This window comes from Mesorhizobium sp. Pch-S (genome assembly GCF_004136315.1).
Classification (GTDB): Bacteria; Pseudomonadota; Alphaproteobacteria; order Rhizobiales; family Rhizobiaceae; genus Mesorhizobium.
Genome location: NZ_CP029562.1, coordinates 4496579 through 4726762 on the forward strand (window position 1 = coordinate 4496579; position 230184 = coordinate 4726762).

Consider the following 230184-nt stretch of genomic DNA (forward strand, 5'->3'; position numbering starts at 1 on the left):
CACCGGCTCGGAGGACCTGCTCAAGCTGATCGACCATCTCGGCCTCAAGAAGATCCACCTCGTCGGCACCGCGGCCGGCGGCATGGTCGCCACCGACTTCACCGTCTCGCATGAGGATAGGGTCCAGTCGCTGGTGCTCGTCAACACCATCGTCGGCGTCACCAATGACGATTATCGCGCCATCTACAAGCTGATCTATCCGGAGGGGTTCGACGATCTGGCTGGCGACTTCAAGGAACTCAGCCCATCCTATCGCCATCTCGACCCGCAGGGGCATGCGGCATGGCTCGAATTGGAGCACAAGGCCAAGATCGGTGAGATGAAAGGGCAGGGCTATGCCAACAAGGTGGTCTGGGACCATCTGGCCGCCTGGAAACTGCCGGTCCTGGTGATGACTGGCGATGCCGATCTCTACACGCCGCCGTCGATGATGCGCATCCAGCACAGCCGTATCCCTGGCGCCGAAAAGTTCGTCGTTCCGGAATGCGGGCACTCGGCCTATTGGGAACGCCCGGAAATCTTCAACCGGGTCGTGCTCGACTTCGTCAAGCGCAACGGTGCGACGCGCTAAAGCGTTTCCGCAGTCGGGTGCGGAAGTATATCTCCGTACCCGACCCTGCCATTGTCTCTGATGGCTCTGTGCCACAGCCTGGGCATCTATCGCATCGGGAGAGGCCGCCAGGCCCCATGGCGCGTCGCGCGGTCAGGTTCGGCGTGACACGCCCGGGGAAACTGCGCGGCAAAATGTGAATTCGCTAACAGACCGCTGCGCCACAAGCTGCGTTCCTGCTGCTGATCGAATGACAGAGCAGCCAAGGATTTGCCATGCCGCGAAACTGCAAGCGTGTCGGAGCCCCGCTTCCCGCAAAGCTTTGCGAAGCACGAAGCCTGCGCTGGTCGCGCGGTTGCCCCTGCCGTCGGAGGTCGCCGATTGCTGGATTTTCTCGCCAAACAAACACAATTGCTTTATGCTGCAGCCTACGAGAACTGGTTGTCCTGGCAGGGGCGCTCCATGTTTGAAGTTGCTACAGACTGGCGGCGGGCAAAGCCCGCGCCGCAAGCTATCGGCCTGATCGGCATCGCCCTCCTTGGCTTGCTGTTCTGCGGATTGGAGACGGCGGCGGGCGCCGCGCCGAACTGGACGCTCGATCCGTCCGCTTCCGTGCTCACCTACCAGTCGGTCAAGAAGAACACCATCGTCGAGACCAACAAGATCAGGAACATCACCGGCACGCTGAGTTCGGCCGGTGACGCCAAGATCAGCTTTGACCTCAATTCAGTCGACACCGGCGTCGATCTCCGCAACGTCCGCATGCGCTTCCTGTTCTTCGAGACATTCAATTACCCGACGGCGGAAGTGACAGCAAAGGTGAACCCCGCGGCTTTCGCCGATCTTGCAAGCAAGCGCCGGGTCAAGACTACCTTGCCGTTCCGCCTCAACCTGCATGGTGTCGACAAGGAGCTGGAGGCGAGTGTCGTCGTCACCATGATCAGCGACACCCAGGTCTCTGTCGCTTCGGAGGCACCGGTGGCGGTTCGCGTTGAGGATTTTGGCCTGCTGCCGAACGTCGAAAAGCTGCAACAGGCGGCGAATGTGACCAACATCGTGCCGACAGCGTCGGTTTCCTTCGATTTCGTCTTCGCCGTGGACGGCAGCAAGCCGGCCGCGATCCAGACTGTCGCTGCAGGCGCGGTTGGTCCCGTCACCACCGATGCCGCGAAAGCCAATTTCAGCGATGAGGAATGCCTCAACAGATTTGCCGTACTCTCGCGCACCGGCGCCATCTATTTTCGCCCCGCGAGCGCCAGGCTCGATGCCAGGAGCCGTCCGCTGCTGACAGAAGTTGAAGGGGTCGTCGGCAAATGCCCGACACTCAAGGTCGAGGTGTCCGGCTATACCGATTCCGACGGATCGCCGGAAGCAAACAAGCTGCTGTCGGAGCGGCGGGCCCAAGCCGTGGCTGATGCTTTGATTGTCGACGGCGTGCCGCGCAACCAGATCAGCGCTGCCGGCTACGGCGAGGAACGGCCTGTTGCCGCCAACGATACGCCCAAGAACAAGGCGCTCAACCGGCGGATCGAATTCTCCACCAGCAAGCTCGCCAATTGAGGCCGTCGTGGGTTCCCGTGCGATCGCCTTCTCCGGTGGCATGCTCCGTGCCACCGTACTGGCCGTGTTCGTTCTGCTCCTGGGTCTGACGGTCGCCAGCGCTGAACGCCGCGTCGCGCTGGTGCTGGGCAATTCGCAGTACGAACATGCGGCGGCGCTTCCCAATCCGGTACGCGATGCCCAGGCCATGGCCGAGCGGCTGCAGGCCCTAGGCTTCGAAGTGGTCTCCGGCTTTGACCTCACAAAACAGCAGACGCAGACCACGGTCGCCCAGTTTGCAAAGCAGGTGCGAGGTGCCGACGTCGCGCTTTTCTTCTATGCCGGCCACGGGCTGCAGGTGTCGGGCAAGAATTACCTGCTTCCGATCGACGCCGCTCTCGAGGACGAGACCTCGCTCGATTTCGAGGCGGTCTCGGTCGATTTCGTCCTGCGGCAGATGTCGCGCGAAACCAGCATAAGGCTGGTGTTCCTGGACGCCTGCCGCGACAATCCGCTTGCGCAGGTCCTGGCAAAGACTGCCGGCGTCAAGGGTGCAAGCAGTGGTCTTGCCGAGATTCCGATCGAGAATGGCGGCGCCGGCACGCTGGTCGCCTTCGCCGCCAGTCCAAACCAGCTGACCTATGACGGATCGGGTGATCACTCACCTTTCACCAAAGCGCTGTTGCAACATATCGGCGAAACCAACATTTCCATCACCGAAGCCGTGAACCGAGTGACCAGCGACGTCTTCAAGGCGACAAACGGCAAGCAGCGGCCTTGGATCAATGTCTCGCTGACCACCGAGGTCGTGCTGCACAAGGTCGATCTCAATGCGCCGCTGATTGTGGGAGAAGCGCGTCCACCGCAAGAGGAGGCGAACTCCGGGACGCGCAATACCGGCGTGACGGCAAGCCAAGAAAACGGCGACCAACTAGCGCTCGATGTCCTGCGTCAGAAGATACCGAAGCTGGAAACCGACGAGCCGATCTTCTTCGATCGCCCGATCAAATTCGGCGACCCGGCAATCGATGGCAAGAGCATTGCCCAGCTCATCATGGGCGAGCCGCTCTTCAGCCCGGTCGAAGGCCTCGACAAGTCGATGTGGCAGGGCAAGCACTGCGACGGCTGCCATCAGTGGAATGAGGCGCGGCTTTGCGAGCAGGCGAAGAATTTTGCTACCAATGACGTGTCCGTCATGCGCCTGCAGCATCCCCTGGGCACGCGCTTCAAGGTAGCGTTGGCCAAATGGGCGCAAAGCGGCTGCCAGTGATGCCGGATCTAGGCTGAAGGGGCTCGCCTCGACCAATCGGAAAGCCTGGAGCCGTCGGTCGATTGCCGTTGCGCTTCCATCTCCACGATCTGGATGCCCATTTCCACGAAGGCTGAAAGCACTGTGAAGCGATCCACCAGCGAGACGCTCGCCAGCCCCGTCAGAATGCCGGCATTGACGGCATGTGCGGCCGGATATCCGGTCGAGGTCATGTTGAAGGCCGGGTCCTGCCATGCCGCTGCAAGGACAATCCAGGCAGCCGGGGTGATGGGTGACACATCGATGACGCTGCTCAAGGCGGCTCGGTGACGCGGGTTTTCCGGCTCGGCAACCCAGTCGTGAACAATCGCCAGCAATTGCAGATCCACGCCGGCGAGGAGTTCCGCCAGATTGCGCAGACATTCATGACCCCACCAGACCGCCGCCCGCTCGGGCAGGAGATAGGCACAGAAGGTGATTGCTTCTTCCGGCACGCGCCCTGCGAGCAAGGCGCGGCAAAACTCGAGCGGAGGCCGATCGGTGGCAGGCGCTTTCATGTCCCTGGCGATGGCGGGACACGCGAGGAAAAGATCCCTTGCCGATCTATATCCAAGTTCATTGGCCATGGCTGTAACACCCGAACAAGAGCAGCATCGCACTCAAGCCCGGGGTCGAGCGCGGGTCAAGTCTCAGCTTTAGCAGGTGACGGATTCCGGCAACGTGAGTTTGTTCACAGACAATTGCCGTTCGATTTGATATGGTCTGCACCAGCAAAATCCGCTCGAAAGGAGAGACGGTTATGCGTTGGGGCAGCTTAGCCTCGGTATTGGCGGTCTTTCTTTTCTCCACGCATGTTTCCGCCGATCCGCTTCAGAAATCAGAAGACATCGTGAAATTTTTCACCAGCCAGGGCAGCCTTGGTACGTCGCGCGGAATCTGTGTTGGAACCGAGGAAGAGTGCAAGGGCAAGGCTGACAAAAGCGGGAAACCGCCGCAAAGGGCGGGCCTCGATATGATGATCAATTTCGCCCTGGATTCGGCTCAACTCGACCAGACTGCCCGCAGCGAGCTCGACGAATTTGCCAGGGCGCTGGAGGACAAGCGGCTGAGTACCTTCAGCTTTGTGGTCGAAGGTCATACCGATGCGACCGGCTCTGACAGCTACAATCAGAACCTCTCGCAGCGAAGGGCTCAGTCGGTGGCTGCCTTCCTGACGGCGAACGGCATCGAGCCGGCCCGGCTTCGAGCTGTCGGCCTGGGCAAGTCGCATCCTCGCGTTGCGGATCCCTACGACCCGGTCAATCGCCGCGTGGAAATGCGGATCAGGACCGAGTAAGGCGGCCGGCGTCGGCCCCTCAGCCGTGACAGTGACGAGAAATCGGGGAGCCTTGCCTTGGCAAGGCTCCCCGATTGTTCGAGATCAGTTCTTGAGCGCACCGCCCACCGCAATGCCGGTGCCGAAGATCAGGGCTTTTGTCAGGAAGTCACCGTCGTCTCTTGGGGGCGGCCCGTCACGCATTTCTATATCGCTGTTGCGCTTGCGCTGGACGACTTGCTGTTTCTTCCGCGGTTTCTGCTGCGTCACCGGTTTGAGCGTACGGGTCTTCTGCACGGTTTGTTTCTTGGAGGGGGCCATGTCGATCCGACTGGCGGCTTTCTTGGCACGTATCGTATCCAATATCGGGTCGGTCTGGATTGCCAGGAACGCCAATTGCTCGCGCGTCAGATAGGTGGTTTGCGGCAGTCCGTTCTTACCCTGCCAGACACCGATGGCCTGCCGTGTCTTCGGCCCAAGATTGCCGTCGACATAGCCAAGCTCGTTGCCCAAGGCCTCGATGCGCAATTGTAGGTCGATGCGGCCGTTGCGATCGAGACCGATCGCATTTTCAGTCAGCTCGGTGCCGGGCGTCTGCTTCATCTCATCGGTGATGCCGACCGTGGTGCGCACGGCGGAACCCGGATTGGTGGTTGATCCGTTTGTGCTGAGCGAGGCAACCTGCTTGTCGGCCTTCGGGTCCTTCAACTGATCGATGTTGAGCTTTGCCACCGTGGCGAAGCGGCCGTTCGGGAACTGCTCAAGATACGCCTCGTAGAAGGGGACGGCATTCCTCTTCGATGCTTCATCCCACAGGCGCTGCTCGATCTCCCAGGATGACGGGCCGCTGACTGCGGTGGGCGGGTCCGCTGTCGTCTTGGCTGCATCAGCAAGCGGCGCGATGCCCGGTGTGGCCGTCTGCGCCGCGGGCTTGCCCAGGAAAACCTCGCGCCCCAGGGAAGCATTGTGCCATGGCCGCTGCCGACCCTGCGTGGCTTCCGTAACCTCGCCGCGGACGCGTGTCAGCGCACTCTGGATTTCCACGCCGGGCTGGGTGAGGTGCTTGGCGAGCGCCAGCGAATAGGGGCTGTCGACACCGTTGCCATCGTAGGCGATGGCGCCGGGATCCGTCGCATAAGCGATCAGCACGCCGCCAGTGCCGACGCCGTCGACCTTTGCATCAACCGGAGCAAGGCCGGCTCCCAGCGAGCGGCTCTTTGGCAGTGCAGCGGCCAGCGTGCGTGCAAGCGGGTTGTCGCGGCAGGCATCGAGTATGATGATGCCGACGGCCGGATCGGCCGGCAACGCTGCCATGAATTCGTCGATCTGAACGGTGCGGGTCTTGAGATAGGCCGGGGACGTCAGCTCGGCATCGACCGGGATGAGATAATTCTTGCCGTCGACCTGCATGCCATGGCCGGCATAGAAGATGATCGCAAGATCCGCGTTGTAGGATTCCTCGGTGAATTTGCCGATCAGACCATGCATGCCGGCATTGTCCTGGTCGACACCCTCGATGACCTCAAAGCCGGCGTTGCGCAGCGTGGATGCGATGAGGCGGGCGTCATTGGCCGGATTGGGCAAGGCGACGGCATTGACGTATTTGCTGTTGCCGATGACAAGCGCGACACGCTTGGTATCGGATTTGGCAGCCTGGACACCGAAGGCGGTCAAGGCGACAAGAATTAATCCAGTCAACAGGACGGCGAACGCTTTCATGGATCAGCCCTCCACCCCTTAGGGGGCGTATCATTGATGTCTGTGCATGCTCAAACAGGTGAGCGACAAAGTCGCTTCTGCCAAAAATGGCTATCGGCGTATGTGATCCCGGTCACATATGCGGTTCACAGGGCGCCTGACAAAGCCTCTGCAAAGAGGTCCAATATACCATCCACCGGCTTGAAAACCAAATCGGCTTTGCGGCCGCTCTGATCTTGTGAAATGGGCTTCGGCTAGCCCGGCTCAAGCGGATTTTCGAGCGAGCCGAGCAACGCCGTTATCGCCTGCTTGTACTTTTCAAATTCCGGCGATGTCTGCCGAATTTGCATCGTCGTCGGCTGGCTCTGATCGGCCGCCACCCGCGTCACCCTTTGTCCCATCTTGCGCTCGGCCCAATCGATGACATAGCCGGCAGTTTTTCCGGTGAGAAACGGGTTGGCCTGGATCACCGCCGATCCCAGGACGGCACTCAACTGCGACGAGCCCGACGCCGCCAAGACCTGATGCGCACCCTCCATACCGAGGAAATGGCAGAGATAGAGGCGTCCGGCGGTGATCTGGTGGCCGCGCCCGCGCAGATACGCTTCGCCCTCGCGTGCGAGGTTGCGCACCATCTCGCGCGAGAGCGTGGCGTCGTAACGGAGCGCGAGCAGATCCGCCGTCGACAGCGTTCTGGCCAGATCGGGGCGATACGTGTTCATCATCCGGATCCATGTCTTGGTGATGAACTGGCCAGCGCCGGTTGCGGACGAGTTCGGATTCTTGGCGCGTGCGCTACCGCCGCTTTCGACATGAACGATCCGTTCGGTGAGGGTCTCGACAGCCACATCGGATGAACCGCCGAAACTGCTGGTTGCGACCGTCGTCACGGTTCCCAGGGAATCGATCGCCTCACCGTTCTGGTAGAGCTCGAAATGAAGATGCGGGCCGGTCGAAAGCCCGGTGGTTCCGACGTAGCCGATGATATCGCCGGCCTTCACTCTGGTGCCGATGCCACTTGCGATGGCGAATTTTTGCATGTGAGCGTAGCGCGTCTCACGCCCGTTAGCATGGGCGATCTTCACCAGATTGCCGTAACCGCCACCATCACCCTGGAACGTGATCTCGCCATCGAAAGCTGCCACGATGGGAGTGCCGACCGGAGCAGCCCAGTCGGTGCCTTTATGTATCCGAACCGTACCGAGGATCGGATGCTTGCGCGGGCCGAAAGTCGAGGTCATGACACCGCTCACCGGAGTGACCATGCCGTTGACCATGGTCAGGGAACGAACTTCGTCGTTGCCCGTGACGCATGCATATTGGCCGTCATTCTGCTGGAAGACGAAACAGTCGAGGCTCTTGGCTGTGCCTGAGACGCCGACATAGAGGACCTTCCCTGAGGCTTGGTCCTGGCCGCGAGGCGTCTGCGAATAGATAAGAACCAGACGCTGGTCTTCGCTGGCAAAGGCATCCAGGTCCTGTCCGCGGGACAGATACATGATTGCCTCGCCGATAATGCTCGTGGGAACCTTGTTGCGTGCCGCCGTCGAATAGATCGCATCAAGCAGGCGATATTGCCGCTTGGGTCCCCCCTGATCGGACGTGCCGGAATAGTTGAAGAGGTCCTGGCTGACCCATGGATCGACGCCCGACACGAAGGTGCCTGATGCATTGCGGGTCAAAGTGCCGACATAGACATTCCTGGCGTAGATCGAAACCTGCATGAGCGACATGGTGGTCGTCTCGCGGTTAGGCCGGAACCCGCGCAGGGCGACGACAAAGCCGGACTCCAGTCCGTCGCGGTTGAAAAGCGTCTTCAGCGCCTCGCCTGCCAATTTCGCGTCATCGGGGGAGAAATGCGCGTCGAGCGCTACGCTATCCAGGCTACGGTCGTTGAAGATCCTTACGAAAGTATCCTCGGTCGCTTCGAAGCGCTGATGTTCACTGGTCACTGTCGCAACGGTGGTGGTGTCGTCGATCGCGGTTTTCTTGAATGCGGGAAGGGCCGCTTCGCCCTGATCGATGGTCTCGCCCCAGCCGGCCTCCGGGTCGTCCACGTCTGCCTGGGGGGCCGAGGCTGCGCTTCCGTCCCGTGCAGGCTGGAGATCGTTTTCCAGATCGCCTTGCTGATCGCCGGCGACCTCGCCCTGCGTGGGCGAGGCCGGCTGCAGATCGCCGCCCGTGGTCGTCGGAGATTTTGGTGCCGCCTGTCGCTGCGCCTGGAAGAATGCGAAATCCTCCTGTGTTGACGGGATCGTCGTCATGAATTTTTCGCTGGCACTCAGCATCACGTCGGAGAGGATCTCGATCTGCGGCGACACGCCTGAACTGTCGAGCCCGGCCGGCCGCGCGATTGCGCGGCTTTTCGTTGCGGTGTCGGCATCAGGGGCAAGTGTGATCCACATCGGATCGCCAGCGAGATCGATGATGGCCGGTACATAGACGCGGGCATCGGGCGGTACGTCCTCCATGTCTTCGATGGGATGCAGTTCCTCGTCCTCGTCTCCGAAAGACCAGTAGTCCCTGGTGAGATAGAAGCCGGTGACGATTGCAATGATCGCGAGCGTGGCGAGGCCGGCAAGGGTCCTGCGCCAGAATTTGCGCCGGCGTTCGTTCCGGCGCGCCTGCTTCTTTTGTTTGAAGCTCGTGTCGATGCTGTGCGTCACGGGCTGTTTCCGGTCAGGAAATAGGTCCAGCGTACCTGTTCGAGCGTGTCGACTTCGACGAAGCGCGCCGCGATATGGCCACGCTGCCAGCACTCGTCGATACCCCGTATCGAGAAGCGGCGTCGGTCGACGCACATTTCGACCGATCCGTTGAGGATCGCGTGACCGAAGACATCCGTCGCATAGAGATAGATGTAGCGGTTCGCCAATTCCTCGCGGATGACGTTCACGCACTGGTTGGCGCCGATGGTCCACCACCCGTCGGTCTGGTCGGCGTCGTCGATCTTCTGCCCGACAGCCAGATTGACGACATCGAGCGTCTGGTTGCACACCGTGAATTCTGCACGGGCCGTGTCGATCGACAGGATCGACAGCAGCGTTGCCGCAAGCAGCGTGGCGGCGATCATGCGGCCGGAGAATTCAGGCCATGTTTGAAACAAGCCACGCCGCTCGCGTGACAGTGGCCAAAACAGGCGCGGGCAGCGGAGGTCCATCGGCATCCATATCTATCCGCCAAGTCGGAAATATTTGGCGGTTGCGGAAAACTGTGCACTGTCCGCCTCGATCTCCTTGAGGATCCTGGGCAGGAGCTCCGAAGCTGGCGTCGGTCTCGAGAACATTGCAGCCTGGACGTCGCGTGGCCCGGTGATCACCAGCATGATCTGCGGTACGGCCTTGCCGGCAGCCTTGTCGCTGGCACCAAGACCGATGGGGATGCTGAACGCGGCCTTGTCGGTCTGCGCGACCATGCGGTCGTCGAGGTTGAAGGCAATGCCCTTGTGATCGATCAGCATGACGTTCGAGACAAGCCCGCCACGCGTGACCAGTGAGCCGCTGATCGGAGAGCCGTCGGACACCGATGTTCTGTCGAGGACAAGCTGCGGCCGCTCGGCACTGTTGCGGTCGAAAAATCGCAGGAAGCTGGTTACCTCGCATTGCGGCTCAGCGATAAGCCGAACGCTGATCTCCGGTTCGAGATGGAACCTTGACTGGAAATCACCGAGCATCCGCTCGAAAGGCTGCACGGCCATTCCGAAGCCTTCTATCGCTGCCGCACCATCTGTTGCCGATGTCAGCGACGCGTAGAAACAATTGCCGCCGCCAAAGTCGCGCACCCATGAGGCGCGCTGGGTCATCTCATCGACCTTGTTCGTCGACGGAATTTCCGGCTTGGGGAGATTGACCGCAACGTCGTTGTTCTCCTGTGGCCTGGCCGCCGGTGGTTGCGGTTGTGTTGGCCCGCTCGGCGCTTCCGGTTGTGCGGGCTTCTGGTTTTCGCCAACAGGAGAGGACGGCGTGTTCGTCTTCGGCAGTTTGGGGAGGTTGTCGTCGGCGCCGGGTATGCCAGGTTTGGTTGCTGTCGGTTTCGTATCTGGCAGCGGCCTGGTGTCGGTTTCCGTCTTGCTCGTTTCGGGTGCCTTGGTGGCAGGTGGCTCGTTGGCCGGTTGTCCCGGTTTCTGGGCTTCGGCGGTTTTCGAGTCCTCTGCTGGACGTTGTGGTGGCTGGACCGGCTGCGTGTCTTTTGTCTGGTTGTTGTCGGCAACCTTCCCAGAGGTCGGCGAGGGTGCAAGGGTGCCGCTGAAAAAGAGACCCACAGCGGCCAAAAGCGCCAATGCTACCCCACCGCCGACGATCAGCGGCAGTCGAGCGGACTTTGTCGGCGCGGTTGACGTAGAGGGGCTGGCGGCAACAGGCGCCGGTGCTGCTCCCGGCTCCGAAAGGTGCGCCGGTCGCACATGCTGGACGAAGCGCTGTTCGGCAGAAGAGGGCAGGGCCTGTTGCGCATCGGGAGGGCTTGTCCGGCCGGTGTGAGACAAACCTGAACGCTCGCGCGTACCGAACAATGCCGGCGGCGATGTCGCATCGAGATCCTCGTCGCGCGTCGCCCTGGCGATTTCCGCCATGCTGGCCGGACGGTCACGTGGATCCGGCTGCAGCATCGCTTCGAGGAGATCGCGGAAATCGGGGTCGATGTCCGACAGGTCTGGCACCGTCCTGCGTTTTTCAATGACCTCATATTGCGAGCCACTCATATCCAGCGGCTTGCCGCGCAATGTTGCAGCCAGCACCAGCCCAAGGCTGTAGATATCGGATTGTTCGCTGACTTCGCCGCCAAAGAGCCCAAGCTGTTCCGGCGAAACATAGTTGTATTTTCCGGCAAACTTTCCGCCGATCAGGGTCTCGCCTCCGACGGTGGCCGATCGCGCTATGCCAAAATCGATGATCTTGGCGCGATCGACGCGGCCGCCCGGCAGGATGATGTTGTCAGGCGACAGGTCGCGATGGACTGCGCCGGCCTGATGCACTGCGCTGAGCCCCGAGGCGAGGCGATGGCAGAGCCTGCGCACATCCGGTGACGACATGGCGCCGAGGCGGATGATGTCGAACAGGGACTGGCCGTCCACGAACTCCATGGCGAGGTAGGGCCGGCCGATTCCAGGATCGATGGTGAAGACGTGGTAACGCACGACGGCGTCATGCGACAGGTGATTGAGGATCGACGCTTCCTTGCGGAACAGCGAAAGGATGGTCTGGTCGCGGGCGAATTCGGGCAGCACGATCTTGATCGCGACATGATCGCCGGTCTGGATGTTGTGGCCACGATAGACTTCGCCCATGCCGCCGGATGCGATCCTCTCGTCGAGTTCGTAGATGGCGCTGAGTTGTGTACCCACACCCGCATAGGCGACGTTCGTCGATAGTCGTGTCTTGTCGTCGTCGCTCATCTTGCGAGGCCTTCCGCTCCGGACCGATCCGAATTGAAGCTCCCGTTGCGCTCGCCGCCGATCTTCACGAGTACAATGGTTACATTGTCGCTTCCGCCGCGCGCCAGCACCGTCTCCAGCAAACTACGGCATGCTGCCTGCGGTGCGGCCGACCTGACAGCCGCTTCGATCTCGGCATCGCGGACATGCGCGGTCAGTCCGTCGGTGCTCAGAACAAAAACATCGCCTGCCATCAACACGCCTTGCTGGAAATCGATCCTGAGCTGGTCACTGACACCGACTGCATGCGTAATCACATTGCGGCGAGGCCAGGTAAGCGCTTCCTCCGCGCTGATAACGCCACGGTCGAGCAGTTCCTGAACTTCCGAGTGATCTTTCGAAACCTGGCTGATCCGGCCATTGCGAACCAGATAGATGCGGCTGTCGCCGGCCCACAGACAGGCGAAGCGACCGTCCATGGCGAGCAGGGCCGCAAAGGTGGAGCCGATGGTGATGCCACGCGAGCGCGATATGTTGCGGATTTCGGCGTTGGCCCGGTTCAGCCGGTCTTCGAAACGGGCGCGAAGGTCCGGCGCCGAGCTTGGGATGCCGATCGTCGCCAGATGATCGACGATGCTGGCGGACGCGAGTTCACCAGCCTCATGGCCGCCCATTCCGTCGGCCACCACCCACAGGCCGGTCTGTGGTTCGACAAGGTAGTTGTCCTCGTTGTGATCGCGAACACAGCCCTTGTGGCTCACACCGAAGCTCTCGACGGGAAGGGCGACAGTGTTCAAATTGCCACCAAGCGCTTCGTGAGCGTCCTCTGTGACGAACGATGGGTCGCGTACGCAGGCCATTTTGCCACAAGCGCGTACGTTAGAGTATCGAAATGACGGCCGAAGCTGCCGTGCTGGAGCGGGGCCATCTCAAAAAGCCTTTGGACAGCTGAAACCGGACAAGGCCTGCAGGAGGAAGGGGTTGGCCCCGGAACCCGCCTGGATCGTGTAGGCCACGTCGCGTCCCCCGATGACGAAGCGCGCTTCAATGGTGCCGCCGCTGTTCGTGATGGTTGCTTTGTCGAACAACCGCTTCAACGCCCACGGTCCATCGAATTTGAGCGCGGACTCGCGCCCAGGCATTTCCGGCTGGAGGCTGAGGCTCGCGGACGCGGAAGCCGTGCCGTCTGGCCATGTCACCGTGCTCGGCACGTTCCCGGCCTGGCTGCTCTGGACGGTCTGACCATCGATATTCAGGATCGCGCTGTCGGCATCGCCGTTGAGCGAGAAAGGCGTGAAGGTGATGTTCACCGACGGCGTCGAACCTCCGGAGGGAAAGAAGGCGCTGCGGATCTCTGCTGCGGACTGGAAGGCCTTCAAGGTCGATTTCGCCAGGCCGCGGCTGGAACGGATATCCTGCTTCCACGTCCATTCCTGGCCGGTCATGTCGATCAGCGGGGCAAGGTTCTGCGCGAAGAAGCGGTCCATCACGCCGCCGGGTGCAAACAGTCTGGCGAAATCCGCCATCGAGATCTCATCCGCGCCGTCGCGTGCGAAGGGATAGTGACCATTGACTGCTGCCTCGCAGGCGCGCGTGACGGATTGGTCGAGGTTCTGGTTGAGGTTGGTCATAGAGGTCTCGGCGACATTGCCTTCGAACTCGTCAGCCGCCGCGGTCACCATGCGCGCGAGCGGCTTGGGCAGGCGCGAGACGTTGGCACGCAGCGTCGAGATCTGTAGCTGCAGGTTTGCGTTGACGCGTTCAGTCTGTGATGGAGCATCGGCCGAGAGCTTCAGGCTCTGGAAAATATCGCGAAAGTTCTGGGTCAGTGCGTCGAGAGGCCGGCGGCCGGCAGCACCGCTGATCAGTGTCTGGAAAGAGCGGAACTGTGCCTCCACGGTTGCGCCGGCATTTTGTGCCAGTGCCGAGTTTACGCCGGCGCGACTTTGCGATTTGCCTCCGGTGACCTGCAAGCCGATGCGGGAAAGGCCCTTGGCCACGCTCGCGAGATCCTCCTGACCACTGCTGGTCTCGTCCCCGGAGGTAGTGCTGCCTCTGGTCAGAGCGGTCTCGTCGGCGATTGCCGTAAACAACTGGTCCAGTGGCGAGCCTGGCGAAGCGACGGCGGAAAGCGCGATGTAGTGCGGCTTGTCTTTCAGCATCGCCTTGAATTTCAGCTGGTCGAGCGCGCCTTTCCAGGCGGCGGCGAATTCCTTGCCATAGCGGTCGACAAGCTCGGGGCCGAGCTTTGGCAGGTCCTGGTCGATGCCACCCTGTTCGCCACCCCCGCCGAGTACCCATTGCTCGTCGACGAGCATCTGCGCGATGCGCGCAAGCTGTGGCAGGAAGAAGCGGTTGAACCCGGCGTGGGTATAAAGACCGGGAACATGAAGATCGGCGAGGTCGCTTCCATCCATGCGCTCGAACAGCAGCCTGGCCTCCGGGCCGGCGTTGGCTGCGATGGAGAAATCCCTCAGCCTTGCTGCGTAGACCGCCGAGCCGATCAGCGCCGACGCGCGTTCGGCCAGACTCATGCGCCCGAGCGAACGCTGTGCGGCTTCGATCAAGGGCTGGTTGAGTTCGAAGACCGGATCGTACGCGTCATCCAACTCAAGCATGGCGCGCAGATGTTTCTCGATCTGCGCCCGGCCCTCGCGGTTGTTCTCGCCGGGATAGCGGTTTTCCTCCCAATCCTGCTTCATCCACGAAACGATCAGATCGTCATCGACTTTCGGTGCCTGGCCCCCCAGCATCAGGTAGATCTTCAACGGCTGGTACAGTGCCACCGGATCGGCCATCCTTGACTGGATGGTTCGCTCCGCCTGAACCAGAAGACGGGATCTGAAGGTTCGTTCAAGCGCCTGCCGATAAGCTGTCGTAGAGGCTGACGACAGCCGCTCCCGCTGGCTGAGCCCAAAGCTTTCCTCAATCGGCTTGCCCTGGCTGCCACTTTCGAAACCGGCTGGCAGGTTACGCAACTGGTCGAGCGGCCCGATGACGTTTTCCAGGTCGACATCGGTCACGGTCGTGCTCTTGAGCAGTGAGCCCGCGCTGTCCTGATACTGCGCGATCGCCTGTCTCGTGGAAGCGATCAATGAGCTGTTGGCAAAGAAGCTGAGGCCCAGAACGCCAAGGGCTGCAAAGGCCACCAGCGCGATCGCTGCCAGCCCGCCAAACCGGATCAGCCTGCTGCGCCGTTCGGCGACCCTGTCGAAGGAGACCCAGCCCGATTCCGGGAAGACCACATTGGTCAGCAGATCATGCAGGAACAAGCTCTTTCCAGTGCCCGAAAGATAGGCTTGTGATCTGCTGCCGAAGCTGCGCCCGATCGCGCCCAAAACCTGGTCGAAGGGAGTTCCTTCCTGAGTGCCGGACGAGAAATAGAACCCGCGCAGGCAGACATCTGCCTGCGGTCGGGAGGCATCGAACAGACTGCCAATGAAATGGGTTATCCGGTTTCTGAGCGCACCGAATTGAGCCGGGAAGCCGAAAATGGCGATCCGCGCAACCGGATCGGTCTCTTCCTGAAGCCGGTCGACGACCTCTTCCGCCAGACGCTCGGCCAGCGCGTCGAATTCAGCAGGTGCCTCAACGGCCATGTTTCTTGTGCGATCGGCAGTCTGGAACGTCGCGCCCCACACCTTGCGCCTGCGCTGTTCGTCGAAGTCGGCGAAATAGTCCATGAAACCAGAGACCAGGTCGGCCTTGGTGAAAAGAAGATAGACCGGAAACTGGATTTTCAGTGTTTCGTGCAGCTCGCGCAGGCGGCCCTTTATTTCGGTGACATGCGTGTCGAGTTGCCGGTCGTCGAGGCTGATGAGGTCGGCGAGGCTGATGGCGAGGATCACGCCGTTGATCGGTTGCCTGGTACGGTATGTCTTCAGCAATCCGAGGAATCCGAGCCAGCTCGCCTTGTCGCGCGCGGCGTCGGATTCGAATGTCGTGTAGCGACCGGCCGTGTCTATCAGGACCGCTTCGTCGGTGAACCACCAGTCACAGGATCGCGTACCACCCACACCGGTGACGGGCTGCGCATTTCCTGAGCCCGCCAGCGGAAATTTCAGTCCCGAATTGACCAGCGCCGTCGTCTTGCCCGCGCCGGGCGGACCGATGACGATGTACCATGGGATATCATAGAGGAAATTGCGCTTGCCGGTCGTCCGTTTCAACGTTGCGATGGCTTCACGCATGCCCGCTTCGAGCACCAGTGCATCGTTGTTCTGTTCGTCGTCGCGCGTGATGGCTTTTTCGAGTGCTTTTTGCGCCCTGCGCCTTGCCCAGAAATGGATGCCGTAAAACAGCGCCAAGAGAGCAATGGTCACTCCGATGATCATTGCCCTCAGCCACACGGAGCCGAGCGGGCGGCTGTCGGCGAAGCGGACCAGCGGCCCGGCATACCAGATGGCCGCCGAGAAGCCGGCGAGCGCGAGAACACTGAATATCCGCAGCATCCAGCGCATCAGCTCCGTTCTCCGGTGCATCCGCTCATTGGATCCCTCTCTTGTGGATCATCACATCGATGCGGCGGTTCCTGGCGCGGCCGTCTGCCGTCGCGTTGTCGGCGATCGGTTCGTCCTCGCCCTTGCCATCGGCGCTCAGTCGCGAGGCATCCTTCAACAGCTTGCCCAGCATCGACTGGACCGCTTTTGCCCGGGCGATGGAAAGGTCGAAATTCGATTTGAACTGGCTCGATTTCCTCGGCTTCACATTGTCGGTGTGGCCAACAACCTTGATCAACCCCGGTTCAGCATCGAGCGTCGTGGCTATGTCAACGGCGATCGGTTGGAACTGCGTCTTCAGCTCCGCCTGGCCGGATCCGAACAGAAGCTGGTTGCTGACCTCGATGACGATGAAGTCGCCCTTCACGACGACGTTCAGCCCGCCATTGGCAATCTCCCTGGCAAGTGCCACGCGGATACGATCGATCTGCGTGGTGTCGGGGATGGCGGGCTGCGACGGGCTGGCGTGTTTGGTTTCGACAGCCGTCGTTACACTGGCACGCTCGATCGTGATTGGGGCCGACGGATTGAGCGCCAGCAATTCTCTGGCGGTCGCGTCACCATCATCGGTGATCGCGACGCGCAAGCCGAAGAATACCGCTGTCACCAGCGCAACCGCTGCGGCCGCAATCGCCCAGAGCGGGAGGCTGGCTGGTGGCTTCGGCTGCGTCGCCGCAATACTCTGCCAGTTGGGAGAAATGTCGTCGGTTGCACGCGCTTTGAGATAGCGAAGCGTGTCGTGGACATCACTCCGAACGCGCTGGAGCGTTTCCCGCTCACTCGCCAGTCCCCGGTACTGGCCTTCGAATCCCAGCGAAAGGCAAATATGCATCAGCTCGAGCAGATCGAAGCGGGCTTCGGGTTTGGCGAGGATTTCGTTCAGAGCCTCGTAGAAGCCGACGCCAGTGGCGGGCGTATGGAAGAACTGCACCACCAGGCTATGGTCAACCCAGGGGGATTCTTTTGGCCAGGGCAGGTTGCCAACGAGATCATCGATGGTTTCGCAAAGAGCAAATTTTGCGATCCGCGCATCCTCCTCGCCGACGCCGGCTTTCGCCACGGCACGATCGAATGTCTCGACCGCATCCGCGATATACCTTGCCAGGGATGAAGCTTTCCGATCCACCGGCGTCAGCCGCAACTGGCCAAGGAGCATCAACAGGGGAGCTGCAGCAGCAACGATCGGGTTGGCGCATGCGTATTTCACGCCGCCTGCCGCAGCAAGGAGAGTGTCCTGTTGCAATGCCGGCGATGGCTCGGCGACCGCGCCTGGATCAGAGCCGTGAAAAACGACAGTCCCGGAAGACCATCCAGGCGGAACCTGTCTATTGATGCCAGGGTCGAAAACCGTCGATTCCCTCGCAGGCATGGGTACTGGTCCCCCGCCTTGCGAGCCGGAATTTTCGGTAGCTGCCGATGGCTGTGGCCTCAGCTGCGGCGTGCGGACGATGGTCCGGTCTGGAGGCTCCGAGGGATCATCCGTCGCGCTCATCGGAGATCCGTGGTCGAAGTTTGGCTGGTGTTGAAGGGCCCTGCTTTACACGTTCCGGACCGGGGCCTGGGTCGGATCGAAAAGCTCTTTTTGCTGAAACATGACATTGCTGCACGCCCCAAGCCACGCCGCGTTTCCCGCAAGGCAAGCTCCCATGCACCATTTTAATCGCACAGGAGGCCGATTGAAATCAGAAAGCAGGATGATCAAAGAAGCAGCTTGTTCTATGAGACCCGTCACAGACGGCGCAATTGCGTTGCCTGCTGCGCGCCTGCCTATCTCTGCTTGCCGGCCTTGGCATAAGCTTCGGCGAAATAGGCAAGAAAGACATCCAGCATGCCGTTTTCGTTTTTCTCCTCCATCGCACGCCAGGTGGCGACCAAGGCGTCCCAGGCCTGGCTCTTCTTTGACGAGAAGGATGCCGGTGGCAGTTTCCTGGCGATTGCCTCGGGCGAGAGATCATCGAGCAGCCTGGAAAGTGCTGCCTGCATGGCAGCGTAGGTTGCAATTTCGTGGCTCTTCAGATCGTGGAACGCGTCTTCGACACTGTGCTTGGCATCGAGGTAGCCGGCCCTGCGCCTGCCAAACATGATCTCCAGTATGTCATCGGTTCCAGGCACGAACTTCAACGGGTTGTTGTCCTCGGCACTGATCATCGTGCGGTGCGGGCTTTTGGCGAGCACCTTGGCGGCGGCGCGCGCCTTGAGCAGCAGCGACAATTGCTCGACCGAAATCCTCAGCACCGCACCGATCTCGGAAGCAACCTCATGTGGATCACGCGATTGCAGCACATCCGGCGCCATGCCTGCCGCGATGGCGATGTCGCGCAGGACGTTCACCGTTTCCACCGGCCTGCTGGCCGGTGCGGCTGCGTCGGACCGCAGCAATGAAGACGTCGATATCGGCGCTGTCGAATCCGGGTGTCGCTCTGTCGGTTTGGGGGGCGGTGCGTCGAGTTCTACCGGGCGACCCGCCGGCGGCGGCTCGCGTTGCGTCGTTCCGTTTTCAGGCGTGGTGCCGGCACGTTCCTCATCGATCGAAACCGTTATGACATAGCGGCCGATAAGCAGCCTGTCGCCATCGATCAGCCGATGCGGTGCGCTCATGCGCTGCCTGGAGCCGTTGATGAAGGTTCCGTTGCGGGACACATCATAGAGCCAGAACGTGCCTGCCTGGAAACTGACTTCGCAATGACGACCGGAGATGAACTTGTCGGGATCGGACAATGTCCAGTCACAACTCTCCCGGCCGATCTCGAAGCTGCGATCACGGGCGGCATAACGCGTGACGGTGCCCCCTGGCAGCCCATCGAGATTGTTGATCTGTAGTGAGATGAACATCCGGAACCGCCGGCGAACCTGATATCTCGGCCATTCTAGCAGCTTGTGGAGCCAACGGGAGAGGAGCGTTTCACACGGCTGGTACCGGATGTGGTTTTGTCACGCCGGCATTTAGCCTCCACCAAACATGTGCTACGTTTACGAGGGTTCCGTGCGGTGGTTCTGAAATTCCCGAACGTGATGCAGTTAACAGAACGGGGGCTTCAATCCATCACACTGGCGGTCGCGTCCAGGAGGGGCACGTCCCATGCCAAACGAACGCGCCACGGTCGTGCAGACGCCGGTCGGCGCCGACCTGCTCACCTTCACCCATCTCATCGGTCGCGATGAGATCAGCCGCTGTTTCGCGTATACCGTCGGGTTCGTCTCCAAGAGCCGCGACGTCGATCCACTGAAGATGCTCGGTGGTATTGTTTCGGTTGAAGGGGAATCCGATCCGAAGCGCTGGTTCAGCGGTCTCGTGTCGGAGTTCAGGCTTACCCGCATCGAAGACAGGCTCGCTTTCTACGAAGCCGTGGTCAGGCCATGGCTCTGGTTCCTCGGCAACACCACCGATTGCCGTATCTTCCAGAACATGACGGCGGTGGAGATCATCGAGAAGATCTTCTCGAAATACGGCATCGCGAAATTCGAGAAACGGCTGCAGGGTTCCTATCCCTCACGCGAATACTGCGTGCAATACGACGAAAGCGACCTGGACTTCGTACAGCGACTACTTGAGCACGAAGGCATCTTCTATTTCTTCGAGCATGACGAGGGCAAGCACACGCTCGTGCTCTGCGATGCGATGAGCAAGCTGAAGCCTGCGCCAGGTTACGACAAGGTGCTCTACAATTTCGAGGGGCGGGCTTCGCGGCGCGATGTCGAATACATCACCGAATGGATTCCAGGCAGCATGGTGCGGCCCGGCGCCTATGCCCATACTGACTATGATTTCGAGAAGCCCGGCGCTGACTTGATGGCGAAGTCCGCGCAGCCGTTCAGTCACAAGGAGGCAGCCGGCGAAAATTATCGCCAGCCCGGCGCGCACCTCGATGTCGGGCGCGGCGACACCATTGCGGGAATTCGCCGTGAGGAACTCCAGGCGGTGCACCAGCGCACAACAGCAGCGGGTACCGTGCGCGGCCTTTTCTCTGGCTGCAAGTTCAATCTGGAGAGCTTTCCACGTAGCGACCAGAACCAGGAATATCTGGTTGTCAGCGCCGAATACCGGCTGTTCGATCCGGGCTACCGGACGCAGAACGAGGCCCACAGCGAGAATTTCACGGTCATGCTGGGGGTGGCCCCAACCAAGGTACCCTACCGGCCGCAGCGCATCACCCCGCGACCGATCATGCGCGGGCCGCAGACGGCGACGGTGGTCGGCCCCTCGGGCGAAGAGATATTCACCGACAAGTATGCCCGGGTGAAGGTGCAGTTCCATTGGGATCGGCTCGGCAAGAAGGACCAGAATTCGTCCTGTTTCGTGCGCGTGTCGCAGACTTGGGCCGGCAGTGGCTGGGGCTTCATCCAGATCCCGCGCATCGGCCAGGAGGTCATCGTCGATTTCATCGAGGGCGACCCCGATCTGCCGATCATCACCGGCAGGGTCTACAACGCCGCCGAGATGCCACCTTACGGCTTGCCCGGCAACGCCACCCAGTCGGGGTGGAAATCGAACTCGTCGAAAGGCGGCGGCGGCTACAACGAGCTGATGTTCGAGGACAAGGCAGGCTCCGAGCTGGTCAATTTCCAGGCCCAGAAGGACCACCATCTGCTGATCAAGCACGATCGCAACAAGACCGTGCAGCACGATCAGTCGGATCGTATCGACCATGACGCCAAGCATTCCGTCGGCCACAACCTGGACGAGGACGTCGGCAACAACAAGACGGTCAAGATCGGCGTCGACCAGACCACCAACATCGGCAGCAATGACACCGAAACGGTGGGCGCAAACCGCTCGCTGACGGTCCAGGCCAACGAGACGATCCATGTCGTGGCCAATTCGACGGAAAACATCGACGCCAACCATTCGCAGACCGTGGGTCTGGTTCAGACCGTGACGGTGGGCGCCGCACGCGTCGATACGGTTGGGGCCGCTGAAGCGAGGACCGTGGGTGCAGCGCAGGTAAACACGATCGGGGCGACACGATCGGTGACGGTGGGAGCTGCGCAGAGCCACGACATCGGCGCAGGGGACAGCTGGACCATCGGCGCCGGGCAGACCGTCAATGTCGGCGCGGACCAGAGTGTCACCATCGGCAGCGCCCAGACATTCAACGTCGGGGCGGCTCGCAGCGCCAGCATCGGAGCTGATGATTCCACGACAGTTGGCGGCGCTCATTCGCTGGGTATTGCCAAGGGCAGCTCGATCAGCGTCGGAGAGGACAATTCGATCAAGGTCGGGAAGAAACTGGTGATCGATGCCGGCGACGAGATTCTGATCAAATGTGGGTCGGCCAAAATCATGATGAAGAAGGATGGCTCGATCGGGATTGAGGGCAAGGACATTTCAATCAAGGGGTCTGGCACAATCAGCCTCAAGGCCTCCGGCGACATCACGATGAAGGGCTCGAAGATCAGCGAGAATTGAGGGTATGGCCATGGGCGAAACACGCGAACGTATAGACGGGGTGGTCATAGGTATTTTCCTAGGTTTCGACAGTGGCGCCCCGCTTGTTGTCTTCCCTGGTAATCCAAAGGAGACGGCGATTGCCGCTCGCAGCTTGACCGAGCTTGCTTCCGACGAGATCGGCGCCGAGGTTGCTTTGCTGTTCCAGGATGGCGATCCGGGTCGCCCTTTGGTTGTCGGGCGTATTGTCGAACCTGTGCGCAGGGTGTCCTCACCGCAGATAACTCGCGACGGTGAACGGGTGTGCATCGTCGGCGAGGAGCGCATCGAATTGCGCTGCGGAGAGGCGACGATCCTCATGGAGAAAGATGGGCGCATCATCATCCGCGGCACTTACGTGACAACCCAGGCGAGTGCCACCAACAGGATCCGCGGCGGCTCGATCGACCTGAACTGATGTCAAAACCGATGGGGCGTGCCAACCTTAACGTTACGCTGCGGCCACCGATTGTGGGCGACGTTGTCAGGCAGCACGTGGAACAGGCGGCCTTCCTGTGGGCCCAGCGTGATACGCTGATGGTGACGGACCTTCCCGACCTGAAGGCTGTCGCTGGCATTGATAAGCGGCTTGAGGCGAATCTCGACGCTCTGCGCATTGCTGGATCGGCCAGTTGGCCGTTTGTCCTCGCCGCCTATGAGGATTTTCCGCAGAAGGGCGAACTCTTCCTGTTCACCTGGTTGGCGATCGAACAGGCAGACGAAAGGCGTATCGCCGAAGCGGTGGAACTGGGTCGGCGGTTCGAAGATGCCCATGGTGTTGTCGGCGCGCTCACATGGCACAAACCGCAGACGATCGGTCCGCTCGTGCGCGATTGGATAGGGGGGCATGATGCTTTCCAACGTTTCCTCGGTGTGTCCGCATGTATGGGACACAAGGTCGATCCGAAACAGATGCTGGCGCGGTTGATTCGTGATCCGGAGATGCGCGTGCGCTCAGTCGCCTTGCGTCTTGCAGGGACGCTGAAACGTACCGACCTTGTCACCGAGATCGCAATTTGCCTGGATGATGTCGACGAACCTCCACGACTATGGGCTTCCTGGGCCTTGACGGAGCTCGGTTCGGGTGACCTGGCCATTGCCGGATTGCGCAAGGTGGCTGTCGCTGGCGGCCCCGATGCAATGACCGCGCTGCGCGCAGCGATCAAGGCGGCTCCAGACCAGGATGTCCGCGCATGGCTGGGTGAACTGCTCAAATCACCGGAAACCGCGCCGCTGGCCGTGAGAGCCTCGGGCATGCTTGGCGATCGCACGCTTCTACATTGGTTGATCCGCCAGATGCGTGTACCGGCGCTGGCCGTTGCAGCAGGAACCGCATTCCTCGAACTTTTTCCCGAAGCTCGCGAAGACGGCCGGCTTTTTTCGGTTGAGACGTTGTTGCTGGGGCAGGCTTTCGCCGATCATTTCGACGACGATCCGCCATTTCTGCCGGTCGCCGACAATGTGAAGGACTGGGCAAAGCAAAGAAATCTGCTCGACTAGAGCGTTTCCGTTTTCCACAGGAACGCAGTACCCAAGGGGTTCTGCGTCAACGCCACCCGGCTGGATCGAGAAAACGGCGAATCCAACCCATCGTGTTTCCGGCCGTCGCAAAGCGTTCACCAGGGAAGGTGGGGTGCTCGGTCAGAAACAGCGGCGCAAGTGCATTGGCCAGGGTAGTATAAGGAACGTCACTGGCGTCCGGCCGGTTTCGATCGCAAGCTGAAGGTCTCTCACCCGCAATGAGGACGATTGCTTGCTTGCGTTGGATCGCAGTCACGCTCGGCACGTTGGCGAGGTCCGCGAGTGCGGCACGAACGCCTGGTTTCGAGGCAAAGGCATTGCCGACCACTGTAATCCAGTTGACGCCCTTTATGCTATTTCTCGTCAACGGCAGCGTGGCATTCATGTACTCGATGTCCACGCCCCAGAAACGTCGCGCCCGGCTGTAAATCGTGTCGAAGGCGTCGTCCAGGAGCAAGGGTTCGTAGACGAAAGCCAGGCCGCCATGGCCTGAATGCAAGGGTAGGTTCTCGGCTACCGCTAGCGCTGTCGAGATCAGAACATCAAGATCCGTATCCAGTGGCACCAGCAATCGAGCGAAGGTGAACAGCCCTTCGCTTCTGAGATGAATGCGCCGGCAATTAAGGCTCCAGCTTCCAGGTGGCTCCTCGATCTCCAGCCCGTCCCAAAACTGCGCTTCAAAGGCCCTGCCTTGACGTATACGCTCGCGAACCGGTTCGAAATAAGGATGCCTGATGCCTGCGGCAGCAGCTGCTCGTCCATGCATAGTCAATATCGGCTGGGCGATCGACGACCATAGTGGCAATTCGGCAATCTTGAATTCCCGCAGTCTGGCAGGCGGACAAATCCTTTCGTAGAGGTCAAGCAGAAATTCGAAATCGCGCTCGGTCGGTCCCTCGAGATAGATCGTCAGATCCAGCATAATTTTCAGCGCAACTTCATCACCAACCCTGAGAGGTTGTGTAAGCGCGGTGGACAGAGGGGGGACTTGCATCCTCTATTCCGCTTCGTCCCGAGGGATGCCTTTTTTCTGATTGTCGATCATGTCGCGAAGCAGGTTTAGCTTATGGACCAGGAATGCTGTGAAATCAGGAAAGCGCCTTTCCTCGGTGGTGATGTCGAGTGCGACGAAGTCCATTTCGCCATTGCTGCGGAGCGTATGCGGGTCAATGTAAAGGCATTGGTTGGAATCTTCGCCGAGGAAAACGGGGAGGGCGCCGTTTTCAAAGGGGTTCTCCTGATCGAATTCCGCGAAAATCTCCTGTAGATCGGCGAGATGTTCCTCGACCCATTCGGCCCTTTGGTCTTCAACCGAAAGGAGTTTTGCGTCGCCTGACAACTCGCCCCAGCCGTTATGAAGCTCTAGAAATCCTCGATAGCTGGGCGGAAGTGGCTTGCCGAGTTTCCTCTCCAGGATAGCAAGCTCGCTCGGCGAACATGGCTTGCCCAACGGATGCTCGTATTCCTCGTCGAAAGCCAATTGATCATAGATGCGCAGGGCATCGGCAAGTTGCTCGATCAGTTCCGGAAGCGACAATGGTTCGGTCATGGATCCAGTCCCTCGGTGGTACATGGTTGCGGCGGCATTTGCTCGCCCGAAACAAGGGCGATATTCAACCGATCAGCAGCAATCGCCTTTGACACCCGTATGTTTGCCGCCGCCGCTCGTCTTCAACTGATTGAGCTGGCCGCCGATCCATCTGTTGGGGCGGCGCGACATCCATCTTAGATTGCCGAGCCTTGTCGGGTGGCCGCAGAACTGGATTTCCTTGACGTGATCGACGCTGAAGCTCCTGTAGGGTGGTGTGCTCGAGTCTGCCTTCTGCTGCAGGGCGTCTCGGCAATAGTCGGGGGCCTTGTTCGAGATATGTTTGAACCCCTTCTTGTTGAGCGCCTGAAGTTCCGGATTTTGACTCCGGCGCATCGCCATGCCCCGTAACTGGCTGGCACGCTTGTCGCCGGCCTCTCGCAGCTGGTCGTATCCGCGAGGCCCACTTCCGCCGCCGGCGCTCTTTACGCCGCCCGGGCTCTTCATCATTTTGTTTATCTGAGAAAGTTTGGCGCAGATCTCTTCCTGCTCGCATTTGTTGAATTTGTGCCGCCCGGGGGACGGTTTTCCCGGTGCGTCCTTGCACGGTATGGTCAATATGTTCGGCTTTGCGGGAGGAGCCGGATTCGCATTGCCCATGAGATCGACGGTGTTCTTGTTGTTGTGGAATTTCTTGTCGGTGTCACGGCAGGCGTTGCTTCCGTCCATCTTGACGTCGAAGGAATACGTGATCCAATCCGTCGCCTGCTTGAACGTGTTGGATTTGACCCCGCCGACGGTGCCGGGCTCGTCACCGGTAGACATCTTGTACTGCGAGCCCTTGATGGCGATCATCTGACCGCCCTTCGCAAAGACCGTCGTAGTTCCGTCGCCCAACGTGCTGCTCATCGCGAAATTCGGGTAAGGCATAGGCACGGGGCCGCCCGGCGTGGGTGTCTTGCAGACGTCCGGTATCGTCGCCTTTGAGAAGCCGGTGGAGCTCTTGTGGGTGAGTCCAAGGCCGTTCACGGTGATGTGGGTTGGCATCAGCGTTCCCCTGGACCACCAAGCAGCGCAGCTGCCCGGGTGCCGTTTTCGGAGCTGGCCCAGATCAGCGAAAGCGGGCCCTTGCTGTAGTTTCGGGCTTCAGCCTCGGCGACCATGCCGACGAACAGAGGCCCTGATGCAGCACCGAGGTCGCCCCAACAGTCAGCGGGCGTTTCGAAACCGGCGGCATCCTTGAAGCGGCCCGGATTGCGAAGCACCGCGAAGCCATATTCATTGCCGCGATAACGCTCTCCGTTCATGTCGCAGATGATCCGGTCGACCGGATCGGTCGGCGCTTGTTCGAACAGCAGCTGGAAGGCTGTGCTCAGGCCTTCCCCGAGACAGATTGTCCTGGTCTTGATTTTGTTTTCCTCGAAGGCGACGGAGGTGCAAAGCACTTCCAGGAGGGGTTGGATTCCCAGCTGCCGTGCGGTTTTCAGCCTGGTCATCAGACAGAAGCCGGCTCCTTCGCCCGGACAAAACCCGTAGGTGTTCTCATCGGAATGGAGCTGTTCGCGCTCGTCCAGCCATTCCAGGGTTTCCGGCTCGAGATAGCTATCGACGCCGCCCGCTAGACAAAACCTCGCCTTGCCTTCCAGCAGCATCCGATAGCCGTGATGAATGGCCAGCATCCCGCCTGCATGCCCACCGGCGTTGGAGCCGCCTCCAGCCAACGCGATATGCTGCGACAGCCTGACGCGAAGTTGTCTGTCAGCTTCGGCAGCGAAATCTCCGTCCTGCCCCGGCCGCGGTTCGCCGGTCGACAAGATGAGCGCAACAGGCGTCGACGGATCTGCCTTGCGCAAGGGAGCCAAGGCATCAAGTGCCGGAGAGGTCGCGATTTCAACCAGTCGATCCGGACCGTTCAACGCCGGGTCGATGCCGGTGTCACGGGTGACCTTCATCCGCTCGCCAACACGATCGATCATGAAGGGGTGGTCCTGTATCGCCGATATCCCAGCCCGAACTGCCGCGGCGCTCGTCTCGGTGGAAAGTCCGAGTGGCGTGCGGCCGCCGGTGCCGACGATCACTATGGGGTTCCCACCGATCATCATTCAGGTCCCTGCCAGACGCCAGTGCGGCTGATCAACGGAGAAACGCCTGTGCGCCTACGAATGCGGATCGTGGTCGTGGACAACTTCTCTTCGTCATATGGCACGGGCAGAGCTGAAAGCCAGCTGATGACGAACTGTCGGTCATCTGGCCGGAGGCGCAGCGTGTGGATCGACGCGCCTTCGTGCCTGATGTCGGGCTGGTTCTTGAAATGCGACGTGATGTCGAAGGTAACGCGGGGCAACAGAAACTGCATGAATCCGCCGGCGGTGAGCCCGCCAAGCCTGACATCTTCATAACCCACCAGCGGGGATCTGGTTTGCTGGTCCTGGGGCGCACACTGGTAGTGCAAGCGATTGAAATCATGGGGCAGCAGCGGATTGCGCGTCGTCTCCCACTCTTTCCCGTAGGTTCCGGCGTACTTGGCGCGTGGATGCCAATGCGCCGCAATGGGTCCAAAGCCCGCCGGGCGGCCACTTCGGTGGTCGCGATAAGGCGCGTCCTGATATTCGAAGTTGGGTGCCGCCTTGCCGATCAGCCGTTGCGGGTTGACCGAGAACCCGGTGCCAACGGGATTGCGTTGATCCCAATCCGGACTGGATGCCTCCATATCCGTGCCGCCATAGGTCCGGCGCCAACTGATCGGCAGTCGAATGAACGGCTCGGGATTGGTCATGCGTACCGAAACCGGACCGGGTACAAAAATTCTGTCTCCGGTCACCCTGACGGTCTTGTCCAGTTCTCCGATCTTGATCCGCGCCGTGGTCTCGACGCTTGGCCGACCGCCAGTGGTGTAGGCATGTCCTTCGACAAGCACATCCGTATGCTTCTTTTCGATTTGAAAATCGTCGTCATCCACCAGTTCATTGCCGTCGGCGGAAAACACCGGCGCCATATTGACCGGTATCTGCTTTTTCAGCGGAGCCTGCTCGCCCGCGGGATCGATCTCGAAGGACGCCTTGATCGCGACCAGCCAGACTTCCTGTCCGCTCTCGTCGCGTGTCCACAGCCCCTCGGCCGCGAACGGCGTCAGGTTCGTCAATGGAAACATCTTGACCGAACTCCTCCAGCGCTGGAGCATCCCTTCAGTGGCCGGGTTCGGTGTCGTGCCGTATCTCCCGATCGCGCCTCTGCGAAGCCAAATGAAACCTCTTGGTCGAAACTTGCGGTGCGCTGAAGCGCGTCGACGTCAACTCGCATCAGCCGGTCTCCCGAGCTGCGGCGAAGATCTGTTCCAGCGTCGGTTGCGGCGCTTGTGAATCGACGTCGAAAATATCTGTTCGTGCTGTCCAAATGACGAGATCGTCGATCGTCTCGCCATCCCGTTCGACCTGCGGCACGGGCAGGGTCGCCAGCGCGGCATCAAGTTCGTCGGGTGTCAGCTCCCCCCTCTGTGCGGCGAAGGCGGCACTCTCGATGCTATCGAACCAGTCGTCGGAGTGGGCCATTTTCAGCGGTGCTTCGGCAAGTTGCGCGACAATGCTGAGCGGAAATCGCCTGCCGATCCTGTCGGTGCTCTGCAGCAAGATGCCGGCCGAGGCGCCGAAGGCGCCGGGTCCGGCCAGGAGCCGGAGCGCCATGCTTTCTGGCCATTCTTCACGGCCAAACAGCGGAACGATATGCTGCGCCAGCCATCGATCCCAGGCGCGCACGAAGTCTCCAGTCAGCCGCCGTGTGACGAAATCGCCGGTGGCTGGCATCTTGCCGTAGAAGCCGGGCATGTTCAAATCTGCGGCGGACATGTGAATTTCTTGAACATTTCAAGGGTGTATGGGTTCTCGACGCTGGAGGCCTTGAGCTCGAAATCGGCAAACATGCCCTTCGTGCCCAGCCGCAGGCTGTAGACGTCGGTTAGCTTGGTTCCGGTGAACTTGCCGCCGCGCAGCATCCTCAGCCATGCCCAGCTGCCGGTCTCGTTGAGCAAGACCTCCGGTGAGCCGTCGACCGGCTGGAAGGCAAGCGAGATCACGCCCGTGCCGTCCTTGCCGGGCCACGTCATCGGCTGTGGCCTGGTCGCGTTGTTGTAGTAGACGAGGTTCTGGCCATCGAGGTTGAGTGTCACCCGCGCCAGGTTGGGCGACAGGTCCTTTGGCTCCAGTGTGAAATTCATCACCGGGCCGGTGCCGCCGGGAAACAAGTCGTCGCGGATGTGCCGGGCCTGTTCGAACGCCGCCAGCGCAGCAGGATCGAGACCGAAGTCGGCGCGCCATTTCCACGGTTTGCTCGCGGTATCGACATAGTTGATCAGATGGTCGTTGATGAAGGCGTCGATCATGCCGGTCGGGCCGAAGAGGCGCTGGAAATCGCGCACGTTGACATCCACCGCGCTCTCGGGGCTGAACGGATAGCGATTGTTGAGGGCTGCCTGGCAGAAGGGCAGGATGTCGGCGCGCCAGATGGCGTTGAGTTCGTTGGTGACAGCTCTCTGCGACAGATTGCTGGTGTCGCCGGCAATTCCGCCGAGCCAGTCGTTGATTGGAGAAGGCAGGATCTGAGCCTGCCGGGCCACTGCTCCTGTCAGTTCGGCGAGGCCGCCCTGTTTCTTGATGGCTTCCTGCGGGTCGGGATTGGCCGTCACCGTCTGCAGCACATTGGACAGTGCCGTCAGTGCCACGACCGCGGCGTCCAGGGCCGGCGGCTGGCCGTCAACTTCGGCGATCGTGCCTTTCAGCGGCTTGAAATGATCGGCCACCAGGCTGCCGGTCATATCGACCTGGTTGGCGGAGCCCGCGCGCGGCAGGAGCTTCGCCCCCGTCTTCACCACCTTGCCGAGTTTGCCAAGTTTGCTCAACAGCTTCGAACCGGTCTTCGCGGCGCCGTCGTTCTTGCCGTCGGCGGGCGCCTCGTCAGAGCGGGTGAGGTCGGTCTCCTGCACCACTGCCGTAAGCAGTCGCTTCAGTGCAGAGTCCGCGCTTGACAGGTCCTTGAGGTTTTCGCTGGCGATATTGAGGTCGCTCAGCTGCGCCAGGCGCATATCGCGCAGGAAGCTGTCCCACTGCGCGATGTAGTCGTCGTAGTAGAGTTTCAGTATGTCCTCCGACAAAGCCGAGACCGAGGTTTCCGAGTTTTCAGAGCAGCCGCCGGCGAAGACCGCGCGATCGAGTGCTGCCTGGGCCGCCACATCCTCGACCCGGTCGAGAACAGCATCGTGGAAGCCGGCATAGGTGTAGGGTCCGGGAACGCCGACTCGCAGCGTCTTGTCGGAGCGGCGCGAAAACACTTTTGCGCCGTTGGGACCGGCGAAGTTGGCCGGTACCCATTCCTTGACGGCGGCCACTGCAGGGTCGGCCAGCAATTGCCTGTAAGCGCGCTCCGGCAGTGAAATCGTGCACACTGTTTTCAGCGCCTCTGCGACCAGTTCCTTGTCTGGGGCAATGTAGCTGTCATCAACCGTCATGCGACGGATCGCGGCAAGCTGATGTTCTTCTGCATCGGCGGTAGGGAAGGGTGGCGCGGGCGCAAATTCCGGCAGATTGTTGACCCACCAGTTCTGCACGAAGTCCGGGTCCATCTGCGACAGGCCGGTCATCATGCGATACGTCTTGAGTGCGCCGAGCATGAAATCCGGGTCACGGATCTGCCGCCACATCGTCGCTTCCAGCAGCGCCACCATGCGCGGCTCGAGCACATTGCGCAGCGTGTGGTCGTAAGTATCGGTCTGCGCGCGCAGGAGTTCGGCCGAAGCGGTCGGTCCGGCGAGATTGTGGATCGCGTCGGGCGGCATGGTGCGGGCGGTGGTCACCGCGTCCATCGCGGCCAGCGCTCCATCCATCGTCGGCTGCTCCACCGATGCGGGCGTCGCCGCAACTTCCGTCAGCGGCGCCTGCAGCGCTTCGAATTGTCCGGCCTGGGCGGTGATGGCTTGTCGGTTGTCGATATAGGACCAGGTGAACAAACCGCCAGCGAGCAAGGCGGCAAGCGCGCAGGCGCTGGCAGCCCCGCGCCAGATCCAGGTGCGGCGACGTTGCGCAAGCGGATCGAACGTGCCCAGGCCGGCTTCCTTGAAGACGACTTCGGTCAGGAGATTCCGCAGGAAGAAGCTGCGCTTGTCGGTGCGCGGCGCGAGCATTGCGCGGTGCGGCGGAAGCCCGAAGGAAGAGGACAGCGCTGCGGTCAGCCGGTCGATGGGCGCGCCTTCCTGCGTCGCTGACGTCAGATAGAGGCCACGCAGCCATGCTGCTTCTTCATAGCGGCTCTCGCCGAACATTGCTTCGATCAGAACCTTAATCGGTTCGGAAAGGCTCGCGAGTTGGGCCGGGAACCGGAAGATCTCCGCGCGTGTGCCGAGTTTGTCCTCGTCCTCCAGGCGTGGCACCAGCCGTCGCTCCAGCTCCGCGGCAAGCGTGGCGAGTTCTTTCTCGATGGTCCCGGCGTCGATGCGCGTATCGAGCGGAAAAGTCGTGCCCCATACCTGTTCGCGTGCCGTCGTCGACAAGCCGCCGAAGAATGCCTCGAACCCCTTGATCAGATCGGCTTTGGTCAACATCAGGTAGACGGGCAGTCGCATTTCCAGCCGATCGTTCAATTCGGCCAGCCGGCGCCGGATCTTGCGACCGTGTGCCTTGATGGCTTCGTCGCCTTCCGAGAGCGTATCGATCGACAGCGCGACGATCACGCCGTTCAGTGCGCGTCGACCCCGGTGCTTCTTGAGCAGATCGAGGAAGCCCAGCCATTCAGTGGCATCGACGTCCGGCTGGCTTTCCTGCTGGACGTAGCGGCCGGCGGTGTCGATCAGGACAGCGTTTTCCGAGAAGAACCAGTCGCAGTTGCGCGTGCCACCGACGCCTTGCAGGTCATCGGTGAGGTCGATCGGAAAATTGAGGCCGGACTGGCGCAATGCGGTCGTCTTGCCGGTGGCCGGCGGGCCGACGATGACATACCACGGCATCTCGCGCAGGAACTTGCGGCCACCAAGCTTGCGACGCTTCAACTCCGCCATCACCTCGCCGAATTTGGCGCCGACGGCAGCGACATTCTCCTCGCCGGGGGTGAGCTGTTTCGTCTCCACCGGCGCCGCAATCTCGGCGACGAAGAGGCGGTTGGCGCGGATCGCGCGACGCTGGGCGATGATCAGCCAGATCAGCCACAGGATGATCAGCCCGGCAATGATTGCGATGCGCACATTATCGGAATCGAAGGGCGCGTAGGGGCCAACCTGGATGATCGGGCCGAACACCCAGATGAGCAGAGAAAGCAGGCCGATGCCGATCAGTGTCCAAAGGATACGCGAGGTCACGACGGCCCAGAGGAAGCGCAGGATGAACATCAGAGCCTCTTCTCGACCATGACTTCAACACGCCGGTTGAGTGCGCGGCCCTCGCGCGTCGAATTGTCGGCCACCGGATCAGTCTCCGCGCGGCCTTCGGAACGGACGCGCTCCTGCGGTACGCCCGCCTGTACCAGCAGGTCGGCTATGGTTCTTGCGCGGGCTTCCGACAGCCGCTGGTTGGACGAGAGCGGGTTGGATCTCTGCAGCCGCACATTGTCGGTGTGACCGATGACGGTGATGTTTCCGATCAGCTCCTGGTTGGCGAGGATCACCTTGGCGATTGACGCCACCAGCGGTTCGTAACCTTGTGCGAGTGTTGGTCGCGAAGACTGGAACAGCTCAGGATCGGAAGACTGGATGACCAGCTTGGCCAGCGACACGCTCTCCGTGCCGCTCAGCGCCCCCTTGAGGTTATCTGGAGCTTCAGCCTTGAATTCCGGCAGCAGGGCGAAATCGATCGGTTCCGGCGGTTCGGGCACCGTTGTTTTCGGCGCGGCGCGCGTGATCTCGCCACGCGAGGGTGGCGGCAACGCGCGAACCAGTGCGGAGAGTTCCACCGCCTGGCTGCTCAGCACCATGGAAAGGCCGATATATGTAGCGGCGGCAATGACCGCCGCCGCGGCCACCATCACCCAGATCGGAACGATGAAGCGTTGCGGCTCGTCGGAAGCGAGCACACCCTTCCAGTTGGGCGACAGCGCCGTGTCTTCGGCGTCGGGGTTGCGCAGGAAACGCGCCGCCGCTACGCGAACTGCATTGAGCGAACGATCGCCGGCGCGACCGGGCACGCGATATTTGCCGCGAAAGCCGAGCGCCAGGCAATAATACTGCAGCTCGAGCATTTCGCGGTCACGGTTAGGGTGTCGTTCGAGTTCGTCGAGGCGCGAGAAGAACTGCGTGCCGGCATCGACGTCGCCGCGCAACATGACTACCAGCGGCTGGCGCGGCCATGCGCTGGCCCCTCCCCAGGGTGTATTGAGCGCGAGGTCGTCGAGCAGGGCCGCCACTGCCCAGGCAGCCTGGTCGGCGCGCTCCAGCGAGGAGCCTGTCGCCACCGCGGCGTCTCGTGCACGTACCAGCTCGTCAAGCAGGCGCGTGCGCATGATTTCGGGATTCTCCGGCGCCAACGCGCTTTCGAGCTCCGGCGCGAATTCAAGCAGAGGCGCGAAAGTGTTGATCAGTGCATTGGGGTGCGCGCGCGCCCGCTTCACGGGCGCTCCGGGCGCCAGCGGCGCCATAGGTCTCGGCGCCGCACCCGTCAGCCTGATGCGGGTGCGTTCGCGATCCTCCGACAGTCCGAAAGGATCATCCCGGCTCATGGCCTCACCTGTTCACCGAATAGCAGTCGACTTGCGGCTCGCTCGGCAGCACACCGGAAACCCCGATGACGAAGCCGGGAGCATTGAGCAGCGAAGCCCAATGCTCGCTCTTCTGATCCAGCTCCAGGCAGAGCCGATCGCCATCATAGGGAATTTCGCGCGGCTGCGAATGAAGCGGTTTCAACGGGATGCCGGGCAGGCGCGACTTCCACAGCCCCTCGAACTGGTCGGCGGCGCCGACAGTTACCTGGTTCACGAAGATCTTGCGGAGCGCGTCTTCAGAGAGCTCCGAGCCGACGCGGATGACGATGCGACTGGCGACCAGAAGCTTCGGATTGTCGATGCGCACCTTCCAGACATTGGTCGCGTGGCGCATGACCGACAGCGCGCGCGATTTCGGTTCGACGAAGCGCAGGCTGAGGATCAGCGAGCGCAAGGCATCGGCCAGTGCCATGTAGGCGGGGCCGGGCGCCATATGATCATAGATCGGCAATTCGCTGAGCCGGCGCGAGCTCGAACCGTAGGTCGCCATTTCGCCGGCAAGACCGGCAAGCTCGAGATAAAGCTCCGCGGGATGGAAGACATCCTGCGCCAGCATATGCGCGAGCCGGGGGCGAGCAGCGTTGGCAAGGTGGAGCATCAGGAGATCCTCGACGCTGCGGCCAGGGCCGCCCATCACCATCTTGCCATGTGCCTCCGCGATCTGGTCGAGACCGGTGACCACTTCCTGCAGCAGTTGCCGGTACCAGGCGACAGCGCCGGTGATCAGTGTCGGTGGCAGGAAGGTCTCGTCGAGCGAGATGCCGCCATCGGCGCGGAGTCCCTTGACGTCGGCGATCGGCAACGCCGTATAGCCGCCCACCGATTTGCCCGGCGCGAGCAGCAGTGCCTGCGGCCGGGCAATTTCGATCTCTTCCGGATCGGCACCGCCTTGCACGGCGTCGCGTACCGAAACGATCCGGCCATGATAACGCGCGCCTGTCGACGCCGCGTGCGCGGGATCGAAACCGATCCCGCCAGGTGGTTCGAGTGGCAGCGCAACCAGCACAGGCCCCGCGCCTGTGTCTGCCGTCACAGCCAGGGGTTTTGGCGCATCCATCGTCTCCGGGATGGCGAAGGGCGTGCCGTCGGGAAAGATGCCGCGTGCCGATACGATGGAGACCTGGCCGGCATCGAGCAGCGACTGGTCGAGCGTCAGCTGCTGGAAACCGAACGTATGGAGCTGGCCGGCCTGCAACGCGCCGCGCACCATTCCCTCAAAGAACCGGTCCTGCTGCTGGAAGTGCTGGGTCCTGAGAAACAGGCCCTCGGACCAAAGCACCCTGTTTGCATCGCTCATGCCGCTACTCTCCGCACGGTACCATCGTTTGCCTGGCGGCCTAGGCAGAAATGCCGCCGCTGCCGAGCTTGGCGTTCACGGTGAATGTCGACCCCGGCGATACGGATTTGGTCGTGCGCCAGTTGCGTCCGCCGGGTTCACGGATCAGAGCGACGAAGCCCAGCGCGGTGGCCTCGGGTTCGACCGTGATGGTCTTTGCCGCAACCTTGCCTGGACCGACCGAGATCGCATCGGAACCGATGAGGTCGGCGCCGAGTGCCGAGCCGGCATCGCCCTGCAGCGCGAAATAGTCGGCGGAGTTGAACTTGCCGGTACTGCGCAGCCGCATCACGAGCACGGTCACCGGGCGGTCCCCACCACCTGGTCCCGGGTTCATGCCGGCGCCACCACTGACATTGACCGAAACAGTCGATGGCTTGGGAGGGCCACTCTGGCATGCCGCAAGCAACCCCGTTGCGCCGAGGGCAAGCATGAATTCGCGTCGGTCGATCATGTTCTATTCCTCCTCATATGCATCCCTGAAGTCTGCGCCGATCTCGCCCAGGAAGGTCGATTCCGCGCTTTGGGCGATGTCGCGATGGCGTTTCTGGTAGAGCTCCCACAGCTTGGCGTTACGTCCGCCGGACAGCAGGTTGGAGATTGCGGAATTGGCTTTCAGCTCTGCCTCGATCACCGATGGATCGAAACGATCGATCATGCGCCGCAGGGCGGCCTGCACGCCGCGCCAGGCGCGCACGTGATGCTGCGCCAGATCCTTCACCGCGTCGCTGATCGCAGCTTCGCCCGGGAGAAAACCGGGACTGCGCTCCGAGATGATGGTGACGATGACGTCCTCGACTGTCGGCAGGAATTTGAGCGGGTTGACCTCGGATGCGCCAACCATCGTCTGGGCGACGCGTGCGCTTCCCTTTTCCTCGCTGCGCTTGCGCAGAAGCTGCATCAGACCATCCAGCATCAGTCGGTATTCGCGCCCGAATTTTTCCATTTCGGCACTCGGATCGCGTTCGGGGAAATCGGCTTCCTCGACGCCCATGCCACGCAGGAATGCAGCGCGAAGGGTCATGTTCTCGGGGGCTGGCTGAGCGACGCGAGGGGCGCGGCGTGATGCGGCAGGAGGCTCCGCCGGCTGCGCGGGCAGATCCCATGGATGGGGCGCTTTCTGCTGCTCGGGCAGGCTGCGACCGGACTGTTCGATGGACGCGGGTGTCCGGGCCGGCCCGAAGCCGAAGTCGCCGTCGAAGTTGACCGGTTTCGGCGCAGGGCTGATTGCATCGTCATGCGATGGCATGTCAGCAGGCTCAAACGGGTCTGACTGGTCTGGCCTCGCGGCATCGTTCGACGCAGGCGTTGCCACCGGGTCGAGACTGAAGGGGTCGTCGAAGGCAGGTGAACGGCCTGCGGTCGAAGCGCGTTCATAGGTACCCGGTACCGGCTGCTCGAATGGATCCGGCAGGTCCGCCGGTCGCGGCCGATGCGGCTCTTCCTCGACCTTGACCGAGAAGAAGTCGTCCCCGCCGATATCCGCCGGTGCTCGTGATTGCGGTGGTGACCATGCCGGTGCGGCCTGGCTCGCCTGCGGCAGCCCCACCGATGTCTGGTTCGGGTTTGGCTGGACCTCGACATGCAGAACATAGTCACCCATTCTCAGCCGCATGCCGCTTTCCAGGCGGGTGGACCTGCCTGTGCCCAATGGGCTGTCGGAACCGTCGATAAACAGGCCGCTGCTCGATGTGTCGGTGATGAAGTAGCCATCGCGGCCGCCACTGATCTTGCAATGAGCGCGCGACACGAACATGTCCGGATCGTCTATCTGCCAGCCGGCATCGGCGCTGCGGCCAATCACCAGTTCGCCTTCATCCAGCCGGGCCTGCCTCATGCCCTGGGGGCGGGGACCCTGCTCAAGTGTCAGCAGCAGGCTCATACCGCCACCTCCGCCATTTCCGGCCGCCAGCCAACGATCGCGCGCAGCCGGAGATCGTCGGCATCTCCGTTTTCAGCCGGACGGGTGAGCCAGACGGTTCGGCCGAGCTGGATCGTGCCGACGCGCGGCGGCGGCACTGCGTCGCGCGCGAGCACGATACGCAGGTCGACGTCGAGCGTCTCGCCGATCATCTCGCGCACTGCCTTCTTGAACAGGGCAAGCCGCTGCTGGCCGGGAAGGAACGCCTTGAAGTCCTCGAGGCCGAGCGGGCCGACGCGCAGTTCGATCCGGCTCTGACGGCTGAAGACACGAGGACCGATCGTCGCCTCGCGCCCGAGTGCGGCGTAGGCGTCACCAAGGCGGGTCTGCAGCGTCTTCGGCATGCTGATCCATGCAGCGACGAACTCCTTGATCTGGACCGGCGCGTTGAAAGCCGCGGCGAGGAACAGTGTCAGGCGTTCCGAGCCGTCGACCTGATTGGCGAGGGAGCCGGCCTGGCGCAGACGTGCCGCGTCGAGCTCAGGGTCCTGCGTTCCGGGAAGGCCTATTCCGGCCATCGCCTCAAGCATGGCGCGAACACGTCCACCAACCGCACGTTCGACCTGCACCGCCGGGTTCGCGTCAGCCCATGCGCGGTAATAAAGCGCCATCATGCGGTGCTGCAGGATGTTGACGAAATCGACAAAGGTCGTGTCGCTGGTCTGCTCCGCATTGACGCCGCTGAACCAGCGCTGTGACAACCGGTCCAGCACCCAGCGCGTCAAGTGCAGCGGCATCGGTCCTTCCGGCCCGAGCAGACCGAGACTGGCGACGGTTATTCGCGCTGGCGCCTTGCCGTCGGCTTCCTGGAACTTGACCACATCTCTCGCCGAGAAGCTGAGGCGTATATGCTGGCCGAGTCTCGCCGGCTCGCGATCCGCCTGGCCCGAATAGCCGAACAGTCCACGACGCCGTTCCAGGCGTCGCAACAGTTCAAAAAAGTCGAAATCCTCCGACAACGGCTCAGTTTCGGGCTGCGTGGACTTCGCTAGATCAGGTAGCGATTGCCGGGCGTCATCGGCCATGGCACGTCCTCCTGTTTCTGCAGCAACCGAGTGCGTGTCCGCACAAAGCCATTTATGCCGGCATGGCGGGCGAAGAGCCGCGAAAGCAAGGCCGAAAGCAGCAGTGTGCTTTGGCCCGCGAGCACCGATTGGTCGATATGCAGCGTCACCTCGGTGCCGCGTCCGAAACACATGGGGCCATCGATCCGAAGCCGCTCGACCACAGGGCGCGAGTCGATGCGCACGATCGAGTGCACGTTGCGGGCGAGGCTCGGATCCCCACGATCGGCGTAGAGGTCGAGCAGCGCATGCAGCGGATCGACGCCACGTCCTTCCTTGGCAAGGCTCAGGAAGTTGAGCGACAGCTGAGCCACCAGTCGCCAGGCAAGATTATCGGCACGGGATTCGCCGTCGGCGCTTTCCGGGAGTGACGCCGGGATGGCCGGCTGAGGCGGGCGTAGCGCGCCAAGCAACCGCACAGCTTCAACCGGATCGGCTGTCTCCAAGGTCAGTTTTGGTGTGTCGTCCAGTATCGGCAGGTCGCGGTTGGTGCATAGCGCCGTGACATCGAGGCGTTTGAGCGGCCGGTTGGCGGGGCTGCCGAGCGGACGCGAGATGGCGAGGAAGACGTCGTCGCCTGTGTAGGAGGTACGGGTGAGGCCATCTCGCCGCTCGTCCTCCGTCGCCCGGCGCGGGCGACGTTCCGTAGAATAAACCCAGCCGCTGCCGCGATTCTGCCCGAGGCTGAACAGCTCCGGAATCCCGGCCTCACTGCCTTCGGCCTCGGCATCCTCCACGCGGGTGATCCGGAAAATCTCGAAATCCCGTGCCCGGGTGCGATCGGCGTGCAATACTTGACGCGTCCTGCGGGGATCGATCTCGACGACGTTGCACTCGCGTTCGAACAGATTGATGACCGGGGTCACGAAGAGCTCAAGGTCAGCCGCAGTCACATCGGCGAGCTCCGGCACCTGGCGTCGGAATTGGAAGATGATCTCCAATCCCGCCTCGCACTTACGGACCATTGGCTGCAGGCCGGCAACCCGCACATAGTGGAAACGCTCGGGGATCATGAAATATTCGCGCAGCAGCCGATATCCTTCGAAAGTCGGGCGGGTGCGCGGCATCAGCGCCTCGTCGTCGTGGATGCCGATCATCTCGGGTTCGGGCAAAGCCGATATCGGAGTGGTCTTGCCTTCCGCCCGCGCGCCCACCGCCGAGCATGCGCCGAAGATAGCATCGAAGAGCAGCGGCGCCTTGGTGCGACCGGCAAAGTAGATGTCGAGGTGATCGAGGGACAGATCGCTGAGTTTTCCCTTTCCCGTACGGGCGAGGGTGATGCGGAACGCGGCTTCGCCGCGCGCGCCGCCGGTTGGTGTGATGCCGGCGGCCGCAAGCGCACTGCGGTCCTGAAAGTAGCTGACCGCAGTGATCGCGATGGGCCATAAGTTGACCTCCTGTGCCGTGGTGAAGGTGCAGCGGGTCGAAAGCCCTGGATGCAGGCCGGAGACCAGCCGCGTGCCGCGTGGGACGGCGTAGCCGGCGATCATCGATTGCACCTGTTGGCCTGGCTTGAGCACGGCCATCGCAGTTGCCGGCGCCGGCGTCACCAGATCTGGATAAAGCACATCGAGAACGGCACGTGAGAAACGCGAGCGCTCGGCATCCACCTTCAGCCTTGTGCGTGCTGCGAGGAAAGCCACGCCGTCGAGAAGCCGCTCGACATAGGGATCGGGGCAAGGAACGGTGTCGAGGGAAAGATTGCGGGCCACCGCCGGATGCATGTCGGCGAATTCCGCAGCCAGTGCCCGGATATGGGTCAGTTCCTCCTCGTAATATTCCACGAAGACCCGATCCATCTCAGGTCTCCCGGAATTCGGTTCGAGCCAGGCCGTTGTCGAGATTGATGGTGGTGCGCAGCCGCATGCGTTCCGGCGTCGGCGTCATGATCAGCACGGCATCGATCTCGATCTTCAGCCCGAGGCTTTTGTCGCCGAGGGTGACGTCGACGGTCGTCTCGCTTTCCTTGAGGCGTGGTTCGAAGCTAGCCAGCACCTGGCGGATTTCGCGCGCCAGCACATCGCGGTCGAAATCCCGCGACGAACGGCCGGAGAAGGACGGCACGCCATAGTTCACGACACTGCGACGGACCTCGGGAAAGTCGGCAAGCGACGGCAGTTCGTCCAGGGATTGTTCCCGTTCCAGGTCGGAGAGCATCGGTTGGGATTCAAACCGTTCTGTGTTGAACAAGGCCTCGATGTCGCGCCGAACGGCTTCTCTGAGCACACGCGCCGAAACCACGACGCCGCGGCTTTCGATTTCCGCGCGGTGTTCAGCCTGGAAGGCCAACCGGTGCAGGCGCTGCTTCTGTTCGGACGAAAGTTCCGCATCGGCATCGATGGTGCGCGTGCTGCCGGCAAGAAGACCCTCGACGCGATCTGCGCCCAGTTCTTCTTCCAGCAAGCGACGCAGTCCGTCGATTTCCGACGTCAGGCCGGGCAAGTCGTTGATGAGGCGGTCCCAGAGGGAGGGTTGCACCGCCTCGCGCTTTGCCCGGGAGCTGCCGGCAGGTCGCGCCTTCGCGTCGGGCTGCCTGGCATCACTTGCCGACATAGACGTCCATTTCAATCTCGTCGTCCTTGTCGTAGACGAACTTGATCTTCTTGTAGGCGAAGCTGACTTCTTCCTCGATCAGATCCGCTTCGTCGTCGGCCTGCCGCATGTCGTATTCCATGATCGAGGCGTCGGTGAGCGTCACGACCAGATAGTCGCTGGTCTCGCCGTCGATGGTGCGGCGTGCCGAAAACACCACCTCGTCAAGCGCCTTGTTCTCGAACAGCGCCTTCTTCAGGTAGGGCGATGCCTTGTCGTAGTGCTTGGTGAACTTGATCATGCCGAGTGCGACACGGCCGCGACGCGACAAGGAATTGGGGTCGTAGGGCGCGATCATCTTATAGTCGACGCCATGCACTTCGATCTCGTCTTCGTGGCCGTCGCGCTGGCTCGGACCCTTGATGTCCGGGACTTTCAAGAAGCCGTCGATTTTCATCGAAGGCGCATCGGTTCTTGCTGTAGTCGGCATTGTCTTTCTCCACCGCTTTGAAACGAAACAGGATGATTTCGCTGCTAGTTCAGCCCTTTACGGAGGGCAGTTCCGACACGAGCCGGAGCGAGGCATTGATGCCTTCCAGCTGATAGTGCGGACGTAGGTAGAAACGCGCATTGTAGTAACCGGGCCGGCCTTCGACGCTGTCGACCTGGACCTCGGCCGCAGCAAGCGGGCGCTTGGCGCGGGCCTTGTCATCGGCAAAGGCGGGATTGGCCAGCACGTACCGGTTGATCCACTCGGTCAACCAGATCTGCATGTCGGAGCGCTCCTTGAACGAGCCGATCTTGTCGCGCGCGATTGCCTTGAGGTAATGCGCGAAACGCGACACCGGGAACAGATACGGCAGGTTGGCGGAGAGCCGCTCGTTAGCCTGTGCATCCGGATCCACGAGGCGACCAGCGCGGGTCTCGTCGTCCTGCAGAGAATGAGCACCGATGAAGGCAGCAAGGTCGGTATTCTTGCGGTGCAGGATCGGCATCAGGCCGAGCTTGGCCAGTTCAGCCTCGCGCCGGTCGTCGATCGCGACTTCCGTCGGGCATTTCATCGCGATCGATCCGTCGTCGGTCGGGAAGGCGTGCACCGGCAGGTTCAGCACCGTGCCGCCATTCTCGACGCCGCGGATCTGGGTACCCCAACCGTAGAGTTTGTGACTGCGGTTGATGTTCACGCCCATCGGGAAGGCAGCATTCATCCAGACGTATTTGTTGTGGTCGCCCTCCACCTCTTCCTCGAAGGTGAAGCCTTTCACCGGAACGGTCTCGGTGCCGTAGGGAAGCCGTGCCAGCACCCGCGGCATGGTGAGGCCGATATAGCGGGCGTCTTCGCTCTCGCGCAGCGATTGCCACGATGCATAGGCCGGGTTCGACACGATCATCTGCAGGTCCTGCGGGTTCGGCAGTTCCTGCCAGCTGTCCATCCGGAACAAGCGCGGCGAGGCGGCGGCGATGAAAGGCGTGTGTGCGGAAGCGCAGATGCCGGAAAGGTTGCGGAGCAGGCCGACATCGCGCGGATGGTTCGAGAACTCGTAGGCGCCGATGATGCAGCCGACCGGTTCGCCGCCCAGCATGGAATACTCGTCCGTGTAGACTTTCTTGAAGATGGGACTCTGGTCCCACATCTGGCCTTCATAATCTTCGAGCGTGTCGGCCAGCTGCTCCTTGGAGATGTTCATCACCCGGATCTTCAACTTGGTATCCGTCTCGGTGTTGTTGACGAGATACCAGAGGCCGCGCCATGTGCCCTCCATCTCGCGCACTTCCGGCGCATGCAGGATCTCGTTGACCTGCGTCGTCAACATCTTGTCTATGCCTGCTATCAAGGACTTGATCGACTTGATGGCGTTGGACGAGATCGTGGTGGTCTCGGAACGGGACTGCGCGGCGAGCGCCAGGTTGCGCACAAGCTGCTGCAGCTTTTCGCTGTCGTCCTTCTTGACCTTGAAATCCTTTTCCAGGAGCCCGCTGAATTCACCGAGATCGATCGCTTCTGCCTCGGCAGTGGCGGCTGCTGTCTTTTGCTGTTCGGCCATGGCTCATTCCTCCGCCTTGTCGTCATCGGACATCGCCTGGCTGGCGATCCTGCTCAGCAGCGGCTCGTTGTTCAGAAGTTGCGCGATGCGCTTTTCGGCATCGACCCGACCGTCCATGAAGCCGAGCAGTTCTTCGAGCTGGCGGCGCATCTTGAGGATCTCGGCCAATTGCGGCACCTGCTCGGCCACCTTGTCCGGCGCGAAATCCCCCATCTTGGAAAAGGTGAGATCGACGGCCAGCTCTTCGTCGCGCTCGGCACCCTCGGCTTGCGGCAACGTGTTCTTCACGCGCGCCTTCACGCGAGGCCCCATGGCTTCCATGAACTTGGGGAAGCGATTGGCGTCGGTCTCGACGAAGTTGCGGTCCAGAACCGACTTCGACGCTTCCTTGGTCTGTGAGGCACCGGAAAGGTCCGCCATCACAGCCATGACGAACGGCAATTCGATCGTCGTCGGGCTGCCGTAGGTCTCAACATCGTAGGCGATCTGCACGCGCGGGGCGCGGTTTCTTTCGATGACCTTAGCTTTGCTCTCTGCTGGCATGCCTTTTACCTTTCATCCTTCTGGGCCGGCTTCTTGGGATCGGGAACGCCGGCGAGCAGCCGGAATTCCTTCAGCCCGGACGGGGCGAGATCTTCCATCAGTTCAACGAAATCCATGTGCACCATCCGGCGCACACGGCGGGCAAGATGCGGTATCGGGCTCGATGGCTCCGTGCGGTCGTAGAAGGCCACGACAAGGTCGAGGCATTTGACGACATCGTCGCGCGAGCTGATCCGGTCGGGCAGCCCGACACCTGGTTCCACTAGGCTTGCCACGCTTGCCATCGTTTCGGCTCCATGACCGTTTCGGGCGGGCGACACCGGTTCTTCCGGCGGCGGGGTTGGTTTTACGGCTCCATTGGCCACGGGGCCGGCCGGCGAATTCCGTTCCAGGGTCGTCAGCAAACGCTGCAGGAATCGCTTCAATTCCGGGATGACCGGGCCATTGCCTTCGATGCGCTTGTTTAAGGCTGCGTCGACCTCATCGAGCGCCGTGATGGCGGAGCGGGCATCGGCGAGCAGCGAGGACATCACATCATCAGCCTGATCCGTCTGTGCCGCACAGCCGCTCCGCACGCGGTTCAAAAGCTGGTTGTGGGCACCGACCAACGCAGCCTTCTCGGCTGCGTTCAACCCGGAAGCCGCCTCCTGCAGCATGACGCGCTCATCGAGCGCGCTTTTCTCCAGGTCGCGTCCGCTGATCGGTCCGACCTGACGCGGCGAGAAAAAGATCGTCTCTCTCAGGTTGGCCAACAGGCCTTCCTGTCCGTTCTGGAGATCCAGCAGCGCATTGATGCGGCGCAAGGCGGCATCGCGCGGCGCTGCATTGGCGCGCAATGTCGGATGCATCGTGTCCCAATGCTGGTCGAAGGTCCTGGAGATGAGGGTCAGGCCCTGCGCCAGTCCTGCCAGCCCTTCTTCGTTGGCGAGGGCCCGCGCGACAATGACCAGAAGGCGCAGATCCCGGCCACGAGAGCGAAGCTCGTCCGCCTTTTCGAGGACTGCGGCCCAGTCCACCGGCGTGGACTGCGATGAGGGCTTGCCGGTGCCGTCGTGGACAAGTTTGAGCTGCGGTTCGGTAAGACGCTCGAGCTCGTGAAAGGCCTGCTCGTTGCGCAAATCCTCCCCTGACGGATTCTCACCGTTCAGAGGATTCAGCCAGAGTGCGATATCAATCACACCTACCCCCAGCCAGCGGCCCTGAGACCCCTGTGTGACGTAACGTTATCACACGGCCTCACTCTACCACAATTGAGCGACATCTCAAAAAGCCAACGGAAGCCGAACGCGACCGTTTCCTGGACAAACCCATCGCGCAATTGCCTGCCTCGGTATGTGAAATGGCTCGCATAGGCCGGACCGAAATTCGGTGTTTGTTGTGAGGCCTTTTTTGTTGCCGGGAAGTGTCGTCTCGGGGCGCATTCCAACGCCAAAAACCGTCACATGCTTTGTCAAGCCGCTGCGGATATGGCAGGGTATGTTCGGCAGACTTCGGGAGCAGGTTCAGATGGAACAGCGCCGGTCTTCACAGAGCTTCAAACGCAAGGAGCTCGTCGCCAAGCTAAACTCTCTCTGTCAGCGGGCGTTCAAGGCGGCCGCAGATGCCACCAAGCTGCGTGGCAATCCTTATGTCGAGCTTGTCCACTTCATCGAGCAGCTGGTGCTTTCCGAGCGCTCGGATGTTCAGATGATTGTCGCCGACGCCGGGGTGGACCCGAGCCGCCTGACCGCCGACATGACCCGTGCCGTCGACAAGCTGCCCTATGGTGCGACCTCCATCGAGGAATTCTCCGACCATATCTTTCACGCGATCCAGGAAGGCTGGAACCTGGCGACGCTGGAGTTCGGCGTGGAAGAAGTGCGCAGCGCCCATATCCTGCTTGCCTGCCTGAAGACGCCGGTGCTCGAAGGCCTGTTGGCGAAGATCAGCACGGAGTTCGACAAGATCGACGCCGACGGAGTCATTTCCCGCTTTGCGGAGGTCACAGAAGGCTCTCTTGAAGCTGGTTCACCTGCCGTTGCCGCAATTGCCGAAACACCGGTGAGACGCGGTTTGGGTGCGGATTCCGCGCTGGCAAAATACGCGACCGATCTCACCCAGCGCGCCCGCGACAGCAAGATCGATCCGGTCGTGGGTCGCGATCCGGAAATCCGGCAGATCGTCGACATCCTGATGCGGCGCCGGCAAAACAATCCGATCCTGACCGGCGAGGCGGGCGTCGGCAAAACGGCTGTGGTCGAGGGTTTTGCCCTGCGCATTGCCCAGGGCGACGTGCCGCCGTCGCTGCAGAACGTCAGCGTCCGCATGCTCGATGTCGGGCTCATGCAGGCCGGTGCCAGTGTGAAGGGGGAGTTCGAAAAGCGGTTGAAGGCGGTTATCGACGAGGTACAGGCCTCCGAAACGCCAATCATCCTGTTCATCGACGAGGCTCATACGCTGATCGGTGCCGGTGGCGCGGCGGGCACCGGCGATGCGGCCAATCTCCTGAAGCCCGCGCTGGCAAGAGGTGAGCTTCGTACCATCGCCGCCACCACCTGGGCCGAATACAAGCAGCACATCGAAAAGGACCCGGCGCTGACACGCCGCTTCCAGGTCGTCAAGATCGACGAGCCGGCGGAAGCCGTGGCCGTGCTGATGCTGCGCGGCGTTGCCGGGGTGTTGGAGTTTCACCACAAGGTGCAGATACTGGATGAGGCGATCGAGGCTGCGGTCTCGCTCTCACATCGTTATATCCCGGCCAGGCAACTGCCGGACAAGGCGGTCAGCCTTCTCGACACTGCTTGCGCCCGCGTGGCCGTCTCGCAGCATGCGACGCCTGCCGAAGTCGAGGACATTCTGCGCCGGCGCCAGGCGTTGGAGGTCGAGCGAGGCATCATCGGTCGCGAAGCCGCAATCGGCATCGACGTCACGGACCGACTGGCCAAGGTCGAGGCCGGGTTGGTGGAGACCGAGACCACCCTTGCTGCTGCCCAGGCGCGCTGGGATCGCGAAAAGCTGCTGGTGAGCGAGATTCTCGACCTGCGCGCCAGGCTGCGCGGCGAGGGTTTGCCCCTGGATGCGGCCACGGGCGAGGAAACGGCGGCAGAACCGGAGAGCGCCGAAGCGATGGCGGCTGAGGAAAAAGCCACCAAAAGCAAGGACACCAAGGCCGAGAGAACCAGGAAATCCAAGGTGGGAAACGCCGGTGCCGAAACAAAAGGCGTCGAGACGGAAAATGGAGGTTCACGGCCGGAAGCGGCAGCTGACCTCGCACGATTGCGCGCCTTGATGGCGGAGCTCGTCACAGCGCAGGGCGAAACGCCCCTGATCTTGCCGTCGGTCGACCGCAATGCCGTCGCGGCGGTGGTTCAGGACTGGACCGGCATTCCGACGGGCCGGATGCTGTCCAGCCAGACCGAGAAAGCCCTGAAGCTCGCTCCCACCTTGTCGGCGCGCGTGGTCGGTCAGGATCACGCGATGGAAATGATCGCCAGGCGCGTGCAGACCAGCCGCGCCGGCCTCGGCGCGCCGGAAAAGCCGGTAGGGGTTTTCCTGCTTTGTGGTCCCTCCGGTGTTGGCAAGACCGAAACCGCGCTGGCATTGGCGGAGACCCTTTATGGCGGCGAGCAGAACCTGATCTCGATCAACATGTCGGAATTCCAGGAAGCGCATACAGTCTCGACGTTGAAAGGGGCGCCGCCCGGCTATGTCGGTTACGGCAAGGGCGGCCTTCTGACCGAGGCGGTGCGCAGAAAGCCCTACTCGGTGATCCTCCTCGACGAGGTCGAGAAGGCGCATCCGGATGTGCACGAGATCTTCTTCCAGGTCTTCGACAAAGGCATGATGGACGACAGCGAGGGGCGTCGCATCGACTTCAAGAACACGCTGATCCTGCTTACGTCGAATGTCGGCTCCGAGGTCATCATGGATCGCACGAAGAACGGGACCGTGCGCACCGGCATCGAAGATCTCGATACGGCGCTGCGTGCGCCGCTGCTGAAGGTGTTTCCGGCGGCGTTCCTCGGTCGCGTGGTGACGATTCCTTACTATCCGCTTTCGGATTCGATGATCGAGGCGATCGCACGGCATCAGTTCAACAAGATCGCAAAGCGCCTGAGAGCCACCAACGACGCCGAGCTGGTGATAGGCGATGGCGTCATGGATCTGGTCAAGGCGCGCTGCACCGAGATCGAATCCGGTGGCCGCATGATCGATGCCATACTGACCAACACGCTGCTGCCGGAGTTGAGCCGCGGCGTACTCAGCCGCTCGCTCGACGGAGAAAAGATGACGAAGGTCATCGTGGGCGCCTCGGCCGAGGGGTTCACCTACGCGTTCGAATAACCTTGTCGATGGCCGGGCGTTCTTTCGAGGTCTGTCGAAGAGACCTTCGAGCGGCTCAAGTCGAACTGGCTCGCTCGCCGTACCAAAGCCCCGTGACCGCGGACAAATCAACGTGAAAGCCGGTGCCAGCCTCCGCTCGATCTTGTAGCAAGGCGTGTCCTCTGATTCCCTAGGAGCGGGGGAATCGTCTGATTCGTATGCTCGTTGCTCGGTTCTGCGCGGCGTAGCGGGTGCTTTTCACAGAGGGACCACAATGACCGCCAAGCCTGAAATACTGGAGATGAAGCCCAAGATTACGGTCTTCGGGGTCGGCGGCGCCGGTGGAAATGCCATCAACAATATGATCGCCGAAGGCTTGCAAGGCGTGGAGTTCGTCGCCGCCAACACCGACGCCCAGGCGCTGACCATGTCGAAGTCCTCGCGGCTGATTCAACTGGGCGCGCATGTTACCGAGGGCTTGGGCGCTGGCTCCATTCCGCAGGTCGGCGGAGCAGCTGCGGAGGAATCCATCGACGAAGTCATGGATCACCTGGCAGGAACGCATATGTGTTTCATCACGGCCGGGATGGGCGGCGGCACAGGGACGGGTGCGGCGCCCGTCATTGCGCGCGCGGCACGCGATGCCGGCATCCTGACGGTGGCTGTCGTCACCAAGCCTTTCGCCTTCGAAGGCAGGCGCAGGATGCAGGCTGCGGAGGAAGGAATAGAACGTCTGCGCGAGAGCGCCGACACAGTGATCGTCATCCCGAACCAGAACCTTTTCAGGATCGCTGACGCCAAGACCACGTTTGCCGATGCATTCGTGATGGCGGATGGCGTGCTCAACGCGGGTGTCCGGTGCATCACCGATCTCATCGTCAAGGAAGGCCTGATCAATCTCGACTTTGCCGATGTGCGGTCGGTGATGAAGGACATGGGGCGCGCGATGATGGGGACAGGTGAAGCGACCGGAGAAGGGCGTTCAAAGGCGGCAGCGGAAGCTGCAATCGCCAATCCGCTGCTCGACGAGGCGTCGATGACAGGCGCCAGGGGCCTGCTCGTCTCCATCTGCGGCGGCACCGACATGACGCTGTTCGAAGTCGACGAGGCCGCGACAAGGATACGGGAAGAGGTCGATGCCAATGCCGACATCATCGTCGGTGCCATCTTCGATCCGGCCTTGTCGGGAAAATTCCGGGTGTCGGTCGTGGCGACCGGTTTGCGCAACAGTGTCGATGCGGCACAGCTTCAGCAACGGATCGCCTGAAGCAGCCGATGCTTCGTTTTGCACCCGAGATCGGCTCCAAGGCAGGCGATCACGGCGTGCGAGCGGAGTGAACGTCAGGTTCCGACCGCGCAACGGCTGACCGCTTTGCCGTTGCTCATATGTGCAACTTGTCCCGATGCCCGGTCTTGGCAGTCGCACCGTTCGTGCAGCCATGCTAGGCTCTGGCAATGAACGTCGTCGCGCCGTCCCTGCTTCTTGGCCTCGATACGCTCCTTGAACGATTGGCTTCCTTTGGTCCGCAGGCGCGGGCTGCCGGCCTCACGCTCGGGTCGGTGCTGTTGTGGGCAACATGGCCGACGCTGGCGACCGTGGCGAACCCGGCGCCTCCGTTTCTCATATTCGGGCTGGCCGCCGCAGTCGGCTTCGTCGTTTCGTTCGGCGTCTCGACGGCGCAAGGCAAGGCAGCCGGTTTCTTTGCCACATCACTTCGAACACTGGCCATCGTGACGATCGGCCTGTTAGCCAACAACATTCTCTATCTGCTGGCCATAAACAGGATCGGACCGGCGGAAGCCAACGTGATCTCCTATCTCTGGCCTGTGCTGCTGGTCGCGATCATGGCACGGCTTCGGAGGCAGCGGCTCGGGCGGGTGCAGGGGCTGGGGATCGCAGTTGCCTTCATCGGAGCGGCTGTTGCGATCGGGCCTGCCTTCGAGAACAGCTTTGATGCGGCCGGCATCTTGCTCGCCTTCTTCAGCGGTCTCATCTTTGCCATCTATGCCGCCGTCCGCTCGTACGGACGCGAGACACATGATGTAGTGGGGCCCTCCATGGGGTTGCTTGCCGTCCTGTCACTCGGTCTTCATTGGGCTTTCGAGCCATCTGCGAGCCTCTCGCTCCCTCAGTGGCTGGCCATCGCGGGTATCGGCATCGCACCGTTGACGCTTTCCAACGCCTTGTGGGATCGCGCGGTCCGGACGGGCTATACGGCGATGATCTCAGGCCTCGCCTATCTGACGCCGCTGGCTTCCCTTGTCTTGCTCGCCGTTTTCGGCGTCGGCACCGTGACGGTCTATGTTGCGGCGGGCGGGCTTTTGGTCGTCACGGGTGCATTGGCTGCCTCCGGTTTCCTGCCGCGTGGCAGGAACCCCCGCGCTTAAGGAGCAACCAGCAAGATCATCATCAAACCGAGCCGGGGTGGGGGCCGAACTCGAACAGGGAGAGGTGCGGATGAAAATCCTCATCGCGGGTGGAGGTATAGGCGGGCTCGCAACCGCGCTTTGCCTGCATGCAGGCGGCATCGAAGCAGAGGTGTTCGAACAGGCTCCGTCAGTGCGTGAGCTCGGCGTAGGCATCAATGTGCTACCACATGCGATCAAGGTGTTGGCGACACTTGGTCTTCTACCTGCTCTGGATGAAGCAGGCATCAGAACGCGCGAACTGATCTACACCAACCGCTTCGGGCAGACCGTCTGGCGGGAATTGCGGGGCATGGATGCGGGCTATGATACCCCGCAATTGAGCATCCATCGCGGCAAGTTGCTGCAGGTACTTTTCCAGGCGGCGGTGGAGCGACTGGGTCCGGCGCGTATCCATGTCGATCACAGGCTCGTTGACTTCCAAGAGCGTGGCGATCGTGTGGTGGCGCGATTCGAGCGAACGGAGGGGGCCGGATCGATCGAGGCGGACGGCGACGCGCTCATCGGCGCAGATGGCATCCATTCCAAGGTGCGCTCCACTCTCTATCCCAATCAACGCCAGCCGATCTGGAGCGGCATCATGATCTGGAGAGGAGCGGTCGAGTGGCCAACCTATCAGGACGGCCGGACGATGGTCATCGCCGGCAGCAACACGTCCAAATTCGTCTTCTACCCGATCCATGCGGATCCTCAGAAACCGGACAGGCGCTTGACCAACTGGGCTGTCATGGCACGCGCCGACGCGGCTAAAGTTCCATTAGGACGGGGCGACTGGAACCGCCCCGGACGTCTCGAGGAAACGCTGACCTTCGTGCGCGACAAATTCCGGCTCGGCTTCATCGACCCGGTCAGCCTGATCGAAGCGACGGGGCCTTTCTATGAGTACCCCAACTGCGACCGGGATCCCGTGGCGCGCTGGTCGTTCGGAAGGGTAAGTCTGCTCGGTGACGCTGCCCATCCGATGTATCCGGTCGGTTCAAACGGCGCCAGCCAGGCGATCCTCGACGCGATCTGCCTGGCCAGGCATCTGGGCGGTGTCGGATCGATCCAAGATGCGCTGAGTGCCTACGATACGGAACGCCGTACAGCGACAAGCGAAATCGTGCTGGCCAATCGCAAGGGAGGACCCGAGGGCGTCATCGATATGATCGAAAAGCGCGCGCCTCACGGCTTCGACGACATCGAGCAAGTCGCGACTTACCAGGAACGCGAGGCCATCGTGCGCGGTTATGCATCGATGGCCGGCTTCTCCAGGGACCAGGTCAATCGGAGCAAGGGCTAGTCAGACCGCCATGGCCATGTCGCTCGGCTTATCCGTGCCGAAGACACTGCTCAGGTGGTCGGCCGTTCTCCGGTAGTGTGCCTCCAGAAGCGCCGTCGCCTTGTCGGCATCGCGCGCCAGGGTCGCTTCAGCCAATGCACTGTGTTCCGCCTGGACATCGCGCCCGGCAGGGTGGGTTGCTGCCAGCAGCGTCGGAATTCGGTAACGCTCGGTTGCGGCGTAGAGGCGCTCGAAGAACTCCAGCGTCCAGGGTGAATTGCAGGCTGCCAGCAGGGCTCGGTGGAAAGCGTAGTGCCGAGCTTCGAGCGTCCAGATATCGGCGTCCGGGCCGGTCCGGCCGACCTGCAGGTTGAGCGCGTAGAGTGCTGATACGATGCCTGCCGCCCAGTTGTCGTCGCCGAGCTCGATCGAAGCGCGAAGCGCGTCGCATTCGACCTTGATGCGCACGTTCACGGCGTCGTGCAGCTCATCGAGCGACAACGGTGCAACGCGGAAGCCGCGCAGGGATTCCGCCGTCACCAGGCGCTCGGCATGCAGCCGATTGAGGGCCTCCCGCAGGGGCGAGAATCCCATGTCATAACGCTCGCTGAGATCGGAAAGGCGCAGCGGGCGCCCAGGCGCCAGCTCGCCGCGAATGATATCGTGACGCAGGGCGTCGTAGGCCTTCTCGGCAAGAGTCATGACTGGATCCTTTGTCGCGACTCTAACCTATGGGTCGGTTTGTCGGCAATTCCAAAGATTTTCGAAAATAATTATTGCTTTCGAAAAAATGATCGCCCATGCTGACGGTCGATCAAGCTACGAGCGGGAGGGTTCGATGACAAATTCGCACGAGAACCATCGGGAGGATGTCGTCGGGCGGGCCAATGTCGAGGATACGCCTGAATTGCTGGCGTATTACGGGGACCTCGAGCGTTTCAGCGCCGGTGCGCTCTGGACGGTGGCGAACAAGATCGAGCCGTGGGAGCCGAAATCGCAATCGGTTCCGGTCGTCTGGCGCTATCGCGATCTGCGCGAACACGTTCTCCGTTCGGTACAGCTGGTGACGCCGGAAAAAGCGGGGCGTCGGGTGATCTATCTGAACAATCCCGGCCGAACCGAATTTGCTGCGGCGGTCGGTTGGCTCTATGCCGGGCTCCAGGTGATGAACCCGGGCGAGGTCGCCAGCGCGCATCGACACTCGGCGTCCGCGATCCGTTTCATCATGGAAGGCTCCGGCGCCTATACGGTCGTCGACGGTCACAAGATGACGCTGGGCGCGAATGATTTCGTGCTGACACCCAATGGCACCTGGCACGAACATGGCGTCGAGGCCACCGGCTCGCCCTGCATCTGGCAGGACGGGCTGGACATTCCGTTCGTCAATGCGATGGAGGCGAACTTCTACGAGGTGCATCCGGACCTGCGCCAGGCGGTCGGATTTGCGGTCGACGACATGACCAAGACCTGGGGCAATCCCGGGCTCAAGCCGACGGGGCAGGGCTGGGACAAGGGCTACAGCCCGATGTTCAAATACGAATGGGCTCCGACCTATGAAGCCCTGACGAAGTATTCAGCCTGCACGGAAGGCTCGCCCTTCGACGGCGTGCTGATGGAATATGTGAATCCGGTGACACAGGGACCCGTCATGCAGACTATGGGCGCTAGCATGCAGATGCTGCGTCCGGGCGAGCACACCAAGGCGCACCGCCATACCGGCAGCGGGCTCTATCATGTCGCCAAAGGCAGGGGCCACTCCATCATCAACGGCAGGCGCTACGACTGGCAGGAGCATGACATCTTCTGCGTACCATCCTGGGCGTGGCACGAGCATGTCAACAGCTCGCAAAGTGACGATGCCTGCCTGTTCTGCCTGTCCGATCTTCCGGTGATGCGGGCGCTCGGCCTCTACCGCGAGCAGGCTTTCGCTGACAATGGCGGTTTCCAGCCGCTGCTCTAGGGGAACTACGATGAAACTTGTGACCTATCGCGCCTCGGTCGAGGCTGCGGCGCGGCTTGGTGTGATCGCCGATGATCTGGTGGTCGACGTCGCGGCACTGGCTGCGTCGCAGGGCAAAAATCTGCCCGTGAGCATGCTGGAGCTGATCGATGCCGGTCGGCCCGGCCTCGAAACATTGCGCGATTGCCTGGCTGCGGCCAATGGCCGGTTTCCGACCGGAACGGCGGTGGCACTGGCCAATGTGAAGCTGCTGGCGCCGATCCCGAGGCCACGCAAGAACATCTTCGGCATCGGGCTGAACTATGTCGAGCATGTCGCCGAAAGCGCGAAGTCGCTCGACACGTCGAAGGACCTGCCCAAGCAGCCGGTGATCTTCTCCAAACCGCCGACCACGGTCATCGGTCCCGGGGACGGAATTGAGCACAACGGCAAGATCACCCAGCAGCTCGACTGGGAGGTGGAGCTGGCCGTTATCATCGGCACCACGGCCAGACGGGTCGCGAGGCAGGATGCGCTGCGCCACGTCTTCGGTTATTCCGTGATGATCGATGTGTCGGCCCGCGACAACAGGCGTGCGGGACAGTGGATCTTCTCCAAGGGCCAGGACAGCTATGCTCCTTTCGGTCCCTGCATCGTTACCGCGGACGAGATCACGGATCCCCAGACGCTTGATCTCTGGCTTACAGTGAATGGCGTGGAGAAGCAGCGCTCGAACACGCGCCACATGCTGTTCAAGGTTGACGACCTGATCGCGGACATATCCTCGGGCATCACCCTGGAGCCGGGCGACATCATCGCCTCCGGCACACCTGAAGGTGTCGGGGCGGGGCGCAGTCCGCAGGAATGGATGTGGCCTGGCGACACCATCGTCGCCTGCGTGGAAGGCATTGGTTCGCTGCGGCATCCCGTCGTCGACGCAACACCGGAGTAAAGGCCATGACCCAGACATTCAAAGCGGCTGTCGTTCAGATGGCCTCCGTGCCGGACAATGCACGCGCCACCGCTGAAGCCGCTGCCGGGCGGCTGCGTGAAGCGGCGGCGAACGGTGCGCGGCTCGTCGTTTTTCCGGAGGCTCTGGTCGGGGGCTATCCCAAGGGAGCAAGTTTCGGCGCGCCCATCGGCATGAGGAGACCGGAAGGGCGCGCAGCTTTTGCCCATTACCACGCCGGCGCGATCGACCTCGATGGAGAGGAGGTGGCGATACTGGCCGAAGCCGCTGCGGAAACCGGAGCGTTCGTGGTTATCGGTGTCATCGAGCGAGACGGTGCAACGCTCTATTGCACGGTGCTCTATTTCGATGGCGAGCGGGGGCTTGTCGGCAAGCACCGCAAGCTGATGCCGACGGCGGGAGAGCGATTGATCTGGGGGTTCGGCGATGGTTCCACCATGCCGGTGTTTCGCACCGACATAGGCACCATCGGCGCCGTGATCTGCTGGGAAAACTACATGCCTGCCTTGCGCATGCACATGTACCATCAGGGTGTGACACTCTACTGCGCGCCCACCGCGGACGATCGCGACACCTGGCTGCCGAGCATGCAGCATATCGCGCTCGAGGGGCGTACCTTCGTGCTAACAGCCTGCCAATACATCACGCGGGCGGCGTTCGGCCCCGATCATGAGAGCGCGTTGGGTGACGATCCGGATCTGGTGATGATGCGTGGTGGTTCTGCCATCGTCAGCCCGCTCGGCAAGGTTCTCGCGGGGCCGGATTTCAGCGGCGAGACGATCCTGTACGCGGAGATCGATCCGGGCGAAGTCATGCGGGCGAAGTTCGATTTCGATGTCACCGGTCACTATGCAAGGCCGGATGTCTTCAGCCTCGTCGTGGATACGCGCGCGAAGCCGGCGGTCCGCGAGGTCTGATGCGTTTCGACCTCGAGGATGTCGGTACGCAGAACGCCTACAAGCTGCTTGCCGCCACCGTCATGCCGCGGCCGATCGCCTGGGTGGTGACACAGGACGCCCAGGGTCGGGTCAATGCCGCGCCGTACAGCTTCTTCAACGTCATGGGGTCGGCGCCGCCCACCATCGCGCTCGGCATTCTTGCCAGCCCGGATCGAGGTTTCAAGGACACCGCCCGCAACATCCTCGACACCGGCGAATTCGTGGTCAACCTGGTGCCTGAGCGGCTTGTTCGGGCCATGAACATCACATCGATCGATGCGCCACCGGGGATCGAGGAATTGAAGCTGGCGGAACTGGAAACCCTGCCGTCGGACACGGTAGGCCCGCCGCGTATCGCTGAAAGCCCCGTCGCCTTCGAGTGCATTTCGCTGTCGACGGTGGAAACGGGACCGACACAGCTTGTCGTCATCGGCCAGGTCCAAACGGTACACATAGCCGACGAATTCGTACTCGATCCCGAACGGGCCCATATCGACACCCCGAAACTCGACCTCGTCGCCCGGTCCTACGGCAGCGACTATGTGCGCAGTCGCGACACCTTCAGCCTGGTGCGCCCGACCTGGCGGGAGCATCAGACCGCGTTGGCGGGAATTCTGTCGGACAAGTCATAATTTTCGAAAATCCTATTGACAAATTGCGCGCGGCGATAAAACTTAACTCACAAGTAAAGAAAATCGCAAAAACAGCGATACATCAATGGGAAGGAAGCGATGCTGCAAGAGCGCATCGAAGGGAAGTGGCTTGCCTGCTTCCGGCGGGTTTTCGCACTCAACGGTATCGGCACCGGCACCAAGGTGGCTGTGCTGTCGGAAACGCAATCGCGGCCGGTCCTGATCCATCTTTCGGATCTGGCGCTGCACGATCTCGGTGCCGAATACTGCATGATCCAGATGCCGACGCCGCGTCAGGTGGCGCCCGTTCCGGTGAAGTCGACCGGCACGTCCTGGGCCATCCAGCAGAACCGCGCCGTCATCGAGGCACTGAAGCGCGTCGAGGTCATCGTCGACTGCACGGTGGAGGGGCTGATCCACGCTCCGGAATGGCCCGAGATCGAGGAAGCCGGCTATACGCGCCTGCTGGTGGTCTGCAACGAACATCCAGAAATCCTCGAGCGCACGGAGCCGATGGCCGAGCTCGGCCCGAAAGTGGCATTGGGCGTGCAGATGCTGCGCGAGGCCAGCGAGATGCGCGTCACTTCCGCCGCCGGTACGGATCTCGTCATCGATCTGCGCGGTGCGCCTTGCGGCGGCACGCCGGGCTTCGGCACCAAGCCGGGTGATGTCGCGCACTGGCCGGGCGGCCTTTGCCTGGCTTTCCCGGGCCAGAACAGCGTCAACGGCCGCATCGTCATGGATGTCGGCGACATGAACCTGACGTTCAAGTCCACGCTGACCAGCCGCATAGACTTCACGGTCGAGAACGACTTCGTCACCGCCATCAAGGGCGAGGGCATCGATGCCATTCATTTCCGTGAGTACATGGAAGCCTGGGAAGACCGCAATGCCTACGGCATGAGCCATGTCGGCTGGGGCATGCATCCGCGCGCACGCTGGGTGTCAGCCGCGATGTACGACAAGCGCGACATGCAGGCCGTCGAGTTCCGGGCGCTGGCGGGATCGTTCCTCTGGTCGACAGGGGCCAACCAATATGCGGGGCGCTACACGCTCGGCCATTTCGATCTGCCGATGCGCAATTGCACGATCACGCTCGATGGAACGATCGTCGTCAAGGACGGCGTGTTGCAGGGCGAACTGGCGCTCTGACGCCTCTGGAGAAAGACCAAGAATGAGCGAAATTTCCGACTACTACGACCTGTCGCGCATCCGGCCGGAGGTCCAGAAGGTCCTCAACCGCGTCAACGAGCTCGGCCGCGAACGCTTCGCCGGCCGTGCCAGAGGTGTTGACGATGATGCATCCTTCCCGGTCGAGAACTACAGGGATCTTGCCGAAGAGGGTTTTCTCGGACTCTGCATCCCGCAGGAATTCGGTGGCTGGGGCTTTTCGATGTTCGAATATGCCATGGTCGGTGCCGAGATCGGCAAATATTGCGGCGCCACCGCGCTGACCTTCAACATGCACAATTCCTCCATGGCGTGGTCGCGTTTCATGTTCGAGATGCCGAACCTGACGGTCGAGGAGAAAGCGACTTTCGCGCCGCTGCGCGAGCGTCAATTTCGCCGCGCCATCGCCGAGAAGGCGTCTTCTCCCAGCCGATCTCCGAAGGTGGTCAGAACTGGACCTCGAAGCCGAACCAGACCCAGTGCCGCAAGGTGGATGGCGGCTGGATGATCAACGGTTTCAAGAAGTTCGCTTCGCTGGCCGGCTATTGCGATTATTACACCATCGTCTGCACCGAGGTGTTCGAAGGCCTGGAGCCGCGGCACGAGGACACCATGCTGTTCGTTGTCCACAAGGACACGCCGGGCCTGTCGGTCAAAGGCGACTGGGACCCGCTAGGCATGCGCGGCACCAACAGCCGCGACCTGATCCTGAAGGATGTCTTCGTTCGCGCCGACGACCTTCTGATGCCGCGCGGCATCTTCAACAAGACGCTGCCGAACTGGCCGCACATGATGATCACGCTCTCGCCGACCTATATGGGCGTGGCGCAAGGCGCCTATGATTTCATGGTCGACTACCTCAAGGGCAAGATCCCGGGGCAGCCGCCGGTCGACCGCCGCATGTACGCCACGAAGCGCATCGCCGTCGGCAAGATGTATGCGCGGCTGGCAAACATGCGTGCGCTGTGGTGGCAGGCTTTCGGCGAATCCAAAGGCTTCCCCAACAAGGCGGAAGTGCAGCGCATGTATGCCGCCCAGTACAATGTGATGGAAGGTGCCGCCGAGATGACCTCGATGGCGATCCGTACCTGTGGAGGGCAGTCGATGCTCAAGTCGTTGCCGCTGGAGCGCATGTACCGTGACAGCCGCTGCGGTGCCCTGATGCTGCCGTTCACCTCCGAAATCATGGAGGACTATCTCGGTGTGCTGTCGCTCTACGAGATGGACGAGCTCGACCATGCCCCGGGCGACGAGGGCGGTGCCCGTACTTCGCTGTGGCGGGGCGACAGCGGCAGTGGCGCCCGCGCGGTCCGATAAGCACCATGGCACGCGATCGGGTCCATGTCGCCGGACACAGTTCAGCTTCGCCAGAGGCTGTGTGGGCTGTTGCCCGCGACTTTGGCGGGCATTGGCATCCCGGCATCGCAACCATCCAAGCCGAGCAGGATGCACGGGGGTCGCTGGTGCGTGCGTTCACGGCACATGGCGAGGCCACGCTTTATCGCGAGCGACTGACCTTTCTCAGCGATAGTGACCGCTCGCTGACCTATACCCATCTGGAGGGCATAGCTGGCGTCGCCAGCTACGACGCCCGCTTGACCGTCTCATCGGCCGCGGATGGAGGCAGCATCATTGAATGGGTCGCTGATGTAGAGGCGCCGGATGCTGCGCGCGCCGCCTCGGTCTGTCTGGGAACCAGACCGATTTTCGAAACGGGCATCGAGGCGCTTTCCAGACAGGCTGAGCGTGCGGCTGAAACTCGGGTTGGAGTACCATTTCTACCGGTCGAAGCCGAGGATTTGAGCTTTGGCGATGCGCCACGACTGGCGCTGACGGTCACGTCCCGAAAAGCGGGGCCGCTTTGCCTGTTTCTGCATGGCATTGGCGGCGGACGCGCCAACTGGCTGCCGCAAGTGACCGCTGCCGGAAATGTCATGCGCGCTGCCGCGCTTGATCTGCGTGGCTATGGCGACAGCACGCTCGGGCCGAACCAATCCACCGTCGACGACTATTGTGCCGACATCCTGCGTGTTCGAGAGACGCTGGGCGCGGACAGACTGGTGCTGGTCGGACTTTCCTATGGTTCATGGATCGCGACGTCCTTTGCCATGCGTCATCCGGAGTTGTTGGCGGGCCTGGTGCTTTCGGGGGGCTGCACAGGCATGTCGGAGGCTGGGGTGGAGGAGCGGGAAGCATTTCGCGTCAGCAGGATGGTGCCGATCGACGCCGGCCGGACCCCTGCGGATTTCGCGCCCGCGGTGGTGAAGGTGCTGGCCGGGCCGAACGCGTCGGATACGATCAAGGCGCAGTTGCTGCACTCCATGGCCGCGATACCGGCTGCTACCTATCGCGATGCGCTGCTCTGCTTCACCGACCCGCGGGAACGGTTCGATTTTGCACGCTTGAACATGCCTGTACTTATGATGACCGGCGAACACGACAGGCTGGCGCCGCCCACCGAAATCCGGGGTGTCGCGCACCGTATCCTGGCCCAAGCCCGAACGCCTGACGTGCGCTACGAAACCATCATGGATGCTGGGCACGTCTGCAATGTGGAGCAGCCGGCGGCATGCAATCGCATCCTGCTGGAATTCCTGGGAAAGCTGCCGAAATGACAATTCTTCCGCGCCGTCAGCAGAACCGGATCATTCGCGAACGGCGCATCCTCGATGCCGCTCTCAAAGTGTTTTCCGAAACCGGCTATTCGGGGGCGACCATGGATGCCGTTGCCATTCAGGCCGGCCTGTCGAAGCCGACGCTCTACCAATATTTCGAATCCAAGGAAGCGCTGTTTTCGGCCATGCTGCTCGGCGAGCGCGACCTGATGCTGGAATTCTTCCAGCATCCCTCGGGTGACGGCATGGTGGCCGATCTGCTCGGGTTCGCATGGGACTATGCCGATACGGTGCTGCGTCCCGACCTGCTATCGCTGGCCCGCCTCATCATCGGCGAGGTGCATCGTTTCCCCGAGATCGGTCATGCCTACCAGGAGTCCGGACCCGACCGGCTGCTGCGCGGCATCATGGAACATCTCGAAGGCCGCCGAGCCGACGGCCAACTGGTGTTCGAGGATGCCGAACTGGCGGCGCAGGATCTATGGGGCCTGATCCTGTCGGCACCCCGAAACCAGGCCCTCTACATGCCGGATCACCTACCGGATCGGGCTCAGATCGAACGCTACATAAACAACGGCTTGCGCGTCTTCCTGAAGGCCTATTCGACCCGGCCGGCAGAGGACGTTGCCACACTAGAAGCGCTCATAAGCGCCCATTCCCTGCAGCAGGTGGAACATGACAGTTGATGATTATCTGGCCGATCCGTCCAGCCGGTTCGCAACAGTTGCGATGGTCGACACGAACGGCCTTCTGCGCGGGCAGATGGTGTCAGCCGGCAGCCTGAAAGGCATCGCCAGAAGTGGCATGGGCATGTCGCCCGTCACGCTGGCGCTGGATCCGACCGACGTGATCCAGCTCGTGCCCGGCGTCACCGACGGCACATCCGATTTCCATGACGACCCGCTCGTTCTCGACACGACGACGACGCGCCGCTTGCCGTGGTCAAAGCCCGGACACGATCTGCTGGTGCTGTCCAACTATTCGGGCGAAACGGCACAGCTTTGCCCGCGTTCGATCCTGAAGCGGGTTCTCGATCGCGTCGGCGAAGCCGGATATGTGCCTCGCTACGGCATGGAGCTCGAATACACGCTGTTCGACGAGACGACGGAAAGTGCGCGCGCCAAGGGCTATCGCAATCTCAAGACGGCGACGCATCACAACAGCCACGATCTCGTGCTTTATCAGGTCGAACAGACGGAATGGTACGAAGCGGTCGCTGCGATGTGCGAGCCGCTGCGCATCGATCTCGCCAAGATGCATGAGGAAATCGGCGGCGGCTTCCTCGAAGCCTGCATCGCGGCGGGAGAGGGGCTGGAGCCGGCGGATCAGCTGGTGCTGCTGAAGAATTTTCTGCGCGCGCTGGCGCAGCGGCAGGGCAAATGCGTCACCTACATGCCGCGCTGGACGGAGGCGGCCGACAGCCAGTCGATCCATGTTCATGTCTCGCTGAAGGATCGCGGCGGCAAGTCGGTTTTCCACGATCCTTCCCGGAAGAATGCCGTGTCTCAGACCTTCCGTCATTTCCTGGGCGGACTGCAGACCTACATCGGCGACCTGACTTTGCTGTTCCAGCCGACGGTCAATTCCTATCGTCGTTTTGCGCCTGGAACATTCGCGCCACCCGGTCTGAGCTGGGGCTACGAGAACCGCACCACATGCTTCCGCATCGTGGGGCACGACGCTGGTTCGCTGCGGGTCGAAAACCGTCTGCCGGGCGCCGACACCAACCCGTATCTCACGGTCGCCGCGACCATTGCCGCAGGTGTGACGGGTATACTGGAAAAGATCGAGCCGGAGCCCGAGACAGTCGGCAACGGCTACGGCCAGGAACCGGCGCGGGATTTTGCACGCTCGATGCCCGAGGCGATCGAACGATTACGCGCCTCGGCCTTTGCCAAGGACTGGTTCGGGGCACGTTTCGTCGAGGCCTTTTCCTCGACGCGCGAAAGCCAGCACAACGAGTTCCGGCGCAAGATTCCCGACGTGGAGCTGGAACGTTTCTTCGACCTGGGGTGAAGACCATGGATACCGACCTGCGTGCCCATTTCCTGGAAGGCATGAGCCGGGTTGCCTCGGCGGTCACCGTTGTTACGACGGACGGGGATGCAGGGCGGTTCGGGGTCACCGTTTCATCGATGACCTCGGTCTCGGCAGACACCACACGACCATCTCTTTTGGTCAGCATCCATCATCTGAGCCCCGCCGGCGAGGCGATCAGAAAGAACCGCCGGTTTTGCGCCAATGTGCTGAGCGGCAACCAGAGTTTTGTCTCGGACCTGTTTTCCGGCCGTCTCAAGCATCTGAATGACGACAGGTTCAGCGCGATCCCCTGGCATGGCGGTGCGACGGGGGCACCGATTGTCGATGATGCCATCGTCTCACTGGACTGCGAGCTGAAGACCGCCTTGCTCTGGGGCACGCATTTCATTCTCATCGGTGAGGTCGCGCAGATCGAGCTTTCAAGGCAACGCTCGCCGCTCGTCTACGCCAATCGCGGCTATCGCCGCGCCATTCCGATCGCACCGGACGATCACCAGACACACAGCCCGGAGAACCAGCTGCGTGTCGGCTTCTTCATCACGCTTGGGCCGGAATTCGTGCCTTCCCTGGTCGTGGAATTTGCCAATCAGTTGCCGGCCGTCGATCTCAGCCTGCTCGAGGCCGATCACGACGACCTGCTGGAACAGATGCGCGCCGGCAAGATCGAAGCTGCCATCACGTTCGGGACAGTGGACGAGCCGGAACTTGAGACAGAAGTGCTATGTCCCGCGGCGCCACACGTGCTGCTGAGCGCCAATCATCCGCTTGCAGCCAGGTCGAGCCTTCGGCTGGCCGATGTCGCCGATTTGCCGATGATCCTGCTGGACTACCCTTCCGTGCGAGGCGCGATTGCCGCCTTTTTCGAACGCAACCAGTTGAAGCCGCAAATCCGTCTGCAGTCGCCTTCCCTGGCGATGGTACGCGGCTTGGTGGCGCAGGGCCTCGGCTACTCGATCGTCCCGCAGAAGCCTCAAAACAGGACCGCTCCCGACGGCACGGAAATCCGCGCGATACCGCTCGAAAACGATTTCCCCGAAGGCGCTGTCGTGGCGCTTGCAAAGCACGCGGACCGCCGGAGCGGATTGGCGGAGGATTTCATTTCGAAGTGCAGGAAGTCGTTTCGACAAACATCACAATAAGCATCGCAGAGCGATGACAAATGGGAGAGGGGACTATGGCTCGGGAAGAAGCTATCGATAGCACAGGGAGCAATCAGCTCCGCAAGAATTCGCTTGGGTTGATTGCAGTCACCTTCATGGTGATTTCCGCGGCGGCTCCGTTGACCGGTGTCGCCGGGGCGATGCCGCTGGCGTTCATGCTGGGCAACGGTACCGGCGTGCCGGCGACGTTCGTCTTCGTGACCCTGGTGATGCTCGCTTTTGCTGCCGGCTATGTCGCCATGTCGCGCCACGTCACCAATGCCGGGGCCTTCTATGCCTATGCGGCGCGCGGTCTCGGCGGGCGGGCAGCCGGCGCCGTCGCGGTCACCGCACTTGTTGCCTACAACGCCATGCAGTTTGGCCTGATCGGCCTGTTCGGCGGCATCGCCAGCGGCATCTTCGGGCAATTCGGCCTGATGCTGCCGTGGTGGGGCTGGAGTCTTCTTGCCCTCGTGCTGGTCGGCTTTCTGGGGTATCGGCAGGTTGACCTGTCGGCCAAGGTCCTCGTCTTCGTGGTGGCGCTGGAATATCTGGTGGTGCTGATCGTCGACTTCGCCATCCTCGGAAAAGGCGGCGCCAACGGACTTTCGATGAACTTCTTCGACCAGAATGCGATCTTCTCGGGCTCGCTGACGGCTGCGATCCTGTTCTGCATGGGTTGTTTCATCGGCTTCGAGGCAACGACGATCTATGCCGAAGAGGCGCGCGATCCGGAAAAGACGATACCGCGGGCGACCTATCTGTCGGTGTTGATGATCGGCATCTTTTTCATCTTCACGACCTGGTTGCTGATTGTCGGTATCGGCGCAGACAAGTTGGTTCCGACCATCCAGGCGCTGCCTGATCCTTCGATCTTCTTCTTCGATCTGGCTGGCCAGTACGCCGGCGGTCCGGTGGCGACCATTGCCGGTATCCTGCTGGTGTCCAGCCTGTTTGCGGCCCTTTCGGCCTTTCACAATTACATCGCGCGCTACAGCTATGTGGCCGGCCGCGAAGGCCTGCTGCCGGCGGCGTTCGGTCAGACGCACGATACTCATCAGAGCCCGCATGTCGGTTCGGTGGTGCAGACCGCCGGAGCGTTGATCGTGCTGGCGCTGTTTGCCGGGCTGGGGCTGGATCCGGTGCTCAACATGTTCACCTGGATCAGCCAGGTCGGCACGCTAGGCGTGCTTGCCATGATGACCGTCACCTCGGCTGCGGTGATCGCCTTCTTCCGTCGGTCAGGTCATACCGGTTCGGCTTTGACGACGCTCATTCTCCCGCTGGCCTCCGGCGTGGTTATGGCGGGGCTGTTCGTCTACATCTTCCTGCATTTCGGCGACCTGACCGGAACGACGGGCGGTGCACTCGGCATCATCCTGCCATCATTGATCCCGGCTGCAGCCATCGTGGGCTACATCCTTGCCCTGCGCCTGCAGCGTGCCGATCCGGCTCGTTTCGCTCGAATGGGCTTCAATCGGGACTAGTTCAGTTGCACTTCGGGAGGCCGGCCGGGATGAAGGATTAACCGGTCGGCCTTTCTAGACTGCGATCAGGTTGGATCGGAATTCTGCTCTATCTCGTTGTTTCGTCGCATGATCTCTGTCCAGAAAGTCTGCGACTTTTCGGGATCATGCTCTAGCGATTGATCGACTGGAACAGCTTGTCGAGGAGTTTGACCAACGTCTGCTGTTCCCGCTTGGAAAGGTCGACAAACATGTCGCGGTTCAATCTCCAGGCGAAATCCATGACCTCCGCATAGAGTTTCTCCGCCGGGGTCGTGAGCGCCAGAAGGATCGATCGGCGGTCTTCGGTGCTTGTCGTCTTTGTCAACAAATCCCGCTTGATCAGGCCGGCCACGTAACGGCTCACCTGCGCTTCATCCTGCTGCGTCGCGCGTGCTACCGCGCGAACGGACGGCTTGTCGAGATAGCGAACCGCAGCCATCGTTCGCCACTCGCCCAATGTCAGTTTGTAGTCGCTCATCAGCATTGCATGGGCCTGCCGATCGTTGACCTTCGTCAACAACGCCAGCCGATATGAGAACAGGTCGCGGATGTCGCGCGGGTAGACCCAAGGCGCCGGCGTGGCGTCCATTTCGTCGTCATATCGCTCTACATTATTGGTTGACATTGTCAGGTAATTATCCTTGATATTATCAAATAAAAATGTGCCACGAAAACTGGCTCCCCGCAAGAAGGGACCGATGAGGAGAACAGCATGCCGACATTTTTCGGAAGACACCTCGGCAGCAAGATCGCTGCCGTTCTAGTTGCCGGGGCCGCTTTGGCTGCCGGTATCGCCATGGCGAACGCTGAAAACGTCAAGCTCAGGTTTGCCTATCTGCTCGCCGATTCCGATCTGCCCATTCTTGTCGCGCAGAAGAGCGGAGACTTCGCCAAGGCTGGGCTGGACGTTGAACTGACGGAAGTCCAGGGCGGACCTGCCGTGGTTGCCGCAATCGCATCCGGTTCCGCCGATGTCGGCTATGCCTCACCCGTGCCGCCGATCAACGCCCGCATCAACGGCATCAACGTCAAGATGGTCATGGCCCTGGGGCATGAGGTCGATCCGGACAAGAAGTTCTCCTGGCTGGTTGCTTCGAAAGCTTCGGGCATCACCGACCTTCCCGGGCTGAAGGGCAGGAAGGTTGCCGTCAACGCGAATGGCTCGCTGTGCGTGCTGACGCTGAGCGATCATATGGCCAAGGCTGGCCTCAAGATGGAAGATGTCGAGCTGGTCGTATTGCCGTTCCCGCAGCAGGAAGCGGCTCTCGAGCAGGGCGCCATCGACGCGACATGCACCGTCAATCCCTTCTTTTCCTCAATTGCCAAGAACCAGGCCATAGGCGTCAAGATCCTCGCCGAGGGGGTGCTCGCCGACGAGCGCGAACCGGTGCTGAATGACGTCATCTTCGCCACCGACGACTTCATTGCCAAGAACCCGGATACGCTGAAGACCTTCGGCAAGGTCATCTTCGACACCCGTCAGAAGCTGCTGGCGGACAGGGCGGCGATGGAGGCAGCGGCAACCGAGTTCCTCGGTCTGACACCGGAGGCCGCGAAGGATTTCAAACTGCCCGTGGTCAAGCCTGAATTGACCATCTCCGAGGCCGAGGTCCAGGTTCTGCTGGATGCCATGAAGCGCGCCGGCATGCTCACCCAGGAGGTCCCGGTCAAGGACATGGTTTCCAACATGGCTCCCTGAGGAGGGGAGAGCGGTTGCGGAGGGAGGAAGCTATGGACGCGGTGTTGGAGGCCCGGCAACTGGCCAAGGCGTATGGCGTCGGCAAGGACGCTCTTCAGGTTCTTGGTGGCATTTCATTCACTGTCGGTCGAGGCGAGTTCGTCTCGATCGTTGGCCCCTCGGGATGCGGCAAGACAACCCTGCTGTTTGCTCTTGCCGGGTTGCAGCCGGCGAGTTCGGGCACGGTGACCTTCAATGGGCAGCCCGTGACAGCTCCGCCACGCGGGGTAGCCGTCGTCTTTCAGGACTATTCGCGTTCGCTTTTTCCCTGGAAAAGCAATCGCGACAACGTGGCCTTCGGCATGGTGCGGGTGGAAGGCCTGTCTGCGGCTCAAAAGCGCGACAAGGCCCAGGAAATGCTGGAGGCTGTCGGCCTGCAGGGCTTCGAGGACAAATATCCGTGGCAATTGTCGGGAGGCATGCAGCAGCGGGTTGCCATCGCGCGCGGATTGGCATCGCAAAGCGAACTTCTGCTGCTCGACGAACCCCTGGCGGCGGTCGATGCGCAGACGCGTGCCGACATGCAGGACCTTCTGCTCGATCTGGCGAGACGATTCCGGCAAACCTGCATTCTTGTGACGCATGATGTCGAGGAAGCCGTCTACATGGCTGATCGCGTCGTGGTGCTGACGCGGCGCCCGACCGTCGTCGACCACGAGGTAACCATCGATCTCGGCAAGCAGCGCGATCAGATCGCCACGCGTGAGGATCATCGATTCCTTGCAGCGCGCCACGACGTCATGACGAGCATCCGGTCGTCACGCGCCGCTGCACCGGCCACGGCAGCCTGAACATGGGGTCATTCCGGTTGATGGAGATCCTGGCGGGCTTCCGCGCCATGATCTCGTTCCTCGTCATCATCATCGTCTGGCAGTCCGTCGCCTCGCTCGGCCTGGTTCCGGAAAAGTACTTTCCCAGCATCCTCGCCATCGCTTCCGGCTTTCGTGACATGATGATGTCCGGCGAACTTGTTTCCGCTGAATGGCGCACACTCTCGCGCGCGCTGGTTGGGGTCGCTGCCGCGTCGATGCTGGGCATCGGGCTTGCCGTGCTGGGCGATCTGTTTCCACCTTTTCGCCGCGGCTTCGCGCCCATTGCAGCACTGGTGCAGCCCATTCCGCCCGCCGCCCTCGTGCCGATGGCCGTGTTCATGCTTGGGCTGGGTCCCAGGCTCTATGCCTTCATCGTCATTCTGGTCACGGTCTGGCCACCATATTTCAACGGCGTGGCAGCGCTCGCAAGCGTGTCGGACGTCCAGATACGCACCGGCCAGATGCTCGGGCTGAGCCGGTGGCAGATCGTGTGGCAAATCAAACTTCCCGCCGCGATGCCGGAGATATTTGCCGGCATCCGCTATGCGTCGAGCATCAGCTTGATCGCTGTTGTCGTTGCCGAGATGCTTGCCGGCCACGATGGCCTGGGCTTCCTGCTCATCCGCAAGGCCTTCGCCATCCGCATCCCTGAAGTCTACGCACTGATGTTTGTCTGTGCCGCGAATGGCCTGGTCATGAACACGGTCATCAACGGATTGCGCTGGAAACTTGCAGGCTGGCAACTGCGCATGACGGGGCAGGCGGCATGACCATGCTGCGCAGCCGCCAGAGCTATAGTGCGCTCATCCTCCCGGTCGTTGTTCTGCTTGCCTGGCAGGTGCTGGCCTGGCGTGCATCCACGCCATTGTTCCCGGGGCCATGGCAGGTGGCCGTGTCGATTTGGCGGCTTTACCCGCAGATTCTGGGGCAGATCGGCTACACCCTGATGCGCGCTGCCGCAGGCTTTTTCCTTGCCGCGATCGTGATGATCCCTCTGGGTATCCTGCTCGGTCGGCTCAAGGCAGTTGGATCGGTCCTGGAACCGATCCTGGACATGCTGGCGACCTTGCCTCCGCCGGCGGTCGTTCCCATCGTGATGCTCTTTGCCGGAACCGGCGACGCCGCAAAAATCGCGGTTATCGCCTATGCCGCCGGCATTCCGCTGATCATGAACACATACGAGGCGTCCAAGACCTTGCATCCGATGACGACATTGGTGGCGCGTTCCCTGCACCTGCACCGTCTCGAAACCATGGTCTTCATCGACTTGCCCGCATCCCTGCCGATGATCGCAACCGGTGTGCGATTGGCCGTCGCCTCGGCCTTGCTGGTCAGTGTCACGGCCGAGATGCTGCTCGCCACCAACGGCATCGGGGTCTTCCTGCAACGCCAGCAGGAGAATTTTCAGATCGCCAATGGACTGGCGGCGATCGCCTTCATTTCCATCGTCGGTCTGATCGTCAACGACCTCGTCCAGCGACTGGAGCGACGTCTGCTCTTCTGGCACTACCGCCTAGACCTGCACAATGAGAGGTAACCGATGCGTCGCAATGTCCTGTTCATCATGTGCGACCAGCTGCGCTTCGACTATCTGAGCTGCGCCGGGCACAAGACGCTCGCCACGCCGAACATCGATCGTCTTGCCAGCCGTGGCGTGCGTTTCACCAATGCCTATGTGCAGTCGACAGTTTGCGGCCCGTCGCGCATGAGCGCCTATACCGGCCGCTACATGCGTTCGCACGGTTCTACCCAGAACGGCGTGCCGCTGCGTGTGGGAGAACCTACGCTCGGCGATCATTTGCGCGCGATCGGCGTCCGCTGCGCGCTGATCGGTAAGACGCATATGACGGCAGATCATGAAGGGATGGAACGTCTCGGCATCAGCAGCGATTCCATCATCGGCGTCCACCTTTCCGAATGCGGGTTCGAGCCTTTTGAACGCGATGACGGGCTTCATCCGTCGAGCAGCTACGATCCCGATCCAGCCTATGACGCCTATCTGCGCGAACAGGGCTTCGACGCCGAAAATCCATGGGAACACTGGGCCAATTCCGGTTCCGGCGAGGATGGCGAGAACTTCAACGGCTGGCTGCTGGTCCATGCAGACAAAGCCGCCCGCGTCCCCGAGGAACACTCCGAGACGCCTTACATGACGCGTCGCGCGATGCGTTTCATCGAAGAGGCGGAAGCCGTGGGCCAATCATGGTGCGCGCATCTCTCCTACATCAAGCCGCATTGGCCTTACATCGTGCCTGCGCCCTACCATGCCATGTACGACAAGGACGACGTGCAACCCGCAATTCGCAGTGAAGCCGAGCGCATCGCGGCGAACCCGGTCTACGAGGCGTTTCAACAGGAGCGCTATTCGCGGAATTTCTCCCGCGACGAGGTCAGGGAGAAGGTGATCCCCTGCTACATGGGGCTGATCAAGCAGATCGACGATCAGCTTGGCCACCTCTTTGCCTTCATGGAGGAACGTGGCCTGTTCGAGAACACGATGATCGTCTTCACGTCGGATCATGGCGACTATCTCGGCGACCATTGGCTCGGCGAGAAGTACATGTTCCACGATGTTTCGGTCAAAGTACCGATGATCGTCTACGACCCGTCCAGGGAGGCCGATGCTACGCGTGGTACAACCTCCGAGGCGCTGGTCGAGATGATCGATCTGGCGCCGACCTTCCTTGATCATTTCGGCGGCAAGCCTAAATCGCATGTCCTGGAAGGCAGGTCCCTGGCGCCATTGCTGCATGGACCAAAGCCGGAAAACTGGCGGCGCTACGCGGTCAGCGAATATGACTATGGCGCTGATCTGGCGAGGTTGAAGCTCGACCTTCCGCTCAGCGACTGCCGCCTCTTCATGATCACGGATGGGCGCTACAAGCTGATCCATGGCGAGGGTGTGCCACCGATGCTGTTCGATCGCGAGAATGATCCGCATGAGCTCAGCGACCTCGGCCAGAAACCAGAATTCGCGGATGTCGTCGCGACCTTGCGGGAAGCCTTGTTCCACTGGCTGGTCACGCCGAAGAACCGCATCACTGTCGAAGACCGATGGCTCACCGGCGACGACGACAAGCTGCGCCATTTCGATCCCGCCATCGTGCCGGGTATCCTGATCGGCTACTGGGACGAAGCCGAGCTGGCAAGCGAGCATGAGGCGCGAAACAAATGGTTGAAAAGCCAGGATGTTTGACGGCGCGCCTGCGAAGTGGAATGCACGTTCGACCCCAGCCGCGTTTGTCGAAGCCCACCGAGAACCGGCTCTCGGCGGGCTTCGACGCTTCCTGCGGAAGCAATCGGCTATCTTTCAGCCTGGAATACTTTCTTGCCGCCGAACATGGTCCATAGCACCTTGGTGTCCGCTATTTCGGCGGGTGCAACGGTGAGCAGATCGCGATCCACCAGCACGAGATCAGCGGCTTTGCCGGGTTCGATCGAGCCGATACGGTCCGAGCGCCGCACGGCCTCGGCGGCGTTACGTGTGTAGGCATAAAGCATCTGTTCAGCCGTCATCGCTTCTTCGGGGTTGAGTACTCCCTTGGTGCCTTGCCGGGTTATCGCGACGGTCATCGCCAGGAACGGGTTTGGCGAGGTGACGGGCCAGTCGCTGGCACCGGCGACGATAGCGCCGGCGTCTGCCAGCGAACGAGCCGGGTAGAGCGTCTTCGAGAGGCTTTCGTCGAGATAGGGCTTGACCAGGTCGGTGGTGTATTCGTCCGCGCCAGACCATAGAAGTTGCATGGAGGCGATGACGCCGAGCGCCTTGAAACGTTGTCGGTCCTCGGGTTTGACGACCTCCAGATGCGTGATCGTGTGAGGGATGCCGCTGTCGCCATTGGCCTTGCGAGCCGCCTCGATCGCGTCGAGCGCATCCGTTGCGGCCCGGTCACCGATGGCGTGGATATGGACCAGTGCATCCCGCTTGTCGGCGGCGGTCACCAATGCCTTGAACTTGTCGGTTCCGATGACTTCCGGTCCCGGTGTGCCGAGATTCTTGTAGGGCCGGGAGAGCGATGCCGTCTGCGCCGGATATTCGATAACGCCATCGGCGAGGATCTTGATCCCTCCCACCATCAGGTCAGGTGTCTTGGGGAACTTTGCTGCCAGGGCGTCGTAGACCACCAGTGCCTCGGGGCCGCTCCTGGAGTTCAAAAGCACCATGCCGGTGACATGGGCGCTCAGTTCGCCAGCGTCGGAAAGTGTCTTATAGGCGGGTAGTACGCCGAGGTCGTCCTTGGTCGGAACCATGTCGAAAAGTGGAGCAGCGGGGCGACCATTCGATATCGGGTCGAGCCAGGCGGTGACGCCGTTGCTGTTCATCACCTTCACTGCGCTGCGCGCTGCCTCGACCATCGTCTGCTGTGAAACGGGCGGCACCGCCCCCATCACCTTGTCCCAGCCGGTGTCGGCACTGAAGCCATTCGGCGTGAAATCCTGCGCGTGGCCGAAATACTTGCGTTCGGCTTCACCCAAGCCGGCGATGAAGTCCGTGGTTACTCCTGCTCGCTGCAGCAGGACCTTGTTGGCCCAGCCGGTATGGGCATCGGAGCCGGCGAGGATGACGGGCGTCTCGGCAAAGGGCGGCGCGTTGAACACCTTGTCCAATGCCGCGACATCGTCCCAGTAGGCGGAAGTCAGATTGCCGATGCGCAGCGTATCGCCAATCATGCCGCGTCCGCTCTTCATCGACGTCGCAGCGAACTCGGCCAGTCGTCCTACAGAGGTGTCGCCGGGCGGTAATTCCGCGGCCACCAGGGTGAAGCCTGCAAAGACCGCGTGCACATGGCTGTCGATCAATCCCGGCAGCAGCATCTTGCCGCCGAGGTCCTCGGTCGCATAACCGGGCTCCAGCGTCTTTTCCACGTCGGCACGGCTGCCGACGGCGAGGATCGTGCCATCGCGCAGTGCGACGGCCTCCGCCCCCGGTGCAGCCGGATTCGCGGTGAATATCCTGCCATTGACCAACAGGGTGTCTGCGGCAAGCGCGGGAGCGCCGAGCAGAAGGCCCAGTGCAGCGCCGAAAGCGACGCTTCGCCGTTTGAGTGATGAAATCATGCTTCCTCCCTTTCGACTTCGATGGCGAAGCCGAAAGGATTTTGGTCAGAATTTTACGGATAAGGCAATAAGTTTATCATTTCGTAATTTGTGAAAGCCTCACTGTTCGATGCAATAGGCGGCGAGACACGCCAGCCGCACACGCAGGTGCCGGCCGCAAATATCTGTGAGCTGGGTGCAATCCCGGGGCGGCAGCAATGCCTGGAAAATCAGGTGCTGCTTGAGTTGCAGCGCTCTCCAGCGCTGGCGGCAGTCAGCCCTTGATGCTGTTGGCGGCCGCCAACAGTTCGTGCGCGATCGCGCTGTCGGCACCGTCCTTGCCAAACGCGCCGTCAAGCGCGGTTGCGGTCAAGGCACAGGCCAGTGACCCGTCGAAGTCGAAGACCGGGACAGACAGCGCCGCCAGCCCCGGGATGACGGTGCCGTCGACGAAACCCACGCCTCGGTTGCGGGTGTCTTCGACCTTCCTGCCGAGAAGGGCCTTGTCCGTCGCAGCATTTGCTTCGCGGCGCGCAATCGGCGCCGTTGCGACCTCAGGCAGGAAAGCCATGAAGACGAGGCCGGTGGCTGAGCGCGTGATGGGCAGGACGCGGCCAAGGCCAAGGCTTGTCACCAGGGGGACGCCGCCGTGATGGGTGCGCACGATAACCGGCCCTTGCTCCCCCCAGACACTGAGATGGCCGGTCAGGCCATGTCGGTCGAGCAGATCGTTGAGCACTTTCTCGGCCTCGTCGATGACGCTGCGGCGCGCCATCGCTGCAAGGCCGAGGCGGATCGCCAGCGGGCCGAGATCGTATTTCCCATCCTTCTCGTGCTGCGAGGCCAGGCCGATGCGGATGAGGCTGGTGAGATAGCGATGCAGCTTTGCCGCCGGCACGCCAGTGTCGATGCTCAATGTCTTGAGGTTGAGCGGCCCTGGAGCGGCCGCCAGCGCGCGCAGCACCTTGCCGACGAAATCGATCGACTGAATGCCGCGCCGATCGTCCCCGTTTTCCTGCTCGTCCATTCGGTACCTCGCTGAAGGCTTCATATCGTCAGCTTGCAGAAATCACAAATTCACTATTGCGTAATTGATTACGAAATGTAAAAAGCCAAAAATCGCAACGGAGGAGAACGATGGCGGCTTTGCAACCTGACGATTTTCGTGGGCGGCTTGGGCAGGAGGGCGTGTCGCCTTTGTGGGATGTGCTGGATGCGCTGGTGACCCCGAGGCCGGCTCCACGCACAACACCCGCGGCATGGCGCTACGATACCCTGCGACCGCTGCTGGTCGAGGCAGGGGATCTGATAACCGCACGTGAGGCAGAACGGCGTGTCCTTATCCTCCAGAACCCTGCCATCCCCGGCCAGCATCGGACGACGGACACGCTCTACACCGGTCTCCAGCTTGTCTTGCCCGGGGAACTCGCACCGGCGCACCGCCATACGCAATCAGCGCTCCGACTTGTCCTGGAAAGCGAAGGCGCGTGGACCGCGGTCGACGGCGAGCGGGTGGAGATGTCCAATTTCGATCTGGTGCTGACGCCCAACTGGCGCTGGCACGAGCATGGCAATGACGGGACGACACCAGCCATCTGGCTCGACGGCCTGGATATTCCCATCGTTTCGGCCTTTGCCGGAGGTTTCGCGGAGCATCTCGGCAACAATCCACCGCCATCCGTGGTGCAGGCGGGCGACAGCAGGGCACGCTACGGTTCCGCCTTGAAGCCAGTTGTCGGCACCACGGCGGATCGTGCGGCAAGCGGCTATCCGCTGTTTCATTATCCTTATGTCCAGTGGCGGCAAGCGCTGGAGGATACGGCTGCTGCCAGCGATGCGGATCCGCATTTCGGCTGTGTCATGGAGTTCGCAAACCCGCTTGATGGCGCATCGGTGATGGGAACGATCTCGGCTTTCGTGCAGCTCCTGCGTGCGGGCACCGTGACGCGCCCATGCCGCCAGAGCGCCAGTGCCGTCTATGTCGGTATCGAGGGGCACGCGGTGCTGAGAGTGGACGGAAAGCGTTTCGAGATCGGCCCGCGTGATGTGGTGGCTGTGCCGTCCTGGGGAGAGGTCGCGATCGAGGCGGGCGCGTCGGATGCAGTCCTCTTCAACTATTCCGACCGCGTCTGCATGGAGAAGCTAGGACTTTGGCGCGAGCAGCGGGGTTGACCATGCCGGTTGCGTTCGAGCCCTGCCGTCCCACGCTGCTGGAGACCACGACCACCGTCAGCTATCCGGTGCGCCGCGTCTTCTGTGTTGGCCGCAACTATGAAGCCCATGCGCGCGAGATGGGACGTGACCCCGATCGGGAGCCACCGTTCTTCTTCACCAAATGGGCCGAGACGGTCGTCAACGCCGACCCGCAGGATGCCTGCCATGTGGCCTATCCGCCCGAAACGCATAACTTCCATTTCGAGATCGAACTGGTCGTGGCCATGGGTGGGCACGCATTCCGGATAGATGCTGCGGAAGCGGAGCAAGTTATCTGGGGCTACGCGGTCGGGCTCGACATGACCCGGCGTGACCTGCAGCTCGAAGCCAGGGATCTCGGTCGGCCCTGGGACACCGGCAAGAATGTCGAGCAGTCCTCGCCGATGGGACGCCTGGTCGCCAAGGATGCAGCCAGGGTAAACGGTTTCAATCCCGGAGCGGGGCGGATCACGCTTTCGGTCGACGGTATCGCCAAGCAGGACGCCGATCTCTCTGAGCTGATCTGGCCGGTCGAAGACATCGTCGCCCACATTTCGCTCTTCTATCGGCTTGCACCCGGCGACCTGATTTTCACGGGCACGCCGGCAGGCGTCGGTGCCGTCGTCCCGGGCAATCGATTGGCTGGCGCGATTGCCGGGCTGCCGCCGCTTGAGATCACCATCGCACCGCCTGCCGGCAGTTGACCTTTCACAGCATCGGCCAAGCCATGTCTCTCGACACAGCCAGCAACCAGGAGTGCGAAGCGGGGCAGATGCCCAGCTTCACCTTCTACAACTACTTCCGCTCGTCGGCGGCCTACAGAGTGCGCATCGCCCTCAATCTCAAGGGAATAAAACCGGCCCACACCGTCGACCTTGATATCAGGCAGGGCGAGCAGAAGGCGGCCGCATTCGGTGAGGTGATCCCGCACGGTCTCGTTCCGGCCTTCTCCTGGGATGGCGGGTTCCTGACCCAGTCCATCGCCATGATCGAATGGCTCGATGCATTGACGCCGCATCTGCCACGGCTGGTTCCGGCTGATCCGTTCCAGGCATCGCAGGCGCGCGAGATCGCGCTTGCCGTGGCCTGCGATACCCATCCGCTGAACAACCTGCGGGTGCTCAATTACCTCGGGCATCGGCTGGAGCTTTCGGAGGATGCGCGCCTGCAATGGTACCGGCATTGGGTCGAAGAAGGATTTGCCGCCGTTGAACGTATCCTTCGATTGAGGTGCTCGGGAGGACCGTTCGCCCTGGGCCTGCAGCCGACGCTGGCCGATGTGTGCCTGATACCGCAGGTGTTCAACGCACGTCGCTTCGATGTGCCGCTTTCGACGTTCCCGATGATCAACGAAGTGGCGGAGCGGTGCGAGACACTGGAGGCATTCAGAAAAGCGAGCCCGGAGGCGGCCGTTTGACGAAACGCCGGTAGAACCGGCGATCAAGGGAGGAGACATTCGATGTTCGGGAAAATGACCCGCCTTGCCGTGTTCGCGGCAGGCCTGTTGTGGTGTGGCTCGCTGCAAGCGGCTGAAATAACGCTGAAAATCAGCCACTATCTGCCGCCGGCGCATGGCTTCCAGGCCGATTTCCTTGGACCATGGGCAAAGGAACTGGAAGAACGCACCGGCGGCAAGGTCAAGGCAGAGATCTTCGGGGCCGGTTCGGCCTACGGCGAGGCGGCGCGACAATCGGACCAGGTCAAGGCGGGGGTCGTGGACATCGCGCTGGGACTTGCCGGCATTCCGCGTGGCCGTTTTCCGGCAACCTCAATCATCGAGTTGCCCTTCATGGTCGACAGGGCTGGTCCCGGCTCGCAGGCGCTGTGGCAACTCTACAAGGAAGGCGCACTCGGCAAGGAGTACGATGACTTCAAGGTGCTGGCGCTTTTCGTCCATCACGGAGGTCTTTTTCATACGGTCAATCGTCCGGTTCGTTCGCTCGATGATCTGAAGGGGCTGCGTTTGCGCACGCCGAGCCCTGCGGTCTCCGCCATGCTGGAGGCGCTGGGGGCTTCGCCCGTCGGCATGCCGCCCGCGCAGATCTACGAAAGCCTCGAACGTGGTGTGCTCGACGGGGTGGTGACGACGTGGGACCTCGTCAGCGCCATCAAGCTCAACGAGACGCTGAAATATCATACCGATGCGCGCTCCTATGCAGCGGCTTTCTACGTCGTCATGAACAAGCAGACATACGATGCGCTGCCCGAAGATGTTCGCAAGGTCATCGATGAGATGTCCGGTGACGCACTGGTGGCGAAGTTCGGCCCCTGGTGGGACAAATGGGAGGCGCGCGGCAAGGAGGATGCGATCCGGCGCAAGCAGGAGATCATCGAGGTCGACGATGCGACGCGTGCGGCCTGGGCAAAGCAGCTCCAGCCAATGACGGATGCCTATCTGGAAACGCTGGCCGGGGAGGGCGTCGCCGATCCCAAGGCGCTCTACCAGAGAGCAAAGGACCTCGTCGCGAAATATTCGGCCGAATAGTCGGGAGCTGCCAGTGTCCGATCTCTCCAAAGAACCCGGCGGCCGCGAAGCCGGCGTGCTCGCTCTCGTCAACGGCGTAGAACGCCTTATGGCCGCCATGGCGATCGTCGGCATCGTCATGCTTGCCGGTGCGATAGTGCTGGTCGTGGTCGACATCGTCCGGCGGCGAATGCTCGGTGGCTCCGTGATCGGGGTCATCGACATCACCCAGCTTTGCGTGATGGCTGCGGCCTTCTGGTCGATCCCTTACGCGTTCAGCAGAAAGGCTCATGTCGCGGTCGACTTCCTGGCGACGGACGATGCGCCTCGATTGCGGATTTTTGTCGCAATCGTATCGACCTTGCTCGGCCTTGGTCTGTTGGGGCTGATCCTATGGCTCGCCTCGGGGCGGGCGATGGACACCTGGCGCAGCGGCGACATTTCCCAGGATCTCGGCATTCCGATGATCTGGTACTGGGGCTTCCTGCTCTCCGGCCTGGCGGCGGGCCTTCTTGCAATCGCCGCTGCTTTTCTGAGGGAGATCATAGAGGCCATCGCATCGATGGGGGGCGAGTGATGACAAGTTATTGGGGTGTTGCCGGTTTTGTCGCGGTGCTGCTGCTGTGCGGCCTGCGCGTGCCGATCGCAATTGCCATGGGGGTAGTCGGCGCAGTTGGCTCCATCGCCTTGATGGGGTGGACACCTTCCGCCTTCCTGATGTCGAACCTGGCGTTTGAAGCTGTGTTCCCCTACGGGCTATCGGTCATTCCGCTGTTCGTCTTCATGGGCGTCTTCGCTTCCTATTCCGGCCTTTCCCAGAACCTCTATTCCGGCATCAATGCCTTCGTCGGTCACCGGCGCGGCGGTCTGGCTGCGGCAACCGTTGGCGCCTGTGCAGTGTTCGGTGCAATCTGTGGGTCATCGCTGGCGACCTGCGCCACGCTCGGGCGTGTCGCATTGCCGGAGATGGACAAACGTGGATATTCGCCGGCCTTTGCCGGTGCGACCGTTGCCGCCGGTGGAACCCTCGGCGTGCTCATCCCCCCTTCCATCATCCTCGTGATCTATGGATTGCTGACCCAGCAGTCGATTGGTGCGTTGTTCGCGGCGGCCATGATTCCGGGTCTGATCGCGACACTGCTCTATATGGCGGCGATCTGGTATCAGGTGAGGCGCAACCCGACCCTGGCGCCAGCCGGCCCACGCACGTCGCGGCGCGACTGGCTGAAGGCGATCGTGGGCATGTGGGATGCCCTGGTCCTTATCCTGCTGGTCATCGGCGGCATCTACAGCAAGGTCTTTTCACCGACGGAAGCCGCGGCCGTCGGCGCTGGCGCAGCCGTCGTCATCACCGCGCTGAAACGAAGGCTGACGCTCGGCGTGTTCAAGGTCGGCATTTCCGAGACCGCGCAGATGACAGGCATGATCTTCCTGATCCTGATCGGTGCGGCGCTTTTCAACCTGTTCATCGAGGCCAGCCGCCTGCCGGAGATGCTGGTGACCGTGATCGGCGCGTCAGGCTTGCCGGCGCCGGCAATCGTAGCGATCATCATCGTGTTCTATGTCGTGCTCGGCTGTTTCATGGACAGCCTGTCGATGGTGCTGCTCACCGTCACTCCGGTCTATGCGATCATCACCCAACTCGGTCTCGATCCGATCTGGTTCGGTGTCGTGCTGGTGACGGTTGCGGAGATCGGCCTGATCACACCGCCAATCGGAATGAACCTGTTCGTCATCAAGTCGATTTCGCCGAAGCTGGCGCTTGCCGATCTATGGCGAGGCATCCTGCCGTTCATCGGAGCCGACCTTGTCCGCGTCGTCGTCATCGCGTCCTTGCCGATGCTGTCGCTGTGGCTTCCCCGCCTGCTCGGATTTTGAACCAAGGCCGGAGCCAAAACACGGATCAAAACCGTGAATCTCGCTTGTTGAACAAAATACGACACGGTCGGGAATAATCTGCCCTGTCGTGTGGTCTTCTGCATGAATAGTCCGCGCGACAGGAAGGTTCTCATGCGCCGCAACAGTCTTGATCCGGTTTGCGCCAGCGTTTTCGGCGTCGCGAATGGCAAGGGCTTTTCTGCCCAAACAGGGTTATCGTCGATCCGCTTCATGGTTTCTGCGCGAACGCTGGAAGGTCGCGAGGAATGCGTGTGATATCGCCATGTTGAACGGTGAGGCGCAGGCGCGATTCAGCCAGGTGGTGCTACCCCATCTCGGCGACGCCCTTGCCTTGGCGCGCTGGCTCACCGGTAGCGCGACCGACGCCGAAGATGTCGTGCAGGACGCCTGCATGAAGGCCTATGCCGGGATCGACGGCTACGCCGGAGGGAATGCGCGCGCGTGGCTTTTGACCATCGTGCGCAACGCTGCGTACACGTGGCTTGCCCGCAACCGCCCTCGGGCCGTCGTTGCGGTTGGCGACCTGGGCGATCTCGACGACATGAGCGCGGGACATCGAGACCAGTCTTTGGATAGTGACGGTCCGGAAGCCAGCCTGATCGCCAAAGCCGATCAGGCTGCACTGGCAACCGCAATAGCCGCGCTACCGCAGCCGTTTCGCGAAACGCTCGTGCTGCGCGACATCACTGGCCTGAGCTATCGCGACATTGCAGTCATGCTCGATGTGCCGATCGGCACGGTGATGTCGCGGCTGGCGCGGGCACGCGGCCAACTGATGTCTGACCTTGGGAGAGCGCGATGACGGCGCACAAAGATGGATTGCCTGAGGACAAGGCGGAAATGACGATGATGGTTCATGCTTTGGTGGACGGCGAGCTCGACGCGGCCACGGCGCTGGCGGTGGAGCGGCGCATCGCTGCCGATCCCGGTCTTGCCGCCGAGCATGCGCGCATCACAGCGTTGCGCATGGCGGTGGGCCGTCTGCCAAAAACGCAGCCGACACAGACCTTTCTGGCGCGCATTGAAGCTATCGGAAGTGTCGATATCGATCAGGCGCCGCACGCATCCGTTCTGCCTTTCCGCACGCAGCCGTCGCAATCCGACCGCCCCCGTCGGGGCTGGTCGGCACGGTCCGTAACGTTCGATTGGCGTGCCCTGGCCGCGTCGATCGCCATCACCGCGGTGGTGGCGAGTGGAGCGACGCAATGGGTGATGACGGGTGGCTCTGATGACTTTGCCGTAGCCGTGGCAAGCGGCCATCGCCGCAGCCTGCTGGCTGCCAATCCGGTCGATGTCGTGTCGTCAGACCGGCATACGGTGAAACCTTGGCTCGACGGCCGGCTCGGCATGTCGCCACCGGCACCAGACCTTGCCAAGGAAGGGTTTGCACTGGTTGGTGGACGGGTTGAGGTTATCGACGGGCAGGCCGTTCCGGCATTGGTCTACCGACACAACGAACATCTGATCACGCTTGTTGCCCAGCCTCGGAGCAGCGGCAGGACAAGCAATCCCGTCGACCGTTCCTCGGACGGCTTTTCGATGGTGAGCTGGAGCGATCGTGCTTTCGCCTATTGGGCGATCACCGACATGGAGCGCTCGGGGCTCGACGAGTTCGTCACTCGCTTCCGGGCCGCCGCCGCCATCTGATCCGGCGCGCCGGCTGGTTCCGGCGCATGACTCCGGAACCGAACATCAGTCCGCAGAAAGAAATCGGGACGCGGGAATAAAATCAGAGCAATCAAGGTCTTGTCTGTAGCGACGCCAGAAGGGCCCGCGTCAAACCAGACAAGGAATAGTGATATGTTGAAGGTTGCTCTCACCACACTCAGTATCGTCGCTGCAACCGGTACCGCCTTTGCAGGCAGCGACCATTTCGATCCCGGCAGCATGCCGACCGTTACGGTCGATCACGCGACGACGGCTTCGGTTCCTGAGCCTCACAAGGATGTCGACGCCAGCATCAAGACCGGCACCTCCGGCAAAGCCAAGATCGAACCAACGGATTTCGGCCACGATCTCTGGGGCAACTGATTGGCTGCTGCCTGTTCGGAGGAGTGGCTCCCGCTCCTCGAACAGGCCTTGCTTCCGAGTTAGCGCGCATCTTCGCATCCGATCGAAAGAAAGACCCCATGGGCGGGAATAAATCCGGAAGGCGGCAGGTCTCGTCATCAGGGTGAACGGATCACCCGACCGCTTTCAAATCGTTGCATCAGACAAGAGAGATCACGATGTTCAACATGACACGTCGCATGGTGCTCGGATCCGCGGCGGCTGCCGCGGCATTCGGAGTTGCCGGAAAGCTTGAATTGATTGTCCCCGCATCGGCTGCCGCTCCGGTAGAGCCGACGGTTGGCTTCTACCGCTACAAGGTCGGATCGGTGGAAGCCACGGCCATCTATGACGGCATCTGGCGCAAGCCGCACGATCCGACCTTCATCGCCAATGCCTCGGTCGACGACACCAAGGCGGCACTGGCAAAAGCCGGTCTTCCGACCGACTTCATGCCGATACCGCTCACCGTCGTTGTGCTCAAGATCGGCGACAGGCTGATCATGATGGATGCGGGATCGGGTGTCGGCCAGTGGCAGGCCAATGCCACCCATCTGCCGGCCAACATGGCTGCCGCGGGCATCGACTACAAAGCGATCGACACCATCATGATCTCGCATTTCCACCCCGATCACGTCTGGGGGCTGATGGAAAAGGGAAGCAACGATCCGGTGTTTCCCAACGCCGAGCTGATCGTCAACGCCACGGAATACAAATGGTGGACGGATCCGGGTCGCGTCGACCAACTGCCCGCGGGCCGCAAGCCAGCTGGAAAGCGCATCGCGGAGAATTTTCCGAAGTGGAAGAACTGGAAACTGGTCGAGGATGGGGCGGAAGTCGCTCCGGGTGTTCAGCTGATTGCAGCGCCGGGGCATACACCCGGCCATTCCGTTTTCCTCGTGGCTTCGGGCAACGAGCAATACCTGATTTCAGCCGACACCATGTATGTGCCAGCGCTGCTTGCCCCGCATCCGGAGTGGCAAGGCAGCTATGACCAGGATGGCCCAACTGCAATCGCCACCCGTCACAAGCTGATCGACCGCGTCATAGCGGACAGGATCAGGATCAGCGGCTCGCACTTCCCGTTCCCGGGAACCGGATCCTTCGTGAAGGACGGCAACGCCTACGGCTTCACGCCGACCATCCAGAGCTGACGATAGGTGGGAGAAAGACGATGACCAGGTTTCTTGGAATGCTGAGTGGCATCTGCCTGATGGCACTCGCGACCGGACTGATGCTGCCACCGGCCTATGCCGTTGACGATATCGAAACGACGGATGCCCCCGACCTGACCGCTGTCAGGGCAAAGATCGAGGCGAAGGACTATCAGGGTGCTTTGGCGGAATTGCGCGATCTCGCCCAGGATACGCAGCAGCCCGATGTCTACAATCTGCTCGGCTTCACGCTGCGCAAGACGGGCGACTACAGCACCGCGCTTACCTATTACAACAAGGCGCTCGAGTTGAAGCCCGATCACAAGGCGGCGCGGGAATATCTCGGCGAACTTTATGTTGAAACGGGCGACCTTGCAAAAGCCAGGGAGCAGCTGGCCTCGCTGCAAAAACTCTGCCCCAGCGGCTGCGAGGAGCTGGAGGACCTGCAGCAGGCAATTCAGACCAAGGTTACCAAATGAAGTCGGGCAGGCGCACAGCGCCTGCCTTTTCATCCTGGATGGGGCTCGCCGTGCCGATGATACCAACCAACTGGACGGTTCGCCCGTCGGATTTCGTGCTGCTGGCGAGCCGCCTGCTGCTCGCCTTGATCTTTGTGCATGAGGGATTCGCGCTTGCCCTGCATTTCGACAGCACGGTGAAGGCGATGGCGCCACTCGGGATCGGTGTTCCGCTGGTACTGGCAACCATCGCGCTTCAGATTACGGCGGGCTTGTCCGTGGGATCGGGTTTTCTCACGCGCATCGGGGCTGGCGCTCTTGGCCTGTTCTGCCTCGCCACGGCAGCGCTGTTTCACACGAATTTCGCCAACCACAACGAATTGCTGCATTTCGAAAAGGACCTCGCCATCGCGGGTGGGATGTTCGTTCTGGCGGTTGCCGGCGCCGGCGGATTTTCTTTGGATGTGCTGGTTCAGCGTACTTTGAAAGGGAGCGTACGGATATCGACTGAGTCATAGCCTGACCAAATGCCGTCGCAGTCGGTTGATAGAGGATAGGTGTCGTCTGTTGGCGATGCAGGCTGTGGACCGAGCACCGGCAAAAGGTCTGCGCTTGTTGGGCGTTTCAATATCTGTTACTTAACACGCTAAGTTATCTGTCGACATAGGCGTGAGGCAGCGTTGGAACTGTTGAGCTCTGTGGGTTTGCTGCACAAGGACCGGATACGGACACCTTTCAGCCGCTGGGTCGACGATCTCCATCACACCTGCGGCAGTTTCCGCCCCCGGGCCATGGACACCAGCCTCGACATTCGTGGCGAAGCCCGGCGCATCAACGCCTGCGGCATGGAATTTTCGCACATTTCCAACGACCTCGACCGTGTCGATCATGATTGGGATGATGTCCGGCGCGATGCCATCGAGCAGCTTTTCCTGCTCGTGCAGCTCGAAGGTTCCTGCGGCGTGGAACACAGTGGCCGGCAGAGTGCCCTGGGCGTAGGCGATTGTATCCTGGTTGATTCCACCAAGCCGACCACATTCCATTTCGGAGGCAAGTTCAGTAACCACCTGTCGCTCAACCTGCCCAGGCAGCTCATCTATTTCCATGGTGGCGACAAGCTGAACGTGGCGCAGACGCTGGAGGCAGCCGATCCGATGGCCATCACGCTACGGGCACTGCTGGCCAAGGTGCTGTCGACAGCCGACAGCGATGTCCATGCGGCGAACCTGCGCCAGTTGATGCTTGACGCGACAAGGCAGGCCTTCGTATCGGATGTTCACAATTCGCTGTCGTTCGATTCGCTCAGCGACCTGGCTGCGAGGCGATTGCAGATGATCGATATGCTGATCGATCAGCATCTGACCAGCCCTTACCTTTCGGCACAGTGGCTGGCGAAACGCGCAGGGGTGTCGATGCGGGTGCTGCAACTGCATTTCCGCGATCTCGGCATGACCTGCACCACCTTCATTCGCGACAAACGCCTGCGTTTCGCGCATGAGAGGATCAAGCAGTTGCACTATCAGAACGGCACGCAGACCATTGCGGATGTGGCCTATTCCGCCGGTTTCAACGATCTTTCCTATTTCAATCGTTGCTTCAAGGAGTTGTTCGCCTGTGCACCGAGCGAACTTCTGAGATCGGCCCCACATAAAAAAAGAGTGCATTAGCCTCGGCTCGGTGGCGCGGCCTGACGTTCGTCAGACCCTTAGCGGCTTGTCGAGCTGCCGTCGGACGCCTGTTCGCACCTGATTTTTCAGCAAAATTTTCAAGATGACCGCGACGGCATGGGAGCGTTCACTGCCCAAATCACTGACGTCGATTTTACGCTCGAGCCCGTATCGGGTTTCGTTTCGCTCCAAGACACAACCGGCTGGCCGGTGTTGGTTGTGAGGGTACGGCCGCCAAAGAAGAACCCGCACAAAGGTCGGGGCAGGGGCGCGAGCCGCTACATGTGGAGGAGAAATCACGGTCATGATTCCGGTGAAATTCAGTCGCGCTATCGCGGTCGCTCTGCTGACCGCCACGACAGCCCTGGCGTCCCATACAATTGCGCAGGCGCAGGAGCTCGTGCTCGGCGTCATCGGCAACAGCAAGGATCAGGTGCAGCCCTATACGCCGACGAGCTCTGCGTCCGCAGGCTCCTTGTACAACCAGCTTTATGACGGCCTGACGGCCTACGATTCCAAGGGCGCGGTGGTCATGGAACTCGCCGAGTCCATGACACCGAACGCAACCCTCGATGTCTGGACCGTCAAGCTTCGCCCCAACGTCAAGCGTCATGACGGCAAGCCGTTCACCGCAGACGACGTCATCGCCAGCATCAAGCACATGATGGACCCGGCGAACAATTTCGTCGTCTCCAGCCAGATCGACTTTGTCGACCCGGCAAAAATCCGCAAGGTCGACGACCTGACGATGGAATTCACCCTCAAGCGTCCGTTCGGCCTGTTCGCCAATGCTTTCGCCGACGAGGATTTTAGAATCCGTGCCATTTCGGATGACGGCTCCGTGACCGGAACCGGGCCCTTCAAGCTCGATTCCTTCACACCTGGCCAGGAAGCACGGCTGAGCCGCTTCGACGATTATTGGGGCGAGAAGCCTGGCTTCGACAAGCTGCGCATCATCGGTTTCCGGGATCAGCAGGCGGTGACCAACGCATTGCGCGGCGGCCAGATCGACGTCGCCTATTCGGTGCCTTACACCGACGTTCCGGCACTGACCAAGGACCCGAAGCTGAAGACCGTGGTCAGCGGCACGACCACCTATCCGATCATCTCCGTGCGCGTCGACACGGCACCTTTCAATGACCCGAAGGTCCTGGAAGCGCTCAAGCTGCTGGTCGACCGCCAACAGATCGTCGACAATGCCTTCGGCGGCTTTGGCAAGATCGCCAACGACTATCTTGGCAACAACACGGCTTGCCCGGTGCCGTCCGAGCCGCAGCGCGTGCAGGACATTGCCAAGGCAAAGCAGCTTCTGGCCGAGGCCGGCAAAAGCAACCTCAAGCTCGAACTCGTGACCGACGGGGCCTTCGCCGGCATGATGGAGATGGCGCAGCTTTATGCGCAGCAGGCTGCGCAGGCGGGGATCGCCATCAAGGTGCGCCGACTCGATCCGGCTACTTTCCTCAATCGCTGGCGTGAATGGCCATTCCTGATCAGCCTGACCAGCGGACCGTACGAGACAGCAGCACTGGCAGCGCTTCTGCCGGGGCAGGGCGAGAATGCCACGCATTTCGATGACGCCGAATACAATGATCTCGCCAAGAAGCTGCAGAGCACTGGCGATCTGGTCGAACAATGCAAGCTGGTCACGCAGCTGCAGGCGATCGAATACAAGCGCAGCGGTGACATCGTTGCTGCCTATCCCGAAAACATCACCGTCTATCGGGACACGGTCAGCGGGCTGAAGCCTGATCTCTACGGCCGTACCGCCATCCTGTTTGGTGGTGTCACCGTCAAGAAGTGACAGCTCTCGATCGAAGATGATCAGTCCAAGGCGCGGGGAAGAGCGTTCGATGACAGTCGATAGCCAGACCGACAATGCAACGATCGGGGTTTTCACCCGGCTGCAGCCTTTGCTTGCACGGTTGCTGCAAGGGGTGCTGACGCTGCTTGCGGTGTCGTTGCTGATCTTCCTCGCGGCACGCGCCTTGCCGGGGGATGTCGCCAACATGATCCTCGGCCAGAGCGCGACGCAGGAACAGCTGGACCAGCTGCGTGTCCAGCTCGGGCTAGACCAGCCGCTGTGGTGGCAATACCTCATCTGGCTGGGCGGCATCCTGCGGGGCGACTGGGGAATGTCCCTCTCCAACGGACAGCCGGTGGCGGACCTGCTCGCGCTCGGGGTTCGCAATTCCGCGACCCTGAGCGGGGTGGCGCTCGCCGTCATGCTGCCCTTGTCGCTGCTGGTCGGGGTGATCGCCGCGCAGTTCCGCGACGGCGTCGTCGACAAGGTCTTTCTCGGCATGTCGATGGTGGCCAATGCCGTTCCCGACTTTGTCACAGGGACGGTGCTGGTCGCGCTTTTTGCGACAACGGTGCTGCACGTGCTGCCGGCGGTTTCATTCATCCCACCGGGAGACTCGCCGTTCTCCTACCCCGACGCGCTGGTGCTGCCGGCGACAACGGTGATCATTCCCGGCGTCATGTATCTCGCCCGTTTGGTGAGGGTCGCAGTCATCGATGTGATGGCGACCGAGTATATCCAGACCGCCGAGCTCAAGGGCCTGTCGCCGAGCCGGATCCTGTTCCGGCATGCGTTGCCGAACGCGGTAGCGCCGATCATTCCGGCGGCCAGCCTCGTCGCGGCCTTCACGGTCGGCGGTGTTGTCGTGGTGGAGTATCTGTTCGCCTATCCCGGCGTCGGCAGCGCCCTGGTCGACGCCGTCACCAACCGCGACCTGCCGGTGATCCAGGCTAATGTGCTGGTGATCGCCTCGGCGTACTTCATCTTCAATCTCATCGCCGACTCGCTCGCCCAGCGGGATGAGGCGGCTGGCCAGAAGCAGTCCAAGGCGTGAGTATCGACGTGGAAATAACAATGACTGCGCACCAGGCCGTGCGCCGGCGCCCAGCCAGTGGCTGGTGGCGGCTTTGGGCATCCGCCCAGGTTCGTTGGGGGGTGATCCTGCTGGCCGCGATGACCACGCTGGTCGTGATCGGCCCTTTCGTCGCGCCCTACGATCCCGCCGCGCCCGTGGGTAAACCCTATGACGTGCCTTCGGCAGTTGCCTGGCTCGGCACCGACAATCTCGGGCGCGATGTCCTGTCCCGTGTGCTTTCAGGTGGTGTCTATCTCGCCTGGATGGCTCCGGTTTCGGCCCTGCTCAGCGTGGTGATCGGTGCCGCTGTGGCCCTGGTGACCGCCTATTATCGCGGCTGGACCGACCTTGTGCTGATGCGGTCGCTGGATGTGCTGCTGGCCTTCCCGGGCATTCTTCTGACGCTGCTGTGCGTCTCGGTGTTCGGGCCGCAGCCGATCCTGCTGGTCGGGCTGGTGGTTCTGACCCTGATGCCGGGCGTCGCCCGCGTCATCCGCGGCGCTGCCATTCCGCTTCTCGACCGGGAATATGTGCTGTGGGCCAAGGCCGTCGGCACGCCGGGCCCCGTGATCATCCTGCGCGAATTGCTGCCAAACGTTTCTTCGCCGCTGCTGGTCGAGCTGGGGCTCAGGCTGAGCTGGTCGGTTGGGATCCTGTCCTCGATGAGTTTCATCGGCTACGGTATCCAGCCGCCGGCGGCCGACTGGGGCCTGATGGTCAGTGAAAACGGTACCGGCCTCGGCACCCAGCCCTTTGCCGTGCTCGCGCCGATCCTGATGATCATCCTCTACACCATCGGGGGCGGCCTGATCGCCGAAGGAGCTGCGCGGGTGATGGCCCGTACGGAAGGCGCGTCATGATGGCGGTATTGAAAGCCGCAGGGCTGACCGTCGAACGCACGGACGGCGCACCGATCATCGAGGATGTCTCGCTGAGCCTCGATCGGGGCGAAGTGATGGGCATCGTCGGTGAATCCGGTTCCGGAAAGTCGACTCTGGCGCTGGCACTGCTTGCCTATGCGCGGCGCGGCGTGCGCATCGCCGGCGGTTCGGTTCGCGTCGCCGACACCGACATGCTGGGCCTCGACACGGCAAGCCTGCGCAAGGCACGGCGCGAAATTGTGGCCTATGTCGCCCAGGACCCTGGTGCGGCCCTGAATCCGATGCTGACACTCGGGACGCTGCTGACCGAGGGACTGGCCGGCGACGCGGCTGAAAAGACGGCTCGTGCGCGGGAGATATTGCGCAAGGTCGGCCTGCCCGATGACGCGGCCTTCCTGCTGCGCCGTCCACGCCAGCTTTCCGGCGGTCAGCAGCAGCGTATCGCGATCGCCATGGCGGTGATCGCGAAACCCAAGCTGATCATTCTCGACGAGCCGACGACGGGGCTCGACGTCTCGACGCGCGCCAAGGTGCTGGACCTGATCCGGCAGCTCTGCGTTTCGGACGATCTGACCGCGATCTATGTCAGCCACGACCTCGCGGTGATCGCCAACGTCGCCGACCATGTCACGGTGATGTATGGCGGCCAGGTTGTCGAACAGGGGCGCATGCAGGAGGTGCTGGCGACGCCACGCCATCCTTATACACGCGCGTTGCTGGATGCCGTTCCCTCACTGCAGGCACGCCAGGTGCTGCGGCCGATCCGCGGACGCGTGCCGGCGGTCGGCGAGGCGCCGAGCGGCTGCATCTTCTCGGATCGTTGCGATCACGTTGTCGATGCCTGCAGCACCCGGCCAGTGCTTAGGCTGGTCGGCGGCACCCAGGTGCGGTGCGTCCGCCCGGAACTGGCACAAACATTCGAGGCGCGACCGCAGGTTGTCGGGCATGCCGACAGGCAGGTTGTCAACAGCGCGGCAGTGCTGCAGGCCGACGGGGTCAATGCTTTCTACGGGCATCGCCAGATCCTGTTCGATGTCAGTCTCAAGGTAGAACCGGGCCAGTGCCTGGCCGTCGTCGGCGAATCCGGCAGCGGCAAGTCGACGCTGTCGCGCTGTCTGATCGGATTGCATGGCAATCTCACCGGCGAATTCCGCCTCGATGGCAAGCCATTGCCGCTCACCGTCGGCGAGCGCGATCAGAATGCCCGTCAGCGGCTGCAATATATCTTCCAGAATCCCAACGCTTCGCTCAATCCGCGCCGCACGATCGGCCAGAGCCTGGCGGCCGCATTGGCCAACAGGCCAGAAGCGCGCACCCGCTCCGGTGGCATCATTGCGGAAGCACTCGAACGGGTGGGCATCTCGCCCGATCTTGCCATACGCTACCCGGTCGAGCTTTCGGGCGGCCAACGCCAGCGTGTTGCCATCGCCCGTGCGCTGGTCGCCAATCCAGCGGTGCTGCTGTGCGACGAGGTGACGTCGTCGCTCGACGTGTCGGTGCAGGCCTCGGTGATCGAACTGCTGCGCAGCCTGCTTGCCGACGGCCTCGGCATGCTTTTTGTCACGCATGACCTCGCCGTGGTGCGCAACATCGCCGATAGCGTGGCCGTTCTCAGCGCCGGCCGCGTCGTCGAGCAGGGGGAAGCTCACAAGGTCCTGAGCGCGCCCAGCCATCCCTACACACAATCGCTGTTGGCCAACACGCTGCAATTGCCGACCGAAGCCGTGGACATTCCGGCGCTGGCACCAAGGCAATCTGCGGGCGGTTCACGCTGAATCTGAGGATTTTCCGTTCATCAAGAGGAGAAGATGATGAGCCATTTTGACGGTCTGCTCAACGACACGCTGCCGTTGCTGCAGGTAGACTTCACCGCCGAGGGCGCACTGGCCGACCTTGAGAATCCGCCGAACACGGGTGGTTTCGAGCTGGTCGGCACGCTGGTGCAGCCCAACGCGAAGATCCACATGACCCACATCTGGATCACGCCGTTCAACCGCCACCTGCATTGGGTGTCGGAGCACGTCCACGATTATGACGAAGTCCTGATCTGGACCGGCAATGACCCGGAAAACCCGCAGGATCTCGGCGCAGAGCTCTATATCGACATCGAGGGCGAGCGCCGCATCATCAACAAGTCGGGCTCGATCTACATCCCGGCTGGCGTCAGGCACTGCCCGCTCGGCTTCCACTATGTGAACCGGCCGTTCCTGTTCCACGCGCTGTCGCTGGATCCGGAATACAAGGCAAAGGTCCAGAAGTCTTAGCGCATGACCCCGAAAATCGGAATCGATTTTCGGAAAGGAAGGGTGGCATACGCCCACCCGTCATGCGCCAAATCAAACTGTTAGAGCGACCTTTGCGCGTCCGAAAGGACGCGCGGCGCTCTAGTCGAACGCCCACCGCCGGCGGGTTGTCCCCCCGGTGGTGGTTTTTATCTACCCGGTCGTCCCGTGTTATTCGGCAGCGCCGATTGCCTTCAGGCCGGCAGCCGCGCACTTGGCGTCGATGTCGCCCGAAGGCGCGCCACCCACGCCGATGCCGCCGACCAGTGCCTTGCCGAACTTCACAGGCAGGCCGCCGGCCTGGATCACCATGCGGCTGTCCATATCGCGCATGCCTTCATTGGCCGGCTTGCCGGCGATGAACTGGCGAGCCCTGCCGTGTCGCGGCCGAGTGCTGCCGAAGTAAACGCCTTGCCCTGTGCGCTTGCCCCGGTGTGCGGGCCGGAATTGTCGCCCTTGAGCACAACCTTGGTTGCGCCGTCGCGAGCGACGATGGCGACGCTGACGTTATGGCCCTCGGCAACACAGGCCTTGAGCGCGGCATCGGCGGCCTTGGTGGCCAGCTCGAGCGGAAGGTAAGGCGTCGTCGGCAATTCCTGCGCGGTGGCGGCAAGCGGGGCAACGAGGGCGGCTGCGAGTACGAGAGTGCGGATCATTTCGGTCTCCTGTCCAGTTGATGGAGGAGGGTTACCGCGCGATCGGCGCTGTCGGTATTCGTAGGGCTTGCGACCGGGTCCGTAGTTCTACGGAGTTTGTTGGCCCTCGAGCCAGAGCCGGGTCATTTCGGCCTGCGATGTAGTGCCGAGTTTGGCGCCGATCGCGGCGCGATGGCTCTCCACGGTGCGTGGCGACAGGCCAAGCCCCTCGGCGATCTGCCGGGTTGTGAAACCCGAGGCGATGCGATCCAGAACCTCGCTCTCGCGCGCCGTCAGTGCGGCTAGCAAGGTGATCGTCTCCGCCGTTTCTGCACGCTTGCGCAGGGTGCGCTCGAGCAATTGCTGGCTTTTCTGGATGGCGTCGATCAGATCCTGCTCGTCGATGGGCTTGGACAGGAAATCGACGGCGCCATTGCGGAAGGCACGCCGGCAGGCCTCGATGTCGCCGTGGCCGGAAATGACGATGGTGGGCCAATCGATACCCTGTTCCGCCAGTCTTTCCTGCAGCTTCAGCCCGGAGATGACCGGCATGCGAATGTCGAGGACGAGGCAACCGGGTTCGAGCCGGCCGACCTGTGCCAGGAACGTCTGCGGATCGGCGAAGCCGGTAACCGTTATCCCCACTGTGGAAAGCAGCAAGCCGAGAGCCCGGCGGACGGCCTCATCATCGTCGACGAGATAGACAGGACTGTTCACTGGGCCGCCTCCGCATTGTCCTGTCCGCGCGGCAGCACAACCCTGAAGGTCGCGCCGGGGCTGTCTTCGATCAGCACGATCTCACCACCTGCGCGCTCGACCAGGCGTTGGCTGAGTGCCAGGCCGAGCCCGGTGCCGTCGACGCGGGTGGTCGCGAAAGGGGTGAACAGTCTGGACCGGATTGCTTCCGGCACTCCGGGGCCATTGTCGCCGACCTCAAAAATGGCCTGAGAACCCTTTTCGCGTAGGCTCATCGTCACGCTTCCCGTGCCGTTTCGTCCATCGTCCAACGCTTCCATCGCGTTGCGCACGAGATTGAAAGCGACCTGTTCCATTTCGACAGGGTCCGCAACCACCAGGATCGGCTTGTCGGGAACATTGACAGCGAGCTGGATTCCACGCGAGCCAGCCTCCGGTGCCAGCAGCGTTCGCACATTGATCAGTGCCTCGCGCAGATCGAAGGTTTCCGCCAGCGTGTTCTGGGGGCGCGACCAATTGCGGAAGCGTTCCAGTATGGCGGAGGCCCGTTTGGCCTGGGTGACGGTGTCTTCCAGAACCGGTGCAAGTGCGGCGACGTCGCCCCTGTTGGCCAATCGGCGCCCGGCCTGTGACTGTGCCAGGATCGCGGTGAGCGGTTGTGTCAACTCATGCGCCATGCCGCTTGCCATTTCGCCCAGCGCGTTGACGCGTGAGGCATGGGCAAGCCGCGATTCCAGCGCGCTGAGCCGCGCCTGTTCGACAGCTGCGCGCGCACGGGCGCGCTGACGTAGGCCCGCCAGCCCAGCAAGGCAGGCAAGACTGACGACGAGCAGCACAAGGCCCGTCCGCAAAGGCGGGAACAGGTCGAGGAAACCGATCGTCATGCCGGTTTCCAACGCTAGGGGTTGTGAGGCACTGCTGAGGGGCCTGGAGAAACGGACCCCGCCTGGCTGGGCGGGTGGCCCGACAAGAAGGTGGCCGTCGGGCAAGGACAGCCGCATCGTGACGCCGGGGCGTGACCAGAAGGGCGCCGCTTCGTCGATCAGTTTACCGGCGTCGATGCCCAGCATCAGTCCATAGCGCGCGGCGTCACTGTTGGGGCTGCGCTTCACCATGGCGTAGTGGTCGGGTCGCCCGGGGTTTGGCAGCAACGTTATCTGGCCGGTCGAGGTCCTGGCTGCCGTCCGGATGTGCTCTGCCATCGATGGATCGAGCGGTGTCGTGCCGACAATGGTGGCCTGCTGATCCAGCGGGACAAGCTGGATCTCGTCGATGCGCGGATAAAAACGGGTTATGGTCGAAGCCACGTCCAGGAACAGGTCAAAGCTGCGACCATCCGATGCGACCGCAATGGCCGAAAGCGCCGTCATATGGGCATCGTGCTGGTCCGCGCGCTGCGAGGCGACCCTGTGCAGGGCGAAACTTTCCTGCTCGAGTTCGGTGACAAGCGCCCGATACTGCCATGCCGCCAGCGTTCCGGCTGCGATGAGCAGCAGCAGGAACCAGATGGCGATCAGAGTGGCAGGTCTCTCCAGGATCGGGCGTCGGACGAGCGTCATCGGACCATTGTGGCAGTTTGCGCGGGATAGCTAAAGCAACAACTGGCAGCAGCCCCGTCACTGGCTCATTCCAGGGTTTCTCCGATTGATTACAATTATTGTCGATTATTTTGTTGAAGAATTGTCGGCAATTTGGTTGGATCGCCGTGTTGAAAAAGGTGACGGTCGACGGAGATTCCGTCAGAACCGCTTGGGAGGACAAAATGGCACTATTTCGGACGGCACGCCGCGTCGCGGCTGCCGTGCTGCTTTTGGGCACTTCCGTCGTCGCGGCACAGGCCGCGTCGACGCTGGAGACGGTGAAAGCGCGCGGCAAACTCATCTGCGGCGTTTCGATGGGCACGACAGGCTTTGCGCTGGCTGACGCGCAGGGCAAGTTTGCCGGGTTTGACGTCGACGTTTGTCGCGCGGTGGCCAGCGCCGTGTTCGGAGATCCGAACAAGGTCGACTTCGTGATGACCAACATCAACACGCGCTTCCAGGTGCTGCAGTCGGGCGAGATCGACATCCTGTCGCGCCAGACGACGATGACCTATTCGCGCGAAGCCTCGCTTGGCATCGATTTCGGCCCGACCGTGTTCTACGACGGCCAAGGTCTGATGGTGGCCAAGAGCCTCGGCATCAACAGCGCCAAGGAGCTCGACGGCGCGGCCATCTGCACCTTGCCGGGAACCACGACGGCGCAGAACCTGGCCGACTTCTTCCGCACGACCGGCAAGAAGTTCGAACTGGTGGTATTCGAGAACCCGGACGAAAACAACAACGCCTTCTTCTCCGGCCGTTGCGATGCCGTCTCGTCCGACCGGTCCGATCTCGCTTCCATCCGCGCCGGTTCGAAGAGCCCGGGCGACTATGTGATCCTGCCGGAGACGATCTCGAAGGAGCCGCTGGCGCCGGCCGTGCGCCAGAACGATTCCAACTGGCGCGACATCGTTTCCTGGTCGATCTGGATGATGATGGCCGCCGAGGAAAAAGGCATTACCCAGGCCAATGTCGACGAACAGGCCAAAAGTGCCGATCCGGAGATCCAGCGCATGCTGGGCGGAACGGATGATCTCGGCCCGATGCTCGGCCTCGACAAGAAGTGGGGCTACAACGTCATCAAGCAGGTCGGCAATTATGCCGAAGTCTTCGACCGCAACCTTGGTGAGAAGACCGCGCTCGGTCTGAGCCGCGGCCCGAACACGCTTTGGAACAATGGCGGCCTGCTTTATCCGCCGCCCTTCCGGTAAGCCGGTCGCCTGATATGGCGCATGTCGGTCGACATGCGCCATACTTTCTCAACCAGACCTTGAAGGGGAACACGGCGTGTCGCCCATTGTTCTGCTGCGAAATCGCCGCGTCCGAGAACTGGCGTATCAGGTCATCTGCGTGGCGGCAGTCGTCGCCGTCGGCTGGTATCTGCTCAGCAACGCGCTTGCCAATCTGGCCAAGCAGGACATAGCGACCGGCTTCGGCTATCTCGGCCGTGAGGCCGGCTTCGTCATCAGCGAGACGCCGATCGCCTATGAGCCGTCTGACAGTTATGCGCGAGCGCTGCTGGTCGGCCTGCTCAACACAGTCAAGGTGGCGCTTCTCGCCATCGTGTTCAGCACAGTCATAGGTACACTCGTCGGCATCGCGCGCCTGTCCAGCAATCCTCTGCTGTCGCGGCTGATGCTTTTTTATGTCGAAGCGCTGCGCAACGTGCCGCTGCTGCTCTACCTCTTCCTCTGGTACTCGGTCATCATTTTCACGCTGCCGCCAGTCCGGCAGGCCATCACGCTGCTGCCCGGTGTCTATGTCTCGAACAGCGGCCTCGTGGTGCCGGCTATCATCTGGAATTCCGGCTTCTGGGTAGCTGCGGCCGCGGTTGCCATCGGCATTGTCGCTGCAGCCATCTGGTTCAGGATCGTGCGCGACCGGCGCATTGCGACGGGCAGGGCGCTTCCGGGCTGGCCCGTGGCTTTTGCACTGCTGGTGCTGCCCATCGTCTTAGCTGCACTGCTTTTCGATATCAGCGGCGAAGTCGACTGGCCGGTGCTGGGCAAGTTTCGCCTGACCGGTGGGGCGCATCTGAAGCCTGAATTCGTCGCCCTGCTTGTCGGCCTGACGCTCAGCGCGTCCGCCAGCGTCGCCGAGATCGTGCGCAGCGGTATCCTGGCGATCCGCAAGGGGCAGCGCGAAGCGGCGAAGTCTCTCGGTCTCTCGGATGGCCAGGCAATGCGGCTGGTCATCTTGCCGCAAGCGCTCAGGGTGATCGTGCCGCCACTGACCAATGTCTATGTGACGACTTTCAAGAACAGTTCGCTGGCGATCGCCATCGGTTATCCGGACCTTGTCATGGTGTCCAACACCATCATGAACCAGACCGGGCAGGCGATCGAGCCGATTGCGCTGTTCATGCTGACTTATCTGATCCTCTCGCTTCTCACCTCCGTGGTGATGAACTGGTACAACGGGCATGTCGCGCTCAAGGAGCGCCAGTCATGAGCGAACAATCCATCATGGCAAGCGATCTGACCCCGCCGCAGCATGAGAGCGGCGGGTTGCGAGCCTATTTCGGCACTGCAGGCAACTCGGTGGTGACCCTGATCTGCCTGGCGATCTTCGCATTGGTTGCCAAGGTCGCGATCTCCTGGCTGCTGGTCAATGCGGTGTTCACCGGCACACCGGAAGAGTGCAAGGTCGCCTCGGGGGCCTGCTGGCCCTACCTCGCCGACAAGCTGCGTTACATGCTTTTCGGAATCTATCCGTTCAACGAGCAATGGCGGCCGCTGACCGCGACGCTGCTGTTCATCGCGGCCATGGCCGCTTCTGGTATCCCGCGCCTGTGGGGTCGTCAGTTGATAGCCGGCTGGATCGTGCTTTTGCCGCTGCTGTTCGTGCTGATGGCGGGTGGTGTGTTCGGCCTGACCTCCGTGCCGACGTCGCAATGGGGCGGCTTGCCGCTATCCTTCATGCTGACCTTTGTCGGGCTCGTCCTAGCGCTGCCGCTGGGTATCCTGCTTGCGCTGGCGCGGCTTTCCAACCTGCCGGCCATCCGCATTCTCGCCGTTACCTTCATCGAACTGGTGCGTGGCGTGCCGCTGATCAGCATCCTGTTCATGGCTTCCGTGATGTTGCCTTTGTTCATGCCCGAGGGCGTGACGATCGACAAATTGCTGCGGGCCCAGGTCGCGATCATCCTGTTTGCCGCAGCCTACATTGCCGAGATCGTGCGCGCCGGGCTGCAGGCATTGCCGCGTGGCCAGACGGAGGCCGCCCAGGCGTTGGGGCTGCATTACTGGCAGTATACGTTCCTGGTGATCATCCCCCAGGCGCTTAAGACTGTCATTCCGCCGCTGGTCTCGCTGTTCATCGGTTTCTTCCAGGACACGACGCTTGTGACCATCGTCGGCCTGCTCGATTTCCTCAACACCGTGCGCACCGCCCTGCGCGATCCCAACTGGCAAGGCATCGCGGTGCTGGAAGGCTATCTCTTCGCTGCCGTCGTCTATTTCGTCTTCAGCGCTCTGATGGGCGCCTACAGCCGCTTTCTCGAAACACGTTTCAGGGTTGGTCATGACTGAGATCACCGTCATCCGCGACGTCGACACCATCATCGCCTATGACGCGGCCGGCGATCGGCAGGTCTATCGACATGGCGGCGACGTCGCCTTCGACGAAACCGGCCTGCTCTGCGTTGGCGAGAGGTTCGACGGGCCGGCGACGACCGAACTCTCCGGCAAGGCGCGCATGGTCATGCCAGGGCTGATCGACATCCATTGCCATTCGCATGACGAACCGATGGCCAAAGGCATTTTCGAGGATGTCGGCACCGCCGCCCTCTGGGGGCAAGCCATGTACGAATATTCCTCGGTGATCGATGGCGGCGCGGATGCCCGTGCCGCATGTCTGACGGTCATGCTCGGCGACCTGATGCGTTCCGGTGCGACCACGGTGCTCGACATTGCCGGCATTCATGACACCTGGCTCGACATCGCCGCGCAAAGCGGCGTGCGCGGCTACCTCGCTCCCGGTTTCCGCCAGGCCGACTGGGTTGTCCATGACAGCCATCGGCTGGATTTCGCATGGGATGAGGAGGCTGGCCGCGACGCATTTGCGCGAGCCCTGGAATTTGCCGACCAGGCGAGGGCCCATCCAAGCGGCCGGCTGGATGGCGTTGTTTCACCGTCGCAGGTCGAGACCTGCCGGCCCGACCTGCTGGTCGATGCCGCCGATGAAGCGCGCAAGCGAGGCATGCGGCTCACCGTCCATGCCGCGCAGACCATGGCCGAGCACGAGGAGCTGCTGCGCCGCACCGGCTTGACTGCCGTGCAATATCTCGATCAGCTCGGTGTGCTCGGACCGGACGTCATCATCGGCCACTGCATATTCACCGATCATCATTCCTGGACGCGGCAGCGCACACGCGCCGATCTGGTGACCCTGGCGGAGCGCAGCACCAGCGTAGCGCATTGTCCGGTTACCTTCGCGCGCAGCGGCATGGCACTGGAGACGCTGGGCGCCTACCGCCGCGCCGGCGTCAACGTCGCCATCGGTACCGACAGCTATCCGTTCAACATGCTGGAGGAGATGCGGCAGGCGCTGATCTGCTCGCGGCTTGGCGGCAGGAGTGTTTTCGATCTTTCGACAGGCGACATTTTCGAAGCGGCGACGCTGGCCGGCGCACGTGCGCTCGGCCGGTCGGACATCGGCAGGCTGAGCGTCGGCGCCAAGGCGGACCTGGTGGTGGTCGATCTCGATACGCCGACGATGCGGCCGGTCTATGATCCGCTGCGCAGCCTGGTGCACTGCGCCGCCGAACGCGCGGTGGAACGGGTCTATGTCGACGGGCGCCTGACGGTGGACGAGGGGAGGCCGACCGGGATCGACTATGAGGGCGCGCTGCGCGAAATGCAGGCGCTGCAGGATTGGGCTTGCGCGCGGGCGAGGCTTTTCGATCCGCGCGGCCGCGACATTGCGGAACTGGCGCCCAAATCCCTGCCGGTGGTGCAGGGCTGACCTGACATCCTTTCAGATGGCGGCGATCGATGATGCGGTTCGTAGCCTGATCTTGTCGAAGAAAGGGCGCTTCACTTGGAGGTGAAGCGCCCTGAGTTTGGACATACGGCCTCTTGTCGGACCGGGTTACTCGCCCATCTGCGTCAGCCAGTGGCGCGGTTTGTTGTCGGCCCGGAAATCGATGCTCTTGACCTTGGCCTGCATTGCCCAGGCGATCGGCTGCTGGTGAAGCGGGATCAGGATCGTGTCGTCCTTGGCGATCTTGAGGGCGGCCTCTTCGATCTGCAGGCGCTTGGCGTTGTCGGGTTCCTGCACCGCCTGTTCGACCAGCTTGTCGAGTTCTGGATAGGACCAGCCGCCATAGTTGGAGACGCCGACCTTGCCGGTCTTGGTCTCGAGGACCTGAGCCAGCAGGGAATAGGCATCCAGCGTCGGCTCGTTTGCCCAGCTCAGGTTGAAGACGTCGGCCTTGCCGTTCGAACGTTTCGGCGACTGAACCGCGCGCGGCGCAATGTCGATCGTCGGGTCGAAGCCGGCACGCTTCAGCATGTTGGTGATGCCGGCGCAGAAATCTTCCTCGTTGATGCTCTCGTCGTTTGTACACATGTAGGTAAACTTCAGGCCTTCCTTGCCGGCCTCGGCGAGAAGCTTCTTGGCAAGGGCCGGGTCGGCGGGGCTGTAACTGTCGAGCGATTTGGCGTAGCCGGCGATCTCAGGAGCGATGAGGGAGCCGGACGGACGCGCCAGGCCACGCATGACCTTCTTGTTGATCAGGTCGCGATCAATAGCTGCTTCGAAAGCCTGCCGCACGCGCAGATCGTTGAATGGATTGTCACGGCCGTCTTCCAGCTTTTCCTTGCGGTTGAAGCCGATGAATACGGTGCGCAACTCGGTGCGCTTTTTCACGGTGATGCCCGGCGAGGATTCCAGCCGGGGAAGATCCTGGATCGGTGCAGAGTCGACGAGATCGACTTCGCCGGAAAGCAGGGCAGCCACGCGTGTGGCAGGTGATGCGATCGGCAGGAATTCGATGCGGTCGATGTTGTGCTTCTTCTGATCCCACCACCTGTCATTGACGAGCAGGACGGTCTTGCTGTCCGGGGTGCGGCTTTCCAGCTTGAACGGGCCGGTGCCGTTGGTGTTGTGGGTGGCATAACCCTCGGTCTTGGTCGCGACGTCGGTCGGCTTTTCGGTGTTGTTGTCCTTCAGCCACTTGGCGCTGAACATGAAGATGTTGGTCATGTCGTTGAGGAAGAGCGACGTCGGCGCCGAAACCTCGACATCGACCGTGTAGTCGTCGACCTTGGTGCTGTTCACATAAAGCGGGATGTTGCCGCGCAGCGGTGATGTCGGATCGCTGACGCGCTTGAGCGAAGCGATGACGTCGTCAGCGGTGAAGTCTGCACCGTCGTGGAACTTCACGCCCTTGCGCAGGGTGAAGCGCCATTTCTTGTTGTCGATCAATTTCCATTCCGTCGCGAGCGCCGGCTCGATCTTGAAGTTCGTGTCGTAACGGACCAGGCCTTCATAGATATGATTCAGGAAGGCCAGATTGGCCGTCGAGGGTACAGAATCCGGATCCAGCGAATAGATATCGGCGCGGCCGCCCCAGCGCAGCGTTTCCGCATTTGCCGAAGCCGTCAGGGCCACGACAGCCACGGCGCCAGCCAGCAAGCTTTTCAAGCAGGACATATTCACCTCCCAGGTTCCTCGCTCGATCTCACAATCGTCATGCTCGACAGGATTGTCAACAATATTGTTGACGTAAACTGCGCATATAGATAGCAAAATGCCTACGATGAGAGTGTCTCGGGGAGGAGAACGTGAACGGACTGCTACTGCTTCACGGAACCATCGTCACTGTCGATGCCGGCCGACGTGTGATCGAAGATGGTGCCATTGCTGTTCTCGGCGACAGGATTGTCGACATTGGACACGCCCAGGATCTGGAACCGAGGCACCCGGACAAGAAAGTCGTCGATTGTCGCGGCAAGCTCATCATTCCCGGCATCATCGACGCACATGGCCATGCCGGCCATGCGCTGATCCGCTCCATCGCTGCCGATACCTATTCTCTATGGATGCGGATCGTCACGCCGACCTACTATCACTGCGCGACCCGCGACTATTGGTATGCAGACGGGCTGATCGGCGGCCTGGAGCGCCTGCGAGCCGGCGTTACCACCGGGGTCAGCATCATTTCCTCCATGCCGCGAAGCGACGATCCGGTCTTCTCCATCAATCACGCCAGGGCTTATTCCGAGATCGGCCTGCGAGATATTGTCTGTGTCGGTCCGGCCGGCTTGCCCTGGCCGCATCCGGTCACACGCTGGGAGAGCGGCGCGCCGATAGGGCGGCAGGTTTCTTTCGAAGAGATGATCGAGGGAACGGAGGCTGCCATCGAGACGCTGAATGGCAGCGCCGACGGCCGCATCGATGTCTTCGTCACGCCGTTCACGATCGTGCCGTCCCTCGATCCCTCAAATCCGACCACGCCGGATCTTGCGGTCAAGCTGACCGACAAAGATCGAATGCAGGCAAGGCGGGTGCGCGAAATCGCGCGTAAATGGGGTGTGCGCATTCATTCCGATGCCTTTGCGGGACAGATACGCATGGCGTTCCAGGACAAGGAAAACGCGCTGCTCGGACCTGATGTGCACCTGCAGCACTGCTGGGGCATCTCGCACGATGAGGTCGACATACTGGCCGCAACCGGAACGCATGTGACGCATGCGCCGCCCGGCCGCGCTGTGCCGCTGCTGGACATGATGTCGAAAGGCGTACCGGTGGCGATCACTTCGGATGGCGTTTCGCCCAGCCGGCATTTCGACATGTTCCAGATCGCGCGCCTGGCACAGTTCACGCAGCACCTGCTCAACAACAACGACCGCTACCTGCTGCCGCCGGGCAAGGTCTTCGAGATGATCACGATCGATGCCGCCAGGGCACTCGGCAAGGCGCACGAGATCGGTTCGCTGGAGGTCGGCAAAAAGGCGGACATCGCCATCATCAACATGCGCCAGCCACATCTCGCCCCCAACTGGATGGTGGTGCACCGGCTCATCCATCAGGTTGTCGGCAGCGATGTCGATACAGTGATCGTCGATGGCAAGATCCTGATGCAGGAAGGGCGTGTGCTGACGGTGGATGTCGACCAGGCGATCGATTTCGGCGAGCGCGAAGCCTGGGCGATGGTGAAGCGTGCCGGTCTCGAGGCCCATATGCACGATCCGGGCTGGGGGCAGATCAGCCGGACTTTCCATAAGCCGATCATGTTGCCCGGCTCTGCATCGTAGGCCCGTTTTTCAACCGCACTGGATTGGAAGGGGCTGACCGATGAAGGTCGTCGGTCGGTGACTTGGGTAACTCTGGTAAACTTCAGAAGCAGAATCGTGAAAGCGCTATAACTCGCTGCTTTTAAAGCAAATGGAGTGTTTGGTAGATGCGCGCTCTGATCGGCGCGTCTTCAAAGCGCTCGGCAAACTGCCCCTTAGGACGCGGATAGTCGTAGGTGCTGACCTTCGAGGTCGCATAACCCGCGCCGACCAGGGCTTCGGCGATCTTCAGCGCGGCGGTGACGCCGTCGATCACCGGTACACCGGTAGCCGCCGACAGGCGTTCGCACAGGCTCGACATGCCCGCGCAGCCGAGGATGATCGCCTCGGCTCGGTCCTCCGCCTTGGCGCGTTCGATCGTTTCCCTCAGTAACCGCTCGGCCGTCTCAGGATCTTCTTCCAGTCCCAGGACCGGCAGGTCGATGGCATGGACTGCGCGGCAATGATGGCCGGCACCATAAGCCTGCACGATGTCCTCGATGATAGGAACCGAACGCGGCAGGGTGGTGACGACAGAAAAGCGCCGGCTGATCGTCATGGCGACCTGCACGGCTGCCTGGCAGATGCCGACTACCGGTCCTTTCGCGATTTCTCTGGCTGCATGCAGGCCAGGGTCGTCGAAGCAGGCGATGACGTAGGCGTCGACGCCTTCTGCTTCGGCTTTGCGGATCTCCAGGAGCATGGCCGGCACCGACAAGGCTTCGTCCGCCGAACCTTCGATGCTGACGGGCGTTCCCACCGGATTGACGGCGGTCACGCGCGTGCCGGGGCTGGCGACCTTCAGCGCGCTGTCCAGCGCCTGCGCGGTCATGGAGGCCGTCGAATTGGGATTGATCAGGTGAATATGCACTTTACTGGCCTGCGCGTTTGGCTGTGGTGAGGACTTCCGAGATTGCCGGTGCCTTGAGCACGAACTGGCGGTCGGAAGTGATGTAATTGTCGGCATGCAGCCGGGCGATCGGCTGATAGGTCTCGGGGTTCACATAGCGTCCAGCTTCGTCGAGGCAGCCGCGTTGCACATGCATGTGCACCACCTGCCCAAGAACCAGCACGCGGCGCGGATATTCGATCAGCCGCTCAACCCGGCATTCGAAGGCACAGGGCGAGTTGGTGACGAAATCGACGTCGACCTGCCTGCAGCGAGCGGTGGGGAGACCGGATATCTCCAGCTCGTCGACATCGGTCTCGAAGGCGAGACCGCACACCAGCATCTGCTGCGACAGTGCCATGTCGACCATGTTGACCGCAAACTCGCTGGTGCGCCGGATGTTGGCGACGGTGTCCTTGTCTTCGCCGGACAACCGGGGCTGTATGCCGAGTACGACGATGGGAGGCTCGTGCGAGAAGACGTTGAAGAAGCTCATCGGCGCGGCATTGGCGCGCCCGGAAGCGGAACGCGTGGTGACCAGCGCGATCGGGCGCGGACCGACAAAATTGGTCAGCAGGCGATAGCGCCCTTCCGCTTCGATCTGTGTGAAGTCGAATTCCATTCGAGTCTCCCCGTCCATGTCAAATATTGTAGACAATTTTTGAATGTATTATCTACAAAAAAAGCTCATGGACCAATGCAAATATTGACTTTTTGTCATCCTTGGCGGATGTCGATCAGACAGCGGGAAAGAGAGTCATGACCGAACAGGCAGGCATTTCGATACAGCAGATCGTCGAAAAGGTGTGGCTCTCGATCGCTGAGCGTCGTTTGCGCCCGGGCGTTCAGCTCAAGGAAGGCCAGATGGCGGCGATCTTCGACGTCAGCCGGGCCCGCATCCGCCAGGCACTGGCCGCACTCGAGCGCGAAGGCCTGGTGACGATCATCCCCAATCGCGGCGCCTTCGTGTGCCAGCCGACCGTGGACGAGGCGAGGGATGTCTTCACCATCCGCCGTTCCGTCGAGAGCCGTGTCGTTGCCCGCATCGGCGCTTCGGTGACGAAGGCCGATCTGGCACGGTTGCGTAGCCACGTAGCCCAGGAGCGTACCGCCAACACCAATGACGCCACCACCGACATCATCAAGCTGTCCGGCGGCTTCCACCTGCTGCTGGCCGAAATCTCCGGTTCCGACTTCCTGTTCGGCATGATGCGGGACCTGATCTCGCGCACCTCGCTGATCACCGCGGTGTACCGGAACACGGCGCGCTTCAATTGCGGACCCGACGAGCACGCCGAGATCGTCGATGCCATCGCCGCCGGCGATCTCAAAAAGGCTTCCGCACTGATGGAACATCATCTGGAGCATGTGGAGTCCGAGTTGGACCTGAGGGAGGTGCGGGACATGTCCCATGATCTCAGGGCCGCGCTGGCCTAGGCTGACTAATTCTACGCATCTTCCGCGAAATGGCAGGCTACCCGTGTACCGTTCGAGAGCGTACGCACTTCAGGTAACTCGGCCGAGCAGCGTGCCGTCGCGACCGGACATCTCGGATGGAACGGGCAACCTGACGGGGGCTTCAGCGGGCTTGGAACCTCGCCGCCGGCGACGACACGGTCGCGATGCGGCTTCTCGATGTTCGGGATCGTCTGCAGCAGCAGTTGCGTGTAGGGGTGACGCGGCCTGGCGAACAGCGCTTCCGTCTCGCCTTCCTCGACGATGCGGCCGAGATACATCACCGCGATGCGATCCGACATGTGCCGCACCACGCTCATGTCGTGGCTGATGAACAGATAGGTCAGACCGAACTGATCCTGCAGGCGCCGCATCAGGTTGAGCACCTGCGCCTGCACGGAGACGTCGAGTGCCGAGGTCGGTTCGTCGCAGACGAGGAATTCGGGTTCGCTGGCGAGCGCCCGCGCGATCGAGATGCGCTGGCGCTGGCCGCCAGAGAATTCATGCGGGAACTTGTCGCCGTCGGAAGCCGACAGGCCGACCGTCTTCAACAGTTCGATCACGCGATCGTCGGTCTCGGCCCTGGTCCTGCGCAGCTTCAGTTCACGGATCGGTTCGGCGATGATGTTCTTCACGCGCCAGCGCGGGTTGAGCGAGGCATAGGGATCCTGGAAGATCATCTGCGCTGACAGCGGCTTGCCATCATGGCCCGGTGCGAACCGCATCTCACCACCATTCGCCTTGTAGAGGCCTGTCACAAGGCGGGCGACGGTGGATTTGCCGCAGCCGCTTTCACCAACCAGGCTGAGGCATCCGCCCAACGGGACGTCGAAGCTGATGCCGCTGACAGCCTGCAGGAACTGCCGTGGCTTGCGTTCGACGACACGGTTGAGCCAGGGCGCGGAAACGTCGAATGTCTTGACCAACCGACTGACGGAGAGGGCAGACGTCTTTTGCGAAGTCATCGCGGTCATGCGGTTCCTCCAGCATTGAGCCAGCATGCGCTGGCGCCGGCGCCGGCCGGCAACAGGCCCGGCCGTTCCCGTGTGCAACGTGGGCCGGCTTCCCTGCAGCGTGGGTTGAACGCGCAACCCGGTGGAATGGCGTCGAGGCGCGGCATCGAGCCGTCGATCTGGTTGAGGCGTTCGACGCGGGCGCCGAGCGCCGGGATCGAGGCCATCAGCCCCCGCGTATAGGGATGCTTCGGGGCGCGCAGCACCTGTTCGACCGGCCCGATCTCGATGAGGCGGCCGGCATAAAGGACGGCGACACGATCTGCCGTCTCGGCAATGACACCCATGTCGTGGGTCACCAGCATCACCGCCGTGCCTTTCTCCTTGCAGAGCTTGCGCAGCAGGGATGTGATCTGCGCCTGGATAGACACGTCGAGGGCGGTGGTCGGCTCGTCGGCGATGATCAGCTTCGGCGAAGCAGCAAGCGCCAGCGCAATGACGACGCGCTGGCGCATGCCGCCGGAGAACTGATGTGGGTATTGGTTGACGCGTTCTTCGGGCGAGGGGATGCCGACATCCTTCAACAGCGATATCGCCCGCGCTCTCGCCTCGGCTTTACCCATGCCAATATGCTGCCGGATCGTTTCGGTCAGCTGTGCGCCGACGGTGAACAGTGGGTTGAGCGAGGTCAGCGGATCCTGGAAGATTGCGCCGATCTCGCGGCCGCGGATCTTCTCCATCTCGCGGTCGCCCAGATTGTCGATGCGGCGATCCGCCAGCCAGATCTCGCCTTCGGCGATGTGTCCCGGGCGTTCGAGCAGTCCCTGGATGGCCAAGCCGGTCATCGACTTGCCGGCACCGGATTCTCCGACGACGCCGAGGATTTCGCCGGGGCGGATTGAAAGGCTCACATCCGAGAGTGCGGTGGCAACGCCACGGCGACCGGGAAATTCGACCTTGAGGCCACGAACCTCGAGCACGGCTTGCTGGGTTTCAGCCATTGGCATCCACCTCGATGGGATAGCTTGGCGGGAAGATCTCCGAAACCGGCGGATGGCCCCAGCTGCGATCCGGATATTTGGCGATCAGGCCGTCATATTGCCGCTGGGCGCGTTCACGCGCGGCTTTCATGTCGATGCCGGCAACCTCGCCGAAACGCATGGATAGCCGCCCGTCGACGAACACGGCCTGCGTGACCTTGCCCGAACCGCCGGTGACCAGTGTGGTGATCGGATCCACCGACGGTGCCATCACCGCATCGTCGAGGCCGAAGACCGCGATGTCGGCGCGGGCGCCTGCCGTCAACCTGCCGAGATCGTCGCGACCGACAGCCTTCGCGCCACCCAGGGTCGCCGCATCGAACAGGTCGGCGGAGCGGACACGGTCCGAGGCCTTGTCGGCGATGCGGCAGGTGATGAGGCTGATCAGCAGGTTCATCAGCATGTCGGCTGGGGTGGTGTCGGTGCCCATCGCAATGTTGATGCCGCGCTCGCGGCATTTGGAGAACGAGTTCAGGATGCTGCCGCTGCGCGCCGACACCAGCGAGCAATGCACGATCGAGACGCCATGCTCGGCATAGAGGCCGAGATCTTCCTCGGTGGCGTTGGTGGCATGCGGCGCGATCAGCCGGTCGTTCAGCAGACCGGCCCGCGCCAACCAAACCGGAGCGGTGGTGCCGTGCAATTTGCGCACGGTGTCGACCTCCATCGAGCCCTGCGCCATATGCAGGCGGATCTTGCAGTCGAGCTCTGCGGCTGCGGCCTGGGTCTGCCGCAGCAGCTGTTTGGTGCAAGTCTCGACACGGTCTGGGGCCAGCATGCCGCGCACCAGGTCTCCGTGGCGGCCATTCTGCCGGCCGATATAGTCGACGGCGTCCCGAAGTCCGGCCAGGCCGCGCTGTTCATCGAACACCGGCACCATCTGGCCGGGGCCTTCCAGCACCATGCCGCCGGCGCGGTAGGCAGGGCTGAGATAGACCCTGAGGCCGAGGTCGCCGGCGGCATCTGCCGCCGCATCGAATTCGGCGACCGTTTCGCCCCATTCCCGGTAGAAGAGCGAGGCAATGGGTGCAGCCGTGGTGATGCCGTTGAGCAGCAGCTGCCCGAAGGCAAAGCGCTTCTGGAAGGCCAGCTCCTCCTGGCTGTACATTTCATAGGGGCCGGCTTCGACATAGGAGCGCGGCCACACCCGGCCCTTGGCCCAGCCTGGCTGGTTGTCGATGCCGAGGATGGTGGTGTCGAGGTCGGAAAGTGCATCGAGGTCGACAAAGCCCGGGCTGACCAGCGCATTGCCGAAATCGACCCGCCTTGCGACTTCGCCAGGGAACTTCGTGCCGACAAAAACGACTTCACCGCCGTCGATGACAACTTCGCCGTTCCGGATCAGCCGATGGCCGCCGTCGCGATGGCCAAGCACCCAGGCCGCGGTGATCAGCGTGCGGCCTTGCGGGCGCTTGCCGAGTGCGAGTGAATCCAGGATCTGTCGTGTCATGGCATGGCCACCATGGGCTGGCCGTTGCGTGCGGTGATGCGTCCGCCCTTGACAACGAGAGGACGTGGCGCGACGTCGACCACGGCATGGGCGAGGGTCTCGCCGGTCAGAAGTGTCAGATCGGCATTGCAGCCTTCTGCAAGGCCGTAGCCTTCGATGCGCATGACGTCGGCGCCACCCTGCGACACGATGTGCAGGACGTGCGCAAGATCCTTGTCGGAGCGCAGGCCGTTCTTCATGCCGACCACCTTGGCGCGGTCGAGCATGTCGGGCTGGCCCCAGGGACCCCATGTGTCGCGAATGCCGTCGCAGCCGGCGCCGACCCGGACACCGGCCTCCTTGAGGCGCATGATCGACGGCACGGTCGCCGACGGCGCGCCGGTGGTCAGGATGGCGACGTCGAGCTCGGCGATCTGTTCGATGAGCTGGCCGACGCGCAGATAGTCGTTCATGCCAAGCGCGAAGGCGTGGCTGATCGCCACCTTGCCCTGCATACCGTTGGCGCGGATGCGTTCGAACATCAGCTCCATGGTGAAGGCGCCGAGATCTCCGGTTTCATGCAAATGGATGTCGATGGGTTTCTGGTGCCTCACCGCCAGGGCGAAGAGGGCATCGAGCTGGCCCTTGGGATCGCGGTCGATGCCGCAGGGATCGATGCCGCCCAGCACTTCGCAGCCTTGCGCCAGCGCTTCGTCGAGCAGCTCCACCGTGCCCGGCATCACCATGACGCCCGACTGCGGGAAGGCGACGATCTCGATGTCAATGATGCCTTTCAGCTTCTCGCGGGTTTCCATGATGCCGTCGACGATCGAAAGCTTGTGCGTAGGATCGATGTCGACATGGCTGCGGACATGGGTCGCGCCATGCGCGGCGAGACCGATGGCGTGACGCATCGACTGCCGGTGCGGGTCGATGCCGATGGCGAGGCGGTTCTCGCGTTCGAAGTCGATCCGCTCGCGCAGCACGGCGCGCCGGTTGTTCTCATGCCAGGGCATGCCCCAGGTTGTCTTGTCGAGGTGGGTGTGTGCGTCGATCAGACCGGGAATGGCGATGGCACCGCCACCGTCCTCGACCGGCATGCCGGCGTCCGGTTCGAAATGACCGATCCCGGCAATGCGTCCGTCGCGGATCAGGAGATCGCTGGCGGCGCCCCCATAGGGGCGGACGTTGCGGAGCAGCAGGTTGGGCATGCACTTACCTCAGTTTCGGATTGAGTACGTCGCGCAGCCAGTCTCCCAGCACATTGACGACGACGACGAGCAGGCAGAGCTGGATCACCGGAAACAGGACAATCCACCACGAGCCGGAGAACAGGAACTGGTTGCCGATGCGGATCAGCGTGCCGAGCGATGGCTGGCCGGGCGGCATGCCGATGCCGAGGAACGAGAGCGTCGCTTCCGTCAGGATCGCCATGCCGAAATTCAGCGTGGCCGCAACCAGCACCGGGGTGAGTGTATTGGGCAGGATGTGGTGTGCTAGAATCCGGCGGGCCGGTACTTTCAGCAACCGTGCCGCCTGCACATATTCCTTGCTGCGCTCGACGATGGTCTGCGCGCGCACCGTGCGTGCATATTGCACCCATGACGATAGCGCGATGGCCAGCACCAGCACCGCTGATGCGCCGATTTCGCGCAGATCCGACGGCAGCAGCTGACGCACTACCGTCGAGACGAGGATGGCGATCAGGATTGTCGGGATCGACAGGGTGATGTCGCCGATACGCATCAGGATGTTCTCGATGAAGCCACCGAAGAAGCCGGCAACCAGGCCGGCGGTCATGCCGATCAGCAGGGAAAGCGCGACAGAGGCCAGGCCGATGACCATCGAGATGCGCGTGCCGTAGAGGATAGCCGACAGCATGTCGCGGCCCTGCGTGTCGGTGCCGAGCAGATAGGGCCATTCGCCGCTTTCCTGCCACACCGGAGGAAGCTCGGCCTTCCACATGTCCAATTGCGCGGCATCGTAGGGGTTCTGTGGGGCGAACAAGGGCGCGAACACCGCCGTCAGGATCAGGATGGCGAAGATCGCGGCAGCCAGCATGGCGGCTTTCGAATGCGTGAACGACCACCAGATATCGCTGTCACGCCAACGCTGCAGCGCGGAGGAAGGCTTTTGGGCGGCTGCTTTCGAGGTCTCGAGCGTCATCGAACGGTCTCCTCAGTGCGAGGCGCGCAGGCGTGGATCGATCACCGCATAGGTGATGTCGACCAGCGTGTTCAGCGCGACGAAGATGAAGGAGATGATGCACAGATAGGCCGCCATCACCGGGATATCGAGGAAGGTGACGGCCTGGATGAACAGCATGCCCATGCCCGGCCACTGGAAGACGGTTTCGGTAATCAGCGCGAAGGCGATCAGCGAACCGACATTCATGGCGGTCATCGTCACCACAGGCATCAGGCAGTTGCGCAGGGCGTGACGGAAATAGATGCGCCAGCGCGGAATACCGCGCGCCCGGGCGAATTTCACGTAGTCGGAGCGCAGCACCTCCAGCATCTCGGCGCGCACCAGCCGCATGATCAGCGTGATCTGGTAAAGCGACAGCGCGATGGCGGGCAGAATGAGTGCCGCGCGTCCTGAAGGCGTCAATAGGCCGGTCGACCACCAGCCGATCTGCACGACGTCGCCGCGCCCGAAAGACGGTGACCAGCCAAGAATGACTGAAAAGACAAGGATGAGCAGGATGCCGACCACGAAGCTCGGCAACGAGACGCCGATGATCGACAGGAATTGCAGGGATTCCGTGTACCATCGCCCTCGCTTGATGGCAGTCAGGACACCGAGGGGCAGGCCGACGATCAGGGAAATCAGCGTCGCCACCAGCACGAGTTCAAGCGTTGCCGGGAAACGTTCGCCGATCAGCGTCAGCACGTCCTGGCCGTTGCGGTAGGAAACGCCGAAGTCGCCGCGCGCAGCATTGGCGACAAAACGGACAAATTGTGTTGCGGTGCCATCGTTCAGGCCGAGCCGTTCGCGCAACGCATCGCGATCTTCCTGCGTCATCTGCTCACCGGCCATCATCTCGACCGGATCGCCGGCAAGGCGAAAGATCAGGAAGGCGAGCATGGCAACGGCGAGCATCACCATGATGGCGTTGGCGAGACGGCTTATCGTGAAGACCAGCATGGGGAACCTCGTCGGCCGACCGTTAGGGAATGCGCTTCAGAAGCGCAGCGAACCGCGGCGGACAACGGTCGTTGCCGATTGTTCGACGCGTGCTGGTCGGTCATGGAACATCCTCCCGATGTCGCGGCGACGATCTTGATGCCGTCGTTTGCGGCCTGGTATCGGATATTCAGGATGCCGGTCTTATTGTCAACTATTTTGTCGACAATTTTGTCTTCATTGGGCGACAGTCTGCAGAATGCCGGGCTTTGTGGACCTTCGATGGTGCCACGCAGCGCATTGTCGTCGGTGGAAAACCGCGTTTGGTGGGAGCATTGCACCCCATCCAGATACTCTGCATCGACAACATCCGGCCGGCCGATCGGGGTCGGCAGCAGCTCAATCCGCTTCGCGAAATGCTCCGGGCGATACGCCGCGCATGGATTTGAACAGCCGCGTGAGATGACTCTGGTCGGCAAATCCGGTCTCGAAGGCGATGTCGGCCAGCGGTTTGCCGGTGCGCATCAGGGTCGCGGCGGCGCGGATGCGGCAGTCGCGCAGATATTGGCCGGGCGTCATGCCGGCCACACGCTTGAAGTCGCGGATGACCTGGAAGCGGGTTACACCCGCCACCTCGGCGAGATTACCCAGCTCGAAGGTGCCGGCGAGGTCGGCCTCGATGAGGTCGCGGTAGCGCCGAAACCGCCTGGCTGCCTCGCTGTCGTCGGCCGAAGGATTGCGGCCGCCACGGTCCGCGAAACGTCGGGTCAACCCGCGCAAGGCCATCAGCATGGTCGTTTCCGCTTCCATGGCCCTGCCGGCGACGGCAAGGCGGTGGGCCTGCACGAAATCGTCGGCGAGGTCCGGGGCCACGAGAACGCCATGGCTGAACATCGGCAAATGGCCGAGCTCGAGATCTTCCGCGACTTCTCGCATCAGTTCGGCGCGGGGGTAGCAGGTGCGATAGGCCCAGCCGGCCTCGCAGCCTTTCTCACCATCATGCGGATCCTCGGGATTGACGACGATGATCGAACCGGCAGGCGCAAGATAAGACCGGCGGTTGATGCGCAGCTTCTCGGCGCCGGCAACCACGACGCCAAACACGTAGCTGTCGTGGGTGTGTAACGCATAGGCATGATCGCGGTAGCGGGCGGTCAGCAATTCGAGATCGCCGAGCCCCGCATGCCGTGTCAGTCGCGCTTCTTCGCGTTCCCTCGCCTCGCTCATCGATGGCAGCCTTCCGCAAACCCGCCTTGCGGTCAATCCTGTTCAAGACGGGTCCTGCGCCCGCATTTAGGATCGCAGTCATCCTGAGAAAAGTGAACCGCGAGACTATCCATGCCTGCCAACGACGGCGTCGCCGAAATCGCACCAGAGGTTATTGCCTGGCGCAAGCACATCCATGCCAATCCGGAACTCGGTTTTGCCGAACATGAAACCGCTGCCTTCGTTGCTGCAAAACTCAAGGCATTCGGCCTCGCCGTGCACACCGATGTCAGCCGGACCGCTGTCGTTGCGACGCTGACCAAAGGAAACGGCAGCAAGGCCATCGCGCTGCGCGCCGAGCTCGATGCACTGCCGATCGAAGAAATGGCCGATATCGACTATGCGTCGAAGAACAAGGGCGTCATGCATGCGTGCGGCCATGACGGCCATACCGCAATCCTGCTGGGCACAGCAAAACTGCTCGCCGAAAGCGAGGATTTCGATGGCACGGTCGTCTTCATCTTCCAGCCGGCGGAAGAGGTGGTGGGCGGCGGCAGGCAGATGATCGAGGATGGGGTGCTGGAGCGCTTCCCGGTCGGGAAGGTGTTTGCTATTCACAACTGGCCGGGTTTCCCGAAAGGCCAGATCGGCGTTTTGGCTGGTCCCCAGATGGCGGCGGTGGACGATTTCGAAATCCGCTTCCACGGCAGCGGTTGTCATGCGGCGATGCCGCATCTCGGCGACGATCCGGTGCTGGCGGCGGCCAGTTTCGTCACCGCGGTGCAGCGTGTGGTCAGCCGCAGTATCGACCCGCTTGCCGCTGCCGTTCTTTCGGTCACGCAGATCCATGGCGGGAGGTTCAACAATTTCGTGCCGACCGAGGCCAAGGTCGAAGGCACGTGCCGTTTCTACGACCCGGTTCTGTCGGACCATTGCGCTGAAGAGATCGAGCGGATCGCGCGAGCGGTCGCAGCCATGCATGGGGTGACGGCCGAGCTGAACTACAAGCGCGGTTATCCGCCGGTGGTCAACCCGGCGGCCGGCGCGGGACTGGCGGCGCTGGCCGCCCGGGACACGGTCGGCGCCGGGCGCGTCAGCACCGATTTCCAGCCCAGCATGGGCTGCGAAGACTTCGCCTTCCTGCTGCGCGGCGTCGGCGACGGTGCCTATGCCTGGATCGGCGCAGGCGATGTCGGCCCCGGCGAGGGGTTGCACGGCGATCGTTTTGTCTTCGACGACGATATCGTGCCGATCGGCATGCGTTACTTCCTGAATGTCGTGCACCGGGCGCTGCCATCCATGCGCTGACGTTCTGGCAGTTGCTGTCGGTAGTCCCGAGCAAAGGGCAACAAAACCCGCTTGCTGTCCGACAAGGGTCGTGGGCTTACTCACGACCCTTTCGTTCAATCGGATCCATTCATGGCCAAACGCATCATCATCGACTGCGATCCCGGGATCGACGACGCTTTTCTTATGGCCATGGCCGTTGCTTCCAGCGACATAGAAATCCTCGGAGTCACCACCACTTACGGCAATGTCGGGGTCGCCCACACCACGAACAACGCGCTGCGCGTGCTCGACTGGCTGGGCAGTGCCGTTCCCGTTTATGCCGGCGTCGACCGCGCCATCCTGAGCAACCGGGTCGATGCCGCCGCCTATCACGGCGAGAGCGGGCTCGAGGCGCCACAGATCGGCCAGCCGAAGCGCGGCGCCGAAGCCGAGAGTGCGATCCACTATCTCGTGCGGACGCTTGCCGGCTCGTCGGACAAGATCACGCTGGTGGCGTCCGGGCCGCTGACCAATCTGGCGATCGCGCTCAGGCTGCAGCCGTCGATTGCCGAAAAGATCGACCGGATCGTCTTCATGGGTGGCTCGACGGACTATGGCAATGACAGCCCGGCGGCCGAATTCAACCTGCTATGCGATCCGCACGCTGCCCAGATCGTGCTCGACAGTGGTATTCCGACAGTGATGTTCGGGCTGAACGTCACCCATCAGGTGATAGCGACACCGCGACATGTCGAGCGCATGCGCGCGCTCGGCAACAGGGCAGGGCGGGTCTTCGCCGACATGGCCGAGTTCTTCGCCAAGGTCTATCGGGAGCGCTATGGTTTTGAAGGGTCGGCATTGCATGACCCCTGTACCGTCGCCTGGCTGCTGCAGCCGGATATTTTCCAGACACGCACAATGCGGGTGGATGTCGAAACCAACAGCGGGCTGAGCTTCGGCCGCACCGTGCATGACATCTGGGGACTGGGCGGCAAGCCGGCCACCACCGAGGTTGCGATCAAGGCCGATGCCGATGGTTTCTTTGATCTGCTTTTGAGCTTGCTGGGCAAGCTTGACTAGAGGTTTGCGTTCTTCTCGGCGAGGCGTGCGAACACTCTGAATTCTGCGTCAATCCTGACGCAGAGCCGTGCATGTTTGCCGGAATTGTTCGGGCGTCGCCGGCAGGCGGCTCCGACGGCAATCGGCGCATACGACCGTCTTTTGTAATCTCTTGATCAAAAGATCGAATGATGTAATCTGCTCGCATAGTGCCAAGCGATCGTCGAAAATCGATCCGACGCCGGCAAGCGCGCAGAGCTGTGCCTGTCCAGAGATCGAGGTGGTTGTCCTGGCATCAATGGGAGGGAAATCGATGATCAAGAAACTGCTTCTGGCGGGTGCGGCTCTGGCCATGCTCGCTGCGCCTGCGCTTGCCGACACCACGCTGCGGTTCGTCCAGACAAACACCAGCGATGAATCGCTGGCCGTCCTCAACACGCTTATCAAGAAGTTCGAAGCGGAAAACCCGGGCGTGAAGGTCGAGCTGATCTCGATCCCCTGGGATAATTCCTTCGAGAAGTTCGCCACCATGATTGCCGCAGGCGATATTCCCGACGTGGCGGAAATGCCTGACAACTGGGTGGCCCTCTATGCCAATTCCGGGCACCTCGAGAGCCTTGAGCCCTATATCGAGAAGTGGGAGCACAAGGGTGATCTGAACCCGCGCGTCCTGGAACTGGCACGCAAGGTCAAGGACACGGCCTATGTGCTTCCTTACGGCCTTTTCGTGAAGTCGCTCTATTACAACAAGAAGCTGTTCGCCGAGGCGGGTGTTGCCGGACCGCCGAAGACGGTCGATGAATTCATGGATGCCGCCAAGAAAGTGTCGGCGCTTCCCGGCAAATATGGCTATTGCCTGCGCGGCGGCTCGGGCACTTTCAATGCCTGGGCGATGATGGGCGCCGCCACCAATGGCGACAACGCGTTCTTCGACAAGGACGGCAAGTCGACGCTCGACCAGCCGGGCTGGGTCGCCGGTTTCCAGAACCAGATCGACCTCTACAAGAATGGCTGGGCGCCGAAGGACAGCGTCAACTGGGGTTACAAAGAGACGGTCGCCGGCTTCTATACCGGCACCTGCGCCATGCTCGACCAGGATGCCGACGTGCTGGCGCCGACGTCCGAACACATGGCGCCCGACGATTTCGGTGTCGTGCCGATGCCGAAGGGCAAGGGCGGCAAGGCCTTCCCTGTGCTGAGCTATGGCTCGTGGGGTGTGATGTCGGCCAGCAAGAACAAGGATCTGGCCTGGAAGTTCCTGGCGATGATCGACAATCCGCAATCCGATCCGCTCTGGACGAAGGCCGTGGGAGCTCTGCCTATCTTCAAGAGTGCGGAAAAGGATCCGACCTATGCCGATCCGAAATACCGTGCCTGGTTCGATTCCCTCGACGACAAGGACATCGTGCCCACCGTTACGCCAGGTTATTTGCCGGAATACAGCCTCTTTGCTGGCTCGACGGCGGTGAAGCTCGCCCAGCAGGCGCTGCTTGGTCAGATCACAGCAGAGGATCTCGGCAAGCAATTCGCAGGTATCCTGACGAAGGCCCAGCAGAAATTCCTGGCGAAGTAACTGTGCTCACTGAGGCAGCGACGATGCCTGGCGCATCGTCGCTGCCCTGACAATCCGGGCCGAACATGACCGTATTCCATCTTTCCGCGGGCGCACGGCGGCGCCTCGCTGTGCTTGAGCCGTATCTCTACAGTGCCCCCGCACTGTTGCTGATCACGGTTACGACGCTGGTTCCGATCGTCATCGGCATTTCTTATGCCTTCCGCAATGTCATGCTGCTGGATCCGACATCGGGAGGGTTTGTCGGCCTCGACAATTTCCGTGACCTGATGCGCGACGGCAGCTTCTGGGGCGCGCTGAAGAACACGGTCACCTGGACGGTGAGCTGCGTTGCATTCCAGTTCGTCTTCGGGCTGATCCTGGCGCTGCTGCTCAATCGGCCTTTTCCCGGCCGGGGTATCATTCAGCCGATCGTCTTCCTGCCCTGGGCTATCCCGACCTTCCTCATCGGCATGAACTGGTCGTGGCTGTTCAACCCGGCGATCGGACCCTTGCCGCATTGGGCCTATGCGCTTGGCCTGATGGGCGCGCCGGACAACATCCTCTCCAATCCCCAGCATGCGCTGCTGGGGCCGATCATCGCCAGCATCTGGTGGGGCACGCCGTTCTTCGCGATCACGCTGCTGGCCGCGCTGCAGGCCATTCCGGGCGAGATCTATGAAGCTGCCGAGATCGATGGCGCTGGCAGTTTCGAGCGCTTCCGCTCGATCACGCTGCCTTTCCTGGCGCCGACCATTGTCGTCACAGTGATGCTGCGTACGATCTGGATCGCCAATTCGTCCGAACTCATCGTGGTGATGACCAAAGGCGGCCCGGCGGATTCCTCGCAGATCGTCGCCAGCTACGTCTTTACACAGGCCTATCAGGGGCTGAATTTCGGCTATGCCTCGGCGGTTGCGACGGCACTTGTGGCCCTGCTCCTCATTTATGCGCTTCTGCTGATATCGATCCGGCAGATGATGCTGAGCTCGAGGTAACGGCATCATGCGCGGCTCTTTTCAAATCCGGATGACGAAATGGGCACTGCACTACGGGGTGCTGCTCATCTATGTCCTGGTGGCGCTGTTTCCGCTGTACTGGCTCGTCAAGGTTTCGATTACGCCAAACGACATCCTCTACAAGCAAGGCACCGATCTGCTGCCTTCCAAAGTGAGCGTCGAACACTACGCGACGGTGATCGGCAAAAGCGACTTCCTGCTGTTCTTCCGCAATTCGATCATTGTTTCAGGCGTCACCGCGATCGCGTCGACCGTGCTTGCCACGGCGTCGGGTTACGCGTTTTCGCGCTTTGCCTTCAGGGGCAAGTTCTGGATCGTCGGCCTGATGCTGGTGACCCAGATGTTTCCGCTGGTCATCGTGATCACGCCGATCTTCAGCATTTTCGGCACGCTGGGGCTGACCAACAGCCTGACCGGCCTGATCATCATCTACACCGCCTTCAACATCCCTTTCGCCACCTTCCTGATGCAGTCCTTCTTCGACGGCATACCGAAAGACCTCGAGGAGGCGGCGATGATCGACGGCGCCACACGATTCAAGGCGTTCGTGCAGATCATCGCGCCGCTGACGCTGCCAGGTATCGTGGCGACGGCCGGCTTCTGCTTCACGGGTGCGTGGGGTGAAATCCTGTTCGCGCTGCTGCTCAATTCGTCGGCTTCGGCAAGCACCTTCCCGGTCGGCCTGCTGCTCTATTCGACGCGCGCCACGATCGAGTACGGGCCGATGATGGCGGCAGGCGTCCTGGCGCTCATCCCGGTCTGCATCTTCTTCTTCCTGATCCAGCGCTATCTCGTGCAGGGGCTGACGGCCGGCGCGGTGAAGGGCTGAAACGAAAGGGTGTTCGGCAAATGGCATCGATCGCTATCGACGGCGTGCGCAAGGACTATGGCGCGGTCCCAGTCCTCAAGGGGGTAGACCTGACGATCGAGTCGGGTGAATTCGTCGTCCTCGTCGGGCCGTCTGGTTGCGGCAAGTCGACGTTGCTGCGCATCATCGCCGGACTGGAGGATCTCAGCGCTGGCGAGATCCGCATCGGCGACATGCGGGTGAACGATCTGGCGCCGCGCGACCGCGACATCGCCATGGTGTTCCAGTCCTACGCGCTCTATCCGCATATGAGCGTGCGCGACAACATGAGCTACAGCCTGAAGCTCAAGCGCACGCCGGCCGAACGCATCGCCGAGGCGGTCAAACGGGCCGGCGACAAGCTGGGGCTGGAGGCGCTGCAGGACCGCAAGCCGCGTGCGCTGTCTGGCGGACAGCGCCAGCGTGTCGCCATGGGGCGGGCGATCGTACGCAACCCGAAGGCGTTCCTGTTCGACGAGCCGCTGTCCAATCTCGACGCGCGATTGCGTGAACAGATGCGTTTTGAGATCCGCAAGCTGCACCGCGATATCGGGGCGACGTCGGTCTATGTCACGCATGATCAGATCGAAGCCATGACCATGAGCGACCGCATCGTGGCGATGAATGGCGGCGTCATCCAGCAGGTCGGCGCCCCGCTTGAGCTCTACGACAATCCCGCCAACATCTTTGTCGCCGGATTCATCGGCTCTCCCGCCATGAATTTCATCAAGGTGCGCGCGCTGCGCCAGGACAAAGGTATCGGCCTGCAGGTTGGCGCTATCAACCTTTTTGCCATGCCGGCTCCCGACAGACTGCCGGACGATGGCGAGGTGATCGCCGGCATTCGGCCGGAGCGGATCGGGCTGTTTCCGGCCAGCGAAGCCGGTGTCGCGGCGACCGTCGAGCTTGTCGAGCCGACGGGCGTAGCCACGGTGGTGCATGTGAACATCGCAGGCCAGCAGCTCAAGCTTTTCACCACGGAGCGGCTGCAGCTTGCGGTTGGACAGCCCGTGTCGCTGGCGATCAAACCCGCCGACGTCTGCCTGTTCGACCCGGCTGATGGAGAACGGCTGCGCTTACCGAAATGACGTTGCGCAGCCGCAGATGATGTGAGGCAATTCCGCAGGCAAACAGCACCTTCCCAGAACTGCCCTGGAGTGCTCAATCGCGCTTGTTGAAGCGGAAGAACTCGACGCTGTAGCCGCCGGGATCGCGCATCAGGAAGGTAGAGACCATCTGCTCGGCAGCCTTGGCCGGATCGTAGTGAACGACGATCTCGGCGCCGCTTTGCTGCATGCGTTCGTACCAGGCTTCGAGTTCCGGTGTTTCCATGCTGACCATCACCGCCTTGGCGTCGGATGCCTTGTGGTGTCCCTTCGCCTCGTCGACGAGGCCGACATAAGAATGGGCGGTGATGCGGAAGAACTTGACCCAGCCCTTGTCGAAGGTCTTCTCGAAGCCCAGCTGCTCGCCATAAAAATGCTCAGGCGCGGCGAGGTCCTTGTAGTAAAGGAAGGTCACCTGCGCGTTGACCGGCAGTGTTCCCGACTCTGTCTGTGTGTCCATTGCTTTTCCCCTCCGTGAATTCAGGCTTGGTGTCGAACCGCGCGATGTGCTCAGTGGCGCCTAAGCGCCGTCATCTCCAGCTCGACCTTGATCTCTTCGGCCGGAAAACCGCAGATGATGGTGGTGTTGGTCGGGCGAGGCGCGGCGAATGTCTCGCCCAGGATCTTCGACACTGCCATCACGTCGGCGCGGTCGGCCAGATAGACGCGCACACGCACCACATCGGCAAAAGTGGCCCCGGCTTCCGCGAGTGCTGCCGAAATAACGGCCAACGCGCGTCGTGCCTGCTGAGCGGTATCAGGTGAGAAGCTGCCATCAGCCTCGGAACCGGCGGTGGCCGAGGTGAAGACCCATTCATCGTCGACAACGGCACGGGAATAACCGGCCAACTCCTCGAATTTCGATCCGGATGAAATCGCTCGTCTTTCGGACATCGTCGTGCTCGTTGATTAATTGATCAAATTTCTTCGTAGGCCAGCCCGATATGGGCACGCTGGTGTGATTTCAGGATTGATCTTCCGCTGTCAGTTCACGCAGCAGGTCACGCGTCGCTTTGATGTCGGCGATGATGGCCATGCGGGCCGCATCCAAATTCCTGGCCTTGAGTGCGGCAATCATCTCGTGATGGTGCACGGAATAGGTGCCGCTGTCGTCGGACTTCAGCAGGGGTTCGATATGGCGCGTCAACAGTCGCATGTAGGGGCCGAAGCGCAGCCACAGGGTTTCGATGAGCTGGATAAGCACTTCCGACTGCGATGCGCCATAGAGATGGAAATGAAATTCCTGGTTCTTGCCGAGCATGGCATAGACACTGTCGGTTCGTCCGATCGTTTCGTGCTCGTGGATGATGCCTTCCAGCTGAACGATGTCGCGTGCGGTGATGTTGGGTACAGCCAGTTCAGTCGCCAGGCTCTCGACGGCGATGCGGGCGCGGCACAGATCGTCGAGTCTTGCACGGCTGGTGGCGGGAATGCGCGCTGAACCGTTTGCCGCTACCTCGAGCGCATTTTCAGCGGCGAGCCGACGCAAGGCCTCCCGCACCGGCATATGGCTGGTGCCGAAGGAATCCGACAGCGATGCGATCGTCAGCGTCTGGCCCGGGTCGAAACGGCCTGTCATCAGGGCATGCCTGAGCTGCCGGTAGACCCCATCCTGGATGGTGCTGCGCGACGCTATCGGTGCAAAGACGTCGACTGCCACGATATGATCCCTTGCTGGAAGGACGGTTGCGGCTGGATCGCTCCAAGCCTTCAACTGTCGTAGTCATCCTTGATGCCGGAGACAAGAGCACGGCATTGCTGGCTCAACTCGGGCATGGCTTGCTCCGTTTGCGATCCGGGCGGCACCGCCTGATACCATCGGCGGGGCTGCTCATAACGTCTTGTGTGGCCAGCCTTCCGCCCGCATCTCCAGCACTTCGACCGTGTAGCCGTCAGGGTCGGTGACATAGAGGATGTAGATGCCGAATTCCGGCTTGAAGATGGGTGGGCCCTTGGTTTCGATGCCGATGTCGACGAGGCGTTTCGACCAGGCATCGACATCGGAAGAGACAAGGGTGATGGCTCCCATGCGTGGCTGGTTCGCCGGCAACTCGCCGGTGACGAAACCGAAGAAGCTCTCGCCGGTGGCCTGCAGGATCAGCACCTTGCCTTCGCGCTCGAAGACAAGACGCAAGCCGAAAGCCCGTTCGTAGAAATCTCTGGTGCGCCGGAGATCGCTGACGCGAAAGAAGCTGATCGTCTGCTCGATCGGTGGGTGGGTTTGAGCGGTGAGTGTCATGGTGGAGCGGTTCGCCAGGCGGTTCGGATATATCAATGGAAAGATCGAAAGATTGCATCATTCGATCTTTTGATCAAGAAACGATTCATACTTTGGAACTGGTCGCGGATAGTCGGCTGTCACCCTGACGAGGTGGACAGGGCGCGACAGCTTATTATAGTCCGCATCCATGAGCCTGTTGCTGGGGAGGAGCGGGTCATGAGCGTTGTGATGAGGGACATCACGTCCGACGAAATCCGCCTGTATGGCGATATCGTCGCGCGACTGGAACGTATCGGCCCGGGGGCCGACGCGCGCGGCGACGTGCTGTCGGATATCATTCGCCTGACGCGCTCGGATTTCGGCGCTTCTTACGTCTGGAACGACGGCAAGGGTGTTTTCGAGCGTTCGCGCGCCTACCGGATGAGTGAAGACAATCTCAGGGCCTATGACGACTGGTTCCAGTTCCACGACCCGATGACACAGCAGTTGCGTGCGCGAAAGCGGGCGACGCCCGTCGAGCTCGTCATTCCGCACCGCCGGCTCGAGCACACGGAATTCTTCAACGACTTCCTGTCCCGCGACGGCATGCACCATGGCATCAACCTGTTCGTCTTCGACAATGGCAAGGACCTCGGTGACCTGCGCATCTGGCGCGCCAAGAAGCGGCCGGAGTTCGAGGAACGCGACGTGGTGCTGCTCGACATGCTGGAACCGTTCCTGCGGCGCGCGCTGCTGCGGGCTTCGCTGCATGGCGATGACCTGACGCCGCGCGAGCGTGACGTTGCGGTTCTGGTGGCGCGCGGCTGCACCGATCGCGACATCGCCCGCCTGCTCGGCATCGGCTTTGCCACTGTGCGGACGCATCTTTCGCGTGCCATGGAAAAGCGCGGTTGTGCCAATCGCGCGGAACTGGCCGCCACCGTTTCCCGCTCCGACAACTGACCAGGGTGCATCCGCATTTCTGCTGATACCCGTGCTGGGCTCGCGCCTCTAGCATCCGCTTTGCCTGATTGGGTGAGGAGGACTGGATGGCTGAATTGCATGAGCTCGGCGTTGCGGCTGCGGCGACAGCCATTCGCAACGGCGAGGTGAGTGCCGAACGTCTCGTCCAGACTTTCCTCGATCGTAGCGCTGCCCATGTTCATCTGAACGCCTTCGTCTCGATCGATGCGGATACTTCGCTTGAAGCCGCTCGCGCAGTGGATCGCGCGCGCCGCGGCGGCGAGACACTCGGGCCACTTGCCGGCGTGCCGCTCGGCATGAAGGACAACATCGACATTGCTGGCCAGGAATGCAGCGCCGGCACGCCCGGCCTTGCCGGCCACCGACCGAAGAAAGACGCGCCGGTCGCTGCAGCGCTGCGCGGTGCCGGGGCTGTCTTTCTCGGCCGAACCGGCATGCATGAGCTGGCCTTCGGCATCACCAACAACAACGCGTTCTCCGGCGCGATCCGCAATCCCTATGATCCCCTGATGATTCCAGGCGGGTCATCGGGCGGTGCCGGTGCCTCCTGTGCGGCACGCCTAACCCCAGGTGGCATCGGCACCGACACCGGAGGTTCGGTGCGTGTGCCGGCCGCTCTGTGCGGCATCGCTTCCTTGCGTCCATCTGCGGGTCGATGGCCTGCGGGCCACATCGTGCCAATCTCATCGACCCGTGACACGCCGGGCCCGATGGCGCGTTGCGTCGCCGATCTCGAGTTGATGGATCGGGTCGTCATCGGCAGCACTGGCATGCTGTCCGCACGACCATTGGATGGGCTGCGGCTTGGCGTGCCGCGCGGCTATTTCTGGGAAGATCTCGACTGCGAGACCGAGCGCCTCTGCCTGGAAGCGCTGACTTTGCTGAGGGTCGCCGGCGTGACGCTGGTGGAGGCCGACATTGCTGACCTTGCCGCGCTCAACGCGGCCGCCAGCATCATTGCCTTCTATGAACCTGGCCGGGATATCGCTGCTTATCTCGAGGAAAGCGGCGCGTCTGCACGATTTGCCGATATCGTCGAAAAGGCTGCCAGCCCGGATGTGCAAGGCATCATGCGCTTTATCAGCGATCCGGCCACCATGGTTCCGCAGGCTCTCTATCGGGAAGCGATGGATGTTCATCGGCCACGCCTGATCAAGGCCTATCGCGATCATTTCGCCGCTCATGGCATCGATGCGCTGGTCTTCCCGACGACACCGCTGCCCGCCCGTCCGATCGGCGAGGATGTCGACGTCGAGTTGAACGGTCGGCGGGTGCCGACCTTCCAGACCTTCATCCGCAACACCGATCCGGGGAGCGTTGCCGGGTTGCCGGGCATCAACCTGCCTGTTGGGCTGACGGGGCGAGGGTTGCCTGTGGGGCTGGCCTTGGACGGGCTGCCCGGTGACGACCGGGCGCTGCTGTCAATCGCGGCTACGATCGAAGCGCTGTTTCCGGCTCTTCCTGCGCCGAAGCTCGATCCGGCGAACATCCAGCACGGACAACGATAAGCAACAAGGGGAGGAACGACATGCCATCATTCATGACCATCGACCGCCGCACCATGCTGGCCGGCATGGCCGGTGCGCTGGCCGCCGGCATTGCGCCGGGCACTTTGCGCCGCGCCATCGCGGCAGAGGGTGAATTCAAGATCGGACTGCTGATCCCGCTGTCCGGGCCTGCCGCGCTGTTCGGTCCGTCGAACCAGGGCTGCGCGGAACTGGCCGCGGACGAAGCCAATGCGGCTGGAGGGGTTCTTGGCCGCAAGATCAAGCTGATTCCAACCGATGCAGGGGCTGCTCCGCCGAAGTGGCGAAATCGGTCGTGCGCCTGATGCTGGAGGAAAAGGTCGACCTCGTGATCGGCTCACATGACAGCGCCGTGCGCCAGGCGGTCGAGGCCACCGTCAAGGGCAAGGTTCCCTACATCTACACGCCGGTCTATGAGGGCGGCGACTGCACAGCCAATCTGTATTGTCTCGGCGAAACGCCGCCGCAGCAGATCAAGCCGTCGATCGAGTTCATGATGAAGGAGAAGGGCGCCAAGTCCTTCTATCTGATCGGCAACGACTATGTCTGGGCCCGCAATTCCAACGAAGCCGCCAAATCATACATCGCTGCCGGTGGCGGCACGATCGCCGGGGAAGAATATGTACCGCTTGGCGCGCCCAACCGTTTCGAAGAGATCGTCACGCGTATCAAGGGCGCGAAACCCGATGTCGTGCTGATCACGGTGATCGGGGCCGACAACGTCAATTTCAACCGGGCCTTTGCTTCTTTCGGTCTCGACAAGGACATCACACGCCTGGCCTTTTTGCTGGAGGAAAACACGCTGCAGGGCATCGGCGCCGAAAGCAGCGGCAATCTCTATTCCTGCATGGCTTACTTCGCCAATGTCGGCTCCGAGGCCAACCAGAAGTTCAAGGCGGCGATGAAGGCGAAGTTCGGCGACAAGGTGCCACAGCTGTCGACGCTCGGCGCCGACGCCTATGCCGGCGTGCACTGTGCCAAGGCGCTTGTCGACAAGGCGGGCTCGACGGAAGCGGCCGCTGTTGCTGCGGCTTCGCAAGGGCTCACCTTCGCCACCGCCGGCGGCACCGCGACGATGACGGGACGCCATGTCGACAAGGACATGTATCTCGCAATGTGCAAGGGCGCCGAGTTCGAGGTGGTCAAGACCTTCGAGAAGGTCGCCAGCGGCCAGTCCTGTCCGGTGTGAGCTGCCGGCAGAACCAGAGCAATTCCAGCAACAGTGTGAGCGGTTTTGTGTCCGGATTTGCACAAAAACGACGAAATAGAGCTGGTTCGGTGATTTGAAGAAAACCGGACCTGCTCTCGGGGAGGGCTCGTGGATCCGCTAATAATCACACAGCTGTTGAACATCGTTTTCGGCGTGACGACGCTGGCGATGATCGCGCTCGGGCTTGCCGTCACCTTCGGCATGCTCGGCGTGCTCAATCTGGCGCATGGCGAATTCGTCATGATGGGCGCGTTCTGTGCCCTGGTTGTCGATCGAGCCGGTGCGCCTTTCCTGCTGGCAGTACCGCTGGCGCTTCTGGTCTGCGGGGGTGTCGGCCTGATCGTTGAGGTGCTTCTGATCCGTCCGCTCTATCGCCGTCCTTTCGACACGCTGGTTGCAACGTGGGGCTTGAGTCTGCTCCTTCGCAAGCTGGCGGAAGCCGGATTCGGCCTCGGCTTCAACAGTGTTGCCGTGCCGCTTGCCGGTACGATGACACTGTTGGGCACCGACTATCCGACCTACCGGCTGATGCTGATCGTTGTTTGCGTCACGATCATCGGCGCGCTCTTCGCCTGGTATGGAACCAGCAGAGCAGGGCTGAGGATCAGGGCTATGGTCGGCAATCCGGACCTGGCACGCGCGCTCGGTATGCCGGTGAAGCGGCTTGCGACCACCACATTCGTGGTCGGCTCCTGCCTTGCGGGTCTTGCCGGCGTCATGGTGGCGCCGCTGGTGCCGGTGCATCCCTATCTCGGGCTGGACTATGTCATCAAATCATTTTTCGTGCTGGTTGTCGGCGGACTGGGCAGCGTGCTTGGCGTGGTCGCCGGTACAGGTGTCATTGGCGGACTCGACAGCTTGATGTCGGCCGTATTCGGCAGCACGCAGGCCTATTTCACCGTGTTGGTGGTGGCGATCCTGTTCCTGTGGCTGAAACCGCGCGGATTGTTCGCGCATGGCTAATCTCATCACGCTGGTCGCGCTGCTTGTCCTGCCGTTTGCGGTTGGCGACTACTGGACCTATCAGCTCGGCCTCTACTACCTCTATGCGATGGTCGCCGTCGGGCTGGGCTTGTGCTGGGGACAGGCTGGCTTCCTGCCGCTCGGCCAGGCGATGTTCTTCGGCGTTTCGGCCTATCTCTCGGCAATCCTGCTGAAAGCCATGCCCGGCAGCTATCTGATCTACCTGCTGCTGCCTCTCGCTGCCCTGGCGAGTGGCGTTCTGGCGCTGCTGATCGGGTTGATGGTGTTTCGTCGCGATGGCGGCAGTGGGCCATTCTTTTCATTGATCACGCTGGCGCTCTCGATGCTGGCGTTCCAGATCGCCAGCAACTGGAATTCGGTGACGGGCGGTTTCAACGGCCTCGCCGGCATCCCGGCCCTTCCTGGGATCGATGATTTCCGCGCCAATTATTATCTCGCCGCGGTCGCGCTCGTTGCCGTGCTGGCGATCGCGTCGTGGCTCTACAGTGCACCGCTCGGCGTACTGTGGCGCGCCATCGCCCAGAACGAGCGCCGCGTCGCACTGTTCGGTTTCAACCCTGATCACTACAAGGCAATCGCCTTTGCCGTGTCCGGGTTTTTCGCCGGTCTTGCCGGTGCGCTCTACGCGCCCCAGCAGGGCCTGGTTTCACCTCAGGTGGTCGGCTTTGCCTTTTCGGCGGAACTGCTGGTCTGGACAGCAGTCGGCGGGCGTGGCCGGCTTTACGGACCGGTCCTCGGTACCTTGCTGGTCGGTTCGATGACGGCGGAGATGCGCGACAGCATTCCCTATTGGGAAGTGATCATGGCCGGCTTCTTCATGGTGGTCGTGCTCGCCTTTCCGCAAGGCGTGATCGGGCTGGTCACGCCGGTGACGGAGCGCCTGCGCCGCGCCTTGGCCGGTGCACGCCCACAGATAGCCATCGAAGCTCCCGCGCGGACCGGAACCAGCGCGCAGGAAGCGCTGACGATCGACGCGGCGCGGGTCAGCGCCGGCGGCATCACCATTCTAAACGACCTGACAGTCGCGTTCCCGCCGAAAGGCGTCGCCTGCATCATCGGACCCAACGGCGCCGGCAAGACGTCGACCTTCAACCTGATCAGCGGCGAACTGCCGGCCAGCGCCGGCAGCGTGAAGGTCGGCGCGCTCGATATCACCAACTTGGCACCTTACCGGGTGGCGCGGCTCGGCTTCGGTCGCAAGCTGCAGGCACCAAGCGTGTTTCCGGAACTGTCGATCGGCGACAATCTCGCCATCGCGTTGTGGAGCAACAGCGCGCGACCATTCGATCTGCTACGACGGTCGCCGCGTCGCTGGTCGAGCCCGATCATCGGGGAACTGGCTGACCGTTATGCCTTTCTAGGCAAGGAAGACGCGCCGGCGAGCGACCTTTCGCATGGCGAGCGCCAGATCCTCGAGCTTGCCATGGCGCTCGCCGTGCAACCGCGCATCCTGCTGCTGGACGAACCCTGTGCCGGCCTCTCGGCCGACGAGACATCGCGCGCTGTCGACGTCATTCTCTGGGCGGCCGAGAGGCTTGGCAACGCCATCATCATCATCGAGCACGATATGGCGCTGGTGCGCAGGATTGCGGACCGTGTGATGGTATTCCACAATGGCGCCTTGCTGGCAGAAGGAAGCGTCGCCGACATCCAGGCCAATCCGGTAGTGCAAGCCGTCTATGTCGGAGGTCAGAAATGATCCCGGTCAGCTTCGACAACCTCTCCGGCGGCTATGGCTCCCTCAACGTCGTGAAGGAGCTCAGCGGCGAGGTCTATGCCGGGCAGGCTCTGTGCATCGTCGGCCGCAACGGCGTCGGCAAGTCGACGCTGCTCAAGCTGCTGCTCGGCTACCTGCCGTGTCGGTCGGGCGAGGTGGTGATCGGTGGCCGCAAGGCAGGCGCGATGGCGCCTGAGGCGCGCAGAGGACTTGGGATCAGCTACTGCCCGCAGGAGCGGCCAGTTTTCGATGATCTCAGCGTCTCGGACAATCTGGCGCTGATGAGCAAGGACGGCCAGTTGGACAGCTATCGGCCCTTCTTCGATCTGTTTCCGGTTTTGGAGCGGCGGCTGGCGCAGCGCGCCGGAACGTTGTCGGGCGGCGAGAAGAAATTGCTGTCCTTCACCCGCGGGCTGGCGGAAGGCCAGCCGGCTGTCGTGCTAGATGAGCCGACCGAAGGCGTGCAATGGGAAAACATCCAGCGCATGGCCGACATGATCAACGGCAGGAAAGCGGGCGGCACGGCCTTTATCGTTGTCGAGCAGAACCTCTCCTTCGCCGAGCTGGTCGCCGACCGGTATCTGGTGATGGATCATGGTCGCTGCGTGCTGACCGGTTCGCGCACCGAGGTCGGGCGCGCCGATATCGTCAAACACCTGACCGTCTAGGTATCCGATGCTGCGGCTCGGCCAAGGCTAAGTTTCGTTACCCAGTCGGCGAATGTTGGTGGCAAGTTCGGTGGCGAGCCTGGTAGCGGTGGCCGTTGCGACGATCACTTGTGGCAGGATCATCCACTCCAGGGTCCAGGCGGCGCCGGACCGCTCCTGCTCATGCACCAGCGCGCCGTGCAAGCCGGCGATCTGCGTGGCGTTGAAGCGGGCAAGCGTCACCAGCACTTCGGCTGAGACTGGGTTCTGCTTGTGCGGCATGGCCGAGGAACCGCCGCCGCCGGCAAGTTCGATCGCATCGCCTGACAGCGCCATGAGGGCGATGTCCTGTCCGAATTTGCCGAGACCGCCGGAGATCAACGACAGGGTGGAAGCCAGGTCGGCGATGCGATCGCGTTGGCTGTGCCATTGCGGCCGATCGGCCAGTCCGAGCTCTTCGGCAAGAGCCGCGCGCACCCCAGTCGCCTTGTCACCGAGCTTGTCGAGCGTTCCGGCCGCGCCGCCGAACTGCAGCGCCAGCCCGCCCATTATCCATGCGCGCAGCCGCTCCAGATTGCGTTCACATGGTTCGCGCCAGCTCGCGATGCGATCGGCTACCCGGATCGGGACTGCAGGCTGCATGCGCGTGACGGCCATCAGCGCGCGCTCGCCGTCGCGTTTTTCGAGGTCGGCGAGCGCGCGCAGGAACACGGCGAGCCGCTGTTCGACGAGGGCCAGCACCGGTTTCAGGCGCAGCATCAGGCCACTGTCGATGACATCCTGGCTGGTGGCGCCGAAATGAACATGGGATGCCGCCTTGCCCCCGATCGCTTCGCGTAACTGCCGCACCAGTTCCGGCACGACAACGCCATCCGTCGACACCGCCATGCGCAGCCGGTGGATGTCGGGCTCGAAGGCGGCGATGGCGTCGACGATGGCTGCCGTCGTTTCTTCGGATATCAGCCCGGCCTTGCCTTCGGCTGCGGCAAGCGCAGCCTCGAAAACAAGCATTGCCTTGATTTCCGCCTCGACGGAGAAGTAACCGGCGATCTCCTCATCGCCGAGAAGCCCGCCAAGGATCGGGTGATCGAAAGGGCAAACGCTCATCGCATCCGGCTCAAATATCCAGGAAGACGGTTTCCCGTTCGCCCTGCAGATGGATGTCAAACCGGTAGCCTCCGTTGCCTTCGGCTTGTGCGATCATGGTTTTCGCCCGCTCGCGATGCTCGAGGCGCAGAAGCAGAGGGTCTTCCGCATTTGCCTGCTCTTCCTCGGGGAAATACATGCGTGTGTGCAGCCCCAGATTGATGCCGCGGGCCACGATCCAGAAGGTGATGTGCGGCGCCATCAGCCGCCCGTCCTTGAACGGTACCCGGCCGGGCTTGACGGTTTGGAAGGCGAACTCGCCGCTGTCGCCATCGCACGCACGGCGGCCCCAGCCGGTGAAATCGGGGTCGGCCTGCCCACGCGGCTCGCTCGGACTGTTGTAGAGGCCCGCCGCATCCGCCTGCCAGATCTCGACAAGGCCGTCGCGCAGCGGTGCGCCGGCGCCGTCGAAGACGCGGCCGCGGATGGTGATCCTTGTGCCCTTGGTGCGGTCGTTCACCATCGCCGTGCCGAGGTCGGACGGGTAGACGCCGGTGATGCCTGAGGCATTCGGTGTCAGCCCGATATGCACGTATGGACCCGCCGTCTGCGAGGCGGTCTCCTTCAGATGGTTGAGATCCTGCGTCATAGCGGTCGTGAACCCGTTGCCGTTTCGATCTTCATGGGTTTACGCCTAGTTCCCGTCCAGCCGATTTTCAAAGAGGGTCGAGCGCCGGCCGCGCAGGACGATGTCGAACTTGTAGGCGCGTGCGTCCATGGGAATGGTGTTGGCCATGTCGAGCGGCGCGATCAGCAGCTCCACGGCGCGGCGATCAGGAATGGTGCGCACGATCGGGCAGCGCCAGATCAACGGGTCGCCCTCGAAATACATCTGCGTGATCAGCCGTTGGGCAAAGCCTTGGCCGAACACGGAAAAATGGATGTGCGCGGGGCGCCAGTCGTTTGGACCATTCGGCCAGGGATAGGGGCCGGGCTTCACCGTTCGGAAACGGTAGTTGCCATGCTCGTCGGTGATGCAGCGTCCGCAACCACCGAAATTAGGGTCGAGCGCCGCCAGATAGCCTTCCTTCTTGTGCCGGTAGCGGCCGCCGGCATTGGCCTGCCACACTTCGATCAGTGCACCCGGCACACCGCGCCCGCTTTCGTCCAGGACACGGCCATGCACGATGATACGCTCGCCGATCGCGGCCTCGCCGGGGCGGGCGAAATTGTTGATGAGGTCGTTGTCGAGTTCGCCGAGGATTGCGTGACCGAAGACCGGGCCGGTGATCTCGGAGAGCGTGTTGTCCAACGCGAGCAGCGCCCGTTGCGGCGAGCGTAGCACCGAGGTCTTGTAGTCCGGCGTATAGGCCGGCGGTTGCCAGGTGCGGTCGCGCGTGAAGAAGGCGCCGGTGTCGGGCTTGCGATCCGTCATGATCAGGCTTTCCCTTCGGCATCGAGCATGGCGTAGACCTGCTTGGCGATCCGGATCGCACGGTTGGCCGCCGGGACGCCAGCATAGATGGCGACATGCAGCATGGCCTCCGTGATGTCCTCACGCGTCGCCCCGGTGTTGGCGGTGGCGCGCACGTGCATGGCCACTTCCTCGTCATGTCCCAGCGCCGCGAGCAGCGCGATGGTGACGATGGAACGTTCCCGCGGCGTCCAGGCAGGGCGTGCCCACACCGTACCCCAGGCCGCCTCGGTAATCAGTTCCTGGAACGGGCGGTCAAATTCGGTTGCGGCAAGCTCCGCCCGGTCCACATGACCGTCGCCGAGTATCGCGCGACGGGTTTTTATCCCTTGCCGGTAGCGTTCCGACGTTGTTTCGCCTTTGGCCATGTCAGCGTTCCGGTGATTGCGAGCGGATGAAGGCGCTGACCAGTGCCGCGAAGGCTTCCGGTTGCTCGACGCAAGGGATGTGTCCCGCGCCCTCGATGATTTCATAACGCGCACCCGGCACGAGATCGGCGAGCGATCGAACGAGAGCCGGCGGCGTCGAACCGTCCTGGTCGCCGACGATGCAGAGTGCCGGGACTGAAACGCCTTGTGCGGTTTCGGTCAGATCGGCCGAGGCGAGCGCCTTGCAGGCGGCAACGTAGCCAGTCGCGGGCTGTCGCACGAGCATGTTGCGGTAGCCCGCGAGTTCGTCGGCGCGTCTGCTGTGAAAGGCCGGCGTGAACCATTTTTCCATGACGCCGTCGGCAAAGGCAGCGATACCTCCGGCTTCGGCGATCGCGATGCGTTCTCCCCATGATTGCGCTGTGCCGATCTTGTGGGCGGTGTTGCTCAGGATCATCGCCTGCACGAGATCGGGGCGGCTGGCGTAGAGCTGCAGCGCGATGAGACCGCCGATCGAAAGCCCGCAGATGATCGTGCGTCTGATGGCGAGATGGTCGAGGAGGGCGGCAAGGTCCGCCGCATGGGTGGCGATGCTTGGCTGGGCGTTGCCGAGATCGGAAAGGCCATGGCCGCGCTTGTCATAGACCAGCGTGGTCCATTCGCCTCCCAGGCGAGCCATGGTTTCGTCCCAGATGCGGAAATCGGTACCGAGCGAGTTGATGAAGACGACGACCGGGGCGTCGGACGACGTGCCGTTCAGGCGGTGGTGCAGGACGATATCGTTGATCCGCGTCAGTCGCATGTGCACCTCCTGCGTTGTTGTCGCTCCTCTGTTTGGTTAAGTAAAATAATAAATTGGGCTATTCCATTAACTCATGAGTTATGAGCGACATGATCGAGCAGCGCATCAAGTTCCGACATCTGCAGACATTCGTCGAGGTTGCACGTCAGAAAAGCGTGATGAAGGCAGCCGAAATGCTGCATGTCAGCCAACCTGCGGTGACCAAGACCATCCGCGAGCTCGAGGACGCACTCGGAGTGCGAGTCCTGGAGCGCGACGGTCGCGGTATTCGTGTCACGCGTCTCGGTGAAGTATTCCTGCGTCACGCGGGCGCCGCCATCTCGGCGCTGCGGCAGGGCGTGGATTCCATCGCCGCGGATGGGTTGGGCAACGCCGATCCGGTGCGGATCGGGGCCTTGCCAACGGTCTCAACGCGCATCATGCCGCGCGCCATGGCGCTGTTTCTTGGCGAAAATACCGGCAGCCGTGTCAAGATCGTCACCGGCGAGAACGCCGTGCTGCTTGGCCAGTTGCGCGTCGGTGATCTCGACATGGTTGTCGGGCGGTTGGCGGCGCCGGAGCAGATGACCGGTCTTTCGTTCGAACATCTCTATTCGGAAGAGGTGCGTTTCGTGGTGCGTGCCGGCCATCCTCTTTTGGCCCGCGGCACCTTCGATTTTGCCGAGCTCACCCGCTACGTGGCGCTGATGCCGACACGGACCTCGATCATCCGCCCCTTCGTCGAGCGGTTGCTGATCGCCAACGGCGTGCCGAGTTGGCCGACCCAGATCGAAACGGTGTCACATGCTTTCGGCCGTGCTTTCGTGCGCTCGAACGATGCGGTCTGGGTGATTTCCGAAGGGGTGGTGACCGCCGATATCGAGGATGGAGTGCTGGCTGTATTGCCGATCGACACCAGCGAAACCAAGGGACCTGTCGGGCTCACCATCCGCGCCGACCAGCAACCGACACTGGGGCTGGGTCTGCTGATGCAGACGCTGCGCGAGGCGGCAAGGGAGCTGTCGCGATAGGTGCCAGCCCGCAACAACAATCCGATCGGATCGAGATCTAGTAGGGCAGTCCGACATAGTTCTCTGCGAGTGCGGTCGCCGCGGCATGAGAATGCGTCAGGTAGTCGAGTTCGGCGTCCTGGATCCGGTGCTCGAAATCGGTGCCTTCGGGGAAGTGATGGAGCAGGGTGGTCATCCACCATGAAAAGCGCACTGCCTTCCATACCCTGGCCAATGCGCGTCCTGAGTAGGCACCGATGCCGGCCATGGATTTGTCGAGGAAGAATTCGCGCAGGCCGTCGAACAGGTAATGCACGTCGCTGGCGGCCAGGTTCAGCCCTTTGGCGCCGGTCGGCGGTACGATGTGGGCGGCATCACCGACGAGAAAAAGACGGCCGAAGCGCAGCGGCTCCGCCACGAAGGAGCGGAGCGGTGCGATCGATTTCTCAAAGGAGGCCCCGGTGGTCACGGCCTCTGCATGGTGACGAGGCAGCCGGCTGCGCAATTCATCCCAGAAACGATCGTCGCTCCAGTTCTCCACCCGCTCGTCAGCGGATACCTGCACATAATATCGCGAGCGTGTCATGGAACGCATCGAGCAGAGCGCGAAGCCGCGTTCGTGGCTGGCATAGACCAGTTCGTCGCTGACCGGCGGCACCTCGGCAAGCACACCCAGCCAGCCGAACGGGTAGGCGCGCTCGAAGGTTCGCATCGCGCCAGCCGGGACACTGCGGCGGCTGACACCGTGGAAGCCGTCGCAGCCGGCGATGACGTCGCAATCGATCCGCCTGGCGACGCCGTCTTTGGCGTAGGTGACGTAAGGCCTGTCGGTATCGAAACCGTGCAATGCGACATTCTCGACCTCATGGAAGGTCGACGTGCCTGCGGCCTCGCGTGCGGCCATCAGGTCGCGTGTCATCTCGGTTTGGCCATAGACGGTGACATGTTGTCCGGTCAGAGCGGCAAGGTCGATGCGATGGTCACGTCCGTCGAAAGCGATGGAGAAGCCGTCATGCGTAAGGCCTTCAGCGTTCAGGCGAGCGTCGGCGCCGGCTCTGCGCATCAGCTCGACGGTGCCTCGCTCCAGCACGCCGGCGCGGACGCGGCCAAGGATATAGCCTTTGCCGACCCGGTCGAGGATGACGTTGTCGATGCCGGCTCCGGTCAGGAGCTGGCCCAGCAACAGGCCTGAAGGGCCGGAACCGACAATGACGACCTGTGTACGCATCCGGTGCTCGAAATGGCGACGCGGCCGGGGACCATTCCAGCCGGTAGACGGCACCATCGCCCAACCGGACGGTTCGGTAAAATGATATCTGAGGCCGAACGCATATATGGATCGTTATGAAAGAGGAGCGCGGAGATCGCGGCGACGTTGCCCGGAAAGGGTGATCGGACCCACCACGGCTCAGAGCAACCGTGTTGCCCGAGTCCGCCATGAGCCGCCTTTGCGATGAGCCCGACCGATTTCGGGGCTATTCGACTCGAAGCGCCGAAGCGAAACGTTTCGTTTCGACAACCACAGCTGCCGTCCGCGTTGGTAAATCAATGCTTAACGAAATGCCGCCGTGACTGGTTTGAGCCATGCAAATGGCAGGCGATCAGCAACATTTTTGGCGATACCTGCAGATATTTGCGAGTGATGGTCAAAAAAGTATCATTGCAAATGACCAAACGTGGTGGCGCCATCCTGGCGGGGGGACTAGCGTTTGTTTCGAAGGTCAGAGCTGGAGCACATCCAGCCGATTGGGAAAGGGCCACAGCGGCAAGACCGCCTCGTGCCCGGAGGAAACAAATATGGGTCCGGACCTGGAAGTCGTCCAGATTCGACAAGGCGAGTCGTTCAAGGCCTGGTCGCACGGCTATCCGTTCCACACGGTGCGCTGGCATTTCCATCCCGAATACGAACTTCATCTCGTGGTGGCCACCGCCGGGCGATATTTCGTCGGCGATTTCATTGGTGAATTCGAACCCGGCAATCTGGTGCTGACCGGTCCCAACCTGCCGCACAACTGGGTTAGCGATATCCCCGCGGGATCGACCATCCCGCTGCGTTGCCGTATCCTGCAGTTCAACGAAGGCTTCATCGGCGACACCATGCGGGTGCTGCCGGAGCTCGCAGCCCTGGCGCCGGTGCTGGAGCAGTCACGCCGCGGCGTGATGTTTTCGGCCGAGACGAGCCGGCAGGTAGCTCCGGTGATGGAAGAGTTGATGCGGGCGCAAGGTGTGCGTCGCATCGAATTGTTCATGGGCATAGCAGGCCTGCTCAGCCGCAGTCAGGGCACGCGTCTGCTGGCGAGCCCGAACTACCTGCCGGATCCGTCCGGCTACATGTCGGCGGGTATCAACAAGGCACTCAGCTATCTGCGCGAAAACCTGACCAACCCGTTCAGTGAAGCGGATCTGGCGGGCATTGCCGGGCAATCGACCTCGGCGTTTTCGCGTGCCTTCCGTCGCCATACCGGCATGACGCTGGTCCAGTATGTGAAGCGGCTGCGCATCAATCTGGCCTGCCAGATCCTGACCAGTGACGAAGAGGCGCCAATAACCGACATCTGCTTCGAGGTCGGCTTCAACAACCTGTCGAACTTCAACCGCCAGTTCCTCGCCGAAAAGGGCATGACGCCATCGCGCTTCCGGCGGCTGACGATCGATCACATCAACGCGGCGAAAGCCGCCTGAGCAAACGCGGCCGAGGCCGCCCAAGAAGGAGGGTCAGGGAGGAACACCAGCGGAAAATCAACAACGTGAGCGGTTGCCTGCTGCTCGCGAGGGGAAAGCTTTGTCCTGAGGTCAGTTTCGGTGCTGCGGCGGGGATCGCCAAGCAAGCCCGATTGGACAGCCGATGGATCCACGCTGCCTGGGAGGGCAGCTCTTCAGATCACTCATTGTCATATCGTTCAAGGGAGAAGATGCAATGAAACATTCATGGAAAATGACGGGCCTTGCGATGCTGGCCCTGTCTCTCGCTTCGGGCTCGGCACTGGCTCAGAGCGCGGACGGCGCCACCGTGGCCTTCCTGATGCCCGACCAGGCTTCGACCCGCTACGAGGAGCACGACTATCCGGGCTTCAAGGCCGAGATGGCAAAGCTCTGCGCGTCCTGCAAGGTCCTCTACCAGAATGCCGATGCCGATGCCGCGCGCCAGCAGCAGCAATTCAACTCGATGATCTCCCAGGGCGCCAAGGTCATCGTCATCGACCCGGTCGATTCCACCGCTGCCGCCTCGCTGGTCAAGCAGGCGCAGGCGCAAGGCGTGAAGGTCATCGCCTATGACCGGCCGATCCCGGATGCCAAGGCCGATTTCTATGTCTCCTTCGACAACGAGGCCATCGGCAAGTCGATCGCCGACTCCCTCGTCAAACATTTGAAGGACAAGGGCGTGAAGGCCGGTGAGGGCACCGGCGTGTTGCAGATCAACGGTTCGCCGACCGACGCTGCGGCCGGCCTGATCAAGAAGGGCATCCATGCTGGTCTCGACAACAGCGGCTATCCGATCCTGGCCGAATACGACACGCCGGAATGGGCGCCGCCGAAGGCCCAGCAGTGGGCGAGCGGCCAGATCACCCGCTTCGACAAGAATATCCTGGGTGTCGTCGCCGCCAATGATGGTACCGCCGGCGGCGCCATCGCGGCGTTCAAGGCCGGTGGTTTCAACCCGGTTCCACCGATCACCGGCAATGACGCCACGCTGGCGGCATTGCAACTGATCATCGCAGGCGACCAGTACAACACCATCAACAAGCCGAGCGAGATCGTCGCCGCCGCGGCCGCCAACATCGCCGTCCAACTGGTCAAGGGTGAAACGCCGAAGGCCGAGACGACGCTGTTCAACACGCCGTCGCAGCTGTTCGTGCCAGTGGTCGTCACCCAGGAGAACCTGAAGGCGGAGATCATCGACAAGAAGATCGCCACCGCCGAGCAGCTCTGTGTCGACCGCTATGCCGAAGGCTGCAAGAAGCTCGGCATCACCCAGTAAGCCGCTGATCGCGACTGCCCCGCCGCATGCGGCGGGGCAGCATTGCCCATCGTGGGCGAAAATTCTTGGGAAGGCTTGCATCATGACAGGAACATCACAGGGGCCTGCCTCGGCACGTGAGCTCGTGCTCAGTCTGCGCGGCATCTCCAAGCAATTCGGCGCCGTGTCGGCGCTCACCGATATAGACCTGGACGTCCATGCCGGCGAAGTCGTTGCCCTTGTCGGCGACAACGGTGCCGGCAAGTCGACCCTGATCAAGGTCCTTGCCGGCGTGCACCAGCCGACGTCCGGAACGATCACCTTCAAGGGCGAACCCGTGACGTTGTCCGATCCGGCGACAGCCCTCGGTCTCGGCATCGCCACCGTCTTCCAGGATCTGGCCTTGTGCGAGAACCTCGACGTCGTCGCCAACATCTTCCTCGGCAAGGAACTCAGCCCGATGCGGCTGGACGAAGTGTCGATGGAGATAAAGGCCTGGAAGCTGCTCAACGAACTTTCGGCGCGCATTCCGAGCGTGCGTGAGCCGATCGCTTCGCTTTCGGGCGGTCAGCGCCAGACGGTGGCCATTGCCCGCTCGCTGCTGCTCGACCCGAAACTGATCATGCTCGACGAGCCGACGGCGGCTCTGGGTGTCGCCCAGACGGCTGAAGTGCTCGATCTTATCGAGCGGGTGCGCGAACGCGGCCTCGGCGTGATCATGATCAGCCACAACATGGAAGACGTGCGTGCCGTCGCTGATCGTATCGTCGTGCTGAGGCTCGGCAAGAACAACGGCGTTTTCCTTCCCGATGCCTCCAATCAGGAACTGGTCAGCGCGATCACCGGTGCCGAGAACAATTCCGTTTCCCGCCGGGCCAGCCGTCGCGCGCAAGCTCAGGAGAGCCAGCCATGACCGACAAAGCCATGCAGAATGCGCCCAAGGCGCAGCTTCTCGACCGCGCCGACGTGCGCGTGAAACATGCCGAGGGACTTGGTGGCACCATCAGCGCCTTTTTCGACCGCGTGCGGTCGGGCGACCTCGGCTCGCTGCCGGTCATTGTCGGGCTCGCCATCATCTGGACGGTCTTCCAGAGCCTGAACCCGGTGTTCCTGTCGGCGAACAACCTGGTCAATCTTCTGTTCGACTGTTCGACCGTGGGTGTCATCGCACTCGGTATCGTCTGCATCCTGATGCTTGGAGAAATCGACCTTTCCGTCGGCTCCGTCAGTGGCTTCGCCTCGGCATTGGTCGGGGTGCTCTGGGTAAACCAGGGGTGGCCCGTCGGCTTTGCCATCGTCACCGCCATGGCGGCAGGCGCGATCATCGGATCGGTCTACGCCCTGCTGCTCAACCGCTTCGGCATGCCGAGCTTCGTCTCGACACTCGCCGGCCTGCTCGCCGTGCTCGGCCTCCAGCTTTATCTGCTCGGCTCGACCGGCTCCATCAACCTGCCTTACGAGTCGCCTTTGGTGAATTTCGGCCAGCTGATGGTGATGCCGGCCTGGGTTTCCTACGGGCTCGCCGCGATCGCAGGTATCGCCCTTTTCTGGACGGGATACCGTGAAGCGTCGCGGCGTCGCGAGGCAGGCCTGTCGGCGCCGTCGATGGCGGGCATCGTTGCGCGTGCCGTCGTCATCACCGTCGTGCTCGAGGCCATTGTCTTCTACCTCAACAGCTCGCGCGGCATTCCATGGATGTTCGGGTTGTTTGTCGGCCTTGTCGTGGCGATGAACTACGCGCTCAAGCGAACCAAATGGGGCCGTTCGATGCATGCCGTCGGCGGCAATCGCGAGGCGGCCCGGCGCGCTGGTATCAACGTACGCTACATCTACACCACCGCCTTCATGCTGTGTTCGACACTGGCGGCTACCGGCGGCATCCTGGCAGCGGCGCGCCTTGCGTCATCCAGCCAGCAGGCAGGCACAGGAGACGTCAATCTCAACGCGATCGCTGCAGCGGTGATCGGCGGAACCAGCCTGTTCGGAGGTCGCGGCAGCGCCTATTCGGCTCTGCTCGGCATCATCGTCATCCAGTCGATCGCCAGCGGTTTGACGCTTCTCGATCTGTCTTCGTCGCTTCGTTACATGATCACCGGCGCCGTGCTGGCAATCGCCGTGATCGTCGACTCGCTGGCACGCAGGTCTCGTGTCTCGCACGGCCGTGCCTGATCCTGGAGCGTTTCCGTTTTCACGGAAACGCTCCAGTTTTGTTTTTACGCAATTCCGGAACCGCTACGCACTTTCCTGGAATTGCCCGAACTCCCAAGCAACCAAGCAGAACAAGAGGCAGAAATGGCTCAAGACCTTACCGGAAAAGTCGCGGCGATCACCGGTGCCGCATCGGGCATCGGCCTGGAATGCGCCAGGCATCTGGTGGCGGCAGGTGTGCGGGTCGCGCTCGTCGACCGCAACGAAAGTGCCCTGAAAGCCGTCTGCGAGGAGCTCGGTCCGCAAGCATTTCCCGTGGTGGTCGATCTGATGGACCCGAAGAGCGTGGCCGGCATGATGCCGCGGATCCTCGAGAAGGCCGGCCAGCTCGACATCTTCCATGCCAATGCCGGTTCCTATGTCGGCGGCGAGGTCGTGGACGGCGATCCGGATGCCTGGGATCGCATGCTGAACCTCAACATCAACGCGGCGTTCCGATCCATCCATGCGGTACTGCCGCATATGGTCGAGCGCAAGACCGGCGACATCGTCGTCACCAGCTCAATCGCCGGCCTGGTTCCGGTGGTGTGGGAGCCGATCTACACGGCTTCCAAACATGCCATCCAGGCTTTCGTGCACACTGTGCGCCGCCAGGTGGCCAGGCACGGCCTGCGTGTCGGCGCGGTTGCGCCAGGCCCGGTGGTGACGGCGCTGATCAGCGACTGGCCGAAGCAGAAACTCGAGGACGAACTGGCTGCGGGTGGGTTGATGCAGCCGGTTGAGGTGGCCGAGGCGGTGATGTTCATGCTGACCAGACCGCGCAACATCACCATCCGCGATCTGGTGATCCTGCCGCAAAGCAACGATCTCTGACATTGACCCTCTCCGGCCTGCGCGTCGGCGGCGTTTCCCTTTTTCTCGGCTCACGGGTGATTGCATGACTTCGGCAAAACACTTCATCGGCATCGATGTCGGCACCGGGAGTGCGCGTGCCGGCGTCTTTGACGAGCGCGGCGCCATGCTCGCTTCTGCCAAGCGCGAGATTGCGCTGTTTCGCGAAGCGGGCGACGTCGTCGAGCAATCGAGCAACGATATCTGGCAGGCGGTGTCAGCAAGCACGCGGGAAGCTATCGCGAGGGCCGGTGTGCCGGCAATGTCGATTGTCGGCATTGGTTATGATGCGACCTGCTCGCTGGTGGTGTTGGGCGAGAACGGAATGCCGCTCTGCGTCGGGCCGACCGGAGAGGCCGAGCGCAACATCATCGTCTGGATGGACCACCGCGCCACCGAGCAGGCGGCACGCATCAACCGCACCGGCGAAGCGGTGCTGGACTATGTCGGTGGGGCGATCTCACCGGAGATGGAAACGCCGAAACTGCTGTGGCTGGCCGAGCACAAGCCGGAGACCTTCGCCAGCGCCTGGCAGTTCATGGACCTGACCGATTTCCTGACCTGGAAGTCCACCGGCAGCCTTGCGCGTTCCGTCTGCACGGTGACGTGCAAATGGACCTATCTGGCGCATGAGCAACGCTGGGATGAGCACTATTTCCGCACCGTGGGACTTGGCGCGCTGGCCGACGAGCAGTTCCGCCGCATCGGCACCGAGGTCATAGCCGCCGGCACGCCTCTCGGCCAGGGGCTGACAGCCGAGGCGGCGCTCGATCTGGGGCTGATGGAAGGTACGCCGGTGGCGGCCGGTCTCATCGACGCTCATGCCGGCGGCATCGGTACGGTGGGTGCACGAGGCGCTGCGGGAAGCGTCCTGACGCGCATGGCCTATGTATTCGGCACATCGGCCTGCACCATGTCGACCACCGCGGCTCCAGCATTCGTGGATGGCGTGTGGGGACCGTATTTCTCGGCGATGGTGCCTGGGCTGTGGCTGAACGAAGGCGGCCAGTCCGCCGCGGGTGCTGCGATCGATCACCTGGTGCGCATGCACCCGGCTTCGGCCGAGGCGGCAATGCAGGCCGATAAGGACGGCATGAGCCTGAGCCAATGGCTGGCAGCTGAGGCCAGCAAACGTGGCGGGGTTGCACAGGCACCTGAGCTCATCGGCAAGCTGCATGTCGTGCCGGAATTCCTCGGCAACCGCGCGCCCTTCGCCGATCCCGAGGCGCTTGGGCTGATCGCCGGCATCGGCATGGACACGGGTCTCGACGGACTGGTCGGACTTTATCTCGCCGGCGTCTGCGGCCTCGGATATGGCGCGCGCCAGATCGTCGGCGTGCTCGCCGAGAAGGGCGTTACTACTGACACGATCGTGGTCAGCGGCGGCGCCGGGCAAAGCCCGCTGGTGCGCCAGCTTCTGGCCGATACGACCGGGCTTGTCGTGGCAGCTTCGACCTCGCCGGAACCTGTCCTGCTTGGTTCAGCCATACTCGGCGCCGTTGCGGCGGGTCATTTCCCGGATATGGTATCGGCCATGGACGCGATGTCGGAGCTTGGCGAAACCTATCAGCCAAATGAAGCGCATGCCGGTTGGCACGCAAGCCGTTTCCAGGCGTTCGAACTGCTGCAGAAGGCGGGCAGGACAATTCGCGACGATGCCTGACCTCGTCTCCCGGCCGAGGGGAGGGATAGCGCCCGACCATTCTTGGGTCTATTCCTGTCTCGTCGACATGCAGCGGATGGACTTTTTCCCAACCGGTGGCGTAAGACGCTGCCAGACGGGAAAGCAAAGCCGCCGTCGATGTTTGCTGGTTTCGGGGGACAAGGCATGACTGCAGAGAATGGCAAGGCAACCGCACAAGCGGCGGACGCACTACCGCTCTTCTACCTGAACCCCGAGGCAATGAATCCAGACCGGCATGGTTCGCTCGGTCTCGCTGCGCGGACCGATTTCTCGTTTACCCGTGCTGCGCATGCATTGCCTGTCGTGACGGGCGAGATGCCCGCCGCCATGCGGTCCTACCCGATTGTCTTTGTCGGTCCCGCCAATCAGCCGGTCGTCATCACGGGGTTGCGGCAGGGCGAGAACCTGTTCGTCGACAAGGACGGCCAGTGGGCAAAGCCGCATTATGTTCCTGCCTATGTGCGTCGTTATCCGTTCATCCTTGCCGACGATGGCGGGCAGGGCAGTGGACGGCTGGCGCTCTGCGTCGACCGTGCCAGCGACCGGGTGGTCGAGCAGGTTGTGGCAGCCGCGCGCGGCGACAAGGTGCTCCCATTCTTCGCAGGCGCCGAGGTGACCGAAGCCACCAAGCAGGCCCTGGCCTTCTGCAACCAGTACCAGATGGATTTTGCCGCCACCCGCGCGATGGTCGACAAGATCGACGCGCATGGCCTCTTCGCCGAGCGCCGTAGCACCGTGACACTGGAAAATGGCGAGGTGCTCAACCTCACCGATTTCAAGATCATCGACGAGGATGCCTTCAACAAGCTGAGCGACGAGGCGTTTCTCGATCTCAGGAAATCCGGCGCGCTGACGCTGGTCTATTGTCACCTCGCTTCGACCAACAGCTGGAGCTCGCTGATCCATCAGGCGGCATTGCGGAACGTTTGATGAGGCGGGGTTGCGCCCCGATACACTGTGCAGGCATGGTGTGTGCCTGGCGCTTCCAGAGATCGGCCTGAACGACCAAGAAGAGCGCGAATGCCGCTGATTTTGCGGTGGTGACAGGGCGTCTGAGCGGCAAGCCGGCACGCTTGCGTCACAATCGACCAGCCTTTTGAAAATCAATGTCAATTTCCGGGCGCGAAAACCGAAACCGGGAACATCGTTTCGTGCTTTTTCAAGATGCACAATCTATGCGTGTGTAGAGCGTTCTCCCTGCAAACAGGGGGCGTGGCCCAAGTTGGTGTCGGTCAGAACTTTTTTCGGTCTCCGTACAAAGGGTGAAGCAAGCTTCAAAGCATCCAAATTAAACCATTCTTCGCGCTGCGATTTTTGATTGCAGAGCCCGAATTCCAACGGCATTGGGCGCGCCCACATTTCCCGCAAGCCATTATGTTAAAACGATTTTTTCTTCGGTACGACCTTTTTCGCGGTTGACGAAGAGCCGCTTCGCTCATACCCATAAATCAAATTGATTTATCTTATCCGCCGACAAGAGCGGAAGGGTCAATTCCAACCAGGGGAATCAAACCATGCGTGCCAAAAGGACGAATCCGTCTTCTTCCCGCCGGGCTGTATCGCTGCGGCGGCTGTTCGCTGGCGCTGCCTTCGCAGCGCTCTCTGTTGCGGGCGGGCTGACCGCCCAATCGACACCCGCCTCCGCCGAAGCCGTGCTCTCCATGCACATCGAGGAGCAGACCAGTTGGGTGCAGAACTTCAATCCGTTCGATCTCGGCGGGCGCCGCCAGAGCACGATGGATTTCATCTATGAGCCGCTGGTCATCTTCAATGACTATGACGGCGGCAAGCCGATCTGGCGTCTCGCCACGGCGTACAAGTTTTCCGACGATCTGAAGTCGATCTCCTACACGCTGCGCGACGGCGTAAAGTGGTCCGATGGCAAGCCGCTGACTTCGGCGGATATGAAGTTCACGCTGGAGATGATGCTGAAGAACCCGGCGGTCGACACGGTCGGCGTCGGTGAAACTGTTGCCTCCGTCGAGGCGCCGTCGCCGACCGAGGTCAAGATCAACCTCAAGGCCGTCGACACGCATTTCCCTGAAATGCTGGCTGATTTCCCGGTGGTGCCCGAGCACATCTGGAAGGATGTGAAGGATCCACTCGCCTTCAAGAACGAAAAGCCCGTCGGTTCCGGGCCGATGACCGAAGTCCGCCGTTTCACGCCGCAAGTCTACGAACAGTGCCGCAACCCGAACTATTGGGATGCTGCCAGTCTCAAGGTGGATTGCCTGAAGCTGCCGCAGATCTCCGGCAACGACCAGATGCTGGCACTGCTGCCTGAAGGCACGATGGACTGGATCGGCTCGTTCATCCCGCAGATCGACAAGACCTATGTCGCGCTCGATCCGAAGAACAACGGCTACTGGCAACCGCCTGCCGAAACGGTGGCTTTCCAGATGAACTTCAAGACGAAGAACCCCGGTAATGCCGAGGCCTTCGCCGACATCAATTTCCGCCATGCCTTCTCGCTGGCAATGGACCGCACGTCGATGGTCGACATCGCCGGTTTCGGTTATCCGGTGGTGAACCAGCACGCGTCCGGCCTGCCGCCGCGCTTCGACAGCTGGCGCAACAAGGCCGCCGAAGGCGAGCACGACGTATGGATGGCCTATGACGTCGACAAGGCCAACAAGGTGCTCGACGACGCTGGCTACAAGAAGGGCGCCGACGGCTTCCGCACCACGCCCAAGGGGCAGCCGATAGCGTTTTCCATCGCAGTGCCGAACGGCTGGACGGACTGGATCGATGCGGTGCAGATCGGCGTCGAGGGGCTGCGCAAGATCGGTGTCAACGCTTCGGTGGCGACACCGGAATACGAGCAGTGGCAGAAGCAGATTCTCGACGGCACGCTGGACGCCGTCATGAATTCCCGTGCCGATGGCCCGACGCCCTTCCGCGGTTACTATCAGTCACTGTCGACATCATTCGGGGGCCGCATCACCTCGGCGCCGTCACGCTATTCCAATGTGGAACTGGACAAGGTCTTCGACGCCTATCGCAAGGCGACTTCGGAGGAAGAGCGCCACAAGCTGTTCGACCAGGTTCAGCTGATCGTCGCCACTGAATTCCCCGTAGTGCCGGTGTTCAACGGACCCACCTGGTTCCAGTATTCGACCAAGCGCTTCACCGGCTGGGTAACCAAGGACGAACCGGTGATGAACCCGGAGGATCACGACAACAACCGCCTGCGGCTCGTGCATTTGCTGCGGCTCAAGCCAGTGCAATAATCAGGAGGGATCGGCGACGGGATAGCGGCGATGCGGATACCTCTTCGACGGCTCGGTGTCTATCTGGCCGCCTTCCTGTTTGCCATCGTGGTCAACTTCACGCTTCCCCGGCTGATGCCGGGGAGCCCGGTTGACAGCATGGTCGCCCAGCTCGGGCCGCGCGCCACGCCGGCGGCAATCGAGGCGATCAAGGCCCGCTTCGGTGCAGTCGAGCAGCCGATATGGCTGCAGTTCCTCGACTACCTGAAAGGGCTGGCCACCTTCGATCTCGGCGTATCGGTCAAATATTATCCGCAGACCGTCACCGAGGTGCTGGCCCGCTCTGCCGGCTGGACCGCCTTTCTGGTTTCCACTGCGATCGTTTTCTCCCTCTGCGTCGGCGTCTCCCTCGGCGCAGTGGCAGCCTGGCGGCGAGGCGGACGCTTCGATGCGTTCGTCTCGCCCTTTTCTGTGGTGCTGATCGCGGTGCCGCCGGTCATCATCGCGCTCGCCACGCTGTTCACTTTTGGCGTGACGCTGCGATGGTTCCCGGTGGGCTACGCCTATGACCCGAGCCTCGACCCGGGCATCAATTTCACCTTCTTCAGTTCGGTGTTCTGGCACGCCATCATGCCGGTGCTGACGCTTTCGCCTTACATGATCGGCGAATTCCAGACGACGATGCGCTCCTCGATGATCTCGGTGCTGGGCGAGGACTACGTCACCATGGGCCGTGCCAAAGGGCTCGGCAACACCGCGGTGATGTTCAGCTATGCAGCGCGCAACGCCATGCTGCCGGTGATGACCAACCTTGCGCTCATGCTGGGCGCGGTGTTCGGGGGTTCGATCGTCACCGAGATCGTCTTCAACTATCCAGGGCTGGGCCTGACTTTGTTCACGGCAAGCGTGGCGCGCGACTATCCGGTGATCCAGGGGCAGCTGCTGCTGATGACGATGGCCACGCTGGGGGCCAACCTGCTGGTCGATATCCTCTATGGCGTGGTCGATCCCAGGATGCAGGAGGGGCGGACATGAGCTCGGGTCTCAGGTTGTTCCTGCGCCAGAAGAAGGCGGTGGCTGGATTTATCATTATCGTAGCGCTCTGCCTGATGGCCCTCCTGGCACCAGTCCTGGCACCTGGCGATCCTGCCCAGCGCGTCGGACGTTCACATCAGCCGCCGACAGCCGAACATGTCTTCGGCACCACCAAGATGGGCCGGGACGTCTATTCGCAGTTTGTCTGGGGCGCGCGACCATCGCTGGCGGTCGGCTTCGCGACTGGGCTCGCGATCACGGCGATCGGGACGGCGATCGGCCTGATTGCCGGATATTTCGGCGGCCGCACCGACGCGGTGCTCGACCTGACCACCAATGCTGTGCTGGTCATCCCCAACATTCCGTTGCTTATCCTGCTCGCATCATTCGCCGGCACCGTCGGGCCGATGGCGATCATGGCCATCATCGCACTGACGTCCTGGCCATGGGGCGCGCGCATGACACGCGCGCAGACCCTGTCGTTGAAGAACCGCGAGTTCGTCGTTGCAGCACGGATGGTAGGCGAACCCTGGTGGCGCATCATTTTCGTCGAAATCCTGCCCAATCTGGTGCCCTTGATCGGCATCAACCTGGTCGGCTCGATCATCTATGCGATCGTGGCGCAGACAACACTGGAATATCTCGGCTTCGGCGATCCGTTGAATGTCACCTGGGGCACCATGCTCTACAATGCCCAGAATTCCTCGGCGATCATCGTCGGTGCCTGGTGGGACATCGGCGCGCCGGCGCTTGGCATCGCCATCGTCGGGCTGGGACTGGCGTTGCTGAACTTCACCTTCGACGAGATCGCCAACCCGCAACTCCGTTCCGGACCGGCGCTCAGCCGCTGGCTGCGGCTCAACCGGTTGCGCGCTCGTGAATTGAGGGCTGCCCGATGAACGCGCCGTTGCTTCGGATCCAGAACCTCGACGTCGACTATCTGACCGACGGTGGCGCATTCCGCGCGGTCAAGAACGTGTCCTTCGACATCGGCCGTGGCGAGTTGTTCGGGCTTGCTGGCGAATCCGGCTGCGGCAAGAGCACCATTGCCTACGCCATCACGCGGCTGTCGAAGCCACCGGCCTGGGTGGCGGGCGGCCAGGTGCTGCTCGATGAACAGGATCTTCTGAAGCTGCCGGAGACGGCGCTTCAGAAGGTGCGCTGGCGGCGCATCGGCATGGTCTTCCAGAGCGCGATGAATTCGCTCAATCCGCTGATGCGCGTTGCAGCGCAATTCCATGACGTGCTGGCCCGCCATACCGGCGCAAGCAAGGCGCAGTCGCGCGCCCGCGCCGAAGAGATGTTCAAACTTGTCGGCATCTCGCCGACAAGGCTGGACGACTATCCCTACCAATTCTCCGGCGGCATGCGGCAGCGCATCGTGATCGCCATCTGCCTCGCCCTGCAGCCGGAGCTCATCATCATGGACGAGCCGACCACGGCGCTCGATGTGGTGGTGCAGCGCGAGATACTGGAGCAGGTCATCGACCTGCAGCGCAGTCACGGTTTCTCGGTGCTGTTCATCACCCACGACCTGCATCTGATGGCGCAGCTCTGCCACCGCGTCGGCGTGATGCTGAAAGGCGAACTGGTCGAAGTTGGCGACGTGCGACAGGTCAGTCGTGCGCCGGCACACGAATATACGCGCAAACTGTGGGGTTCGATCCCGCAATTGCCGGGACATGGAGCTGCCGCATGAACGCGCAGCCGAGCCTTTCCGTCGACGGCGCCGAGGCGCTGAGCGAGCCTGTGGTGAAGCTTGATCGCATCGAGCGCAGTTTCGGCATCGTGCAGGCGCTGCGCGGCATTTCACTGGCGCTGAAGCCTGGGCGGGCGCTGGCATTGGTCGGCGAGTCCGGCTGCGGGAAGACCACCTGCGCGCGCATCATCGCTCGCATGGACGAACCGACGGCCGGCAGAATGTATTTCCGCGGCCGTGACATCACCCAGCCGGGTGACAGGGCGGTTGAGGCCGCTTACCGGCGCGCCGTGCAGATGGTGTTTCAGGACCCGTTCGCTTCGCTCAATCCCGTGTTTTCAATCCAGCACCACCTGGCGCGGCCATTGAAGTTGCACGGGCATGCCCGCAGCAAGGCAGAAGAGGTCTCGGGCGTGGCCGATCTGCTCGCTTCTGTGGGCCTCGATCCGGTCGTGACGGCCGCCAAGTTTCCGCATGAGCTTTCCGGCGGCCAACGGCAACGAGTCAACATCGCGCGTGCTCTTGCCGTACGGCCGGAGGTGCTGGTGGCGGACGAACCAACCTCGATGCTCGACGTGTCGATCCGGCTGGGAATTCTCGAGCTGCTGTCAAACATCAAGCGCGAAAGACAGCTTGCGCTGCTCTACATCACCCATGACATTGCGACTGCGGCGCATGTCGCGGAGGAGGTGATCGTGATGTTCGCCGGCCAGATGGTGGAGTGGGGTGATACGGAAACGGTGATCCGCAACGCCAGGCATCCCTATACCAAGCTTTTGCTCTCGGCGGTGCCGGATCCCGATCGGCCTTTCGTGCCGGGCGACAGCGCGCGTTTCCTTGGTCATGCCGAAGAAGTGCGCCGTATCAGCAGGCCGGCTTCCGACACCGTCGAGCAGGTTGGCGCCAATCATTTCATCCGCGCCCTCGGCGCGTGAACCAAATCTCCTGAAGCGGCAGAACAGTATGGATTACCTCGTCAATCTTTCCCTCCTGAAACCGGAACCCGCGCTGGACGAGCGCATGCTGAAAGCCGGAGTGACGATCCGGAGAGCGCTGGCCCCGGAGCTTGAACTGGTCACCGACTGGGTACGCCAGATGTTCGGCGCGGGCTGGTCGAGCGAAACGGCCGTCGCCATCATGCGCCAGCCGCCGACCTGCTTCCTGGCGACACGCGAAGAAAAGCTGATCGGCTTCTCCTGCCATGAGTCGATCGCGCGCGGGTTTTTCGGTCCCACCGGCGTCGACAAGGCGGCAAGAGGCCTCGGCGTTGGGCATGCCTTGCTGCTTGCTTCGCTGCTCGACCTGAAAACGATGGGCTATGGCTATGCCATCATCGGCGATGTCGGCCCGTCTGAATTCTACGAGCGCACGGTGGGTGCGACCATGATCCCCAACTCCGAACCGGGCATCTATGCCGGATTGTTGAAGCTGCGGCCGCACGAATAATGCGCCGGCACGTCGATGGGCGGGCAGAGCGCGATGCTGGACTTCCGCCACTCTCCGAGCTGGGCGGAAGCGCCTGAGACCTCCAGTGCAACGTTTGCGAGACTGAAAGTTTGACATGACCATACAGCCGAAATCAGCCTTCCGCCTGCAGACCCATTGGACCCCCGCCGTTGGCGGCGAGAGCTTGGCCTATTCGCTGACACTGACCAATCTCTCGGCAAAGCCGGTTTCCGGCTTCAAGCTGTGCGTGAGCGGTCCTGCCCGTATCGATCCCGCAGCGGCAGTCGAGGGGGGCGTCCTGACCGCACGTCTCTCCAACCATTCCGAACTGTCACCGCCGGAAGGCTTCGTGCTGGAATCCGGAGCGTCATGGACGGTGACAGCGCGTGGACTGTCCTATCCGCTGCGCCACTGGACCGATGGCGCCAACACCGCCTATGTCGCATTGGCCGATGGGACAACAGTACCGGTTTCCGTCGCTCCGACCCAGGCCAAGGGCGACAACGCACCGCTGAAGCGCGGCGCCGAAATCTATCCCGTGCCGCATGTGGCGCCGGTGCCGGTGTCGATCGTGCCATGGCCGAACAGCGTGTCCGTATCCGGCCGCGTCGCCGTGCCACAAGGCCTGGCGATCGAGGCCAAGGGCGAGGAAGCCACGGCAGCGGCATCCGCCTTTGCCGAATTGGTCGAAGGGCTGTTTCCGGTGGAGGGGATCGTGCGACCGGAAGGCGAGGGCGGTCTGCCGGTATCTCTGGCCCTGGCCGACGATTTCGCCCCGGAAGCCTATGTCATCCGTTTTGCCGGCGGTCGCGTGATGATCTCGGCAGCGACACGCACCGGCCTGCTCTACGGACTGATTACGCTGGGCCAGATCCTGCGCGGGGCGCGCCATCATCCCGAGACATTCCTGTTCCCGCTGGAAGGCGAGATCAAGGACGAGCCGTCGCTTGGCTGGCGTGGCACACATCTCGACGTGGCGCGCCAATTCTATGGCACAGCCGAGGTCAGCCGTTTCCTCAAGATACTGGCGTGGAACAAGCTCAACCGCTTCCACTGGCATCTGTCCGATGATGAAGCCTGGCGCCTGGAGATCGATGCCTATCCGGAACTGACCCGCATCGGCGCCTGGCGCGGTCACGGCCTGCCGTTGCCGCCGTTGCTGGGTTCTGGGCCCGAGCGGGCCGGCGGCTATTACAGCAAGGCTTCGGTGCGCGAGATCGTTGCGCTGGCGGGTCGTGTCGGTATCCAGGTGATCCCGGAAATCGACGTTCCCGGCCATTGCTATGCGATGCTGCTGGCGATCCCCGAACTGCGCGATCCGGCCGAGCACGGTGATTATTATTCGGTGCAGGGTTTCCCCAACAACTGCCTCAACCCGGCTCGCGAGGAAACCTACAGGGTTCTCGAGACCATCCTCGACGAGGTGATCGAGCTGTTCCCTTACAAGCGCATCCATGTCGGTGCCGATGAGGTGCCGATCGGGGCTTGGTCCGGTTCGCCCGAAGCACTGGCAAGACTTGCCGAACTCGCCGGTACCGACGTTGCAGCCGCACATGCCAAGCGCCTGAACGTCGTCACCAATCATCATGGCGCCGACGAAATCGACGGTTCAGGCGCTGCCGTGCTGCAGGCGCAGTTCCTTGCGCGCATTCAGAAATTCCTGGCCTTGCGCGGTTGCATCACCGGCGGCTGGGAAGAAGCCGCGCATGGCGATATCATCGACAAGGAGAAGAGCTTCCTGAATGGCTGGCGTTCTGTCGAGGTGTCGGCAGCACTTGCCGGGCGCGGCTACGATATCGTCGTCTGCCCGGGACAGGTCTATTATCTCGACATGGCCAACAGTCCTGCCTGGTCAGAGCCGGGTGCCGCCTGGGCCGGTTGGTCGGAACCACAGACGCTCTATGAGTTCGACCCGGTCGAGGGATGGACCGAGCAGCAGAAGAAGCACTTCCTCGGCATACAATCCTGCATCTGGTCCGAGCCGATGACAGACCGCGGCGTATTCGACCGTCTGGTGTTTCCGCGCATCTCCGCCTTGGCGGAGACGGGCTGGACCAGGCCGGAACGCAAATCATGGGAGCGCTTCAAGGCGCTCGCCGGCCTGATGCCTATCCTCTACGGCATCACAGCCGCGGCGTGAGGCACCGGCCTCCATCCTGGAGCGTTTCCGTTTTTCACTGAAACGCGGAAACACCCCAAGTTTTTGTTTTCGTCGCATTCTTGTAACGCCAAGTGATTCCACTTGGCGAATGCTCTCGTCACGGATGGAGGCCTCCGCGCCATGATTGTTATGGTGTCGGCCGGAAAACGCCATCCTTGTCGCGTTTCAGCGGGGCACTCTGCTCGGGAAGCGGGGCTCCGGGGGCATCGTTGATGGAAACACCCTGCGGCCAGTCTGCCGGAGCGATCGCGACATAACGCGCGTAGCCACCCGAGCCGCCCTGCGGCTTGGCAAAGCCGATCGTCACCAGTGCACCGGCCTCGGGGACCTTGTCGAGATTGGCCACGCCTTCGGCCTGCACGAAATTGTTGTGCATGAGCCAATATTCGCCCTCGAGGGTCGGCGTGGTGTCGGTGTCGAGCGGCTCGTGGCCATGAAACAGGATCTTGCGCTCCAGATGCAGGAATTTGAGCGCGTCGAGACTCACCCCTGGAAATGGCGCCTTGGCAAAGCGTTCCGGCTCATTCCATTTCTTGTACCAGTCAGAGCGCACGAACACGACCGAACCCTCCGGGATGCGGCCGTGCTTCTTCTCCCATTCCTCGATGTCGGCAACTTTGAGGTGATACCCCTCGTCGGTCTTTGCCTTCCCGCTGATGTCGATCACCACCAGCGGCCTCACAGCGAATGTCGGCGGCAGGTCGCTGATGGTGGCGCCCTTGGGATTCCAGTGTGAAGGCGGATCGAGTTGGGTGCCGTACTGGTCGGTGGTCAGGTCATAGGCGCTGGCAACGAAGCCATGCTTCTCATAGGTGAACTCCTCACCTTTTTTGACGTAACCTTCGATGTCGGCGCCGGCCACGGCCGGCTTGAATTTGGCGGGGCCGAAGCCCGGCCAGACCGGCTGCACCGGCGCGAAAGCATGGGTGAGGTCGATGTATTTCGCAGACTTCAGGGATTGTTCGTAGAATTTCCAGAATGCCGGTTCTTCCGCCGATGCGGCGCTGCTTGCGGCGAGCACGGCGCCAAGCGCGGCGAGCCGCACAAAGCTCATTGCCTTCATGATCCTCTCCTGTCGGTTTGACGAGGCAACGATCATGCAATCCTGCCGGGACGGCAAGCATGACAATTGCGCATTGGCTTGGCGTCGCGCAAAATTGCTGGTGCCGTCGCAGCCTTATGCGGTCGGCCTCAATCGAGCGGCTTCTGCAAGACGTCGAACTGGGGGTTGGTCTCGGAGAAGATGGGCAGCGCCGCGGCGCCGAGCACAGAGGTGTCCTTGCCTGCCGCACCGATCAGGACGCGGGGCACCGTGCGTGCACGGGTCGAGGAAACCGACAGATGCAGCGGCTCCAGCCGCCCCGCCAGCAGTTCGATGACGGCAAGCGGCATGAAGCCGCCCAATACCACGGTCTCCGGATCGAAGGCGAGCTCGAGGACATCGATGGCCTGCCTCAGCGGCGCTGCCGCCTGGTCGGCCCAGGCTAGCAGGCGCTCGTCACCGGCGGCCAGCAACTCGTCCAGCCTGTCGGGTGAAGCGTGGTCCGGGTCCGGCATTTCCAGGCAATCATAGGCGGCGCGCAGCGAGACATAGCGTTCCAGGCAGCCATGCTTGCCGCAGAAGCAGGCGAGTCCGTCCGGCTTGACGATCATGTGACCGATCTCGCCGGCGTTGTGACGGCTGCCCTTGTAGAGATGGCCGTCGAGGAAAAGACCGGCGCCGAGGCCCGTGCCGATGAAGAGATAGACGAAGCTGGCGAGGTTCCTGGCAACGCCGTAGAGGCGTTCGCCGATGGCAGCGGCAGTGGCGTCATTTTCGAAGGTCACAGGCAGGCCAGTCAGGCGTTCCAGTTCGGCTGCCACCGGAAAATCCTGCCAGCCGGGCAGGGCAGTTGGGCCGACCGAGGTCATGCCCTCGACATCGAAGGGGCCAGGCATCGCCATGCCGATGCCGAGCAGCCGGCTGCGGTCGAAACGGAAGGAGCGCACGAGTTCGTCGGTCATCGCCGAAAGCAAGGGCATCGCTTCTGCCGGCGTCGGTCTGTCAACTTTGCGCTCGACGCGTGCGCGCAGCGTGCCGGACAGGTCGGTGACGACGCCGACAGCGGTCTGATGGTCGAGCTGCAGGCCGATCGAATAGCCTCCGTTGGGGTCGATCGAATAAGGCACCGCCGGCTGTCCGCGTGCGCCTTTCTGCGTCGCCTCTGCGCGCAGGAGGCCTGCCCGTTCCAATTCGTCGACGATGTTGGAAATCGTCTGGGAACTCAGGGCGGTAAGCCGTGCGATCTGGGCACGCGAGAGCGCGCCGTTCGTCCTGATCGCCTCGATGACGACACGGCGGTTGTGCGACTTGGCCTGTTCGAGATTGGTGCCTGCGACGGGTCTTCTGAGGGTCATGTGAACTCTCTACGCGAGTTCCGTCGATTATGAAGGAAAATATAAGCCAATCAACTTGATTTAATTAATTTCACATGGTCTAGTTTGCGTGGCTGTCGAGGCCACACAGGCCGGGCAGCTGCCAATCGGGAGGAATCAATGAACAGCTTCTTCAAGGGCGCAGCCTGCGGGCTTGTGCTGCTGATCCATCAGTCGCTTCCGGCTTTCGCCGAGGACGTGACGCTGAACGCTATTTTCATGAAGCAGGCCGCCTACAGCGAGGACGATACCAAGGCCATGGCCAAGGCATTCGAGGGAGCCAATCCAGGCCTCAAGGTCAATCTGGAGTTCGTGCCTTACGAGGCGCTGCACGACAAGATCGTGGCGGCTCAGGGCGCCGGCTCTTCTGGTTACGACGTTGTCCTGTTCGACGTGATCTGGCCGCCGGAATTCGCCACCAAGGGCTTCCTGCAGGATGTCACTGCCCGCGTCCCCAAAGGCGATCGGGACAAGGTGTTCGACGGTGCGTGGACCACGGTGGACTATGACGGCAAGATCTGGGGCATGCCCTGGATCCTCGACACCAAGTATCTGTTCTATAACGAGGATATGCTGAAGCAGGCGGGTATTTCTGCTCCGCCCAAGACCTTCGAGGAACTGGCCGAACAGGCCAAGATCATCAAGGACAAGGGCATCGCCAAATATCCGATCGTATGGAGCTGGAGCCAGGCCGAGGCGCTGATCTGCGACTACACGTCGATGGTGGGCGGCGCCAAGGGTTCTTTCACCCAGGATGGCAAGCTGTCCTTCGACACGGGCGGTTCGGTCGAAGCCGTCAACTACATGAAAAAGACGCTCGATGACGGCGTCACCAACCCGAACTCGCGCGAGTATCTGGAAGAGGACGTGCGCAAGGTGTTCTCGGCAGGCGAAGCCGCGTTCGCGATGAACTGGACCTACATGTTCAACATGGCCAACGACCCGAAGGAGAGCAAGATCGCCGGCAAGGTCGGCATCGTTCCGGCCCCAGGCTTCAAGGGCAAGGCCGAAGCCTCCGCCATCAACGGCTCGATGGGGCTGGGCATCTCCGCCGGTTCCAAGCATCCCGACGAGGCCTGGAAGTTCATCACCTTCATGACCTCGCAGGAAACCCAGAACAAATACGCCAAGCTCAGCCTGCCGATCTGGAAATCGTCCTATGAGGATCCGGCGGTGACCAAGGGGCAGGAAAAGCTGATCGACGCTGCCAAGGTCTCGCTCGGCGTGATGTTCGCCCGTCCGATGACACCATCCTATCCGGAACTGTCGTCGATTCTGCAGAAGAACATCCAGCAGGTGCTGCTCGGGCAGGCTTCGACGGACGACGCCATGAAGGCGGCGACCAAGGCCGCCGGACGGCTGCGCTAGGCCGCCGGCGCTTCGAGGGGAGAGCACAGCCGTCATGGCCCCAGCCCAACAGGACCGTACGGCTTGGCTTTTGCTGGCGCCCATGATTGCGATCATGGTGCTGGTGACGGCGTTTCCGCTCCTCAACACCCTGTGGCTGGCGTTTACGGACGCCAGCCTCACCGGCCAGGGCTATGTATGGCAATGGGTCGGGCTGGAGAACTTCGCCTACATTCTCGATGACAGCGACTTTCGCGCTGCCGTCGGCCGCACCGCCTATTTCACCGTGCTGTCGGTTTCGGCCGAAGTGGTGCTCGGCGTGCTGGTTGCACTGCTGCTCAATCAGGAGTTCAAGGGCCGCGCCGTGGTGCGGGCGCTGCTGATCCTGCCCTGGGCACTGCCCACCATCGTCAATGCGGTGATGTGGCGTCTCATCTACAATCCCGAATATGGCAGCCTGAATGCATTGCTGACCCAGGTCGGCCTGCTCGATGCCTATCGCTCCTGGCTGGGCGACCCTGCAACGGCGATGAACATGGTCATCCTCGCCGACATCTGGAAGAACTATCCGCTGATCGCTCTGATCGCGCTGGCGGGTCTGCAGACTGTACCGAAGGACCTCTACGAAGCCGCGATCATGGATGGGGCGAATGCCTGGACGCGGTTCTGGAAGATCACGCTGCCGGGCATCATGGGCTCGCTCAGCGTTGCCATGGTGTTGCGCGCCATCGAAGCCTTCAAGGTCTTCGACATCTTCTATGTCATGACGCGTGGCGGGCCAGCCGATTCCACCAAGACGGTGTCCTTTTTTGTCTACCAGGAGTCCTTCACCTATCTGCGCGCCGGCAGCGGTGCCGCCTATGCACTGACTGTAACCGCGATGAGCGCGCTGATGATTTCGATCTACGTCGTCATGCTGGTGCGGCGGGAGAAACGCTTATGAGACGCAGCCTGACCGCCACCATCCTGGTCTATGCCGCCGTAGCGGTGTTCGTCGCTTCCATTCTGGCGCCGGTCGCCTGGCTGTTCATCATGAGCATTTCGGACGCCAACGACCTCACCACGATCCCGCTGCGCTGGATTCCAGAACAACCGGATTTCTCGCGCTATGCGCGGCTGTTCTCACTGGAGGAGGGGTCCGCGGGGCTCGCCTTCCTTTCGGCGCTGCGCAATTCCGTAATCGTGGCCGTCAGTGCCACGGCGATAGCACTCGCAGCGGGCATTCCCGCCGCCTACTCGTTTTCGCGGTTTCCCGACCGGATGCCGCTGCTCTATGCGGTGATCGTCACCTACATGATGCCGCCGGTGGCGCTGATCCTGCCGCTCTACAAGGTGTTTTCGGCGCTCGGCCTGCTCAACAACGTCACTTCGCTGATCATCGTTTACTGCACCATCCTTCTGCCCTTCGTGACCTGGCTGATGAAATCGGGCTTCGACAGCGTGCCGGTGGAGATCGAACAGGCCGCGTCGATCGACGGGGCAAACCTGTTCCAGATCCTGACCCGCATAACGCTGCCGGTCGCAGCCGCCTCGGCAGGTGCTGCCGCGCTTTTCGCGCTGTTGCTTGCCTGGGACGAGTTCTTCTATGCGCTGCTCTACACCAGCGATACGCGTGCCAAGACCCTGCCGGTGGCGATCGCCGACTTTGCTGCGGGTCGCGCTACCGACTACGGGCTGATCTCGGCAGTCGGACTGCTGGCGGCGTTGCCGCCGGTGCTGATCGGCTTCTTCCTGCAGAAATCGCTGCTTTCCGGTCTCTCGGCGGCAGTGTGAAAGGCTGACCATGGCGACGGAGACGACAAGCGGCAAGGGGCTTGCATTGCTGCAGGCCGAGATGGCGCGGCAGGGCGCGGACGCGATCGCCTCGTTGACGGGGAATGAAGCAATGGCAGCTGAACTGGCTGCCAGCATCATGCGCACTGGTCGGCTGGTTCTGATCGGCATGGGCGCTTCGCACTATGCCAACCGCATGGCTGAAACGTCCTGGCGCCGGCTTGGTGTTGATTGTCGGGCTGAGACCGCTGGCGATGTTCTGCTGCAGGATCTACCGGCGCAGGCCCGTACGCTCGTACTGGTTTCGCAATCCGGCGAATCCGGGGAAATCCTGCAGTTGCTGGATCTGCTGCCTCCTGGCGCCGACCTTTTTGGGATGACGCTGGCACCGCAGAGCACACTTGGGCTCAGCTTGCGATGCCTCGTCGGCGTCGGCGGCCAGGAAGTCGCGTTCGCGGCGACACGCAGCCTCACCATCACGCTGGCCCTGCATGCGGCAGTCCTGGCGGCAGCAGGTGGTGAAATCGGCAGCTTCGCGGCCACCCTTGCCGCATCGCGTCAGTCCGCATTGGAAGAAGCCGTTGAGGCGCTGGCACAGAAAAATTCGGTCATCATCGCCGGGCGGGGCGAACTGCGGGGACTTGCGGAAGCCAATGGTCTGATGCTGATGGAACTGGCCCGTATTCCGGCGTTCGGTTTCGAATTTGGCCAGTTCCGTCACGGCCCGCTCGAGGCACTGGCGCCCGATCTGGGCGTGCTCCTCCTGCGTGGGCCTGGCGCGCTTGGCGCCGGTACGGCGACGCTCGCCAGGGCAGCACTTGGTGCTGGGACCGTGCCGGTGATCTTCGATTGCAGTGGTGAAGCGCCGATCGAAGGCGCGGTGACCGTCGCATTTTCAAGCAACGAGGGGCTGTCTGCGGTCGCCGCGATGCTGCCTGCCTTGCAAAAGCTCATCATTGCCGTTTCCAGCCGCAAGGTAGCGGGAGTTGGCGAACCGGTGCGCTCGACGAAAATAACCGGAATTGACCATGAAGCATGAACGCCCGCACCGGCCATCCATCCACGTTATCGGCGGCGTCATGGTCGATCTGATCATGGGGCCGGTGACGCCCTGGCCGCGTCCCGGAACCGAGACCTTCGTAGATCATTCGGAATTGCGTGCAGGCGGGCCGGCGGGGAACACGGGACTGGCACTCAAGGCGCTGGGCATACCACACCACATCGTCTGCAACGTCGGCAATGACATGTTCGGCGCCTGGCTGATCGAGACATTCGGCGAGGTTGCCCGCACCTGGCCCCAGGTGGCGACACCGACCGCGCTGTCGGTCGGTGTCGAGCATCCGGGTGGCGAGCGATCGTTTCTCACCACGGCAGGCAACCTTGCCGTACAGACCCCGGAGAGCATGCTGGCCATGTTGCCGGAGGAAGCAACTGCCGGTGACATTGCGCTGCTGACCGGCTCCTTTCTTTATCTCGACCTGATCGAGGTCTTCGAAGCGATGCTGGCCACCGTCTCGGCGCGCGGTTTTGCAGTTGCCCTCGATACCGGCTGGCCCTCGGACGGCTGGACCGATACGATCAAGGCGTCCACCGTTGCCTGTCTTGCGCATTGCGATCATGTGCTGCTGAACGAAATCGAAAGCCTTTCATTGTCTGGTGAACAGACTGTGGAAGCGGCGGCCATGTGGCTCGCGAAGCGTGCCAAACCCGGTGCCATTGTTGTTATCAAACGCGGCGGCGACGGCGCTTCCGCCTGGCGCGACGGGGAGGTCACACATGTGCCGGCGCCTGCCGTCGCGGTGATCGACACCACCGGCGCCGGCGACACCTTCAACGCCGGTTATCTCGGCGCTCTGCTGGATGGCGCTACGCTGGAGGATGCGCTGCGCGCCGGCGTCGCTGTGGCTTCGGCGGCGATCGCTTCCTCGCCGCGGCGTTACGTTTCGCTGGACGTGGCACTGCGCTGAAATTCTTCTCGGCCCTGACGCCTTGACATGCCGGCCGAGCCCAGACTTGTTGGGCAGGTGATACGGGCCCGCTTGTTGGCCTGGTGCCGACAAGGAAAAGCATGCGCGCGGCCAAGGGGAAGGCAAAAAGCGACAACGGTGCCGAAAAGCCGATGCCTGCGGTTCGCCGGGCCGGCTCCAGCGTGCACGCACATGTCGCCAACGAGATCGGCCTTGCCATCGTACGTGGCGACTATCCGCCCGGCACCATCCTGCCCAACGAAACGAAATGGGCAGAAACCTTCAACGTCAGCCGTTCTGCCGTGCGCGAGGCGATCAAGATGCTGATGGCCAAGAGCCTGCTTGCGTCCCGCCCCAAAGTCGGCAGCCGGGTCGAGCCGCGCGAACGCTGGAACCTGCTCGACCGGGATGTGCTGGGCTGGTACGCCACGTCGCCTGACCGTGGCGCTTTCCTGCGTACCGTGCAGGAGTTCCGTCACCTGATCGAGCCGGAAGCCACGGCGTTCGCCGCCATGCGCAGGACGGAAGAGCAGATGGAGGAGATTTCCCGCGCCTGCCGCGACATGAACAATGCTCCAACCCTGGAAGAACGCACGCGCGCCGACACACGCTTTCACCTCGCCATTCTGCGCGCGTCCGGCAACGATCTGCTGGTACCGCTTGGTGTCTTGATCGAACAGGCTTTCGACCATTTGTTCGTGCATGTGACGCGTGAGGGCGACGATCTCGAGACCGCCCAGAAGCTGCACGAACTGGTCGAGAAGAACATCCGCCTGCAGCGTCCCGATGCAGCGCGCGCCGCCGTGCGCAAGCTGCTTGCCAACACCGACAAGGTGGTGGGGCGCGAACCTGAATGAGCCCCGTAACATGACGCAACGCCCGAATGTGCTTCTTATCTGCGCCGACCAGTGGCGCGGCGACTGCCTGTCGGCACTTGGCCATCCCAATGTGCGCACGCCGAACCTCGATGCACTGGCGGCGGACGGGATGCTGTTTCGCAAGCATTTCGGGCAATGCACGCCATGCGGGCCTTCGCGCACCAGCCTGCTGACCGGGCTCTATCTGATGAACCATCGCTCCGGCCGCAACGGTACGCCGCTCGATGCGCGCCACACCAACATCGCGCTGGAGGCGCGCAAGGCCGGTTATCGGCCAGCCTTGTTCGGTTACACCGACACCAGTGCTGATCCACGCGATCTCGACGCCAATGATCCGTCACTCAAGACCTATGAAAGCGTGATGCCGGGATTCGAGGCGGCGCTGCATCTGCCTGACGAAATGGAAGAATGGATCGCGGACCTTCTCGCCAAGGGTTACGACCTGCCCGGCGGCCGGGCTGATGTCTTCCGTCCCAAGTCCGGTTTCGAAAAACCTGACGATCGTGGCTTCCGCTACATTCCGACGGTCTATCCGGCCGAGCACAGCGAAGCTGCATTCCTGACCGACGCGTTCCTGAAATGGCTTTCGGTCCGGCGCGACAGCCCGTGGTTCGCGCATTTCGTGTTTCTGCGGCCGCATCCGCCGCTGATCGCGCCGGAGCCCTACAATGCCTTGGTCGATCCCGCAGCTGTGAGCTTGCCGGCGCGCGCCGCAAGTCTTGCCGAGGAAAAAAGGCAGCATCCGATGCTTGCCTATGAGCTGGATCGGATAAGTGTCCCGGGTGGCTATGACGAGCACAGCCCGTTTGATCCGGTTTCGGCCAGCGAATTGGAAATCCGGCAGATGCGGGCGACCTATTACGGGTTGATCGCCGAAGTCGATCATCACCTTGGCCGTATCATCGAGCATCTGAAGCGAACCGGCGAATATGACCGTACGCTGATCATCGTCACCAGCGACCACGCCGAAATGCTTGGTGAGCATCATGCCTGGGGCAAGGAGGTCTATTTCGACGGCGCTTTCCATCTGCCGCTGGTGATCCGCGATCCGTGCGCCGACGCCGATGCTGCGCGCGGCACGACCGTGGAGGTCTTCACCGAGGCTGTCGACGTGATGCCGACCGTCCTCGACTGGCTCGGGCTCGAGAAGCCGCGCGCCTGCGATGGCCGCTCGCTGTTGCCGCTGCTGCGCGGTGACACACCCGCCGACTGGCGGAACGCGATCTTCTTCGAACATGATTTCCGCACCGTGGCGACGCAGAAGGCTGAGGTGACGCTCGGCATCACGTCCGATCAATGCAGCTATGCGGTCATCCGCGACGACCGCTTCAAATATGTGCATTTCGCTGCTTTGCCGCCGCTGCTGTTCGATCTCGTAGAGGACCCGGACGAGACGACCAATCTGGCCGAGCGGCCGGACATGACGCCGACGGTGCTGCACTATGCTCAGAGGATGCTCGACTGGCGGCTGACTCATGCCGAGCGCACCCTGACCAACATGATGATCACGCAGGCCGGCGTGGTGTCACGGCCTTGAGGCAATCAAGCTGGTCTTAAATTTTGATCCAGCTTGGTGCTGCCGGCTGCGGGACCTGGAAAGGTAAGGGTGGGGTGCCGAAAGTGGAGCCCGCATCCCGACATGAACCAGCATCCCATCCCGTCGGGGAGCAAAGTCTCCGTCATTGATGGCCGCGAGGCCTGGCTGAGGCTTGCCGTTTCCGTTGTGCTGGGCACGATTGGTGCTGTCGGTATGTGGGCGGTGGTTGTCGTGCTGCCCGCCGTACAGGCCGAGTTCGGCGTCGACCGTGCCGATGCGTCGTTGCCTTATACAGCCACGATGATCGGCTTTGCCGCCGGCAACGTGCTGGTCGGGCGCGCGGTCGACCGCGTGGGCTACTGGATGCCAGCGCTGTTGTCGTCGCTGACACTCGCCGCGGGCATGATCCTGGCATCTTTCGCCGGTTCGATCCTGCAGTTCACGCTGGCGCAGGGAATTCTCGTCGGCTTCGGCACCGCTGCGATCTTCGGGCCGCTGGTGGCCGACATTTCACACTGGTTCAACCGTCGCCGCGGTGTCGCGGTCGCAGCCGCCGCCTGTGGCAACTACCTGGCTGGCGCTTTATGGCCCGTGGTGATGCCGCTGCTGATCGCTGCCGAGGGATGGCGCTTCACCTATCTGGTCATAGGTATCTTCTGCCTCGTCACCATGATCCCGCTGGTGCTGATGATGCGGCAACCCGCACCGCGTGAAGCTTTCGTGACCTCACCTTCCTCGACATCCCGTCGTGTGCAGCCGATCGCACTGTCACCTGCAACCCTGCAAGGCCTGCTGATCATCGCCGGTTTCGGTTGTTGCATGGCGATGGCGATGCCGCAGGTGCATATCGTCGCTTACTGCATGGACCTTGGTTACGGCGTGGCGCGCGGTGCCGAGATGCTGTCGCTCATGCTTGCCGGCGGCGTTGTCAGCCGGCTGGTGTCCGGCTTCGTTGCCGACCGGATCGGCGGCATCAAGACGCTTTTGATCGGCTCGGCGCTGCAGTGCCTGTCGCTGTTGTTCTACATTCCCTTCGACGGGCTGGCGTCGCTTTACATCGTCTCGCTGGTGTTCGGCCTTTCCCAGGGCGGCATCGTGCCCTGCTACGCGATCATCGTGCGTGAATACATGCCCGCGGCCGAGGCTGGACAGCGCGTCGGCCTGGTCATCATGGCGACCATCATCGGCATGGCCGTGGGGGGATGGAGTTCGGGCTGGATCTACGATCTTACCGGTTCTTACGCTGCCGCATTCCTCAACGGCATCGCCTGGAATGTGGTGAACCTGGCCGTGATGGTGCTGGTCCTGTGGCGGGTAGGGCGGTCTCGGCCCGCAACCGCGTAACCAACAAGACAGCCGACCGCGTTTCGCGGTCAGTTCGATTGGGAAGACAGCTCCAGCGGATAATCGTCGTTATCGGCGTCGCGCATCGCCGCCAGGCTGCGGTTGTCGAGCACGTCGGCGATCGCCTGGCGCACTTCGAGCATCATATGGCGGACTTCGCAGGTTTCCTCGTTGCAGTCCTCGCAGCGCTGGTACTGCGTGCGGCTGGCGCAAGGAATCGGCGCCAGCGGGCCGTCGAGCACACGCACGACGTGGCCGATCTTGATCTCGGCCGCCGGACGGGCGAGGCGATAGCCACCGTCCTTGCCCTTGCGGCTCTGCACGAAACCGGCATTGCGCAATTCACCAAGGATGGCGTCGAGGAACTTCTTCGGGATGTTGTTGGCGACGGCGATGTCGTTGACGAAGGCCAGCTGTCCGGCCGGCATCCGCGACAGATGCACAAGGGCCTTGAGCCCGTACTTGCCTTTTTTGGTGAGCATGCCTGTCACTGCCTGAGCCGCAATCCCGTCAGCCGTTTGCCGGCTGTTTGTGCGCAAATCATGGCAAAACGGTCGGCCAGGACGCACGAAGAGAGAATAGAGTCCAGTTTGTCGATATACAATAAAAAGAGCGTTGATTTTTCGTGCGTTTTCGAAACGCGAAGGCTTTGTGCTACAAAAATGGCACTGTTGTCTTCGCAGAAATGAAAAAGCCGGCTTGCGCCGGCTTCTTCTCGATTGTCTGCCCGGAGAAACGGGTTCAAATTGAACCAGCCTGGGTCAGCGGTTGCCGTAGATCTCGTCCAGCAGCGCACCCTCGCCGAAGTGATCCTTCTGGACTTTTTCCCAACCACCGAATGCGTCTTCGACCGTGACAAGCCGAACTTCGGGGAACTTGTCCTTGAATTCGGCAGCGACCTTTTCGTCGCGCACACGCAGGCCGTTCTCCGCCTCGATCTTCTGGCCTTCCGGGGTGTAGAGGAAGTCGAGATAGGTCTTGGCGAGCTCGCGGGTGCCATGCTCATCGGCAACCTTGTCGACGATTGCGACCGGGAATTCGGCCAGCAGACTGACCGACGGGACGATCTGCTGATATTTGTCGGTGCCGTATTCGCGAGCGATGCCCTGTGTCTCGGATTCGAAGGTTATCAGCACGTCGCCGATGCCACGTTCTGCAAAGGTGGTGGTTGCAGCGCGGCCGCCGGTATCGAACACCGGCACGTTGTTGAAGATCTTGGAGACGAACTCCTTGACCTGGGTTGCGTCGCCCTTGAACTTCTCATTCGCATAGGCGGTCGCTGCCAGATAGGTATAGCGCGCATTGCCGGAAGTCTTCGGATTGGGGAAGATCACCTGGACGCCGTCGCGGGCGAGATCATCCCAGTCCTTGATGTTCTTTGGATTGCCGGCTCTCACCAGGAAGGAGGGCAGGGAATAGAAGGGCGAGGCGTTGTTGGCAAAATCCTTCTGCCAGTCCGCCGAGACAAAACCCTGCTTGACCAGGAAGTCGACATCCGGAACCTGGTTGAAGGTCACCACGTCCGCGCCAAGGCCCTCGACGATAGAACGGGCCAGCTTGGAGGTGCCGGCATGCGACTGGTCGATGGTCACACCCGGATGCTTCTCGATGAAAGCCTTGTTGACCTGCACGAACAGTTCGCGGCCGACGTCATAGGAAGCGTTGAGCAGTTTCTCGGCGGCAGAGGCGGGCACTGCTGCGAGGATCAGGCCAGCCAGCGCAACACCGGCGAGCAAAAGGCGTTTCATGAAAGGACTCCGTTGGAAAAATTTACTGCGGAAGTCCGTACATTAGAACCTGATACCACAAAGACGAGGAATGCCGGTCTGTAGCCTTCAATAGGATTAGAAAAACCATCCTGAAGATTGGTGATTTCAGAATGGTTTTTCTTCTTTGTCGACGTAACGCTCGCGCGCTCCTAGTTTCCGGCGCCCTTAACCGGAAACAGCTTCCAACGGCTTGGCCGGAAAGCGATGCGGCTTTTCTGGGTCGCGATATGGTCGACAGGCAGTTCGATCTCGACGCGTTGGCGTTCGCCGCCGATCTCCAGTTCGACGCGGCGCGTACCGGCGACGCGGCGGCTGGCAACGACCGTGCCGGCGATGCAGCCGCTGCAACCATCGAGCAGCTCGATGTCGTGCGGGCGGAAATAGAGCAGGGCATCGCCGGGCGGATGGTTCGGTGCCGACAGTCCGATCGGCCGATCAGCGATCCAGACCTGGCCGTCGGTGATCCTGACAGGCAGCGAGCTCGATTCGCCGATGAAGCCGAAGACGAAGGGCGAATTCGGCGTGTCGTAGACTTCGTCGGCGGTTCCGATCTGCTCGATCTGGCCCTGGCTCATCACGACGACGCGGTCAGCGAGCTCCAGCGCTTCTTCCTGGTCGTGGGTGACGAAGACGGTGGTGTGACCGGTGGTGTCGTGGATCTCGCGCAGCCAGCGACGCAGCTCACGGCGGACCTGTGCATCAAGCGCACCGAAAGGCTCGTCGAGCAGAAGCACCTTCGGCTCGATCGCCATGGCACGGGCAAGCGCGACACGCTGGCGCTGACCGCCTGAGAGCTGCGCGGGATACCGCTTCTCCAGCCCGGAAAGCTGGACGAGGTTGAGCAATTCCGAAGCACGGCCGCGGATCTCTTCCTTCGACGGGCGCGTGGCGCCGGGGCGGACCTTGAGGCCGAAGCCGATATTGTCGGCCACCGTCATATGCCGGAACAGCGCGTAGTGCTGGAAGACGAAGCCGACATTGCGCTCCTGGATGGTCTTGCTCGACGCATCTTCGTCGCCGAAGAAGATCTTGCCGGCTGTCGGCCGCTCCAATCCTGCGATCAGCCTGAGCAACGTGGTCTTGCCCGAGCCGGAAGGTCCAAGCAGAGCGATCAGCTCGCCCGAGCGAATGTCGAGAGAGACATCCCGAAGCGCCGGAAACCGATCGAATTCCTTGCGTACATTGGCAACGCGAACTTCCATCCAAATGTCCCTGTCAATGTCCGCGTGTCGCGGCGAGTTCGGCGCCGTAGCGCATCTCGAGAACGGTTTTCAAGATCAGAGTGACCAGCGCAAGGCCGGCCAGCAGCGACGCCACGGCAAAAGCGCCGACGGCGTTGTATTCATTGTAGAGGATCTCGACATGCAGCGGCATGGTGTTGGTCATGCCGCGGATATGGCCGGAGACCACCGACACCGCGCCGAATTCGCCCATGGCGCGGGCGTTGCACAGCAGGACGCCGTAGAGCAGGCCCCATTTGATGTTGGGCAGCGTGACATACCAGAAGACCTGCCAGCCATTGGCGCCGAGCGAGAGCGCGGCTTCCTCGTCCCCGGTTCCCTGTTCCTGCATCAGCGGGATCAGTTCGCGCGCGACAAAGGGAAAGGTGACAAAGACGGTGGCAAGCACGATGCCTGGCACGGCGAAGAGAATTTCGATGCCATGCGATTTCAGCCATGGGCCGAGCATCGCCTGGGCGCCGAACAGCAGCACGTAGACCAGGCCGGAGATGACCGGCGAGACCGAGAAGGGCAAGTCGATCAAGGTGGTCAGGAACGCCTTGCCCTTGAATTCGAATTTGGCGATCGCCCAGGCGGCGGCAATGCCGAAAACCACATTGAGAGGCACGGCAATCACGGCCACCAGGAGCGTGAGATGGATGGCGGACAGTGTGTCGCGGTCGTTCAAGGAGGTGAAGTAAGCGCCGACACCTTTGGCGAAGGCCTCCTTGAAGACGATGATGAGCGGCAGCAGCAGGAAGATGCCAAGGAAGACGAAGGCGATCGTCATCAGCAAGGCACGCGCCGAGCGGCTCTCGGTGACGGCCGCCGAGACATTGTCGTGCACCGGCTCGTAGGATTTGATTTCCGGATCAGCCATAGCGCTTGCGGCTCCATGCCTGCAGGAGATTGATGACGAGCAGCATGGCGAAGGAGATGGCCAGCATCACCGCGGCAATGGCGGTCGCCGCAGCGTAGTTGAACTCCTCGAGCCGGATGACGATGAGCAGCGGCGCGATCTCCGTGACCTTGGGCAGATTGCCGGCGATGAAGATGACCGAGCCGTATTCGCCGACACCACGTGCGAAGGCCAGAGCGAAACCGGTGATGATGGCTGGTGCCAGTCCTGGGAAAAGCACGCGGGTGATCGTCTGGAAGCGGCTGGCGCCGAGCGTGGCAGCGGCTTCCTCGACCTCCTTGTCGATTTCCTCGATGATCGGCTCGACGGTGCGCACCACGAAAGGCAGGCTGACGAAGACCAGTGCCACGATGATGCCGAGCGGCGTGTAGGCCACCTTGATGCCGAGCGGCATCAGCAGGCTGCCCAGCCAGCCATTCGGGGCATAGAGCGTGGTCAGCGCGATACCGGCGACCGCGGTCGGCAATGCGAAGGGGAGATCGACCATGGCGTCGACCACGCGCCGGCCTGGAAACTTGTAGCGCACCAGCACCCAGGCGACGATCGTGCCGAACACGACATTGACCAAGGCTGCAATGAGGGCGGTGCCGAAGCTGATCTCCAGCGCTCTCAAGGTGCGATCGGCGGTGACGATGCGCCAGAAATCGACCCATCCGAGCGATGCGGAGCGCCAGACCAGTCCAGCCAGCGGGATGAGAATGATGAGGGTGAGGTAGACAAGCGAGAAGCCGAGCGTCAGTCCGAAACCCGGAATGACACTCGGCTGCTTGAACCGCCACCCCGCCTGCGCGGGTGCTGTGGTCATATTGTTGTTGGCCCGTCCCTTCTTGTTGCCCTAGAGCGGACGCATTGGCATCCGCTCTATCTCCTTGTTTGTTGCATGATCCCGGTCCGAAAAGTCTGCAACTTTTCGGCATCATGCCAGCCGGAGAACGCCTCGAGAATTTCGAGACGTCACTGCAGCCCTCACTGCGCCGGCTTGTAGACCTGGTCGAATATACCACCGTCGGCGAAATGATAAGGCTGTGCCTTCTTCCAGCCGCCGAATTGCGGATCGTCGATCGTCACAAGCTTGATCTCAGGCAGCTTTGCAAGGTCCTCGGCCGGGACGAGCTCGGGCTTGGCGGGACGGTAATGGTTCTTGGCGATGATCGTCTGGCCCTCTTTCGAATAGAGGTATTTCAGATACGCTTCCGCCACCTTGCGCGTGCCCTTGGTGTCGACATTGCCGTCGACGACGGCGACAGGCGGCTCGGCGAGGATGGATGTGGGCGGGTAGACGACATCGAATTTGTCGGCGCCGAATTCATCGAGCGCGAGATAGGCCTCGTTTTCCCAGGCAAGCAGCACGTCGCCGAGATCCTTCTGGGCGAAGGTCACGGTCGAGCCGCGGGCACCGGTGTCGAGCACGGGAACGTGCGAGTAGAGGTTGGAGATGAATTCCTTGGTCTTGGCTTCGTCGCCGCCGTTCTGTGCGTTGGCGTAGGCCCAGGCCGCGAGATAGTTCCAGCGTGCGCCACCGGAGGTCTTCGGGTTTGGCGTGATGACCTGGACGCCGTCCTTCACCAGATCGTTCCAGTCCTTGATACCCTTGGGGTTGCCCTTGCGGACCAGGAAGATGATGGTCGATGTGTAAGGGGCGGAGTTGTGCTCGAACTTGGTGCGCCAATCGGGATTGATCTTCTTCGATTTCTCGACAATGGCGTTGATGTCGCTCTCGAGTGCCAGCGTGACGACATCGGCCTCCAGGCCGTCGATGACAGCGCGTGCCTGTTTGCCGGAACCGCCATGCGACTGCTGCACAGTCACCGTCTCGCCGCTTTCCTTCTTCCAGTAGGCGGCAAAGGCTTCGTCGAACTGCTTGTAGAGCTCGCGCGTCGGGTCGTAGGACACGTTGAGGATCGTCGTATCAGCGAACGCGAAACCGAGCGCACCGAACTGGACAGAGCCGGCAATGAGGATGCCGATCAGTTTCTTGAAGTGAGGTTTGGTCATTTCCGCCTCCGTTGAACTGTATTCTACTCTATCGAAATTGTAGAATTTGGGTGCGGCGAAAGTTGCCTTTTTCGGGCCTGCGAAGAAAAGTTCCAGCGATTTGGCGGTCAGGCAAGAAAATTCTACCTCACCGAAGCGACGGGCCGATCACAAATGGAGTCGCCCCGTGCAGTCTATTCGACGAAGACCTTGACGCTGGTGGCGCGACCGGCGGCGTCGATGACGGTCAGCGTCGAATAGCCTGTTCCGTCCGGCAGCCAGGTCGCAGTGCGGCGGCGGTCGATGCCGGCCAGCGGCTTGCCGTTGGCGAGCCAGCGGAACGGCGCCCGGCCGCCCTGCAGTTTCAGCACCAGCGGTGTGGCTTGGGATCCGGACACGCCGAGGTCGACGCGGGCACCGTCCGGTGGAAAGACGATACGCGGCGCTGGCTCGGTGGCGCCAGTGCCAAGCTGGAGTTCGTTGCCTGTTCCGAAGCGGGCAAGGGTGACCGGCAAGTCCTCGCGTCTCGGCCGAAGCACGCCGGCTGGCTGGCTTGGCAGAGCGACAGCGGCGAGGCCGGAGCGGACAAAACCTTCGAACAGGATGGGGGCCGCCGACACGTAGCCCGAGAGGCCGGGCACCGCGCTGGCGTCGGCGCGACCGACCCAGATCCCCAGAACGTAACGGCCGTCGAAGCCGATCGCCCATGCATCACGGTAGCCGTAGGATGTGCCGGTCTTGTAGGCGATGCCGCGTTGCGGCGCGCCTTCCGGAGGCCGCACGCCGGCGAGGATGTCGGTGATCTGCCAGTTGGCCCGTTCGTCCAGAATGGTGGTGGCGGCGCCGGTCACAGGCACGGCCTCGGTGCCGTCGCGCAGGGGATGCACCTTTCCACCGTTGGCGAGCCCCGTATAGAGCTGAACCAGGTCGCGCAGACTGGTGCCGACGCCGCCGAGGCCGATGGCCAGACCTGGCGGCTGATTGGTCGGCAGTACCGGCGACACGCCGGCCTGACGGAATCGGGCGGTAAGCCTTGCCGGCCCGACTGCGTCAAGGATGCGGATAGCGGGCACGTTCAGGGAAAGCTGCAAGGCCAGTCGTATCGAGACGTCACCCTGATATCCCATGTCGAAATTCTTCGGCCGGTAACCGGAGAAGTCGGCCGGGCTGTCTTCGATCATCGTCTCCTGAGCGACCATGCCCTGCTCGAAGGCCAGTCCGTAGATGAAGGGCTTCAGCGTCGAACCCGGTGAGCGCACGATACGGGTCATGTCGATCCAGCCGGCCCGGTTGGAATCGAAGAAAGATGCCGAGCCGACGCTGCCCAGAATGTCGCCCGTGCGGGAATCCGCCAGCACCATGGCGACCGACAGTTTCGGTCCGAGCCGCGTCGCCGCTTCGCGCGCGACGGCCTCGAGCCCTTCCTGGACGCTCTTGCGCAGGGTGAGTTTGAGCGGAGCGCCGGCTTGTGCCTTGCGCAGCAGCGTGTTGGCGGTGTGTGCAGCGAAGGCGGGCAGTTGGCGCCGCAGGTTGGCAACCTCTTCGAGGGCGGCACGGTGTGCTTCGCGTTCGCCGATCAGTCCGGCAGTGACCATGCGGTTGAGCACGCGGTCGCGTGCCGCCTGGGCAATGGCGGGATTCTTGTCCGGGCGGCGGCGTTCCGGCAATTGTGGCAGTGCAACGAGGAGAGCCGCTTCAGCCACCGTGAGCCGGCGTGGTTCCTTGCCGAAATAGGCGAGCGAAGCGGCGCGGACACCTTCGAGATTGCCGCCATAGGGTGCCAGGGTCAGATACTGTTCCAGAATCTGACGCTTCGTCAGGCGTCGCTCGATCTGCAGCGCGCGCAGCATCTGTTTCAGCTTGGAGCCGACCGAACGGCTTTCACGCGGCTCGATCAGGCGGGCCAACTGCATGGACAATGTAGAGCCGCCGGAGACGATGCGGTGGTTGCTGGCGAGTTGTGTCGCTGCCCGTCCCAATGCCAGCAGGTCGATGCCCTCATGGTCCCAGAAGCGCTTGTCCTCATAAGTGACCAGCATGTCGACGAAATTCCTGTCGACCTGATCGAGGCCGACCGGCAGGCGCCAGTAACCGTCCTTGGTGGCGAAGGCACGCAGCAATGCGCCATCGCGGTCGAGGACCTCGGCCGACACCGCCAGCGTATCCGGTAATGGCGGCGGAAAGGCGCGGTCGAGCGCCCACAAGCCTCCGACCGCGATCGCTGCCAGACCGGCAGCGGCGCCAGCGTAGATCGCCAGGCGCCGCAGGCTCCTTCGAGCCGGAGGAGGGGGGACGCTGTCGGTCATGGCCGCCTCGTGGCGCCGGCCTTACGGCGCCTTCACCTCCATCATGCCCGTGGCCGTGCGCGCCGAATATTGCGGCCGGTACATGTCCTCGACACTGGCTGCCGGATGCGCATAGACGCCGGGCGTCACCGCCCGCACCACATAGGCGAGGGTCTTGGTGCGGTCGCCATCCTCGGCAGCGGGATCGAAAGCGGCAACGAAACGGTCGTTGCGGAATTCGAGATGCGCGGCATTGGTCTGCGCCAGCCAGGAGAAGTTGGAAAGCTGGGCCGAGGAAACGAGACCTGGATTGTCGATCTCGAAGCCTGCCGGCAACAGGTCGGTGATCAGCACGCGCTGTGGCCAGTCGTTCAGCTCCGTCACCTTGAGAACCACGACATAGCGTTCGTTCTGCTTTGCCTCGCTGACATTCGCCTCGCTGCCGTCGAGCGTGTAGTAGGTGCGTTCGATGGTGAAGCCTTCGCCGCCCGCCGGCAGCGGCTGTGCCGGCGCGGCAACCGTGGTGACGACCGCCTGCAGGCCGTTCTTGCCGGCATTGGCGACGGTCAACGGGCTGTCCAGCAGGGTCTCTCCGGTCATTTCGGTCGAATAGGCACCGCTGTGCGGCTGACCGTTGATGGTGAGCTTGATGGTGTCGTTACCATTCTTCAGTGCGCGAGCGGCCAGCAGCATCCAGGCATTGTCCTGGGTGCTCGTCCAATGCTGTACGGCACGCTGCCTTTCGACCAGCTTGATCAATTCCGGCACCACCGACGGCACCGGCTTGGATTCGGCGGCAAGCGCCAGCATTGCCGCTCCATCGCGCAGTCCCGAGCCATAGTCGGAACGGTACCAGTCATAGTTGCTGGTGCTCTTGGCCAGGGTCAGGGCGGCCTGGAACGTTGCTTCCGAACGCTGCGCATCGCCATAGAGCGCCAGGGCCGCGGCCAGCTGCGCCACCGCCATCGGGCTGGAGAAAGCTTCCAGCTTGGTGTCGGCATAATAACGCAGGTCTCCGACCGAAGCCTTCTTGTTGCGGGCCAGGACATACAGCGCGTAAGCGATCTGCGAGCCACGGTCCTCGACGCTCTGATCGTAGCCGAGCGAATTCTGCAGGTTGCTCAATGCCTGCGAAATCGCCTGGGCTGGCACTTCGTACTTGGCTTCGCGCGCCCTTGTCAGGAAGTCGGTGACATAGGAATCCAGCCAAAGGTCGCCGGAGCCAGGTCCCCACAGGCCGAAGCTGCCGCCGGAAGCCTGGTAGCTCAACACCCTGTAGATCGCTTCCTGCACCCGGTCATGCAGGCCCGGATCATCGGGGATGCCGTAACCCTTCGACATTTCGCTCATGTAGAGCAGGGGCAAGGCGCGGCTGGTGGTCTGTTCGGCGCAACCATAAGGATAGCGATCGAGCGACAGGATCAGCGAAGGCACGTCGAGCGCGGCCGATTGCGATACGCCGACGCTGACGGACGAGCCCTGCAGCGTGCTGTCCGCCAGGAGTTGCTGATCCACACGCAGCGACGCACCATTCTTCAGGTCCACGACGAGGCGGACTGGAACCGGGAGCTGGGCCGGACGAACGGGCAGGAACAATGTCTGTTCCGCCGAAGGACCGCCATCCCTGGCCAATTTCACCGTAATCGTCGCATCGCTCGGTGAAACGCCGATCAAGGGAACACTCAGCGTCTGCCGCTTGCCCTCGGCCAAGGTCAGCTTGGCCGGCACCGCCTCGCCGCCGATGGTGATGTCGCCGGTGGTCTCGATGGCAAGCGCATAGTCACCGGCCGGAGCATCCGTGTTGGCGAAATCGAGCCGCATGGTTGCGGCATCACCGGGTGCCAGAAAACGTGGCAGGCCGGCGGTGATGACGATGGGATCGCGCACGATCACGTCGCTTACCCCATGGCCGACGGCTTCCTTGGTCCAGGCCACGGCCATGACGCGCGCGGTGCCATTGAACTGCGGCAGGTCGAAATTGACCATTGCCTTGCCTTCGGCATCCAGTTTGACAATGCCGGAGAAGAAGGCGACCAGCTTTTCGGTCGGTGGACTGCCTTGGCTCTGCAGGGCGTTGCCGTCGCCGCCGGTGCGCAGCTTGCCGGTTGTGCCGAGCGAGCCATCGATGAGGCGGCCGTAGAGGTCGCGCAGTTCCAGCCCCATCATGCGCTGGCCGAAGAACCAGTCTTCGGGGTCCGGCGCCTTGTAGTTGGTTAGGTTGAGGATGCCGACGTCGACGGCGGCCACCATGACGTAGGCGTCGCTGCCGGGTGCAACCCCGGTCACCGAAACAGGCACCGAAAGCGTCTGCCGTGGTTCCATCTTGGCGGGCGGCGCAAGCGCGACGCCGAGTTTCCTGGTGCCCGGATCGATCTTCAGCCATTTCACGCCGATGGCGCGGGCCGGCATGCGGCTCTGCTCGGCGTCACCCGGCCTGTAGAGGGTGGCCGTGACATAGGCGCCGGCACCCCAATCCTCGGTGACCGGGATGTCCACGGTGCCGCCATCCTTGGGAATGCTGACGTTGAAGGTCTTCAGCAGGCGGTCTGCGCCGATCGTCACCAGCAATTCGCCTGCATAATGTGGCGACACTTTCAGCCTGGCTGTGTCACCGACGGCATAGTCGTCCTTGTCGAGAGCGATCTCCAGTCCGTCCGGTGTCTCGGTCGAGGTGGCGCTGACGTACCAGCCGCCGTCGAACTCGTAGGACGAGGCGGGGCCGTCCGGGTCGGCTGTTTCGACCTCCAGCCGGTAACGTCCCCAATCGACAGGCAGCGAAACCGTCGCTTCGCCGTCGGCGGCGATATCGACCTTGCCGTTGGCAACCGCCTTGGTGAGGTTCACCGCTTCGTAGGCCCAGGAGCCGCCATTGCGGTACCATTGATAGTTGCGCTCGACCCTGACCAGCGACCATTGCGCGCCGGAAAGCGCCTTGCGGTTGCCATCGCGATCGACGGCGATCAAGCTGAACTTGGCAGTACCGCCCTGCGGCACCTCATCGTTTTCGAAATCGGCTCGGATACCGATCAGGTCGCCTTGCGGGCGCACTGCGAGATTGAGCGAACGCTCGACGGCGCGGCCGCCGGTTTCGCGCATCCGCACCGTGACCTTGGCGTTCACCAGTTTGGTGGTGGCCGGCAACTGGTCGATCGTGATCGGGAAGGTTGCCTTGCCATCGTCGCCCACCACAGGCAGGTCGGCCAAAGGTGTCACCGTCGGCTGCGCCGCCTGCTCGTCGGCGAGACCGAAGGCAAAGCCCTTGAAACGGTCCCAGTCGCGCGTCACCGACAGCGTCGTCTCGCCTTCGAGCGCCAGGCCGGCAGCCGGCGCGCCATAGAGGAAGCGGCCATCGACGGTGACGTTGGCCGTCTCGGCCTGGGCGATCTCTGTCTTGTCAGCGCTGAGGTCGAACTCAATGCGGTCCGGCACGAAGTCCTCGACCAGGAACATGTGCGTCGCCACGGCAGCCTGCTTGGGATCGGTATGGATCGATACCGTCCAGGTGCCGCGCATGGCGTTGGATTCCAGCGCCAGATCGACGGCATGGCCGCCTGCCGAAGCGCCGTCGCTGACGATACGGCGAGCCTCGACACCGTCCGGACGCGTGAAGATAAAGGTCAACGGCAGGTTCTCGACCGCCTTCGAGGCGTCGTCACGGGCGAGCGCCTGCACGTGCACGTCCTCGCCGACCCGGTAGATGCCGCGTTCGGTCCAGGCATAGACGTCGAGCGCACCGGGTGCGGCGCGGCCGGCAACACCACGATCGGAAAGATCGAAACCCGCCTTGGCCATGTCGAGGAAGACGAAGTCCTGGTCACCCTGCTTGGCCATCAGTACGGCCGGCACCATGCCGCCTTCGCCACGGGTCAGGCCCGGATTGAAGACGGCGCGGCCTTCGCCGTCCGTGGTGGCGGTGCCGAGGATCTCGTTGTTGCGGGCAAGCAAGGTCAGTTCGGCGCCCTGGATCGGCCTGGCGCTGCCCAGCGAACGGGCGAAGACGTTGAGGCCGTCCTGGCCGGTATAGGTCGAAAGGCCGATGTCGGAGACGACGAACCATTGCGTGGCGCGCGAATTGTATTCGTCGCTCTTGTCGTCCACGGGTTGCGCGGTGAGGATGTAGACGCCGGGCTTGCGCTGCGGCAGAGCCTCATCGACCGGGAAGGACGTGGTCACTTCTTTGTTGAGGTCGCCGGCGATCTCCATGCGGCCTTCCCAGATTGGCTGCCCCATCTGGTCCTTGATGTTGGAGAGATCATAGCCGTCGAGCTGGCGCAGGAACTGATAGCCTGAGAGAAGCTGCGCCAGCGAGCGGTCGCCGATGCGGAAGAGCTTCATGTCGGCGGCATTCATGTTGACGGTGACGACCGGAATACCGCGGCGCACACCCGACGGCAGCACGAAGCTGTCGCCGGTGAAGCGGGCGGACGGCGAACGATCCTGCACATAGATCGACAGCGTGACGGGGGCGGCGGTCACTTCGCCGATGGCGGCTGGGATACCGGCACGGAAGACGACATCATAATGCTGGCCGTGTTCCAGGCCTTCGACGCAGATCTGCTTGTCCTTGGCCTCGACTGCCTTGGGAGCCGCGCCGCCGACGGTGACGAACTGCGCATAGTCAACGCCGGTCTTGACCAGCTCCTCGGAGAACTGCGCGCAGATGCGCGGGCTGGAGGTATCGGCATCGACAGTGTGTTCGACGACCCGGAAACCCTTGCGCGCCTTGAGGTCTTCATATTCGGAGCGGACGGCCGCCGAATTCTCGAGCGCGAGGCTCGCCTCGTAAGCCTGCAACGCCGGACGATACTGATCGCGGCGGTCGAGGCCGGCAGCGAGCAGCGCCAGGGTCTCAGCCCGGGCGGCTGCGGTGCGGGACAGCTTGTAGCCCAGATAGGCTGCAGAGGTGGCATTGGATTGCAGTGTCGACTGGTTGTCACTGGAGGCTGCAAGCGTGCCCAGGATCTCGCGCGCCAGCTTTGGCCAGAGTGCCGCTTCGTCCGGCATGACGGAAGCTGCAGCCTCATATTTCTGCATCGCTGTGCGATGGTCGCCTGACAGCGCTGCCTGTTCGGCTTCCTGTTCAAGGGTCGTCAGGCCATCGCTGGGCTTGGTGTAACCGGGGCCGGTCAGGAAATTGCGGTACTGCTGCGCCTGATCGGCCATCCAGGCCGGAAAATAGGCGAGTTCGGCCGGTGCGCCGATATCAGGGGCGCTGTCGATGGTGACGACCTTGCCGCCAACCGCGCCGACAAACGGTTTCATCGTATTGAAGTCGGATTTGAGGAAGCACCATTTCGCCTTGGTGTTGTAGGTGAAGGCGCGACAAGCCGAATCGCCGAGGCAGGTCGTCTTGCATTGATCGAGTGTGACGTTCTGCTCCGAACGCAGGTCGAAACCGAAATAATCGGCGTTGTCCGTCGTTACAATTCGCTTGGTTTCGGCGCCTTGTGCAGCGCCGAACGAAGCTAGCAGGAAAAAGAACAGAACCGGCAGGAACCGAGCCGCGCGCGATGCCATCACACCCTCCTGGCACTTGATCGTCCAGGGCATGTTCCGTCTTCCACCTGGGTTGTCAACGTGCCAAATGGCGGTGAAACGACCGGACGATGCACAAAAGGATACGCGAAAGTTATCTGTATCGTCTGGCTAATTTAGCCAAAGCAGAGATCACGCGATTTTGCGAAGGCACAAAAGGTGTGTATTCAAAATTCGTTGCAATTCGGACATTTGCAATGCAGCGGCAATGTTGGTTTACGAGGACTTCACATGTTCATTCCAAGTTTACCTGTAGGGAGCATTGGGAGGTAGGGTCCGCGTATTGAGGGACAAGGCGAGTTGATGCCTGTAAAGGAGATGCGCCGTTGGCAAGCAAGCACGTCCTGGCGTGCGCTTTCGCGCGCCCTGCTTTTGTCCATGCTCGGTTTCTCTGCCGTCATCGCTGAAAGCCACCGCGCAACAGCCTTCGAACTGTTCGGAATCAGGCTCTGGGGCTCAGACGAAAAGGCCGACGAGGCGATCACCGATCCGTTGAGCTATACCGTGACCATCGAAGTGCCGGATGCCGACGACGACCTGAAGGAAAAACTGGAGAACGTCTCCAGCCTGAAGAATGACGAGGAGCGCCCGGTTTCGGGTTCGCTCGGCCTGATGACGAAGGCGCGTGGCGACCGCGAGCAGCTTGTCGCCGCACTTTATGAAGATGCCCGTTATGAAGGCGTCGTTGATATCGCCATTGCCGGCAAATCGCTTGACGATCTGCCGCCGGACGCCGAGTTCAAGGGCCAACAGCCTGTTCCGGTGACCATCACCGTAAGACCCGGCCAGAAATTCACGCTCGGCGACATCCGTTTGAAAGGCGATGCCGCTGGCATGGCGAGCGCGGATTTTGGCCTGATCTCGGGGGGCGACGCCGGTTCCGGCGCGGTGCTCAAGGCCGAGGCGAGGCTCGTCAAGGCGCTGAAGGACGAGGGCAGGCCGCTCGCCAAGGTCACCGACCGTGAGGTGGTGGCCGACCATGACAATGGACGGCTGGACGTGACGCTGACCGTCGAGGCCGGTCCGGTCGCGGGCATCGGTCAGACCACCGTCGAAGGAACCGAGGCGGTGGACCGCGAGTTCACCGAGTACATGACAGGCTTGAAGCGCGGCGAGCGCTATTCGCCAAAGCAGATCGAGGATGCCCGTGATCGCCTGCTGGGACTGGAAGTCTTCAACAGCGTCTCGCTGAAGGAAGGCGACAAGCTCGATGCGGACGGCAACATTCCGATCGACGTAGAGGTCAGCGAGCGCAAGCCGCGCTATTTCGGCGTCGGCGGCACCTTCTCCAACACGGAAGGGCTTGGCCTGGAAGGTTATTGGGGCCATCGCAACCTGTTCGGTCGCGCCGAGAAGCTGCGCATTGAAGGCAAGATCAGCGGCATCGGCGCCAATGCGTTGGGCGAGCTCAACTACAATGCCGGCATCATGTTCGAGAAACCTGGCGTGGTCGGGCCGGCCTCGAAGTTTTTCGCGAACCTGAAGACGGTCTACGAACATCCCGACGCCTATGACCGTTTCTCGACCAAGGGCGGCATGGGACTGTCCTATGAGCTCGACAAACGGCAGACTGTCTCTGCCGAGGTCTCGCTCGATTATTCGAAGATCACCGACAGTTTCGGCAAGCACGACTACCTGATCGCCAGCGTGCCGCTGCAATATGTCTTCGACAATCGCGACAACAAGCTGAACCCGAAGAGCGGGTTCAGGCTGCTCGCTTATGCCGAGCCGAGCTACGACCTCTTGAACGGCGCTACCTTCGTGAAGCTGCGCGGCGAGGGCAGTGCCTATCAGGCAATCGACACCGGGGGGCGCTTCGTGCTTGCTGGCCGCGTCGCCCTCGGCTCGATCGTCGGCGCAGGCCTGCAGGATGTTCCTGCCGATCGGCGTTTCTATGCAGGCGGCGGCGGCTCGGTGCGCGGCTATGCCTATCAGGGCATCGGCCCGAAGGACATCAACGGCAAGCCGACTGGCGGCCTGTCCTACTTCGAGACCTCGGCCGAAATGCGCATCGGCATCACCGATACGATCGGCATCGTGCCCTTCATCGATGCTGGTACGGTTTCTACCCAGCAGTTCCCCGATTTCTCGAACGTGAAGGTCGGCGCCGGTGTCGGTCTCCGTTACATTACGCCGTTCGGACCGCTGCGCATCGATGGCGCCGTGCCGCTGAATCGCGAGCCCGGGGATCCGCGCTTCGGCATCTATGCCGGCATTGGCCAGGCGTTCTGACGGTATGGCGAAGTTGTTCAAACGGGCATTGCGGATCTTCTTCTATGTCGTGGCGGTAGTCGTTGCGGCAGCACTGGGGGCACTGATCGTCTTCACCACGACCGAGCGCGGTCGGGACAATCTTGCCGGCCTGATCTCCTCGATGGCTTCGACGTCGGGAAGCAAGGTGACGGTTGCCGGCATAGACGGCATCTGGTCGGGCGCGCTGAGGGTCGATCATGTCGTGCTGGAAGACAGCAAGGGTCCCTGGCTGGTGCTGCGTCAGGTTGCGGTGGACTGGTCGCCATTTGCGTTGCTGACAAAGACATTCAGCGCAGACCGTGTTGCGGTCGGGCGCATCGAGGCGGCGCGGTTGCCGGTATCGGAGGGTGAGCCGAAGCGCGATACCGAAGGTGGCTTCAGCCTGCCGGTGTCGCTCGATATCAAGGCGATCGACCTGCCCAACATCGCGCTCGGTGAAGCCCTGGCCGGTGCAGGCATTGCGGAGCTGGCGGCCAAAGGATCCGTAAAGGCCGATGCATCGCCGCTTGCGGTGGCGGCCAAGCTCAACGTGGCACGCAATGACGGCAAGCAGGGCACTGTCGATGCGACCGTCGATTTCGCGCCGGCCGACAACAAACTCGACCTCGACGTGAAGGCGTCGGAGCCCGCAGGCGGTATCCTCGCCAATCTTCTGCAACTGCCAGGAGATCCATCGGTTGATATCACCCTGGCTGGAAAAGGTTCGCTGGCTGACTGGAACGGCACCGGTAGCTTCAGCGTCGACGGCCAGGTGGTCACGCAACTGACTGGCCGCAACCAGCAGACCGAAAAGGGCAATCGCATCGAGGCGAAGGGTGACGGCGACTTCGCGCGCTTCCTGCCGGACCGGTTCAAGCCGCTGCTCGCTGGCAGGACGGATTTTGCGTTCACCGGAACGGCGACCAAGACCGGCGGCGTGGAAATCGAACAGGCGCAGATCAGCAGCGATGCCGTGCGCGGCACCGCTGCCGGTCATGTCGACCCCAAGGGCGCGACAGACTTTTCGTTGCAGTTCAATTCGGTCGGCCCGACCTTGCCGCTGGCGCTCGGCAGCAAGGAAAGCCCGATCGACATCGAGATGAAGTCGGCAACTCTGCGCGCCTTCGGCGAGGGCAGCGCGCCGGCGCTCGACATCGGCGCGTCGCTGGCCAAGGTAACGACGACCGTCACCAAGTTCGAGAACATCGACCTGACCATCCACTCCGACAATTTCGACGTTGCCAACCGCGTCGGACCGATGACCGGTTCGCTGACCGTCGACAGGATCGGGTTTGACAATCCGACCATCGCCCCGCTGATCGCAGGCAAGATTAAGGCCGATGTTGCCGGCAGCCTCGCCAAGGAAACCATCAATGTCGACAAGGGCTCGATCCGGTCTGACACGCTGATCGGCGATTTCAACGGCAAGATGGCGCTGGCCGACGGTTCGATCGAACTGAACGTCAAGGCGGATGCCGCTTCCTCGGCGTTGCCCGCTGCTGCGCGCCCGGCGCTTGGCGAACGGGCCGTGCTTTCGGCGGCAATCCGGCGCGATTCCAAAGGCACTGTGACGGCGGACTCCATCACGCTCGATTCCGGTGCTGTTTCGGCCAGCGGCAGCGCCAGCCTGCACGAAGGCCAGATCGTTGCCGAGCTCAAGGGCGCGTTGGCGGATCTCTCGCTGCTGTCCAAGGAAGCGAAGGGCGCCATCGGTCTTTCTGTCACCGCAAAGGGCGTCATGGTCGCGCCGGACGTTTCGGTGTCGCTGAGCGGCGACAAGCTTGAGGTCGCAGGACGCGAGATCAGCGGATTGAGCCTGTCGGCAGCCGGCAGGGCCGACGTCGCCAATCCGGCCGCCGACGTTACGCTGTCGGCTACAATTGCCGGACAATCGTTGCAGGGCAAGGCGGTGCTGAAGACGGAGAACGGCCAGCGCCGCATCGATGGTTTGAAGCTGGCACTCGGCAACAACGGCGTCGCCGGTGATCTGGTTCTCGACGAAGCTTTCCTCCCGGAAGGAACCGTGACGATCGATTTGCCCGATATCGGACCGCTGGCGGCTCTGGCCCTGGAAAAGGCTGAAGGTGATGTGCGCGGTACCGTCCGTTTCGCCAAGCGCGACGGCGTGCCTGAAGTGGCTCTGCAGGCCAAGGCCGGACTCAAGCGCGGTGATCTGATCGCCAGGAATGTCGCCATCGATGCGCTGGTGTCTAACTACGCTGCCGCCCCTGCGGTTTCCGGCACGGTGCGGGCCGATGCGGTTACCTCCGGCACGACAACAATTACCGGCATCGCAGTTGATCTGAAGCGCGATGGCGACTGGACCGGCTTTTCCGGTGGCGCAACGATCAAGGACATTCCTGCCAGGGCGGTCGGCCGCGTGAAGTCCACCGGCGGTGTGACCACGCTGGAACTCGCCTCCGGCCAAGCCGTGATCCGTGGCCTGAAGGCGGTTATTCCGGAGCTGTCGACGGTGACGGTCGCCAACGGCACGACGACGATCCAGAAGCTGGTGGTCGGTGTCGACAGCGGCCGCGCGACGATCACGGGCACCGCAGGCAAGGCTCTCGACATCGATGTGGCCCTGACCAATCTGCCGGTCGCTGCTGCCAATACCTTTTCGCCAGGACTTGGTGCTGCCGGCACGGTGTCGGGTACCGCCAAAGTTACGGGCGCGGCCTCCGCCCCTTCGGTCACCTACAACATCAAGGCCAGCGGGCTTGGCGTTGCGGCGACGCGAGATGCCGGCATCGGCGCCATCAACCTCGCGTCCGGCGGTACCTTCGTGTCCAACAAGCTCACCTTCAATGCCGATATCGGCGGCGCAGCCGGGCTGGCGCTGAAGGGCGGCGGCTCGGTTACCACTGCCGGTACACCAAACCTGTCGGTCGATATCGCCGGCAACGTGCCGTTCGAGCTTCTGGCGCGCAAGCTGGCCGAGCAGGGGCTTTCGCTGACCGGCGGCGCCAATGTCGCGGTCCAGGTGCGTGGTCCGGCCAGCAAGCCAGTAATCTCCGGTTCCGTGCGTTCGTCGGGCGCGCGGGTCCTGGACGCAAACTCCGGGCTCGCGGTCAAGGACATCACGCTTGATATCGGCATGGCCAATGGCATCGCCACCATCAACCGGCTGACGGGTACGTTGTCGACGCGTGGCACGCTTTCAGTCGGCGGCACTGTCGGTATCGATGCCGACAGAGGATTCCCGGCTGATCTGTCGATCAAGCTGGTCGACGGTCGTTACACCGACGGCCGCATCGTAACGGCAAACCTTGGCGGGGATCTCACCATCAAGGGGCCGTTGGCGACGGCACCGGCCGTCTCGGGTACGATCAATCTCGGCAAGGTCGTCGTCACCGTGCCGGAACGCCTGCCGACATCGCTGTCGACCTTGAACATCAAACGCAAGGATGCGCCTGCCGCCGTGAAGGCGCAGGACAAGGCGCTGCGTCCTTCAGGTGCCAGCAGCAGCGGTGGCAGCGGGGGTGGTGGGTTGACGCTCGACGTCACGGTCAATGCCCCCAACCAGATCTTCGTCATGGGACGCGGGCTCGACGCCGAGCTCGGTGGCAATCTGCGTCTGACCGGTCCGGCTTCCGCGCCGCAGGCTGTCGGCAAATTCACGCTGCAGCGCGGACGGCTTTCCATCCTCGGCAAGCGCCTGACCTTCACGGAAGGCACGCTGACCTTCTCAGGCTCGCTGGTGCCGTATCTCAACATGGTCGCGGAATCCACCGCCGGCGACGCGACGGTGAACATCACCGTTTCCGGCGAGGCGACCAATCCGAAATTCACGTTCTCTTCGGTGCCTGCGTTGCCTGAGGACGAGGTTCTGGCGCGCCTGATCTTCGGCCGGTCGATGTCCAATCTGTCGCCGCTGCAGATCGCCCAGCTCGCAGAGGCGGCGGCGCAGCTCAGCGGTGTCGGCGGTTCGACGTCGCTGCTGGAAAAGCTGCGCGGCAAGCTTGGTGTCGACGATCTCGACGTCACCACCGACGACCAGGGTGGAACGGCGGTATCGGCCGGCAAATATCTCAACGATCGCACCTATCTGAACATCCAGAAGGGCGAGAAGCCCGGCTCCGGCAGGGCGCGCATCGACTTCAACGTCGGCAAGGGGGTCAAACTGCGTGGCGAGGCCTCGGACGACGGCGAGGCCAAGGGCGGTATTTTCTACGAGAAAGAATACTAGCTTCGCGGTTCCCGGTGTCGCCGGGTGGACTGACAGTGCGCCAGAACTGGCGCTGCCGCAGCAGTGTTGATTGTATCATGACAGAAATGCACGCGGTTTACGCAGAACCGGTGGGCGTCTGTTTTTTGCCCTCGATAGCAAATTTCCGCCAAGATTGTCGCTATCGCGCCAACTGCTCCCATTTCAAAGTTGCACTCTTGCCGTGAGTTCTCACGCTGGCCGTTCTTTGACAACGGCGGTCAGGTGCGGAATGTTAAAAGGCGAAAAGCCAATAATGGGAGCTAGTCATGACAACTTATGAAAGCAATGGCGATCGCGTTCCGGATCATATCCTGGCGATGGCCGAACAGGCCAAGTCAGGTGGCATCGATCGTCGCGAGTTCCTGGCGATGGCCAGCATTTTCGGCGCTTCGACGGCGATGGCCTATGGCCTGCTGGGTATCGCCGTGCCGACGCCCGCCCAGGCTCAGGAAACGCCCAAGAAAGGCGGTGTGCTGAAGGTGGCGATGAACGTCAAGGATCCCAAGGATCCGCGTACCGCCGACTGGTCGGAAATCTCCAATGCCGAGCGCCAGGCGCTCGAGCCGCTGGTGAAGTACACCAAGCAATACACCTTCGAGCCTTATCTCCTCGAGAAGTGGGAGATCAACGACGATGCCACGGAGTATACTCTGCATGTGCGTCCGGGCGTCGAATGGAACAATGGTGACAAGTTCACCGCCGATGACGTGATCTACAATCTGACCCGCTGGGCCGACAAGGCCGCGGAAGGCAACTCGATGCCCGGTCGTCTCGGCAGCCTGGTCGACGAGAAGACCAAGAAGCTGCGCGAAGGTTCGGTCGAAAAAGTCGACGACATGACGGTCAAGCTGAAGCTGACCAGCCCGGATATCGCCATCATCGCCAACATGACCGACTATCCTGCACTCGTCGTTCACAAGACGTTCGACGAGAAGGGTGCCAACTTCAAGAACTGCCCGATCGGCACCGGCCCGTTCGAGCTCGTCTCCTACGATGTCGGCCAGAAGGTGGTGTACAAGCGCCGCGAGACCGGCAAGTGGTGGGGCGGCGAGGCGCTGCTCGATGGCGTCGAGTTCATCGACTACGGCACCGACCCGGCGGCTACCGTTGCCGCGTTCGAGTCCGGTGAGGTGCACACCAACCATGAAACGACCGCAGACTATATCAAGATCATCGCCGATGTCGGCGCGCCGGCTTCGGAAGTGGTGACGGCGGCGACCGTGTGTTCCCGCTTCAACGTCAAGGCCAAGCCCTATGACAACCAGACGGTGCGCCAGGCGATGTGCCTTGCGGTCGACAATGCGACCGTGCTGCAACTCGGCTACGGCAACGCCGGCACGCCCGGCGAGAACCACCACGTTGCGCCGATCCATCCGGAATATGTGGAACTGCCCAAGGTCAAGCGCGATCCCGCCAAGGCCAAGCAGATGCTGCAGGAAGCCGGTGCGCTCGACTTCGAGCACGAGCTGATCAGCAATGACGAGGACTATCACAAGAACACCACCGACGCGATTGCAGCGCAGTTGCGCGAGGCTGGTATCAAGGTGAAGCGCACGGTCCTGCCGAGCTCGACCTTCTGGAACGACTGGACGAAGTACCCGTTCTCGGAGACCAACTGGAACATGCGTCCGCTGGGCATCCAGGTCATCGCCATCGCCTACCGCACCGGCGAAGCCTGGAACGAAACGGCCTACGCCAATCCGGATTTCGACAAGAAGGTGAACGAAGCGCTTGGGATCGCCGATGCCGAGAAGCGCAAGGCCGTGATGAAGGATATCGAGCAGACGCTGCAGGATTCCGGAATCATTATCCAGCCTTACTGGCGCAAGCTCTACATCAACATCAAGCCCGAGGTGAAGAACCACTCGATGCACCCGACCTACGAGCATGACTTCGGCAAGGTCTGGCTCGAGCAGGCTTGATTGATCGTTCGGCGGGTACGGAAGACACATGTCTTCCGTACCCGGTGGCATCGCCGTCGCGACGCCCCTTGTCGCGGCGGCCCTAAATCCAAAAAGATTTTTGACACAGGGTTGATCGCTTCTGACCCCAACCCGGCCGGCAGGGGGACGCAATGCTCTCATTCATAGCCAGACGTATCGGCACCATTCTCTTGACCATGCTGTGCCTGACGCTGGTCGTTTTCTTTCTGGTGAATCTCGAGCCCAACCTGAAGAAGCTGGCGATCAGCCAGACCGAGATGCGGGCTCCAGCCGAACAGCTGGAAAGCTGGTTGGTCAAGAATGGCTACCGGCAGAACTTCTTCGTCCGCTACGGCCAATGGCTGGGCGTCCTGAAGAAGGAGGCCATCGTCGATCCGGCGACCGGCAAGGCGTCCGCGCGTTTTTCCTTCTGCAACGAACCGGTCGAACCAGCCTATTCGGGTGTGTTGCAGGGTAATTTCGGTTGCTCGACCAAATTCAAGACCACGGTCGCCGCCAAGCTTTTTCCGGCATTGCGTGCGACGGGCATCCTGATGTTCTGGGTGCTTGTGGTGATGGTGCCGGTCTCGTTGCTCGTCGGCATTCTTGCGGGCATGCGCGAAGGGTCACGCACGGATCGAATATTGTCGGTCGCCTCGATCATTACGACGGCGACGCCCGAATATGTTTCTGGTGTCTTCTTCACCGTCATTTTTGCCTCTTGGCTCGGTTGGCTGAACGGCTCCGCGGCATCGGCCGCGCAAGGCATCACTTTCTACAATTTCACGCTGCCGGTGATAACGCTGGCGATCTACGGCATCGGTTACATCGCACGCATGACACGGGCCTCGATGGTCGAGGTGATGACGCAGCAATACATCCGCACGGCGCGGCTGAAGGGCCTGTCCTTCTCCAAGGTGGTCGTCAGGCACGCGCTGCGCAACGCGCTGATCGCGCCTTTCACGGTCATCATGCTGCAGTTCCCGTGGCTTTTGACTGGTGTCGTCATTGTCGAGACGATGTTTCGCTACCAGGGCTTCGGCTACACGCTGGTGGAAGCCGCCGGCAACAATGACATCGACCTCCTGCTTGGCTGTTCCCTGGTCTCGGTGTTCATCGTGCTGATCACCCAGCTGATCTCGGATGTCGGCTATGCGTACCTCAACCCGCGCATCCGTGTGCAGTAGGGAGGGCAAGCGATGCAGATCGAATTTATCGGTGCCTTCAACATCATCATCGGCGTTCTGGCGCGCTTCTGGCCGGTATGGCTCGCGCTGGCCATCGTGCTGGGCGTCAGCTTCACCTACAAGAAACGGCTCGGCCTCTACGGCCAGCTCTTCGACAGCAGCGTCGGCATAGCTGGCGTCGTCATCTGCCTGTTCTGGCTCTTCACGGCGATCTTCGCTTCGACCGTCGCGCCTTTCGATCCGCTCAGCCAGATATCGGTGATGAAGGACGCGCTGCCAGGAGCCATCGAGCCTGCCTCCAAAGGCGTGTACCTGTTCGGCGGCGACAAGCTGGCGCGCGATATCTTCTCGCGCATGGTCTATGGCAGCCAGATTGTCCTGATCATTGCGCCCGCTGCAACCGGCTTTGCGCTGATGGTCGGCATCACGCTCGGCCTGCCGGCCGGCTATTACGGCGGCAAGATCGACACGGTGCTGTCGTTCCTGGCCAATCTGGTGCTGGCGTTCCCGGTGATCCTGCTGTTCTACCTGCTGGTCACGCCGGGCATCATGGACACGCCGATCCCCTATGCGATGGCGGGCCTGTTCTTTCTGTTTCCGATCATCTTCTTCTCCGTGCTGTTCTGGACCCGCTACAAGAACAGGCCTGACCGGCTCTACTGGCTCATGGGCCTGACTTTGGTGATCGGTGGCTGGATCTATATCGGCCTGGTGTTCGACGCCGACCCATTGCGGATCGTCCACATCGAGCCGAACCAGCTGAACATCTTCGTGGCGGTGGTGTTTGCATCTTCGCCCGGTGTGTTCCGAATCGTGCGTGGCCTGACCATGGACATCAAGACGCGCGACTACGTGGCAGCGGCCCAGACGCGCGGTGAGACCCCGTGGTACATCATGCTCTGGGAAATCCTGCCCAACGCGCGCGGACCGTTGATCGTGGATGCCTGCCTGCGCATCGGCTACACCACCATCCTGCTTGGTACGTTGGGCTATTTCGGTCTCGGTCTGGCTCCGGAAAGTCCGGACTGGGGCACCGCGATCAAGGATGCCAGCCGCCTGCTGCGCTCCTTTATCCACCCTGCGCTGCCGCCGACGATCGCGCTGATGTCGTTCGTGCTGGGACTGAACCTGCTCGCCGACTCGCTGCGTGAACAATCAATGAAGGACTAGAGCTATTCCAGGAAAAGTGCGTGACGGTTTTCCGTCCGGAATTGCGTAAAACAAAGAACTAGAGCGTATCCGCGTTTCCGTGAAAAACGGAAACGCTCCAGTGAGGGCGACGCCATGAACGAAGCCGTAAAAGCCACGAACACCGCCAATGCCCAGCCGATCATCGAGATCGAGAACCTGTCGATCTCGTTTTTCACCCGCAAGGGCGAGATACCGGCGGTGATGGATTTTTCCTGCACGGTGATGCCGGGCGAAGCGATGGGCATCGTCGGCGAAAGCGGTTGCGGCAAGTCGACTGTGTCGCTCGGCATAATGCGGGACCTGTCCAATGTCGGCAGGATCGTCGGCGGGCGCATCAAGTTCCAGGGCAAGGATATGGGCGAGATGACCGAGGAGGAGCTTCGCTCCATCCGCGGCAACAAGATCGCCATGATCTATCAGGAGCCGATGGCCTCGCTGAACCCGGCCATGAAGATCGGCCAGCAGCTGATGGAAGTACCGCTCATCCACGACAAGGTGTCGAAGGACGAGGCCTACAAGCGCTCGCTGGAAATGGTACGCGCGGTCAAGCTGCCGGATCCGGAACGCATGATGCGCTCCTATCCACACCAGCTTTCCGGGGGCCAGCAGCAGCGCATCGTCATCGCCATGGCGTTGTTGTCCAAGCCGGCGCTGCTTTTGCTCGACGAGCCGACCACCGCGCTCGACGTGACGGTGGAAGCCGGCATCGTCGAACTGGTGAAGGGCCTCGGTCAGCAGTTTGGCACTTCGATGATCTTCGTGTCGCACAATCTGGGGCTGATCCTGGAAACCTGCGACAAGATCACGGTGATGTATTCGGGTGAGGCGGTCGAAACAGGCAGGATCGAGGACGTGTTCGACCGCATGCGGCACCCCTATACACAAGGGTTGTTCCGCTCGATCCCGCTGCCCGGTGCCGACAAGAATGAAAGGCCGCTGATCGCCATTCCGGGCCAGTTGCCGCTGCCGCATGAACGTCCGAAGGGTTGTAACTTCGGACCGCGCTGCCACCATTTCGTCGAAGGCGTCTGCAATGCCGCCGAAATCCCGATGATCGATGTCGAAGGTCACGAAGGGCATTTCTCACGCTGCGTGCGTTTCAACGAGATCGACTGGGCGGCGTTGCCGCCAGGCGCGAAGAAATCCGCCGAGCCGGTCAAGCCCGGCGCGCCGGTCCTCAAGATCGATGACCTGAAGAAGTATTATCACGTCGGTGCCGGCGGTGTGTTTGGTGGTGGCGAGGGCCGTACGGTCAAGGCCAACGAGACGATCAGCTTCGAGGCACGCGAAAGCGAAACCGTCGCCATCGTTGGCGAAAGCGGCTGCGGAAAGTCGACGCTGGCCAAGGTCCTGCTCGGCCTGGAGACGGCAAGCTCAGGCAAGGTTACGCTCGGCAACAGCGAGATCCAGTCCACCGGCATTGAGAAGCGTAGCGTCGACACGGTGTCCGCCATCCAGATGGTGTTCCAGAACCCGTTCGACACGCTGAATCCCAGCCACACGGTCGGCTCGCAGATCATTCGTACGCTGGAGAAATTCAATGTCGGCAAGACGGTCGCCGATCGCAAGCAGCGCATGCTGGAGCTACTCGATCTCGTGAAGCTGCCGAGGGCGTTCGCCGAGCGCAAGCCGCGGCAGCTTTCCGGCGGACAGAAACAGCGCATTGGCGTGGCGCGTGCCTTTGCCGGTTCAGCCAGGGTCGTGGTGGCGGATGAGCCTGTCTCGGCGCTTGACGTTTCGGTGCAGGCAGCCGTCACCGAGCTGTTGATGGACATCCAGCGCAAGAACAAGACGACCATGCTGTTCATCAGCCACGACCTGTCCGTCGTGCGCTACATCGCCGACCGCGTCGTCGTCATGTATCTCGGCCACATCGTCGAGCAGGGCACGACCGACCAGATATTTTCACCGCCCTATCACCCTTATACCGAGGCGCTGCTGTCGGCGATCCCGATCGCAGACACTTCGGTGGTGAAGAAACATATCGTGCTGGAGGGGGATATACCCTCGGCCATGAATCCGCCGACCGGATGTCCGTTCCAGACACGCTGCCGCTACAAACATCTGGTGGCCGATGGCCGCTGCGAGAAGGAAGTACCGCCGCTGAAGGAACTCGGCGGTGGGCACCGGTCCTTGTGCTGGCTGTCCGACGAAGTCCTGGCGACCATGGAGCCGGTGATCCGTTTCGACAAGGAGCATGCGGCGCTCGAAGGCATCCCGGACGACGCCGCTGGAATTGTCCACGTGGGTTCTGCTTCCGCCTCTACCGACGATAAAAAGCCAGCTCGCAAACCTGCTGTTGCCCGCAAGTCCACCAGGACGGCGAAGAAGGTCGAGGCAGCAGAGGCAGAACCACCGGTTGCCTCGCAAAAATCGGCGGCCAGGAAGACCATCGTCAAAGCGACTGAAACGTCGAAAAAAGTGAGCCTGGCAAAGAGTGCCAAAGCAAAGGCTGGGTCAGCCAGGCCGGCAAAAGCCGCTGCGAGCAACAAGGTGGTATCTGCGCCCGTCGAACCACCAGTTCCGGCAGAGCCGATCGATCCTGCTGACCTGGGCCGGCCAGCGGGGATGGCACGACCGCTGAACCCGACGATCTCAAGCTGATCGTCGGCATTGGGCCACAGATCGAGATCGTTCTGAACGATTTCGGCGTCTATCGCTTTGCGCAGATCGCCGGCTGGTCAGAACCCGAGCGGGAGTGGGTCGACAAGCGACTGATGCTGCTGGGACGTTCCGAACGCGATGAGTGGATCAGGCAGGCCAAGGCTCTCGCCGATGGCGGCGAAGAGGAATATGTGCGGGTGTTCGGCCGGAAACCCAGGTAACCGCAGCCGTTGGCACATTAGCGGCAGCTTTGCAGCTGACCACGATAGCGGTCGGCCATGGCCGAGACATCACGCGCATAGCGCTGAATGCCGCTGTTGCCGCGCCAGTCGCCGCGCTTGTAGGCACCCCAGCCCATGTAATAGGCGAGGTAGAGGTTATAGGCATCGTCGCGGGCCACGCCGTAGGTGTCGACCGTCTTGGTGTGATACCAGCCGACGAAGTCCACGGCGTCGGCAAAATTGGTGCGGCTTGCGGTGAAGTTGCCGCTTTCACGCCGATACTGGCTCCAGGTGCCGTCGAGTGCCTGCGAATAGCCATAGGCACTGGAGACGCGCGTCCATGGGATGAAGCCAAGCAGCTTGGTGCGTGGCGGGCGGGCGGTGCTGTTGAAGCCGGATTCCTTGCGCACGGTCGCCATCAGCACATGCACCGGAATGCCGTATTTACGCTGTGTGCGTTCCGCCGACGAACGCCAGTCGTTGAACCAGCCATCGCGTTGGTCGAACACGGCGCACACATCGTTGATGCGGTTTGGGGCCGTTGCACAGGCGCCAAGCACCAGCACGGAACCGACCGCTAAAACTCGACTAAAACTGTACGCACGCATGGCGAAAGCATTAGTCGCAAATCATAAAAGGAGTCTTGCGCCGCTTCTTAACCTGTTGGGCGAAGGCAAGGCAAAGACAGGAGTTATTGATAATTCGACATTCAGTGTCGTATTAGTATTGCCAATTGAACAAAAATGACGCTGAAGATAAAATCTCGTCCGGGTATGACGTATTTTTGATAGTAAGATGAGCCGAACGGCGTTCTGATGCGGTCATGACCGCACTTCGCGCCAGACGCAGCGCCGAACGCGTCCATTCCAGAGCCGGGGCACCAATCCCGCAACTGCCGCCGCGCCGGGTGGAAAATCCCTATCCGCCAATGGCACTGCTGTCCGCCGATCAGGTCGAAGCAATTCACCACGCATCGCTGCATATCCTGGAAAACCTCGGCATCGAGGTGATGAACCGGCGCGCGCTTGGGGTGTTTCAAAGTGCCGGAGCGGATGTCGATCACGGCACCATGACAGTACGGCTCGATCGCGGGCTGGTAGCCGAGGCGCTCAAGACAGCGCCGCCGTCCTACGAACTGGCTTCCCGCAATCCTGCCCGCCAATTGACGTTCGGCGGCAACATCATCAATTTCACGCTCGTTGCAGGGCCACCCAACGTGCACGATTTCGAGCGTGGTCGTCGCGCCGGCAATCTCCGCGACTATCATGAGCTGGTCAGCCTTGCCCAGCATTTCAACTGCATTCACATGCTGGGCAACCAGGTCTGCGCGCCGATCGAATTGCCGGCCAATACGCGTCATCTCGATACCTATTTCGCCAATCTGACGCTGACCGACAAACCATTCCACGTGTCGGCCATCGGCCGGGGCAGGGCGCTGGATGGCATCACGATGATGGCGATTTCGCGTGGGCTCTCTCTCGAGGAAGTTGCCGATGATCCTGGTGTCGGTACCGTCATCTCGGTCAATTCACCGAGGCGCTTCGACGAGATGATGGCGGACGGGCTGATGACCATGGCCGAGTTCGGCCAATCTGCCTGCGTGACCCCGTTCACCCTGATGGGAGCAATGAGCCCGGTGACATTGGCCGGGGCATTGGCGCAACAGAACGCCGAGGCCCTGTTCGGGATCACGCTTGCTCAGCTGGTTCGGCCCGGCTGCCCGGTGGTGTATGGTGCTTTTACCTCCAATGTCGACATGCGCTCGGGCGCGCCGGCCTTCGGCACGCCGGAAAACACCAAGGCCAACATCGCTTCGGGACAGTTGGCACGACGATACAATCTGCCCTACCGAACCACGCCGGGCTCGGCCTCCAACGCCGCCGACGCGCAGGGTGCCTATGAGACGCTGATGGCGTTGTGGGGCGCCGTGCTCGGTCACGGCAATCTCGTCTACCATGCAGCCGGCTGGCAGGAAGGCGGCCTGACTGCTTCCTATGAGAAGTTCATCATCGATATCGAGATGATCCAGCACATGATGGAATTCCTTCGCCCGATCGCCGTCGACGACGGTGAACTGGCGCTGGACGCGCTGGCGGGTGTGCCGACCGGCGGGCATTTCTTTGGCGAGCCGCACACGCTGGAGCGCTACGCCACGGCCTTCTACCAGCCGGCGCTCTCCAACTGGCAGAACTATGAGGCATGGACGGAAGCCGGCGCCCTCGATGCGACGCAGCGTGCGACCGGGCTGTGGAAGAAGGCGCTGGCCGAGTATGTGCAGCCGCCGATGGATGCTGCCCGGCGCGAGGCCCTTGAGGCCTATATGGCCAAGCGCAAGGAAGGGATCGGAGCGGGAGAGCCGTGATCGCCGCGCCGAGTTGTGAAACTGATTCAACGTCCTCCCGTGAAGATTCTCCAACTCCCTACAACTCGTTGAATTGTCAGGAAGAGCAATGAAGTCGCATGCAAGGGTCGTGGTCATCGGAGGCGGTGTCGTCGGCTGCTCGGTGCTGTTCCATCTCGCGCGCGCCGGTTGGACAGACATCGTGCTTGTCGAGAGGGACGAACTGACGTCCGGCTCCACCTGGCATGCCGCCGGGGGCATGCATACGATCAACGGCGACCCCAACGTCGCGAAGCTGCAGAAGTACACGATCAGCCTTTACAAGGAGATCGAGGAGCTGTCCGGGCAGGCGACAGGTGTGCATCTGACCGGCGGTGTTTTCCTTGCGGCCACCGAGGCACGCATGGACTGGCTGCGCAACATGGTGGCCAAGGGACGTTACCTTGGCATCGAACTCGAAGAGATTTCGCCGCGCGAAGCGGCTGCGCTGATGCCGCTCATCGATCCTGGCCAATTCGTTGGGGCCATTCACAACAAGGAGGATGGTCACCTGGATCCCTCCGGCGTCACGCATGCCTATGCCAAGGCGGCGCGCAAGCTGGGAGCGGCAATCGAGCGCTTCACCAAGGTCGAGGATATCGTGCGCCGACCCGACGGGATGTGGCGGGTCATCACCAACAAGGGCGAGGTGGTGGCCGAGCATGTCGTCAATGCCGGTGGCCTGTGGGCGCGTGAAGTCGGCAGGATGGTCGGGCTGGAGCTGCCGGTGCTTGCCATGGAGCACATGTATCTGATCACCGAGGACATGCCCGAGGTCGCAGCCTGGAACAAGAAGACCGGTACCGAGATCATGCATGCCGTCGACTTCGACGGCGAACTCTATTTGCGCCAGGAGCGTGGCGGCATGCTGATGGGGACCTACGAGAAGGCCGGCAAGCCGTGGTCGGAACGGGTGACGCCATGGGACTTCGGCCACGAATTGCTTGAGCCCGATATCGACCGCATCGCGCCGTCGCTGGAAGTGGGGTTCCGGCATTTCCCGGCGTTCCAGAACACCGGCATCAAGCAGATCATCAACGGCCCGTTCACCTTCGCGCCCGATGGCAATCCGCTCGTCGGTCCGGTGCGTGGATTGCCGGGCTTCTGGGCAGCCTGCGGCGTCATGGCGGGGTTCAGCCAGGGCGGCGGTGTCGGCCTAGCCCTCGCGAACTGGATGATGCATGGCGACCCCGGTGCCGACATCTTTGCCATGGACGTCGCGCGCTATGGCGATTGGGCTTCGATGGCCTATACGAACGCCAAGGTGCGCGAGAACTATTCGCGCCGTTTCTCCATTCGTTTCCCGAATGAGGAATTGCCGGCAGCGCGGCGGCTGAAGACCACGCCGATCTACGACCAGCTCGCCGTGCACGGCGCGCAGTTCGGCGCTGCCTATGGGCTGGAAGTGCCGCTCTGGTATGCGCCGGAGGGAGTGCGCGATGAATTCTCCTGGCGGCGTTCGACGGACTTTGAGCACGTTGCCGCCGAAGTAAAGGCCGTTCGCGAGCGCGTCGGGCTGTCCGAGATTTCTTCCTTCGCCAAGTATCGGGTGACGGGGGAGGGTGCGGAGGCCTGGCTCGATACACTGCTTGCCTGCAAACTGCCGGCGCCAGGACGCATCACCCTCGCGCCGATGCTGAAGGAGGATGGCAAGCTGATCGGTGACTTTTCGCTCGCCAATGTCGGTACGGACGGTGATAGGGAATGGTTCATCGCCGGATCAGGCGTTGCAGAACAATACCACATGCGCTGGTTCGAGCGGCATCTGCCCGGCGACGGTTCGGTGCGGATCGAGGCTCTCGGATTGAACCGTGTCGGCCTGTCGATCGCCGGACCGTTTGCGCGGGATGTGCTGGCCAAGGCTACCCATGCCGACGTGTCGCCTGCTGCCTTCAAATTCATGGACATCAGGCATTTCGATATTGGCATGGCACCATGTCTGGTCGGTCGTGTGAGTTACACCGGTGATCTCGGCTACGAAATCTGGATGGCGCCGGAACACCAGCGCCATGTCTTTGAAACGCTGCTGTCGGCGGGTGAAGAATTCGGCATCGGGCTGTTCGGTTCGCGCGCGCTCAATGCGCTGCGACTGGAGAAGAATTATGGATCGTGGGCACGGGAGTACCGACCGATCTATGGACCTCTGGAGGCTGGGCTTGACCGCTTCGTCGCGTATTCGAAACCTGCGGAGTTCATCGGCAAGAAAGCTGTTGCGGCCGAGCGTGCGTCCGGCGGAAAGTTGAGGCTGCGGAGCTTTGTCGTGGATGCCGTCGATGCGGATGTGATCGGAGACGAGCCGATCTGGCATGGCGGTGCGGTTCGCGGGTGGGTGACCTCCGGAGGCTACGCACACCATTCCGGCACGTCGGTGGCTATGGGCTATGTGCCGAAGGAGATCGCGGACGAAAGCGGCGGCTTCGAGATTGAATATCTTGGCCGTCGCCATGCTGCCCGCATGCAGCCGGTGCCGCTGTTCGACGGCAATCAGGAACGACTGCGCGGGTAGCCATGTCAGCAGGAGGCGTATTGCATCTCCTGCTGGCGTTGTCGCTCAGCGGCTCGGCGCGAGGAGCGCAAAGTAAGCTCCCTGCGGATCCGTACATTGCACGATCCATTGGCCGTTGGGTACTTCCATAGGTCCCATGACGACCTTGCCACCGTGGTCGGTCACGCGTTTGGCGGCTTCGTCGATGCCGTCGACATTGAAGTAGAACAACCAGACCGGCACGGGGATCTGTTCCGGTTTGTTCATCATGCCGCCTGCACGCTCTCCACCGACTGAAAAGAGCTGATAGATGCCCATGGGACCCATATCGAAGGGCTCGTCCTTCACCCAGCCGAACTGGTCTGAGTAGAAGTCGAAGGCCTTCTGCCAATCGCTGGTGTAGAGTTCATGCCAACCGACATGGCCCGGCGTGTTCAGCGGGACCGGCGGCTGGTCGGGACCGTTCGGTTCCAGGAACATGAACGCCGCCCCTTGCGGATCGGCTACCACGGCAAAACGGCCGACGCCGGGGATATCATCGACCGGTCGATGGACAACTCCACCGGCACCCTTCAAGGCCGTGACCGAAGCATCGATATCCTTGGTGGGGAAGTAACCCATCCAGGCTGTCGGAACGCCCATCCTCGCGGCCTCTTCCGGCAGTGTCATCAAGCCGCCGACGCCGCGATCGCCTGCATTGACGACGATGTAGCGCGGCGAACCAGGCGCCTTGTCGAATGGTTCGGCTCGCCAGCCGACCACAGCGGTATAGAAGGCCTCCGCGGCATCGAGGTCGGTCGTCATCAACTCGTACCAGAAGAAGGATTTCGCGGAATTGGGCATGTCATTCTCCCTTGTGTTCCCGGGCTGTCTACGCCGGCTGTCGGATCATGATTTTCCTGCCGGCAATCATAAGACGAAGACGCGGACGCAATTTCGACAGCGGTCAAGAAATTTTCCGCAGCGCAGCAAATACTCGAGCTAAATCATGACAATAAAAGTCATGTTATTTTCTAGTCTTTTCAGGCCTTTAACTCGAAAATTGACCAATTGATAAAAAAATAAAACGTGCTAGCCTTCCCTCAAAACCACAACAATGGGGAACCGGAATGACGACTGGTCATTTCAAGGAAGGCATAGCCGGCGGCCGGCTTTCGCCCGATGTTTATGCCGACAATTTTTCCGACCTGCATCCACCACTCGATCATCATGAAGCGCTGGTTGAATCCGACCGCTGCTATTTCTGTTATGATGCACCGTGCATGCAGGCCTGCCCGACATCCATCGACATCCCGATGTTCATCCGGCAGATTTCGACCGGCAATGCGCTCGGTTCCGCCAAGACCATCTTCGACCAGAATATCCTTGGCGGCATGTGCGCCCGTGTCTGCCCGACAGAGACGCTGTGCGAGGAAGTCTGTGTGCGCGAGACCGCTGAGGGCAAGCCGGTGCAGATCGGCCGGCTGCAGCGCTACGCCACGGACGTGGCGATGGAGGAGGGCAAGCAGTTCTACAGCCGCGCGAAGTCGACAGGCAGGAAAGTCGCTGTCGTCGGTGCCGGGCCTGCCGGGCTCGCCGCCGCACACCGGCTCGCGCGCCATGGCCATGACGTGACCGTGCTCGAGGCAAAGCCGAAATCGGGCGGCCTGAATGAATATGGCATCGCCGCCTACAAGAGCGTCGACGATTTCGCCCAGGCCGAAGTCGACTATGTGACCGCGATCGGCGGCATCACGATCGAGAACGGCAAGGCATTGGGCCGCGACTATCAGCTTTCCGAACTCACCAGGCAGTACGATGCCGTGTTCCTCGGCATGGGGCTGGGTGGGGTCAACGCGTTGCGGGCCGACGGCGAGGACAGCGACGGTGTCGCCAATGCGGTCGACTTCATCGCGGAGCTGCGACAGGCGAGTGATCTCGGCAGCCTGCCGGTTGGTCGCCGCGTTGTCGTCATCGGTGGCGGCATGACCGCCGTGGATGCAGCCGTGCAGTCGAAACTGCTCGGCGCCGAAGAGGTGACGATCTGCTACCGCCGCGGCAAGGAAGACATGAACGCCTCGGAATTCGAGCAGGATCTGGCCGCCGCCAACGGGGTCACCATCCGGCACTGGCTGCAGCCGAAGAAAGTCATCGCTGACGGCAGCAAGGCGATTGCGATCGAACTCGAATACACTGCGATGAAAGGCGACAAGCTTGTCGGCACCGGCGAAACGCTGAGGCTCGCCGCCGACCAGGTGTTCAAGGCGATCGGCCAGTCCTTCGTGCCGGCGGCATTGAACGGCAGTGGTCAGGCAATCGCGCTGGAGAATGGCCGCATCAAGGTCGACGGCGAAGGTCGCACTTCGCTGGCCAAGGTCTGGGCCGGTGGCGACTGTGTCGTCGACAGCCGCGAGGACCTCACCGTCTCGGCTGTCGCAGCAGGGCGCGACGCAGCCGAGAGCATCCATCGGACATTGATGGGCTGACGATGATCCGGCTGTCTCCCCACAAGGCGAATTCCTTGGATCTGTGGGGTGACGGCGACGAGATCGAGATGATCGAGGCCATTGAACGGGCCTTTGCCATCAGGTTCGAAAATGCGGAAGCGGAGCAGCTCGTTACAATGGGACAGCTGTTTGATCTGGTGAAATCGAAGCTCGGCAAACAAGGCGCCGAGGCGATCACCGATGACGCGCTTTGGACCGGACTCGTCAGGCACGCCCGTGAGGCCGGCGCGGATCCGCGCCGTACCGTCGATCGCAACACAACATTCTTTTCCCGAAACGCGGAGTAAGAAGCCATGGCGGACATCCGCAACAATTTCGTCGGCATCAAATCACCCAATCCGTTCTGGCTGGCGTCAGCGCCGCCGACCGACAAGGCCTACAATGTCGAGCGCGCCTTCAAGGCAGGCTGGGGCGGCGTGGTCTGGAAGACATTGGGCGAGGAAGGCCCGCCGGTGGTCAACGTCAACGGGCCGCGCTATGGCGCGATCTGGGGCGCTGACCGCCGGCTGCTCGGCCTCAACAACATCGAACTGATCACCGACCGCGACCTGCAGACCAACCTGCGTGAAATGAAGCAGGTGAAGAAGAACTGGCCGGACCGTGCGCTGATCGCCTCGATCATGGTGCCCTGCGTCGAGGACAGCTGGAAGGCGATCCTGCCGCTTGTGGAAGAAACCGAAGCCGACGGCATCGAGCTGAACTTCGGCTGCCCCCACGGCATGAGCGAACGCGGCATGGGTGCCGCGGTCGGCCAGGTCCCGGAATATATCGAGATGGTGGTGCGCTGGTGCAAGCAGTACTCACGCATGCCGGTGATCACCAAGCTGACGCCGAACATCACCGACATCCGCAAGCCGGCACGGGCAGCCAGATCGGGCGGCACCGATGCGGTGTCCCTCATCAACACCATCAACTCGATCACCTCCGTCAATCTCGACAGCTTCTCGCCGGAGCCCTCGATCGACGGCAAGGGCAGCCATGGCGGCTATTGCGGTCCAGCGGTGAAACCGATCGCGCTGAACATGGTCGCCGAGATCGCGCGTGATCCAGAAACGCATGGCCTGCCTATCTCCGGGATCGGTGGTATCACCACCTGGCGCGACGCGGCCGAGTTCCTGGCCCTGGGGGCCGGCAACGTACAGGTCTGCACGGCGGCGATGACCTACGGTTTCAAGATCGTGCAGGAAATGATCGCCGGCCTGGAAAACTGGATGGACGAGAAGGGGCACAGGTCGCTCGACGATATCATCGGGCGCGCGACCCCGAATGTCAGCGACTGGCAGTATCTCAACCTCAACTATATCGCCAAGGCACATATCGACCAGGACGCCTGCATCAAATGCGGCCGCTGCCACATCGCCTGCGAAGACACGTCACACCAGGCGATCACCTCGATGGTCGATGGCGTCCGCCATTTCGAAGTGATGGAGGACGAGTGCGTCGGCTGCAACCTCTGTGTCAATGTCTGCCCGGTCGATGGCTGCATCACCATGGTGCCGCTGGCTGCCGGGACGCTCGACCAGCGCACCGGCAAGACGGTCGAGCCGGTCTATGCCAACTGGACGACGCATCCCAACAACCCGATGGCCAAGGTTGCCGCCGAATAGGCGCAGACGAGCAACAAAAAGGCGGTGCAGCGATGCACCGCCTTTTTCATCGCTCTATTGACGATAAGAAATATCCACGATAATAAATATCCATGATTAAGGAGAGGCGAGCATGAAGCTGAGCGAAGGCGTAGAAGCGGCGATCCATTCCGCTGCCATGCTCGCCGGGGTCGAGGGCGGAGCAACCATGCCGGCCTCCGCGCTGGCTGAAGCTTTCGGTCTTTCACCCAGCTATCTGCTCAAGCATCTGCAGGCGTTGACGGCTGCCCGCATCCTCGAATCCGTACCTGGCCCGTCCGGCGGATATCGCCTGGCGCGTGTACCGGAGAAGATCTCGCTGCTCGACATCGTGCTGGCCGTCGAAGGTCCGCGCCCCGCATTCAGATGCGGCGAAATCCGCCGCAACAGTCCCGCGAGGATCGATGCCTCGGCTTATGTGCAGCCTTGCGGAATCAATGCCGCGATGCTGCGCGCCGAGCGTGCCTATCGAGCGGCACTCGCCGCGGAAAAACTCTCCGACATCGTCACCGAATTCATGGCTGATGCCGACTCACGTGTCGTCCACGCCGCCTGCGCCTTTGCCGCGCAGCATGCCCGGCCGCAAAAATCCGCCTCCCGATCATAACCATGAAACCCAGGAAAGGACCGACCATGCAACCCAGGTTAGATTTCTTCGCCGAGGCTCCTCAGCTGATGAAATACGTCGCCAGCCTCAACAGGGCGGTGGAAGAAAGCGGGATCGACAAGGGTCTTCTGCATCTCGTCAAGCTGCGTGCCTCCCAGATCAACGGCTGTTCCTATTGCGTGGAGATGCACAGCCGAGAGGCCCGCGAGGACGGCGAGAGCGAGCAGCGTCTCTATCTTGTCGCAGCCTGGAAGGAATCGCCGCTGTTCAGCGAACGCGAGCGCATGGCGTTCAAATGGGTGGAGACGGTGACCAGGATTGCCGATGCCGGCGTGCCGGACGAACTCTACCAGGAGGGGCTCAAGCATTTCTCAAAGGAAGAACTGGTCAAACTGACAGTCGCGGTCTCCATGATCAACACCTGGAATCGGCTGTGCGTGACGTTCCACGCCATCCATCCGGTGCCGACTGCCAAGGCTGCCTGATATCGGAGCTATGGTTCGAAAGGGTGCAGGTGATGCGCCCTTTTTCTATTGGGGATCAAGATGATGCTTGCTGATTTTCATAAAGAGATTCTGTTTGTTGGCCGTTTGCTGCTGGGAGGAGCCTTCATTTTCGCGGGCTTGCGCAATATCCAGAACCGGGCATTCGTGGCGCAACTCATGAGCGCGCGCGGCGTGCCGCAGGCGCCGGCCGTTCTTTGGCTCGGTATTGTGGTGCAGGTTGCCGCCGGTATCCTGCTGATAGCGGGCGTCTGCACCGCGGCCTCAGCGACGCTGCTGTTGCTGTTCCTGATCGCGGCCACGCCCATGTTCCACAATTTCTGGGACTACCAGCCGGGGCCGGACCGCGTCGCAAAGATCAACGGCGTCGTCGGCAATGTCGCGCTGGCCGGCGCCATCCTGGCGCTGATCGCAAATTCGCTGCAGGCTTGACCGCATGCCGGGAGAACGCTTCAAGGTCGAGGCTAATTCCAGCAAAAGTGCGTAGCGGTTTTGCGTCCGGAATTGCGTCAAAACAAGGCACTGTGCACGGTGCTGATTCGAACGCCTGGGGGATGGATGGCATGGAAACCTTGATGCTGATCGGACGCTGCATCTTTGGCGCGTTCTTCCTGATCGCGGGCATCCGTAACATCGCCCGTTTCAACGAACGCAGGTCCGGCGCCACCAATTACGGGTGGCTGCTGCCGGCACCCGTAATGGCTGCCGGCTTTGCGGTTCAGCTGATCGGTGGCCTGCTGCTCATCCTGGGTTTCTGGGTCGTTCCGGCGGCGCTGGCGCTGATCGTCTTCCTGGCGCTGGCGACCGCGCTCTACCACAATCTGTTTCTGTTCCAGGGGCAGCAGCGCGACCCGCACGTCTATTTCACGCTGGTCAACATCACGCTGGCCGGTGGTCTCCTGATGGTCATTGCCGGCGCTTGCTGATGCCTACAATTTGCTCTCGGCTGGCAGGCTCTTGTCCTTCCTGCAGGTTGCGAGCGGCAGGGTCTTGCCGCCAGTTATGCTCTTTACCGTCCTGGTCGCCGGGTCGGTGATGAGCTTCACACAGGCGCAGCCATAGCCATAGTTGCCATTGGAATTGACGTATTGGGTCGGATCGAAATCCGGCAGTTTATCCATGCCGGCGGCCACGGCACCTTCGGCATTGCCTTGCGTTGCGAATACCCACATCGCGTCCTTGTCGACCAGCCACCAGTTGCCGGGTGTCGGATTGACCAACCAGCCACAACGGTTTTCCGCCTGTCCGGCTGCGCTTTTGTCGCCGGAAGCAGTTGACGCGGATGCGCTGGCGCAGCGCTTGTAGAGCACCGATTTGCCCATGCCGAACCCTTCCGGATTGTAGAGCATCTGGTCCTTGTCGTCGGCATATTCGAAGTTGTCGACGTTGCCTTCCTGCCTGTAGTGGATGGCGCCGTAGCCACGCGGGCTTTCCTTCGGTGTGAAGAAGACGGCCTGAGCTTGCTGTCCTTTGTATTGCAGCGTTTTGGCGGTGAAGGTGACCGTGTTGCCGCCGCACCTGCCAGCCTCGGCCCACGTGCCTTGTGCGGCAGCCGGAACCTTCGTTTCGGCGGCTGAAGCCGGTGCCACCAAGGAAGAGGCTATGGCCAGGCTGGCGGCGAGCAGTGTCAGGCGCATCATTTTCCCCCTATATGCACGGCCGCTAATTCTGCATGCGGGCAGATTGGGTGCAAGGCGAGAAGCACGCTTTCTCAGGCGAGATGCAGGCGTTCGATGACCTGATCCGCTTCTTCGGTGGGGATATCGCCAATGTCGATGACGATGCCGGCCTCGTCCGGTTGCAGGGGCTGCAATGTCGCGAGCTGGGAATCGAGCAGGCTGGCTGGCATGAAATGACCCTTGCGGGCCTTCATGCGCTCCATGAGGAGTTCGCGGGAGCCGGAAAGGTGGGCAAAGGCGACGACGCCTTTTGGGCTCTTGCCTCGCAGGATGTCGCGATAGGATCGTTTGAGCGAGGAACAGGTGACGAGGGCGGGACGCCCGGACTGGATGCGGCCCTCGATCCAGCGTGCAATGGCCTCCAGCCAGGGCCGGCGGTCGTCGTCGTCGAGCGGGATGCCATGGCTCATCTTGTCGACATTGGCCTTCGGATGCAGCTCGTCGCCCTCGAGCAGATCCCAATGCAGTCGCTCCGCCACCAGGCCGGCAATCGTCGATTTGCCGCAACCCGATACGCCCATGACGATGACGACGAGAGGCGTCACAGGAATGCTCCGAGGATGAGGACGCCGATCAGGCCGCAGACGGAAATGATGCACTCCATCATCGTCCAGGTCTTGAGCGTCTGGCCGATGTCCATGTTGAGATAGCCTTTCACCAGCCAGAAGCCGGCATCGTTGAGATGCGAGAGGAAGAGCGAGCCGGAGCCGATGGCAAGAACCATAAGTGCGCCCTGGGCAGGAGGCAGCCCGGCCGCGACCGGCGCCAGGATGCCGGCCGCTGTCACCGTCGCGACGGTTGCCGAGCCGGTGGCGACGCGCACCAGCACCGCGACAAACCAGGCCAGGAACATCACCGGCAGGCCGCTGCCGGTGATCGCATTGGCGATGACCGCGCCGATACCTGTGTCGACCAGGACCTGCTTGAAGCCGCCGCCGGCACCGACCACGAGAAGGATGCCTGCGATGGGTCCAAGCGAGCTTTCGAGACTGTGAGCTACGGCGGCCTTGGGCATCCGGAACATCAAGGCGCCGGCAATCACGGCAATTCCCAATGCGATCAGCGGCTCGCCCAGAACGTGCAGGGCAGATGGAAGCAGGGCCTTGGAGCCGGGCGCAACGATTTCCGATATCGCGCGGGCGAGCATGAGCACGACGGGAAGCAGGATCGCGGCGACCGCGGTGGCAAAGCTCGGCTGTGAGGACGCGTCGAACCGGGTCCCGCCTGCCTGTCCGAACAATTCCGGTGTCGGCACTTTGACCCAGCGATCAGCGATGGTGGCGAAGATCGGTCCGCTGATGATGACGGTCGGTATGGCGATGAGCACGCCGAGGCCGAGCGTCAGGCCGAGGTTGGCACCAAGCGTGCTGACTGCGACGAGCGGCCCGGGGTGCGGTGGCACGAGGCCGTGCATGGCCGAAAGTCCGGCGAGCGTGGGAATGGCGATCTTGACGATGGACTGGCCGGACCGCTGGCTGACCAGCAGGATAACCGGCATCAGCAGCACAAGGCCGATCTCGAAGAACATAGGCAAGCCGATGATGGCGCCGACCAGTCCCATCGTCCACGGCAACATCTCGGGCCTGGACCGTCCCACCAGCGTGTCGACGATACGGTCGGCGCCGCCGGAATCAGCCAGCAGCTTGCCGAACATCGCCCCCAGTCCCATCAGGAGGCCGACACCGGCCATGGTCGTGCCGAAGCCCTTGGTGAAGGATGCGACCGAAGCTGCGGCGCCAAGATTGGCGCCGAGACCGACGCCGAGCGCGCCGATGGACAGCGACAGGAAAGGATGGAGCTTCAGCCAACTTATCAGGAGGACGATGGCGGCGATGCCGGCCAGTGCGGCAACGATCAGTTGGGCATCGCCAGCGGTGGCAGCGTGTTCCATGCAGTGTCCTCCATGCCCCCAGGCGCATTACTTCGCACGATTGCCGGCAAGGTCAACGGCACGGGGGTAAGTTTCCACTTGCTGTGGAAAGAGAAGGTAAGAGACTGAAACGACGGCAGGAGTCAGCCGGCGATGTTCTTCGGCTTCAGCCCGTCGAGGAAAAGCTGCTCCAGGAAGCGCGCCGCATCTTCGAAGCGGCCGTCGCCGCCAAGGTCGGGTCCAAGCACCGCGCGCACCTGCACGTCGAAATCGGCGTAGTGCTGCGTGGTGGCCCAGATCGAGAAGATCAGGTGCCAGGGGTCGGTGCGGACGATCTTGCCGGCGCGCATCCAGCCCTTGATGATGGTGACCTTCTCCTCAACGAGGCTTTTCAGCTCGCCTTCCAGCAGCGGCATGATGCGCGGAGCGCCTTGCAGGATCTCGTTGGCGAACAGCCGGCTCTCGCGCGGATAGTCACGTGCCATCTCCAGCTTGCGGCGGATGTAGCTGCGCAGTTCCGTCAGCGGGTCGCCGACATCGTCGAGTTCGCGCAGCGGTCCCAGCCAGGTGTCGAGCAGGCGCTGGATCAGCGTTTCGTGGATTTCTTCCTTGCGGCGGAAATAGTAGAGCAGATTCGGTTTCGACATGCCCGCCGCTTCGGCGATCTGGTCGATCGTCGCACCACGGAAGCCGTGGGTCGAGAACACTTCGAGCGCGGCTTCGAGGATCAGCTCGCGCTTTTCCTGCTGGATACGGGTGCGGCGAGGGGCTGGGGCGTTCATGTCGTCAGAAGCCCTTTGCAAGACAAGGCGTTCAGGGTGAACTGGACCAATTGTCTGGACCAGTTTTTGCTGGGCTGTGGAGCGCGCTTCGAATGCGGCATTTCCGCTAGTAATCCCTTGACCGTCACCATGGCGGTGCTAACGTTTGTCCATCCGGTCAAAAATTTGCGTAGCATGAAAATGCGCCGAAGACCAAGCGTTGGCCGCACCGAAACGAAGCAGTGAAAGGAAAGGCTTGGTCATGTCCAATCGGCTCAAGGTAACGCCGAACGATCTCAGTGCATTCTGGATGCCGTTTACGGCGAACCGGCAGTTCAAGCAGGCGCCCCGCATGCTGGTGGCAGCCAAGGACATGCACTACACGGCTTCCGACGGTCGCAAGATCCTCGATGGCACCGCCGGCCTGTGGTGTGTCAACGCCGGCCATTGCCGTCCGAAGATCACCGAGGCGATCCAGAACCAGGCTGCGGAACTCGACTACGCACCTGCCTTCCAGATGGGCCATCCGATCGTGTTCGAACTGGCGAACCGGCTGGTCGACATCGCGCCCAAGGGCATGGACCATGTCTTCTTCACCAATTCCGGTTCGGAATCGGTCGACACCGCGCTCAAGATGGCGATCGCCTATCATCGCGCCAAGGGCAACGGTTCGCGCTTCCGCCTGATCGGCCGCGAGCGTGGCTATCACGGCGTCAACTTCGGCGGCATCTCGGTCGGCGGTATCGTCAACAACCGCAAGATGTTCGGCACGCTGCTGACCGGCGTCGACCATCTGCCGCACACCCACCTGCCGGAAAAGAACGCCTTCACCAAGGGCGTGCCGGAACATGGCGCTGAGCTTGCCGACGAACTGGAACGCATCGTTGCCTTGCACGATGCTTCGACCATCGCCGCCGTCATCGTCGAGCCGGTTGCCGGTTCGACCGGCGTCATCCTGCCGCCGAAGGGCTATCTGCAGCGCCTGCGCGAAATCTGCACCAAGCACGGTATCCTGCTGATTTTCGACGAAGTCATCACCGGCTTCGGTCGCCTCGGCGCACCATTCGCCGCCGATTATTTCGGCGTGACGCCAGACATCATCACCACAGCCAAGGGCGTGTCGAACGGCGTCATCCCGATGGGCGCGGTGTTCGTGACCAAGGAAATCCACGACACGTTCATGAACGGCCCCGATCACATGATCGAGTTCTTCCATGGCTACACCTATTCGGGCAATCCGATCGCCTGTGCCGCAGCACTCGGCACGCTGGACACCTACAAGGAAGAGGGTCTGCTGACCCGCGGTGAAGAACTTGCACCCTATTGGGAAGATGCATTGCATTCGCTCAAGGGGGAACCGAACGTCATCGACATCCGCAACATCGGCCTGATCGGCGCCATCGAACTCGCGCCGATTGCCGGTCAGCCGACCAAGCGTGCGTTTTCGGCCTTCGTGAAGGCCTTCGAACGCGGCGCGCTCATCCGTACCACCGGCGACATCATTGCGCTGTCGCCACCGCTCATCATCACCAAGGGCCAGATCAACGAACTGATCGACCACGTGCGCGAGGTTTTGAGAGCCGTAGACTAAGGCGCAAGCCAAACGTTGCGGCCGGCGTCGGGAACCGCCGGCCGCAACGCTGAAAGACAATGAGAGGACCATAATGGCCGCACCCGGCGAGAATTTGCGCATCAATCCCGATCGTCTGTGGGACAGTCTCATGGAGATGGCCAAGATCGGGCCGGGCGTTGCCGGCGGCAACAATCGCCAGACCCTGACCGATGAGGACGGGGAGGGGCGGCACCTCTTCAAGCGCTGGTGCGATGCCGCAGGCCTCGAGACCGGCATCGACAAGATGGGCACCATGTTTGCCCGTCGCGAGGGCACGGACCCAGATGCGCTGCCGGTCTATGTCGGCTCCCATCTCGATACGCAGCCGACCGGCGGCAAATATGACGGCGTGCTCGGTGTGCTTGCCGGGCTGGAAGTCGTCCGCACGCTGAATGATCTCGGCATCAGGACCAAACATCCGATCGTCGTCACCAACTGGACGAATGAGGAAGGCGCGCGGTTTGCGCCGGCAATGCTGGCGTCCGGCGTCTTTGCCGGCGTGCATACGCTGGATTATGCCTATTCGCGCAAGGATCCCGACGGCAAGAATTTCGGCGATGAATTGAAGCGCATCGGTTGGCTAGGCGATGAAGAGGTCGGCGCGCGCAAGATGCACGCCTATTTCGAATATCACATCGAGCAGGGGCCGATCCTCGAAGCCGAAAACAAGCAGATCGGTGTCGTCACCCACGGGCAGGGCCTGTGGTGGCTGGAATTCACTTTGACCGGCAAGGAGGCGCACACCGGTTCGACGCCGATGAACTTGCGCGTCAATGCCGGGCTTGCCATGGCACGTATCTTCGAGATGGTGCAGAAAGTGGCGATGGACAACCAGCCTGGCGCCGTCGGTGGCGTCGGCCAGGTCAAGTTCTCGCCCAACTCACGCAATGTGCTCCCTGGCACCGTCGTCTTCACCGTCGACATCCGTTCGCCCGAACAGGCGAAGCTCGATCGGATGCGCGCAGCAATCGAGACCGATGCAGCGCGGATCGCCAGGGAACTGGGTGTCGGCTGCTCGGTCGAGGCAGTCGGTCATTTCGATCCGGTCACCTTCGATCCGACGCTGGTCGCCCGGGTGCGCTCGGCAGCGGAGAAGCTCGGCTATTCGCACATGAACATCATTTCCGGGGCGGGCCATGACGCCTGCTGGACGGCGAGGGTTGCGCCTTCCACGATGGTGATGTGTCCTTGCGTCGACGGGCTTTCGCACAATGAGGCCGAAGACATCTCGAAGGAATGGGCCGCTGCCGGTTGCGACGTGCTGTTCCATGCGGTGGCTGAGACTGCGGAGATCATCATCTAGGAGGGCAATACCGGGGGCATGGACGTCGATACACTCCTCAACGGGGTCATCAGACTCTCGAACTTCATGACATCGCGGCTGGTCGTGGCGGGAGTGGTTTTCTACGTGCTTTCGGGCTTTCTCACTGTCGGTAGCGTTTCGGAGGGGTTCTTGCCCAATGTCGATCTGGTGAACAACGTGGTGGAGAACTACCAGCGTATTTTCGACATTCTCGGTGTCTCGGATTTCGCGCTGCTTTTGATCCTGTTCGTGTTCTTGACGACGATCCATATTGTCTACGTCGCGTTCGAGGCGATCGGGAAGTACCTGCCGCCTGCGATTGTCCCGGTGTCCGGATGGCTGGCGCTCGACGACCTGACCTTGAAGGCTTTCGAGGTGCTGCGTGACGCCCGCGGCGAAGAGCATACGGACGAAGAAAACCAGCGCCTCTATGAATTCAAGCGGAAGCTTCGCGAGATGGACCAGGAGAGCAAGGAGAAGTATCGCGAGCGGCTGGAGGGGACTTATTCCACCTTCAGGATCGCGAAGACCTTCGTGCTCTTCTCCGTCGGAGCGTTGATATACGCGTGGTTTGCCGGCTACGGCGGAAGCATGAATCTGCTGCTGGTGATCCTCGCTTTCTCGGTCCTGCTTTCGCTGGTTTCCGGCTTCTCCATCTATCGCACCCATCATGTGCGGGTGACGAGGCTCTATCGGGACGTGGTGGGCGAGATCATCGAATTCTCGCGCGTGTGGGTGACACCGGAATATCAAGAAAAGCTGATCGGAATCTGCGCCTCGGAAAGGCAGTTACCGCATGTTTCGCTGGAAGTCGTCGTGCCGGTCTATGGCACACTCGACGCTTTCCTGGCGGATGTGCGCAAACTCAAACGCAGAACGACAAAAAGCCTAGTTTCAGGAGCGGAACAATGACCAGAGTGATCAGGAACGGCACCATCGTCACGGCCGACCGGACGTGGAAGGCCGATGTGCTGATCCAGCACGGCAAGATCGTCGCGATCGGCCAGAACCTGCATGGCGACCATGAGTTCGATGCCACCGGCTGCTATGTCATGCCGGGCGGCATCGACCCGCACACCCATCTCGAAATGCCTTTCATGGGCACCTATTCGGCCGACGATTTCGAAAGCGGCACGCGCGCAGCCCTGTCGGGCGGTACTACCATGGTGGTCGATTTCTGCCTGCCGGCGCCGCAGCAGTCGCTGCTCGAAGCGCTGCAGATGTGGGACAACAAGACATCCAAGGCCGCCTGCGACTTCTCCTTCCACATGGCCGTCACCTGGTGGGGCGAGCAGGTCTTCAACGAGATGAAGTCCGTCGTCGACAAGGGCATCACCTCGTTCAAGCACTTCATGGCCTACAAGGGCGCATTGATGGTGGACGACGACGAGATGTATGCGTCGTTCCAGCGCTGCGCCGAACTGGGCGCGCTGCCGCTGGTGCATGCCGAGAACGGTGACGTGGTTGCGGCGCTGTCGCAGAAGCTGCTGGCTGCCGGCAACAACGGGCCTGAGGCTCACGCCTATTCACGCCCACCGGAGGTCGAAGGCGAGGCCACCAATCGTGCCATCATGATCGCCGACATGGCTGGCGTGCCGCTTTATGTCGTGCACACATCCTGCGAGCAGGCACATGAAGCGATCCGGCGCGCACGCCAGAAAGGCATGCGAGTCTATGGCGAACCGCTGATCCAGCACCTCGTGCTCGATGAGACCGAGTATTTCAACAAGGACTGGGACCATGCCGCGCGCCGCGTGATGAGCCCGCCCTTCCGCAACAAATTGCACCAGGATTCGCTGTGGGCCGGCTTGCAGGCGGGATCGTTGCAGGTGGTTGCTACCGACCACTGCTCGTTCACCAGCCAGCAGAAACGTTTCGGTGTCGGCGATTTCACCAAGATCCCGAACGGAACCGGCGGACTGGAAGACCGCATGCCGGTGCTGTGGACGGCGGGCGTGAACACGGGCCGGCTGACCATGAACGAGTTCGTGGCGGTGACCTCCACCAACATCGCCAAGATCCTCAACATGTATCCTCGGAAGGGCGCCATCGTTGAAGGCGCGGATGCCGATATCGTGGTGTGGGATCCGAAACGCAAGAAGACGATCTCGTCGAAAAGCCAGCAGTCGGTGATCGATTACAATGTGTTCGAGGGCTACGAGGTGACGGGCCTGCCGCGCTTCGTCTTCTCGCGCGGCGAACTCACCATCCAGGAAGCCGAGGTGAAGACCAAGGCCGGCCATGGCGAATTCGTGGCGCGCGAACCCAACGGGGCCGTCAACCGGGCGCTGTCGACCTGGAAGGAGATCACCTCGCCGCGCAAGGTGGAGCGCACCGGCATTCCTGCGACGGGGGTGTGAGCTTGCGGCGGCTTTTCCTTGTCGCAGCAGCCGTGTTCGTGGCGGCGCCGGTTTTCGCAGCCGGCATCGATCTTGCGAAACCCTATGGCAACAAGTCGGGCTGCATCAACAGGAATGGGCAGCAGGTCTATGCCGAGGATATGCTGCTGGTCACCAGGACCGATCTGGTAACGGCGGCCAGCGCGTGTACCATCAAGGAGACCAAGGCGAACAGCGATGGCTCCCTGCTTCTGAAGACCGAATGCGAGGCCGAAGGCGAAGAGGGCAAGGCGCCGGCGGATTTCGTTATCAAACCAAGCCCGAAAAACAAAAAGAAGCTCATCGTGACCGATGATAGCGGCTTCGTCATGGGGGAAGTGTCACAGTGCAAATGACTGCCGTAAAGCCAGCCGTCGTCGCGGCAAGCAAACTCGGCCTTACCTTCCAGACCAATGATGGACCGGTCCAGGCGCTTTCCAATGTCGATCTCACCATCGGAAAGGGTGAATTCGTCTCCTTCATCGGGCCTTCGGGTTGCGGCAAGACGACCTTCCTGCGCGTCATCGCCGACCTGGAAAAACCGACCTCCGGCTCGATCACCGTCAACGGCATGACCCCTGAACAGGCCCGCGAAAAGCGGGCCTATGGTTATGTGTTCCAGGCGGCTGCGCTGTTTCCGTGGCGAACGATCGAGCGTAACGTCGCATTGCCGCTGGAAATCATCGGCCTGCCCAAGGCCGAGCAGGCTCAGCGCATCAAACGCACGATGGAACTGGTCAACCTGGCCGGCTTCGAGAAGAAGTATCCCTGGCAATTGTCCGGCGGCATGCAGCAACGCGCCTCGATCGCCCGTGCACTCGCTTTCGACGCCGACCTTCTCCTGATGGACGAGCCGTTCGGAGCCCTGGACGAGATCGTGCGTGACCACCTCAACGAGCAATTGCTGCAGTTGTGGGCTGCCACCAACAAGACCATCTGTTTCGTTACCCATTCCATTCCGGAGGCGGTTTATCTCTCGACCCGCATCGTGGTGATGTCACCGCGCCCTGGCCGGGTCACCGATGTGATCGAGTCGACGCTGCCGCGCGAGCGTCCGCTGGATATTCGCGAGACGCCGGAGTTCCTGGCCATTGCAGCGCGGGTCCGTGATGGACTGCGCGCCGGTCATTCCTACGAGGACTGACCGGGCATGGATTCGTTTCGCTCCAAGATCATCCCGGTCACCACGATACTCCTGATCATCGTCGCCATCTGGTATGTCGGCGCCGTCTGGATGAACGCACCATTCCAGCGCGACATGGACAGCCGCAACAATGTCGTGCCTGGCACGATGGAATTCATCGGCAAGACGCTGTCGCAACCCAAGCCAACGCTGCCGGCACCGCATCAAGTGGCGCAGAACTTCTTCGAGAACACCTTTGCGCGGAAGATCACGAGCAATCGCAGCCTGGTCTACCATGCCTGGGTGACGCTCTCCTCGACGCTGCTTGGCTTTGCTTTCGGTACCGTGCTGGGCATCGTGATAGCCGTCGGCATCGTGCATGTGACGACGCTCGACCGTAGCCTGATGCCGTGGATCATCGCCTCGCAGACCATTCCGATCCTGGCGATCGCGCCGATGGTGATCGTGGTCCTGGCTGCCGTCGGCATCACCGGCCTGATCCCGAAGGCATTGATCTCGACCTATCTTTCCTTCTTCCCCGTTGCCGTCGGCATGGTGAAGGGCCTGCGCTCGCCCGAGCTGATGCATCTCGACCTGATGCACACCTACAATGCCAGCCGTTCGCAGACGTTCTGGAAGCTGCGCGTGCCGGCATCGGTACCGTTCCTGTTCGCCTCGATGAAGGTTGCGGTGGCGGCAAGTCTTGTCGGTGCCATCGTCGGCGAGTTGCCGACGGGTGCGGTTGCGGGCATCGGCGCCAAGCTGCTCGCCGGCGCCTATTACAGCCAGACCATTGACATATGGTCGGCGCTGGTGGCGGGGTCGGTGGTTGCGGCACTTCTGGTCGCACTGGTCGGTCTTGCCGGCCGTCTCGTCGACCGCGCCATGGGCGGGAGGCCAGCATGATGAGCTTGAGGCCATCCTGGCAGGCTGTGCTTGCAATCGTGCTGTGCCTGGCGGCGGCGGTCTGGGGCGCCATGAGCGTGCCGGAGGCGGCGGCCTGGACGCAGCCGACAGCGACGATCGACTATCCCTATATGGGCACCAAAGGGCTCATGTACGGCGTTGCCATTGTTGCGGCGTTGCTGTCCATGTTTGTGGGTGTTCCTGCGTTGCAGGCGGCCATCCTGTTCATTGGCTCGACGGCGGCGGCATTGATGCTGGTGCGTGGTATCGCCGGTTTCGAGGGTACCGCGCTGGCGCCGTATTTCCTGCTGCTAGCCGCCACCTGGTTGCTTGGCTGGCGCTGTGTAGCAGTGCTGTCATCGATCAGGTCGTCGCAACGCTGGATGTCGACCGCGTTGAAACTGGCCGTTCCAGCATTGTTCGGCATTTGGATCCTGGTTTTGTGGGAAGCCATCACGCGGGGTGCCGGCATCCCGTTCATCCTGCTGCCGCCGCCGAGCTCTGTGGGTGTGCGCATCGTCAATTCGCTGCCGGTGCTCTGGGCCGATGTGAACCAGACCATCTTCCGCTCGGTGCTGATCGGCTATGTGCTCGGCTGCGGCAGTGGTTTCATCGCAGCCATCCTCGCCGACCGCTTCGTTTTCCTGCGGCGCGGGCTGATCCCGATCGGCAACATGGTCTCCGCGCTGCCGATCATCGGCGTGGCGCCGATCATGGTGATGTGGTTCGGTTTCGACTGGCACTCGAAGGCGGCCGTCGTCGTCATCATGACCTTCTTTCCGATGCTGGTGAACACGGTGGCCGGCCTTGCTGCTTCCGGGCACATGGAGCGCGACCTGATGCGCACCTATGCCTCGAACTACTGGCAGACACTTGGCAAGCTCAGGCTGCCGGCAGCGGCACCGTTCATCTTCAATGCGCTGAAGATCAACTCCACGCTGGCGCTGATCGGCGCCATCGTCGCCGAGTTCTTCGGCACGCCGGTGGTCGGCATGGGCTTCAGGATATCGACCGAGGTCGGCAGAATGAATGTCGACATGGTCTGGGCCGAAATCGCAGTTGCAGCGCTCGCGGGTTCGGTTTTCTATGGCGTGGTCGCGCTCATCGAACGGGCAGCCACGTTCTGGCATCCGTCTGTCCGGGGAGGCTAGAGCATGATCCCGAACCGAAGGTCAGCGAAGCAAAAAGTTGCAGACTTTTCGGATGAAGATCATGCGGCCAAAAAGGTCGGCGGAGAAGAACAAGAAGGGTTTGGGTTCAACTTCAGAGGGTAAGAACATGAAAAGAACGATTGTTTCGATGCTGGCGGCCGGCATGTCGCTGATCGCTTTCCAGGCGATGGCCGAAGACAAGGTGACGCTGCAGCTCAAATGGGTCACGCAGGCACAGTTCGCCGGCTACTATGTTGCCAAGGACAAGGGCTTCTACAAGGAAGAAGGGCTCGATGTCGAAATCAAGCCGGGCGGCCCGGATATCGCGCCGGAGCAGGTGATCGCCGGCGGTGGCGCCGACGTCATCGTCGACTGGATGGGTGGTGCTTTGGCAGCGCGCGAAAAAGGCGTCGGGCTGGTCAACATAGCGCAGCCCTTCAAGAAGGCCGGCATGGAACTGGTCTGTCCCAAGAACGGACCGATCAAGACCGAAGCCGACTTCAAGGGACGCACGCTGGGTGTCTGGTTCTTCGGCAATGAATATCCGTTCTATGCCTGGATGAACAAGATCGGCCTGAAGACGGAAGGCGGTCCGGACGGCGTAACGGTGCTGAAGCAGAGCTTCGACGTGCAGCCGCTGATCCAGAAGCAGGCCGATTGCATCTCGGTGATGACATACAACGAATACGGACAGGTGCTCGACGCTGGTTACAAGCCAGAGGATCTCATTGTCTTCAACTACACCGCGATGGGCAACGACCTGCTTGAAGACGGGCTCTATGCGCTCGAGGACAAGTTGAAGGATGCGGCCTTCGAAGACAAGATGGTGCGTTTCGTACGCGCCTCGATGAAGGGTTGGAAATACGCGACGGAGAACACCGACGAAGCGGCCGACATCGTCGTGGAGAATGGCGGTCAGGACGAAAACCACCAGAAATTCATGATGAAGGAAGTGGCGAAGCTCATCGACAACGCCGATGGCAAGCTGATCCCGGAAGCCTATGAGCGCACTGCCAAGGCGCTGCTCGACCAGAAGATCATCACCAAGCAGCCCGAAGGCGCCTACACGACCTCGATCACCGACAAGGCGATCAAGTAACGGGTTGTCTTCTGAGGAGTTCGAAAGGGGCAGGAAACTGCCCCTTTTTTGTTTTCCGGCTGGCTGCGCCGAGGCGCTTCGAACCGTGAAAGGTAGCCTAGCGCTGTTCGCGAATGTCGGTCAGCGTCCGGGCCGGGGTGATGGCCTCGGGGTCGAGCTGCACCTCGATGATGGAGGGCTTGCCACTGGAGCGCGCGCGTTCGAAGGCGGGAGCAAACTCTTCCGTCTTCACCACGGTCTCGCCGTGACCGCCATAGGCGCGGGCAAGCGCCGCGAAATCCGGGTTCCTGAGATCGGTGCCTTCGACACGGCCGGGATATTCGCGCTCCTGGTGCATGCGGATGGTGCCGTAGATGCCGTTGTTCACCACGACGGTGATGATCGGCAGGTCGTACTGTACGGCTGTGGCGAATTCCTGCCCATGCATCATGAAGCAGCCGTCACCGGCGAAGCAGACGACTTCACGTTCCGGAAACACGCTCTTGGCCGAGACTGCCGCCGGCAGGCCATAACCCATCGAACCGGAGGTCGGGGCGGCTTGTGTGCCGTAACGGCGGAAACGATGGAAGCGATGCACCCAGGTGGCGTAGTTGCCGGCGCCGTTGGTCAAGATGGCGTCCTCGGGCAGCACGCTTTCGAGATAGTCCATGATCGGACCCATCTGCACGGCCCCTGGGCCGGTTTTCGGGGTCGTCGACCATGCGAGGTAGTTGTCATGCAGCCTTGCGGTTTCAGCTGTCCATGCAGGCGCGGTCTTCGGCTGGCGCTTGGCAAAGGCTTCGACGAAGGCTGCCGGCGAGGCGTTGATGGCCACAGTCGGGCGGTAGACGCGGCCAAGCTCGTTGGGGTCGGCGTGCACGTGCACCAGCGTCTGGTCGGGGTAGGGGCTCTTCAGGATGGTGTAGTCGGACGAGGGCATCTCGCCCATGCGTCCACCGAGCAGCAGGACGAGATCAGCTTGCTTGATGGCCTCCGCCAGCTTCGGATTGATGCCGATGCCGACGTCGCCGGCATAGCTGGGGTGCTGGTGATCGAACAGCATCTGGCGACGGAATGAGCATCCGACCGGTAGCGCCCAGGTCTCGGCGATGGATTGCATCCGGGCGACGGCATCGGCGTTCCAGCGCGTGCCGCCGAGGATGACGAACGGGCGCCTGGCTGCGTTGAGCAATGCCTCCAGCCGGTCGAGTTCGGCGTCTCCCGGTCGGGTCTCCACGGGTGTTGCCGGAAGTGCCTGCGGTGCTTCCACTTCGCTGACCAGCATGTCTTCCGGCAGCGATATCACGACAGGACCGGGTCGCCCCGAAGTCGCGACAGCAAAGGCACGGGTGACCAGTTCGGGGATGCGTTCGGCGCGGTCGATCTCGACCACCCATTTGGCGATGTCGCCGAAGAAGCGCTTGTAGTTCACCTCCTGGAAGGCTTCGCGCTCCCGTGCATGACCGGCGATCTGGCCGATGAACAGGATCATCGGGATGGAATCCTGCATGGCGATGTGCACGCCGGCCGACGCGTTGGTGGCGCCGGGGCCGCGCGTGACGAAGCAGATACCGGGCTTGCCGGTGAGGCGACCCTGGCAGTCTGCCATCATCGCCGCGCCGCCTTCCTGGCGGCAGACGATGGTACGGATCGGGGAGTCATAAAGCGCGTCGAGTACGGCGAGGTAGCTCTCGCCAGGAACGCAGAAAATGCGATCGACGCCATTGGCTTCCAGCGCCTCGACGATCAGCTTACCACCGGTCTTCATGGGTCCCGTCACTCCAGTTCGGCAAGAATTTCAGCGGTGTGTTCGCCGAGACGCGGCGAGGGGCGATCATAAACGAGCGGCGTGCCCGGCATCACCATCGGCGCGCGCACGGATGGCAGCGTGTTGCCGCGGCCATCGTCGAGGTCCAGCCGCATGCCGCGTGCGATCGCCTGCGGATCGTCGAACATCTGGCCGATGTCGTTGATCGGGCTCGCCGGTACGCCGGTTGCTTCCAGTCTGGCCAGGAGATCGTCGCGCGTGAACTTCACAAGTGCGGCCAGCATGTATTCGCGCAGCCTGACGCGATTGGCGACGCGGGCGGCGTTGGTGGCGAAATCGGGATCGGTCGGCAGGCCATCCAGTCCAGCCACGGCGCAGAACTTGCCGAACTGGCTGTCATTGCCGACGGCCAGGATGAAATGGCCGTCGGAGACCGGCAGCACCTCGTAGGGCGCGATGTTGGGATGCGCATTACCCATGCGCTTGGGTGGCGTGCCTGACACCAGGAAATTGAGGTTCTGGTTGGCGAGCACCGAGATCTGGGAGTCGAACAGTGCCATGTCGACGTGCTGGCCTTCGCCGGTTGCTTCCGCATGACGCAATGCGGCCTGGATGGCGATGACCGAATAAAGCCCGGTGAAGATATCGGTGACGGCGACGCCGACCTTCTGCGGTTCCCCGTCGGGGGCACCGGTGATCGACATCAGGCCGGACATGCCCTGGACGATGAAGTCGTATCCGGCACGCGGAGCATAAGGCCCCGATTGGCCGAAGCCGGTGATGGAGCAGTAGACCAGCTTGGGATTGATCGCCTTCAGGCTTTCATAGTCGAGACCGTATTTCTTCAGACCGCCCAGCTTGAAGTTCTCGATCAGGACATCGGCCTTGGCGACCAGCTTGCGCACGGTCTCCGCCCCCTCCGGTGTCGAGAAATCGACGGCGATGGAACGCTTGCCGCGGTTGCAGGCGTGGTAGTAGGCGGCGGACAGGTTCTCGCCGTCCTTGCCCTTGACGAAGGGTGGTCCCCACTTGCGGGTATCATCACCTTCGGGGCTTTCCACCTTGATGACGTCGGCGCCGAGATCGGCCAGCATCTGCCCGGCCCATGGACCGGCGAGGATGCGGGCGAGTTCGATGACACGCACGCCTTTCAGAGGGGGATTGGCCATGAAGCACCGAAGTTCTGTTTGGTTGGGCAGGCTCTAGCAACCCTGACGGGTCCTGTCACGGTTCTTGCGATGGACCAGTGCAGCAATCGAGGGAACTCACCGCGAAGCCGTGATCTTGTCTGCCCAGCTCGCGAAATCTTCCATGATGATGTTTTGATTCACCTCGTTCAGGCTTTCATGCCGTGTCTCGGTGTAAACCTTTGAAACGAGATTCGAAAAACCCATCCGGCGCATGCGGCCCGTGAGATGTTCCACCGCCTTGCCGCCCCCGGTAGCAGGGTCTTTTTCGCCGCCGGCGAGGTTGACGGGCAGGCTTCTGGCTATACTTGCGAAGCGGCTATCGTCGGCACCGTTGAAGATGAAGCCGAACAGGTCGCGCCACAGCGATACCGAGGCATCCCATCCGCAAAGCGGATCGGCGATGTATTTGTCGACTTCGGCCGGGTCGCGCGAAAGCCAGTCGAACAGCGTGCGATGTCCTGGTACGGCCTTGCCCCAGGCCTGGAAAGTGAGACGGGGCAGCAGGCGTGAGGGCACGTCCGAGCCCAGCCTGAATCGCTCCCAGGCAAGAATGGCGAGTGCTGCACGGCCGCTGATACCCGCAGTGAAATTGGCGTTCCAGATCGCGGCGCCCTGTATGCGCGCCGAATGCTTCTGCACGAAGTTGAGCGCAACCAGCCCGCCCATCGAATGGCCGAAGGCGATCACTGGAAGACCTGCGTGTTCGGCTGCGATGTGATCGTGAACGGCAAGCACGTCGGCAACCACCTTGTCGCCGCCGTCCGGATCGCCGAACTTGCCGAGTGGGGCATCGGGGGCGGTGGTGTATCCGTGGCCGCGGTGGTCGTGCGCACAGGTGTGATAGCTCCGAGCGGCGAGGAAATCGGCGAATCCGGCGTAGCGGGCGGCATGTTCGGCAAGACCGTGGCTGATCTGGACAACGCCGCGTGCCTTGCCCTCAGCCCTGCGCATGTAGAGGTTGAGCGATGCGCCGGTTGGTGAGGCAAGGGCGCGTTGGTCGTTGAACGGCATTGTCTTTTCCTCCCCTGGCGCGGTTGAATCCACGCTCATGACGTCATCAGCCTTTTGTTTGCGCCCGCAGCCGTTTAGCGTCAATTGGCCATCATGATGCCGCTGCGGAAAGGATGGCGGCCCGTGCATCGCAATTCTGACATGTCGGTCGGGCAGATGCGCGGGACTTAACGAGAGGGATTCGTGCATGCGGACTAGGCTTGGTCTTGGGATGGTGTTCACCGCCGTCGTGATGGTGGGCGCGGCGCGGGCGGAGACGAAACTCGACGGCACTTTCGTGGCCGATGCGGCCTGTCCGGCAACACAGGCAATCAAGAGCGGCAAGAACCCTGGCAACGTCAGCACCGAGGCGGGGCAGCGCTATGATCTCGTTGCCGGGAACAAGGACGAGCCGACACATTACCTGATCCGGATGCCGGGTGCCGACCCGGAGCGGCGCTGGGTCAAGGTCAGTTGCGGCCATCTGGCAGGTACGGCGGCAGCGCCTACCGCTCCCGTTGCTCCGGCAGAACCGGATGTACAGCAGAAAAAGGCGACCAGCGGCAAGCCGGAATATGTCTTTGCGCTGTCCTGGCAGCCGGCCTTCTGCGAGACAAAGTCGAAGAAGACCGAATGCCGGACCATGACCGGTGCGAGTTTCGCAGCAACGAATTTCACGCTGCATGGCCTGTGGCCGCAGCCGAACGGCAATTTCTATTGCCAGGTCAGCTCAGCAGACCGCGCCAACGACAAAGCCAATTGGGACGACCTGCCGGCTGTGAACCTCGACGGTGCCACGCGTGCCGAGCTCGACAAGGTGATGCCTGGTACGGCTTCGCAGCTCGATCGGCACGAATGGATCAAGCATGGCACCTGTTACGGCAAGGATCAGCAGGCCTATTTCGCTGATGCGCTCGCTTTGATGCGGCAAATCAATGCCTCGCCGGTGCGCGCGCTGTTCGAAAAGAATATCGGTGGCGAGCTGACAGCCGACCAGATCCGCAACGCCTTCGACAGCGCATTCGGCAAGGGAACCGGTGATCGCGTGCGCGTATCCTGCTTCAATGATCGTGGCCGGCGCATGATCGGAGAACTGACGCTGGGCCTCGCCGGGCCTATCGGGTCGAACAGCTCGTTGAAGGATCTGATGCTGGCTTCGGCACCGACCGACAATGCCGGCTGCCCGCGCGGTGAAGTGGATCGCGTAGGATTGCAGTAGGCAAGAGCATTTTGTAGCCAAGTAGAATCACTTGGCGTTGCAAAAATGCTGCAAAAACAAAACTTATAGCGTTTCTGTGAAAACGGAAACGCTCCAAGCCTTGGCCTGCCTCAGCAGCAGGCGAGAGGCGTGCCGGTGGTTCAAGCCACCATTGGCAGCAGGCGACGGACCTCGCTGAGCAGGTCCGGAATGGCCCGTTCGTCCTTCGACAGGTGTTTCAGGAGGTATTTCTGGAACAGCCCGTCGAAAACGGCATAAAGCGCCGCAGGCGAAACCACCGGCTCCTTGCCGCCGAGTTCGGCGTAACGCGATGCGACCCGCCACACCATGTCCTCGAGGCTCTGGTCGATCTCGGTGACGTCATCGCGGAAGACGTCCTCGAACAGCGCCTGCGCACGCAGATCGTACCAAAGCCGGTGCATGCCGGATTCTTCCCGCAGGGTCTCCGCGAGCTTGAGCAGGAAACCTTCGAGCAGTGCCTCGCGTGTCTTGGCGGTGGCGGTGACCTGATCGTAGCGGGTGACGCATTTCGCCTTGTAATGGCGAACGCAGCAACTGATCAGGTCGACCTTGTCGGTGAAGTAATAGTGCAGGACGCCATGGGTGAAATCGGACTTCTGGGCGATCTCGCGCAGGCTGGTGCGAGCGTACCCGAGCTCAGCCAGGGTCTCCAGAGCAGCTTCGGCCAGCTCCACACGCCTGGCCGTGAACTTGTCGATGCGCAGGCGTTCGGCACCGCGCGGCGCCCGCACCTTTTCCATCACCTGGCCAGCCATGGCTGCTTTCCTAGCTCCGAGCGGCGAAAAAATACCAGCGGGCATCGCTGAAATAAGTTTGCCTCTGCGTCAATAGTCTTTGCCGATATCGTAGACCGTAACACGCCGGGAAACGAACAAAAGCTTCCTCGACTTTGCCAGACGGCCATCAAAACCATTTGCCAAGCCGAGGCGGCTTGCTAAAGAAGAATTCCGGCTCACGTCCAAAAGGAACTGATCATGCCGGATTTCTCCACCCTCATTCTGTTCGCAGGCGCGGCGCTTGTGCTGACTGCGACGCCTGGCCCTGACATGCTGCTGATCGCCTCCCGAAGCGTCAGTCAGGGGCGCTCGGCCGGCTTTCTCACCTATGCCGGAATTGCAGCCGGTACTTATTGTCATGCGTTGGCGGCGGGCCTCGGGCTGTCGCAGTTGTTCGTGGCCGTGCCTGTCGCCTATGAAATCGTGCGCTGGGCTGGCTGCGCCTATCTTCTGTACCTGGCCTACAAGACATTGCGCAGCGAGGGTTCTGCCTTTGCGCCTTCCACTGCGCTCCGGAAAATTTCCGACAGGCGGATATTCACGGAAGGGCTGCTCACCAACCTGCTCAATCCGAAGGTGGCATTGTTCGTGCTGGCGCTGTTTCCGCAATTCGTGGACCCGGCTCACGGTTCGCTGCTTTTGCAGATGGTCGTGCTGGCCACTGTGTTGAACGGCATAGGCTTCTTCGTGAATGGCGCCGTGGTGATGCTCGGCAGCAGAATTCAGCGCTCCCTTTCCGGCTTCCGCAGATTTCCCAGGCTGCCCCAATATCTCCTGGCGACGGTCTTTGCCGGGTTGGCAGCGCGTCTGGCGCTGGGGACGAGGAACTAGCAGGCGTCTCAAGCTGGCGGCGGACCTGGGAGGAGCGTACCAGGTCTGCACACCAGATCGTGTGCTGGAGGCCTGACGCAAAATGGCCTTCGCAAACTGGGGCGACCTGTCGGGAGCAAGGCTGCTGGTTCGTCCTTGGGACGACCACGAGAAATCGCTACGAGAGGAGTTCCGATGATCCCGACCATTACGGCTTTCGCCATGTCACCCGACGAGGGTCAGGGGCACGCGCGCGACATGCGCCTGCGCTGGGCCTTCGAAGAGTTGGGCCAGCCTTATGACGTCCGCCTCGTTTCCTTCGCACAGATGAAACAGCCCGCACATCTGGCACTTCAGCCGTTCGGGCAGATCCCGACTTACGAAGAGGGAGATCTCGCTCTCTTTGAGAGCGGGGCCATCATACTTCATCTCGCGCAGCACCGTCCCGGCCTGTTGCCGGCGAATCCGGATGCCCAGGCACGTGCGATCACATGGATGTTTGCCGCGCTCAACACGATGGAGCCGCCGATCGTCGAGCTCGAACAAGCACCCTATGTGATCGGTGACAGGCCGTGGCGTGGAGAGTTCCTGCCCATGCTCGAAGATCGCGTCAGGATTCGGCTGGGCGAGCTATCGCGGCGGCTTGGCGATGCCGATTGGCTCGATGGTGCCTTCAGTGCGGGGGACCTGATGATGGTGACGGTGTTGCGCAGGTTGGACGGAACGGGCCTGGTGGAAGAGTACCCAAACCTTGCCGCCTATGTCGCGCGAGCCGAAGCGCGCCCAGCCTACAAGCGCGCCTTCGATGCCCAGCTGGCGGTTTTCGTCGCTGCATCGAACCCTTGATGAAGGCGGTTCGTGCGTGCCTGTCGATTACTCGCCCGTTACCAGTTCAAATCCTTCGTTCACCCATCCGACAAGCCCGCCACTCATGATCTTGACCGGCCTGTCGAGGTCCGCGAGGCGAAGCGCGCCGCGGGCGGCGCCGTTACAGTGCGGACCAGCGCAATAGGTGACGAAGATGGTGTCTTCGTTCCATTGCTGCATCTTGGAGGCGATGATCTTGCGATGTGGCAGGTTGATCGCGCCGGGCAGATGGCCCTTGGCGTACAGGGCCGGGCTGCGCACATCGAGCAGCACGAAATCCGCGCCTTGGGCCGTTGCTTCGTGAACATCCCAGCAGTCCGTCTCGAACTCGAATTCGCTGGAGAAGTGTTCGCGGGCGCGGTCGCTGGCGGCAGGTCTGGTTGCGGTCACGGCGGTGGGCATGGCGATCTCCTGTTGTGATTGCTTCTTATCCCGTGGCGTGAGGTGGTCTTGCAATTGGCGTGAATGCCAATATACGTAAAGATCATGCCAAACGTTCTGAACGGTACCTCAGGCCCCCTGGTCGTTGCGCTGCTCTATGACGGCCTGTGCACGTTCGAGTTCGGGATCGTCGCCGAGATATTCGGTCTCGCTCGCGCGGAGATGGGCGCAGGCTGGTATCGGTTTGCCAGTTGTCCGATCGATGATGGTCCGTTGCGGGCGCATGGTGGCTTGACGCTGGTGGCAGACGGTACGCCGGATCTGATCGATCAGGCCGACATCATCGTGGTGCCGGGGTGGAAGGGTGCCGATGCCCCTGTTCCCGGGCAACTTTGCCAAAGACTGTGCAACGCACATGCGCGTGGGGCGCGACTTGCCTCGATCTGCTCGGGGGCTTTTGTGCTGGCGGCAACCGGCCTTCTGGATGGCGGCACTGCAACCACCCATTGGCGCTATGCCGATGAGCTGCGCCGTCGCTATCCGAAATCGAGGTCGATGACACCTCGCTCTACCGCGACCATGATCGCTTGTTCACGTCCGCCGGCAGTGCGGCCGGTATCGACCTCATGATCGAGATCGTGCGGCGGGATTTCGGTGCGGCTGCCGCGAACTCGGTCGCGCGACGACTGGTGATGCCGGCACACCGCGCCGGCGGACAGGCGCAGTTCCTGGAGCGTCCCGTGCCACAACGCAAAAGCTCGGAGATCGCGCCACTGCTCGACCGGCTGCGGGCCAGCCTGCAGTTGCGCTGGACGGTCGAGGAAATGGCTAGCGAATGCTCGATGAGCCTGAGAACCTTCCTGCGCCGTTTTACAGAGGCGACCGGAACCTCCCCTGGCGAATGGCTGACGGAAGAACGCGTCGCCTGGGCCAAGCAGCTTCTCTGCCAGCGCCGCCTGAACATGGATGAAATCGCGGAAACCGTCGGCTTTGGCAGCGCCCATACGCTGCGGCATCATTTTCGCAGGCAGATGGGCATCAGCCCGACCGAATATCGCGCGCGTTTCATCGCCGAGCCAGCGTGACGCGCCAACCCTTCACGGACGGGTGTCTTCAAGCTGCGTGGATGCGGTCGAACATCCGCACCAGGTCGGCGAGCGTCCGTGTCCCCATTTTCCGCATCAGGTGGCTGCGGCGCACCTTGACGGTGATTTCGCTGACTTTCAGCTCCGCTGCGATCTGCTTGTTCAGCAGTCCCTGGACGACCAGCCTGGCCACATCCTGTTCTCCCGGAGACAGGGTTTTCCAGCGCTGCTGCAATTCGGCTTCGGTCACATCCTTGAGGCGCCGGGTCTTGTCGATCTCGATGCCGCGCTGGATGGCGTCCAGCAAATCCTGATCGCGAAACGGCTTGGTCAGGAACTCGATCGCGCCATCCTTCATGGCTCTGACGCCCATGGCGATGTCGCCGTGGCCGGTGACCATGATCGTTGGCAAATGCAGGCCCAGACCGGTCATGTGGGAAAGAAAATCCATGCCGCTCTGACCCGGCATGCGGACGTCGAGCACCAGACAGCTCGGCGCCTCCGCCAGGTCGGTGTTCAGGAAATCCTGTACGGAACCGAAGGAGCGAGCGCGAAGCGCGACGGAGGCGAGCAGATCCTCCAGCGATTCACGAACCGAACGGTCGTCATCGACGATGTAGACGATCGGTTCCTCATCGAGATGTCCGGATGGCTGACCATTCATTGCTTCAGGTCTCCAGCGAGCGGCAGGCTGAACGAGAGCACGGCGCCGCCTCCTTCGTTCGGCTCAGCCCAGATGCGGCCGCCATTCGCTTCGATGATCGAGCGGCTGATGGTCAGCCCAAGACCGATGCCATCTTTCTTGGTTGTCCAGAAGGCGTCGAAAAGATGTTCCGCTTCTCCGGTGCGCAGCCCGATGCCGGTGTCTGCCACCGAGAAACGAACCCTGTCGTGGCTGTCGCTTTGGGTGGTGATCTCCATTTCCCCTGTCTTGCCGGACGAGACCGCAATCGCCTCGACCGCATTGAGAACCAGATTTCCGACCACTTGCCCGATCTGGACGCGGTCGGCCATGACAATCGGCAGGTTTTCCGGAAGGTAGAACCTGAGCGTGATGTCGTGGCGGTCGATCTGGTCATGCGCGAGGCCAACAATTTCTCGGACAAGCTCATTGAGGTCGAAGGGTGCTTTCTCCGACGCCTTGTTGCTTGCCAGGCCGCGCACGCGCGTGATCACGGCGCTCGCGCGGTTGGCTTCCTCGACGATCCTGTCCACGGTGCGGCGGGCGCTTTCGATGTTGGGTGGATCCTGCGCCAGCCAGCGTTTGCAGGCGCCGGCGCTGGTGACGACCGCCGCCAGCGGTTGGTTGACTTCATGGGCAATGGAGGCGGTCAATTCGCCAAGGCTAGTGACACGAGCCATGCGCAGCAATCGTTCGCGGCTCTCATGGGCGGCTGCCTCGGCATTCACCAGTTTGAGCGACAGATATGTGGTTACGCCGATGGCGACGATGCTGATGGCGGTGTTGATGACACCCACCTCATAGGCGCCGGAATGAGTGAGGGCGACGCTCAACAGCGTCAGCGCGATACAGACGCAGGCCAACACGACGACGCTGCGCGCCGGCAGCACGCGGGTCGCAAAAAGGATGACCGCCGTGTAGAAGACCGCGGCTGCGATCGCATAATCAGTCACGGTGTCGGCGACAAAGATGACCACGATCGCTACAAGAAGCGCTGCAGCGATGAGCAGCTGATTGCGCCGCATCCCGGTTCCCTGTCTATTTTCCATCGTTGCGATAGTCCGTCAAAACCCGGATTATGCAAGCCATGCCAGGCCATGAGCGAAGCATAAGAGGCGAGACGTCAGTCCTTGGTGCTGCCGTCCCATGTCGCATTGGAGACGCCGGCCTGTTTGGCCAGATAGGTCGTCACTTCTTCGATCTCATGCGGGTTGACGGCCGTTGAGACAAGAGTGGCCACGATCTCGACCGTGTCATCCCCACGATCGACGATCTCGACATCGCTGACCGGATAATTTGCCTGTTCGAGGCGCTCGACCAGAAGGTCTCGCATGTCCGGCATGGCGTCACGGCTGGAAAGGATGCTCACTTCATAGGTAGCCTCTGTGGCCCGATCGTCGATCGGGATGCGATTGATCATGTTGACGAGCGGCCTGAGTAAGGTGTTGCCCGCAAGCACGAAGATGGTGAGCAAGGCCGCCTCTGCGATCATATCGGTCCCGGCGCAGGCGCCGACCGCAGCCGAGCACCACAGTGTCGCAGCCGTGTTCAGGCCGCGTACATTCATGCCTTCCTTCATGATCACGCCGGCACCGAGAAAGCCGATGCCCGAGACGACATAGGAGATGACGCGCACCGCTTCCGTCGTGCCGGCAATCCGCTGCGCGAGGTCGACGAAGGCCGCGGCGCCGACGGCGACGAGAACATTGGTGCGCAGGCCCGCGGTTCGCTGGCGATACTGGCGTTCCGCTCCGATCAGCGTTCCAAGCACGAAAGCCGCGGCAAGTGCCACGACGGTGTCCAGGAAAGGATAGAATTCAAACGTCTGCAGGAATTTCATGGCGTTGTCTCAATTGTCTCCACGCGAATACAGGACCCTGTTTGCACGGGGATGACGGCGATCCATCTTGATGATCAGCGCTGCCGCCGCAAGATGCGGATGGCGATACCATGAAGGTGCATCGAGCCACGCATCAGACAAAGTGCCTGCCCACGCGTGAGCAGGCCAGCCCGCGCAAGGCGCGTTGTGATCGCAAACAGCGTCGTGCCGCTCGCTGCGAATGCCCAGCACAGATGGCGGTTGGCAAGGTCGGAAAACCAGTCCGATCCGCCGTGCGTCTTTCCGGTCCGCATGAGAATCTCCGCACAGCCTGCAGGTGGACAGGCACCTGCGTGGACAACAATCGACCTTTCGGTTCCAGGGGTCAGGTTCGGGCGGACTGGGCCACCCGAACCTTTTCATCAGGCAGGATCAGAACCACTGGCCGAAGCGGCGGATGTAAATCGTCTTCATTGTCTGAGCGACAATGCAGTAGCTGAGCAGGGTCCCGGCAAGCCAGGGGAAGTACTGCCACGGCAATGGCTGCAGCCCGACCATCGCGCCCAGCGGCGAGAATGGAATGTAGATGCCGAGCACACAGACCAGTCCGGTCATCAGCATCACCGGCAAAGCGGCCGTGCTCTGGATGAACGGTATCCTCTGGGTGCGCAGCATATGCACCACCAGCGTCTGTGACAGCAGACCCTCGATGAACCAGCCGGACTGGAACAGCGACTGCAGTTCCGGCTTGTTGGCGGCGAAGACGTTCCACATCAGCGCGAAGGTGGTGATGTCGAAGATCGACGAGGTCGGCCCGATCCAGAGCATGAAACGGCCGATGTTCCTTGCATCCCATTTGCGCGGCTTGCTGAGGAATTCCTTGTCCATCCGATCCCAGGGCAGCGACAGCTGCGAGATGTCGTACATCAGGTTCTGGATCAGCAGATGGATAGCGAGCATCGGCAGGAACGGAATGAACGCGCTTGCTACCAGTACCGAGAACACGTTGCCGAAGTTCGAGCTCGCCGTCATGTTCAGGTATTTCATGATGTTGCCGAACGTCTCGCGACCTTTGACGACACCTTCCTCCAGCACCATCAGGCTCTTCTCGAGCAGGATGATGTCGGCGGATTCCTTGGCGATGTCGGTGCCGCTGTCGACGGAAATGCCGACATCAGCGTCGCGCAACGCGGGTGCGTCGTTGATGCCATCACCGAGGAAGCCAACGGTGTGCCCGTTGGCCTGCAATGCCATCAGCACGCGCGACTTCTGCAGCGGTGTCAGCTTGGCGAAAATCGTCCGCTCTTCGACGATGCGGCCGAGAGCCGCGTCATCCAGCGTCTCGATCTCGCGACCGAGAACCGGTTGGCCAGGCTCGAGGCCGACTTCCCGGCAGATCTTGGCGGTAACCACCTCATTGTCGCCGGTCAGGACCTTCACCACCACGCCATGCTCGGCAAGCGCCTTGATCGCAGGGCCCGCGGTCTCCTTGGGCGGATCGAGAAAGGTCAGAAAGCCCTGGACGACCAGGTCATTTTCGTCGGAAACCTCATAGCGCGTCTTGCGAGCGGCGTTGGCGATCTCACGCGTGGCCACGACGAGCACACGGAAGCCGTCGCGGTTATAGGCGCGAGCCATATCGACGAGCGCTTTGCGATCATCGTCCCTGAGCGGGCGAACCGTCTTGCCGTCCTTGATCGAGGTTGAGATCGCAAGCATCTCTTCCACGGCACCCTTGCAGATCAGCAAGTGCTGGCCGCTGACGTTTTCGACAACGACTGACAGTCTCCGTCGCACGAAGTCGAACGGCAGCTCATCGATCTTCCGGTTGGCTGTGCTGGTTTGGACGATGCCCGGCACATGTTCGGCGAAGCGAATGACCGCCTGGTCCATCAGGTTCTTCACCCCGCTCTGGTGATGGCTGTTGAGCCAGGCCAGCAGCAGCACGCCCTCGTTGGTTCTGCCGTGAACGTCGACATGGTGCTCCAGGATGATCTTGTCCTGCGTGAGCGTGCCGGTCTTGTCGGTGCACAGCACATCCATCGCCCCGAAGTTTTGGATGGCATTCAGGCGCTTCACCACGACCTTGCGTCGCGCCATTGCCACGGCGCCCTTGGCGAGGTTGGAAGAGACGATCATCGGCAGCATTTCCGGTGTCAGGCCGACAGCCACCGCAAGCGCATAGAGCAGGGCCTCGACCCAGTCGCCTTTCATCACACCGTTGATGAGGAAGACGATCGGCACCATCACCATCATGAAGCGGATGAGCAGCCAGCTCACGCTGTTGATGCCGCGATCGAAGGCCGTCTGCGCACGCGAGCCGGAGATTGCCTTGGCAAGCGAGCCGAAATAGGTCCTTGGCCCGGTGGCGACCACGATTGCCGTTGCCGTGCCGCTGACCACATTGGTGCCCATGAAGCAGATGTTGGGCAGATCGAGGAGATCCATCTGATCGTGTGCGACGGCGCCTGCGGATTTCTGCGCGACGGCACCCAGGGTGTCGTATTTTTCGACAGGCAGGGCCTCGCCGGTGAGCGCTGCCTGGCTGATGAAAAGATCACGCGATTCAATGAGGCGGATATCGGCGGGGACCATGTCACCGGCGGAAAGCCGGATGATATCGCCCGCCACCACCTGCGCCATCGGCACTTCGATAAGATCGGGCTTCGTGTTAGGGCTGACTTGGCGCAGGACAGTCGCGGTGGTGCGGACCATCGCCTTGAGAGCCTCGGCTGCCTTGCCGGAGCGATACTCCTGGACGAAGCGCATGACGGCGCTCGTCACCACCATGAACAGGATGATGGCGACCTTGGTCGGATCCGGGTCCTCGCCGGCCTGAAGGGGCAGCCAGATATCGGTGAATGCGCTGATGGCGGCCAGTACCACCAGCACCATGATGAAAGGGTTTTTGAAGGCCATCAAGAACTGGACGAGCGCGTGCGGGCGTTTGTCATGCGCGACCTCGTTCGGGCCGTCCTTGGCCAGGCGTTCAAAGGCCTCGGAGACGGTCAGTCCATCAAGCCGCCCCTTGAAGTTGGCGAGCGTGGTATCGATGGCGTTCTGCGCTTCGCGCACCGCCCGCATGGACAGTTTCCTGTCCTCCTTCCGGGCGGCTGGAGGCGCACCCTTCAACATCATGTTCATGGTCTTGGTCCTCGATAATCCTGGGAGGTCGGGTGAAAGTTCGGTCGCGAGCGAAACGGCGCACGCGAACTGTCCGGCCGTTGCGATAGCGGTCGGATTCACGGGGTTTTCAGGGGAGGTGTCCGCTGCCGCTACAGGCCTGTCAGCGGCGGATCAACTCCATGGCCGGGCATTTTCGCGGAGGGCCAGGATGGCGCCGAAGCGTTCAAAGCCTGACGGTTCGGAACCATCCGTGGGTTGGTTCACCGTCCAGCGGCACTCGAGCCGCCCGGAAACCGGATTCATCCGCCAGCGCACGATCGGCTTCGATGCCGTATGCCGGGGGATACGGATGACCGGAGCGTCGGCTGCCGGATGTGCATGGAGGGCAAGCCGACCCCACGGACCGATGAGTGCCCGCAGACAGCGATGGGCAAAAGCAATGATTTTCATATCTCACCTCACTGACGCGCCACCGCGGCGTCAAAGGCGAGACCAGGAACTAGTCTCGACCGGACGGCCGCGGCGGCGCACTTTCTCGACTACTGTCGCTAGGCATGGTTCCAGGTTCCTCTCGAGAGTTTCCGCTTTTCGCGGAAACGCTCTAACTATTTGTTTTAAAGCAATTTAATACGGAAAACCGTTAAACGGTTTTCCTGGCATTGCTCCGGGTCGCGGCGGGCAGCAGCCCCTCCGTTTGACGAGTGACGGCTTACGCCTTGTGCGGTGCCGCCGCCAGTATCTGGTCGGATGGATCGCTATGCTTTGGCATCGGCCAGCTATACCAACGTATATCCAGCGGCGAATGATGCCGGCTCAAGCCTTCAGCCCGATAATGCCAGCTGTCGATGTCTCGACACCTTGGTCCTGTTTTGCCACGTTGCCGGCATGGAAAGACTCGGTGCGAAAGACCTGCGGCTGATGCAGGAGCTGGCCCAGCAGGTGACGGCCCTGCGGCCTGAACTGCTCAATGCCGATGCAACCGTTGGTGAACTGGCCTGGGTTTGGGGCAAGGATTGCGATGCCCTCGGGCCGTTCTGGTCGCACCGGCTGTGGCTGGTCGACGGCAAGGCAGCGGCGTGGGGATGGGTGCATCATCCCTATCGGATTCCGCGTGAGGACGGGACATTTCGCGAAGCCGCTACCGCCAACCTGATCTGGCAGACGCATCCCGATCGACCGGAACTGCTTCACGAAATCCTGGACTGGTATGACGAAGCGGCCGGCGACGTCCATCAACTGCTGACGATACAGTCCGCGGATATGGCGGCGCAGGCCATCGTTCCCGGGCATGGATATGTGTTTGACGCGGAAGCCGGAGCGGACGATGGCTCGTGGGTGCAATTCAACAGGCGCGAACTGCTCGACCTGCCGAACTCGGTATTGCCCGACGGCTTCCGTTTCGTGACGGCGAAAGATGTGTCGCCAGCTGACGCTGTCAAAGCACATCGAGACGCCTGGCAATCATCTAGCTTCAGCGAGGCTGCTTTCGCGCGTGTCCAGCACACCTGGCCGTATCGCGGCGATCTTCACCTGCTTGTCGAGGCGCCGGATGGCACATTGGCCGCCACCGCGATCATCTGGCTGGACGAGGCGACACGGAGCGCCGAATTCGAACCCGTCGCTACGCACCGGGATTTCCGCCGGCGAGGGCTGGGCACCGCGCTGCAACTGCATGGCATGCACCTGGCGAGGGGCGCCGGCGCCAGGCAAATGCTGGTCGCCTGCGTCGGTGCGCCGGCGCACATTGCCGCACGCAACATGTATTACGGCGTCGGCTTTCGGGCCCTGACCCGCGACCTGCCGCAGATCAAGGCTGCGCCTTGATTGCAAGCCAGCGATCAGCCGTTGGGCCCGAGCTCCAGCCGGCGATCCAGGGCGAGGTTGTCGAGAAACGTTTCGTCGTGACTGACAACCAGGATGGCTCCGTCGTAAGCGCGTAGCGCGGCCTCAAGGGCCTCGGTTGCGTCCAGGTCGAGGTGATTGGTCGGTTCGTCGAGAAGCAGGAGTTGTGGCGGCATGGTGCGGCCCAGCACACAGGCGAGACCGGCACACAATCTTTGACCGCCGCTGAGTGCACGAACTTCCTGAAGAGCGTCATCGGCCCGAAACCGGAAGCGCGCCAGGGCTGCCCGGCATTCGTTCTCGCTGGCGTCGGGATTCAGGCGAAGGAAGTTGTTCCGCAGCGACTGGAGAGGGTCGAGCAACTCGACACCCTGGTCGAAAAAGACATGCGGGACGTTGAGGTCGATGCTGCCGTTTTGCGGCTTCAGTTTGCCGACGATCAGCGAAAGAAGGGTGCTTTTCCCGCAGCCATTGGGCCCGGTGATTGCAATGCGTTCGGGGCCTGTCAGAGACAGCGACAGGTCGCGGATCGTCGGATGCGCCGGATCGTGCCCTCCGGTCACCGCATTCAGCATGAGAACCTGCCTGTTCGGCGGGAGGCCCGTCGAGGGAATATCCATTCGGATCGGCTGAAGGATCTCGGTCTGCGCTCTGGCCGACGACACGGCGTCCTGGGCCTTGTCACGTCGCATGTCGCGCAAGCGTGTGTTTGCTCCCCCTGAAGCTTCCGATCGACCCTTTGCTGCGTCGAGCATGATCTTCGGCGCGTCTCCGCGTGCGCGGGACTTCAGCCCCACGCTATCCTTGCGTGCCTTTCGCTCCAGCGCCTGCTGAGCATCGCGTTTTGCCGTGGCGAGTTGCTTTTCGGCATCCGCCAGTCTGCGATCGGCGGCCCGAAGGTCCTCGGATTTGCGGGCCTGGTAGGTGCTGTAGTTTCCACCGTAGCGCGTCGCCCCGAGGGTGGTGAGTTCCACGATGGCGTCCATCTCCTCGAGCAACTCGCGGTCGTGGCTGATCACGATCGCGCCAGAGCGCCAGGAGCTGAGGAGATCGATCACCGCCTTGCGTCCGGCGCGGTCGAGATTGTTGGTAGGCTCATCGAGCAGAAGGAAGTCCGGTTCGTGAAAGATCAGCGCGGCGAGGCGCGCGCGTGTGCGCTGGCCGCCGGACAGAGTGGAGAGAAGGGTTTTCGGCTCGAGTTCCAGGCCACAGCGGACAAGTGCTGCCTCGATCCTCGTCGGCAGCGTCCAGTCCGCGTCGGCCAGTTCTTCGGTGCTCGCCTCTCCGGCGGCCGCGCGCTCCAGTACCGCCAGTGCGGATGAGGCGCCGAACAGATCGCTGACACTTTCTCCGGAGCGCGATTGAACTTCCTGCTGCATCCATCCGAAGGTTCCGAGAACCCGGACTGTGCCCGTTCGCGGTGGAAGTGTTGCCGTGATCAGGCGCAGCAACGTCG

Annotated in this window: 199 protein-coding genes and 2 pseudogenes (2 of these 201 only partly in view); 118 read left to right on the plus strand and 83 right to left on the minus strand. The window is 62.0% G+C overall.

The window, feature by feature from the left end; all coding sequences use genetic code 11:
- The 3 genes from C1M53_RS21110 to C1M53_RS21120 all read left to right on the plus strand — a co-directional run.
- A protein-coding gene (locus C1M53_RS21110; protein ID WP_129414016.1) for an alpha/beta hydrolase crosses the window boundary here: on the plus strand, positions 1 to 571 show its 3' portion. Its footprint begins 389 nt before the window's first position; only the last 571 of its 960 coding nucleotides appear in the window; its start codon lies beyond the left edge, outside the window; it ends in the stop codon at positions 569 to 571.
- Between the two features lie 441 nt (positions 572 to 1012).
- Positions 1013 to 2110 (plus strand): OmpA family protein, encoded by a 1098-nt coding sequence (locus C1M53_RS21115; protein WP_129414017.1) that lies wholly within the window; start codon positions 1013 to 1015, stop codon positions 2108 to 2110.
- A 7-nt stretch (positions 2111 to 2117) separates the two neighbouring features.
- Positions 2118 to 3359: a caspase domain-containing protein gene (locus C1M53_RS21120; RefSeq protein WP_245488231.1), complete on the plus strand. Its 1242-nt coding sequence runs from the start codon at positions 2118 to 2120 to the stop codon at positions 3357 to 3359.
- A gap of 8 nt (positions 3360 to 3367) precedes the next feature.
- Here C1M53_RS21120 and C1M53_RS21125 read toward each other — a convergent pair whose 3' ends face one another.
- A complete protein-coding gene (locus tag C1M53_RS21125) occupies positions 3368 to 3832 on the minus strand; it encodes a hypothetical protein (protein WP_245488232.1) in 465 nt (154 codons plus the stop codon).
- A gap of 305 nt (positions 3833 to 4137) precedes the next feature.
- Here C1M53_RS21125 and C1M53_RS21130 point away from each other — a divergent pair, with 305 nt between their 5' ends.
- Positions 4138 to 4674, plus strand: a complete 537-nt coding sequence (locus tag C1M53_RS21130; RefSeq protein WP_129414019.1) for an OmpA family protein — start codon at positions 4138 to 4140, stop codon at positions 4672 to 4674.
- Positions 4675 to 4758: 84 nt separating this feature from the next.
- On the opposite strand, the gene C1M53_RS21135 is transcribed toward C1M53_RS21130, so the two are convergent.
- The 8 genes from C1M53_RS21135 to tagH (C1M53_RS21170) all read right to left on the minus strand — a co-directional run bounded on the left by C1M53_RS21135 (position 4759) and on the right by tagH (C1M53_RS21170) (position 19053).
- Positions 4759 to 6372: a caspase family protein gene (locus tag C1M53_RS21135; RefSeq protein WP_129414020.1), complete on the minus strand. Its 1614-nt coding sequence runs from the start codon at positions 6370 to 6372 to the stop codon at positions 4759 to 4761.
- A 233-nt stretch (positions 6373 to 6605) separates the two neighbouring features.
- Positions 6606 to 9017, minus strand: a complete 2412-nt coding sequence (locus tag C1M53_RS21140) for a M23 family metallopeptidase (RefSeq protein WP_129414021.1) — start codon at positions 9015 to 9017, stop codon at positions 6606 to 6608.
- A complete protein-coding gene (locus C1M53_RS21145; RefSeq protein WP_165358351.1) occupies positions 9014 to 9511 on the minus strand; it encodes a DUF1036 domain-containing protein in 498 nt (165 codons plus the stop codon). The genes C1M53_RS21140 and C1M53_RS21145 overlap by 4 nt, the downstream gene beginning before the upstream one ends.
- Positions 9512 to 9523: 12 nt before the next feature.
- A complete protein-coding gene (locus C1M53_RS21150) occupies positions 9524 to 11743 on the minus strand; it encodes a serine/threonine-protein kinase (RefSeq protein ID WP_129414022.1) in 2220 nt (739 codons plus the stop codon).
- The gene (locus C1M53_RS21155; protein WP_129414023.1) at positions 11740 to 12519 is read right to left on the minus strand and encodes a protein phosphatase 2C domain-containing protein; all 780 of its coding nucleotides are present in this window, start codon (positions 12517 to 12519) and stop codon (positions 11740 to 11742) included. The genes C1M53_RS21150 and C1M53_RS21155 overlap by 4 nt, the downstream gene beginning before the upstream one ends.
- 132 nt (positions 12520 to 12651) lie before the next feature.
- Complete coding sequence (gene tssM, locus C1M53_RS21160) at positions 12652 to 16182, minus strand: type VI secretion system membrane subunit TssM (protein ID WP_207213029.1); 3531 nt, start codon at positions 16180 to 16182, stop codon at positions 12652 to 12654.
- 25 nt (positions 16183 to 16207) lie between these two features.
- Positions 16208 to 17428, minus strand: coding sequence for a type VI secretion system protein TssL, long form (gene tssL, locus C1M53_RS21165; protein ID WP_348630001.1), 1221 nt, complete (start codon positions 17426 to 17428; stop codon positions 16208 to 16210).
- A 560-nt stretch (positions 17429 to 17988) separates the two neighbouring features.
- The gene (gene tagH, locus C1M53_RS21170) at positions 17989 to 19053 is read right to left on the minus strand and encodes a type VI secretion system-associated FHA domain protein TagH (RefSeq protein ID WP_129414025.1); all 1065 of its coding nucleotides are present in this window, start codon (positions 19051 to 19053) and stop codon (positions 17989 to 17991) included.
- Between the two features lie 247 nt (positions 19054 to 19300).
- On the opposite strand from tagH (C1M53_RS21170), the gene tssI reads away from it, so the two are divergent.
- The 3 genes from tssI to C1M53_RS21185 are packed head-to-tail and all read left to right on the plus strand — an operon-like array spanning position 19301 to position 23146.
- Positions 19301 to 21628 carry a type VI secretion system tip protein VgrG gene (gene tssI / locus C1M53_RS21175; RefSeq protein ID WP_129414026.1) on the plus strand — a complete coding sequence of 776 codons (2328 nt, stop codon included), beginning with the start codon at positions 19301 to 19303 and terminating at the stop codon, positions 21626 to 21628.
- A 10-nt stretch (positions 21629 to 21638) separates the two neighbouring features.
- Positions 21639 to 22064, plus strand: coding sequence for a DUF6484 domain-containing protein (locus C1M53_RS21180; RefSeq protein ID WP_129414027.1), 426 nt, complete (start codon positions 21639 to 21641; stop codon positions 22062 to 22064).
- A gap of 11 nt (positions 22065 to 22075) precedes the next feature.
- On the plus strand, positions 22076 to 23146 hold the full coding sequence (locus C1M53_RS21185) for a HEAT repeat domain-containing protein (RefSeq protein WP_245488634.1): 1071 nt from the start codon (positions 22076 to 22078) through the stop codon (positions 23144 to 23146).
- Positions 23147 to 23192: 46 nt separating this feature from the next.
- On the opposite strand, the gene C1M53_RS21190 is transcribed toward C1M53_RS21185, so the two are convergent.
- The 18 genes from C1M53_RS21190 to tssA all read right to left on the minus strand — a co-directional run bounded on the left by C1M53_RS21190 (position 23193) and on the right by tssA (position 44044).
- The gene (locus tag C1M53_RS21190; RefSeq protein ID WP_129414028.1) at positions 23193 to 24161 is read right to left on the minus strand and encodes a type VI immunity family protein; all 969 of its coding nucleotides are present in this window, start codon (positions 24159 to 24161) and stop codon (positions 23193 to 23195) included.
- A gap of 3 nt (positions 24162 to 24164) precedes the next feature.
- Positions 24165 to 24716: an SMI1/KNR4 family protein gene (locus C1M53_RS21195; protein ID WP_165358205.1), complete on the minus strand. Its 552-nt coding sequence runs from the start codon at positions 24714 to 24716 to the stop codon at positions 24165 to 24167.
- A 72-nt stretch (positions 24717 to 24788) separates the two neighbouring features.
- Positions 24789 to 25742 (minus strand): DUF4150 domain-containing protein, encoded by a 954-nt coding sequence (locus C1M53_RS32190; protein ID WP_245488234.1) that lies wholly within the window; start codon positions 25740 to 25742, stop codon positions 24789 to 24791.
- Positions 25742 to 26797: a beta-ketoacyl synthase N-terminal-like domain-containing protein gene (locus C1M53_RS21205; protein WP_245488235.1), complete on the minus strand. Its 1056-nt coding sequence runs from the start codon at positions 26795 to 26797 to the stop codon at positions 25742 to 25744. The genes C1M53_RS32190 and C1M53_RS21205 overlap by 1 nt, the downstream gene beginning before the upstream one ends.
- Entirely contained in the window at positions 26794 to 27846 is a 1053-nt protein-coding gene (locus C1M53_RS21210; protein ID WP_129414030.1) for a DUF2169 domain-containing protein, read from the minus strand. The genes C1M53_RS21205 and C1M53_RS21210 overlap by 4 nt, the downstream gene beginning before the upstream one ends.
- Positions 27847 to 27994: 148 nt before the next feature.
- Complete coding sequence (tagF, locus tag C1M53_RS21215) at positions 27995 to 28537, minus strand: type VI secretion system-associated protein TagF (protein WP_129414031.1); 543 nt, start codon at positions 28535 to 28537, stop codon at positions 27995 to 27997.
- On the minus strand, positions 28519 to 32061 hold the full coding sequence (gene tssM / locus C1M53_RS21220; RefSeq protein WP_129414032.1) for a type VI secretion system membrane subunit TssM: 3543 nt from the start codon (positions 32059 to 32061) through the stop codon (positions 28519 to 28521). Before tssM (C1M53_RS21220) ends, tagF begins: the two co-directional genes overlap by 19 nt.
- Positions 32061 to 33383 (minus strand): type VI secretion system protein TssL, long form, encoded by a 1323-nt coding sequence (gene tssL, locus C1M53_RS21225; protein WP_129414033.1) that lies wholly within the window; start codon positions 33381 to 33383, stop codon positions 32061 to 32063. The genes tssM (C1M53_RS21220) and tssL (C1M53_RS21225) overlap by 1 nt, the downstream gene beginning before the upstream one ends.
- A gap of 4 nt (positions 33384 to 33387) precedes the next feature.
- Positions 33388 to 34722 (minus strand): type VI secretion system baseplate subunit TssK, encoded by a 1335-nt coding sequence (gene tssK / locus C1M53_RS21230; RefSeq protein WP_129414034.1) that lies wholly within the window; start codon positions 34720 to 34722, stop codon positions 33388 to 33390.
- A 40-nt stretch (positions 34723 to 34762) separates the two neighbouring features.
- Positions 34763 to 35215, minus strand: coding sequence for a type VI secretion system lipoprotein TssJ (tssJ, locus tag C1M53_RS21235; protein WP_129414035.1), 453 nt, complete (start codon positions 35213 to 35215; stop codon positions 34763 to 34765).
- A 3-nt stretch (positions 35216 to 35218) separates the two neighbouring features.
- Complete coding sequence (gene tagH, locus C1M53_RS21240; RefSeq protein WP_129414036.1) at positions 35219 to 36643, minus strand: type VI secretion system-associated FHA domain protein TagH; 1425 nt, start codon at positions 36641 to 36643, stop codon at positions 35219 to 35221.
- Positions 36640 to 37707 carry a type VI secretion system baseplate subunit TssG gene (gene tssG, locus C1M53_RS21245; RefSeq protein WP_129414037.1) on the minus strand — a complete coding sequence of 356 codons (1068 nt, stop codon included), beginning with the start codon at positions 37705 to 37707 and terminating at the stop codon, positions 36640 to 36642. Before tssG ends, tagH (C1M53_RS21240) begins: the two co-directional genes overlap by 4 nt.
- Complete coding sequence (tssF, locus tag C1M53_RS21250; RefSeq protein ID WP_129414038.1) at positions 37671 to 39545, minus strand: type VI secretion system baseplate subunit TssF; 1875 nt, start codon at positions 39543 to 39545, stop codon at positions 37671 to 37673. Before tssF ends, tssG begins: the two co-directional genes overlap by 37 nt.
- 1 nt (position 39546) lies before the next feature.
- Positions 39547 to 40299 carry a type VI secretion system baseplate subunit TssE gene (gene tssE / locus C1M53_RS21255; protein WP_129414039.1) on the minus strand — a complete coding sequence of 251 codons (753 nt, stop codon included), beginning with the start codon at positions 40297 to 40299 and terminating at the stop codon, positions 39547 to 39549.
- On the minus strand, positions 40286 to 40735 hold the full coding sequence (locus tag C1M53_RS21260) for an Hcp family type VI secretion system effector (protein WP_165358353.1): 450 nt from the start codon (positions 40733 to 40735) through the stop codon (positions 40286 to 40288). The genes tssE and C1M53_RS21260 overlap by 14 nt, the downstream gene beginning before the upstream one ends.
- An 82-nt stretch (positions 40736 to 40817) precedes the next feature.
- On the minus strand, positions 40818 to 42323 hold the full coding sequence (gene tssC, locus C1M53_RS21265; protein WP_129414041.1) for a type VI secretion system contractile sheath large subunit: 1506 nt from the start codon (positions 42321 to 42323) through the stop codon (positions 40818 to 40820).
- A 3-nt stretch (positions 42324 to 42326) separates the two neighbouring features.
- On the minus strand, positions 42327 to 42866 hold the full coding sequence (gene tssB / locus C1M53_RS21270) for a type VI secretion system contractile sheath small subunit (protein WP_129414042.1): 540 nt from the start codon (positions 42864 to 42866) through the stop codon (positions 42327 to 42329).
- 5 nt (positions 42867 to 42871) lie between these two features.
- Entirely contained in the window at positions 42872 to 44044 is a 1173-nt protein-coding gene (tssA, locus tag C1M53_RS21275) for a type VI secretion system protein TssA (RefSeq protein ID WP_129414043.1), read from the minus strand.
- Positions 44045 to 44372: 328 nt separating this feature from the next.
- On the opposite strand from tssA, the gene tssH reads away from it, so the two are divergent.
- The 4 genes from tssH (at position 44373) to C1M53_RS21295 (ending at position 50877) form a co-directional block, all read left to right on the plus strand.
- Positions 44373 to 47189 (plus strand): type VI secretion system ATPase TssH, encoded by a 2817-nt coding sequence (tssH, locus tag C1M53_RS21280; protein WP_129414044.1) that lies wholly within the window; start codon positions 44373 to 44375, stop codon positions 47187 to 47189.
- Positions 47190 to 47442: 253 nt separating this feature from the next.
- Entirely contained in the window at positions 47443 to 48435 is a 993-nt protein-coding gene (gene ftsZ / locus C1M53_RS21285) for a cell division protein FtsZ (RefSeq protein WP_129414045.1), read from the plus strand.
- A 188-nt stretch (positions 48436 to 48623) separates the two neighbouring features.
- Positions 48624 to 49556 carry a DMT family transporter gene (locus C1M53_RS21290; protein ID WP_129414046.1) on the plus strand — a complete coding sequence of 311 codons (933 nt, stop codon included), beginning with the start codon at positions 48624 to 48626 and terminating at the stop codon, positions 49554 to 49556.
- A 70-nt stretch (positions 49557 to 49626) separates the two neighbouring features.
- Positions 49627 to 50877: a flavin-dependent oxidoreductase gene (locus C1M53_RS21295; protein WP_129414047.1), complete on the plus strand. Its 1251-nt coding sequence runs from the start codon at positions 49627 to 49629 to the stop codon at positions 50875 to 50877.
- On the opposite strand, the gene C1M53_RS21300 is transcribed toward C1M53_RS21295, so the two are convergent.
- On the minus strand, positions 50878 to 51558 hold the full coding sequence (locus C1M53_RS21300; RefSeq protein WP_129414048.1) for a GntR family transcriptional regulator: 681 nt from the start codon (positions 51556 to 51558) through the stop codon (positions 50878 to 50880).
- A gap of 136 nt (positions 51559 to 51694) precedes the next feature.
- On the opposite strand from C1M53_RS21300, the gene C1M53_RS21305 reads away from it, so the two are divergent.
- The 12 genes from C1M53_RS21305 to C1M53_RS21355 all read left to right on the plus strand — a co-directional run bounded on the left by C1M53_RS21305 (position 51695) and on the right by C1M53_RS21355 (position 63786).
- A complete protein-coding gene (locus C1M53_RS21305) occupies positions 51695 to 52816 on the plus strand; it encodes a cupin domain-containing protein (RefSeq protein WP_129414049.1) in 1122 nt (373 codons plus the stop codon).
- Between the two features lie 10 nt (positions 52817 to 52826).
- Positions 52827 to 53747: a fumarylacetoacetate hydrolase family protein gene (locus tag C1M53_RS21310; protein WP_129414050.1), complete on the plus strand. Its 921-nt coding sequence runs from the start codon at positions 52827 to 52829 to the stop codon at positions 53745 to 53747.
- 5 nt (positions 53748 to 53752) lie between these two features.
- Positions 53753 to 54682 (plus strand): carbon-nitrogen hydrolase family protein, encoded by a 930-nt coding sequence (locus C1M53_RS21315; RefSeq protein ID WP_165358206.1) that lies wholly within the window; start codon positions 53753 to 53755, stop codon positions 54680 to 54682.
- Entirely contained in the window at positions 54682 to 55335 is a 654-nt protein-coding gene (locus tag C1M53_RS21320; protein ID WP_129414052.1) for a flavin reductase family protein, read from the plus strand. The genes C1M53_RS21315 and C1M53_RS21320 overlap by 1 nt, the downstream gene beginning before the upstream one ends.
- Before the next feature lie 99 nt (positions 55336 to 55434).
- Positions 55435 to 56487, plus strand: a complete 1053-nt coding sequence (locus C1M53_RS21325) for a peptidase M29 (RefSeq protein WP_129414053.1) — start codon at positions 55435 to 55437, stop codon at positions 56485 to 56487.
- Between the two features lie 22 nt (positions 56488 to 56509).
- Positions 56510 to 57013 (plus strand): acyl-CoA dehydrogenase family protein, encoded by a 504-nt coding sequence (locus tag C1M53_RS32195; RefSeq protein ID WP_245488236.1) that lies wholly within the window; start codon positions 56510 to 56512, stop codon positions 57011 to 57013.
- A complete protein-coding gene (locus C1M53_RS32200; RefSeq protein WP_245488237.1) occupies positions 57010 to 57822 on the plus strand; it encodes an acyl-CoA dehydrogenase in 813 nt (270 codons plus the stop codon). Before C1M53_RS32195 ends, C1M53_RS32200 begins: the two co-directional genes overlap by 4 nt.
- A 5-nt stretch (positions 57823 to 57827) precedes the next feature.
- Positions 57828 to 59120 carry an alpha/beta fold hydrolase gene (locus C1M53_RS21335; RefSeq protein ID WP_129414054.1) on the plus strand — a complete coding sequence of 431 codons (1293 nt, stop codon included), beginning with the start codon at positions 57828 to 57830 and terminating at the stop codon, positions 59118 to 59120.
- On the plus strand, positions 59117 to 59806 hold the full coding sequence (locus C1M53_RS21340) for a TetR/AcrR family transcriptional regulator (protein ID WP_144222421.1): 690 nt from the start codon (positions 59117 to 59119) through the stop codon (positions 59804 to 59806). The genes C1M53_RS21335 and C1M53_RS21340 overlap by 4 nt, the downstream gene beginning before the upstream one ends.
- Positions 59796 to 61136 carry a glutamine synthetase family protein gene (locus tag C1M53_RS21345; RefSeq protein ID WP_129414056.1) on the plus strand — a complete coding sequence of 447 codons (1341 nt, stop codon included), beginning with the start codon at positions 59796 to 59798 and terminating at the stop codon, positions 61134 to 61136. Before C1M53_RS21340 ends, C1M53_RS21345 begins: the two co-directional genes overlap by 11 nt.
- A gap of 5 nt (positions 61137 to 61141) precedes the next feature.
- A complete protein-coding gene (locus C1M53_RS31755; RefSeq protein WP_165358207.1) occupies positions 61142 to 62299 on the plus strand; it encodes a LysR substrate-binding domain-containing protein in 1158 nt (385 codons plus the stop codon).
- A 35-nt stretch (positions 62300 to 62334) separates the two neighbouring features.
- Positions 62335 to 63786 carry an APC family permease gene (locus C1M53_RS21355; protein ID WP_165358208.1) on the plus strand — a complete coding sequence of 484 codons (1452 nt, stop codon included), beginning with the start codon at positions 62335 to 62337 and terminating at the stop codon, positions 63784 to 63786.
- A 151-nt stretch (positions 63787 to 63937) separates the two neighbouring features.
- Here the strand turns inward: C1M53_RS21355 and C1M53_RS21360 are convergent, their stop codons facing one another.
- Positions 63938 to 64495, minus strand: coding sequence for a MarR family winged helix-turn-helix transcriptional regulator (locus C1M53_RS21360; protein WP_129414057.1), 558 nt, complete (start codon positions 64493 to 64495; stop codon positions 63938 to 63940).
- A 24-nt stretch (positions 64496 to 64519) separates the two neighbouring features.
- Between C1M53_RS21360 and C1M53_RS21365 the strand changes: the two genes are divergently transcribed.
- From C1M53_RS21365 to C1M53_RS21385, 5 genes are read left to right on the plus strand one after another with little or no spacing between them, the layout of a single operon-like run.
- Positions 64520 to 65506: an ABC transporter substrate-binding protein gene (locus tag C1M53_RS21365; protein ID WP_129414058.1), complete on the plus strand. Its 987-nt coding sequence runs from the start codon at positions 64520 to 64522 to the stop codon at positions 65504 to 65506.
- Between the two features lie 32 nt (positions 65507 to 65538).
- The gene (locus tag C1M53_RS21370; protein WP_129414059.1) at positions 65539 to 66336 is read left to right on the plus strand and encodes an ABC transporter ATP-binding protein; all 798 of its coding nucleotides are present in this window, start codon (positions 65539 to 65541) and stop codon (positions 66334 to 66336) included.
- Between the two features lie 2 nt (positions 66337 to 66338).
- Positions 66339 to 67127: an ABC transporter permease gene (locus C1M53_RS21375; RefSeq protein ID WP_129414060.1), complete on the plus strand. Its 789-nt coding sequence runs from the start codon at positions 66339 to 66341 to the stop codon at positions 67125 to 67127.
- On the plus strand, positions 67124 to 67894 hold the full coding sequence (locus tag C1M53_RS21380) for an ABC transporter permease (RefSeq protein WP_129414061.1): 771 nt from the start codon (positions 67124 to 67126) through the stop codon (positions 67892 to 67894). Before C1M53_RS21375 ends, C1M53_RS21380 begins: the two co-directional genes overlap by 4 nt.
- 3 nt (positions 67895 to 67897) lie before the next feature.
- Positions 67898 to 69553 carry an alkaline phosphatase family protein gene (locus C1M53_RS21385; RefSeq protein ID WP_129414062.1) on the plus strand — a complete coding sequence of 552 codons (1656 nt, stop codon included), beginning with the start codon at positions 67898 to 67900 and terminating at the stop codon, positions 69551 to 69553.
- A gap of 107 nt (positions 69554 to 69660) precedes the next feature.
- On the opposite strand, the gene C1M53_RS21390 is transcribed toward C1M53_RS21385, so the two are convergent.
- Positions 69661 to 71415, minus strand: a complete 1755-nt coding sequence (locus C1M53_RS21390; RefSeq protein ID WP_129414063.1) for an amidohydrolase — start codon at positions 71413 to 71415, stop codon at positions 69661 to 69663.
- 253 nt (positions 71416 to 71668) lie between these two features.
- The gene (locus C1M53_RS21395) at positions 71669 to 72421 is read right to left on the minus strand and encodes an IclR family transcriptional regulator (RefSeq protein WP_165358209.1); all 753 of its coding nucleotides are present in this window, start codon (positions 72419 to 72421) and stop codon (positions 71669 to 71671) included.
- 110 nt (positions 72422 to 72531) lie between these two features.
- Here C1M53_RS21395 and C1M53_RS21400 point away from each other — a divergent pair, with 110 nt between their 5' ends.
- The 18 genes from C1M53_RS21400 (at position 72532) to C1M53_RS21485 (ending at position 89299) form a co-directional block, all read left to right on the plus strand.
- Positions 72532 to 73566, plus strand: coding sequence for a cupin domain-containing protein (locus tag C1M53_RS21400; RefSeq protein WP_129414065.1), 1035 nt, complete (start codon positions 72532 to 72534; stop codon positions 73564 to 73566).
- 2 nt (positions 73567 to 73568) lie between these two features.
- Positions 73569 to 74291 carry a fumarylacetoacetate hydrolase family protein gene (locus C1M53_RS21405; protein ID WP_129414066.1) on the plus strand — a complete coding sequence of 241 codons (723 nt, stop codon included), beginning with the start codon at positions 73569 to 73571 and terminating at the stop codon, positions 74289 to 74291.
- A 23-nt stretch (positions 74292 to 74314) separates the two neighbouring features.
- Positions 74315 to 75004, plus strand: a complete 690-nt coding sequence (gene maiA / locus C1M53_RS21410) for a maleylacetoacetate isomerase (RefSeq protein WP_245488238.1) — start codon at positions 74315 to 74317, stop codon at positions 75002 to 75004.
- Between the two features lie 42 nt (positions 75005 to 75046).
- Complete coding sequence (locus C1M53_RS21415) at positions 75047 to 76072, plus strand: TRAP transporter substrate-binding protein (RefSeq protein ID WP_129414067.1); 1026 nt, start codon at positions 75047 to 75049, stop codon at positions 76070 to 76072.
- Positions 76073 to 76085: 13 nt separating this feature from the next.
- Positions 76086 to 76628: a TRAP transporter small permease subunit gene (locus C1M53_RS21420; protein ID WP_165358210.1), complete on the plus strand. Its 543-nt coding sequence runs from the start codon at positions 76086 to 76088 to the stop codon at positions 76626 to 76628.
- Positions 76628 to 77929 (plus strand): TRAP transporter large permease, encoded by a 1302-nt coding sequence (locus tag C1M53_RS21425; RefSeq protein ID WP_129414069.1) that lies wholly within the window; start codon positions 76628 to 76630, stop codon positions 77927 to 77929. The genes C1M53_RS21420 and C1M53_RS21425 overlap by 1 nt, the downstream gene beginning before the upstream one ends.
- Before the next feature lie 283 nt (positions 77930 to 78212).
- Positions 78213 to 78752 carry a sigma-70 family RNA polymerase sigma factor gene (locus C1M53_RS21430; protein ID WP_207213030.1) on the plus strand — a complete coding sequence of 180 codons (540 nt, stop codon included), beginning with the start codon at positions 78213 to 78215 and terminating at the stop codon, positions 78750 to 78752.
- The gene (locus tag C1M53_RS21435; protein WP_129414070.1) at positions 78749 to 79597 is read left to right on the plus strand and encodes an anti-sigma factor; all 849 of its coding nucleotides are present in this window, start codon (positions 78749 to 78751) and stop codon (positions 79595 to 79597) included. Before C1M53_RS21430 ends, C1M53_RS21435 begins: the two co-directional genes overlap by 4 nt.
- 153 nt (positions 79598 to 79750) lie before the next feature.
- On the plus strand, positions 79751 to 79981 hold the full coding sequence (locus C1M53_RS21440; RefSeq protein WP_129414071.1) for a DUF680 domain-containing protein: 231 nt from the start codon (positions 79751 to 79753) through the stop codon (positions 79979 to 79981).
- A gap of 197 nt (positions 79982 to 80178) precedes the next feature.
- A complete protein-coding gene (locus tag C1M53_RS21445; RefSeq protein ID WP_129414072.1) occupies positions 80179 to 81153 on the plus strand; it encodes an MBL fold metallo-hydrolase in 975 nt (324 codons plus the stop codon).
- Positions 81154 to 81173: 20 nt separating this feature from the next.
- Positions 81174 to 81632, plus strand: coding sequence for a tetratricopeptide repeat protein (locus tag C1M53_RS21450; protein ID WP_129414073.1), 459 nt, complete (start codon positions 81174 to 81176; stop codon positions 81630 to 81632).
- 56 nt (positions 81633 to 81688) lie between these two features.
- Positions 81689 to 82129 (plus strand): DoxX family protein, encoded by a 441-nt coding sequence (locus tag C1M53_RS21455; RefSeq protein WP_129416301.1) that lies wholly within the window; start codon positions 81689 to 81691, stop codon positions 82127 to 82129.
- A gap of 180 nt (positions 82130 to 82309) precedes the next feature.
- Positions 82310 to 83278, plus strand: coding sequence for a helix-turn-helix domain-containing protein (locus C1M53_RS21460; protein ID WP_245488635.1), 969 nt, complete (start codon positions 82310 to 82312; stop codon positions 83276 to 83278).
- Positions 83279 to 83582: 304 nt separating this feature from the next.
- The gene (locus tag C1M53_RS21465) at positions 83583 to 85079 is read left to right on the plus strand and encodes an ABC transporter substrate-binding protein (RefSeq protein ID WP_129414075.1); all 1497 of its coding nucleotides are present in this window, start codon (positions 83583 to 83585) and stop codon (positions 85077 to 85079) included.
- Positions 85080 to 85128: 49 nt separating this feature from the next.
- Positions 85129 to 86133: an ABC transporter permease gene (locus C1M53_RS21470; RefSeq protein WP_129414076.1), complete on the plus strand. Its 1005-nt coding sequence runs from the start codon at positions 85129 to 85131 to the stop codon at positions 86131 to 86133.
- A 20-nt stretch (positions 86134 to 86153) separates the two neighbouring features.
- A complete protein-coding gene (locus tag C1M53_RS21475; RefSeq protein WP_129414077.1) occupies positions 86154 to 87014 on the plus strand; it encodes an ABC transporter permease in 861 nt (286 codons plus the stop codon).
- Positions 87011 to 88810: an ABC transporter ATP-binding protein gene (locus tag C1M53_RS21480; protein ID WP_129414078.1), complete on the plus strand. Its 1800-nt coding sequence runs from the start codon at positions 87011 to 87013 to the stop codon at positions 88808 to 88810. The genes C1M53_RS21475 and C1M53_RS21480 overlap by 4 nt, the downstream gene beginning before the upstream one ends.
- 33 nt (positions 88811 to 88843) lie before the next feature.
- Positions 88844 to 89299, plus strand: a complete 456-nt coding sequence (locus C1M53_RS21485; RefSeq protein WP_129414079.1) for a hypothetical protein — start codon at positions 88844 to 88846, stop codon at positions 89297 to 89299.
- Between the two features lie 189 nt (positions 89300 to 89488).
- On the opposite strand, the pseudogene C1M53_RS21490 reads toward C1M53_RS21485, so the two are convergent.
- The 3 genes and pseudogenes from C1M53_RS21490 to C1M53_RS21500 all read right to left on the minus strand — a co-directional run bounded on the left by C1M53_RS21490 (position 89489) and on the right by C1M53_RS21500 (position 92207).
- Positions 89489 to 89973, minus strand: a pseudogene (locus C1M53_RS21490) (heme-binding protein).
- An 87-nt stretch (positions 89974 to 90060) separates the two neighbouring features.
- Positions 90061 to 90669 (minus strand): response regulator, encoded by a 609-nt coding sequence (locus C1M53_RS21495; RefSeq protein ID WP_129414080.1) that lies wholly within the window; start codon positions 90667 to 90669, stop codon positions 90061 to 90063.
- Positions 90666 to 92207, minus strand: coding sequence for a HAMP domain-containing sensor histidine kinase (locus tag C1M53_RS21500; protein WP_129414081.1), 1542 nt, complete (start codon positions 92205 to 92207; stop codon positions 90666 to 90668). The genes C1M53_RS21495 and C1M53_RS21500 overlap by 4 nt, the downstream gene beginning before the upstream one ends.
- A 203-nt stretch (positions 92208 to 92410) precedes the next feature.
- Here C1M53_RS21500 and C1M53_RS21505 point away from each other — a divergent pair, with 203 nt between their 5' ends.
- The 4 genes from C1M53_RS21505 to C1M53_RS21520 all read left to right on the plus strand — a co-directional run bounded on the left by C1M53_RS21505 (position 92411) and on the right by C1M53_RS21520 (position 97193).
- Positions 92411 to 93439 carry an amino acid ABC transporter substrate-binding protein gene (locus C1M53_RS21505; RefSeq protein ID WP_129414082.1) on the plus strand — a complete coding sequence of 343 codons (1029 nt, stop codon included), beginning with the start codon at positions 92411 to 92413 and terminating at the stop codon, positions 93437 to 93439.
- 76 nt (positions 93440 to 93515) lie between these two features.
- The gene (locus tag C1M53_RS21510; RefSeq protein ID WP_129414083.1) at positions 93516 to 94679 is read left to right on the plus strand and encodes an ABC transporter permease subunit; all 1164 of its coding nucleotides are present in this window, start codon (positions 93516 to 93518) and stop codon (positions 94677 to 94679) included.
- The gene (locus tag C1M53_RS21515; RefSeq protein WP_129414084.1) at positions 94676 to 95758 is read left to right on the plus strand and encodes an amino acid ABC transporter permease; all 1083 of its coding nucleotides are present in this window, start codon (positions 94676 to 94678) and stop codon (positions 95756 to 95758) included. The genes C1M53_RS21510 and C1M53_RS21515 overlap by 4 nt, the downstream gene beginning before the upstream one ends.
- Entirely contained in the window at positions 95751 to 97193 is a 1443-nt protein-coding gene (locus C1M53_RS21520; RefSeq protein ID WP_129414085.1) for an amidohydrolase family protein, read from the plus strand. The genes C1M53_RS21515 and C1M53_RS21520 overlap by 8 nt, the downstream gene beginning before the upstream one ends.
- 126 nt (positions 97194 to 97319) lie before the next feature.
- On the opposite strand, the gene C1M53_RS21525 is transcribed toward C1M53_RS21520, so the two are convergent.
- Complete coding sequence (locus tag C1M53_RS21525; protein ID WP_129414086.1) at positions 97320 to 98885, minus strand: ABC transporter substrate-binding protein; 1566 nt, start codon at positions 98883 to 98885, stop codon at positions 97320 to 97322.
- Between the two features lie 131 nt (positions 98886 to 99016).
- On the opposite strand from C1M53_RS21525, the gene C1M53_RS21530 reads away from it, so the two are divergent.
- Positions 99017 to 100489, plus strand: coding sequence for an amidohydrolase family protein (locus C1M53_RS21530; RefSeq protein WP_129414087.1), 1473 nt, complete (start codon positions 99017 to 99019; stop codon positions 100487 to 100489).
- A gap of 121 nt (positions 100490 to 100610) precedes the next feature.
- Here the strand turns inward: C1M53_RS21530 and C1M53_RS21535 are convergent, their stop codons facing one another.
- On the minus strand, positions 100611 to 101378 hold the full coding sequence (locus C1M53_RS21535; RefSeq protein WP_129414088.1) for an aspartate/glutamate racemase family protein: 768 nt from the start codon (positions 101376 to 101378) through the stop codon (positions 100611 to 100613).
- A 1-nt stretch (position 101379) separates the two neighbouring features.
- Positions 101380 to 102018, minus strand: coding sequence for a flavin reductase family protein (locus tag C1M53_RS21540; protein WP_129414089.1), 639 nt, complete (start codon positions 102016 to 102018; stop codon positions 101380 to 101382).
- 137 nt (positions 102019 to 102155) lie between these two features.
- Between C1M53_RS21540 and C1M53_RS21545 the strand changes: the two genes are divergently transcribed.
- Positions 102156 to 102833, plus strand: a complete 678-nt coding sequence (locus tag C1M53_RS21545) for a GntR family transcriptional regulator (RefSeq protein WP_129414090.1) — start codon at positions 102156 to 102158, stop codon at positions 102831 to 102833.
- Positions 102834 to 102844: 11 nt separating this feature from the next.
- Here C1M53_RS21545 and C1M53_RS21550 read toward each other — a convergent pair whose 3' ends face one another.
- From C1M53_RS21550 to C1M53_RS21575, 6 genes are read right to left on the minus strand one after another with little or no spacing between them, the layout of a single operon-like run.
- Positions 102845 to 103816, minus strand: a complete 972-nt coding sequence (locus C1M53_RS21550) for an oligopeptide/dipeptide ABC transporter ATP-binding protein (RefSeq protein ID WP_129416302.1) — start codon at positions 103814 to 103816, stop codon at positions 102845 to 102847.
- 5 nt (positions 103817 to 103821) lie between these two features.
- Entirely contained in the window at positions 103822 to 104805 is a 984-nt protein-coding gene (locus tag C1M53_RS21555; RefSeq protein ID WP_129414091.1) for an ABC transporter ATP-binding protein, read from the minus strand.
- Positions 104798 to 106294 (minus strand): amidohydrolase family protein, encoded by a 1497-nt coding sequence (locus C1M53_RS21560; protein ID WP_129414092.1) that lies wholly within the window; start codon positions 106292 to 106294, stop codon positions 104798 to 104800. Before C1M53_RS21560 ends, C1M53_RS21555 begins: the two co-directional genes overlap by 8 nt.
- Positions 106291 to 107484 (minus strand): amidohydrolase family protein, encoded by a 1194-nt coding sequence (locus C1M53_RS21565; protein ID WP_129414093.1) that lies wholly within the window; start codon positions 107482 to 107484, stop codon positions 106291 to 106293. Before C1M53_RS21565 ends, C1M53_RS21560 begins: the two co-directional genes overlap by 4 nt.
- Positions 107485 to 107488: 4 nt before the next feature.
- Complete coding sequence (locus C1M53_RS21570; RefSeq protein ID WP_129414094.1) at positions 107489 to 108439, minus strand: ABC transporter permease; 951 nt, start codon at positions 108437 to 108439, stop codon at positions 107489 to 107491.
- A gap of 12 nt (positions 108440 to 108451) precedes the next feature.
- Entirely contained in the window at positions 108452 to 109420 is a 969-nt protein-coding gene (locus tag C1M53_RS21575; protein ID WP_129414095.1) for an ABC transporter permease, read from the minus strand.
- Between the two features lie 71 nt (positions 109421 to 109491).
- Between C1M53_RS21575 and C1M53_RS21580 the strand changes: the two genes are divergently transcribed.
- The gene (locus C1M53_RS21580; protein ID WP_129414096.1) at positions 109492 to 109848 is read left to right on the plus strand and encodes a hypothetical protein; all 357 of its coding nucleotides are present in this window, start codon (positions 109492 to 109494) and stop codon (positions 109846 to 109848) included.
- Here the strand turns inward: C1M53_RS21580 and C1M53_RS21585 are convergent.
- On the minus strand, positions 109799 to 110626 hold the full coding sequence (locus tag C1M53_RS21585; protein ID WP_129414097.1) for an AraC family transcriptional regulator: 828 nt from the start codon (positions 110624 to 110626) through the stop codon (positions 109799 to 109801). The genes C1M53_RS21580 and C1M53_RS21585 overlap by 50 nt on opposite strands.
- 111 nt (positions 110627 to 110737) lie before the next feature.
- Between C1M53_RS21585 and C1M53_RS21590 the strand changes: the two genes are divergently transcribed.
- Positions 110738 to 111913: an amidohydrolase gene (locus C1M53_RS21590; protein WP_129414098.1), complete on the plus strand. Its 1176-nt coding sequence runs from the start codon at positions 110738 to 110740 to the stop codon at positions 111911 to 111913.
- A 111-nt stretch (positions 111914 to 112024) separates the two neighbouring features.
- Positions 112025 to 112954 (plus strand): nucleoside hydrolase, encoded by a 930-nt coding sequence (locus C1M53_RS21595; RefSeq protein ID WP_129414099.1) that lies wholly within the window; start codon positions 112025 to 112027, stop codon positions 112952 to 112954.
- A gap of 48 nt (positions 112955 to 113002) precedes the next feature.
- Here C1M53_RS21595 and C1M53_RS21600 read toward each other — a convergent pair whose 3' ends face one another.
- Positions 113003 to 113254: a hypothetical protein gene (locus C1M53_RS21600; RefSeq protein WP_129414100.1), complete on the minus strand. Its 252-nt coding sequence runs from the start codon at positions 113252 to 113254 to the stop codon at positions 113003 to 113005.
- Between C1M53_RS21600 and C1M53_RS21605 the strand changes: the two genes are divergently transcribed.
- The 4 genes from C1M53_RS21605 to ugpC all read left to right on the plus strand — a co-directional run bounded on the left by C1M53_RS21605 (position 113250) and on the right by ugpC (position 117439).
- Positions 113250 to 114506 carry a sugar ABC transporter substrate-binding protein gene (locus C1M53_RS21605; RefSeq protein WP_129416303.1) on the plus strand — a complete coding sequence of 419 codons (1257 nt, stop codon included), beginning with the start codon at positions 113250 to 113252 and terminating at the stop codon, positions 114504 to 114506. The two genes, C1M53_RS21600 and C1M53_RS21605, sit on opposite strands and share 5 nt — an antisense overlap.
- Positions 114507 to 114571: 65 nt before the next feature.
- Complete coding sequence (locus C1M53_RS21610) at positions 114572 to 115483, plus strand: sugar ABC transporter permease (RefSeq protein WP_129414101.1); 912 nt, start codon at positions 114572 to 114574, stop codon at positions 115481 to 115483.
- Between the two features lie 31 nt (positions 115484 to 115514).
- Entirely contained in the window at positions 115515 to 116333 is an 819-nt protein-coding gene (locus C1M53_RS21615; protein ID WP_129414102.1) for a carbohydrate ABC transporter permease, read from the plus strand.
- Between the two features lie 20 nt (positions 116334 to 116353).
- Complete coding sequence (gene ugpC / locus C1M53_RS21620; protein WP_129414103.1) at positions 116354 to 117439, plus strand: sn-glycerol-3-phosphate ABC transporter ATP-binding protein UgpC; 1086 nt, start codon at positions 116354 to 116356, stop codon at positions 117437 to 117439.
- 73 nt (positions 117440 to 117512) lie between these two features.
- Here ugpC and C1M53_RS21625 read toward each other — a convergent pair whose 3' ends face one another.
- From C1M53_RS21625 to C1M53_RS21640, 4 genes are all read right to left on the minus strand, one after another.
- Complete coding sequence (locus tag C1M53_RS21625; RefSeq protein ID WP_129414104.1) at positions 117513 to 117917, minus strand: VOC family protein; 405 nt, start codon at positions 117915 to 117917, stop codon at positions 117513 to 117515.
- 50 nt (positions 117918 to 117967) lie between these two features.
- Entirely contained in the window at positions 117968 to 118351 is a 384-nt protein-coding gene (locus C1M53_RS21630) for a RidA family protein (protein WP_129414105.1), read from the minus strand.
- Positions 118352 to 118421: 70 nt separating this feature from the next.
- Positions 118422 to 119117 carry a GntR family transcriptional regulator gene (locus C1M53_RS21635; protein ID WP_129414106.1) on the minus strand — a complete coding sequence of 232 codons (696 nt, stop codon included), beginning with the start codon at positions 119115 to 119117 and terminating at the stop codon, positions 118422 to 118424.
- A gap of 171 nt (positions 119118 to 119288) precedes the next feature.
- Positions 119289 to 119696: a VOC family protein gene (locus tag C1M53_RS21640; protein ID WP_129414107.1), complete on the minus strand. Its 408-nt coding sequence runs from the start codon at positions 119694 to 119696 to the stop codon at positions 119289 to 119291.
- 198 nt (positions 119697 to 119894) lie between these two features.
- Between C1M53_RS21640 and C1M53_RS21645 the strand changes: the two genes are divergently transcribed.
- From C1M53_RS21645 to C1M53_RS21670, 7 genes are all read left to right on the plus strand, one after another.
- Entirely contained in the window at positions 119895 to 120620 is a 726-nt protein-coding gene (locus tag C1M53_RS21645) for a helix-turn-helix transcriptional regulator (RefSeq protein ID WP_129414108.1), read from the plus strand.
- Between the two features lie 86 nt (positions 120621 to 120706).
- A complete protein-coding gene (iaaH, locus tag C1M53_RS21650; RefSeq protein ID WP_129414109.1) occupies positions 120707 to 122149 on the plus strand; it encodes an indoleacetamide hydrolase in 1443 nt (480 codons plus the stop codon).
- A gap of 20 nt (positions 122150 to 122169) precedes the next feature.
- Entirely contained in the window at positions 122170 to 122472 is a 303-nt protein-coding gene (locus C1M53_RS32545) for an ABC transporter substrate-binding protein (RefSeq protein ID WP_348630002.1), read from the plus strand.
- Positions 122448 to 123356 (plus strand): substrate-binding domain-containing protein, encoded by a 909-nt coding sequence (locus C1M53_RS21655; protein ID WP_348630003.1) that lies wholly within the window; start codon positions 122448 to 122450, stop codon positions 123354 to 123356. The genes C1M53_RS32545 and C1M53_RS21655 overlap by 25 nt, the downstream gene beginning before the upstream one ends.
- Positions 123357 to 123485: 129 nt before the next feature.
- A complete protein-coding gene (locus C1M53_RS21660) occupies positions 123486 to 124340 on the plus strand; it encodes a branched-chain amino acid ABC transporter permease (protein ID WP_129414110.1) in 855 nt (284 codons plus the stop codon).
- The gene (locus tag C1M53_RS21665) at positions 124333 to 126060 is read left to right on the plus strand and encodes an ATP-binding cassette domain-containing protein (protein WP_129414111.1); all 1728 of its coding nucleotides are present in this window, start codon (positions 124333 to 124335) and stop codon (positions 126058 to 126060) included. The genes C1M53_RS21660 and C1M53_RS21665 overlap by 8 nt, the downstream gene beginning before the upstream one ends.
- Positions 126057 to 126746, plus strand: coding sequence for an ATP-binding cassette domain-containing protein (locus C1M53_RS21670; RefSeq protein WP_129414112.1), 690 nt, complete (start codon positions 126057 to 126059; stop codon positions 126744 to 126746). The genes C1M53_RS21665 and C1M53_RS21670 overlap by 4 nt, the downstream gene beginning before the upstream one ends.
- A 27-nt stretch (positions 126747 to 126773) precedes the next feature.
- On the opposite strand, the gene C1M53_RS21675 is transcribed toward C1M53_RS21670, so the two are convergent.
- The 5 genes from C1M53_RS21675 to pcaD are packed head-to-tail and all read right to left on the minus strand — an operon-like array spanning position 126774 to position 130455.
- Positions 126774 to 127832, minus strand: coding sequence for a 3-carboxy-cis,cis-muconate cycloisomerase (locus C1M53_RS21675; protein ID WP_129414113.1), 1059 nt, complete (start codon positions 127830 to 127832; stop codon positions 126774 to 126776).
- 10 nt (positions 127833 to 127842) lie between these two features.
- Positions 127843 to 128460 (minus strand): protocatechuate 3,4-dioxygenase subunit alpha, encoded by a 618-nt coding sequence (pcaG, locus tag C1M53_RS21680; RefSeq protein ID WP_129414114.1) that lies wholly within the window; start codon positions 128458 to 128460, stop codon positions 127843 to 127845.
- Between the two features lie 45 nt (positions 128461 to 128505).
- The gene (gene pcaH / locus C1M53_RS21685) at positions 128506 to 129246 is read right to left on the minus strand and encodes a protocatechuate 3,4-dioxygenase subunit beta (RefSeq protein ID WP_129414115.1); all 741 of its coding nucleotides are present in this window, start codon (positions 129244 to 129246) and stop codon (positions 128506 to 128508) included.
- 2 nt (positions 129247 to 129248) lie between these two features.
- Positions 129249 to 129653 carry a 4-carboxymuconolactone decarboxylase gene (gene pcaC, locus C1M53_RS21690; RefSeq protein WP_129414116.1) on the minus strand — a complete coding sequence of 135 codons (405 nt, stop codon included), beginning with the start codon at positions 129651 to 129653 and terminating at the stop codon, positions 129249 to 129251.
- Between the two features lies 1 nt (position 129654).
- The gene (gene pcaD / locus C1M53_RS21695; protein ID WP_129414117.1) at positions 129655 to 130455 is read right to left on the minus strand and encodes a 3-oxoadipate enol-lactonase; all 801 of its coding nucleotides are present in this window, start codon (positions 130453 to 130455) and stop codon (positions 129655 to 129657) included.
- 89 nt (positions 130456 to 130544) lie between these two features.
- Here pcaD and pcaQ point away from each other — a divergent pair, with 89 nt between their 5' ends.
- Entirely contained in the window at positions 130545 to 131465 is a 921-nt protein-coding gene (gene pcaQ / locus C1M53_RS21700; protein ID WP_129416304.1) for a pca operon transcription factor PcaQ, read from the plus strand.
- A 37-nt stretch (positions 131466 to 131502) separates the two neighbouring features.
- Here the strand turns inward: pcaQ and pobA are convergent, their stop codons facing one another.
- Positions 131503 to 132672: a 4-hydroxybenzoate 3-monooxygenase gene (gene pobA / locus C1M53_RS21705; RefSeq protein WP_129414118.1), complete on the minus strand. Its 1170-nt coding sequence runs from the start codon at positions 132670 to 132672 to the stop codon at positions 131503 to 131505.
- A gap of 569 nt (positions 132673 to 133241) precedes the next feature.
- On the opposite strand from pobA, the gene C1M53_RS21710 reads away from it, so the two are divergent.
- The 14 genes from C1M53_RS21710 (at position 133242) to C1M53_RS21775 (ending at position 149654) form a co-directional block, all read left to right on the plus strand.
- Entirely contained in the window at positions 133242 to 134126 is an 885-nt protein-coding gene (locus C1M53_RS21710) for an AraC family transcriptional regulator (RefSeq protein ID WP_129414119.1), read from the plus strand.
- Positions 134127 to 134361: 235 nt separating this feature from the next.
- Complete coding sequence (locus C1M53_RS21715) at positions 134362 to 135423, plus strand: sugar ABC transporter substrate-binding protein (RefSeq protein WP_129414120.1); 1062 nt, start codon at positions 134362 to 134364, stop codon at positions 135421 to 135423.
- Between the two features lie 82 nt (positions 135424 to 135505).
- Complete coding sequence (locus C1M53_RS21720) at positions 135506 to 136315, plus strand: ATP-binding cassette domain-containing protein (protein WP_129414121.1); 810 nt, start codon at positions 135506 to 135508, stop codon at positions 136313 to 136315.
- A gap of 11 nt (positions 136316 to 136326) precedes the next feature.
- Positions 136327 to 137571 carry a sugar ABC transporter permease gene (locus C1M53_RS21725; RefSeq protein WP_245488636.1) on the plus strand — a complete coding sequence of 415 codons (1245 nt, stop codon included), beginning with the start codon at positions 136327 to 136329 and terminating at the stop codon, positions 137569 to 137571.
- 123 nt (positions 137572 to 137694) lie between these two features.
- Positions 137695 to 138423, plus strand: a complete 729-nt coding sequence (locus tag C1M53_RS21730; protein WP_129414123.1) for an SDR family oxidoreductase — start codon at positions 137695 to 137697, stop codon at positions 138421 to 138423.
- Positions 138424 to 138487: 64 nt separating this feature from the next.
- Positions 138488 to 140104 carry an FGGY-family carbohydrate kinase gene (locus C1M53_RS21735; RefSeq protein ID WP_129414124.1) on the plus strand — a complete coding sequence of 539 codons (1617 nt, stop codon included), beginning with the start codon at positions 138488 to 138490 and terminating at the stop codon, positions 140102 to 140104.
- Between the two features lie 165 nt (positions 140105 to 140269).
- Entirely contained in the window at positions 140270 to 141055 is a 786-nt protein-coding gene (locus C1M53_RS21740; RefSeq protein ID WP_129414125.1) for a SapC family protein, read from the plus strand.
- A gap of 584 nt (positions 141056 to 141639) precedes the next feature.
- The gene (locus C1M53_RS21745; RefSeq protein ID WP_129414126.1) at positions 141640 to 143355 is read left to right on the plus strand and encodes an ABC transporter substrate-binding protein; all 1716 of its coding nucleotides are present in this window, start codon (positions 141640 to 141642) and stop codon (positions 143353 to 143355) included.
- Between the two features lie 30 nt (positions 143356 to 143385).
- Positions 143386 to 144369 (plus strand): ABC transporter permease, encoded by a 984-nt coding sequence (locus tag C1M53_RS21750; protein WP_129414127.1) that lies wholly within the window; start codon positions 143386 to 143388, stop codon positions 144367 to 144369.
- On the plus strand, positions 144366 to 145268 hold the full coding sequence (locus C1M53_RS21755; protein WP_129414128.1) for an ABC transporter permease: 903 nt from the start codon (positions 144366 to 144368) through the stop codon (positions 145266 to 145268). Before C1M53_RS21750 ends, C1M53_RS21755 begins: the two co-directional genes overlap by 4 nt.
- Positions 145265 to 146068 (plus strand): ABC transporter ATP-binding protein, encoded by an 804-nt coding sequence (locus C1M53_RS21760; protein ID WP_129414129.1) that lies wholly within the window; start codon positions 145265 to 145267, stop codon positions 146066 to 146068. The genes C1M53_RS21755 and C1M53_RS21760 overlap by 4 nt, the downstream gene beginning before the upstream one ends.
- Positions 146065 to 147003 (plus strand): ABC transporter ATP-binding protein, encoded by a 939-nt coding sequence (locus C1M53_RS21765; RefSeq protein ID WP_129414130.1) that lies wholly within the window; start codon positions 146065 to 146067, stop codon positions 147001 to 147003. The genes C1M53_RS21760 and C1M53_RS21765 overlap by 4 nt, the downstream gene beginning before the upstream one ends.
- 28 nt (positions 147004 to 147031) lie before the next feature.
- A complete protein-coding gene (locus C1M53_RS21770) occupies positions 147032 to 147514 on the plus strand; it encodes a GNAT family N-acetyltransferase (protein WP_129414131.1) in 483 nt (160 codons plus the stop codon).
- A gap of 115 nt (positions 147515 to 147629) precedes the next feature.
- Positions 147630 to 149654, plus strand: a complete 2025-nt coding sequence (locus C1M53_RS21775; RefSeq protein WP_129414132.1) for a beta-N-acetylhexosaminidase — start codon at positions 147630 to 147632, stop codon at positions 149652 to 149654.
- Positions 149655 to 149802: 148 nt separating this feature from the next.
- Here the strand turns inward: C1M53_RS21775 and C1M53_RS21780 are convergent, their stop codons facing one another.
- Positions 149803 to 150729, minus strand: coding sequence for a cyclase family protein (locus C1M53_RS21780; protein WP_207213140.1), 927 nt, complete (start codon positions 150727 to 150729; stop codon positions 149803 to 149805).
- Positions 150730 to 150866: 137 nt separating this feature from the next.
- Complete coding sequence (locus tag C1M53_RS21785; protein WP_129414134.1) at positions 150867 to 152072, minus strand: ROK family transcriptional regulator; 1206 nt, start codon at positions 152070 to 152072, stop codon at positions 150867 to 150869.
- 138 nt (positions 152073 to 152210) lie between these two features.
- On the opposite strand from C1M53_RS21785, the gene C1M53_RS21790 reads away from it, so the two are divergent.
- The 8 genes from C1M53_RS21790 to C1M53_RS21825 all read left to right on the plus strand — a co-directional run bounded on the left by C1M53_RS21790 (position 152211) and on the right by C1M53_RS21825 (position 160936).
- Positions 152211 to 153458, plus strand: coding sequence for an extracellular solute-binding protein (locus tag C1M53_RS21790; protein ID WP_129414135.1), 1248 nt, complete (start codon positions 152211 to 152213; stop codon positions 153456 to 153458).
- A gap of 34 nt (positions 153459 to 153492) precedes the next feature.
- A complete protein-coding gene (locus C1M53_RS21795) occupies positions 153493 to 154380 on the plus strand; it encodes a sugar ABC transporter permease (RefSeq protein WP_129414136.1) in 888 nt (295 codons plus the stop codon).
- Positions 154377 to 155210 carry a carbohydrate ABC transporter permease gene (locus C1M53_RS21800; protein ID WP_129414137.1) on the plus strand — a complete coding sequence of 278 codons (834 nt, stop codon included), beginning with the start codon at positions 154377 to 154379 and terminating at the stop codon, positions 155208 to 155210. Before C1M53_RS21795 ends, C1M53_RS21800 begins: the two co-directional genes overlap by 4 nt.
- A gap of 10 nt (positions 155211 to 155220) precedes the next feature.
- On the plus strand, positions 155221 to 156249 hold the full coding sequence (locus C1M53_RS21805; RefSeq protein ID WP_129414138.1) for an aminotransferase: 1029 nt from the start codon (positions 155221 to 155223) through the stop codon (positions 156247 to 156249).
- On the plus strand, positions 156239 to 157177 hold the full coding sequence (locus C1M53_RS21810; protein ID WP_129414139.1) for a carbohydrate kinase family protein: 939 nt from the start codon (positions 156239 to 156241) through the stop codon (positions 157175 to 157177). The genes C1M53_RS21805 and C1M53_RS21810 overlap by 11 nt, the downstream gene beginning before the upstream one ends.
- A 152-nt stretch (positions 157178 to 157329) precedes the next feature.
- A complete protein-coding gene (locus C1M53_RS21815; protein WP_245488637.1) occupies positions 157330 to 158034 on the plus strand; it encodes a FadR/GntR family transcriptional regulator in 705 nt (234 codons plus the stop codon).
- Between the two features lie 10 nt (positions 158035 to 158044).
- Positions 158045 to 159592, plus strand: a complete 1548-nt coding sequence (locus C1M53_RS21820) for an alkaline phosphatase family protein (RefSeq protein WP_129414141.1) — start codon at positions 158045 to 158047, stop codon at positions 159590 to 159592.
- A gap of 102 nt (positions 159593 to 159694) precedes the next feature.
- The gene (locus tag C1M53_RS21825; RefSeq protein ID WP_129414142.1) at positions 159695 to 160936 is read left to right on the plus strand and encodes an MFS transporter; all 1242 of its coding nucleotides are present in this window, start codon (positions 159695 to 159697) and stop codon (positions 160934 to 160936) included.
- 29 nt (positions 160937 to 160965) lie between these two features.
- Here C1M53_RS21825 and C1M53_RS21830 read toward each other — a convergent pair whose 3' ends face one another.
- From C1M53_RS21830 to C1M53_RS21870, 9 genes are all read right to left on the minus strand, one after another.
- A complete protein-coding gene (locus C1M53_RS21830; protein ID WP_129414143.1) occupies positions 160966 to 161418 on the minus strand; it encodes an Rrf2 family transcriptional regulator in 453 nt (150 codons plus the stop codon).
- A gap of 5 nt (positions 161419 to 161423) precedes the next feature.
- Positions 161424 to 161681 (minus strand): hypothetical protein, encoded by a 258-nt coding sequence (locus tag C1M53_RS21835; RefSeq protein ID WP_129414144.1) that lies wholly within the window; start codon positions 161679 to 161681, stop codon positions 161424 to 161426.
- A gap of 16 nt (positions 161682 to 161697) precedes the next feature.
- Positions 161698 to 162684, minus strand: coding sequence for a sulfate ABC transporter substrate-binding protein (locus tag C1M53_RS21840; protein WP_129414145.1), 987 nt, complete (start codon positions 162682 to 162684; stop codon positions 161698 to 161700).
- Positions 162685 to 162854: 170 nt separating this feature from the next.
- The gene (locus tag C1M53_RS21845; protein ID WP_129414146.1) at positions 162855 to 163907 is read right to left on the minus strand and encodes a sulfate/molybdate ABC transporter ATP-binding protein; all 1053 of its coding nucleotides are present in this window, start codon (positions 163905 to 163907) and stop codon (positions 162855 to 162857) included.
- Positions 163908 to 163920: 13 nt separating this feature from the next.
- A complete protein-coding gene (cysW, locus tag C1M53_RS21850; protein WP_129414147.1) occupies positions 163921 to 164805 on the minus strand; it encodes a sulfate ABC transporter permease subunit CysW in 885 nt (294 codons plus the stop codon).
- Positions 164798 to 165649 carry a sulfate ABC transporter permease subunit CysT gene (cysT, locus tag C1M53_RS21855; RefSeq protein ID WP_129414148.1) on the minus strand — a complete coding sequence of 284 codons (852 nt, stop codon included), beginning with the start codon at positions 165647 to 165649 and terminating at the stop codon, positions 164798 to 164800. The genes cysW and cysT overlap by 8 nt, the downstream gene beginning before the upstream one ends.
- Positions 165650 to 165810: 161 nt before the next feature.
- Complete coding sequence (locus C1M53_RS21860) at positions 165811 to 166839, minus strand: sulfate ABC transporter substrate-binding protein (RefSeq protein ID WP_129414149.1); 1029 nt, start codon at positions 166837 to 166839, stop codon at positions 165811 to 165813.
- A 173-nt stretch (positions 166840 to 167012) separates the two neighbouring features.
- The gene (pbpC, locus tag C1M53_RS21865) at positions 167013 to 169124 is read right to left on the minus strand and encodes a penicillin-binding protein 1C (RefSeq protein WP_129414150.1); all 2112 of its coding nucleotides are present in this window, start codon (positions 169122 to 169124) and stop codon (positions 167013 to 167015) included.
- A gap of 21 nt (positions 169125 to 169145) precedes the next feature.
- Positions 169146 to 174620: an alpha-2-macroglobulin family protein gene (locus C1M53_RS21870; protein ID WP_129414151.1), complete on the minus strand. Its 5475-nt coding sequence runs from the start codon at positions 174618 to 174620 to the stop codon at positions 169146 to 169148.
- Between the two features lie 321 nt (positions 174621 to 174941).
- On the opposite strand from C1M53_RS21870, the gene C1M53_RS21875 reads away from it, so the two are divergent.
- The 6 genes from C1M53_RS21875 to C1M53_RS21900 all read left to right on the plus strand — a co-directional run bounded on the left by C1M53_RS21875 (position 174942) and on the right by C1M53_RS21900 (position 187984).
- Positions 174942 to 176870, plus strand: coding sequence for an autotransporter assembly complex family protein (locus tag C1M53_RS21875; protein WP_129416305.1), 1929 nt, complete (start codon positions 174942 to 174944; stop codon positions 176868 to 176870).
- A 4-nt stretch (positions 176871 to 176874) separates the two neighbouring features.
- Complete coding sequence (locus C1M53_RS21880; RefSeq protein WP_129414152.1) at positions 176875 to 181059, plus strand: translocation/assembly module TamB domain-containing protein; 4185 nt, start codon at positions 176875 to 176877, stop codon at positions 181057 to 181059.
- A gap of 287 nt (positions 181060 to 181346) precedes the next feature.
- Positions 181347 to 183002: an ABC transporter substrate-binding protein gene (locus tag C1M53_RS21885; protein ID WP_129414153.1), complete on the plus strand. Its 1656-nt coding sequence runs from the start codon at positions 181347 to 181349 to the stop codon at positions 183000 to 183002.
- Between the two features lie 152 nt (positions 183003 to 183154).
- The gene (locus C1M53_RS21890) at positions 183155 to 184189 is read left to right on the plus strand and encodes an ABC transporter permease (RefSeq protein WP_129414154.1); all 1035 of its coding nucleotides are present in this window, start codon (positions 183155 to 183157) and stop codon (positions 184187 to 184189) included.
- Between the two features lie 12 nt (positions 184190 to 184201).
- Entirely contained in the window at positions 184202 to 185359 is a 1158-nt protein-coding gene (locus C1M53_RS21895) for an ABC transporter permease (RefSeq protein ID WP_129414155.1), read from the plus strand.
- Positions 185360 to 185473: 114 nt separating this feature from the next.
- Entirely contained in the window at positions 185474 to 187984 is a 2511-nt protein-coding gene (locus tag C1M53_RS21900) for an ABC transporter ATP-binding protein (RefSeq protein ID WP_245488239.1), read from the plus strand.
- 238 nt (positions 187985 to 188222) lie between these two features.
- On the opposite strand, the gene C1M53_RS21905 is transcribed toward C1M53_RS21900, so the two are convergent.
- Entirely contained in the window at positions 188223 to 188813 is a 591-nt protein-coding gene (locus tag C1M53_RS21905; protein WP_129414156.1) for a transglycosylase SLT domain-containing protein, read from the minus strand.
- Between the two features lie 215 nt (positions 188814 to 189028).
- On the opposite strand from C1M53_RS21905, the gene C1M53_RS21910 reads away from it, so the two are divergent.
- Together C1M53_RS21910 and C1M53_RS21915 are read left to right on the plus strand one after the other, a co-directional pair.
- On the plus strand, positions 189029 to 190567 hold the full coding sequence (locus C1M53_RS21910) for a trimethylamine methyltransferase family protein (protein WP_129414157.1): 1539 nt from the start codon (positions 189029 to 189031) through the stop codon (positions 190565 to 190567).
- Between the two features lie 88 nt (positions 190568 to 190655).
- Positions 190656 to 193091, plus strand: a complete 2436-nt coding sequence (locus tag C1M53_RS21915) for an FAD-dependent oxidoreductase (protein ID WP_129414158.1) — start codon at positions 190656 to 190658, stop codon at positions 193089 to 193091.
- 45 nt (positions 193092 to 193136) lie between these two features.
- Here the strand turns inward: C1M53_RS21915 and C1M53_RS21920 are convergent, their stop codons facing one another.
- The gene (locus C1M53_RS21920; protein WP_129414159.1) at positions 193137 to 193913 is read right to left on the minus strand and encodes a VOC family protein; all 777 of its coding nucleotides are present in this window, start codon (positions 193911 to 193913) and stop codon (positions 193137 to 193139) included.
- A 266-nt stretch (positions 193914 to 194179) separates the two neighbouring features.
- On the opposite strand from C1M53_RS21920, the gene C1M53_RS21925 reads away from it, so the two are divergent.
- From C1M53_RS21925 to C1M53_RS21955, 7 genes are all read left to right on the plus strand, one after another.
- The gene (locus tag C1M53_RS21925; RefSeq protein ID WP_129414160.1) at positions 194180 to 195535 is read left to right on the plus strand and encodes an NAD(P)-dependent oxidoreductase; all 1356 of its coding nucleotides are present in this window, start codon (positions 194180 to 194182) and stop codon (positions 195533 to 195535) included.
- A gap of 35 nt (positions 195536 to 195570) precedes the next feature.
- Positions 195571 to 195843: a hypothetical protein gene (locus C1M53_RS21930; RefSeq protein ID WP_129414161.1), complete on the plus strand. Its 273-nt coding sequence runs from the start codon at positions 195571 to 195573 to the stop codon at positions 195841 to 195843.
- Positions 195844 to 195849: 6 nt separating this feature from the next.
- Positions 195850 to 197163 carry an NAD-dependent dihydropyrimidine dehydrogenase subunit PreA gene (preA, locus tag C1M53_RS21935; RefSeq protein WP_129414162.1) on the plus strand — a complete coding sequence of 438 codons (1314 nt, stop codon included), beginning with the start codon at positions 195850 to 195852 and terminating at the stop codon, positions 197161 to 197163.
- A 112-nt stretch (positions 197164 to 197275) separates the two neighbouring features.
- Complete coding sequence (locus tag C1M53_RS21940; RefSeq protein WP_129414163.1) at positions 197276 to 197788, plus strand: Rrf2 family transcriptional regulator; 513 nt, start codon at positions 197276 to 197278, stop codon at positions 197786 to 197788.
- Positions 197789 to 197814: 26 nt separating this feature from the next.
- A complete protein-coding gene (locus tag C1M53_RS21945; protein WP_129414164.1) occupies positions 197815 to 198273 on the plus strand; it encodes a carboxymuconolactone decarboxylase family protein in 459 nt (152 codons plus the stop codon).
- Between the two features lie 63 nt (positions 198274 to 198336).
- Entirely contained in the window at positions 198337 to 198723 is a 387-nt protein-coding gene (locus C1M53_RS21950; protein WP_129416306.1) for a DoxX family protein, read from the plus strand.
- A gap of 131 nt (positions 198724 to 198854) precedes the next feature.
- Entirely contained in the window at positions 198855 to 199217 is a 363-nt protein-coding gene (locus tag C1M53_RS21955) for a DoxX family membrane protein (RefSeq protein ID WP_165358211.1), read from the plus strand.
- A gap of 3 nt (positions 199218 to 199220) precedes the next feature.
- On the opposite strand, the gene C1M53_RS32205 is transcribed toward C1M53_RS21955, so the two are convergent.
- The 4 genes from C1M53_RS32205 to C1M53_RS21975 all read right to left on the minus strand — a co-directional run bounded on the left by C1M53_RS32205 (position 199221) and on the right by C1M53_RS21975 (position 202622).
- Entirely contained in the window at positions 199221 to 199931 is a 711-nt protein-coding gene (locus C1M53_RS32205) for a DUF4087 domain-containing protein (protein WP_245488240.1), read from the minus strand.
- Positions 199932 to 200002: 71 nt separating this feature from the next.
- A complete protein-coding gene (locus C1M53_RS21965; protein ID WP_245488241.1) occupies positions 200003 to 200515 on the minus strand; it encodes a gluconokinase in 513 nt (170 codons plus the stop codon).
- Entirely contained in the window at positions 200512 to 201861 is a 1350-nt protein-coding gene (locus C1M53_RS21970) for a gluconate:H+ symporter (protein ID WP_129414166.1), read from the minus strand. Before C1M53_RS21970 ends, C1M53_RS21965 begins: the two co-directional genes overlap by 4 nt.
- A 122-nt stretch (positions 201862 to 201983) precedes the next feature.
- On the minus strand, positions 201984 to 202622 hold the full coding sequence (locus tag C1M53_RS21975; protein ID WP_129414167.1) for a TetR family transcriptional regulator C-terminal domain-containing protein: 639 nt from the start codon (positions 202620 to 202622) through the stop codon (positions 201984 to 201986).
- Between the two features lie 241 nt (positions 202623 to 202863).
- On the opposite strand from C1M53_RS21975, the gene C1M53_RS21980 reads away from it, so the two are divergent.
- From C1M53_RS21980 to C1M53_RS22020, 9 genes are all read left to right on the plus strand, one after another.
- Positions 202864 to 204192 (plus strand): aspartate aminotransferase family protein, encoded by a 1329-nt coding sequence (locus C1M53_RS21980; protein WP_129414168.1) that lies wholly within the window; start codon positions 202864 to 202866, stop codon positions 204190 to 204192.
- A 73-nt stretch (positions 204193 to 204265) separates the two neighbouring features.
- Positions 204266 to 205516 carry a Zn-dependent hydrolase gene (locus C1M53_RS21985; protein WP_129414169.1) on the plus strand — a complete coding sequence of 417 codons (1251 nt, stop codon included), beginning with the start codon at positions 204266 to 204268 and terminating at the stop codon, positions 205514 to 205516.
- An 18-nt stretch (positions 205517 to 205534) separates the two neighbouring features.
- A complete protein-coding gene (locus C1M53_RS21990; protein ID WP_129414170.1) occupies positions 205535 to 206428 on the plus strand; it encodes a hypothetical protein in 894 nt (297 codons plus the stop codon).
- Positions 206425 to 207876 (plus strand): dihydropyrimidinase, encoded by a 1452-nt coding sequence (hydA, locus tag C1M53_RS21995; RefSeq protein ID WP_129414171.1) that lies wholly within the window; start codon positions 206425 to 206427, stop codon positions 207874 to 207876. Before C1M53_RS21990 ends, hydA begins: the two co-directional genes overlap by 4 nt.
- 2 nt (positions 207877 to 207878) lie before the next feature.
- Positions 207879 to 208250 carry a hypothetical protein gene (locus tag C1M53_RS22000; protein WP_245488242.1) on the plus strand — a complete coding sequence of 124 codons (372 nt, stop codon included), beginning with the start codon at positions 207879 to 207881 and terminating at the stop codon, positions 208248 to 208250.
- A complete protein-coding gene (locus C1M53_RS22005; protein WP_129414172.1) occupies positions 208247 to 209038 on the plus strand; it encodes an ABC transporter ATP-binding protein in 792 nt (263 codons plus the stop codon). Before C1M53_RS22000 ends, C1M53_RS22005 begins: the two co-directional genes overlap by 4 nt.
- A 6-nt stretch (positions 209039 to 209044) precedes the next feature.
- Positions 209045 to 209923 (plus strand): ABC transporter permease, encoded by an 879-nt coding sequence (locus C1M53_RS22010; RefSeq protein WP_129414173.1) that lies wholly within the window; start codon positions 209045 to 209047, stop codon positions 209921 to 209923.
- Complete coding sequence (locus C1M53_RS22015; RefSeq protein ID WP_129414174.1) at positions 209920 to 211074, plus strand: ABC transporter permease; 1155 nt, start codon at positions 209920 to 209922, stop codon at positions 211072 to 211074. The genes C1M53_RS22010 and C1M53_RS22015 overlap by 4 nt, the downstream gene beginning before the upstream one ends.
- Positions 211075 to 211201: 127 nt before the next feature.
- Entirely contained in the window at positions 211202 to 212173 is a 972-nt protein-coding gene (locus C1M53_RS22020) for an ABC transporter substrate-binding protein (RefSeq protein WP_129414175.1), read from the plus strand.
- Positions 212174 to 212270: 97 nt separating this feature from the next.
- Here C1M53_RS22020 and C1M53_RS22025 read toward each other — a convergent pair whose 3' ends face one another.
- The 3 genes from C1M53_RS22025 to C1M53_RS22035 form a co-directional block, all read right to left on the minus strand.
- Positions 212271 to 213920 carry a thiamine pyrophosphate-binding protein gene (locus C1M53_RS22025; RefSeq protein WP_129414176.1) on the minus strand — a complete coding sequence of 550 codons (1650 nt, stop codon included), beginning with the start codon at positions 213918 to 213920 and terminating at the stop codon, positions 212271 to 212273.
- Positions 213921 to 213928: 8 nt separating this feature from the next.
- Positions 213929 to 215089, minus strand: a complete 1161-nt coding sequence (locus tag C1M53_RS22030; RefSeq protein WP_129414177.1) for a CaiB/BaiF CoA-transferase family protein — start codon at positions 215087 to 215089, stop codon at positions 213929 to 213931.
- Positions 215090 to 215185: 96 nt separating this feature from the next.
- Positions 215186 to 216121 (minus strand): alpha/beta hydrolase, encoded by a 936-nt coding sequence (locus C1M53_RS22035; RefSeq protein ID WP_129414178.1) that lies wholly within the window; start codon positions 216119 to 216121, stop codon positions 215186 to 215188.
- Positions 216122 to 216308: 187 nt separating this feature from the next.
- Here C1M53_RS22035 and C1M53_RS22040 point away from each other — a divergent pair, with 187 nt between their 5' ends.
- A complete protein-coding gene (locus tag C1M53_RS22040; protein ID WP_129414179.1) occupies positions 216309 to 217319 on the plus strand; it encodes a ribonuclease in 1011 nt (336 codons plus the stop codon).
- Between the two features lie 140 nt (positions 217320 to 217459).
- Here C1M53_RS22040 and C1M53_RS22045 read toward each other — a convergent pair whose 3' ends face one another.
- Positions 217460 to 218095: a TetR/AcrR family transcriptional regulator gene (locus C1M53_RS22045; RefSeq protein ID WP_207213031.1), complete on the minus strand. Its 636-nt coding sequence runs from the start codon at positions 218093 to 218095 to the stop codon at positions 217460 to 217462.
- 219 nt (positions 218096 to 218314) lie between these two features.
- Between C1M53_RS22045 and C1M53_RS22050 the strand changes: the two genes are divergently transcribed.
- Together C1M53_RS22050 and C1M53_RS22055 are read left to right on the plus strand one after the other, a co-directional pair.
- Positions 218315 to 218947 (plus strand): LysE family translocator, encoded by a 633-nt coding sequence (locus C1M53_RS22050; RefSeq protein ID WP_129414180.1) that lies wholly within the window; start codon positions 218315 to 218317, stop codon positions 218945 to 218947.
- 174 nt (positions 218948 to 219121) lie between these two features.
- Entirely contained in the window at positions 219122 to 219772 is a 651-nt protein-coding gene (locus C1M53_RS22055) for a glutathione S-transferase family protein (RefSeq protein ID WP_129414181.1), read from the plus strand.
- A 27-nt stretch (positions 219773 to 219799) separates the two neighbouring features.
- Here the strand turns inward: C1M53_RS22055 and C1M53_RS22060 are convergent, their stop codons facing one another.
- The gene (locus C1M53_RS22060) at positions 219800 to 220195 is read right to left on the minus strand and encodes a rhodanese-like domain-containing protein (protein WP_129414182.1); all 396 of its coding nucleotides are present in this window, start codon (positions 220193 to 220195) and stop codon (positions 219800 to 219802) included.
- 63 nt (positions 220196 to 220258) lie between these two features.
- Between C1M53_RS22060 and ftrA the strand changes: the two are divergent.
- Positions 220259 to 221259 (plus strand): annotated as a pseudogene (ftrA, locus tag C1M53_RS22065) (transcriptional regulator FtrA).
- Positions 221260 to 221287: 28 nt separating this feature from the next.
- Here the strand turns inward: ftrA and C1M53_RS22070 are convergent.
- From C1M53_RS22070 to mgtA, 5 genes are all read right to left on the minus strand, one after another.
- Positions 221288 to 221923 carry a response regulator gene (locus tag C1M53_RS22070; RefSeq protein WP_129414183.1) on the minus strand — a complete coding sequence of 212 codons (636 nt, stop codon included), beginning with the start codon at positions 221921 to 221923 and terminating at the stop codon, positions 221288 to 221290.
- Positions 221920 to 222966 carry an ATP-binding protein gene (locus tag C1M53_RS22075; RefSeq protein WP_129414184.1) on the minus strand — a complete coding sequence of 349 codons (1047 nt, stop codon included), beginning with the start codon at positions 222964 to 222966 and terminating at the stop codon, positions 221920 to 221922. The genes C1M53_RS22070 and C1M53_RS22075 overlap by 4 nt, the downstream gene beginning before the upstream one ends.
- A gap of 98 nt (positions 222967 to 223064) precedes the next feature.
- Positions 223065 to 223781, minus strand: a complete 717-nt coding sequence (locus C1M53_RS22080; protein ID WP_129414185.1) for an MgtC/SapB family protein — start codon at positions 223779 to 223781, stop codon at positions 223065 to 223067.
- A 74-nt stretch (positions 223782 to 223855) separates the two neighbouring features.
- Positions 223856 to 224074 carry a hypothetical protein gene (locus C1M53_RS22085; protein ID WP_129414186.1) on the minus strand — a complete coding sequence of 73 codons (219 nt, stop codon included), beginning with the start codon at positions 224072 to 224074 and terminating at the stop codon, positions 223856 to 223858.
- Between the two features lie 118 nt (positions 224075 to 224192).
- Positions 224193 to 226904 carry a magnesium-translocating P-type ATPase gene (gene mgtA / locus C1M53_RS22090; RefSeq protein ID WP_129414187.1) on the minus strand — a complete coding sequence of 904 codons (2712 nt, stop codon included), beginning with the start codon at positions 226902 to 226904 and terminating at the stop codon, positions 224193 to 224195.
- Between the two features lie 867 nt (positions 226905 to 227771).
- On the opposite strand from mgtA, the gene C1M53_RS22095 reads away from it, so the two are divergent.
- Entirely contained in the window at positions 227772 to 228710 is a 939-nt protein-coding gene (locus tag C1M53_RS22095) for a GNAT family N-acetyltransferase (RefSeq protein WP_129414188.1), read from the plus strand.
- 14 nt (positions 228711 to 228724) lie between these two features.
- Here the strand turns inward: C1M53_RS22095 and C1M53_RS22100 are convergent, their stop codons facing one another.
- Positions 228725 to 230184, minus strand: partial view of an ABC-F family ATP-binding cassette domain-containing protein gene (locus C1M53_RS22100; RefSeq protein ID WP_129416311.1) — the 3' portion only. The gene runs 130 nt beyond the window's last position; the window shows 1460 of its 1590 coding nt (coding positions 131–1590); its start codon lies off the right edge, out of view; it ends in the stop codon at positions 228725 to 228727.

What these genes read in the sequence shown, in the direction of transcription:
- tssK (WP_129414034.1), bottom strand. Translation starts at nt 34,722, where the DNA reads ATGAGCGATGCAAACAGGGTGCTTTGGTCCGAGGGCCTGTTTCTCAGG.
- C1M53_RS21785 (WP_129414134.1), bottom strand. Translation starts at nt 152,072, where the DNA reads ATGACCCTCAGAAGACCCGTCGCAGGCACCAATCTCGAACAGGCCAAG.
- C1M53_RS21370 (WP_129414059.1), top strand. Translation starts at nt 65,539, where the DNA reads ATGGACGCGGTGTTGGAGGCCCGGCAACTGGCCAAGGCGTATGGCGTC.
- C1M53_RS21925 (WP_129414160.1), top strand. Translation starts at nt 194,180, where the DNA reads ATGACGACTGGTCATTTCAAGGAAGGCATAGCCGGCGGCCGGCTTTCG.
- mgtA (WP_129414187.1), bottom strand. Translation starts at nt 226,904, where the DNA reads ATGAACATGATGTTGAAGGGTGCGCCTCCAGCCGCCCGGAAGGAGGAC.
- C1M53_RS21320 (WP_129414052.1), top strand. Translation starts at nt 54,682, where the DNA reads ATGCGTTTCGACCTCGAGGATGTCGGTACGCAGAACGCCTACAAGCTG.
- C1M53_RS21940 (WP_129414163.1), top strand. Translation starts at nt 197,276, where the DNA reads ATGAAGCTGAGCGAAGGCGTAGAAGCGGCGATCCATTCCGCTGCCATG.
- C1M53_RS21180 (WP_129414027.1), top strand. Translation starts at nt 21,639, where the DNA reads ATGGGCGAAACACGCGAACGTATAGACGGGGTGGTCATAGGTATTTTC.
- C1M53_RS21195 (WP_165358205.1), bottom strand. Translation starts at nt 24,716, where the DNA reads ATGACCGAACCATTGTCGCTTCCGGAACTGATCGAGCAACTTGCCGAT.
- tssF (WP_129414038.1), bottom strand. Translation starts at nt 39,545, where the DNA reads ATGGATCGGGTCTTCGTGGAATATTACGAGGAGGAACTGACCCATATC.
- C1M53_RS21315 (WP_165358206.1), top strand. Translation starts at nt 53,753, where the DNA reads ATGACCCAGACATTCAAAGCGGCTGTCGTTCAGATGGCCTCCGTGCCG.
- C1M53_RS21505 (WP_129414082.1), top strand. Translation starts at nt 92,411, where the DNA reads ATGGCACTATTTCGGACGGCACGCCGCGTCGCGGCTGCCGTGCTGCTT.
- ugpC (WP_129414103.1), top strand. Translation starts at nt 116,354, where the DNA reads ATGGCATCGATCGCTATCGACGGCGTGCGCAAGGACTATGGCGCGGTC.
- C1M53_RS22030 (WP_129414177.1), bottom strand. Translation starts at nt 215,089, where the DNA reads ATGGCCAATCCCCCTCTGAAAGGCGTGCGTGTCATCGAACTCGCCCGC.
- C1M53_RS21840 (WP_129414145.1), bottom strand. Translation starts at nt 162,684, where the DNA reads ATGAAACGCCTTTTGCTCGCCGGTGTTGCGCTGGCTGGCCTGATCCTC.
- C1M53_RS21555 (WP_129414091.1), bottom strand. Translation starts at nt 104,805, where the DNA reads ATGGCTGAAACCCAGCAAGCCGTGCTCGAGGTTCGTGGCCTCAAGGTC.
- C1M53_RS21550 (WP_129416302.1), bottom strand. Translation starts at nt 103,816, where the DNA reads ATGACTTCGCAAAAGACGTCTGCCCTCTCCGTCAGTCGGTTGGTCAAG.
- C1M53_RS21450 (WP_129414073.1), top strand. Translation starts at nt 81,174, where the DNA reads ATGACCAGGTTTCTTGGAATGCTGAGTGGCATCTGCCTGATGGCACTC.
- C1M53_RS21440 (WP_129414071.1), top strand. Translation starts at nt 79,751, where the DNA reads ATGTTGAAGGTTGCTCTCACCACACTCAGTATCGTCGCTGCAACCGGT.
- C1M53_RS21515 (WP_129414084.1), top strand. Translation starts at nt 94,676, where the DNA reads ATGAGCGAACAATCCATCATGGCAAGCGATCTGACCCCGCCGCAGCAT.
- C1M53_RS21575 (WP_129414095.1), bottom strand. Translation starts at nt 109,420, where the DNA reads ATGCTGGTCTTCACGATAAGCCGTCTCGCCAACGCCATCATGGTGATG.
- C1M53_RS21800 (WP_129414137.1), top strand. Translation starts at nt 154,377, where the DNA reads ATGAGACGCAGCCTGACCGCCACCATCCTGGTCTATGCCGCCGTAGCG.
- C1M53_RS21915 (WP_129414158.1), top strand. Translation starts at nt 190,656, where the DNA reads ATGAAGTCGCATGCAAGGGTCGTGGTCATCGGAGGCGGTGTCGTCGGC.
- tssJ (WP_129414035.1), bottom strand. Translation starts at nt 35,215, where the DNA reads ATGATCGACCGACGCGAATTCATGCTTGCCCTCGGCGCAACGGGGTTG.
- C1M53_RS22075 (WP_129414184.1), bottom strand. Translation starts at nt 222,966, where the DNA reads ATGCGGCGCAATCAGCTGCTCATCGCTGCAGCGCTTCTTGTAGCGATC.
- C1M53_RS21715 (WP_129414120.1), top strand. Translation starts at nt 134,362, where the DNA reads ATGAAACATTCATGGAAAATGACGGGCCTTGCGATGCTGGCCCTGTCT.
- C1M53_RS21430 (WP_207213030.1), top strand. Translation starts at nt 78,213, where the DNA reads ATGTTGAACGGTGAGGCGCAGGCGCGATTCAGCCAGGTGGTGCTACCC.
- C1M53_RS22020 (WP_129414175.1), top strand. Translation starts at nt 211,202, where the DNA reads ATGAAAAGAACGATTGTTTCGATGCTGGCGGCCGGCATGTCGCTGATC.
- C1M53_RS21885 (WP_129414153.1), top strand. Translation starts at nt 181,347, where the DNA reads ATGACAACTTATGAAAGCAATGGCGATCGCGTTCCGGATCATATCCTG.
- tagF (WP_129414031.1), bottom strand. Translation starts at nt 28,537, where the DNA reads ATGTCCGCCGCAGATTTGAACATGCCCGGCTTCTACGGCAAGATGCCA.
- C1M53_RS21630 (WP_129414105.1), bottom strand. Translation starts at nt 118,351, where the DNA reads ATGTCCGAAAGACGAGCGATTTCATCCGGATCGAAATTCGAGGAGTTG.
- C1M53_RS21385 (WP_129414062.1), top strand. Translation starts at nt 67,898, where the DNA reads ATGCGTCGCAATGTCCTGTTCATCATGTGCGACCAGCTGCGCTTCGAC.
- C1M53_RS32195 (WP_245488236.1), top strand. Translation starts at nt 56,510, where the DNA reads ATGAGCGAAATTTCCGACTACTACGACCTGTCGCGCATCCGGCCGGAG.
- C1M53_RS21750 (WP_129414127.1), top strand. Translation starts at nt 143,386, where the DNA reads ATGCGGATACCTCTTCGACGGCTCGGTGTCTATCTGGCCGCCTTCCTG.
- C1M53_RS21390 (WP_129414063.1), bottom strand. Translation starts at nt 71,415, where the DNA reads ATGATTTCATCACTCAAACGGCGAAGCGTCGCTTTCGGCGCTGCACTG.
- C1M53_RS21955 (WP_165358211.1), top strand. Translation starts at nt 198,855, where the DNA reads ATGGAAACCTTGATGCTGATCGGACGCTGCATCTTTGGCGCGTTCTTC.
- C1M53_RS21950 (WP_129416306.1), top strand. Translation starts at nt 198,337, where the DNA reads ATGCTTGCTGATTTTCATAAAGAGATTCTGTTTGTTGGCCGTTTGCTG.
- C1M53_RS21645 (WP_129414108.1), top strand. Translation starts at nt 119,895, where the DNA reads ATGAGCGTTGTGATGAGGGACATCACGTCCGACGAAATCCGCCTGTAT.
- C1M53_RS22070 (WP_129414183.1), bottom strand. Translation starts at nt 221,923, where the DNA reads ATGAATGGTCAGCCATCCGGACATCTCGATGAGGAACCGATCGTCTAC.
- pcaD (WP_129414117.1), bottom strand. Translation starts at nt 130,455, where the DNA reads ATGCGACTGACGCGGATCAACGATATCGTCCTGCACCACCGCCTGAAC.
- ftsZ (WP_129414045.1), top strand. Translation starts at nt 47,443, where the DNA reads ATGACCGCCAAGCCTGAAATACTGGAGATGAAGCCCAAGATTACGGTC.
- C1M53_RS21845 (WP_129414146.1), bottom strand. Translation starts at nt 163,907, where the DNA reads ATGGAAGTTCGCGTTGCCAATGTACGCAAGGAATTCGATCGGTTTCCG.
- C1M53_RS21780 (WP_207213140.1), bottom strand. Translation starts at nt 150,729, where the DNA reads ATGAGCTTTGTGCGGCTCGCCGCGCTTGGCGCCGTGCTCGCCGCAAGC.
- C1M53_RS21500 (WP_129414081.1), bottom strand. Translation starts at nt 92,207, where the DNA reads ATGACGCTCGTCCGACGCCCGATCCTGGAGAGACCTGCCACTCTGATC.
- C1M53_RS21145 (WP_165358351.1), bottom strand. Translation starts at nt 9,511, where the DNA reads ATGGACCTCCGCTGCCCGCGCCTGTTTTGGCCACTGTCACGCGAGCGG.
- C1M53_RS21435 (WP_129414070.1), top strand. Translation starts at nt 78,749, where the DNA reads ATGACGGCGCACAAAGATGGATTGCCTGAGGACAAGGCGGAAATGACG.
- C1M53_RS21560 (WP_129414092.1), bottom strand. Translation starts at nt 106,294, where the DNA reads ATGACACGACAGATCCTGGATTCACTCGCACTCGGCAAGCGCCCGCAA.
- cysW (WP_129414147.1), bottom strand. Translation starts at nt 164,805, where the DNA reads ATGGCTGATCCGGAAATCAAATCCTACGAGCCGGTGCACGACAATGTC.
- C1M53_RS21485 (WP_129414079.1), top strand. Translation starts at nt 88,844, where the DNA reads ATGATGAGCCATTTTGACGGTCTGCTCAACGACACGCTGCCGTTGCTG.
- C1M53_RS21380 (WP_129414061.1), top strand. Translation starts at nt 67,124, where the DNA reads ATGACCATGCTGCGCAGCCGCCAGAGCTATAGTGCGCTCATCCTCCCG.
- C1M53_RS21585 (WP_129414097.1), bottom strand. Translation starts at nt 110,626, where the DNA reads ATGAGCGAGGCGAGGGAACGCGAAGAAGCGCGACTGACACGGCATGCG.
- C1M53_RS32190 (WP_245488234.1), bottom strand. Translation starts at nt 25,742, where the DNA reads ATGCCAACCCACATCACCGTGAACGGCCTTGGACTCACCCACAAGAGC.
- C1M53_RS21725 (WP_245488636.1), top strand. Translation starts at nt 136,327, where the DNA reads ATGCAGAATGCGCCCAAGGCGCAGCTTCTCGACCGCGCCGACGTGCGC.
- C1M53_RS21745 (WP_129414126.1), top strand. Translation starts at nt 141,640, where the DNA reads ATGCGTGCCAAAAGGACGAATCCGTCTTCTTCCCGCCGGGCTGTATCG.
- C1M53_RS21710 (WP_129414119.1), top strand. Translation starts at nt 133,242, where the DNA reads ATGGGTCCGGACCTGGAAGTCGTCCAGATTCGACAAGGCGAGTCGTTC.
- C1M53_RS21205 (WP_245488235.1), bottom strand. Translation starts at nt 26,797, where the DNA reads ATGATGATCGGTGGGAACCCCATAGTGATCGTCGGCACCGGCGGCCGC.
- C1M53_RS21760 (WP_129414129.1), top strand. Translation starts at nt 145,265, where the DNA reads ATGAACGCGCCGTTGCTTCGGATCCAGAACCTCGACGTCGACTATCTG.
- tssB (WP_129414042.1), bottom strand. Translation starts at nt 42,866, where the DNA reads ATGCCAGCAGAGAGCAAAGCTAAGGTCATCGAAAGAAACCGCGCCCCG.
- C1M53_RS21310 (WP_129414050.1), top strand. Translation starts at nt 52,827, where the DNA reads ATGAAACTTGTGACCTATCGCGCCTCGGTCGAGGCTGCGGCGCGGCTT.
- C1M53_RS21990 (WP_129414170.1), top strand. Translation starts at nt 205,535, where the DNA reads ATGGACGTCGATACACTCCTCAACGGGGTCATCAGACTCTCGAACTTC.
- C1M53_RS21975 (WP_129414167.1), bottom strand. Translation starts at nt 202,622, where the DNA reads ATGAACGCCCCAGCCCCTCGCCGCACCCGTATCCAGCAGGAAAAGCGC.
- C1M53_RS21790 (WP_129414135.1), top strand. Translation starts at nt 152,211, where the DNA reads ATGAACAGCTTCTTCAAGGGCGCAGCCTGCGGGCTTGTGCTGCTGATC.
- C1M53_RS21640 (WP_129414107.1), bottom strand. Translation starts at nt 119,696, where the DNA reads ATGACACTCACCGCTCAAACCCACCCACCGATCGAGCAGACGATCAGC.
- C1M53_RS22055 (WP_129414181.1), top strand. Translation starts at nt 219,122, where the DNA reads ATGATCCCGACCATTACGGCTTTCGCCATGTCACCCGACGAGGGTCAG.
- C1M53_RS22015 (WP_129414174.1), top strand. Translation starts at nt 209,920, where the DNA reads ATGATGAGCTTGAGGCCATCCTGGCAGGCTGTGCTTGCAATCGTGCTG.
- C1M53_RS21545 (WP_129414090.1), top strand. Translation starts at nt 102,156, where the DNA reads ATGACCGAACAGGCAGGCATTTCGATACAGCAGATCGTCGAAAAGGTG.
- C1M53_RS21455 (WP_129416301.1), top strand. Translation starts at nt 81,689, where the DNA reads ATGATACCAACCAACTGGACGGTTCGCCCGTCGGATTTCGTGCTGCTG.
- C1M53_RS32200 (WP_245488237.1), top strand. Translation starts at nt 57,010, where the DNA reads ATGATCAACGGTTTCAAGAAGTTCGCTTCGCTGGCCGGCTATTGCGAT.
- tagH (WP_129414025.1), bottom strand. Translation starts at nt 19,053, where the DNA reads ATGTTCATCTCACTACAGATCAACAATCTCGATGGGCTGCCAGGGGGC.
- C1M53_RS22035 (WP_129414178.1), bottom strand. Translation starts at nt 216,121, where the DNA reads ATGCCGTTCAACGACCAACGCGCCCTTGCCTCACCAACCGGCGCATCG.
- C1M53_RS21305 (WP_129414049.1), top strand. Translation starts at nt 51,695, where the DNA reads ATGACAAATTCGCACGAGAACCATCGGGAGGATGTCGTCGGGCGGGCC.
- C1M53_RS21130 (WP_129414019.1), top strand. Translation starts at nt 4,138, where the DNA reads ATGCGTTGGGGCAGCTTAGCCTCGGTATTGGCGGTCTTTCTTTTCTCC.
- pcaC (WP_129414116.1), bottom strand. Translation starts at nt 129,653, where the DNA reads ATGGCCAAAGGCGAAACAACGTCGGAACGCTACCGGCAAGGGATAAAA.
- C1M53_RS21260 (WP_165358353.1), bottom strand. Translation starts at nt 40,735, where the DNA reads ATGAAAATCGACGGCTTCTTGAAAGTCCCGGACATCAAGGGTCCGAGC.
- C1M53_RS21730 (WP_129414123.1), top strand. Translation starts at nt 137,695, where the DNA reads ATGGCTCAAGACCTTACCGGAAAAGTCGCGGCGATCACCGGTGCCGCA.
- pobA (WP_129414118.1), bottom strand. Translation starts at nt 132,672, where the DNA reads ATGCGTACACAGGTCGTCATTGTCGGTTCCGGCCCTTCAGGCCTGTTG.
- C1M53_RS21190 (WP_129414028.1), bottom strand. Translation starts at nt 24,161, where the DNA reads ATGCAAGTCCCCCCTCTGTCCACCGCGCTTACACAACCTCTCAGGGTT.
- C1M53_RS21825 (WP_129414142.1), top strand. Translation starts at nt 159,695, where the DNA reads ATGAACCAGCATCCCATCCCGTCGGGGAGCAAAGTCTCCGTCATTGAT.
- C1M53_RS21610 (WP_129414101.1), top strand. Translation starts at nt 114,572, where the DNA reads ATGACCGTATTCCATCTTTCCGCGGGCGCACGGCGGCGCCTCGCTGTG.
- C1M53_RS22010 (WP_129414173.1), top strand. Translation starts at nt 209,045, where the DNA reads ATGGATTCGTTTCGCTCCAAGATCATCCCGGTCACCACGATACTCCTG.
- C1M53_RS21920 (WP_129414159.1), bottom strand. Translation starts at nt 193,913, where the DNA reads ATGCCCAATTCCGCGAAATCCTTCTTCTGGTACGAGTTGATGACGACC.
- C1M53_RS21300 (WP_129414048.1), bottom strand. Translation starts at nt 51,558, where the DNA reads ATGACTCTTGCCGAGAAGGCCTACGACGCCCTGCGTCACGATATCATT.
- C1M53_RS21590 (WP_129414098.1), top strand. Translation starts at nt 110,738, where the DNA reads ATGCCTGCCAACGACGGCGTCGCCGAAATCGCACCAGAGGTTATTGCC.
- tssL (WP_129414033.1), bottom strand. Translation starts at nt 33,383, where the DNA reads ATGAGCCGGGATGATCCTTTCGGACTGTCGGAGGATCGCGAACGCACC.
- iaaH (WP_129414109.1), top strand. Translation starts at nt 120,707, where the DNA reads ATGGCTGAATTGCATGAGCTCGGCGTTGCGGCTGCGGCGACAGCCATT.
- C1M53_RS21325 (WP_129414053.1), top strand. Translation starts at nt 55,435, where the DNA reads ATGCTGCAAGAGCGCATCGAAGGGAAGTGGCTTGCCTGCTTCCGGCGG.
- cysT (WP_129414148.1), bottom strand. Translation starts at nt 165,649, where the DNA reads ATGACCACAGCACCCGCGCAGGCGGGGTGGCGGTTCAAGCAGCCGAGT.
- C1M53_RS21805 (WP_129414138.1), top strand. Translation starts at nt 155,221, where the DNA reads ATGGCGACGGAGACGACAAGCGGCAAGGGGCTTGCATTGCTGCAGGCC.
- C1M53_RS21425 (WP_129414069.1), top strand. Translation starts at nt 76,628, where the DNA reads ATGACAAGTTATTGGGGTGTTGCCGGTTTTGTCGCGGTGCTGCTGCTG.
- C1M53_RS21860 (WP_129414149.1), bottom strand. Translation starts at nt 166,839, where the DNA reads ATGACCAAACCTCACTTCAAGAAACTGATCGGCATCCTCATTGCCGGC.
- C1M53_RS21480 (WP_129414078.1), top strand. Translation starts at nt 87,011, where the DNA reads ATGATGGCGGTATTGAAAGCCGCAGGGCTGACCGTCGAACGCACGGAC.
- C1M53_RS21980 (WP_129414168.1), top strand. Translation starts at nt 202,864, where the DNA reads ATGTCCAATCGGCTCAAGGTAACGCCGAACGATCTCAGTGCATTCTGG.
- C1M53_RS21565 (WP_129414093.1), bottom strand. Translation starts at nt 107,484, where the DNA reads ATGCCCAACCTGCTGCTCCGCAACGTCCGCCCCTATGGGGGCGCCGCC.
- C1M53_RS22085 (WP_129414186.1), bottom strand. Translation starts at nt 224,074, where the DNA reads ATGCGGACCGGAAAGACGCACGGCGGATCGGACTGGTTTTCCGACCTT.
- C1M53_RS21335 (WP_129414054.1), top strand. Translation starts at nt 57,828, where the DNA reads ATGGCACGCGATCGGGTCCATGTCGCCGGACACAGTTCAGCTTCGCCA.
- C1M53_RS31755 (WP_165358207.1), top strand. Translation starts at nt 61,142, where the DNA reads ATGGATACCGACCTGCGTGCCCATTTCCTGGAAGGCATGAGCCGGGTT.
- preA (WP_129414162.1), top strand. Translation starts at nt 195,850, where the DNA reads ATGGCGGACATCCGCAACAATTTCGTCGGCATCAAATCACCCAATCCG.
- C1M53_RS21880 (WP_129414152.1), top strand. Translation starts at nt 176,875, where the DNA reads ATGGCGAAGTTGTTCAAACGGGCATTGCGGATCTTCTTCTATGTCGTG.
- C1M53_RS21415 (WP_129414067.1), top strand. Translation starts at nt 75,047, where the DNA reads ATGTTCGGGAAAATGACCCGCCTTGCCGTGTTCGCGGCAGGCCTGTTG.
- C1M53_RS22050 (WP_129414180.1), top strand. Translation starts at nt 218,315, where the DNA reads ATGCCGGATTTCTCCACCCTCATTCTGTTCGCAGGCGCGGCGCTTGTG.
- C1M53_RS21890 (WP_129414154.1), top strand. Translation starts at nt 183,155, where the DNA reads ATGCTCTCATTCATAGCCAGACGTATCGGCACCATTCTCTTGACCATG.
- maiA (WP_245488238.1), top strand. Translation starts at nt 74,315, where the DNA reads ATGTCTCTCGACACAGCCAGCAACCAGGAGTGCGAAGCGGGGCAGATG.
- C1M53_RS32545 (WP_348630002.1), top strand. Translation starts at nt 122,170, where the DNA reads ATGCCATCATTCATGACCATCGACCGCCGCACCATGCTGGCCGGCATG.
- C1M53_RS21900 (WP_245488239.1), top strand. Translation starts at nt 185,474, where the DNA reads ATGAACGAAGCCGTAAAAGCCACGAACACCGCCAATGCCCAGCCGATC.
- C1M53_RS21870 (WP_129414151.1), bottom strand. Translation starts at nt 174,620, where the DNA reads ATGGCATCGCGCGCGGCTCGGTTCCTGCCGGTTCTGTTCTTTTTCCTG.
- C1M53_RS22025 (WP_129414176.1), bottom strand. Translation starts at nt 213,920, where the DNA reads ATGAAGACCGGTGGTAAGCTGATCGTCGAGGCGCTGGAAGCCAATGGC.
- C1M53_RS21625 (WP_129414104.1), bottom strand. Translation starts at nt 117,917, where the DNA reads ATGGACACACAGACAGAGTCGGGAACACTGCCGGTCAACGCGCAGGTG.
- C1M53_RS21520 (WP_129414085.1), top strand. Translation starts at nt 95,751, where the DNA reads ATGACTGAGATCACCGTCATCCGCGACGTCGACACCATCATCGCCTAT.
- C1M53_RS21670 (WP_129414112.1), top strand. Translation starts at nt 126,057, where the DNA reads ATGATCCCGGTCAGCTTCGACAACCTCTCCGGCGGCTATGGCTCCCTC.
- tagH (WP_129414036.1), bottom strand. Translation starts at nt 36,643, where the DNA reads ATGAGCCTGCTGCTGACACTTGAGCAGGGTCCCCGCCCCCAGGGCATG.
- pcaQ (WP_129416304.1), top strand. Translation starts at nt 130,545, where the DNA reads ATGATCGAGCAGCGCATCAAGTTCCGACATCTGCAGACATTCGTCGAG.
- C1M53_RS21615 (WP_129414102.1), top strand. Translation starts at nt 115,515, where the DNA reads ATGACGAAATGGGCACTGCACTACGGGGTGCTGCTCATCTATGTCCTG.
- C1M53_RS21945 (WP_129414164.1), top strand. Translation starts at nt 197,815, where the DNA reads ATGCAACCCAGGTTAGATTTCTTCGCCGAGGCTCCTCAGCTGATGAAA.
- C1M53_RS22080 (WP_129414185.1), bottom strand. Translation starts at nt 223,781, where the DNA reads ATGAAATTCCTGCAGACGTTTGAATTCTATCCTTTCCTGGACACCGTC.
- C1M53_RS21905 (WP_129414156.1), bottom strand. Translation starts at nt 188,813, where the DNA reads ATGCGTGCGTACAGTTTTAGTCGAGTTTTAGCGGTCGGTTCCGTGCTG.
- C1M53_RS21465 (WP_129414075.1), top strand. Translation starts at nt 83,583, where the DNA reads ATGATTCCGGTGAAATTCAGTCGCGCTATCGCGGTCGCTCTGCTGACC.
- tssE (WP_129414039.1), bottom strand. Translation starts at nt 40,299, where the DNA reads ATGTCGGCAAGTGATGCCAGGCAGCCCGACGCGAAGGCGCGACCTGCC.
- C1M53_RS21525 (WP_129414086.1), bottom strand. Translation starts at nt 98,885, where the DNA reads ATGTCCTGCTTGAAAAGCTTGCTGGCTGGCGCCGTGGCTGTCGTGGCC.
- tssI (WP_129414026.1), top strand. Translation starts at nt 19,301, where the DNA reads ATGCCAAACGAACGCGCCACGGTCGTGCAGACGCCGGTCGGCGCCGAC.
- C1M53_RS21405 (WP_129414066.1), top strand. Translation starts at nt 73,569, where the DNA reads ATGCCGGTTGCGTTCGAGCCCTGCCGTCCCACGCTGCTGGAGACCACG.
- C1M53_RS21375 (WP_129414060.1), top strand. Translation starts at nt 66,339, where the DNA reads ATGGGGTCATTCCGGTTGATGGAGATCCTGGCGGGCTTCCGCGCCATG.
- C1M53_RS21770 (WP_129414131.1), top strand. Translation starts at nt 147,032, where the DNA reads ATGGATTACCTCGTCAATCTTTCCCTCCTGAAACCGGAACCCGCGCTG.
- C1M53_RS21720 (WP_129414121.1), top strand. Translation starts at nt 135,506, where the DNA reads ATGACAGGAACATCACAGGGGCCTGCCTCGGCACGTGAGCTCGTGCTC.
- tssH (WP_129414044.1), top strand. Translation starts at nt 44,373, where the DNA reads ATGGAACAGCGCCGGTCTTCACAGAGCTTCAAACGCAAGGAGCTCGTC.
- C1M53_RS21810 (WP_129414139.1), top strand. Translation starts at nt 156,239, where the DNA reads ATGAAGCATGAACGCCCGCACCGGCCATCCATCCACGTTATCGGCGGC.
- C1M53_RS21115 (WP_129414017.1), top strand. Translation starts at nt 1,013, where the DNA reads ATGTTTGAAGTTGCTACAGACTGGCGGCGGGCAAAGCCCGCGCCGCAA.
- C1M53_RS21570 (WP_129414094.1), bottom strand. Translation starts at nt 108,439, where the DNA reads ATGACGCTCGAGACCTCGAAAGCAGCCGCCCAAAAGCCTTCCTCCGCG.
- C1M53_RS21820 (WP_129414141.1), top strand. Translation starts at nt 158,045, where the DNA reads ATGACGCAACGCCCGAATGTGCTTCTTATCTGCGCCGACCAGTGGCGC.
- C1M53_RS21775 (WP_129414132.1), top strand. Translation starts at nt 147,630, where the DNA reads ATGACCATACAGCCGAAATCAGCCTTCCGCCTGCAGACCCATTGGACC.
- C1M53_RS22095 (WP_129414188.1), top strand. Translation starts at nt 227,772, where the DNA reads ATGGAAAGACTCGGTGCGAAAGACCTGCGGCTGATGCAGGAGCTGGCC.
- C1M53_RS21875 (WP_129416305.1), top strand. Translation starts at nt 174,942, where the DNA reads ATGCCTGTAAAGGAGATGCGCCGTTGGCAAGCAAGCACGTCCTGGCGT.
- C1M53_RS21675 (WP_129414113.1), bottom strand. Translation starts at nt 127,832, where the DNA reads ATGAGCGTTTGCCCTTTCGATCACCCGATCCTTGGCGGGCTTCTCGGC.
- C1M53_RS21985 (WP_129414169.1), top strand. Translation starts at nt 204,266, where the DNA reads ATGGCCGCACCCGGCGAGAATTTGCGCATCAATCCCGATCGTCTGTGG.
- C1M53_RS21445 (WP_129414072.1), top strand. Translation starts at nt 80,179, where the DNA reads ATGTTCAACATGACACGTCGCATGGTGCTCGGATCCGCGGCGGCTGCC.
- C1M53_RS21815 (WP_245488637.1), top strand. Translation starts at nt 157,330, where the DNA reads ATGCCTGCGGTTCGCCGGGCCGGCTCCAGCGTGCACGCACATGTCGCC.
- C1M53_RS22040 (WP_129414179.1), top strand. Translation starts at nt 216,309, where the DNA reads ATGCGGACTAGGCTTGGTCTTGGGATGGTGTTCACCGCCGTCGTGATG.
- tssM (WP_207213029.1), bottom strand. Translation starts at nt 16,182, where the DNA reads ATGCGCTGGATGCTGCGGATATTCAGTGTTCTCGCGCTCGCCGGCTTC.
- C1M53_RS21755 (WP_129414128.1), top strand. Translation starts at nt 144,366, where the DNA reads ATGAGCTCGGGTCTCAGGTTGTTCCTGCGCCAGAAGAAGGCGGTGGCT.
- C1M53_RS21210 (WP_129414030.1), bottom strand. Translation starts at nt 27,846, where the DNA reads ATGTTTCCATTGACGAACCTGACGCCGTTCGCGGCCGAGGGGCTGTGG.
- C1M53_RS21400 (WP_129414065.1), top strand. Translation starts at nt 72,532, where the DNA reads ATGGCGGCTTTGCAACCTGACGATTTTCGTGGGCGGCTTGGGCAGGAG.
- C1M53_RS21150 (WP_129414022.1), bottom strand. Translation starts at nt 11,743, where the DNA reads ATGAGCGACGACGACAAGACACGACTATCGACGAACGTCGCCTATGCG.
- tssM (WP_129414032.1), bottom strand. Translation starts at nt 32,061, where the DNA reads ATGTTCATCCTGCGCTTCCTCTGGGCCGTCGTGACCTCGCGTATCCTT.
- C1M53_RS21665 (WP_129414111.1), top strand. Translation starts at nt 124,333, where the DNA reads ATGGCTAATCTCATCACGCTGGTCGCGCTGCTTGTCCTGCCGTTTGCG.
- C1M53_RS21475 (WP_129414077.1), top strand. Translation starts at nt 86,154, where the DNA reads ATGACTGCGCACCAGGCCGTGCGCCGGCGCCCAGCCAGTGGCTGGTGG.
- C1M53_RS21740 (WP_129414125.1), top strand. Translation starts at nt 140,270, where the DNA reads ATGACTGCAGAGAATGGCAAGGCAACCGCACAAGCGGCGGACGCACTA.
- C1M53_RS21895 (WP_129414155.1), top strand. Translation starts at nt 184,202, where the DNA reads ATGCAGATCGAATTTATCGGTGCCTTCAACATCATCATCGGCGTTCTG.
- hydA (WP_129414171.1), top strand. Translation starts at nt 206,425, where the DNA reads ATGACCAGAGTGATCAGGAACGGCACCATCGTCACGGCCGACCGGACG.
- C1M53_RS21595 (WP_129414099.1), top strand. Translation starts at nt 112,025, where the DNA reads ATGGCCAAACGCATCATCATCGACTGCGATCCCGGGATCGACGACGCT.
- C1M53_RS22045 (WP_207213031.1), bottom strand. Translation starts at nt 218,095, where the DNA reads ATGGCTGGCCAGGTGATGGAAAAGGTGCGGGCGCCGCGCGGTGCCGAA.
- C1M53_RS21135 (WP_129414020.1), bottom strand. Translation starts at nt 6,372, where the DNA reads ATGAAAGCGTTCGCCGTCCTGTTGACTGGATTAATTCTTGTCGCCTTG.
- pbpC (WP_129414150.1), bottom strand. Translation starts at nt 169,124, where the DNA reads ATGACCGACAGCGTCCCCCCTCCTCCGGCTCGAAGGAGCCTGCGGCGC.
- C1M53_RS21470 (WP_129414076.1), top strand. Translation starts at nt 85,129, where the DNA reads ATGACAGTCGATAGCCAGACCGACAATGCAACGATCGGGGTTTTCACC.
- C1M53_RS21340 (WP_144222421.1), top strand. Translation starts at nt 59,117, where the DNA reads ATGACAATTCTTCCGCGCCGTCAGCAGAACCGGATCATTCGCGAACGG.
- tssC (WP_129414041.1), bottom strand. Translation starts at nt 42,323, where the DNA reads ATGGCCGAACAGCAAAAGACAGCAGCCGCCACTGCCGAGGCAGAAGCG.
- tssG (WP_129414037.1), bottom strand. Translation starts at nt 37,707, where the DNA reads ATGGCCGATGACGCCCGGCAATCGCTACCTGATCTAGCGAAGTCCACG.
- C1M53_RS21185 (WP_245488634.1), top strand. Translation starts at nt 22,076, where the DNA reads ATGGGGCGTGCCAACCTTAACGTTACGCTGCGGCCACCGATTGTGGGC.
- pcaH (WP_129414115.1), bottom strand. Translation starts at nt 129,246, where the DNA reads ATGACGGATCGCAAGCCCGACACCGGCGCCTTCTTCACGCGCGACCGC.
- C1M53_RS21290 (WP_129414046.1), top strand. Translation starts at nt 48,624, where the DNA reads ATGAACGTCGTCGCGCCGTCCCTGCTTCTTGGCCTCGATACGCTCCTT.
- C1M53_RS21910 (WP_129414157.1), top strand. Translation starts at nt 189,029, where the DNA reads ATGACCGCACTTCGCGCCAGACGCAGCGCCGAACGCGTCCATTCCAGA.
- C1M53_RS21345 (WP_129414056.1), top strand. Translation starts at nt 59,796, where the DNA reads ATGACAGTTGATGATTATCTGGCCGATCCGTCCAGCCGGTTCGCAACA.
- C1M53_RS21735 (WP_129414124.1), top strand. Translation starts at nt 138,488, where the DNA reads ATGACTTCGGCAAAACACTTCATCGGCATCGATGTCGGCACCGGGAGT.
- C1M53_RS21365 (WP_129414058.1), top strand. Translation starts at nt 64,520, where the DNA reads ATGCCGACATTTTTCGGAAGACACCTCGGCAGCAAGATCGCTGCCGTT.
- C1M53_RS21970 (WP_129414166.1), bottom strand. Translation starts at nt 201,861, where the DNA reads ATGGAACACGCTGCCACCGCTGGCGATGCCCAACTGATCGTTGCCGCA.
- C1M53_RS21395 (WP_165358209.1), bottom strand. Translation starts at nt 72,421, where the DNA reads ATGGACGAGCAGGAAAACGGGGACGATCGGCGCGGCATTCAGTCGATC.
- C1M53_RS32205 (WP_245488240.1), bottom strand. Translation starts at nt 199,931, where the DNA reads ATGATGCGCCTGACACTGCTCGCCGCCAGCCTGGCCATAGCCTCTTCC.
- C1M53_RS21830 (WP_129414143.1), bottom strand. Translation starts at nt 161,418, where the DNA reads ATGCTCACCAAAAAAGGCAAGTACGGGCTCAAGGCCCTTGTGCATCTG.
- C1M53_RS21540 (WP_129414089.1), bottom strand. Translation starts at nt 102,018, where the DNA reads ATGGAATTCGACTTCACACAGATCGAAGCGGAAGGGCGCTATCGCCTG.
- C1M53_RS22005 (WP_129414172.1), top strand. Translation starts at nt 208,247, where the DNA reads ATGACTGCCGTAAAGCCAGCCGTCGTCGCGGCAAGCAAACTCGGCCTT.
- C1M53_RS21295 (WP_129414047.1), top strand. Translation starts at nt 49,627, where the DNA reads ATGAAAATCCTCATCGCGGGTGGAGGTATAGGCGGGCTCGCAACCGCG.
- C1M53_RS21355 (WP_165358208.1), top strand. Translation starts at nt 62,335, where the DNA reads ATGGCTCGGGAAGAAGCTATCGATAGCACAGGGAGCAATCAGCTCCGC.
- C1M53_RS21795 (WP_129414136.1), top strand. Translation starts at nt 153,493, where the DNA reads ATGGCCCCAGCCCAACAGGACCGTACGGCTTGGCTTTTGCTGGCGCCC.
- C1M53_RS21765 (WP_129414130.1), top strand. Translation starts at nt 146,065, where the DNA reads ATGAACGCGCAGCCGAGCCTTTCCGTCGACGGCGCCGAGGCGCTGAGC.
- C1M53_RS22060 (WP_129414182.1), bottom strand. Translation starts at nt 220,195, where the DNA reads ATGCCCACCGCCGTGACCGCAACCAGACCTGCCGCCAGCGACCGCGCC.
- pcaG (WP_129414114.1), bottom strand. Translation starts at nt 128,460, where the DNA reads ATGACGCAGGATCTCAACCATCTGAAGGAGACCGCCTCGCAGACGGCG.